Origin of the sequence: Citrobacter telavivensis (genome assembly GCF_041807075.1) — a bacterium.
GTDB classification, from domain to species: domain Bacteria; phylum Pseudomonadota; class Gammaproteobacteria; order Enterobacterales; family Enterobacteriaceae; genus Citrobacter_A; species Citrobacter_A telavivensis.
Genome location: NZ_JBGUBF010000007.1, coordinates 1 through 163,495, shown reverse-complemented (window position 1 = coordinate 163,495; position 163,495 = coordinate 1). Strand labels below are relative to the sequence as shown.

At 53.6% G+C, this 163,495-nt stretch carries 147 protein-coding genes, 2 pseudogenes and 1 riboswitch; of the genes and pseudogenes, 77 read left to right on the top strand and 72 right to left on the bottom strand.

Going from position 1 to position 163,495, the window contains the following annotated elements; translation table 11 throughout:
- Positions 1-205: hypothetical protein (locus ACERJC_RS21745; protein WP_373672472.1), on the top strand; the 205-nt coding region annotated here is incomplete at its 5' end.
- On the opposite strand, the gene mobB is transcribed toward ACERJC_RS21745, so the two are convergent.
- Both mobB and mobA read right to left on the bottom strand, forming a co-directional pair.
- Positions 191-697, bottom strand: a complete 507-nt coding sequence (mobB, locus tag ACERJC_RS21740) for a molybdopterin-guanine dinucleotide biosynthesis protein MobB (RefSeq protein WP_373672474.1) — start codon at positions 695-697, stop codon at positions 191-193. The genes ACERJC_RS21745 and mobB overlap by 15 nt on opposite strands.
- Positions 694-1,278, bottom strand: a complete 585-nt coding sequence (gene mobA, locus ACERJC_RS21735) for a molybdenum cofactor guanylyltransferase MobA (protein ID WP_373672471.1) — start codon at positions 1,276-1,278, stop codon at positions 694-696. The genes mobB and mobA overlap by 4 nt, the downstream gene beginning before the upstream one ends.
- Positions 1,279-1,347: 69 nt before the next feature.
- On the opposite strand from mobA, the gene ACERJC_RS21730 reads away from it, so the two are divergent.
- From ACERJC_RS21730 to dsbA, 3 genes are all read left to right on the top strand, one after another.
- Positions 1,348-1,617: a YihD family protein gene (locus ACERJC_RS21730; protein WP_042325406.1), complete on the top strand. Its 270-nt coding sequence runs from the start codon at positions 1,348-1,350 to the stop codon at positions 1,615-1,617.
- A gap of 76 nt (positions 1,618-1,693) precedes the next feature.
- Positions 1,694-2,680 carry a serine/threonine protein kinase gene (locus ACERJC_RS21725; protein WP_152401021.1) on the top strand — a complete coding sequence of 329 codons (987 nt, stop codon included), beginning with the start codon at positions 1,694-1,696 and terminating at the stop codon, positions 2,678-2,680.
- A 14-nt stretch (positions 2,681-2,694) separates the two neighbouring features.
- On the top strand, positions 2,695-3,318 hold the full coding sequence (gene dsbA, locus ACERJC_RS21720; protein ID WP_152401022.1) for a thiol:disulfide interchange protein DsbA: 624 nt from the start codon (positions 2,695-2,697) through the stop codon (positions 3,316-3,318).
- Between the two features lie 12 nt (positions 3,319-3,330).
- Here dsbA and yihG read toward each other — a convergent pair whose 3' ends face one another.
- Positions 3,331-4,266: a 1-acylglycerol-3-phosphate O-acyltransferase, YihG family gene (yihG, locus tag ACERJC_RS21715; RefSeq protein WP_178827284.1), complete on the bottom strand. Its 936-nt coding sequence runs from the start codon at positions 4,264-4,266 to the stop codon at positions 3,331-3,333.
- A gap of 364 nt (positions 4,267-4,630) precedes the next feature.
- Between yihG and polA the strand changes: the two genes are divergently transcribed.
- Both polA and spfP read left to right on the top strand, forming a co-directional pair.
- A complete protein-coding gene (polA, locus tag ACERJC_RS21710; RefSeq protein WP_373672469.1) occupies positions 4,631-7,417 on the top strand; it encodes a DNA polymerase I in 2,787 nt (928 codons plus the stop codon).
- 166 nt (positions 7,418-7,583) lie between these two features.
- Positions 7,584-7,631, top strand: a complete 48-nt coding sequence (spfP, locus tag ACERJC_RS25540) for a small protein SpfP (RefSeq protein ID WP_071892919.1) — start codon at positions 7,584-7,586, stop codon at positions 7,629-7,631.
- A gap of 233 nt (positions 7,632-7,864) precedes the next feature.
- Here the strand turns inward: spfP and yihA are convergent, their stop codons facing one another.
- A complete protein-coding gene (gene yihA / locus ACERJC_RS21705) occupies positions 7,865-8,497 on the bottom strand; it encodes a ribosome biogenesis GTP-binding protein YihA/YsxC (protein WP_152401028.1) in 633 nt (210 codons plus the stop codon).
- A 272-nt stretch (positions 8,498-8,769) separates the two neighbouring features.
- Here yihA and ACERJC_RS21700 point away from each other — a divergent pair.
- The 3 genes and pseudogenes from ACERJC_RS21700 (at position 8,770) to hemN (ending at position 11,148) form a co-directional block, all read left to right on the top strand.
- Positions 8,770-8,971: pseudogene (locus ACERJC_RS21700) on the top strand (hypothetical protein).
- Positions 8,972-9,074: 103 nt separating this feature from the next.
- Complete coding sequence (gene yihI / locus ACERJC_RS21695; RefSeq protein WP_152401029.1) at positions 9,075-9,587, top strand: Der GTPase-activating protein YihI; 513 nt, start codon at positions 9,075-9,077, stop codon at positions 9,585-9,587.
- Positions 9,588-9,774: 187 nt separating this feature from the next.
- On the top strand, positions 9,775-11,148 hold the full coding sequence (hemN, locus tag ACERJC_RS21690) for an oxygen-independent coproporphyrinogen III oxidase (RefSeq protein ID WP_371896153.1): 1,374 nt from the start codon (positions 9,775-9,777) through the stop codon (positions 11,146-11,148).
- A 78-nt stretch (positions 11,149-11,226) separates the two neighbouring features.
- On the opposite strand, the gene ACERJC_RS21685 is transcribed toward hemN, so the two are convergent.
- The 4 genes from ACERJC_RS21685 to glnA all read right to left on the bottom strand — a co-directional run bounded on the left by ACERJC_RS21685 (position 11,227) and on the right by glnA (position 15,599).
- On the bottom strand, positions 11,227-11,337 hold the full coding sequence (locus tag ACERJC_RS21685) for a YshB family small membrane protein (protein ID WP_090050632.1): 111 nt from the start codon (positions 11,335-11,337) through the stop codon (positions 11,227-11,229).
- A 110-nt stretch (positions 11,338-11,447) separates the two neighbouring features.
- Positions 11,448-12,857, bottom strand: coding sequence for a nitrogen regulation protein NR(I) (gene glnG, locus ACERJC_RS21680; protein WP_042325420.1), 1,410 nt, complete (start codon positions 12,855-12,857; stop codon positions 11,448-11,450).
- 8 nt (positions 12,858-12,865) lie between these two features.
- Positions 12,866-13,915, bottom strand: coding sequence for a nitrogen regulation protein NR(II) (gene glnL / locus ACERJC_RS21675; RefSeq protein ID WP_152401034.1), 1,050 nt, complete (start codon positions 13,913-13,915; stop codon positions 12,866-12,868).
- Positions 13,916-14,189: 274 nt separating this feature from the next.
- Positions 14,190-15,599: a glutamate--ammonia ligase gene (gene glnA, locus ACERJC_RS21670; RefSeq protein WP_152401038.1), complete on the bottom strand. Its 1,410-nt coding sequence runs from the start codon at positions 15,597-15,599 to the stop codon at positions 14,190-14,192.
- A gap of 376 nt (positions 15,600-15,975) precedes the next feature.
- On the opposite strand from glnA, the gene typA reads away from it, so the two are divergent.
- The gene (gene typA, locus ACERJC_RS21665) at positions 15,976-17,799 is read left to right on the top strand and encodes a ribosome-dependent GTPase TypA (RefSeq protein WP_152401040.1); all 1,824 of its coding nucleotides are present in this window, start codon (positions 15,976-15,978) and stop codon (positions 17,797-17,799) included.
- A 60-nt stretch (positions 17,800-17,859) separates the two neighbouring features.
- On the opposite strand, the gene ompL is transcribed toward typA, so the two are convergent.
- The 9 genes from ompL to yihU all read right to left on the bottom strand — a co-directional run bounded on the left by ompL (position 17,860) and on the right by yihU (position 28,660).
- Positions 17,860-18,552, bottom strand: a complete 693-nt coding sequence (gene ompL / locus ACERJC_RS21660; RefSeq protein WP_373672473.1) for a porin OmpL — start codon at positions 18,550-18,552, stop codon at positions 17,860-17,862.
- 67 nt (positions 18,553-18,619) lie between these two features.
- Positions 18,620-20,038, bottom strand: coding sequence for an MFS transporter (locus ACERJC_RS21655; RefSeq protein ID WP_373672468.1), 1,419 nt, complete (start codon positions 20,036-20,038; stop codon positions 18,620-18,622).
- Positions 20,039-20,077: 39 nt separating this feature from the next.
- Positions 20,078-21,466 carry an MFS transporter gene (locus ACERJC_RS21650; protein ID WP_373672467.1) on the bottom strand — a complete coding sequence of 463 codons (1,389 nt, stop codon included), beginning with the start codon at positions 21,464-21,466 and terminating at the stop codon, positions 20,078-20,080.
- Positions 21,467-21,507: 41 nt separating this feature from the next.
- On the bottom strand, positions 21,508-23,547 hold the full coding sequence (locus ACERJC_RS21645; RefSeq protein ID WP_373672466.1) for an alpha-glucosidase: 2,040 nt from the start codon (positions 23,545-23,547) through the stop codon (positions 21,508-21,510).
- Positions 23,548-23,666: 119 nt separating this feature from the next.
- Positions 23,667-24,542, bottom strand: coding sequence for a sulfite exporter TauE/SafE family protein (locus ACERJC_RS21640; protein ID WP_042325436.1), 876 nt, complete (start codon positions 24,540-24,542; stop codon positions 23,667-23,669).
- Between the two features lie 90 nt (positions 24,543-24,632).
- Positions 24,633-25,523, bottom strand: coding sequence for an aldose-1-epimerase (locus tag ACERJC_RS21635; RefSeq protein ID WP_373672465.1), 891 nt, complete (start codon positions 25,521-25,523; stop codon positions 24,633-24,635).
- Positions 25,524-25,609: 86 nt separating this feature from the next.
- Entirely contained in the window at positions 25,610-26,851 is a 1,242-nt protein-coding gene (gene yihS, locus ACERJC_RS21630) for a sulfoquinovose isomerase (RefSeq protein WP_152401052.1), read from the bottom strand.
- A 20-nt stretch (positions 26,852-26,871) separates the two neighbouring features.
- Positions 26,872-27,750 carry a sulfofructosephosphate aldolase gene (gene yihT, locus ACERJC_RS21625; RefSeq protein ID WP_373672464.1) on the bottom strand — a complete coding sequence of 293 codons (879 nt, stop codon included), beginning with the start codon at positions 27,748-27,750 and terminating at the stop codon, positions 26,872-26,874.
- 19 nt (positions 27,751-27,769) lie between these two features.
- Positions 27,770-28,660 (bottom strand): sulfolactaldehyde 3-reductase, encoded by an 891-nt coding sequence (gene yihU, locus ACERJC_RS21620; RefSeq protein ID WP_373672463.1) that lies wholly within the window; start codon positions 28,658-28,660, stop codon positions 27,770-27,772.
- A gap of 166 nt (positions 28,661-28,826) precedes the next feature.
- Here yihU and ACERJC_RS21615 point away from each other — a divergent pair, with 166 nt between their 5' ends.
- From ACERJC_RS21615 to fabY, 7 genes are all read left to right on the top strand, one after another.
- Positions 28,827-29,723 (top strand): sugar kinase, encoded by an 897-nt coding sequence (locus tag ACERJC_RS21615; protein WP_152401059.1) that lies wholly within the window; start codon positions 28,827-28,829, stop codon positions 29,721-29,723.
- Positions 29,724-29,755: 32 nt separating this feature from the next.
- Positions 29,756-30,559 (top strand): DeoR/GlpR family DNA-binding transcription regulator, encoded by an 804-nt coding sequence (locus ACERJC_RS21610; RefSeq protein WP_152401061.1) that lies wholly within the window; start codon positions 29,756-29,758, stop codon positions 30,557-30,559.
- Between the two features lie 436 nt (positions 30,560-30,995).
- Complete coding sequence (locus tag ACERJC_RS21605; protein ID WP_373672462.1) at positions 30,996-33,617, top strand: autotransporter outer membrane beta-barrel domain-containing protein; 2,622 nt, start codon at positions 30,996-30,998, stop codon at positions 33,615-33,617.
- Between the two features lie 142 nt (positions 33,618-33,759).
- Positions 33,760-34,359, top strand: a complete 600-nt coding sequence (yihX, locus tag ACERJC_RS21600) for a glucose-1-phosphatase (RefSeq protein ID WP_373672461.1) — start codon at positions 33,760-33,762, stop codon at positions 34,357-34,359.
- Positions 34,353-35,225 carry a virulence factor BrkB family protein gene (locus ACERJC_RS21595; protein WP_373672460.1) on the top strand — a complete coding sequence of 291 codons (873 nt, stop codon included), beginning with the start codon at positions 34,353-34,355 and terminating at the stop codon, positions 35,223-35,225. Before yihX ends, ACERJC_RS21595 begins: the two co-directional genes overlap by 7 nt.
- Positions 35,222-35,659: a D-aminoacyl-tRNA deacylase gene (gene dtd, locus ACERJC_RS21590; protein WP_152401068.1), complete on the top strand. Its 438-nt coding sequence runs from the start codon at positions 35,222-35,224 to the stop codon at positions 35,657-35,659. Before ACERJC_RS21595 ends, dtd begins: the two co-directional genes overlap by 4 nt.
- A 44-nt stretch (positions 35,660-35,703) precedes the next feature.
- Positions 35,704-36,645 carry a fatty acid biosynthesis protein FabY gene (gene fabY / locus ACERJC_RS21585; protein WP_152401071.1) on the top strand — a complete coding sequence of 314 codons (942 nt, stop codon included), beginning with the start codon at positions 35,704-35,706 and terminating at the stop codon, positions 36,643-36,645.
- Between the two features lie 16 nt (positions 36,646-36,661).
- Here fabY and ACERJC_RS21580 read toward each other — a convergent pair whose 3' ends face one another.
- Positions 36,662-37,594, bottom strand: coding sequence for an alpha/beta hydrolase (locus tag ACERJC_RS21580; RefSeq protein WP_373672459.1), 933 nt, complete (start codon positions 37,592-37,594; stop codon positions 36,662-36,664).
- A 210-nt stretch (positions 37,595-37,804) separates the two neighbouring features.
- On the opposite strand from ACERJC_RS21580, the gene ACERJC_RS21575 reads away from it, so the two are divergent.
- Entirely contained in the window at positions 37,805-38,044 is a 240-nt protein-coding gene (locus tag ACERJC_RS21575) for a ribbon-helix-helix domain-containing protein (RefSeq protein ID WP_152754542.1), read from the top strand.
- Positions 38,044-38,430, top strand: coding sequence for a type II toxin-antitoxin system VapC family toxin (locus ACERJC_RS21570; RefSeq protein WP_373672458.1), 387 nt, complete (start codon positions 38,044-38,046; stop codon positions 38,428-38,430). Before ACERJC_RS21575 ends, ACERJC_RS21570 begins: the two co-directional genes overlap by 1 nt.
- A 30-nt stretch (positions 38,431-38,460) precedes the next feature.
- Here ACERJC_RS21570 and fdhE read toward each other — a convergent pair whose 3' ends face one another.
- From fdhE to fdnG, 7 genes are all read right to left on the bottom strand, one after another.
- Positions 38,461-39,390, bottom strand: a complete 930-nt coding sequence (gene fdhE, locus ACERJC_RS21565; RefSeq protein ID WP_046493134.1) for a formate dehydrogenase accessory protein FdhE — start codon at positions 39,388-39,390, stop codon at positions 38,461-38,463.
- 144 nt (positions 39,391-39,534) lie between these two features.
- A complete protein-coding gene (locus ACERJC_RS21560) occupies positions 39,535-40,221 on the bottom strand; it encodes a response regulator transcription factor (protein WP_152401081.1) in 687 nt (228 codons plus the stop codon).
- 4 nt (positions 40,222-40,225) lie between these two features.
- Positions 40,226-41,722, bottom strand: coding sequence for a sensor histidine kinase (locus ACERJC_RS21555; protein ID WP_373672457.1), 1,497 nt, complete (start codon positions 41,720-41,722; stop codon positions 40,226-40,228).
- A 17-nt stretch (positions 41,723-41,739) separates the two neighbouring features.
- The gene (locus ACERJC_RS21550; protein WP_373672456.1) at positions 41,740-43,077 is read right to left on the bottom strand and encodes a vWA domain-containing protein; all 1,338 of its coding nucleotides are present in this window, start codon (positions 43,075-43,077) and stop codon (positions 41,740-41,742) included.
- A gap of 175 nt (positions 43,078-43,252) precedes the next feature.
- Positions 43,253-43,888: a formate dehydrogenase cytochrome b556 subunit gene (gene fdoI / locus ACERJC_RS21545; RefSeq protein ID WP_152401087.1), complete on the bottom strand. Its 636-nt coding sequence runs from the start codon at positions 43,886-43,888 to the stop codon at positions 43,253-43,255.
- On the bottom strand, positions 43,885-44,790 hold the full coding sequence (fdoH, locus tag ACERJC_RS21540; protein ID WP_152401089.1) for a formate dehydrogenase O subunit beta: 906 nt from the start codon (positions 44,788-44,790) through the stop codon (positions 43,885-43,887). The genes fdoI and fdoH overlap by 4 nt, the downstream gene beginning before the upstream one ends.
- Positions 44,791-44,802: 12 nt before the next feature.
- Complete coding sequence (gene fdnG, locus ACERJC_RS21535; RefSeq protein WP_373672455.1) at positions 44,803-47,853, bottom strand: formate dehydrogenase-N subunit alpha; 3,051 nt, start codon at positions 47,851-47,853, stop codon at positions 44,803-44,805.
- A 192-nt stretch (positions 47,854-48,045) separates the two neighbouring features.
- Here fdnG and fdhD point away from each other — a divergent pair, with 192 nt between their 5' ends.
- Together fdhD and ACERJC_RS21525 are read left to right on the top strand one after the other, a co-directional pair.
- Positions 48,046-48,882, top strand: a complete 837-nt coding sequence (fdhD, locus tag ACERJC_RS21530) for a formate dehydrogenase accessory sulfurtransferase FdhD (protein ID WP_373672454.1) — start codon at positions 48,046-48,048, stop codon at positions 48,880-48,882.
- A 128-nt stretch (positions 48,883-49,010) separates the two neighbouring features.
- A complete protein-coding gene (locus ACERJC_RS21525; RefSeq protein ID WP_178824261.1) occupies positions 49,011-49,223 on the top strand; it encodes a YdgH/BhsA/McbA family protein in 213 nt (70 codons plus the stop codon).
- A gap of 54 nt (positions 49,224-49,277) precedes the next feature.
- Here the strand turns inward: ACERJC_RS21525 and ACERJC_RS21520 are convergent, their stop codons facing one another.
- Genes ACERJC_RS21520 through ACERJC_RS21505 form a run of 4 tightly spaced genes read right to left on the bottom strand, consistent with a single transcriptional unit; the run spans position 49,278 to position 53,985 of the window.
- Complete coding sequence (locus tag ACERJC_RS21520; protein ID WP_373672453.1) at positions 49,278-51,023, bottom strand: putative frv operon regulatory protein; 1,746 nt, start codon at positions 51,021-51,023, stop codon at positions 49,278-49,280.
- Entirely contained in the window at positions 51,023-52,093 is a 1,071-nt protein-coding gene (locus ACERJC_RS21515; RefSeq protein WP_373672452.1) for an aminopeptidase, read from the bottom strand. Before ACERJC_RS21515 ends, ACERJC_RS21520 begins: the two co-directional genes overlap by 1 nt.
- Positions 52,083-53,528 (bottom strand): PTS fructose-like transporter subunit IIBC, encoded by a 1,446-nt coding sequence (locus tag ACERJC_RS21510; RefSeq protein WP_373672451.1) that lies wholly within the window; start codon positions 53,526-53,528, stop codon positions 52,083-52,085. Before ACERJC_RS21510 ends, ACERJC_RS21515 begins: the two co-directional genes overlap by 11 nt.
- Positions 53,529-53,538: 10 nt before the next feature.
- Positions 53,539-53,985, bottom strand: coding sequence for a PTS fructose transporter subunit IIA (locus ACERJC_RS21505; RefSeq protein WP_373672450.1), 447 nt, complete (start codon positions 53,983-53,985; stop codon positions 53,539-53,541).
- Positions 53,986-54,466: 481 nt separating this feature from the next.
- Here ACERJC_RS21505 and ACERJC_RS21500 point away from each other — a divergent pair, with 481 nt between their 5' ends.
- From ACERJC_RS21500 to ACERJC_RS21470, 7 genes are read left to right on the top strand one after another with little or no spacing between them, the layout of a single operon-like run.
- Positions 54,467-55,447 (top strand): 6-phosphofructokinase, encoded by a 981-nt coding sequence (locus ACERJC_RS21500; protein ID WP_373672449.1) that lies wholly within the window; start codon positions 54,467-54,469, stop codon positions 55,445-55,447.
- Between the two features lie 11 nt (positions 55,448-55,458).
- Positions 55,459-55,773, top strand: coding sequence for a PTS sugar transporter subunit IIB (locus ACERJC_RS21495; RefSeq protein WP_042325486.1), 315 nt, complete (start codon positions 55,459-55,461; stop codon positions 55,771-55,773).
- Positions 55,766-57,133 (top strand): PTS sugar transporter subunit IIC, encoded by a 1,368-nt coding sequence (locus ACERJC_RS21490; protein ID WP_125370347.1) that lies wholly within the window; start codon positions 55,766-55,768, stop codon positions 57,131-57,133. The genes ACERJC_RS21495 and ACERJC_RS21490 overlap by 8 nt, the downstream gene beginning before the upstream one ends.
- Positions 57,120-57,962: a class II fructose-bisphosphate aldolase gene (locus ACERJC_RS21485; protein ID WP_373672448.1), complete on the top strand. Its 843-nt coding sequence runs from the start codon at positions 57,120-57,122 to the stop codon at positions 57,960-57,962. Before ACERJC_RS21490 ends, ACERJC_RS21485 begins: the two co-directional genes overlap by 14 nt.
- A gap of 59 nt (positions 57,963-58,021) precedes the next feature.
- A complete protein-coding gene (locus ACERJC_RS21480; protein WP_286632419.1) occupies positions 58,022-58,291 on the top strand; it encodes a hypothetical protein in 270 nt (89 codons plus the stop codon).
- 32 nt (positions 58,292-58,323) lie between these two features.
- Positions 58,324-58,761, top strand: a complete 438-nt coding sequence (locus ACERJC_RS21475; protein WP_042325494.1) for a PTS sugar transporter subunit IIA — start codon at positions 58,324-58,326, stop codon at positions 58,759-58,761.
- Positions 58,758-59,318, top strand: coding sequence for a P-loop nucleotide/nucleoside kinase family protein (locus ACERJC_RS21470; protein WP_152401115.1), 561 nt, complete (start codon positions 58,758-58,760; stop codon positions 59,316-59,318). Before ACERJC_RS21475 ends, ACERJC_RS21470 begins: the two co-directional genes overlap by 4 nt.
- A gap of 46 nt (positions 59,319-59,364) precedes the next feature.
- Here ACERJC_RS21470 and ACERJC_RS21465 read toward each other — a convergent pair whose 3' ends face one another.
- Positions 59,365-59,688, bottom strand: a complete 324-nt coding sequence (locus ACERJC_RS21465; RefSeq protein WP_286632417.1) for an AzlD domain-containing protein — start codon at positions 59,686-59,688, stop codon at positions 59,365-59,367.
- Complete coding sequence (locus tag ACERJC_RS21460) at positions 59,688-60,347, bottom strand: AzlC family ABC transporter permease (protein ID WP_286632416.1); 660 nt, start codon at positions 60,345-60,347, stop codon at positions 59,688-59,690. Before ACERJC_RS21460 ends, ACERJC_RS21465 begins: the two co-directional genes overlap by 1 nt.
- Before the next feature lie 98 nt (positions 60,348-60,445).
- Here ACERJC_RS21460 and ACERJC_RS21455 point away from each other — a divergent pair.
- Together ACERJC_RS21455 and ACERJC_RS21450 are read left to right on the top strand one after the other, a co-directional pair.
- A pseudogene (locus tag ACERJC_RS21455) lies at positions 60,446-60,991 on the top strand (helix-turn-helix domain-containing protein); the annotation flags it as partial.
- A 341-nt stretch (positions 60,992-61,332) separates the two neighbouring features.
- Complete coding sequence (locus ACERJC_RS21450; protein WP_373672447.1) at positions 61,333-62,724, top strand: carbohydrate porin; 1,392 nt, start codon at positions 61,333-61,335, stop codon at positions 62,722-62,724.
- 42 nt (positions 62,725-62,766) lie between these two features.
- Here the strand turns inward: ACERJC_RS21450 and rhaM are convergent, their stop codons facing one another.
- The 9 genes from rhaM to rhaB form a co-directional block, all read right to left on the bottom strand.
- Entirely contained in the window at positions 62,767-63,081 is a 315-nt protein-coding gene (gene rhaM / locus ACERJC_RS21445; protein ID WP_152401122.1) for an L-rhamnose mutarotase, read from the bottom strand.
- Positions 63,078-64,226 (bottom strand): lactaldehyde reductase, encoded by a 1,149-nt coding sequence (gene fucO / locus ACERJC_RS21440; protein WP_286632414.1) that lies wholly within the window; start codon positions 64,224-64,226, stop codon positions 63,078-63,080. The genes rhaM and fucO overlap by 4 nt, the downstream gene beginning before the upstream one ends.
- 60 nt (positions 64,227-64,286) lie before the next feature.
- Positions 64,287-65,291 (bottom strand): ABC transporter permease, encoded by a 1,005-nt coding sequence (locus ACERJC_RS21435; protein ID WP_373672446.1) that lies wholly within the window; start codon positions 65,289-65,291, stop codon positions 64,287-64,289.
- Positions 65,288-66,292: an ABC transporter permease gene (locus ACERJC_RS21430; RefSeq protein WP_373672445.1), complete on the bottom strand. Its 1,005-nt coding sequence runs from the start codon at positions 66,290-66,292 to the stop codon at positions 65,288-65,290. Before ACERJC_RS21430 ends, ACERJC_RS21435 begins: the two co-directional genes overlap by 4 nt.
- A complete protein-coding gene (locus ACERJC_RS21425; protein WP_373672444.1) occupies positions 66,292-67,797 on the bottom strand; it encodes a sugar ABC transporter ATP-binding protein in 1,506 nt (501 codons plus the stop codon). The genes ACERJC_RS21430 and ACERJC_RS21425 overlap by 1 nt, the downstream gene beginning before the upstream one ends.
- 119 nt (positions 67,798-67,916) lie before the next feature.
- On the bottom strand, positions 67,917-68,903 hold the full coding sequence (gene rhaS, locus ACERJC_RS21420; RefSeq protein ID WP_152401132.1) for a rhamnose ABC transporter substrate-binding protein: 987 nt from the start codon (positions 68,901-68,903) through the stop codon (positions 67,917-67,919).
- Positions 68,904-69,002: 99 nt separating this feature from the next.
- A complete protein-coding gene (gene rhaD, locus ACERJC_RS21415; protein WP_286632412.1) occupies positions 69,003-69,830 on the bottom strand; it encodes a rhamnulose-1-phosphate aldolase in 828 nt (275 codons plus the stop codon).
- A gap of 217 nt (positions 69,831-70,047) precedes the next feature.
- Complete coding sequence (gene rhaA / locus ACERJC_RS21410) at positions 70,048-71,307, bottom strand: L-rhamnose isomerase (RefSeq protein WP_373672443.1); 1,260 nt, start codon at positions 71,305-71,307, stop codon at positions 70,048-70,050.
- Positions 71,304-72,773, bottom strand: a complete 1,470-nt coding sequence (rhaB, locus tag ACERJC_RS21405; protein WP_373672442.1) for a rhamnulokinase — start codon at positions 72,771-72,773, stop codon at positions 71,304-71,306. Before rhaB ends, rhaA begins: the two co-directional genes overlap by 4 nt.
- 300 nt (positions 72,774-73,073) lie before the next feature.
- On the opposite strand from rhaB, the gene rhaS (ACERJC_RS21400) reads away from it, so the two are divergent.
- Entirely contained in the window at positions 73,074-73,910 is an 837-nt protein-coding gene (rhaS, locus tag ACERJC_RS21400) for an HTH-type transcriptional activator RhaS (RefSeq protein WP_152401142.1), read from the top strand.
- 154 nt (positions 73,911-74,064) lie between these two features.
- Positions 74,065-74,913, top strand: coding sequence for an HTH-type transcriptional activator RhaR (rhaR, locus tag ACERJC_RS21395; RefSeq protein WP_373672441.1), 849 nt, complete (start codon positions 74,065-74,067; stop codon positions 74,911-74,913).
- On the opposite strand, the gene rhaT is transcribed toward rhaR, so the two are convergent.
- Positions 74,910-75,944 (bottom strand): L-rhamnose/proton symporter RhaT, encoded by a 1,035-nt coding sequence (gene rhaT / locus ACERJC_RS21390; protein WP_152401146.1) that lies wholly within the window; start codon positions 75,942-75,944, stop codon positions 74,910-74,912. The genes rhaR and rhaT overlap by 4 nt on opposite strands.
- A gap of 286 nt (positions 75,945-76,230) precedes the next feature.
- Here rhaT and sodA point away from each other — a divergent pair, with 286 nt between their 5' ends.
- Both sodA and kdgT read left to right on the top strand, forming a co-directional pair.
- The gene (sodA, locus tag ACERJC_RS21385; protein WP_044257452.1) at positions 76,231-76,851 is read left to right on the top strand and encodes a superoxide dismutase [Mn]; all 621 of its coding nucleotides are present in this window, start codon (positions 76,231-76,233) and stop codon (positions 76,849-76,851) included.
- A gap of 193 nt (positions 76,852-77,044) precedes the next feature.
- On the top strand, positions 77,045-78,028 hold the full coding sequence (kdgT, locus tag ACERJC_RS21380; RefSeq protein WP_152401149.1) for a 2-keto-3-deoxygluconate transporter: 984 nt from the start codon (positions 77,045-77,047) through the stop codon (positions 78,026-78,028).
- Between the two features lie 85 nt (positions 78,029-78,113).
- Here the strand turns inward: kdgT and ACERJC_RS21375 are convergent, their stop codons facing one another.
- On the bottom strand, positions 78,114-79,004 hold the full coding sequence (locus tag ACERJC_RS21375; RefSeq protein WP_152401152.1) for a dihydrodipicolinate synthase family protein: 891 nt from the start codon (positions 79,002-79,004) through the stop codon (positions 78,114-78,116).
- 153 nt (positions 79,005-79,157) lie between these two features.
- Here ACERJC_RS21375 and yiiM point away from each other — a divergent pair, with 153 nt between their 5' ends.
- Positions 79,158-79,829: a 6-hydroxyaminopurine reductase gene (gene yiiM / locus ACERJC_RS21370; protein ID WP_178828383.1), complete on the top strand. Its 672-nt coding sequence runs from the start codon at positions 79,158-79,160 to the stop codon at positions 79,827-79,829.
- Between the two features lie 93 nt (positions 79,830-79,922).
- Here yiiM and cpxA read toward each other — a convergent pair whose 3' ends face one another.
- Positions 79,923-81,296, bottom strand: coding sequence for an envelope stress sensor histidine kinase CpxA (gene cpxA / locus ACERJC_RS21365; RefSeq protein WP_046493226.1), 1,374 nt, complete (start codon positions 81,294-81,296; stop codon positions 79,923-79,925).
- Positions 81,293-81,991, bottom strand: a complete 699-nt coding sequence (gene cpxR, locus ACERJC_RS21360; protein ID WP_152401156.1) for an envelope stress response regulator transcription factor CpxR — start codon at positions 81,989-81,991, stop codon at positions 81,293-81,295. Before cpxR ends, cpxA begins: the two co-directional genes overlap by 4 nt.
- Positions 81,992-82,141: 150 nt before the next feature.
- Between cpxR and cpxP the strand changes: the two genes are divergently transcribed.
- Complete coding sequence (gene cpxP, locus ACERJC_RS21355; RefSeq protein ID WP_152406230.1) at positions 82,142-82,642, top strand: cell-envelope stress modulator CpxP; 501 nt, start codon at positions 82,142-82,144, stop codon at positions 82,640-82,642.
- A 186-nt stretch (positions 82,643-82,828) separates the two neighbouring features.
- Here cpxP and ACERJC_RS21350 read toward each other — a convergent pair whose 3' ends face one another.
- Positions 82,829-83,932, bottom strand: coding sequence for an acyltransferase family protein (locus ACERJC_RS21350; protein WP_373672440.1), 1,104 nt, complete (start codon positions 83,930-83,932; stop codon positions 82,829-82,831).
- A 114-nt stretch (positions 83,933-84,046) separates the two neighbouring features.
- Between ACERJC_RS21350 and fieF the strand changes: the two genes are divergently transcribed.
- The 10 genes from fieF (at position 84,047) to ACERJC_RS21300 (ending at position 95,529) form a co-directional block, all read left to right on the top strand.
- Entirely contained in the window at positions 84,047-84,949 is a 903-nt protein-coding gene (fieF, locus tag ACERJC_RS21345) for a CDF family cation-efflux transporter FieF (RefSeq protein WP_152401196.1), read from the top strand.
- A gap of 184 nt (positions 84,950-85,133) precedes the next feature.
- Positions 85,134-86,096 carry a 6-phosphofructokinase gene (gene pfkA / locus ACERJC_RS21340; protein WP_152401199.1) on the top strand — a complete coding sequence of 321 codons (963 nt, stop codon included), beginning with the start codon at positions 85,134-85,136 and terminating at the stop codon, positions 86,094-86,096.
- 203 nt (positions 86,097-86,299) lie between these two features.
- The gene (gene sbp / locus ACERJC_RS21335; protein WP_373672439.1) at positions 86,300-87,289 is read left to right on the top strand and encodes a sulfate/thiosulfate ABC transporter substrate-binding protein Sbp; all 990 of its coding nucleotides are present in this window, start codon (positions 86,300-86,302) and stop codon (positions 87,287-87,289) included.
- Positions 87,290-87,392: 103 nt separating this feature from the next.
- Positions 87,393-88,148 carry a CDP-diacylglycerol diphosphatase gene (locus ACERJC_RS21330; RefSeq protein ID WP_373672438.1) on the top strand — a complete coding sequence of 252 codons (756 nt, stop codon included), beginning with the start codon at positions 87,393-87,395 and terminating at the stop codon, positions 88,146-88,148.
- 266 nt (positions 88,149-88,414) lie between these two features.
- Positions 88,415-89,749 (top strand): MFS transporter, encoded by a 1,335-nt coding sequence (locus ACERJC_RS21325; RefSeq protein WP_286632385.1) that lies wholly within the window; start codon positions 88,415-88,417, stop codon positions 89,747-89,749.
- 10 nt (positions 89,750-89,759) lie between these two features.
- The gene (locus ACERJC_RS21320) at positions 89,760-90,710 is read left to right on the top strand and encodes a PfkB family carbohydrate kinase (protein ID WP_373672437.1); all 951 of its coding nucleotides are present in this window, start codon (positions 89,760-89,762) and stop codon (positions 90,708-90,710) included.
- 18 nt (positions 90,711-90,728) lie between these two features.
- The gene (locus tag ACERJC_RS21315) at positions 90,729-91,769 is read left to right on the top strand and encodes an ADP-ribosylglycohydrolase family protein (RefSeq protein WP_152401209.1); all 1,041 of its coding nucleotides are present in this window, start codon (positions 90,729-90,731) and stop codon (positions 91,767-91,769) included.
- 62 nt (positions 91,770-91,831) lie between these two features.
- A complete protein-coding gene (locus tag ACERJC_RS21310; RefSeq protein ID WP_152401212.1) occupies positions 91,832-92,554 on the top strand; it encodes a GntR family transcriptional regulator in 723 nt (240 codons plus the stop codon).
- 85 nt (positions 92,555-92,639) lie between these two features.
- The gene (locus ACERJC_RS21305) at positions 92,640-93,944 is read left to right on the top strand and encodes an SLC13 family permease (RefSeq protein WP_178825813.1); all 1,305 of its coding nucleotides are present in this window, start codon (positions 92,640-92,642) and stop codon (positions 93,942-93,944) included.
- Between the two features lie 112 nt (positions 93,945-94,056).
- Positions 94,057-95,529, top strand: coding sequence for a DASS family sodium-coupled anion symporter (locus ACERJC_RS21300; RefSeq protein ID WP_152401216.1), 1,473 nt, complete (start codon positions 94,057-94,059; stop codon positions 95,527-95,529).
- A 44-nt stretch (positions 95,530-95,573) separates the two neighbouring features.
- Here the strand turns inward: ACERJC_RS21300 and tpiA are convergent, their stop codons facing one another.
- Complete coding sequence (gene tpiA, locus ACERJC_RS21295; protein WP_042325562.1) at positions 95,574-96,341, bottom strand: triose-phosphate isomerase; 768 nt, start codon at positions 96,339-96,341, stop codon at positions 95,574-95,576.
- 298 nt (positions 96,342-96,639) lie between these two features.
- Entirely contained in the window at positions 96,640-97,242 is a 603-nt protein-coding gene (locus ACERJC_RS21290) for a YiiQ family protein (RefSeq protein WP_152401218.1), read from the bottom strand.
- Between the two features lie 100 nt (positions 97,243-97,342).
- Here ACERJC_RS21290 and ACERJC_RS21285 point away from each other — a divergent pair, with 100 nt between their 5' ends.
- Positions 97,343-97,762, top strand: a complete 420-nt coding sequence (locus tag ACERJC_RS21285) for a DUF805 domain-containing protein (RefSeq protein ID WP_178827282.1) — start codon at positions 97,343-97,345, stop codon at positions 97,760-97,762.
- A gap of 43 nt (positions 97,763-97,805) precedes the next feature.
- Here ACERJC_RS21285 and fpr read toward each other — a convergent pair whose 3' ends face one another.
- From fpr to glpF, 4 genes are all read right to left on the bottom strand, one after another.
- Complete coding sequence (gene fpr / locus ACERJC_RS21280; RefSeq protein WP_152401222.1) at positions 97,806-98,552, bottom strand: ferredoxin--NADP(+) reductase; 747 nt, start codon at positions 98,550-98,552, stop codon at positions 97,806-97,808.
- A gap of 97 nt (positions 98,553-98,649) precedes the next feature.
- Positions 98,650-99,660, bottom strand: coding sequence for a class II fructose-bisphosphatase (gene glpX, locus ACERJC_RS21275; RefSeq protein ID WP_152401223.1), 1,011 nt, complete (start codon positions 99,658-99,660; stop codon positions 98,650-98,652).
- A 231-nt stretch (positions 99,661-99,891) separates the two neighbouring features.
- The gene (gene glpK, locus ACERJC_RS21270) at positions 99,892-101,400 is read right to left on the bottom strand and encodes a glycerol kinase GlpK (RefSeq protein WP_152401226.1); all 1,509 of its coding nucleotides are present in this window, start codon (positions 101,398-101,400) and stop codon (positions 99,892-99,894) included.
- 22 nt (positions 101,401-101,422) lie between these two features.
- A complete protein-coding gene (glpF, locus tag ACERJC_RS21265; protein ID WP_042325574.1) occupies positions 101,423-102,268 on the bottom strand; it encodes a glycerol uptake facilitator protein GlpF in 846 nt (281 codons plus the stop codon).
- 388 nt (positions 102,269-102,656) lie between these two features.
- Between glpF and zapB the strand changes: the two genes are divergently transcribed.
- Entirely contained in the window at positions 102,657-102,902 is a 246-nt protein-coding gene (gene zapB / locus ACERJC_RS21260) for a septal ring assembly protein ZapB (RefSeq protein WP_152401228.1), read from the top strand.
- Between the two features lie 204 nt (positions 102,903-103,106).
- Here the strand turns inward: zapB and ACERJC_RS21255 are convergent, their stop codons facing one another.
- The 8 genes from ACERJC_RS21255 to priA form a co-directional block, all read right to left on the bottom strand.
- Positions 103,107-103,850: an SDR family NAD(P)-dependent oxidoreductase gene (locus ACERJC_RS21255; protein WP_046493430.1), complete on the bottom strand. Its 744-nt coding sequence runs from the start codon at positions 103,848-103,850 to the stop codon at positions 103,107-103,109.
- 191 nt (positions 103,851-104,041) lie between these two features.
- On the bottom strand, positions 104,042-104,527 hold the full coding sequence (gene rraA / locus ACERJC_RS21250) for a ribonuclease E activity regulator RraA (RefSeq protein WP_042998924.1): 486 nt from the start codon (positions 104,525-104,527) through the stop codon (positions 104,042-104,044).
- Between the two features lie 92 nt (positions 104,528-104,619).
- Complete coding sequence (gene menA / locus ACERJC_RS21245; RefSeq protein ID WP_152401231.1) at positions 104,620-105,549, bottom strand: 1,4-dihydroxy-2-naphthoate polyprenyltransferase; 930 nt, start codon at positions 105,547-105,549, stop codon at positions 104,620-104,622.
- Positions 105,550-105,615: 66 nt separating this feature from the next.
- Positions 105,616-106,947 (bottom strand): ATP-dependent protease ATPase subunit HslU, encoded by a 1,332-nt coding sequence (gene hslU / locus ACERJC_RS21240; RefSeq protein ID WP_042325582.1) that lies wholly within the window; start codon positions 106,945-106,947, stop codon positions 105,616-105,618.
- A 9-nt stretch (positions 106,948-106,956) separates the two neighbouring features.
- Positions 106,957-107,487 (bottom strand): ATP-dependent protease subunit HslV, encoded by a 531-nt coding sequence (hslV, locus tag ACERJC_RS21235; protein ID WP_046493441.1) that lies wholly within the window; start codon positions 107,485-107,487, stop codon positions 106,957-106,959.
- Between the two features lie 91 nt (positions 107,488-107,578).
- On the bottom strand, positions 107,579-108,562 hold the full coding sequence (ftsN, locus tag ACERJC_RS21230; RefSeq protein ID WP_178828108.1) for a cell division protein FtsN: 984 nt from the start codon (positions 108,560-108,562) through the stop codon (positions 107,579-107,581).
- Positions 108,563-108,647: 85 nt separating this feature from the next.
- Complete coding sequence (cytR, locus tag ACERJC_RS21225; RefSeq protein ID WP_178828110.1) at positions 108,648-109,673, bottom strand: DNA-binding transcriptional regulator CytR; 1,026 nt, start codon at positions 109,671-109,673, stop codon at positions 108,648-108,650.
- Between the two features lie 155 nt (positions 109,674-109,828).
- Positions 109,829-112,027 carry a primosomal protein N' gene (gene priA / locus ACERJC_RS21220; RefSeq protein WP_371896181.1) on the bottom strand — a complete coding sequence of 733 codons (2,199 nt, stop codon included), beginning with the start codon at positions 112,025-112,027 and terminating at the stop codon, positions 109,829-109,831.
- A gap of 262 nt (positions 112,028-112,289) precedes the next feature.
- On the opposite strand from priA, the gene rpmE reads away from it, so the two are divergent.
- From rpmE to ACERJC_RS21205, 3 genes are all read left to right on the top strand, one after another.
- Entirely contained in the window at positions 112,290-112,502 is a 213-nt protein-coding gene (gene rpmE, locus ACERJC_RS21215) for a 50S ribosomal protein L31 (RefSeq protein WP_042325590.1), read from the top strand.
- A gap of 352 nt (positions 112,503-112,854) precedes the next feature.
- On the top strand, positions 112,855-113,535 hold the full coding sequence (locus ACERJC_RS21210; RefSeq protein ID WP_046493449.1) for an oligogalacturonate-specific porin KdgM family protein: 681 nt from the start codon (positions 112,855-112,857) through the stop codon (positions 113,533-113,535).
- Positions 113,536-113,653: 118 nt separating this feature from the next.
- Positions 113,654-115,078, top strand: a complete 1,425-nt coding sequence (locus ACERJC_RS21205) for an MFS transporter (RefSeq protein WP_373672436.1) — start codon at positions 113,654-113,656, stop codon at positions 115,076-115,078.
- Positions 115,079-115,150: 72 nt separating this feature from the next.
- Here ACERJC_RS21205 and ACERJC_RS21200 read toward each other — a convergent pair whose 3' ends face one another.
- On the bottom strand, positions 115,151-115,759 hold the full coding sequence (locus tag ACERJC_RS21200) for a YiiX family permuted papain-like enzyme (RefSeq protein WP_178828118.1): 609 nt from the start codon (positions 115,757-115,759) through the stop codon (positions 115,151-115,153).
- Between the two features lie 67 nt (positions 115,760-115,826).
- The gene (gene metJ, locus ACERJC_RS21195) at positions 115,827-116,144 is read right to left on the bottom strand and encodes a met regulon transcriptional regulator MetJ (RefSeq protein WP_042325599.1); all 318 of its coding nucleotides are present in this window, start codon (positions 116,142-116,144) and stop codon (positions 115,827-115,829) included.
- A 276-nt stretch (positions 116,145-116,420) separates the two neighbouring features.
- Between metJ and metB the strand changes: the two genes are divergently transcribed.
- The gene (gene metB, locus ACERJC_RS21190; protein WP_373672435.1) at positions 116,421-117,581 is read left to right on the top strand and encodes a cystathionine gamma-synthase; all 1,161 of its coding nucleotides are present in this window, start codon (positions 116,421-116,423) and stop codon (positions 117,579-117,581) included.
- A gap of 2 nt (positions 117,582-117,583) precedes the next feature.
- Positions 117,584-120,016 carry a bifunctional aspartate kinase/homoserine dehydrogenase II gene (gene metL, locus ACERJC_RS21185; RefSeq protein WP_286632378.1) on the top strand — a complete coding sequence of 811 codons (2,433 nt, stop codon included), beginning with the start codon at positions 117,584-117,586 and terminating at the stop codon, positions 120,014-120,016.
- Between the two features lie 62 nt (positions 120,017-120,078).
- Here metL and ACERJC_RS21180 read toward each other — a convergent pair whose 3' ends face one another.
- A complete protein-coding gene (locus ACERJC_RS21180; RefSeq protein WP_152401249.1) occupies positions 120,079-120,450 on the bottom strand; it encodes a carboxymuconolactone decarboxylase family protein in 372 nt (123 codons plus the stop codon).
- 89 nt (positions 120,451-120,539) lie between these two features.
- On the opposite strand from ACERJC_RS21180, the gene ACERJC_RS21175 reads away from it, so the two are divergent.
- The 4 genes from ACERJC_RS21175 (at position 120,540) to ACERJC_RS21160 (ending at position 125,854) form a co-directional block, all read left to right on the top strand.
- Positions 120,540-121,433, top strand: a complete 894-nt coding sequence (locus tag ACERJC_RS21175) for a LysR family transcriptional regulator (RefSeq protein WP_373672434.1) — start codon at positions 120,540-120,542, stop codon at positions 121,431-121,433.
- Between the two features lie 169 nt (positions 121,434-121,602).
- Complete coding sequence (metF, locus tag ACERJC_RS21170; protein WP_046493473.1) at positions 121,603-122,493, top strand: methylenetetrahydrofolate reductase; 891 nt, start codon at positions 121,603-121,605, stop codon at positions 122,491-122,493.
- A gap of 166 nt (positions 122,494-122,659) precedes the next feature.
- Positions 122,660-124,840 carry a catalase/peroxidase HPI gene (gene katG, locus ACERJC_RS21165; protein WP_286632376.1) on the top strand — a complete coding sequence of 727 codons (2,181 nt, stop codon included), beginning with the start codon at positions 122,660-122,662 and terminating at the stop codon, positions 124,838-124,840.
- A 108-nt stretch (positions 124,841-124,948) separates the two neighbouring features.
- Positions 124,949-125,854 carry a DMT family transporter gene (locus tag ACERJC_RS21160; RefSeq protein ID WP_373672433.1) on the top strand — a complete coding sequence of 302 codons (906 nt, stop codon included), beginning with the start codon at positions 124,949-124,951 and terminating at the stop codon, positions 125,852-125,854.
- A 45-nt stretch (positions 125,855-125,899) separates the two neighbouring features.
- Here the strand turns inward: ACERJC_RS21160 and gldA are convergent, their stop codons facing one another.
- Genes gldA through ptsP form a run of 3 tightly spaced genes read right to left on the bottom strand, consistent with a single transcriptional unit; the run spans position 125,900 to position 130,191 of the window.
- Positions 125,900-127,003, bottom strand: coding sequence for a bifunctional L-1,2-propanediol dehydrogenase/glycerol dehydrogenase (gldA, locus tag ACERJC_RS21155; RefSeq protein ID WP_373672432.1), 1,104 nt, complete (start codon positions 127,001-127,003; stop codon positions 125,900-125,902).
- A gap of 12 nt (positions 127,004-127,015) precedes the next feature.
- Complete coding sequence (gene fsa / locus ACERJC_RS21150; protein WP_373672431.1) at positions 127,016-127,678, bottom strand: fructose-6-phosphate aldolase; 663 nt, start codon at positions 127,676-127,678, stop codon at positions 127,016-127,018.
- A gap of 11 nt (positions 127,679-127,689) precedes the next feature.
- Entirely contained in the window at positions 127,690-130,191 is a 2,502-nt protein-coding gene (gene ptsP / locus ACERJC_RS21145; protein WP_373672430.1) for a phosphoenolpyruvate--protein phosphotransferase, read from the bottom strand.
- 308 nt (positions 130,192-130,499) lie between these two features.
- Between ptsP and ACERJC_RS21140 the strand changes: the two genes are divergently transcribed.
- From ACERJC_RS21140 to ACERJC_RS21120, 5 genes are all read left to right on the top strand, one after another.
- On the top strand, positions 130,500-131,579 hold the full coding sequence (locus tag ACERJC_RS21140) for a PTS fructose transporter subunit EIIC (protein ID WP_152401261.1): 1,080 nt from the start codon (positions 130,500-130,502) through the stop codon (positions 131,577-131,579).
- Between the two features lie 15 nt (positions 131,580-131,594).
- Complete coding sequence (locus ACERJC_RS21135) at positions 131,595-131,915, top strand: PTS fructose-like transporter subunit IIB (protein WP_371896188.1); 321 nt, start codon at positions 131,595-131,597, stop codon at positions 131,913-131,915.
- Between the two features lie 224 nt (positions 131,916-132,139).
- A complete protein-coding gene (locus ACERJC_RS21130; protein WP_373672429.1) occupies positions 132,140-134,437 on the top strand; it encodes a formate C-acetyltransferase in 2,298 nt (765 codons plus the stop codon).
- Positions 134,403-135,281, top strand: coding sequence for a [formate-C-acetyltransferase]-activating enzyme (locus ACERJC_RS21125; protein WP_373672428.1), 879 nt, complete (start codon positions 134,403-134,405; stop codon positions 135,279-135,281). Before ACERJC_RS21130 ends, ACERJC_RS21125 begins: the two co-directional genes overlap by 35 nt.
- A gap of 1 nt (position 135,282) precedes the next feature.
- Positions 135,283-135,639 (top strand): PTS fructose-like transporter subunit IIB, encoded by a 357-nt coding sequence (locus ACERJC_RS21120; RefSeq protein ID WP_046493492.1) that lies wholly within the window; start codon positions 135,283-135,285, stop codon positions 135,637-135,639.
- Here ACERJC_RS21120 and ACERJC_RS21115 read toward each other — a convergent pair.
- The 4 genes from ACERJC_RS21115 to argE form a co-directional block, all read right to left on the bottom strand.
- Positions 135,626-136,477, bottom strand: coding sequence for a helix-turn-helix transcriptional regulator (locus ACERJC_RS21115; RefSeq protein ID WP_373672427.1), 852 nt, complete (start codon positions 136,475-136,477; stop codon positions 135,626-135,628). The genes ACERJC_RS21120 and ACERJC_RS21115 overlap by 14 nt on opposite strands.
- 87 nt (positions 136,478-136,564) lie before the next feature.
- Positions 136,565-138,298 carry a phosphoethanolamine transferase CptA gene (locus ACERJC_RS21110; protein ID WP_373672426.1) on the bottom strand — a complete coding sequence of 578 codons (1,734 nt, stop codon included), beginning with the start codon at positions 138,296-138,298 and terminating at the stop codon, positions 136,565-136,567.
- 206 nt (positions 138,299-138,504) lie between these two features.
- On the bottom strand, positions 138,505-141,156 hold the full coding sequence (ppc, locus tag ACERJC_RS21105; protein WP_286632369.1) for a phosphoenolpyruvate carboxylase: 2,652 nt from the start codon (positions 141,154-141,156) through the stop codon (positions 138,505-138,507).
- 357 nt (positions 141,157-141,513) lie between these two features.
- Positions 141,514-142,665: an acetylornithine deacetylase gene (argE, locus tag ACERJC_RS21100; protein ID WP_046493499.1), complete on the bottom strand. Its 1,152-nt coding sequence runs from the start codon at positions 142,663-142,665 to the stop codon at positions 141,514-141,516.
- Positions 142,666-142,753: 88 nt separating this feature from the next.
- Between argE and argC the strand changes: the two genes are divergently transcribed.
- The 3 genes from argC (at position 142,754) to argH (ending at position 146,026) form a co-directional block, all read left to right on the top strand.
- Positions 142,754-143,758 carry an N-acetyl-gamma-glutamyl-phosphate reductase gene (gene argC / locus ACERJC_RS21095; protein WP_152401273.1) on the top strand — a complete coding sequence of 335 codons (1,005 nt, stop codon included), beginning with the start codon at positions 142,754-142,756 and terminating at the stop codon, positions 143,756-143,758.
- Positions 143,759-143,765: 7 nt separating this feature from the next.
- Positions 143,766-144,542 (top strand): acetylglutamate kinase, encoded by a 777-nt coding sequence (gene argB, locus ACERJC_RS21090; RefSeq protein WP_152401275.1) that lies wholly within the window; start codon positions 143,766-143,768, stop codon positions 144,540-144,542.
- Positions 144,543-144,652: 110 nt separating this feature from the next.
- Positions 144,653-146,026, top strand: a complete 1,374-nt coding sequence (argH, locus tag ACERJC_RS21085; protein WP_373672425.1) for an argininosuccinate lyase — start codon at positions 144,653-144,655, stop codon at positions 146,024-146,026.
- A 63-nt stretch (positions 146,027-146,089) separates the two neighbouring features.
- Here the strand turns inward: argH and araD are convergent, their stop codons facing one another.
- Positions 146,090-146,782 carry an L-ribulose-5-phosphate 4-epimerase gene (gene araD, locus ACERJC_RS21080; RefSeq protein WP_373672424.1) on the bottom strand — a complete coding sequence of 231 codons (693 nt, stop codon included), beginning with the start codon at positions 146,780-146,782 and terminating at the stop codon, positions 146,090-146,092.
- A gap of 441 nt (positions 146,783-147,223) precedes the next feature.
- Here araD and ACERJC_RS21075 point away from each other — a divergent pair, with 441 nt between their 5' ends.
- The 8 genes from ACERJC_RS21075 to oxyR all read left to right on the top strand — a co-directional run bounded on the left by ACERJC_RS21075 (position 147,224) and on the right by oxyR (position 156,363).
- A complete protein-coding gene (locus ACERJC_RS21075) occupies positions 147,224-148,036 on the top strand; it encodes a DeoR/GlpR family DNA-binding transcription regulator (protein ID WP_152401281.1) in 813 nt (270 codons plus the stop codon).
- A gap of 142 nt (positions 148,037-148,178) precedes the next feature.
- On the top strand, positions 148,179-149,183 hold the full coding sequence (locus ACERJC_RS21070; RefSeq protein ID WP_286632364.1) for a substrate-binding domain-containing protein: 1,005 nt from the start codon (positions 148,179-148,181) through the stop codon (positions 149,181-149,183).
- 63 nt (positions 149,184-149,246) lie between these two features.
- The gene (locus ACERJC_RS21065) at positions 149,247-150,761 is read left to right on the top strand and encodes a sugar ABC transporter ATP-binding protein (RefSeq protein ID WP_152401285.1); all 1,515 of its coding nucleotides are present in this window, start codon (positions 149,247-149,249) and stop codon (positions 150,759-150,761) included.
- Positions 150,754-151,746, top strand: coding sequence for an ABC transporter permease (locus tag ACERJC_RS21060; protein ID WP_286632363.1), 993 nt, complete (start codon positions 150,754-150,756; stop codon positions 151,744-151,746). The genes ACERJC_RS21065 and ACERJC_RS21060 overlap by 8 nt, the downstream gene beginning before the upstream one ends.
- 13 nt (positions 151,747-151,759) lie before the next feature.
- A complete protein-coding gene (locus tag ACERJC_RS21055; protein ID WP_152401289.1) occupies positions 151,760-152,812 on the top strand; it encodes an ABC transporter permease in 1,053 nt (350 codons plus the stop codon).
- On the top strand, positions 152,805-153,686 hold the full coding sequence (locus ACERJC_RS21050) for an L-ribulose-5-phosphate 3-epimerase (RefSeq protein WP_046493521.1): 882 nt from the start codon (positions 152,805-152,807) through the stop codon (positions 153,684-153,686). Before ACERJC_RS21055 ends, ACERJC_RS21050 begins: the two co-directional genes overlap by 8 nt.
- Positions 153,687-153,696: 10 nt before the next feature.
- Positions 153,697-155,181 carry an FGGY-family carbohydrate kinase gene (locus tag ACERJC_RS21045; RefSeq protein ID WP_373672423.1) on the top strand — a complete coding sequence of 495 codons (1,485 nt, stop codon included), beginning with the start codon at positions 153,697-153,699 and terminating at the stop codon, positions 155,179-155,181.
- Between the two features lie 264 nt (positions 155,182-155,445).
- Positions 155,446-156,363: a DNA-binding transcriptional regulator OxyR gene (gene oxyR, locus ACERJC_RS21040; RefSeq protein WP_152401293.1), complete on the top strand. Its 918-nt coding sequence runs from the start codon at positions 155,446-155,448 to the stop codon at positions 156,361-156,363.
- Here the strand turns inward: oxyR and sthA are convergent.
- Positions 156,346-157,746 (bottom strand): Si-specific NAD(P)(+) transhydrogenase, encoded by a 1,401-nt coding sequence (sthA, locus tag ACERJC_RS21035; RefSeq protein WP_152401295.1) that lies wholly within the window; start codon positions 157,744-157,746, stop codon positions 156,346-156,348. The two genes, oxyR and sthA, sit on opposite strands and share 18 nt — an antisense overlap.
- 198 nt (positions 157,747-157,944) lie before the next feature.
- On the opposite strand from sthA, the gene fabR reads away from it, so the two are divergent.
- Positions 157,945-158,598, top strand: a complete 654-nt coding sequence (gene fabR / locus ACERJC_RS21030; protein ID WP_080950006.1) for an HTH-type transcriptional repressor FabR — start codon at positions 157,945-157,947, stop codon at positions 158,596-158,598.
- Positions 158,595-158,954 (top strand): YijD family membrane protein, encoded by a 360-nt coding sequence (locus tag ACERJC_RS21025; protein ID WP_042325658.1) that lies wholly within the window; start codon positions 158,595-158,597, stop codon positions 158,952-158,954. The genes fabR and ACERJC_RS21025 overlap by 4 nt, the downstream gene beginning before the upstream one ends.
- Positions 158,955-159,011: 57 nt before the next feature.
- Here ACERJC_RS21025 and trmA read toward each other — a convergent pair whose 3' ends face one another.
- Positions 159,012-160,112: a tRNA (uridine(54)-C5)-methyltransferase TrmA gene (gene trmA / locus ACERJC_RS21020; protein WP_178823077.1), complete on the bottom strand. Its 1,101-nt coding sequence runs from the start codon at positions 160,110-160,112 to the stop codon at positions 159,012-159,014.
- Between the two features lie 114 nt (positions 160,113-160,226).
- A riboswitch (cobalamin riboswitch) is annotated at positions 160,227-160,420 on the top strand.
- Between the two features lie 65 nt (positions 160,421-160,485).
- Here trmA and btuB point away from each other — a divergent pair.
- Positions 160,486-162,324 (top strand): TonB-dependent vitamin B12 receptor BtuB, encoded by a 1,839-nt coding sequence (gene btuB, locus ACERJC_RS21015; protein ID WP_373672422.1) that lies wholly within the window; start codon positions 160,486-160,488, stop codon positions 162,322-162,324.
- Complete coding sequence (murI, locus tag ACERJC_RS21010; protein WP_042998964.1) at positions 162,269-163,120, top strand: glutamate racemase; 852 nt, start codon at positions 162,269-162,271, stop codon at positions 163,118-163,120. The genes btuB and murI overlap by 56 nt, the downstream gene beginning before the upstream one ends.
- Positions 163,121-163,495: the final 375 nt, after the last annotated feature.

Below are 163,495 nucleotides of genomic sequence, written 5' to 3'. Positions count from 1 at the left end.
CGATGGTAGTGTGGGGTCTCCCCATGTGAGAGTAGGGAACTGCCAGGCATCAAATAAACAGGAAAACCTCATGCGAAAGCATGGGGTTTTTTTGTTTTATCTGCAGTTCAGTGAAGAGGCCATCCTGCGGATGGCCTTTTTGCGTTTATGGGATGATTATTTGAGCGGAGAAAGAGACGCTTTATTGGATTTACTGCGCCTTTAGCCAGCGTAAAATGAATGCTGAAATCTGCTGTATATCATTGATATCTAATTGCGGAATATCCACATCAAGTTGAACGTCACTGGCAATCGCAATAACGTGTTCATCAATGGTCAGTTCTTCCACACTGCGTCCACATCCCTGTCGAAACAATAAGATCTTCGCGACGGCTTCGTGCTTAAATCCCTCAACCAGCACCATATCCAGCGTGGTAGTCTCCATCCTGCTGACCAGGTACGCTAAATCCAGCTCGGATGCTTCTGGCGTCTCGGTCATCAATGCCCAACGTTGCTGACTGGCGACCAGGGTTTGCGCTGCCCCCGCTTTGCGTAGCTCATAGCTGTCTTTGCCGGGCTTATCCACGTCCATATCGTGATGCGTATGCTTGATAAGTCCAGGACGGATCCCGGCGGCGCACAGAGCCGGGATGAGCTTCCTGAGCAGCGTCGTTTTTCCCGTTCCGCTCCACGCGGCGATAGCCAGTAAAGGGATCATTGTTTTTCCTGCCATTTATCGAGCTCCTCAAGGGTATTCACATTCACAAACGCGTCCTTATAGTCGCTAAAATCAACGGCATGTCCACCGGCCTGACGCATAAAAACCATTACCCGTCGCTCGCCAGACTGTAGATAAGTCTGCAAAAACGGCTGAACCGAGCGGTGAACCAGCGCAATGGTGGGGTGATCCCGTTCGCCATCGTGCACCCATACCACCGGTGCCTGATTGCGTCGGGCACTTAATCGGGCAACCAGCGTCTGCGGGATAAAAGGGGTGTCACAGGGACAAAACAGAAACCAGTCGCCGTTCTCCTGTTGGAAAACAGAAAGCATACCCGCCAGCGGACCGGGAAAATCCGCGATCGCATCCGAAATGACTTTCAGGCCGCCAGAGCGATAAATATCCTGATGGCGATTGGCATTCACAACTACCGTTTCCAGTTGCGATAACAGCGTATCGGCGACATGTTTCCACAGCGGTTTCCCTTTAAGCTCAAGCAGGCCTTTATCAATGCCGCCCATCCGCCTGGCCTTTCCGCCAGCAAGTACAACCCCTGTTATTGCACTAACCTGATTCACTGATATCGCCTCTTTTATTGTGGGATTGACCCTGCTAACGTGTCTGTATCAAGAGTAAGGAGCACGACCATGAAATGTAAACGCCTGAATGAAGTTATTGAACTCCTCCAGCCAGCCTGGCAAAAAGAGCCCGACCTTAACCTGATGCAATTTTTGCAGAAACTGGCGAAAGAGTCAGGTTTTGACGGTGAACTGGCGGATTTAACCGACGACATTCTGATCTATCACCTGAAAATGCGCGACTCTGCAAAAGACGCTGTTATTCCCGGTATCCAAAAAGACTACGAGGAAGATTTCAAAACGGCGCTGCTGCGTGCCCGTGGCGTAATTAAAGAGTAAAAGCTTGTAAGTGGGGCCACCGAAGTTGTTATGAAATGATATCCTGAATCATTCGACGTATTTTCCGGATGATGGGATGAACAACAACGCTTTCAATTTCCAGACATTACACCCGGATACCATCATGGATGCGCTGTTTGAGCAGGGGATCCGGGTGGATTCTGGTCTTACTCCGCTTAACAGCTACGAAAACCGTGTCTACCAGTTTCAGGATGAAGACCGTCAGCGTTTTGTCGTTAAATTTTATCGCCCTGAGCGCTGGTCGGTTGATCAGATCCTGGAAGAGCATCAGTTTGCGATTGAACTGCTCGAAGATGACGTCCCGGTTGCCGCGCCGCTGGCTTTTAAGGGGCAGACGCTGTTGTCGCATCAGGGGTTCCACTACGCGATTTTTCCAAGCGTAGGTGGTCGGCAGTTCGAAGCGGACAATATCGATCAAATGGAAGCGGTGGGCCGTTATCTGGGGCGCCTGCATCAGATCGGTCGTAAGCGACCATTTACCTGGCGACCAACCATTGGGCTGGACGAATACCTCGTCGAGCCGCGTAAACTCTTCGAGTATGCTCGCCTCATTCCGTCAGGACAAAAGGCCGCCTTCCTGAAGGCGACGGATGCGCTGATTGTGGCCGTCACTGACCGGTGGCATACGAATTTTGACATGTTACGTCTACACGGCGACTGTCACGCCGGAAATATCCTCTGGCGCGAGGGGCCGCTGTTTGTCGATTTAGATGATTCCCGCAACGGTCCTGCCATTCAGGATCTGTGGATGCTTCTTAATGGTGATAAAGCTGAGCAACGTATGCAGCTTGAGACGATTATTGAAGCTTATGAAGACGTTAATGAGTTCGAAACGTCTGAAATTGAACTGATTGAACCTTTACGTGCCATGCGTTTGGTTTATTATCTTGCCTGGCTGATGCGTCGTTGGGACGATCCTGCGTTTCCTAAAAACTTCCCGTGGTTGACCGGGGAAGATTACTGGCAACGACAGACCGCGACATTTATCGAGCAGGCAAAAGTTCTGCAAGAACCCCCATTACAATTAACACCTATGTATTAATCGGAGACGTAATCATGAAAAAGATTTGGCTGGCGCTGGCTGGTATGGTTTTAGCTTTCAGCGCATCGGCAGCGCAATTCGAGGATGGTAAGCAGTATACCACCCTGGAAAAGCCCGTTGCCGGTGAACCGCAGGTGCTGGAGTTTTTCTCTTTCTATTGCCCACACTGCTACCAGTTTGAAGAAGTCCTTCATGTTTCTGATAACGTGAAGAAAAAACTTCCGGAAGGCGTCAAAATGACTAAGTACCACGTCGAGTTCCTGGGCCCGCTGGGCAAGGATCTGACGCAAGCGTGGGCTGTGGCGATCGCGCTGGGTGTTGAAGATAAAGTGACTGTGCCGATGTTTGAAGGTGTACAGAAAACCCAGACCGTACAGAGCGTTGCGGATATCCGTAAAGTATTCGTGGATGCCGGCGTTAAAGGCGAAGATTACGATGCGGCATGGAACAGCTTTGTCGTGAAATCACTGGTTGCGCAGCAGGAAAAAGCCGCTGCCGATCTGCAACTGCAGGGCGTACCGGCGATGTTTGTTAACGGCAAATATCAGGTGAATCCGCAGGGTATGGATACCAGCAGCATGGATATCTTTGTTCAGCAATATGCGGACACGGTGAAATATCTGGTCGGTAAGAAATAAAAGCAACGCCGGTCAGCGACCGGCGTTTTTACTTGTCGCTTTAATCTCTTCTATTAGCAAGTCTTTTTCTCCCCACAGCGTATTTAGCCATAGCTGGAAACGGCGCTTAAATCCTTTATCGTTCACGTAGTCACCGTGCAGATCTTCCTTAATGGGTTGCATATCCACGCGAACCACAATGCGCGTCAGTTTCCCGCTCAGCATATCGAAGAATGGCGTACGGTCGTTTTCTGGATAGCACAGCGTAACGTTAAGTAATTTATCGAATTGCGAACCTAACACGTTCAGCGCCATTGCGATGCCTGCTGCTTTTGGCGGTAACAGATGTTTATACGGCGAACGAGTCTGCTGACGTTTTTCTTCGGTAAAGCGAGAGCCTTCGACGAAATTGACGATCGTGGTGGGATGTGCGCGAAACTTTTCACAGGACCGGCGGGTGGTCTCAACATCCTTACCCCGACGTTCTGGATGCCGCAAGAGATACGCGCGTGAGTAACGTTTCATAAACGGCATATCCAGCGCCCAGCAGGCGAGACCGATAAAGGGCACCCAGGCCAGTTGCTGTTTGAGGAAATACTTATTCATGGGAATGTGTTTACGGAAGAGCACACACAGCACCACGATGTCAGCCCAGCTGTGGTGATTACACACCAGCAGATACCAGTTTTTCTTGCTGAGACCTTCCAGACCTTGCACATCCCATTTCAACCACGGGTTGAGATGTAGCAGCAGGGCGAGCCCTTCACACCAGCAGTACATCATGAAATTACAAAACAAAGACACCTTGCGCCAGACGAAAGGAACGGGTAGCAGGAGCTTTACCAGTCCGGCAAGAATGATCGGTACAGAGCATAAAATCGTGACCACAATGGTCAATGCGATGCTCAGCAACAGGGTGACTGTAGCGAGCAATCTCGCCGTGATTAAATTATTCAAAGGATTAGCCATAAACAGTACGCTAAAGTCGCGCAAGGGGGCTGATTTTATCAGAAAATAACTCAAATGACGGTTCTTCACGACAGAGAAAAATACGCCATATCTATCCACATTCCGTAATTCAATGAAAACATAAAGGGTTTATTTTGTTGTTTTTATAACTTATTGAAAATAATCAATAAAATAGATGATGATAAAATCATTGATTTGATATTAATGTGATGAAAATTAATTATGCACAAAGTTATCCACAGGCGCCTTTGCGAGCGATCCAGAAGATCTACAAAAGATTTACGACAAATGTGGTGAAAAACTCATGTTTTCATCCCGTCTGTGGCATCCTTTATCCATAATCTGATAAACAGGCACGGACATTATGGTTCAGATCCCAGAAAACCCACTTATCCTTGTAGATGGCTCTTCTTATCTCTATCGCGCATACCATGCGTTTCCACCGCTAACCAATAGCGCGGGTGAACCGACAGGCGCGATGTACGGTGTCCTCAATATGCTGCGCAGCCTGATCCTGCAGTATCAGCCAACACATGCCGCAGTGGTATTTGATGCCAAGGGTAAAACCTTCCGTGACGAATTATTTGAGCATTACAAATCGCATCGCCCGCCAATGCCGGACGATCTGCGGGCGCAGATCGAACCGTTACATGCGATGGTGAAAGCGATGGGGTTGCCGCTGCTGGCCGTATCCGGCGTGGAAGCGGACGATGTTATTGGCACCCTGGCACGTGAAGCGGAAAAAGTGGGGCGTCCGGTGCTGATCAGTACCGGTGATAAAGATATGGCCCAACTGGTCACGCCAAACATCACACTCATCAATACCATGACCAACACTATTCTTGGTCCGGATGAAGTTGTGACGAAATACGGCGTGCCACCCGAACTGATCATCGACTTTCTGGCGCTTATGGGGGATTCCTCCGATAACATTCCGGGCGTACCGGGCGTTGGGGAAAAGACCGCTCAGGCGCTGTTACAGGGACTGGGTGGGCTGGATACGCTTTACGCTGAGTCAGATAAAATTGCCGGGTTGACGTTCCGTGGTGCGAAAACCATGGCGGGTAAACTCGAGCAAAATAAAGAGGTTGCCTACCTCTCCTATAAACTGGCGACGATCAAAACAGACGTTGAGCTGGAACTGACCTGCGAACAGTTGGAAGTACAACAGCCACAGGCTGACGAACTGGTCGGGCTGTTTAAAAAGTATGAGTTCAAACGCTGGACCGCTGATGTTGAAGCGGGCAAGTGGCTACAGGCGAAAGGGACAAAACCGGCGGCAAAACCGCAGGAAACGATCGTTGTCGATGGCGCACAGGAAGAAACCGCTGCTGTGCTTTCCTACGATAACTACGTGACGATTCTCGATGAACCGACGCTGGAAACGTGGATTGCGAAGCTGAAAAAAGCGCCCGTGTTTGCCTTCGATACCGAAACCGACAGTCTGGATAACATCTCTGCCAATCTGGTGGGGCTCTCATTCGCTATTGAACCAGGCGTGGCGGCTTATGTGCCTGTGGCGCATGACTATCTGGATGCGCCGGATCAAATTTCCCGCGATCGTGCGCTGGCGATGCTCAAGCCGCTGCTTGAAGATGAAAACGCGCGTAAGGTTGGACAAAATCTGAAGTACGATCGCGGTATTCTGGCGAATTATGGCATCGAACTGCGTGGCATCGCTTTTGATACCATGCTCGAATCGTACATTCTGAACAGCGTTGCCGGGCGTCACGATATGGACAGCTTGTCCGATCGCTGGCTGAAGCACAAAACCATCACCTTCGAAGAGATTGCGGGTAAAGGGAAGAACCAACTGACCTTTAATCAGATCGCGCTGGAAGAGGCCGGGCGTTATGCGGCAGAAGATGCTGACGTCACCTTACAACTGCATTTGAAAATGTGGCCAGAACTGCAGCAGCATAAAGGGCCGTTGAATGTCTTTGAAAACATCGAAATGCCGCTGGTACCGGTGTTATCTCGCGTAGAGCGTAACGGTGTGAAGATAGACCCTGCGGTACTGCATAAGCACTCCGAGGAGATCACCCTGCGTCTGGCGGAGCTGGAACAGAAAGCGCATGACATCGCAGGAGAAGTGTTTAACCTCTCTTCAACTAAGCAGTTGCAGACGATCCTGTTCGAAAAACAGGGCATTAAGCCACTGAAGAAAACCCCAGGCGGCGCGCCATCGACGTCTGAAGAGGTGCTGGAAGAGCTGGCACTGGATTACCCGCTACCTAAAGTGATTCTTGAGTATCGTGGCCTGGCGAAGCTGAAATCGACCTACACCGACAAACTGCCGCTGATGATTAACCCGAAAACCGGGCGTGTGCACACGTCGTATCATCAGGCCGTGACCGCGACGGGCCGCTTGTCATCGACCGATCCAAACCTGCAAAACATTCCGGTCCGTAACGAGGAAGGACGTCGTATCCGTCAGGCATTTATCCCGCCGAAGGATTACCTGATTGTTTCTGCGGACTATTCACAGATTGAGCTGCGTATTATGGCGCACCTGTCACGCGACAAAGGTTTGCTGACAGCGTTTGCTGAAGGGAAAGATATTCACCGCGCCACCGCTGCAGAAGTATTTGGTCTGCCGCTGGAGACGGTAACAAGTGAGCAGCGCCGCAGCGCGAAGGCGATCAACTTTGGTCTGATCTACGGTATGAGCGCGTTCGGTCTGGCGCGTCAGTTGAATATTCCGCGTAAAGAAGCGCAGAAGTATATGGACCTCTATTTCGAACGTTATCCTGGCGTACTGGAGTACATGGAACGCACTCGCGCTCAGGCGAAAGAGCAGGGCTATGTTGAAACGCTGGAAGGCCGTCGTCTCTATCTGCCGGATATCAAATCCAGCAACGGCGCGCGTCGTGCTGGTGCTGAGCGTGCGGCGATTAACGCCCCAATGCAGGGAACCGCAGCCGATATCATCAAACGGGCGATGATTGCGGTCGATGGCTGGCTGGAAACGGAGAAACCGCGCGTGCGTATGATCATGCAGGTGCACGATGAACTGGTGTTTGAAGTACATAAAGACGACCTGGATGCGGCAGCGAAAAGGATCCATCAGTTGATGGAAAACTGCACGCGCATTGATGTGCCACTGCTGGTGGAAGTCGGGAGTGGTGAAAACTGGGATCAGGCGCACTAAGTGGCCGCTGGATAACGCGCTTTTTTCGTAATTAAGCAACATAAGTGCGCGCGTTTTGTGATGGGTATTGGAATTACCTATGTAAAGAATGAAAAAAAATTACAAAAAGTGCTTTCTGCGCTGCTCAAAAAAGAGTAAAGTTATTCGCGTAGGGTACAGAGGTAAGATGTTCTATCTTTCAGACCTTTTACTTCACGTAATCGGATTTGGCTGAATATTTTAGCCGCCCCAGTCAGTTTCTGACTGGGGCGTTTTTTATTTTACTCTTCATACTTCACGCTGCAGGTGCGTTGGTTTCCTCTCTCACCTCAGTTACTTACTGATGTAAGCCCCTGAGCATTCACTGCGTCGCTGCCTTCCTGCAACATGAATTATTTTGAGTAAAAGCGAAACACGATCTGTGGGCCGGATAAGACGCGCTGCGTCGTTATCCGCCCTTGCGATGAATTACTCTCCGTCCTGATCCTCTTCAACCGGTGCCAGTTCGCTAAACCAGCTGTCCAGCTTCTGCCGTAATTTGTCCACACCCTGCTTTTTCAGCGATGAAAAGGTCTCAACCTGCACATCGCCGTTAAAGGCTAACACCGCTTCACGGACCATATTCAACTGGGCCTTACGCGCCCCACTTGCCAGTTTGTCCGCTTTCGTCAGCAGCACCAGCACCTGGATGTTACTCTCGACGGCCCACTGGACCATCTGTTGGTCGAGATCTTTCAGCGGGTGGCGAATATCCATCAACACCACCAGTCCCTGCAGGCTCTGGCGTTTTTCCAGATACTCACCCAGTGCGCGTTGCCATTTGCGCTTCATTTCTTCCGGCACTTCGGCGTAACCATAGCCGGGTAAGTCAACAAGTCGTTTGCCGTCGACCACTTCAAACAGGTTAATAAGCTGAGTACGGCCAGGCGTTTTCGAGGTACGCGCCAGGCTCTTCTGATTGGTCAGCGTGTTCAGTGCGCTGGACTTACCTGCGTTGGAACGGCCAGCAAATGCCACTTCGATTCCAGTATCGGAAGGTAAATGGCGAATATCAGGCGCGCTCATTACAAAGTGCGTCTGTTGATAATTCAGGTTAATCAAAGCGGTCGTCTCCGTCAGTTAAAGCTTTGCCGCGATTATACCTGAACAGGAGCAAAAGACTGATTTTTCGGCATGGGCCTGCTGTGAGTAAAAACCTTGCTCGTTGTGAGACATTGCCGATCGTTCTTATACGAAATTTAGGAGTAATTGCAGGGCAAATAATTAAATAAATCAACTAAATCATGGTATTAAAAGTATGTAATATTCTGAAAATATCAGAACTGTGCGACCAGTGACTTGTTACTTTACTTCAAAAGAGTAGAGTAACCCCCATAGCGAGGATAGCTGTACAGGAAGACGACTCAGGATGAGGGTCAGGAGCGCCAGGAGGCGAAGACACAGGATTGTCAGGATGACAGGCGTTCGGAGACGTTGGTATACGGAAACGGAAAAGACACGGAATGTTCCAGGCTGAAGGATAAACAGGGTGTGTTGACAGCCGACAGGGAATGTAGGACCCGTTCAGGGTTGTGAGTAAGGTGAAAAGGCGACAGAGCAATCTGTCGCCTTTTTTCTTTATTTCTGCTAGATTCCGGCGCAATTGTATACTGAATAAAACAGCCAAAGACGAATCACTATGAAATCCACTTCTACACCACGCGGCAAAGGTCCTGCAAAGGCACGCCGTAAAACCCGTGAAGAGCTGAACCTGGAAGCTCGTGACCGCAAGCGTCAGAAAAAACACCGTGGACACGCGGCGGGTAGCCGTGCGACCGGTGGCGACGCGGCGTCAGGCGGCAAAAACAAGAACCAACAGAAAGATCCACGCATCGGCAGTAAAACCCCTATTCCATTGGGCGTGACCGAAAAAGTCACCAAACAGCACAAACCGAAGAGTGAGAAACCTATGCTTTCACCGCAGGCTGAGTTGGATTTACTGGAAACGGATGAGCGCCTGGATGCGCTGTTAGAACGTCTGGAAGCAGGCGAAACCCTGAGCGCGGAAGATCAGTCCTGGGTAGATGCCAAACTGGATCGCATCGATGAGCTGATGCAGAAGCTGGGCCTCTCCTACGATGATGACGAAGAAGAAGAGGAAGATGACGAGAAGCAGGAAGATATGATGCGCCTGCTGCGGGGCGGTAACTAACGGTTTACGCCGTGGGCCTGCCCGTCCTGCTTATAACCCTTCCGGTTATATGTTATCTGGTGTGGTTATTCGTTAAACTACAGCGGTTGTCGCGGCGACAGAAGTGGCTGCGCAGCCGGCTTAGCACTCGAAATGGAGTGAGGCCGGTACGCCGTACCCGCCAGAGACGCCATCGGAAGGAGTGAGCATGTCTGAACAACAAATAGACTGGGATCTGGCCCTGATCCAGAAATATAACTATTCCGGGCCACGCTATACCTCGTACCCGACCGCGCTGGAATTTTCAGACGCGTTTGGCGAATCGGCGTTTTTACAGGCCGTCGCGCGCTATCCTGAGCGCCCGCTTTCGCTTTACGTTCATATCCCGTTTTGCCACAAACTCTGCTACTTCTGTGGCTGCAATAAGATTGTGACCCGACAGCAGCATAAGGCCGATCAGTATCTGGATGCGCTGGAACAGGAAATTCTTCATCGTGCGCCGCTGTTTGCCGCACGCCAGGTTAGCCAACTGCACTGGGGCGGCGGCACGCCAACCTACCTGAATAAAGCGCAAATCAGCCGTCTGATGACGTTGCTGCGGAATAATTTCCACTTCAATGCGGATGCGGAGATTTCGATCGAAGTCGATCCCCGAGAGATTGAACTGGACGTGCTCGATCATTTACGCGCAGAAGGCTTTAATCGTCTCAGTATGGGCGTGCAGGACTTCAACAAAGAGGTTCAGCGGCTGGTTAACCGTGAACAGGATGAAGAGTTTATCTTTGCGCTGCTTAATCACGCGCGTGACATCGGCTTTACCTCGACCAATATCGATCTGATCTATGGTTTACCCAAACAGACGCCGGAAAGTTTCGCGTTTACCCTGAAGCGGGTGGCGGAATTGAGCCCCGATCGTCTGAGCGTCTTTAACTATGCGCATTTGCCAACGCTGTTTGCCGCACAGCGCAAAATTAAAGACGCCGATCTGCCCAGCGCACAGCAGAAGCTGGATATTTTACAAGAAACCATCTCCTCGCTGACAGAGACCGGCTATCAGTTTATCGGCATGGACCACTTTGCCCGCCCGGATGATGAACTGGCAATTGCCCAGCGCAAAGGTGTTCTCCATCGTAATTTCCAGGGGTACACCACCCAGGGGGACACCGATCTGTTGGGGATGGGCGTTTCTGCCATCAGCATGATTGGCGATTGCTATGCCCAGAACCAGAAAGAGCTGAAACGCTACTATCAGCAGGTGGATGAACAGGGGAATGCCTTGTGGCGCGGCATCGCGCTAACCCGTGATGACGGTATCCGTCGTGACGTCATCAAGTCGCTGATCTGCAACTTCCGTCTCGACTATGCCGCAGTTGAGCAGCAGTGGGATCTGAACTTCGCGGATTACTTTGCCGAAGACCTGAAGCTGTTGGCACCGCTGGCGAAAGATGGGCTGGTGGATGTGACAGAGAAGGGCATTCAGGTCACGCCGAAAGGCCGCCTGCTGATTCGTAACATTTGCATGTGCTTTGATGCGTATCTGCGCCAGAAAGCGCGGATGCAGCAGTTTTCGAGAGTGATTTAATCTGTTGCCGGATGGCGCTTCGCTTATCCGGCCTACAACGTGTAGAGCCATTAAGCATTAGCGCCATCCGGCACAGCGTTAGCTGAACAGCCCAACCAGCGCGGCGCACAGTACTGCGGCGACCGCAGTTTGTGGCGTATGGCTGTCGACCGCTCCGCTTGATAGCAGATTTATAATCGATTCCAGCATGGTAAGTCCCCCGTTTGCCGGGCACGATCATACTGAACTCATCGGAACAGTAAAGCGCAAAATAACGGCAATTTGCGCTCAATTATTAATCTTTACACAAGCGTGTGACGTTACTCCATTCCCAGCTCTTTTAACTTACGCGTCAGGGTATTACGCCCCCATCCGAGCAAGCGTGCCGCTTCCTGTTTATGGCCCTGTGTATGACGGAGCGCTGTCGTCAGCAACGTGCGTTCCATTTCAGGCTGTGCCTCTGACAACAGGTTTTGATGACCGGAACGCAGCGCCCGATCCGCCCACTGCGCCAACAGCGTGGCCCAACTGTCCGGCTGGAGATGAGACGGACTTTCCGGCGCGGTGGCTTCGAATAGCTCTGCAGGGAGATCCTGAATCAATACCTCTTGCCCGGCCGCCATCACGGTTAGCCAGCGACAGGTATTTTCCAGTTGGCGAACGTTGCCAGGCCACGCCAGTCGCGTCAGCGCGGCTTCGGTTTCCGGGTGCAATAGCTTGGCTTCTACGCCCAGTTCGCGAGCCGCAACTTGCAGGAAATGGCGAGCCAGGCGCGGAATATCCTCCCGACGCTCGCGCAGCGGTGGAAGGTGCACACGGATGACATTCAGACGATGGAACAAATCCTCACGAAACTTGCCTTCCTGGACGCGTAACTCCAGGTTCTGGTGGGTCGCAGCGATAATTCGCACGTCCACCTTCACCGGCGCATAGCCGCCAACGCGGTAAAACTGACCGTCGGCTAACACACGCAACAGGCGTGTTTGCACATCCAGCGGCATGTCACCGATCTCATCAAGAAACAGCGTGCCGCCATCGGCCTGTTCGAAGCGTCCCTGACGAATAGTATTTGCCCCGGTAAACGCCCCCTTTTCATGACCAAACAGTTCTGACTCGATCAAATCTTTGGGTATCGCTGCCATGTTCAGTGCGATAAACGGTGCTTTGGCGCGCGGGCTGTGGCGATGCAGGGCATGCGCAACCAGTTCTTTACCCGTCCCGGATTCTCCGTTGATCAACACGCTGATGGAAGAGCGAGAGAGCCGCCCGATAATACGAAACACATCCTGCATGGCCGGCGCTTCACCGATGATGTCGGTGGTCGGGCCGTTGAGCTGGATATTGCGCGGCTGCTGCTGTTCCTGATAATGGCTGATGGCGCGTTCAACCAACGCCACTGCTTCATCGATATCAAAGGGTTTCGGTAGATAATCAAACGCCCCTTGTTGATAGGCGCTGACGGCGGCATCCAGATCGGAATGTGCGGTCATTATGATGACCGGAAGCATCGGATGACGCTGTTTAATCTGCTTTAACAGCGCCAGCCCGTCCATCCCCGGCATCCGAATATCGGACAACAGTACGTCCGGCGTTTTGCTGGCCAGCGCGCCCAGCACGTCGTTACCGTTTTCAAAGGTCGTACAGCTCAGACCCGCTCCGGCGAGAGCACGTTCAAGCACCCAACGGATGGAACTATCGTCATCAACTACCCAGACTATCCCTCGTTGCATAAGCACCTCTATTTCCGAATCGGCAGATAAACCGAGAACTCGGTATGACCTGGCCAACTGGTAAATTCAATTTTGCCGGAATGCTGATCGATCAAATTACGGGCGATGGATAATCCCAGCCCGGTACCGCCTTCGCGGCCGCTGACCATGGGGTAAAACAGCGTATCCTGTAAGTGGGAAGGGATCCCCGGCCCGTTGTCCTCGACGTCAATACGCGCCGCCAGGCGATAGCGCTCGCCGTGCAGCGTGAGCTGGAAAGCCGTGCGGGTACGCAGCACGATCTCCCCGCCGTCGGGCCCCAGCGCCTGCAACGCATTGCGGACAATGTTCAACAACACCTGCTCTATTTGTTCCGGATCGTGCGGCAGTTCCGGCAGGCTGGGATCGTAATCACGGACCAGCGTGACGTTGGCCGGTAACTCCATAGAAACCAGAGCCACCACACGCTCTGCCACTTTATGGATGCTTTCCGTGACATGCGTGCCTGGCATCTGCGGGCCTAATAACCTGTCGACCAGATTACGCAGTCGGTCAGCCTGTTCAATAATGACTTTGGTGTATTCCAGCAGCGCCGGATCGGGCAGGGCTTTGCTTAATAGCTGTGCTGCGCCGCGTAAGCCACCGAGCGGGTTTTTAATCTCGTGCGCCAGTCCACGTACCAGATCGCGCGCGGCGACCTGCTGAGCGTGCTGTAGCTGCTCCTGGCTCAGGCGGCGCTGGTTATCCATCGGCGCCATTTCAAGCAGGATCTGTCCGTCCGGCAAACGCTGCGCAGTGAGCGACAGAATGTGCGAGCGCCCGTCAATCACCAGCGTGACCTCATTGTCGGTAAAACCTTGCCCCGCCTCTAAGCTTTCGCGCATCAGCCCGATATTCAAAGAAAAATAGCTCAGGAGTTCAGGAAGCGGCGTACCAAACAGTTTGCGGGAGCTTTGAGCGAGTAACTGCTGCGCGGCCGGGTTGGCGTAATGCACTGCAAGCTCATCGTCGACCAGTAAGATGCTGTTGATTAAAGAATTGAGGATCTGCCCAGCATCGGGCAGCGTGCCTGTTGCCATATAGCAGTCTCCTGAATAGTGTGCACCAATTTAGTGCATTATAGCTTTTTATGTAGAAAAAGCGCGAAGGATCAGATTGTTGACGGTGAAAAAAGCCCATCGTGTGATGGGCTAAAAGTTTCCACGGCAACTAAAATTCTCCGTATCTTTCTTACCGCAGCGGTGTTGGCTGCTCTCAGTCACCCGAATCACTTAGTGGACTAAGCTCATCGGGATTCCTTCGATTGCCGCCTTGCTGCAATAAGAAATCTACGGGAATTACAACTAATTATCATTAAACGCTGTAGTACAACTCAAACTCTACCGGGTGCGGCGTCATGCGTACGCGGTCATTTTCTTCAATGCGCAGCGCGATGTAAGCATCGATGGCTTCATCAGTAAACACGCCACCCGCTTTCAGGAATTCGCGGTCCAGATTCAGCTCGTTCAGTGCTTCTTCCAGAGAGCCAGCAACCTGTGGGATCTCTTTCGCTTCTTCCGGCGGCAGGTCGTACAAGTTTTTGTCCATTGCTTCGCCCGGGTGGATCTTGTTCTTAATACCGTCAAGACCCGCCATCAGCAGGGCAGCAAAGCACAGGTACGGGTTCGCTGCGGGATCCGGGAAACGGACTTCGATACGACGTGCTTTCGGAGAAGCCACCACCGGAATACGGATAGAAGCAGAACGGTTACGGGCAGAGTAAGCCAGCATGACCGGTGCTTCGTAACCCGGGACCAGACGCTTGTAAGAGTTGGTGGTCGGGTTCGCCAGGGCGTTGATCGCTTTAGCGTGTTTGATTACGCCGCCAATGTAGTACAGCGCTTGCTCAGACAGGCCCGCATATTTGTCGCCAGAGAACAGGTTGGTGCCGTTTTTGGACAGAGACATGTGGCAGTGCATGCCGGAACCGTTATCGCCAAACATGGGTTTCGGCATGAAGGTCGCGGTTTTGCCGAAGCGGTGAGCGACGTTGTGCACTACGTATTTGTAGATCTGAATTTCGTCCGCTTTTTTGGTCATGGTGTTGAAGCGGGTCGCCACTTCGTTCTGACCTGCGGTTGCTACTTCATGGTGGTGAGCTTCAACAACCAGGCCCATCTGCTCCATTACCAGACACATTTCAGAACGGATGTCCTGAGCGGAGTCAACGGGTGGAACCGGGAAGTAGCCGCCTTTCACCGCCGGACGGTGACCTTTGTTACCACCTTCGTACTGGGTGGAGGAGTTCCATGCGCCTTCGATGTCATCGATGGCCACGTGAGAACCGGAGATTGACGCGCCGAAACGGACGTCATCAAACAGGAAGAATTCAGGTTCTGGCCCAAACAGAACGGTATCCGCGATACCCGTGGAGCGCAGGTACTCTTCAGCACGCTTGGCGATAGAACGCGGGTCGCGGTCATAGCCCTGCAGGGTGCCGGGTTCCAGGATATCACAACGGATGATCAGCGTAGAATCCGCGAAGAACGGGTCGATAACCGCGGTAGATGCATCCGGCATCAGCACCATGTCGGATTCGTTGATGCCTTTCCAGCCACCAATCGAAGAGCCGTCAAACATTTTGCCTTCTTCGAAGAATTCGGCATTTACCTGATGAGCAGGAATCGTGACGTGCTGTTCTTTACCTTTGGTATCAGTGAAGCGCAAATCAACAAACTTCACTTCGTGCTCATTCAGCATCGTCAAAACGTGTTCAGCGGACATACTTAACTCTCCAGATTGGTCATAGTCGTCGTGGTAACGAGGTGTTCAATTCTTTATTCATTGGCCGTGTCGCCGTAAAAAAGATAAAGCGAAATCTGTGCCAACTTTTAAATTGCCCCTAAAAGGCGTTATCATGCGCACCATCGTGCAAAAGGGTTGCACCATGTTGTGTATGTTGCACCAGTATAGTGCTTTAATGTGAACATTGAGCACCATATTGGTGCAATGAACCGTGTATAACCCTTTTAACGCTCCGTGAAAGCGATCACAAAGAATCTCTGCAATACTTGTTTGCGGAGGATGTTTGTGATCCTGTTTTGTAGTGCGATTAATCCGTGTACAATAACGCGCTATTTCTAATGCCTGAGGCAAAGTTGTGATCGAAAATTTGCGTAACATCGCCATCATCGCGCACGTTGACCATGGTAAAACTACCCTGGTTGATAAGCTGCTGCAGCAATCCGGTACGTTCGACTCTCGTGCCGAAACTCAAGAGCGTGTGATGGACTCCAACGATTTGGAGAAAGAGCGTGGGATTACCATCCTCGCGAAAAACACCGCTATCAAATGGAATGATTACCGTATCAACATCGTTGATACCCCTGGGCACGCAGACTTCGGTGGTGAAGTTGAGCGTGTCATGTCCATGGTTGACTCAGTGCTGCTGGTGGTTGACGCATTTGACGGCCCGATGCCGCAGACGCGCTTCGTGACCAAAAAAGCCTTTGCGCATGGCCTGAAGCCAATCGTGGTTATCAACAAAGTTGACCGTCCTGGCGCGCGTCCGGACTGGGTTGTCGATCAGGTATTTGACCTGTTCGTGAACCTCGACGCGACCGACGAACAGCTGGACTTCCCGATCATCTACGCTTCCGCGCTGAACGGTATTGCCGGTCTGGATCACGAAGATATGGCGGAAGACATGACCCCGCTGTATCAGGCGATTGTCGACCACGTACCTGCGCCGGACGTTGACCTTGATGGTCCGTTCCAGATGCAGATCTCTCAGCTGGACTACAACAACTACGTTGGCGTTATCGGCATCGGCCGCATCAAACGCGGTAAAGTGAAGCCGAACCAGCAGATCACTATCGTGGATAGCGAAGGCAAAACCCGTAACGGTAAAGTCGGTAAAGTCCTGACTCACCTGGGTCTGGAGCGTATTGAATCCACCGAAGCTGAAGCAGGTGACATCATCGCGATCACCGGTCTGGGCGAGCTGAACATCTCTGACACCATCTGCGATCCGCAGAATGTGGAAGCGCTGCCGGCGCTGTCTGTTGATGAACCGACCGTCACCATGTTCTTCAACGTCAACACCTCGCCGTTCTGTGGTAAAGAAGGTAAATACGTTACCTCTCGTCAGATCCTTGACCGCCTGAACAAAGAGCTGGTGCACAACGTTGCGCTGCGTGTTGAAGAAACCGAAGATGCAGACGCGTTCCGTGTATCGGGTCGTGGTGAGCTGCACCTGTCAGTTCTTATCGAAAACATGCGTCGTGAAGGTTTCGAAATGGCGGTTTCCCGTCCGAAAGTTATCTTCCGCGAAATCGACGGCCGTAAACAAGAGCCGTTCGAAAACGTCACACTGGACGTCGAAGAGCAGCACCAGGGTTCTGTCATGCAGGCACTGGGTGAGCGTAAAGGCGACCTGAAAAACATGAATCCAGATGGTAAAGGCCGCGTACGTCTCGACTACGTGATCCCAAGCCGTGGTCTGATTGGCTTCCGTTCAGAATTCATGACCATGACCTCCGGTACGGGTCTGCTGTACTCCACTTTCAGCCACTATGACGACGTACGTCCGGGTGAAGTGGGTCAGCGTCAGAACGGTGTACTGATCTCTAACGGTCAGGGTAAAGCCGTCGCGTTTGCGCTGTTCAGCCTGCAGGATCGCGGTAAGCTGTTCCTGGGTCACGGTGCAGAAGTGTACGAAGGCCAGATCATCGGTATTCACAGTCGTTCTAACGACCTGACCGTAAACTGCCTGACCGGTAAGAAACTGACCAACATGCGTGCTTCCGGTACTGACGAAGCAACGGTTCTGGTTCCGCCGGTTAAGATGACCCTGGAGCAAGCTCTGGAGTTCATCGATGACGACGAACTGGTAGAAGTGACTCCGCAGTCTATCCGTATTCGTAAACGTCACCTGACGGAAAACGATCGCCGCCGCGCGAACCGTGGTCCGAAAGAAGATTAATTCATAATCTTGTGATGAAAAAGCCGCTGATATCAGCGGCTTTTTTTTACCTCAATGTAATTAAAAGAAATATTTCACCCCAACGCGAATCTGGTTTTGTTCGCGGTGATAGGGTTCCACATTACGGTCCAGCCAGCGCAGTTCGAAGTAGGGTAACCAGTTCTGGTTGATCCGATAACGGAAGGTATTGGTAATTTCCCAGTGATGATCCTTGCCATTGCTGCTATTAAAATCATTCACCCGCATAAAATAGTGGGGTTCAAAGGTATACGAAAACTTATCGGTAATAATAAAGTTCCAATAGTTGCCGATCTCATAGGTATCGTTATTATCCCGCTCCCCGTTTAAATCAACCGAGCTGTAATTATTATGGTTATAGCGGTTACGCACGGTCAGGTTAAACCACGGTGCAAACTTGTAATTGACGTCCAGATAGACAGCGCCGCTGGAACCTATGCTCTTGTCGGTAATCAACCCGCCGGGTTGGATCGTTAATTTATCCGTGGGTTTGAATAACGGGTACCAACCCTCGATCTCGTTATAGCCGTGCTTTAACTCGTCTTTGCGCTGGAGCGTGTAGGTGTTGGTGAGCATAATGCCTGCTCCCATATCGAAGTTATAGCCAACGCGTAACATGATCTCTTGCTGGTCAGAGGCCAGATTATAAGCTTCCCGGTTTTCGACATAAGCACCGGCAAAAACAGAGGTTGATATCACTGAAGATAACAGAATGATTGAGTTTAATGTTTTCATCATAAATCCATTTTTTAAGCGTAGGGATGCCGCCATCCATCAGGATGGAAATAGCGGCAAGGTTTATTTATAGATTTACAGTAGCGATGTTTTTATTGTTATTGGTTACATCCGGAATATTGTTATTCTTTTTTCGTTGATTAATTTCCTCGATAATAAAGGCGAAACGCGCTTCGTTGAGTTTATAAAAGAAACCCATGGTCAATGCGGCAATAATCGCCAGACCACAGGGCCAGAGAAATATTAACTGACGTAATCCCTGTAGAGTGGTATCGCTTTGCGCGATGTTTGGCACATAGCCAATCTGGGTCAACATAATACCGGGCAGAAACCCCGCCAGCGCGGCAGAAATCTTCCGCGAAAAGGTATATCCCGTGTAGACGGTACCTTCCGCGCGAATCCCCGTTTTCCATTCGCCGTAATCTACGGTATCCGGTACCAGCGCCCAGTTCAGGCTATTGACGAAGGCGGTGCCGAAGAAGGCAATACAGGAGAAAATGATAAAGGTGAAGGAACTGTTACCCCAGAAATAATTCAAGATATCGCCAAGCGCCCATAACATCATGCCGGCTAAGTACACCTGCTTTTTACCGAAGCATTTAACCGTCCAGGGGACAAGAATGACGCCAATCAACACACATCCCATGCTGAAGAATCCCATCCATGATAATAGATGCGGATCGTTCAGGACATATTGTGTGTAATAAACCTGAATGGCTAATTTGATATTAAATGCGGCCAGCGTGCATAAGTTCGCGATACAGAGCACGAGCAGTGGCGGATTATGAAAAATAGCGAAGAATGATTTAAAAATACCCATCTTATGTTCTGTTGAAACCGTTGCCCGGTAATGTTCCTTAACGCCTTTAAAGCATAGCATCATGAACCCGAATCCGCAGGCAGAAAAAATGAAGGCGGCACAAGCATAACCGAAGGCTGAAGAGGAAAAGAGCGCTTGCAGAGGAATAAATGCCACCGTGCAAACTAATAAACCTATGGTCGCGCCTCCCTGCCGAAAAGCAGCGAGTTGCGCTCGCTCGTTTGAGTTTTTAGTCATCGCCGGGATCATCGCGCCATAGGAGCAATTCATCAGACTATAGAACAGGCCAAATAACATAAACAAACCCGTCGCGAGAGCTGTTTTGATTGGCAGACTAAATGTCGTGGTAATAAATTGTACCGTCGCAATGATCGCTGAAGGGATTGCCGCATACAGGATAAAGGGGCGGAATTTTCCCATTGGTCCAATACTTCTGCGTGAATCAAGCAGGAATCCGGTGAGCATGTCGGTGAATGCGGTAAAGAATTTTGCTACCAGAAAGATAATTCCACCGTACCAGGCGGGCATTCCCAATTCGTCAGTATAAAATTTCAGCAGATATAATGTGCCGACGCTCAGCATGAGATTGGAGCCAATATCACCCACGCCGTAGGCCAGTTTTTCTCGCAAACTCAGTTTCAGGGTTAGTGGATCATGGTCAGACATAATCAATCCTCGTGAAGTCCCGCAAGTTGCCATTCATTTTCACTCTGCAATGGCGCGTTTGCGGGCTTCGATTTCGCCAACGATACGGATGTACATCTTTTCGTTGAGATCGTAGAAACAGCCCATCGCAATAATGGTGACGACTGCCAGTGCACACGGATAAATAAAGATCAGTTGTCGCAGGCCCTCGACCGTTCCCTCCGATTGCACCACGTTGGGCACATAGCCGATTTGGGTCAGCATCCATCCCGGGAAGAAACCTGCCAGCGCCTGCGAAACCTTACGGAAGAAGGTAAAACCGGTGTAGACCGTCCCTTCAGAGCGCACGCCGGTACGCCATTCACCGTATTCCACCGTGTCGGAGACCAGCGCCCAGTTCAGGCTGTTCACAAACGCGGAACCGAAGAACGCCAGGCAGGAGAAAGCGACAAAGCTGACCGACCCTCCGCCGAAGAAGTAGTTGAGCAGATCCCCTGCGACCCAGATTAGCAGGCCGCCGATATAAACCTTTTTCTTGCCGAAGCGGCGGACCATCCCCGGCATTAAAAAGACGCCGATGAAAATACATCCCATGCTGAAAAAGCCCATCCACGACAGCAAGATTGGGTCGTTCAGCACGTACTGGGTGTAATAGACCTGGATAGCCAGCTTGACGTTGAACGCGCCGAGCGTGCAGAGGTTGGCAATACACAAAATGAACAGCGGACGGTTGCCGGCGATGGCGCGAAATGACTGCAGTAAGCCGGGTTTCTGTGCCGCGTCGACGGGGGTCACTTCAACATAGCGCTCTTTTACCCCGGCATAGCAGCACCACATAAAGAACAGTCCGCACAGGGAAAACAGCGTCGCGGCGAAGATATAGCCCAACTGCGAATTGCCTTCGATCAGATTCATCACTGGCACAAAGCCGACGGTGCACAACAGCAGGCCGAGCGTCGCGCCACCTTGTCGCCAGGCAGCGAGCGAAGCGCGTTCATCCGGGTTTTTGGTAATGGCAGGCACCATTGCCCCGTAGGAGCAGTTCATCATGCTGAAGAACAGCCCGTAGAGCATGAACAGTACGGTCGCCATTACCGTTTTACCGGTGATTTCAAACGGCGTACCGACAAAATTAGCAATAGCCAGCAGGGTCACCGGAAACGCGGCATACATCACGAAAGGTCGGAATTTCCCTTTTGGGCCGATTTTACGCCGTGAATCGAGCATAATACCGGTTCCCATATCGGTAAACGCGGTAAAAAACTTGGCGATAAGGAAAATGATGCCACCATACGTTCCCGGCAAACCGAGGACATCGGTATAAAACTTAAGTAAATAGAGGGTACCGATATCCAGAAGGATATTGGAGCCTAAATCACCTATCCCGTAGGCGATTTTTTCCTTAAAAGGCAAGCGTAGGGTTGCCGGATTGGTTATGTTTTGACTCATGATAATCTCTCGTTTGCCCGTGGTTTTCCCACGGGCGAGTCTTACGCGATGTGGCGCAAAGACGCGAACAGCGACGCCCACTCACTTTTCGCGCGATAAAAGACCGGCGGTTTGCCCAACGGCGCGTCCACGGTTACCTCGCCACCACGGTGGGTTTCACCGGTCCAGAGGTTCACCCAGTTATCTTCCGGCAGATACAGCGTCCAGTCGCTGCGGTCCTGCTCATGTACCGGAGCGACCAGCAGATCCTGTCCCAGCAGGTACTGGTATTTCAGGGTGTAGGTGTGCGCATCGTCTTCGTAATGCAGGAATAGCGGACGCATAACTGGCAGGCCGGTTGCGGCGTTTTGTGCGACGGCTTGCTTGAGATACGGCTTCAGAGAGGTAAAGACGGTCGTCATTCTGGCGAAATGGGCAATGGTTTCGCCATCGCCGTCAAACTGCCAGTTATCACCGGGACGGTTACCTTCATGGGTACGCATCATCGGCGTGAAGGCGCTGAAATCACACCAGCGCAGCAGCAGCTCTTTGCTACGCTTCATCTCAAACAGGGTGGTGTAGCCGCCGATGTCGCTGTGGTGCAGGCCGTGACCGGTCATGGCTAACGAGAGCGCAGCGGGGACGACGGAAGCAAGACCATCATCCAGACTCCAGTCCACGTTCTGATCGCCAGCCCACATCATGGTGGAGTACTTCTGACTGCCGGTATAACCCGCACGCATGAAGAACAGGATTTCGCCAAGCTTGCCGGTTTCCTCGAGCGCCTCGTAGTTACATTTTGCCCACAGTGCAGGCCAGGCGTTATGCATGATCTCAGCACTGACGCCGTTATGCAGAACCGTGTCGGTCGGCAGGTACTCGCCAAAGTCCGCCATCCAACCGCCGCAGCCGAGTTCAATCATATTTTTCTTGATGACGTCTTTGAACCAGTCATAGGCCGCCGGGTTGGTTAAATCGACCACACCGCCGTAAAACTCACCAAATTCAACGAGGTAATCATCACCCGCCGCATTTTTTGCCAGATAGCCGTGCTTTGCCGCTTCGGCGCACAGGTCTTTATCGCTGGCGACATACGGGTTGATATAAGTGAGGAATTGCACGCCTTCGGCATTCCACTGTTTGATACGGCTGTCCAGTTGCGGGTAGTTGTCGCTGTTCCACTTCCAGTTCCACATCACGCGCTTACCGAATGAGGTCATGCGGATCCCGGACCAGTCCTGCGCCCAGATGCCGTTTACCTTCACGCCTGCACGACGCATCGTATCCAGTTTCTTCTGGCAAACCTCGGTGCCGCCCTGAATGCCCAGCGTGACGCCATCATAAATCCAGTCCGGCAGTTCCGGCTGGCGACCCAGCAGCGCGGTCAGTTTTTCCAGCAGTGCAATATAGCTGTCGGCGCATTCAAAACGCAGAGTAGTTTTATCCTCCCACAGCGCCAGTTCGTGATAATCCGGCGCGCTGAAGTCAAAATTCATGTAGCAACTGTTCTCAACATGACAGTAGTACTTTTGCGTACTGACAAACGTGGGTTGCGGGAAAAAAGTCCAGTAATAGTCGCCGCCAGCGTTCTCTTTGCAGTCGGCCTGCCAGGTGACGTAGCTGGTTTTGTTACGGCCCACCCCCTGTTCGCTGGTCCACAGCGGGAACGGTTTGCCGCGCAGGTCGAAGTAAGAGAACTGTTCGCCGCAGCCGTAGATATGGTCGTCCGGGTTAGCCGCCAGCCGTAGCCAGATGCGGTTATGGTTGAGATCGTCATTGTGCAGATCCAACTGTAGGCGACCTGCCTCATCGACAGAAATAAGCAGCGTCGCATTGACGGTATCACCACGGCTAAAGCGTATCCGCCAGCCGTCGGCTGATTCGTTGATCGTGGCATCGGTCAGCGCAATTTTCTCGTTAAGCTTATCTTTAATACTGAAGTTACCGCGAAACATGTCGATATCAGCGACGCCTGCACCGACCCACAAACAGGGGTTTTCTGACGTATGGCGTAAGATCACACGCTGCCGATAACGTAATGCAAAACCATCAATAATTTTTTCGACCTGGACAAAGGATAAATGTCGGGTTTGCGTACTCATATAAAACACTCCATGAATTTGGGAACGCGAGCACAGTAATGGATTATGGTTTGCTATTTTTCATTCGCTTTACATCGTTACGCGCGACCGTCAGGTAGCGCGTAAAAAGATAACTCGTATTATTTTTCGGCATCCGCTTTACGGATCTCCGCTATTTTTTTACCCAGCAATAAATGTAATACCGCCAGCAGGACAAAAGGTGGCAGGAGCGCAGTGAGCGCGGAAATACCCATTGCCCCTTTAATTAGCATGGCACCTGAAGCGATCAATAATAAAAATACCAGAGTACGGAATACTTTTACTGAAATACGTTTATGCACATACTGTCCCACCAGTGAACCGAGGATCATGGTAGGAATACAGAAAATGACCAGTTTAAACGTTGAGATTGTCAATATTCCACTGGTTGCCAGACCGCCAACCACGGCAATATTATTCGCCGTAAAGAACGCATTCAACGTACCGCGAAAAGCCGCCGGGCCTAAATTACGTAACATGCCGTACATCACAACCGGCGGTCCATTTGTGGAGAAGGCGGCCCCCAGCGCACCCGCGACAGCACCCAACGGCGCAGCAATCCAGCGCCGGTCATAAACGGGCAGGCGAGGAATAAACATGCTGTAGAATGAGTAGAGGATCAGAAACCCACCCAGTCCAATTTTCATGATGTGATCGGGCAGGTAAGACAGCGCGTACAGGCCAACCGGGATCCCAAGAAATGAGAAACCGATCAGTACCGCCGCCGAACGCCAGTCGGTCTCTTTACGTGATAGCCAGGTGGCATAAATGGCCGTCGCCGTACCGACAATAACGGAAAGCGGAGTCGCCATTTTAACCGGCAGCATCAGAGTGATGAGCGGCATGGTAGTTAATCCGCCACCAAAACCTGCACATATCCCCACAAAGGTATAAAGAAACATTAATGCAATGACGGTATAGACAACCTGGTTATCTAGCATCACGCCATCAGGAGTAAATAAAGTAAAGAAATCCATCGTCATTCCTTCATTATCAAATAAAGCTTCAAAATGTGACCCCGTTTTTTTTAATTCCGGAGCGGTGAGCTTTTTACATTAAATGCGTTATTACACTGCTGTTTTTCCTCGAATATTAAAAAATAACTGATGTTGTTCTTCTGGTTTGAGTAATATTAAATCTGTTCCAGAGTTAAACGCATTTGGCGGACAACTCATAGGTTCGACCGCTAATCCCTGACGGTTTAATTTTTCACCACTGTAAACCTGTAACCACGGCTGATCGGAAAATAGACTGACAGACAGTGCCTGTTGTTGATGAATCATCTGCATTTCCCACGGATTACCGTGAGTTCTGAAGGTATGATCGATTTGTTTATCACCGACGGCACGCAGGATGGAGTAGTCCAAATCCATTTCTTCAACGGGATATAACGTCGTGGGGTTCGCCTGGGCATCGACGGCAAAAACCTGCTTCGCCGGAAGGTGCAGCATACAGTCATCAACAGGCGCTAAGTTGCAGGTTAAATAGGGGTGGATCCCGACGCCGTAGGGTGCAGGTTGTTTACCCCTGTTTTTACTGACGATGGTGACCGAAAGCCCCGTCTCAGCATCCAGTGAGTAGATAACCTGAGACATCAACGTGAAGGGGTAACCATAGCTGGGCGGTAAAAACAGCGTCAGAGTGGCCCTTGTCGCCGTTAACGCCTCAATCTGCCAGTCGCGCCAGGCGAGCAGGCCGTGAATGGCGGCCTGAGAACTGTGCTCATTGATCGGTAACTGGTAGTCCTGCCCCTCATACTGATAGCAACCGTTGGCAATACGATTAGGCCAGGGGATCAACACCTTGCCCAGATGAGCCAGCGGCATCTCTTCTGGGTTATGCGGTATGACCAGATGTTTGCCCTGCCAGGTCAGTTCGGCAAGACCTGCACCGACAGAAACAATCTGCGCCTGGTAATCACCCGCAGCGAGTAAAATCGTATTCCCACTACTTTGCATATATATCACCTGTCTATGAGAGCCCCTTCGTGAACAACGGCACAGGCAACGTTCGCATGTTGCTATGCCGTATTTCTCAGGCGGATTTATTTCGCATTAATATCCAACAGGCCCGCTGCAACGGCAGGTGCCAGACCTGGCGCTAACGGGATGCGCGGAATGACCAGACAGTGCAACAGGTGATAAATATCCTGCTTACCATCCCACACCCGAGTGGTGACCTTGTTGTCCGCATCCAGTTCCTGCCACCAGGAGCCATTTTCGTAATCCATCAGGTATTTAATGCAGTAGTCCCACCATGTCTGATACCAGGTTTCGTACTGGCGATCGCCCGTTACCGTATACAGCGCATAGGCAGTGCCCATCGCTTCCACAATGGGCCAGCGCACACGTTCACGAACAATGGGTTTGCCATCCCAGCCAACGGTGTACACGATGCCGTCAGCCCCATCGGGTGCCCAGGCATCACGAATGGTGGCGTGGAAGAGACCTTTCGCGTCTTCCAGCAACCAGGCTGGAGGCTGTTCGCATCGTGCTTCTAACGCGGCGTGGATGTGCAGCATCAGGCGGCCCCATTCAATCCAGTGGCCTGGGGTGCCGCCATAGGCACGGAAACGGTGGGCAGGGTTGTCTTTGTTGTAATCGCGGACCGGGTTCCAGTTCACGTCGAAATGCTCATTGACGCGGTATTCCCCTTTGCGGGCGACATCGTGAATGATGACCGAGGCAATGCGGATAGCACGATCCAGCCATTTTTTGTCATGGGTGACGTCGTAAACAATCAGGAAGGCTTCGACGGCGTGCATATTGGCATTGCCGCCGCGATAGTCTTCGGTTTTGCTGAACGCCTCATCCCAGGATTCCAGACACATTTGCTCTTCTTCACTCCAGAAGTATTTCTCAATAACTTCAATGGTGTAATCGAGCAGTTTCCTGGCCTCAGGATGTCCGGTAGTGACCGCGCTGGCCGCGCCCAGTAGCGCAAAAAAGTGTTGGTATCCCTGCTTGGACGCATCCACAACGCCTTCGTCATTCACACAGGCGTACCAGCCACCGTATTTTTTGTCCCGCAGCGCGCCGTTCATGGCATTGATGCCGTGATCGACCAGGGCGTAGGCGCCCGGTCTGCCCATCGCGGCGGCAACGGAATAGACGTGCAGCATGCGTGCGGTGATCCACAGATGCGTGCCCATCTCTTCTTTGATTTGTCCCTTGTTACCCAGCCAGCCGAATCCGGTTGGTACCGCCGCATTCTTACCAAAATTGAAGATGCGGTCAGTTTCTTGTTCCAGCCAGCGGTTGTGGCTCATTGTGTTAAACCATTTCATTCTTTGCTCCTCGTATCGTATTAACGGCGGCGGGCCATCATTTCATCGACAATTTCACCTAAGCGTTGCAATTTAGGTGCAGAAACATCTCGCAGCATCAGCTCGCTGTCCGGCAGGCCAACCACTGAAGACCAGACCGCACGACCGGCCAGGAAGCCGGAAGCGCCTGCGCTCATCGCGACGCTGACCGCACGTGGAAACAGCTTTTCGTCAACGCCGGAAGAGAGAATGACCCACGGCATGTTGATGTGTTCGTTCAGGTGCTGAGAGGCGCTGAGCAGGGCTTGCTGTGTGCCTTTACCGTGCAGTGGCATTTCAACCTTGTAGAGATCGGCGCCGCTGTCGCCCAATTCTTTGGCGGCATCGATAATCGCCTGTTCGCGATCGAAGTTATCTCCGCGACGGGGCGGACGGACCACCGGTTCGATGATGCTCAATAGGCCATTGGCATGGCACAACGTATTGAACTCTTTCACCATCGCCAGACGTTGCTGCGCGTCTTCATCACTGCGCCAGAGCACCAGCAGCTTTAAGGCTTTCACGCCATCCTGCTTGACGGCCTGCGGATTGATGCTTTTATCAATCACCACGCTATCGACGGGAATGCCGTTGCCCGGGATGAAGGCGTCGGCGGCGACAATCATGCCGCAGCTTTTGGCGACGGCTTTTTGCTCCACTGCCTGGCGGTAACAGAACTGTTGGTCCAGCAGGATCGCGGAGGCATACGGCGAGAGAATTTTTGCAGCATTGACTTTGAAATCCGTGAGATGTTGATCGGTGACCGGCGTTGGCGCGCCTGCTGCGGCAAACATCAGGCGCATCGCTTCACGCTGGTCAACGGCCAGCATGGCGAAACCGCCGGAAGGTCGGGTGATATCTTTCAGGGTGTACGTGGTCATTCTTCAGTCCTTTTACCTGTCAATGGTGGTTTTTCAGTCCGGCAGTAGTGCGAACCTGTTCGAGAATGGCGGTCCAGTCTTCCCGCCCACGGCCAGCGGCTCGCGCCTGGTTATAAACTTCCCTGGACGCCGCGCCGAGCGGCATAGGAACGTGCAGTTGATTGGCGACATCCAGCGCGATACCAAGATCTTTATGGGCCAGGTCGATCATGAAGGCCGGTGAAAGATCGCCCTTCAGCACTTTGTTTGGCCACGAGGTGGTGAAGTGGCCTTTTCCGGCAGGCGTCCCGCTCATGACCTGTAGCGCGACATCGAAGGAGAGGCCCAGTGCTTCACACAGTACGGCGGCTTCGGCTGACAGGGCATTTAGCGCGATGCTCATGTAGTTGTTAATCAACTTCACGCGGATCCCCATTCCCGGACCGCCGGCGTTAATCAACTCATTCCCCATCGCCATCAGCACCGGCGTGGCGCGCTCGACCTGGTCCGGCGTGCCGCCTGCCAGCAATAGCAATGTGCCAGCAACGGCGTGATCGGAGGTCCGTCCGACCGGTACATCCATCATGGCGAAGCCTTTGGCATGCAGTTCGGCGATCAATTTGTCGGTCTGCAAGGGATGGATGGTTGACATATCGATCACCAGCGCCTGTGGGGAAAGGCTTTCGCAAACACCGTCTTCACCCAACAACACGCGGTGAACCAGATCGCCATTGGGCAGCATCGTGATGACAAACTCAGCGCCTTGCGCGGCCTGTGCTGGAGAACAAGCGGGTTGCGCCCCTTTTTCGACCAGACGTTGTACGGCATCGGCGTTAACGTCAAAAACGCTGAGTTGGTGACCCTGCCTGAGCAGGTTGCTCGCCATCGGGGAGCCCATCTGCCCTAATCCGATAAATGCTATTACTGCCATATCGTTCTCCTGAGACGGTGATGTCATTTTTTGTCATTTCAGATCGGTTGTTTTTGTCTGTTTTTGATCGTATTTGTAATTTATGGTCAAAAAATTGACAGCCGTCACTTTTTAAACATTTAGTGAAATTAAAATAGCCTCATCCCAACATGCTTAAGGAACGACCATGATTCGTATTGCTTGTGTAGGTATTACCGTGCTGGATCGCATCTATTACGTAGAAACGTTACCGACAGAAGGCGGTAAATATGTGGCGCATCGCTATACCGAGGTCGGCGGTGGACCGGCCGCGACAGCCGCGGTGGCGGCGGCGAAGTTAGGTGCGCAGGTAGACTTTATTGGCCGCGTGGGTGATGACGACACCGGAAACCGTCTGCTGTCGGAGCTGGAATCCCTGGGGGTCAATACCCGCTACACCCGGCGCTATGCCGGCGCGAAGTCGTCACAGTCGGCCATTACGGTCGACGCTCACGGGGAGCGAATTATCGTCAATTTCCCGAGCCCCGATCTGCTGGCGGAGGCAGACTGGCTTAACGACATCGACTTTTCCCAGTGGGATGTGGTACTGGCGGACGTCCGCTGGCATGAAGGGGCAAAACAGGCATTTACGCTGGCGCGTCAGGCGGGCGTGAAAACGCTGCTGGATGGCGATGTGACGCCGCAGGACATTAGCGAGCTGGTGGCATTAAGCGATCATGCCGCATTTTCGGCCCCAGGTTTGGCGCGTCTGACCGGTATCAGTGAGGTCGCCAGCGCATTAAAACAATCACAAACGATCACAAATGGACATGTCTACGTCACGCAGGGTCGCGAAGGGTGTTACTGGATAGAAGATGGCATGCTGCAACACCAGGCCGGTTTTACGGTGGATGTGGTGGATACGACCGGGGCAGGCGATGTTTTTCACGGTGCGCTGGCATTCAGCCTTGCATCAGGCAGCGAACTAAAAGACGCTGTCAGATTCGCCAGCGGCGTTGCAGCGCTAAAATGCACCCGACCCGGTGGGCGCGCAGGAATCCCTGACTGTGATCAAACCCGATCTTTTCTGTCACTTTTTGTATAAAATGCAGGGCAATGGTTTTTTGAGGAATTTTCATGAGTTTTACCGAACTGACCGGTAACCCACGGCACGATCAGTTGCTGTCGCTCATAGGTGAGCGCGGGTATATGAACATTGATGAACTGGCGGCTTTACTGGATGTCTCCACACAGACGGTACGCCGTGATATTCGTAAATTAAGCGAGCAGGGGTTGATCACCCGTCATCACGGGGGGGCCGGTCGCGCGTCCAGCGTCGTTAATACTGCCTTTGAGCAACGTGAAGTCTCATGGACGCAAGAGAAAAAAGCCATCGCGGAAGCTGTGGCAGACTATATTCCGGATGGTTCAACGGTGTTCATCACCATTGGCACCACCGTGGAGCAGGTGGCGCGGGCATTGTTGAACCACAATCATCTGCGCATCATCACCAACAGCCTACGGGTTGCGCATATTCTCTATAACAATCCCCGCTTCGAAGTGATGGTTCCCGGTGGAACGCTGCGGCCACATAACAGCGGTATTATTGGTCCTTCTGCGACTGCGTTTGTCGGCGATTTCCGGGCGGACTACCTCGTCACCAGCGTGGGGGCGATAGAAAGTGATGGGGCGATGTTAGAATTTGACGTCAATGAAGCCAGCGTGGTGAAGACCATGATGGCCCACTCTAGGCATATTCTGCTTGCTGCCGACCATACGAAATACCACGCCTCAGCAGCGGTTGAAATTGGCAATATCTCTTCCGTTACCGCATTGTTTACGGATGAACTTCCCGGTCCGGCTCTCCACACGCTTCTCCAGTCTAATCAGGTGGAGATTGTACAGGTGAGTCCAGACCAGGATGATAGTGTTTCTGCGTAACAGTCTCCTTTTGAATAAACCGCCGTTTCAGGCGGTTCTTATCACAAAAAATAGAAATAGCTAAACATCCTGGTATGATGTGTAAAATTCCTAAAGCCTGCATAATTTATCAAAATGTGCCTTTGATTCTTCTTGATTTATAAGCTTTTTTAACCTTCTGCACGCATTTTTTTATCTGTTTAAAAAAACATCCAGGAATAGTGCGAATAAATTGATGGTCTTTTATTATTTTGCCTTTTTCGTCAACTGAAGCCCCGTTGACATGATATTTGAATAATTGTATTAATCGCGCAAAGGAAAAATTTAATAATTTTAAGGTAAGTGAATCTTTAATTTTTAAAGATGAACAGACCCGCTTTGCCTTTTAATTAAATTATTTTTTGCCGCGTCTTTTATGCTCTTATCCGAAAAAGAGTGGTACGGAAAAGGTATTCCTATGAAAACACAAAAAATGAAATGCAAAACACCCTCACCAGGTAAATTGGCACTCTGTATCGCGAGTGCGCTGGCTCTGGGGAGCCTAAGCGGACAAGCGATTGCTGCGGGATGTAGTTACACGACTACGGCCCAATTTTTCTGTGACGATCAGACGATTTACTATAATGGTAACCCGCTGTTGTCAAATAGCCGCGACTACACGTCATTTGACGAAGTCTTAATTAATACAAGCCAGAATGGCATAACCACGCCTTTGCAAGGTTGGGGTGTATACCTTGATAGTACGGGTTATAAATTTAAAAATCTGGTCATTAACACGACTGGCTCGGAAGCGGATGGGATCCACTCTAAAAACGCCGGCGGTCGATTAGAAGCAGAAAATATTACCATTACGACGACCGGAACGAGTTCTGATGGGATAAACCTCGGTCGTGAGCTTTCAAGTGCTTATTCTGTTGTCGAAGTGAGTGGCAATGTTTCTGTCAACGCTTCAGACGGCATGGGGCTGCGTGCCAATATCTCCAGAGCAAACACTAGCGCGTATTCTTCAATCATTGTTCACGGCGATGCTGATATCGTTACTCGCGGTAGCGGTGGCATGAACTCCGGATACGGGATTTATGCGGGTAAAGACCTCGGTGATCTATTCGGTAGCGCTGCGGGGATCGCCGATGTCACAATCGGTGGAACCACAACCATTACGACTTCCGGTACAAATGCTTATGGGGTTTACGCCGGGCGAAAAGGTGAAGTTAACCTCAATAACCTGGATGTTACTACCACTAATAGTGGGGCGCATGGCATCTATGCTTCCGCCAGTAGTGATTTCGCCACGGTGAATCTGGGGGGAAACACGGCTATTGATGCAACAGGCAACAACGCTTACGCGATGTATGCCTATCAAAGTAAAGCGCTCATTCGCTCCTGGGATAAGGCAACAGATACTGCAGCTTCAGGCGTCTATGACATTAAAGGTAATCTGTACGCGCGTTCAAGCGGCGTTATTGACCTGACAATGGATGACGGTAGCCAATTCGTCGGTAGCGCCAACTCTTCACAACTGGAAAACACGGCTTCTTATCGTGCAACCATTAATCTGGATATGAAAGGGGCCAGCAGCGAATGGAAAATGACCGGAAACTCCGTCGTTTCTAACCTGACGCTGGATCAAGCCACGCTGCGCTACAGTCCTGACGGTGTTTCTCGCGACGATGCAACCACCTTCAAAACGCTGACTGTTGTGGGCAACTATATCGGTACCAACGCACTGTTAGTGCTGAACACGGTGCTGGAAGGCGATACTTCCCTGACGGATAAACTCGTCGTCCAGGGTGATACCTCTGGCAATACCAAAGTGGGCATCAACAACATTGGTGGTGCCGGTGAACTGACCGTCGACGGGATTAAAATCGTTGAAGTTGCCGGGAACTCTGACGGTACCTTTACGAAATCAGGGCGTATCGTCGCCGGCGCGTATGACTATGACGTGGTGAAAAAAGCCAGTGACTGGTATCTGACCAGCGAACTGTCACCGGTGGATCCGCCACCGCCGCCGCCACCACCGCCAACCGAGCCAGAACCCGATCCCGCGCAGCCAGACCCAGAGGATCCTCCTGGACCGCCAGTGCCAACACCGCCCTCTACAGAGCACCAGTATCGCCCTGAATTTGGGAGCTACCTGGCGAACAACTATGCGGCCAATACCCTGTTTATCACCCGTCTGCACGACCGTCTGGGTGAGACGCAGTATACCGACATGCTGACCGGCGAAGAAAAAGTCACCACCATGTGGATGCGTAATGTAGGTGGCCATAATCGCTTCACTGACGGCAGCGGACAGCTGAAAACCACCGCTAACCGTTATGTTCTGCAGTTAGGTGGCGATCTGGCGCAGTGGAGCAGCGACGGCCTCGATCGCTGGCATCTGGGTGCCATGGCGGGTTATGCCAACCAGAAAAGTAAAACCCATAACAGCTACACGGGCTATGCGTCCCGTGGACAGGTAGACGGTTACAGCGTGGGTCTGTATGCCACCTGGTATGCAAACGAAGCGGATAAGACCGGGACCTATCTGGACAGTTGGGTGCTGTACAACTGGTTTGATAACACCGTGCGCGGCGATCATCTGGCCAGTGAAAACTACAAATCCGACGGTATCACGGCGTCTGTTGAAGGCGGTTATAGCTTCCTGGTCGGGGAAAGTGAAAATAAAACCTACTGGATCCAACCGAAAGCGCAGGTTATCTGGATGGACGTGCAGGCTGATTCACACCGTGAACACAACGGGACTCAGGTGAAAGACAAGACTGACGGTAACCTGATGACGCGCCTTGGCGTTCGTGCTTACCTGAAAGGTCACGCGGAGAAAGATGCCGATAAAGGCCGTGATTTCCAACCGTTTATTGAAGCGAACTGGATCCACAACACCAATAACCAGACCGTACAGATGGGCTCCATCAAGGATGAAATCAGCGGGACGCGTAACATTGGTGAGCTGAAAGTGGGCATTGAAGGGCAGATCAATCCACGTCTGCAGGTGTGGGGTAACGTTTCGCAGCAGGTCGGCGACAACAGCTACAGCGATACCTCCGCGATGCTCGGGGTGAAATACAGCTTCTAAGAAACCGATAAATATCACACCAGAACAAGGCGATGCTGTAAGGGCATCGCCTTTTTTTCCGTCATCTTTCCCTGACGGGCACATAGTCAAAACGTCCCTTTCCCGCTACAGTTATTCATCCACGGCAAGTAAGGAGAGGGACATGCTCTATATCTTTGATTTAGGAAATGTGATTGTCGATATCGACTTCAACCGCGTATTAGGTACCTGGAGCGATCTGAGCCGTGTGCCGCTGGCGTCGTTAAAGCAAAGTTTTACGATGGGTGAGGCCTTCCATCAGCACGAACGAGGCGAAATCACCGACGAAGCGTTTGCCGAGGCCCTTTGCCATGAGATGGATCTGTCGCTGAGCTACGAGCAGTTTTCTCACGGCTGGCAGGCCGTTTTTGTCGCGCTGCGACCTGAGGTTATCGACATCATGCAGAAACTGCGTGAACAGGGGCATCGCGTGGTCGTCCTGTCGAATACCAACCGGCTGCATACAACATTTTGGCCAGACGAATATCCGGAGATTCGCCGGGCGGCGGACCATATTTATCTGTCGCAGGCTCTGGGTATGCGAAAGCCGGAGACGCGGATTTATCAGCATGTTCTACAGCAAGAGGGTTTTTCAGCGAGCGATACGGTCTTTTTTGACGACAACGTCGATAATATAGAAGGGGCCAACCAGTTGGGGATAACCAGCATTCTGGTGACCGATAAAACCGTCATCCCGGATTATTTCGCGAAGCTGTTATGCTAAAAACGGTACATCAAAAAGCCAGGCATCATACCCGACCGATATGGGCCTGGCTGAAACTCCTCTACAAGCGCATTGATGAGGACAACATGACGACGCTGGCAGGAAATCTTGCCTATGTTTCGCTGCTCTCATTAGTGCCGCTGATCGCCGTCGTATTTGCACTTTTCGCCGCTTTTCCGATGTTTTCTGATGTCAGTGTCCAGTTGCGCCACTTTATCTTTGCCAACTTCATCCCGGCAACCGGTGATGTGATCCAACGCTACATCGAGCAGTTTGTCGCCAACTCCAACAAAATGACGGCGGTGGGGGCCTGCGGGTTAATCGTTACCGCGCTGTTGTTGATGTATGCCATTGATAGCGCGCTGAATGCTATCTGGCGCAGTACGCGCGTGCGGCCAAAAGTGTACTCCTTTGCCGTGTACTGGATGATTTTGACGCTAGGGCCATTGCTGGCAGGGGCCAGCCTGGCGATCAGTTCGTATCTCCTCTCATTACGTTGGGCCAGCGATCTCAATACGGTCATCGATAATGTATTGCGCCTCTTTCCGCTGATCCTCTCCTGGCTCTCATTCTGGCTCCTCTACAGCGTGGTGCCGACCACGCGCGTACCGAATCGTGATGCGATTGTCGGCGCCTTTGTTGCTGCGGTACTGTTCGAGGCAGGAAAGAAAGGTTTCGCGCTTTATATCACCATGTTCCCGTCATATCAGCTTATTTACGGCGTGTTAGCGGTGGTGCCCATTTTGTTTGTCTGGGTGTACTGGACGTGGTGTATCGTCTTGCTTGGCGCGGAAATAACTGTCACTCTCGGGGAATACCGCAAACTTAAACAAGCCGCAGAACAAGAAGAAGCAGACCAACCATGATTGCATTAATTCAGCGCGTAACCCGTGCCAGCGTCACCGTGGAGGACGAAGTGACGGGTGAAATTGGCTCAGGACTTTTAGTGTTGTTGGGGGTCGAAAAGGATGACGACGAGCAGAAAGCGAATCGCCTGTGCGAACGCGTGCTCGGCTACCGTATTTTTAGCGATGCCGAAGGCAAGATGAACCTGAACGTGCAACAGGCGGGCGGGAGCGTGCTGGTGGTGTCACAATTTACGCTGGCGGCGGATACCGAACGCGGCATGCGTCCGGGGTTTTCTAAAGGGGCGACGCCGGAGCGGGCGGAAGCCCTGTACGACTATTTCGTCGAACGCTGCCGCCAACAGGAAATGAACACGCAGACCGGACGCTTCGCTGCGGATATGCAGGTTGCGCTGGTGAATGATGGCCCCGTGACGTTCTGGTTACAGATATGAATCAGCTTCCGGCGTGGCCGCGGGTAACAAGAGAGAGTACAGCTATGTATCACCTTCGAGTACCGCAAACAGAAGAAGAATTAGAGCGTTACTATCAGTTTCGCTGGGAGATGCTGCGCAAGCCGCTGCATCAGCCGAAGGGGTCCGAGCGTGATGCCTGGGACGCGATGGCGCATCACCAGATGGTAGTGGATGAAGAGGGGAATCTGGTGGCCGTCGGGCGTTTGTACATCAATGCCGATAATGAGGCTTCTATCCGCTTCATGGCCGTCGATCCGACCGTGCAGGAGAAGGGGTTGGGTACGCTGATGGCGATGACGCTGGAGTCCGTCGCGCGTCAGGAAGGCGTCAAACGGGTGACCTGTAGCGCACGGGAAGATGCGGTTGAATTCTTCGCCAAACTTGGGTTTGTCAATCAGGGTGAAATCACCACGCCACAAACCACGCCGGTTCGCCACTTTTTGATGATCAAACCGGTTGCCTCGCTCGATGACATCTTGCATCGCGGCGACTGGTGCGGACAACTGCAGCAAGCGTGGTATGAACACATCCCGCTGAGCGAGAAGATGGGTGTGCGCATTCAGCAGTACACCGGGCAGAAATTTATTACCACGATGCCAGAGACGGGCAATCAAAATCCGCACCACACGCTGTTTGCCGGGAGCCTGTTTTCACTGGCCACGCTGACCGGTTGGGGGCTTATCTGGCTGATGCTGCGCGAGCGCCATCTCGGGGGCACGATTATTCTGGCCGACGCCCATATCCGCTATAGCAAACCGATTAGCGGCAGGCCAGCAGCGGTTGCCGATCTCGGCTCTTTGAGCGGCGATCTTGACCGTCTGGCGCGGGGGAAAAAGGCGCGTGTCCAGTTGCTGGTGGAGCTATCAGGAGACGAGACCACCGGCGCCATTTTTGAAGGTACCTACATTGTCCTGCCCGCCAGACCGTTTGGCGCCTATGAAGAAGGCGGAAACGAAGAAGAGTAGGGGGAAACCCCCCTCTTTATTTGATAACGTTTTTTGTGCGCTGAATACCAATCCGCCAGGCAATATCCTGCATTGCGCTGCGCGCCGCATGGCTGATGCCAGCTAGCTGGAAAAAACCGTGAATCACGCCGAGATAGCGCTGGCAGGTGCAATCGACGCCTTGTGTCGTAAGTCGGTGATACAAAAGTTCACCTTCGTCGCGCAGCGGATCAAATTCAGCGGTGATGATGTGCGTGGGCGGTAAGCCGCGGAGATCGTCTCGCCAGAGTGGGCTGGCTTCGGGGTGTTGGCGTTCAGTATGGGGCAAATACATCTCATACCCGGTAAGCAGCGTATCGCGGGTAATGATGTAGTCCAGACCATTGCGGATATAGCTGTCACATTTTGCGGTCGCGTCAAGCATCGGGTAGATCAGTACCAGTTGTGCTGGCTGCCATTGCGTCGCAGCCTTCAGGCGCAATGCCGTTACCAGCGCCAGGTGTCCGCCCGCACTGTCCCCGGCAAGCGTGATGCGCTCGCGTTCAACGCCAAGTTGTTCTGCGTATTGCCAGATCAGGTTGGCCCCTTTTTCGGCATCGTCATGCGCTGCCGGAAACGAGTGTTCAGGCGCGAGGCGGTACTGCACGGCAATAACCCGGCAACCGCTGGTATACGCTAACTGCCGCAACTGATTATCGTGGGTAGCGAATCCGCCGCTCACGAAACAGCCGCCGTGGTAGTAGATAACACAGGGCAGGGAGCCTGACGCGTGGCGCGGTGATACGACGCGCAGCGTCATCCCCTCCAGCTCAACATCGCTGACCTCTACACGCGTTTCAGTTTCTCCGGCCAGCACGGTACTGGCGATATAGCCCGCCCTCCGGTCATCAATACTTTGCCGACGCGCTGAAGGGCGCCCCGCCGCGATGAATTCCTCGACCTGTTGTGCAATACCGTTTTCAAGTGCCATTTTCTTAATCCCTTAAGTCTGTATGAATATACAGTGTTATAACCTGGTTTTTCGTGAAAGAGAACGGTGGATTTTGGTCAGGGTGAAATTCTGGAAAGCGCCTCGCAAAAGGAAAAGTCACTGCGGGGATCACTTTTTTCCTGCTTGTCGACGGTGTATGTTGTTTGAAAAATATTCGCCACTGATATACTGGAGGTATATGTGAGCACAATGGCTGGAATGGACATGGGCAGAATATTACTCGACTTATCCGATGAGGCGATCAAACGCCTTGATGATCTCAAGCAGCTGCGGAATCTGCCGCGTGCGGAGTTGCTGCGCGAAGCAGTGGAACAGTACCTTGAAAGGCAAGGTCAGGCTGAAACCATGATTTCCAATGCGCTAGGAATCTGGCAAGGCTGTGAAGAAGATGGCGTTGAGTATCAGAAGAAGTTGCGCGAGGAATGGTAATGCACAAGAAACCCGTGCTGTTCGATACCAATATCCTGATTGATTTATTTAGCGGTCACCAGGAAGCGCAGCGAGCACTGGACGCGTATCCGCCGCAGAATGCCATCAGCCTGATCACCTGGATGGAAGTGATGGTGGGAGCAAAAAAATACCATCAGGAATATCGTACGCGCGTGGCGTTGAGTGCGTTCAACATCATCGGCGTTTCACAGGAAATTGCTGAGCGAAGCGTGAATCTCAGGCAGGAATATGGGATGAAACTTCCGGATGCAATCATTCTGGCCACCGCGCAGATTCATCGGTTTGTGCTTGTGACGCGCAACACCCGAGATTTTGCAGGGATCCCTGGCGTCATCACGCCTTATCAGTTGCAGGCCGGACGGTAAGCACCGCCCGGCATCACGTGTTAAAGGCGTTTACTCCCCTTCACCCGGGAACAGGAACGGGTTGATGGAACTGCGGGCGAAGCCTTCTTGCTCCATGCGCGCGTCCAGTACCAGCGACGCGAGGTCGTCGGCGACGGCTTCCACTTTCGGGTCTTTTTCCTGATAGAGGATCTTCAGGTAGGTCCCGCAGTCACCACAGCTTTCGGCTTTGACAGCCGCCTGCTCATTGTCCAGTGACCAGTAGTGCAAGTCACGGCTTTGCTCGCAGTTGCTGCATTTAACACGAACCACATGCCACTCGGTTTCGCAGAGGTTGCAGTGCAGATAGCGCAGCCCCTGGGTCGTGCCAATTTGCACCATGCTGGAGACCGGCATCGAGCCGCACACCGGGCAGTACTGACGTTGTTCGCCGTATTCAGCGCGAGCTTTACCCGGGATCAGGCTGGCCATTTGCGCCCAGTACAGCGACAGCGCGGCCCAGATGAACGGGGCCTTATCACTGCTGACAGAGGCGAAATCAGAGGCAAACAGGGCGCTGGCCATCTGCTCCAGCTCCTGTTCGGAGGCTTTTTCCAGATTCTCGATCACCGCCAGCGCAGGGCCGCTCATCTCGGGTTTCAGTTCGGCGATCAGCGAGTGCAGCAGTTTTTGCCAGTGCTTATCGCGCGGCAGAACGTGGATATCCAGCGGCGGTTTACCCTGATCGTTGGCTTCTTTGATGCGTGCGGTCAGATCCATCTGCAATGGATGGTCATACAGCACCACTTCCTGGGCATGGGCGATCAGCGCAGCAAAGCGCAGGTAATCTCCCAGCGGGTTGTTCTCAGCCAGTTCGCGCAGACGTTCGGCACGACGGTTATACAGGTTTTTGAGCCGGGGGAATAATAACGGTGGAATCATATCCGTCGCGCGCTTCTCGCTCTTTTCCAGCTCATCTTGCGGGATGATACGAATGCTCATTCAGTCACTTCCTGGTTAGGCAGATTTAGCTATGTGTAATCCGCTCTGTGAATTGGCGGGCATTTCGCGCCCGCTCTGGTGAATGTCATTAATGATAACCGCAATCGGCCTGCAGGTTATACCTGTGACATCGCAATGTGTGCGTTACGATACCTGATATCGATACCCCAGACCATGCACCGTTCGGATTAGCTGTGGGTGATTGGCATCCCGTTCGATGACTTTACGTAGCCGGGAAATGTGCTGATCCAGCGTGCGGCTATTGGGTAAATAGTCGTATCCCCACGCCGCATCGAACAGCATATCGCGCGTAACCACCTGATTTTGATGACGCTCCAGGCAGCTTAAAATGCGTACTTCCCGTAGTGTCAGTTCCAGCTTTTGCTCGCCGCGCCAGGCGCACAGTTCATTCGGGAACACCGTAAGGTCGCCAAATGCAAAGCTGAGGTTAGGCTGGGTGGCGTTATGGTTCAAACAGCGACGGGCGATCGTTTTTATCCGCGCCCGCAGTTCATGAATGCCAAACGGTTTGCTGATGTAGTCATCCGCCCCCAGTTCCAGCCCTACAACCCGGTCGATCTCTTCATCTTTGGCGGAGAGAAACACGATGGGAATGTGTTCATTTTGGCGGCGAATTTCCCGGCAGACCGTGTAGCCATCCATTTCGGGCATCATGATGTCTAACAGCACGAAGTCCGGTTTGTCCCGGTGATAACTCTCCAGCGCCGCGCGTCCGTCCGGTGCGGCAATGAGCGAATAACCTTCGCGCGACAGCGCATCCACCAGACCCTGGCGGATGTTGGCATCATCTTCTGCAATCAGTATCTTCATGTTTTCATCCCTGAGGTAGCGTAAGGGTAAAACGGACGCCAGGCTCTTGTGCTGTTACCTGAATCTTGCCGCGCAGGCGCTGCGCCAGTTGGCAAGCGATGGTTAGCCCAATACCGGTACCCGAAACGCCTTCGGTAATGGAGGATTTGACCCGATAGAACGGGCGGAAGATCAGGGGCATTTCGTTCTCCGCAATGCCGGGACCATAGTCGCGAACGGCGATCTCCACGTTTCCCGCGACGCTTTCAACGGTCAGATCGACGCGCTGACCTTGCGAAGCGTATTTTTCGGCATTACTCAAAAAGTTGCTGACAATTTGCGTGATCACGTCGCGATCGCTGTGCAATGTCAGATTCTCAGGGCAGGACAGTTGAATCGTCATCCCTTTTGCCTGCAATGCGGGCGTAAAGATCTGCGTGATTTCTGTCATCAGGCGAGGGATATCGACCGCCTGAAGATGCAGTTTCGGCGCGCGCGTAAAGGTCAGGATATTCTGGATAAGCCGTGATAACCGCTGACCTTCCTGAGTGATCACATCCACATAGCGTCGCTCGTGCGTTTGTTCATCATCCAGCCCTTCGCGCAGCAGTTCGGCATAGAGCGTGATGTTGGTCAGCGGCGTTTTCAGTTCGTGTGACACCTGGCTGACAAAATCGACCTGCTGGCGCGCCTGCCGCGCCGCGCGGGTATATTCCCGCCACAGCGAGAAGCCCAGCAGTGCGACGGCGACCAGCAGCAGGACGACTAGCGCACCGCCCCACAGCCAGATGTGCCAGAGCGGCGCGTTGACACCGTAAGCGCTGACTTGCCACGTTGTAAGCGGATACTCCAGCGTGCGGGAGTCCAGTAAGGTGAGCCGGCGTAAATCCGCCGGCGCGTTCTGATAAAGCTGACGGCCGTTTTCCGTCACCCGGACAATCTGTTGCGGGTCTTCCAGATTCACCTGAATGCCGTTCGCCATATCCATCATCAACTGTACCCAGGAGAGGCGAAAACCGACGATCGCCTCGTCTTTCTGCCGCCAGTAAATCAGCAGAGGTTCCTGCGTTTCAAAGCTAATAAACCAGCCGGCCTGCGGCGTATCCTGCTCGCTGTGCGCCATGTGGCTGGCAAGTTGGCTGGGATCGTTGACCAGGGGGGTGAGCAGGCGTACCCACTCTTTATCCTCGTTGCTTAATGACTGGTGCTCATCGGGGTAGAGGAGATGATTTTTCCGCAGGATAAAGACGTCGGCAATGTCGCTGTCGTTCTCTTTGAGCGCGCTGAGGGTCGCGACGTCAGCAGGGTCGATAAAATCGCCGATCGCATGCAGACGTGAGGCTTTTTGCTGCAGGATATTTTCGATACCCGTGGCAACGCTGGCCGTCTGTGATTTCGCCAGGGTCTGGGTCTGATACTGGCGCAACAACACTTCATGTTCCAGGGTGCGAACGCCCAGGTAAGCAAGCAGGATAAAAAACATCAACGTGATGACGAGATAAATCGGCTTGCGTCTGAGCATCCAGCACTCCTTGTGGATCAGTTCGATTTCGAACTCTGGTTTTTGGTTTTATAGCTCTGTTCTTTCAGCGATTTACGAGAAGCTTCTTTGCTTTCGCTTTCCATTCTGTCCAGCAACTTAAGATTTTCCTCTGCGCTCTCCTGCGCCTTCATTCTGGCGGCCGGTGCGCTAAGCGGTAACGCGCTGAGCGTACTGGAGTTTTCACGCAGGATCGCTTTTGCCTCGTCCATTTTGCCTTCATCTATGAGCTGTAACGCCTGCTCATTCTGAATGGCGGATTTTTGAATGGCGGAATCGACGACCACATCTTCCACCTGCGCTTTCTGAACATCGCTGGCAGAGGCGGTATAGCTGACGGCCATCTTGTCATCCCAGCGCTCTTTCTGTCCGGTGGCGAGGTTGTTGTAGCTGACGTTAACCTCGGCAAGCGGCTTGCTCTGTGCGGCGTTGCCTTTGGCCGGCAGCACTTCCAGCATGACATATTTCTCCTGGTTGGCGTAAAGCTGGTTCAGTTTTACGGTAACCGTGTTGTCGCGGATTTCACCCTCACGCCCCAGCAGGCGCAACGGCTTAACGTTGTCGGCGACGTTAATTTGCACCACCACATCCTGAGCGACGACGGACATCACATCGCCAAACTCATGGGCAAATGCCTTCTCCAGCGCATCGGTGTTTTGCACGAACACGTGGTTGCCATCGCTGTACTGGGCAATCGCCGCCATCAGATCTTCATTGTAGCCTTCACCGATGCCCATCGTCGTGATAGCAATCCCTTTGCGGGCGGCAATTTTACCCAGCTCCGCCAGTTCGCTGGTGGAGGAGGGACCGACGTTCGCCTGACCATCAGACAGCAGGATGATGCGATTAACATGGGTTTTATCGAGGAATTTACTGGTTTCTTTGATGCCGCGACTGACCCCGGCAAACAGCGCGGTGCCGCCGCGAGCGGTCAGCCGTTCACGAATTTGGCTGATAAGCTTCGCTTTGTTGCCGACTTTGGCCGCAGGCACAATGACATCCACAACGTCGTCATAAATCACTACCGAGAGTGTGTCCTGAGCGCTTAGGGTGTTCACCGCCATTACGGCGGCTTCTGTGGCCTGTTCAATGCGGTCGCCGCCCATAGAACCGGAACGGTCAATCACCAGCGCGAGGTTGATCGGGCTGCGTTTGGTGGCGTTGAGGGGGAAGCCTGTCAGCGAGATTTTCAGGTAGTTTTTGTCCTGGCTATTTTCCAGCACCAGCGGAGAAGCCAGTTCAGATTTAATGGCCACTTTTGGCGCAGGCGGCTGTGCCGACGTTGTTGTCGCAAGCAGACCTAATGTCAGGACTGCGAAGAGGTGTTTGAGATTCACGGTACGTCTCCTTGTCTTAAGAATCGACTCCATTCTTATGCGACCGCAACGTCGGTTGGTCTGTTATCTGTATAAAGTTGTCAAAAAGTTGTCAAAACCGCACGATACCCCTAAAAAATAACGCCGGATGCAAAGGCATCCGGCGCTACGTTGTTGACTCGCGAACCGCCTCTGCTTACGGCTGGGTCTTATCCTGCTTTTCGCGAACTTCACGATACCAGCGCGGGTGATGCTTCTTCGCCCAGGCGCCGGTTACCCAACCTTCCACCATTGCCGTAATGGTGCCTTTTACCCACAGCGCGGCGTAAATATGCACCATGATAACCACAATCAGCGCGACGGCGGCAAATGAATGCAGCATTAACGCGAAGCGGATCACCGGAATGGAGAACGCTGGCGCAAAGTACGGACGCCAGATGATCACACCGCTCACCAGCAGCAGCACCAGGAAGATAATCGCCGCCCAGAACACGCATTTCTGACCGAAGTTATACCGCCCGGTGTCGCCCACCTCTTCATTGACGACAATCTTGCGGATGTTCTTCGCCCAGAAGATGTCGTCCCGGTTGATCAGGTTGTGGTGCCAGTAACGGAAGAACATGATGATGAACGAGGCAAACATGATGACGCCTACGAACGGGTGCAGAATACGCGCCAGTTGCGGTGTCCCCATGATTTGCATCAACCAGTTGAAGGACGGGAAGAAAAAGCCCAGTCCGCTCACCGCCGCCAGCACGAAGCAGAAGGCGGTGACCCAGTGGTTGATGCGTTCCGGCGCCGTGTAGCGCACGATGGTGTCACGTTTTTTCATTTGCGCACCTCATCGTCTTTCTCTTCATGCAGGTTGTTTTCTTCCTCATCCGCACGGTTCGGACCGACACCGACATAGTGGAAGATGCTGGCCGCAAAGGTCGCAGCAAAGCCGACCGCTGCAAGAGGCTTCCAGATCCCTTTCCAGAATTTCACGGTGGCGCTGATTTCCGGGTTCTCCGGCAGACCGTGATACAAATTCGGTTTGTCGGCATGGTGCAGCACATACATCACGTGCGTTCCCCCAACGCCCGCCGGATCGTACAGGCCTGCATTGTCGTAACCGCGGGTTTTCAGCTCTGCCACGCGCTCGCCTGCCAGCGTTTTCATATCCTCTTTAGAACCAAAGTGGATAGCACCCGTTGGGCAGGTTTTCACGCAGGCCGGCTCCTGGCCGACGTTCACGCGGTCAACGCACAGCGTACATTTGTAGACGCGGTTGTCTTCCGGGTTTAGTCGCGGCACGTCGAACGGGCAACCGGCGATGCAGTAACCACAGCCGATGCACTGCTCGGACTGGAAGTCGACAATCCCGTTGGCATACTGAATGATAGCCCCTTCCGCCGGACATGCCTTCAGGCAGCCCGGATCGGCGCAGTGCATACAGCCATCCTTGCGGATCAGCCATTCCAGTTTGTCGTTCTGCTCTACTTCCGAGAAGCGCATCACCGTCCACGATTTGGCGGTTAAGTCCGCCGGGTTGTCATACACCCCGACGTTGCTACCGATTTCATCACGGATGTCGTTCCACTCTGAACAGGCCACCTGACAGGCTTTACAGCCGATGCAGGTGGTGACGTCGATGAGCTTCGCCACCTCTTCCTGATGGTCCCGCGCACGCGGCGCGGGGGTGAAACCGTTAGTCGCGGAACGACGGATAATGTCTTGCGATTGATAAGCCATAAGTCGTCTCCGTTACACCTTTTCCACGTTCACCAGGAAGGACTTAAATTCCGGCGTTTGTGAGTTTGCATCGCCCACCGACGGTGTCAGGGTATTCGCAATAAACCCTTTCTTCGCCACACCTTCATAGCCCCAGTGAATGGGTATACCGATAGTATCGATATCCTTACCGTCTGCCTTCAGCGTGCGAATACGCTTGGTCACCACTGCTTTGGCTTTGATATAGCCGCGGTTAGAGGAGACTTTAACGGTATCGCCATGCGCGATGCCGAGCTTATTCGCCAGTGTCTCGCCTATCTCCACAAACTGTTCCGGCTGTGCGATGGCGTTGAGCAGCGCATGCTTGGTCCAGTAGTGGAAGTGCTCGGTCAGACGGTAAGTGGTCCCGACGTACGGGAACTTATCGGCTTTACCCAGCGCTTCGGCGTCGCCCTTAAAGATACGAGCGGCGGGGTTAGAGATAACGTTCGGATGCAGCGGGTTGGTTCCCAGCGGCGTTTCAAACGGTTCGTAGTGTTCCGGGAACGGCCCTTCTGCCATCTTGTCGAGAGCAAACAGGCGGCCCATCCCTTCCGGCTGCATGATGAACGGTCCGACATCGCTGCCTGGTGCGGCGGCGCTGTAGTCCGGAATATCCATCCCGCCCCATTTTGCGCCGTCCCATTTCAGGATTTGGCGTTTTGGATCCCACGGGTTGCCCTGCGGGTCAGCGGAAGCACGGTTGTACAGGATGCGGCGGTTCAGTGGCCACGCCCATGCCCAGCCCAGCGTATTGCCGAGACCGGATGGATCGGCGTTATCACGACGCGCCATCTGGTTGCCTTCCGGCGTCCAGCTACCGGCGAAAATCCAGCAGCCGCTGGAGGTGGTGCCGTCGTCACGCAGTTGGGCAAACGAGCTGAGCTGTTGGCCTTTTTTCACGATCACTGCGCCCGTTGCCGGGTCGATGAGATCGGCCAACGCTTTGCCGTTGCTCTCCATCGCCACTTCTTCCGATGCCGGTTCATGCGGTGTGGAGTAGTTCCAGGTCATACTCAGCACCTGTTCCGGGTTGGCACCGCTCTGTTCGGCATACATCTTACGCAGGCGCAGGAAGATACCGGCCAGGATTTCACCGTCAGTCACCGCGATCCCCGGGGCGTCTGCGCCTTTCCAGTGCCACTGTAGCCAACGACCGGAGTTGACGATTGAACCGTTCTCTTCGGCGAAGCAGGTGGATGGCAGACGGAACACTTCGGTCTGGATTTTCGATGGATCCACATCGTTCGACTCACCGTGGTTTTGCCAGAAGGTGGAGGTCTCTGTGTTAAGCGGATCGATAGTCACCAGGAACTTCAGTTTAGACAGTGATGCAATCGTCTTGTTTTTGTTCGGGAATGACGCGACCGGGTTGAAGCCCTGGCAGATGTAGCCATTGACCTTACCTTCTTTCATCATCTCGAAGTATTGCAGTACGTCGTACCCTTTGTCCCACTTCGGCAGCCAGTCAAAGCCCCAGTTATTTTCCGCCGTTGCTTTATCGCCATAGAAGGCTTTCATCAACGAGACGAAGAATTTCGGGTAGTTGCCCCAGTAGTTGACCTGGTCTTTCAACAGCGGTTTCGGCGTGTTGGCGGTCAGATACGTTTGCAGGTCGGTCTGTTTTTCATTTGGCAACGTCAGATAGCCCGGCAGGCTTTGCGAGAGCAAGCCAAGGTCGGTCAGACCCTGAATATTCGAGTGACCGCGCAGGGCGTTAACGCCGCCGCCAGCCATCCCCATGTTGCCGAGCAGCAACTGGATCATCGCCATGGTACGGATGTTCTGCGAACCAATGGAGTGCTGCGTCCAGCCCAGCGCATACAGGAACGACGCGGTTTTGTCTTTCGCGCTGGTCTCTGCAATGTACTCGCAGACTTTCAGGAAGTCGGCTTTTGGCGTACCGCAGATGTTTTCCACCACGTCCGGCGTGTAGCGGGAGACGTGGTGTTTCAGCAGGTTCCAGACGCAGCGCGGGTGTTGCAGGGTGGTATCGCGTTTCGCAAAGCCGTTTTCGTCCAGCTCATAGTTCCAGCTGGTTTTGTCGTACTTGCGTGCATCCGCGTCATAGCCAGTAAACAGACCATCATCGAAGCCAAAATCTTCACGCACGATCAGGCTGGCGTTGGTGTAGGCTTCGGTATATTCGCGGTTATATTTTTCGTTAGTTAGCAGGTACAGGATGACACCTGACAGGAAGGCAATGTCAGTACCAGAACGAATAGGTGTGTAGAAATCGGCTACTGACGCCGTACGCGTAAAGCGAGGATCGATCACAATCAGCTTCGCGCCGTTATGAATTTTCGCTTCCATCGCCCAACGGAATCCTACCGGGTGCGCTTCAGCGGCGTTACCGCCCATCACCACAATAAGGTTGGCGTTCTTGATGTCGACCCAGTGGTTGGTCATCGCACCGCGACCAAATGTTGGAGCAAGACTTGCTACCGTTGGTCCGTGTCAGACACGCGCCTGGTTGTCGACCGCGAGCATACCGAGCGCGCGGGTAAATTTCTGTGTTAAAAAGCCGGTTTCGTTACTGGACGCGGAAGCACACAGCATCCCGGTAGAAAGCCAGCGGTTAACGGTGATGCCATCGGCGTTTTGCGCAATGTAGTTGGCATCGCGGTCTTCTTTCATCAGCTTAGCGATGCGGTCAAATGCCTCATCCCAGCTGATCTGCTGCCATTTATCCGAGCCTGGCGCGCGGTATTCCGGGAATTTCAGGCGGCTTTCTGAGTGGATGAAGTCCACCAGACCGGCCCCTTTCGGGCAGAGCGCGCCACGGTTGACCGGATGGTCCGGGTCACCTTCGATATGGAAGATAGATGCTTTGGCGTTTTTTGCACCGTCGCCGAGGCTGTACATCAACAGCCCACAACCAACGGAACAGTAAGTGCAGGTATTACGGGTTTCGCGGGTGCGCAGCAGTTTATATTGCCGTGTTTCCGCGAGCGCTACGCCGGGCGCAAAGCCCAGTGCTGCCGCCGTGGTGCCTGCCATACCGCCAGCGCAGATCTTAAAGAACTGCCTTCTGCTGACCTGCATGGTTTGCTCCTTTTTCGACATTGTCACATCCCTTACACATTCATGTTGGTGAGCGCTCAGGGTGTGGTTGTTATTTTTCTTTGCGGACGGGACCGCAAAGGTCCAGAATTGGGTCAATTCCCCCCATCCAGGAGGGGCTTGTGACAGAATACCACAATGTTGGTATGTGTGTTCTTATACGGTTAAAAGAAAGTGAATAAGATACATCCAAAAGAAGTTGAAAATGTGATAAATGTCACGAGTTCCCGGCGGATTACCCTTTGGAAACGTGAGGATTTGCAACATCCTCAGCCGGATGAGGTAGCCGAAGAGGTGCCCGTTGCGCTGGTCTATAACGGCATTTCTCATGTTGTGATGATGGCCTCGCCGAAGGATCTGGAATACTTTGCGGTCGGTTTTTCTCTCTCGGAGGGGATTATTGACAGCCCGCGCGAGATCTATGGCATGGATGTTGTCCCCTCGTGTAACGGTCTTGAAGTCCAGATCGAGCTTTCCAGTCGCCGTTTTATGGGGTTGAAAGAGCGTCGTCGCGCGCTGGCCGGACGCACCGGCTGTGGCGTATGCGGCGTTGAGCAGCTCAATGATATCGGTAAACCCGTACAGCCGCTGCCGTTCACCCAGACCTTTAACCTCGCCAGGCTTGACCACGCGTTAAGGCATCTGAAGGATTTTCAACCCGTGGGGCAGCTCACCGGATGTACGCATGCTGCGGCGTGGGTGATGCCATCAGGCGAACTGGCGGGCGGACATGAAGATGTTGGTCGACACGTTGCGCTGGATAAACTGCTGGGGCGACGTGCCACAGAAGGGGAAAGCTGGCTGCCGGGAGCGGCGCTGGTCTCCAGCCGCGCGAGCTATGAGATGGTGCAGAAGTCCGCAATGTGCGGCGTAGAGATCCTGTTTGCCGTTTCTGCCGCCACCACGCTGGCGGTTGACGTCGCCGAGCGCTGCAATCTGACGCTGGTGGGGTTCTGCAAGCCGGGCAAGGCAACCATTTATACACATCCGCAGCGTTTAATCGCTGGCTGATTAATATTCAGTTAATTTGAATGAGATGGGCAAATCCTTCCGCTTTTAGTTGTCTGAGTAACGGCCTATTATTTATCACATCAAGGCACGGTGCCTTACTCAAACAACTAACTTAAAGGGTTTACATCATGAAAAGCATCAAAACTTTTGTCGCAGTTATCGCTCTCGCTACCTCTTTCGGCACTTTCGCTGCCCAGTCCGTGACCGCTACCGGTTCGACTCTGGAAAGCACTGAAGCAAAAATCGCTGCGCAGGCTGAACAAGCGGGTGCAAGTTCCTACAAAATCACGCAGGCTTACACCGGTAACCGCGTGCACATGACGGCGGAACTGCTGAAATAAGTTCATCTTCATCGTCGAAAGAGCGCCCCTGAGGCGCTTTTTTCGTTTCTGCGCTTACTGCTTTAATAGCCCGATAAAAGCCTCATATCCCTTTAATCCGCAAATGGTTTCAGCGGGATGACTACACAGCACGCTGGCCAGATAGCTAAAGATTTTTAGCTCATGACGCGCATCGGCGGCAGCGCAGGCGATCAGCACATGGCTCACGGGTTCATTATTGACCTGAACGGTATGCGCGAGGGTAATGAAGAATCCGCGAAAACGCCGCTTTTGTTCGCTCCAGCAATGGGGGATTGCCAGATGATTGACTATCAGGTTCTCACCTTCGCCTTCACGGGCGCAGATGCGTTGTGACTCATCGTCGGTAATCTGGTGTTGTGTCACAAGTCGGGTACAAATCTGGCGAATGATGTCGGGCCAGCCTTCATTGGGGGTATTTGAATAGTGGAAACTGCCTGATTCAGAAAAGAAACGTTCCGGCTGCTGGCGAATAAAAGCAGTGGCAAGAAAGCTTTTAATTTGTTCAGTGCCGGCAGAAGAAATGATGTTCTTGATGGTCAGGACATTTTTTAATGATTCATTCAGCAAATAATGGCTGTTATTGACGATCAGTAGCGGTTCCACCTCCTGACTTATTGAGATCACCTCACCGGGCGTTCGTGCAATGATTACCCGGCAATTTAATACGTCACGCTCAATGGCCTGCTGGTTAATGGTGGCAATTGCATTTTGATCGGATAACAAAATGATGGGCTGACGCTCATTTTGATGCCGCTCCAGCGCACAGGCAAAGTAGAGCGCGATCAGATCGCTGTCGAACAACGGGATAGCGAATTGTTCACGCAATAGGGCAATGAAACGCAGGCTCATATCGAACGCGGCGGGCCAGGCGGCTTTCAGGTTATTCATGCTGCTCTGGCGATGTTCCGGAACCCAGATTGGGGCCGAAACGCATCTGCGCAGGTGATCGGTAATATTATCAACCAGTTGCGTATCAATGATGTTCAACGCGGCGACACCGGGTACACGTTGTAGCAAAGAAGCCACAGCGTCGGCAGATATTGTCATTGCCTGTTGTTGCTGCGTTTCCAGCAGTCCAGACAGCGTGTTGAACGCGTTTTCGCCGAGATAGATCCCGCTCTGCTCCACGATATTTTTTAGCAACGTATGCCGACATTCTGGCCATGCGCGGGTGAGTTGATTACGCAGCGCATAGACCGCCAGTACCAGGCTCGCAAGATATTCTCCCGACATCAGCGCAAACGCATCAAGACTTTCGCAGGCGGTGTTGAGTCGTTCAATATTGTCTCGTGTCACGCCAGGGAGCGGAATTAACAGCGGATCTTTTTTAAGCAGATTCGCCAACAGAACAATGCGTTTTTCTTCAGGTTCATCAATGAAATGGCCAACGCCCGGGCGACTGGAAAGGCAAAATGCACGTTCATAGCGTTGCTTCAGACGCGACAGACGATCGGCAACCCAGGTCTCCGGCAAGTTAAGCGAAGCGGCCAACTGTACGCGGGGAGTAAAGGGATTCAACAGCAGGAGCGCCAGCAACCGGTCATCATTATCATGACGTTGCAGAAGCTGGAAAAAGCTGCGTCTGTCGATGATATCCAGTTGATAGCCTGCGCTACCGCCAGGCTGAATACGGGCCTTACCGCTGAGCGTAAAGTTGATGTAATCAATATCGCGCAGGATGGTTCTGCCCGAAACGCCAGTTTGCCGCGCCAACGCGTTTAGCGAGCAGGGCTGCTGTTCAAGAAGGTCGACGAGCGTTAACTGGCGTTCGCTGAGCATCAGTTCACCTGACGAAAGTCGGTGAACGCGTTGACCTTATCTGTCGTCAGCGACATCAGCAGTTCGCGCACCAGCGTAAACAGGGCATCATAGTCCTTTGCGGAAATCATACCGCTGTTGGCATGAAGGTAACGGGTGGGCAAACAGAGCGCCGCTACCGGGCGACCACCGCCCATCACGTTATAGCGCCCGCCGTCCGTCGCCCCGGTTTTCATGGTGCAAAACTGTACAGGAACAGTACGGCTTTCCGCACACGCTCTTAACGCAGCCACCAGTTGCTGATTGGGGAAATAACGTTTATCAAACAGCATCAGGCCAGGGCCCGCGCCCAGTTTCAAGGGGTATTTGATGCTGTCGATGCCGGGCACATCGCCTGCGACCGCCGTATCCAGCACGATAACCACGTCAGGTTTGATATGTTCTGCTGAGGTTTGCGCCCCGCGCAGTCCGACCTCTTCTTCCACGCTGCCGACGCCGTAAAGCGTAATGTCGGGGTTATCCACCGTCTGTAACAGTTCCGTCATCAGTGCGCAACCGACTCGGTTATCCAGCGCTTTGCCAACGATTTTATCCTCACCCCAGCGGGCAACGTTCGCTTCCGGACTAATAAAATCGCCGATCGCAATGCCGCGTTTTTCCACCTCTTCGCGGCTGTTCGCGCCAATATCAATGAACATATCGTCAAAGGTCAGCGGCTGCTGCTTTTGCTTTTCCGTTAGCGCATGCGGCGCAACGGAGCCGATGATTCCGGGGATTTTTACGCCTTTGCGGGTGCGAATGGCGACCCGATGGTTCAGCATTGATTGACTCCACCAACTGCCAATGGTGGTAAAGCGCAGAAAACCATTATCGTCGACATGCGTGACCATAAAGCCAACTTCATCCATGTGACCGACGATCGCGACCTTTGGCCCGCGGTTGCCTTTGCGGGCGACAAAACTGCCGAGACCGTCAAAGGTAATGTCATCTACGTTGTGCTCCAGCGCGTTGATGAGGATATTACGCACTTCTTGCTCATCACCGCTGACGGCGCTGGCTTCGCATAATTGCTGAAGTAACTCAATGTTCATGTGCAGGCTCCTGCTGTGCGGCTTTACGTCTGAGCCACAATCCCTTCAGGATAATAATCAACGAAATGTTCAGCGCCAGACCGATTGCCAGCACCAGATAAAAGGAACCGACCGGCGACATCAGGCCGATCAGAGGGTCAAAGATACCCAATCCTGGCGCGAGACGTTTGATTCCGAAGGCGATCACCAGCATGCCGGTTATGCCGCCGGAGAGCGTATTCGCGGTAATCATCGGCAGCGGTGCGGCCAGCGCGTAGGGAATCGCCGGTTCGGTGGCGACGGTGGCACCGACCACAATCGCGCTGCTGGCGGCCGCCTTTTCTTGTTGAGTAAACAGTTTTGGCGTCAGGTATGTCGCGATACCTGCTGCGACGGGCGGCATCAGTGCCACAACGCCGACAATGGCGTACCAGTCATAGATATGTTTTTCCAGCAGCGAGAAGCAGAAGAACCATGCGGTTTTGTTGATTGGCCCCCCCATATCAAACGCCAGCATTGCCCCAACGAGGAAGGCGGCACCCATTTTCATGGAGGGCGGAATGGTATTCAGGAAGTGCAGCAGACCGCCCATGATATCTGACATCACCGGGCCGATGACGTAATACGTTAATACGCCAAACACCAGCAGAGTGACAAACGGGATCAGCATTGAACCGAGTAGCGGCTGGAGCGCTTTGCCGAGACGGACTTTACGAAACCACAGCACGAAATAACCGATCGCCAACCCCAGCACGACCGCGCCGAGAAATCCCGCGCCAGACTGAGTGCCGAGCAGCCCTTTATCGTTAGCGAGATAACACACTAAAAATGCCGGAGCAAAGGCGGGTTTATCCGCAATCGACCACGCGATATATGCCCCCATAATCGGGATCATAAAGGTGAAACCCAGATAGCCGATGGATTCGACAATCCAGGTAAATGACGGCGCGCCTTTCGACATATCGGTATAGGGCAAGCCGAACTGGACCAGCATATTGGCGATAGCGACCAGGATACCCCCACCAATAACAAACGGCAGCGCAGCGGAAACCCCGGCCATCAGATGGCTCATGATGCTGCCCTGTTGGACATCCTGTTTACCCAGCTTCACGCCGCTATCGGTGGCAAAAACCTGCGAATGAGAAGGTAATTGCGTGAAAATTTGGTCGATGTTTTTCAGTGCCTGAGCAATGGCGATCTCATAGACTTTTTTCCCGGCGAAACGCGCCCTGTCTTCACCGCTTAAGCCTCGCCCGGTGGCTAAAATGACGTAATCAGCCGCGGCAATTTCATCCTGCGTCAGGCGGTTTTCGACGCCGCTTGCCCCCTGGGTTTCGACTTTAATGGTATGGCCGAGCGAACGCGCTTTTTGTTCCAGCGCTTCCGCGACCATGTAGGTGTGAGCAATGCCCGCAGGACAGTTGGTGATTGCCACTAAACGTAAGGATGACTGCATAGCCGCTTCCTTATGAGGTTAAGGTCTGATTTAACAGGGCAAGCACCTGGCTGGCGTCACCCTGCTTCAGTTGATTGATGAAATCCTGATGGATAATTTTGCGGCATAGCGTGCCGATGATTTTGATCTGCTCCTCTTCACCGGTTTGCGGCACGCCGAGGCAAATCCAGCAGTTGACGCCTTCGCCGTCGCTCGCCTTCCAGTCAAGACTCTGGGTTTTACGGGCAAACAGAACAAAGGGTTGCTTCACGCAGACGCTTTTTCCGTGAGGAACGGCGATACCTGAGCCGAATCCCGTGGAATGCAGTTTTTCCCGCATCAGTAGCGTTTGCAGAAATAACGGACGATCGGTGATATAGCCATTCTTAAACGCTATTTCCGCCAGCTGTTTGAGAATGGAATAAGGGGTGTTGCCCTGAATATTCAGATCAATACAGTGTGCGCCGAGTTCTGACATAGAGTGACTCCGTTAAAATCATTTTTATGATTTTAACGATGAACAGACGATGAGATGAGCGGCAATATGTCAGCGGGCAATGACATAATTCGCGCTAAGCATGTGCAGGCTTTGTGCACAAGCCCACATTTTGACGCCTCACACCGGGAAAATAGAGGCGTTGTGGACCTCTTAATCGTAAAAAAAAGCGATGGTTATCACATTTTTCTCTTTTTATAAAAGCGACATAACCCGTTGCCGAGGGCGTCTTAATGTCGGTTTTTTCATATTTAATTAACTCAATGATAAGTAAGGAAATTAAAAAGCAATTTATAGATAAAATTCAATTTACAAATGAGATATGCATCACAAAAAACAGCTTTATAATGAGCTTGTCAATATTAGGTGATTACAAATTTATCAGCATTATGTGATCTTCATTGCAAATATCAAGCATGGAGTCAGGGAAAAATGTTTCCACGGACGCTTCGGAGGAAACGCAATGAAAATGGGTATTGTCATTAGTGGTGGAGACGTTTCTGGAATAAATAATTTCATATTCCAGGTCGCCAGACTCGCAGATGCAAAAATTACGTTATTCAATGGTGGTATTACCGGCTTGCTGGAGAAAAATCACCATGACGTGACATGGCGGGATTTGGTCGATTTTTCTATCGCGGCGATACCTGTTATTACCTCGGGAAGAACCACCCGGAAGTTGCAGCGTAGCGAGTATGAAACGATCGCCAGAAAACTTAAGTCGTTGCACATTGATGTGCTGATTATGGCGGGCGGCGACGGCAGTTTACAGTTTCTCAATACCCTGAGCGAGTTTGATGTTAATTGTTTTGGCGTAGGGATGACTATCGATAATGATGTTTATGGCAGCCATTATACGATTGGTTTTTCGACCGCCTGCGAACAGATTATTAAGGAGGTTTCACGTTTAAGAAATACCGGCAGAGCGCTGCCCGGCCGCGTGTTTATGGTGGAATTGTTGGGCGGATATTGTGGTGAATTAACCCTGCAATCGGCCATTAAATGTAATGCAGATATTGCCCTGATCCCGGAATCCCAGATGCCGCTTGAAACCTTAGCGCAGCGGGTGAAGCAGAAACTGGCCATCCAGAACAGCGTGATTATTCTGTGCTCCGAAGGCTACACCCGAGAATATTCTCCCGGCTTTCAGGGAGCGATTGACACAATGATTAAACAACTCGAACCGCGAATTGGCGAGCGAATTCGTAAAACGATAGTCGGTTACGGTTTACGGAATGGCGATCCGACCTGTGAAGAAATTTATCAGGGCACCATTATGGCGAGCGAAGTGGTTCGGTGCATCCAGTCAGGGATGAAAAATAAAGCGATTATTATAAATCAAAGCAATAAACCTATTCCGATTGATCTCGTAAGTATGAAAAAACGTCTGGTTGATACAGAAGGACATCATTACAAACTTGCCAAACAACTCAATATTATTTGAGGAGACCTTACATGCTGAAAATTCTTTGCGTATGTGGCTGCGGCCTCGGTTCAAGTTTTGCTATTGAAATGACGGCGAAAGCGGTTTTAAAGAAACTGGAAATTCCTGCGCATATCGAACATACCACGGTATCCGAAGCGGGAGCGTTTAAATCTGACATGATCCTGACGCAAAAAACCTTTGCTGATATCTTAACGGCTGATGCCAGCGAAGAAGAAATTAAACGGGTCGTGGTTCTGAATAAGCTCACAGACAAAGACGAAATTGAAGCCAAGATCGTCGCGTTTTTAAAAGAGCGGAATCTGAAGGTAGCCCATTATGAATAGCTTCGTTGAATTCATCGTTAAAGATTTGCTCGGTCAGGCGTCGATATTAATTGCTTTTATCGCGATGCTCGGGCTTATCCTGCAAAAGAAATCGCCGGGAAAAACCGCTGAAGGCACGTTTAAAACGTTGCTCGGTTTTTTAATCATGATGGCCGGGATTAATATTATTGTCGCCACACTGACCTTCCTGAACGATATTTTTACTCAGGGATTTGGCATGAAGGGTTACATTACCGATGTGGCCGCCATTGCCGGATTAGCCAACCGCGAGTTGGGCTCAGAAGTGGCGTTAACCCTGATGGTGATTTTTGCTGTCAACATCATCATCGCGCGTCTGACGCCGCTGAAATACATCTTCCTGACCGGACAGGCGTTATTGTGGATGGCGACCATTGGCGCGGTCATTGGCTATAAATCGGGTCTTACCGGACTGCCGCTGATTCTGACCGGTGGTATTTTTGGCGGCATCATGGCGGTTCTGATGCCTGCGCTGGCGCAACCGGTGGTCAGACGTATCACCGGCTCGGATGATGTGGCGCTGGGACACTTTTGCACCATTGGCTACCTGGTACAGGCGGCGGTGGCTAAGGTGGTGGGCAAAGGGTCCCGCTCCACGGAAGACCTCGAATTACCTGATAACTTCAAGTTCTTACAGGATACCTACCTCGCAATGGCGGTCGTGATGGTACCGATGTACCTCATTCCGGCGCTGGCGGCGGGTCCGGAATATATCGCCCAGTTCTCCGGTGGTGTTAACTACCTGATGTATGCCTTCATGCAGTCCATTCAGTTTGTGGCTGGCGTCTTCGTGCTCTACAGCGGCGTGCGTTTGTTGCTCAACGAACTGGTTCCGGCGTTTCGCGGTATCGCCATGCGTATCGTCCCGGATGCTAAGCCCGCGCTGGATTGCCCGGTGCTGTTCCCTTATGCGCCCAACGCGGTGATTGTTGGATTCCTGGCGACAACCGTTGGTTCCATCATTGGCATGCTGGTGTTCCCGATGTTTGGTCTGGCGATGATTCTGCCGGGTCTGTTAACCAACTTTTTTGCCGGGGGGACGGCGGGGGTCTTTGGCAATGCGCTGGGCGGTCGTCGCGGGGCGATGATCGGCGGCGTGGTTCACGGTCTGTTCATCACCTTCTTGCCTGCGATTCTGGTGCCGATGCTGGAAACCTACGGTTTCACCGGCGTCACGTTCAGCGATTCAGACGTCATCAGCTCTGGCCTCGTCTTAGGCCACGCCTTCCAGAATAACTGGCTCTTTGTTGCGTTGTTCATTGTTTTTGTTGCCGCACTGGCATGGTTCGTAAACGGTAAATCCGCTAAGCCAAAAGGGGAAAATGTTCATGAGTCTGTATAACTTCAACGAGATCCTTAAAATCGGCCAGGAAAGAAATTTCAAAGCGATTGGATCTTTTAACCTGCACTGTATTGAAATGCTGCCCGCGTTTTTTAAAGCGGCGCAAAAAACGAATAGCCCGTTGATGATTCAGATTTCAACCGGGACGGCAGAATATCTGGGCTATCGCCTGTTAGTGGATGCGGTGCGTTCGCTGGCGGAGAGCGAGGATGTCCCGACCTGCCTGCATCTGGATCACTGCTCTGATATCAGCTCCATTGAGACGGCGATGAATGCTGGGTTTTCCTCGGTCATGTATGACGGCTCGCACCTGGGACTGGAAGAGAATATCGGTAATACCCGCATCGTGGTGGAGATGGCGCGACCACGAAATATTACGGTGGAAGGCGAGCTCGGGGCTATCGGCGGCTCAGAAGATGGTAAAGCGGTGGCGGCGGAGGATATCTGCTTTACGACGGTAGAAGATGCCAAACGCTTTGTTGATGAAACGCAGGTCGACATGCTGGCGGTGTCGGTGGGTACGGTGCACGGTTTGTATACCGGCAAGGCGCAGATTCAACATCAGCGGCTGAAAGAGATCAGCGCCGCGACCGCTGTTCCGCTGGTATTACACGGTGGAACAGGGGTGAGTGATGACGATATGCGTCTGGCGGTCACTGAAGGCATTAATAAAGTGAATGTCGGTACGGAAATGAACGTGCAATGGGTCGATCAGTGTAAAAACACCTTTGAGAAAGGCAAGGTGAATGACAGCGTACGTAAGTTTTTAATTCCGGCAAATAATGCGGTAACCCAGGTATTAATGGAAAAGATCGCTTTATTTAAATAACGCCGTTATTAATGAATGATATTTTGTTGCCCTGTTGTCCATCAGGGCGGGGGATCGCTATGTTTGAATCTTTGAAATCGTTATGGAAAAAAGAAACACGCCCGCCGGAAGAATATGATGAACAATCCCGTGTTCTGGCGGAAGAAATCGCCAGGCTGGAAGGTGAACTGCAGGGCAACCCAGGTAATGGCGAAATACAGAAAGCATTAATGCTTACCTATAACCGGGCGCTGTCGGTTTATGCCAAAAGCCAAACGCACCGACAGGAAATTGATTCGCTTTTTGTACGTATAGATGCGTTACGTAATGTTATTCGCCGGAATATTTAGAGCCAGATTCATTAAGCTCTTAGGGAGTCGTCATGACGATAAAAGAATTACTTATCGAGGCCGATGCGATTCAGGTTGGCGTAGCAGAAACTGACTGGCAGAAGGTGATTCAACTGGCGGCCAGTCCATTGGTTGCAAAAGGGTATATTTCAGCGGAATACGGTCAGGCGGTTATCGACAACACCCTCAGTCATGGGGCGTATTATGTGTTTGATGAAGGCGTCGCGATCCCCCATGCCCGTCCAGAGTGTGGGGTGAAGCGTAACTGTTTTAGCATGGTGCTGCTGGATAAGCCCATTCAGTTTGCTGACAGTGAAGCCGCCGACATTGTCATTATGTTTGGCGCGCAGGACAGTAATGCGCATATCGAAGAGGGCATTCGCGCCATCGTCGCCTTACTCGATAATGATGAACGCATGGCGAAGCTGCGAGCGGCAAGTTCCCGCGAAGAGGTGGTCGCGCTGCTATGAAACGACACCTCTCGCCAGACTGTAAAACAGTCATTTTAATCAACGGGATCCCCGCTTCGGGTAAAAGCACGATCACCCGGCAGTTATCGGAAGCATTTAGCCTGCCGCTGCTGACGATTGATGGGATCAAAGAGCCGTTTATGGCGCGCTTTACGGATATCGACCGGCCTTTCAATCGGCAGTTAGGCTGTGCGGCCTATGAGGTGATCTGGTCGATTATCGGCCACTCTCCGGCGAGCGTCGTCTGGCTGGTTGACGCCTGGTTCGGCTTTCAGCCTCGTGAAACGTTACTGCGACTATTGCAGCAGGCGGGCGTTGAGAAGGTGGTTGAGGTGTGGAACCACATTACGCCCGAGCTCGCGGTGACGCGCTACGCCACGCGGCTACAGGCCCGTAAGTCGGGCCATCCTGGTGAGGAGTATCTGCCTGAACTGGCGCAACTGGCAGCACGCGCTGAGCCGATGCGGCTCGGGCCGGTATTAACGGTAGACCAGGCGCAAGCGTTGGATATTAACGCCGTTATCACCTGGATAGACGAACAGATAGCGAAAACCTGAACGATAAATTGTCGTTAACACGTTAAGGGCGCCCACGGGCGCTTTTTTAGTGTATCCCCGCCATCCGCAGCAGTGCCGTGACCACGGCAGCGGCAATAATCACCACAATCAATGGCATTTTTCGCCAGGCGAGGAAGACCGCGAAGGCGACGCCGAGGACGCGCGCCATGCCGGCAAAGTGCTCGCCTTCATAAAAGGTGGTGGCCAGCGCGACGGAAAACAGCAGTACCGTGGCGGCATCGGATAACAACGCCTGAGAACGTTCAGAGAGTGCCAGTCGGCTGCCGAGTTTGGCGCCGCCGAGGCGCATTAAGTAGGTTCCCACCGATAAAATGGCGATGCCGACGATGAACAGCGTCATGTTGCCCATTATTTCTTCCTCGTCAGTAAACCCAGCAGGGAGAGCAGAACCGGCAGTCCGACCGGTGCAAAGGGAACGGCGGCGAGCGACACGACGGCACCGCTCAGGCCACGAATCAACGTGGTGCGGTTTTTAAACGCCGGGACGACGAGTGCCAGCAGGATGGCCGGGAACACGGCGTCCAGTCCAATGGTTTCCGGGGCGGGCAACAGTTGCCCCACCACCGTACCCAGCAACGTTCCCAGCGGCCACAGAATGGCGACGCCAAGGCCGCACAGCCAGTAGGCGGCTTTGCGCTGCTCCGGGGTTTTCTGCGACAGGCCGAACACCACGCTTTCATCGTTCATAATATGGCAGCCGAAAAAGCTCGCCGCGCGGGTGCCGACCAGGTCGCGTACCGTCACGCCAAACGGGACATGACGGGCGTTAACCAGTAAGCCAGCAGCAGCGGCGGCTAACGGATTGCCGCCGCTGGCGACAATGCCAATAAACATAAATTCGGACGCCCCCGCCAGCACACAAATAGAGAGTACAAACGGCACCCAGACCGGGAAGCCGTAAGCCATCGCCAGCGAACCGTAGGACATCCCCACCACGCCCACGGCCAGGCAGACCAGAAAGATTGCTTTTATTGTGTCTGCCTTCAGACAGGAGAAGAAGCGCGTCATGATTTAGCCATATCGAACGAATTTCCATTATAATGAACGCAACACAGATGTTTGACAAGATGAACGATTCGTTCGATATAAAAAACATGGAGTCGTGTATGACACAACCCATCAGCGTGATTGCTAAGAGTCTGGTTCGCGAACGTCAGCGAACGGGGCTGTCTCTGGCAGAGATCGCCCGACGGGCGGGGATTGCCAAGTCGACGCTTTCCCAACTGGAAGCGGGAAATGGTAATCCTAGCCTGGAAACGCTCTGGTCGCTCTGCGTGGCGCTGGATATTCCCTTTGCACGGCTGCTGGAGCCGCAGGCGCAAAAAACGCAGGTGATCCGTTGCGGTGAGGGCACCAAAGTGGTGGCCGAACAGGCGCACTATCAGGCGATTTTACTGGCCGCCTGCCCGCCAGGCGCACGGCGCGATATCTATCTGCTGTTGACCCAGCCTGGAGCCGACCGCATTTCTCAGCCGCATCCGCCGGGATCGATAGAACACATTATTGTGACGAAGGGAAAAGCGCTGGTCGGCCTGACGGAAGCGCCGGAAGTGTTAGGTGAGGGCGACTATATTTGTTATCCCGCCGATCAGGAGCATATCTTTAAAGCGCTGGAAGCCGATACCCAGGCGATTCTGGTGGCCGAACAGAGTTTAGCGAACCTGGAATTTCACCGCTATGGTATGCAAAAGGCGCCATCGAATGATTACTTTTAATTATTTTCTTTCTTAACTCATATTTAATTGTTTTTATGATATTTCGTTTATTTTAGCCCTTTTGTTATATTCCTCACGAACTGAAAGCTTTCTGCGTTTACACAAAGAAAGCTGCGTGTTAGTAATTGTTGGCCTGTGGCGTTGTAACAGTTGATTATTATTTTTATCAATTGCTGCCGTTGTTAAATATAAAAATAATACATATTACCTTGTTATTCATTCTGCGTATTTCTAAAAGAAATACGCTGTTCATTATTTATTTAAAGGAACGCGAATAAATGAAGGAATCGACGCTGGCTTTAGCAATAGGTCTATTATTAATTGCTAATAATAGTTTTGCTAAAACGCAAAAAATGACACTGGAACAACGACTCGAACAGCTGGAAGCGCGACTGGAAGCGGCAGAAAACCGGGCGGCGAAGGCGGAAAATCAGGTTCAGCAATTACAGACCCAGCAGGCAACTGAAATACGTGAGATTAAAGCGGCACAGGGCAATACGCCCGTAAACGGTCAGACCTCTGCGGAGGAGACGAAAAAGAATGCCGCGACGCCGAATCTGCTGCTGTCCGGTTATGGCGATCTGAAAATCTACGGTGACGTAGAATTCAACATGGATGCAGAAAGTAATCATGGCCTGCTGGCAATGACCAATGCCAATGTTAATAGTGACCCGACCAACGAACAGTGGAATATTAATGGCCGAATTTTGCTGGGCTTTGACGGCACGCGTAAGTTAGATAATGGCTATTACGCCGGATTCTCCGCCCAACCGTTAGGTGATATGAAGGGCATGGTGAATATTGATGATGCCGTCTTCTTCTTTGGTAAAGAGAATGACTGGAAGGTGAAGGTCGGGCGCTTCGAAGCCTACGATATGTTCCCTCTTAATCAGGATACGTTTGTTGAGCACTCGGGGAATACCGCCAACGATCTGTATGACGACGGCAGCGGCTATATTTACATGATGAAAGAAGGCCGTGGTCGTTCTGATGCCGGCGGCAACTTCCTCGTCAGCAAGCAGGTGGATAACTGGTACTTTGAGTTAAACACCCTGCTGGAAGAGGGGACTTCACTCTATAACGATGACGAATTCCACGGTCGGGCAATGGAACAACAGAGGAGCGTTGCCTATTTGCGTCCGGTTATTTCGTGGTCACAGGATGCGTTCTCAGTTGCTGCCGCGATGGAATCGAACGTCGTCAATAACGCTTATGGTTACACTAATTCAAACGGTAAATTTGTCGATCAGTCCGATCGTACCGGTTACGGTATGACAATGACGTGGAACGGTTTAAAGACCGATCCGGAGAATGGCATCGTGGTAAACCTGAATACCGCGTATCTGGATGCCAACAACGAAAACGACTTTACTACCGGGGTGAACGCGCTGTGGAAGCGTTTTGAGCTGGGCTATATCTACGCGCATAACAAGATTGATGATTTTGAAGGGGTAGTGTGTGATGACGGCTGCTGGATTAACAATGAAGGCACCTATGACATTCATACTATTCACGCGTCGTATCAGTTCGCTAACGTGATGAATATGCAAAACTTCAATATTTACCTTGGTGCATATTATTCGATTCTGGATAGCGACGGGGATAACGTGAACGGTGACGATTCTGACAGTCGCTACGGTGGGCGCGTTCGCTTTAAATATTATTTCTAAACGAAAGGGCCCGGTAGCGCTGACGCCTACCGGGCTCATCGGTTACTCCAGATAAAACACGTCTTTCAGCTCCGCGCTCACCGGGCTGTTATCCGGGTTCGCGGGCATGACGTCACGCATATGCTTCCACCAGCGCTGACAAACGTCGGTGCTGGCAACGGCGTTCCAGCGTTCTTCGGACTCAATCTCGACGGTTGCGAACAGCAGATTGCGGTCTTTATCGAGATAAATCGCGTAATGATGCGCACCGTGAGCCTTCAGCACCGCTTCCAGCTCCGGCCAGATGGGATTATGACGACGCTGATACTCCTCGTGCGCGTCGGCATTCACCTGCATCACGAACGCTTTGCGGATCATAACGCCTCCAGGTACAGCTCGCGCACATCGTCACGGCTGGCGGTACGCGGGTTGCACGGTGCGCAAGGGTCAGCCAGCGCTTTGTCCAGCCAGCCTTCGATATCCTCTTTAGTGACGCCGAGCTGGCTGAAACCTGCCGGAATGCCGACGCGTTTGCTCAGCGCGCGGATGGCGTTGATTGCCTCCTGACTCGCGGCTTCATCGCTCATACCACGGGTATCAACACCCATCGCCTGCGCGATACGGGCAAAACGCGCTACCGCGTTCGGACGGTTAAAGTTTTCGATAATCGGCAGCAGGATAGCGTTACAAACGCCGTGCGGCAGGTTATGCGTGGCACCCGGCTGGTGCGCCAGAGCGTGAACCAGTCCCAGACCGGCGCTGTTAAACGCCATACCCGCCAGATACTGACCAAATGCCATCTGCTCGCGCGCTTCCAGGTTGTGACCATCATCAACCGCTTTTGGCAACCACAGGTTGATCAGGCGAATCGCCTCCAGCGCATTGGCGTCGGTTAGCGGGTGCGCGCCGACAGAAACATACGCTTCCACCGCGTGGGTCAGCGCATCCATACCGGTTGCCGCCGTTACGGAGGCCGGGATTTCCAGCATCACGCTGGCATCGTCCACGGCGATGTCCGGGATGATGTTCGGATCGATGATGACCTCTTTCACCTGGCGTCCGGAGTCGATAATGACCGCGTTACTGGTCATTTCGGCGGCTGTCCCAGCGGTGGTATTGATAGCAACCAGCGGCACGCCGGGGTTTTTCACTTTACCTACGCCGGAATAGGCGGTGGAGGGGCCAGGGTTTGCGGTGAGTATTTTCACGGCTTTGGCGGTATCGATCGGGCTGCCGCCACCAAAGGCGATGATGTAATCACAGTTCGCACCCTGATAGGCCGCGTAACCTTTTTGTACCAGCGCTTCGGTCGGGTTCGGGAACACTTCATCGAACAGGTGGTACGACATTTTGTGCTCATCCAGCGCCGTAAACAGGCTGTCGAGCAGGCCCAGCTTAACCAGTTGACCGTCGGTGACGATCAGCGCTTTGCCCCATTGCTTATTCGCAACGAGGTTCACCATATCGCCAATCGCGCCCGCGCCATGCAGACTGATTTTCGGAAGTGCCAGCATAAAGCTCATGTTTTTTCTCCTTAAAGTGATGATATTTCCGGCGGCAAAACTCCATGTCGCCGGAGGGATTCAGATTCGTCGTCGTTGCATAACCCGGCGCGTCAGGATGGGTAGCGAGATAACCACAATCAGCATCGCGCCGATAATGATCGACATGACGATGCCCGGCACGTTGAGCAGACTCAGACCGAAGGACACCAGCCCCATCAGGAAGGCCGCGATGATGACGCCGGTCATACTGCCGGAGCCGCCGAGAATATTGACGCCGCCCAGCACCGCCATCGTTACCACCGCCAACTCCCAGCCCATCGCGATGGTGGGACGCGTACTGCCAAGTCGGGAGGTGAGCAACACGGCGGCCAGTCCCGCCATGAGTCCGACCAGGGCGAATAAAATCAGGTTGTGGCGTTTGACGTTAATGCCGGAATACCACGCGCCCACCGGGTTATTGCCGATGGCGTAGGTGCGGCGACCAAAGTTTGTTTTGTGCAGCAGGAAGGTGAACGCTATCGCCAGCACGATAAACAGCGCGAACTCGAACGACAGCGCCCCCCAGACATAGCCCTGACCAAACCACGCAAAACTCTCCGGCCAGGCGTTCAGCGCCTGATCGCCGAGCAAAATGTAGGTTATGCCGCGATACAAGCTCATGGTGCCGATGGTTATCACAATGGACGAGAGGTTGAACCGCGTGACCAGGATGCCGTTCAGCAGCCCGCACAAGAGTCCGGTTCCCAGTCCGACACAGACCAGCAGGGGCGTATCCATCCCCGCCGCCGCGCAGAATCCCATGGCTGTCGAACTGAGCGCCAGGGTCGAAGCCACCGAGAGATCGATCTCCCTGGCGATAATCAGCATCGCCATCGGCAGTACGATGATCGCTTTTTCGGTGAAGTTGAACGTCGCGTCGGAGAGATTCCAGATATTAAGGAAGTACGGCGAGGCCAGCGCATTGACGATAAATACCGCCAGGGTGACGGTAAGCAGAAAACCTTCCCAGCACAACAGGCGTTGCCAGACCGCACGCGTATCGGGGGCGCGTTCGATCGCTTCAGACGTCATCACTTTACTCATGAGTTCACCGCCTGTTTTTGCCGTGCCAGTGCCGCGTTGCGCAGAATTAAACGGCCTTTCTGTTTATTGCTGCGTTCATTAAGCAGAACGGCAATCACGATCACCGCGCCGGAAATCGCCATCTGCCAGAAAGGTGAGATGCCAATGACGGGCAAAGCGTTATTGATAACGCCAAGGAACAACGCGCCACACAGGCAGCCGAGAACGCGACCGATCCCTCCCATCGTACTGATCCCCCCAATCACACAGGCTGCCACAACCTGTAACTCAAAACCGTTAGCTACATCGACATAGGCAACAGCGAATCGGGAAATCCACAGGTAGCCGCAGAAACCGGCGAGGGCACCCGACAGGCAGAAGCTGACGAACTGCATTTTCCCGGCGTTGATCCCGGTGTAGTACGCTGCGGTGGCGTTACCGCCTGCGGTGTAAAGTGCCCGCCCAGTGCGGCTGTAGCGCAGGAAGTAGCTCACCACGATAACGGCGGCGATAGCACACCAGCTCAGCATCGGCAGGCCAAGCAGGACGAAACGGGGGAGGGCGAGGAAGCTGTCGCTCATCTGATGCGAGTTAATCCAGCCGCCGTTCGACAGCAAAAAGATAATGCCGCGGTAAATGCTCATGGTGCCGAGCGTGACCACAATCGCCGGAATACCTAATTTCCAGACCAGCAGACCGTTGATCATCCCCATCACCAGGCCACAGGCGGTTGCCAGTAACATCAACGCCCAGACGGGGATCTCAGGATGCTGGAAGTTGAGCAGGGCGACGATCATCCCGGTGAGCGCCAGATTGGCGGCCATCGACAGATCGATACCTTTGGTTAGCAGCACCATCATTTGCCCGAGCGCCAGGATGATAAGAATGGCGGTGTCGTTGAAGATTTCGGCCAGGTTGCCGGGGGAGACAAACGACGGGACGCGACTGCCGATGGCGGCGATCATCAGGAGGATGACCGCCGCCAGCAGGGCTTCGCGATGTTTAAGCAGATGCTGAATCATTATGCTGCCTCCTTAGCGATGCCGCTGGCGGCGCTGACAATGGCCTCCGCCGTGGCTTCACCGGCGCGGTATTGCGCGACCATCAACCCTTCGTGCATGACAATAATTCTGTCTGCCATGCCCATCACTTCCGGGAGTTCTGAGGAAACCATGATCACCGCCAGACCTTGCGCCACCAGTTCGGACATAAACTGGTGCACTGCCGCCTTCGAACCGATATCAATGCCTTTGGTCGGTTCGTCGAGAATAATCACTTCAGGATGGGTGGCGAGCCATTTGCCAATGACCACCTTTTGCTGATTGCCGCCAGAGAGCGTTTCGACCGCCTGACGCCAGCTAAAGGCTTTGACCTGCAGGCGTTTGGCGTAGCTGTCAGCCAGTTGCCACTCCCGCGCCGCATTGAGCACGCCGCGCGGATTCAGCTTACTCAACTGCGGCAGGCTGATGTTCTCGGCGATACTCATTTCAATGATTGCCCCCTGTTTTTGCCGCTCTTCCGGCACGCAGACAATACCGGCGCGAATCGCATCGGCGGGCTGATGAAAATGAATGGCCCGCCCGTTGAGGCGGATCTCACCGTGAGAAGGCCGGGAAACGCCGGACAGCGCCTGCATCAGTTCGGTACGCCCCGCGCCCACCAGTCCGTAGAAGCCGAGGATCTCCCCTTTTCTCAGGGTGAAATCAATGTGAGCAAATTCGGTGGGATGACAGAGATCTTTCACCTCCAGCACCGTCTCGCCTTTCTCACTGGCCACTTTCGGGAAGGTTTGGGTAATGGCGCGTCCCACCATCATGGCGACCATCCGCTCTTCGCTAATCTCATGGATGTCGCCGGAACTGACAAACACGCCGTCGCGCAGAATGGTGTAGTAGTCCGCCAGTTCAAAGATTTCATCAAACTTGTGAGAGATAAACAGAATCGCTTTGCCTTCCTGCTTCAGGCGCTCAACGATTTGATAAAACTCCAGAATTTCGTGCTGTGACAGCGCTGCGGTTGGCTCATCGAGAATCACCACCTGGGCCTCAAAGGAGAGCGCACGGGCAATGGCCACCATATGGCGCTGCGCGATACTCAGGGTTTTCAGCGTGGCGTGCGGATCGATCTGCACCTCAAGCCGGGTGAGAATTGCCAGTGCCCGACGGTGCATTTCTGGCCAGTCGAGCTTTTTGAGAAGACCTTTATACAGGTACTGGCCGACAAAAATATTCTCGGTCACTGACAGCTCATCGAACAGCACCGTTTCCTGATGAATCGCGGTGATGCCGACTTTATGCGCCGCTTCCGGATTCGGGAGCCGAACAGGAATAGCTTTGTAGAGGATTTCCCCCTCTTCTGGCTGATAGATACCGGTCATCACTTTGACCAGCGTGGATTTACCCGCGCCATTTTCGCCCACCAGCGCGGTCACTTTGCCAGGCCAGAGATCGAGCTGCACGTTCTCAAGGGCGCGCACGCCGGGGAATATCTTGGTGATTCCATGAAGTTGTAGTAAAGGGGTGGACATGTCAGTTCTCCTCTTCATGTAGCGTTGCCGGATGGCGCTAACGCTTATCCGGCCTACAAAACGTATCGGTACTCGCCGGCCGGATAAGCACAACGTCATCCGGCGGCGTGACCCTGGGATCAGAAGATTTTTGAGAACTTATCAATGTTGCTGGCATCGTAGACGAATGGCTTAGCCATCGCGCCATTGCCGTCGGCATCCAACTGCACTTTGCCCAGTCTCCCCATATTGGCTTCGGTTTTGCTGGCGGTGCCTTTGACCAGGTCGACCGCCAGATACGTTGCCGCATAGCCCAGATCGATAGGGTTCCAGATCGCAAAACTTTTCGACGCGCCCGACTTCACCGCCCCCGCCATTTCAGACGGCAAGCCAAGGCCGGTCACGTACACTTTGCCAATTTTGCCCTGATCCTTCACCGCCTGTGCCGCGGCGACAATGCCGACGGAAGAAGGGGAGACGATCACTTTCAGGTCAGGGTAAGATTTGAGCAGCCCCACCGCTTCACGGTAGCTCTTGTCAGAGAGATCGTCGCCATAGGCCACGGTCACCAGGTTGATGGACGGATACTGCGCAAGCACCTTTTTCATCTCCGCAATCCAGATATTCTGGTTGGTCGACGTTGGCGTGGCGCTCAGGATCGCCACATCCCCTTTCTCCACGTTCAGCGCCTTCAGCGCATCGGCGGCGAGCTTGACGTTGGTTTCGCCGATCAGCGCATTATTCGACGGATTAAGGTGGATCTGCCGACCCGCAGGCGCCACGCCGGAATCCCATGAGACCACTTTGATCCCGCGCTGCATCGCTTTTTTCAATACGGGCACGACGGCATCGGGATCGTTGGCGGAGATGGCGATCGCATCAACACCCTGGGCGATCAAGCCGTTCAGAACTTCGATCTGGGCTTCTGCGGTGGTCGTGGTGGGACCGGTGTAGATCACGTTGACATCACCGATCTCTTTGGCGGCTTCCTGGGCACCGACGTTTGCGGCTTCGAAGAATCCATTACCTAACGATTTCGCCACCAGGGCGATTTTCACTTCAGCTAAAGCGGAACCGGACAACGCCAGAATGGCAACGGTGAGGATCAAGCTTGTCTTTATTTTCATTGCTTTTACTCCACATAATGTTGATTCCCATAGGGAATGGTTTGGATTTGCAGGTGACAGAGTTCGCCCCGTCTCAGTGAGCGGGGCGCGATGTTGTTATCAATACAGTTCTAATGCACTGGCGAGCGGGGTGACGCCAAAGCGTTTACCCAGCGCAATCAGCTCCTCGCGGCTGATGGTTTGCTTCATACCGCCCATCGACAGCACTTTGACTAACACTTCAGCGGACTTCTCGGCGGTATCGATCAGCCCAAACGCTTCATCCAGCGTCGGGCCGCTGCCGAATACGCCGTGGAATGGCCACAGCACCAGCGAATGTTTCTGCATTTCTTGCGCGGTAGCCTGGCCTATCTCGTCGGTGCCCGGCACCATCCACGGCAGAATGCCCACGCCATCCGGGAAGACCACCAGACACTCGGTACTGCCTTCCCACAGTTTGCGGGTGAAAAGCGCGGTGCTGTTTTCCAGCACATAGGTCAGGGCGATCAGGTTGGTGGCGTGGCAGTGCATGATCACGCGATCTTTACCTTGAGTGGTCTGGATGCGCTCGCAGTGTGACAAGAAGTGTGCCGGTAGCTCAGAGGTGGGAACCGCCTCGTTCGTCAGCCCCCATAGAATGTGGTAGCCCGCCCCGTCGCTGTCCACTTTCACGATGCCTAAATTGGCGGCGGGATCGAGCTGTACGTTGCGGAAGAATTTACCTGAGCCGGTTACGATAAACGGCGTGTTCGCCAGCAGTGGCATTGGCTGGCTCAGGGCAATGTAGCGCGGCGCACGATGGAAGTCGGCGCTGAAGGGGGAGAGGTCCGCGTCATCGAGACGCAGCGTCAGGTTACCGCCGTTGCGCTCATCCCAACCTTTCAACCAGGCATCGGAGGTGGCTTTAATCATTCCCTGAACAAACCAGGCGTCGAGAATATTTTGCATAAAAGATGTACCTGTCTTAGTAAATGCCCGATGGCGCTGCGCTTATCGGGCCTACGATGTTGAGAGTGTCAGTAGGCCGGATAAGCGCAGCGCCATCCGGCATTCGTGTTTCATTTATTGCCGGATGGTGACGCGATGCGTCTTATCGGGCCTACAAACTACGATGTTGAGTGTGTCAGTAGGCCGGATAAGTGCAGCGCCATCCGGCAATGATGCGTTAACCGCGTTTGCTCAAAATCTCTTTCTCATAGGCGCGAACGCTCTCCAGCCACTGGCTACCGGTTGGCGTGTCATGGCGCTGGCAATACATCTCCCATACCGCCTGCCACGGCAGACATTTCTGCTCTTCCAGCAGTGCCAGACGCGCGGTGTAATCACCGCTGGCTTCCAGTTGGCGCAGATGTTCGGTCGGTTCCAGCAGGGCGCGCAGCAGCGCTTTTTTCATGTTGCGGGTGCCGATGACCCATGCCGCGATGCGGTTGATGGAAGCGTCGAAGAAGTCGAGACCGATGTGGACGCGGTCGAACAGGTTGTGGCGTACGATCTCGCTGGCAATCGCCTGGGTTTCATCATCCAGCAGCACCACGTGGTCGCTGTCCCAACGCACCGGGCGGCTCACGTGCAGCAGCAGACGCGGCACGTACAGCATGGCGGCGGAGATCTTGTCTGAGATCACTTCAGTGGGATGGAAGTGGCCGGCATCGAGACACAGCGCGGTCTGGCGACTGGTGGCGTATCCCATGTAGAACTCGTTGGAGCCGACGGTGTAGCTTTCCGCGCCGATACCAAAGAGTTTGCTTTCGACGGCGTCGATATGGTGCGCCGGATTCAGTTTTTCACTGATGACCTCATCCAGCGCCTCCATCAGGCGCTGACGCGGGGCCAGACGGTCCACAGTGACATCTTTCATGCCGTCCGGGATCCAGATATTCATCACCGACGGCGTACCCAGTTGTTCACCAAAGTAAGCGGATACGCGGCGGCTGGCCTTGCAGTGGTCGATCCAGAACTGGCGGATGTTGTCATCGGCGTGCGCCAGCGTGAAGCCGTCTGCGCTCAGCGGATGCGAAAAGCAGGACGGATTGAAATCCAGACCGAGTTGATGCGCCTTTGCCCACTCCACCCAGTTTTTAAAGTGCTCCGGTTTGATTTTGTCGCGGGCGACCGGGGTATCCGATTCCAGATAGATAGCATGCAGATTCAGTCGTTTGGGACCAGGGATCAGGCTGAGCGCCTGTTCCAGATCGGCGCGTAGCTCACGGGCATTGCGCGCTTTACCCGGATAGTTGCCGGTGGCCTGAATACCGCCGGTTAGCGACCCTTCCGGGTTTTCGAAACCGGCTACGTCATCGCCCTGCCAGCAGTGCATCGAGACCGGCAGACGATCGAGCTGGCGCAAAGCCTCCTCGACATCAATACCTACTGCGGCGAAGCGTTGTTTCGCCAGTTCCCAGGCTTGTTCCAGTTGAGTGGTCATGCGCAAAGCTCCTTTGTCTGTCGTTTTGAATGAAATTGCGCGATATAGCGGGCAATCTCACTATCAGGATTGGGGGTAAAAGTGGTCAGGTTGTCGTTGGCGGTGACCACCTGGCGGAAGTCATCGACGTTGCTCAGTTCATCCAGCGTCATCAACTGGATACCGATGTTGCCGAGCGTGGAGGCTTCAACAGGGCCGGCGATGACGCGGATACCGCAAGCATCGGCGCAAAGCTGGTTCAGCAAGACGTTCTGGCAGCCACCGCCAACAATATGCAACTGGCTGAAAGACTCGCCGCGCAGCGTCGCCAGTTCCTGCAACACATCGGCGTACAGCAGCGCCAGACTGTCGAAAATACAGCGGGCCAGTTCCGCATCGCTGTCGGGCACCGGCTGCCCGGACTCGCGGCAGGCGGCCTGAATTTCGGCACTCATGTTGGCGGGGTTGATAAAGCGATCGTCATTCGGGTTGATCAGGAAACGACAAACGGACAATGACTGCGTGGCGGCAATTAACGCGGACAGGTCGTCCACCTGACGCTCTTTCAGAACACGCTGTAACAGCCACAGTCCCATGATATTTTTCAGTACCCGATAACGCCCTTCCGCGCCGCCTTCGTTGGTGATGTTCGCTGCCAGCGCGGCGTCGTTGGTGTAAGGCGTTCTGCTTTCAAAGCCCATTAACGACCAGGTGCCGGATGAGAGATACGCGCTGTGTTTATCGGCCAGCGGCGAGGCGATTACCGCGCTGGCGGTGTCATGACTGGCGACGGCCACCACCGGGATTTGATTTTTCTGTGGGCAAATCCAGTAACCAATCACGTTGCCCGGATGCGTGGGGCGGCCAAACCAGGCGTTGTCCGCCCCCGTCCACGCCAGCAGCGTTTCATCCCAGTCGTCGCTGTTGATATTCACCAGTTGAGTGGTGGTGGCGTTGGTGTATTCCCAGTTCAATTCTCCGGTCAGACGAAAGCTGAAGTAGTCGGGAATCAGCAGGGCGTGCGCGACCTGCGCAACCTGTTCCGGCTGTTGTTCGACCTGTGCGCGCAGTTGGTAAAGCGTGTTGAACGGCAGGAACTGGATCCCGCTGCGTTGATAAATCGCGCATTTACCGAGCTGTTCCTGCGCGCGCTGCATCACTCCCGTGGTGCGGCTGTCACGGTAGGAAACCGGTAGTCCGACACGCTGACCTTGTTTATCGAGCAGGACATAGTCCACGCCCCAGGTATCAATACCGATACTGTCAATGCGGATACCTTCATCGCAGACTTTTTCCAGACCCAGGCGGATGGCGTCTTCGAGGCTGTCGAGATCCCAGGTGTCGAAACCGTCCTGCTTTTGCAGGCAGTTAACGAAGCGGTGAATTTCACGCAGCGTCAGGGTGCGATGTTCACTGTCATAGCGCGCCAGCATTACGCGTCCGCTGGAGGCGCCAAGATCGACAGCGACACAATGGCGAAAAGTCATAGTGAGGTCCTTCTGAGTTTCATTAAGCCCAGTCTAGAAAACCTCGTCATGGCTCACCTTCTTGTTACTGACAGGCAAAATTGGCCGCTGGCAAGAAAGCAAAGGTGAACGTGATAACGTTCACAGTTTCCGGTAATAAGCGCGATATCCCCTGATGTGACGCCGTCCGCATTTCCGGATCTTTCCCGTCTTTTCTTGAAAAATTGACCCTGTTTGCACGGTTTCGTGTCAAAAATTTAAGGTGAGGTGGCTAACCCTTAATTACTATTTCTGACATGTTCATTTGACCCGGATGCCATCATGACCGTACTGCACAGCGTGGATTTTTTTCCATCAGGTAAAGCGCCCGTGGCCATCGAGCCCCGGCTACCGCAGCCTGCTTTTCCAGAGCATCATCATGATTTTCATGAAATTGTGATTGTGGAACATGGCACCGGTATTCATGTGTTCAATGGGCAGCCCTATACCATCAGCGGCGGTACGGTTTGCTTTGTCCGCGACCATGACCGGCACTTGTATGAACATACGGACAATCTTTGCCTGACCAATGTGCTCTACCGCTCGCCCGATGCGTTCCGCTTCCTGGCCGGACTGGATCAACTGCTGCCGCAGGAACAGGATGGCGTGTATCCCTCCCACTGGCGGGTAAATCAGGGTGCGCTGCAACAGGTGCGTCAACTGGTGGCAAAAATGGAACAGGATGGCGATGAGAGCGATCTCCCCGGCGTGGCCAATCGTGAAATTCTGTTTATGCAGTTGCTGGTGCTGCTACGCAAAAGTAGCCTGATGGAAGGGGCGGAAAATAACGATGCACGGCTGAATCATCTGATGGCCTGGCTGGAAGATCATTTTGCGGAAGAAGTGTGCTGGGAGGCGCTGGCCGGTAGGTTCTCGCTGTCCCTGCGCACATTGCATCGCCAGTTGAAGCAACAGACCGGATTGACGCCGCAGCGCTATCTCAACCGTCTGCGTTTAATCAAGGCCCGCCATCTGTTACGTCATAGCGATGAAAGCGTCACGGAGATCGCCTATCGCTGCGGTTTCGGCGACAGTAACCACTTTTCGACCCTGTTTCGCCGTGAATTTGACTGGTCGCCGCGCGACATCCGCCAGGGACGGGATGCGTTACTTCAGTAACGCGAATACTATCAACGTTTTTCGCCGCCAAATTGCTGATAATCATCGATCTGTGATGCCGGATGGCGACGCGGTGGCGTCTTATCCGGCCTACGTGTTCACGTAATTTGTAGGCCGGATAAGGCGAAGCCGCCATCCGGCAAGGAATATTCTGGTGGCGAATCAACTGATTCTTCTAAAAGACGACTTCTTTGCGAATGCCGGGCAGGCCGTCGCCGTTGCCGATCGCTATCCGCAGGATGTGTTTGCCGAACATACGCATGATTTCTGTGAGCTGGTGATTGTCTGGCGAGGCAATGGTCTGCATGTGCTGAACGACCGTCCCTATCGCATCACCCGTGGCGATCTGTTTTATATTCGTGCCGAAGACAAGCACTCCTATACCTCCGTTAATGACCTCGTGTTGCAAAACATCATCTATTGCCCGGAGCGGCTAAAGCTGAATCTGGGCTGGGAGATGGCGATTCCCGGATTTAACGGCACGCCGCGGCAGCCGCACTGGCGGCTGGGCAGTGCTGGAATGACGCAGGCGCGCCAGGTGATAAGCCAGATTGAGCATGAAAGTAACCAGCACGATCCGCTCGCTAACGAGATGGCAGAGCTGCTCTTTGGCCAACTGGTAATGACGCTGAAGCGCCATCGCTATGCCACCGACACGCTGCCAGCGACCTCCAGCGAAACGCTGCTGGATAAACTGATTACCGCGCTGGCCGCCAGTCTGGAACGTCCGTTTGCGCTGGATACCTTTTGCTGCCGGGAGGCGTGCAGCGAACGCGTGCTGCGTCAGCAGTTTCGTAGCCAGACCGGGATGACGATTAACCAGTATCAGCGTCAGGTTCGCGTCTGCCATGCGCAATATCTTCTTCAGCACAGCCGTCTGATGATCGGTGAAATTTCGATGAAGTGTGGATTTGAGGACAGTAACTACTTTTCTGTGGTGTTCACGCGGGAAACCGGGATGACGCCCAGTCAGTGGCGTCATCTCAGTAACTCAAGTGATTAGCTTGCCATGCCCAGACCGACAATGTTGGCGGCGATGATGATCACTACGCATCCCAGACTCAGTACGCTGACGGGACGACGCCCGGCATTGTTCCACTCTTTCAGCACCAGACCGACGATACCACCGCACAGCACGTAGAAACTCATGTGCAGCATCCAACTGATGTAGTCATATTGCGCCGGAATGCGCGCGTGGCCCCAGGCGTAGAAAAAGAATTGCAGATACCACATCAGGCCACCCAGCGCAGACAGCAGCACGTTGGTGATGATAAGCGATTTTGCCAGCGAGAAGTCGGCTTTTACCGACAGGTTCTTCACTTTTGCCAGACGAACAAAACAGAAGCCCAGGTTGACCAGCGCGCCGCCGCCCATGATCACCACGTAGCTTGGCAGCGCGACATACAGCGGGTCTACACCCAGCGCCGCGGCTGCTTCATGCATCGGCTTCGCGGCGTTCATCGCAAACGACATGCCTGCGGAGAAAATGCCGCACATCACCGCCAGCAGTAGCCCTTTTTTCAGGTTGAAATCTTCGGCTTTGATGCCCATTTTGCGCTCTTTGAGCTGGCCCGCACGGGTGACAATCCCGACGCCAATCAGCGCAACCAGTACCCCGAGCAGGGTCATCCGCCCGCCTTCGGTGTTAATCAGCACATCAAAGTTGCCGTTGATGATAGGGGTCATCAGCGTACCGACAATCAGCGTGATGCCAATGGCAATGCCAATCCCCATCGACATGCCGAGGTAGCGCATGGTCAGGCCGTAGTTGATATTACCAATGCCCCACATTGCGCCGAACAGGAATACCGGAAGCAGAGTGGAGAGGTTGAAAGAACTGTAGTAGGCCCAGAAGTTGGGCAGCAGCATGGCGCTGATGGTCCAGGGAAGAATCAGCCAGGAGACAATCCCGCCGACCGACCACATGGTTTCCCATGACCACTGTTTCACTTGTTTGAACGGGGCATAGAAACAGGCTGCACTGGCCGCGCCTATCAAATGCCAAAAAATACCCATCGTAATCGCGTTACTCATTACATCATCCTCATTGTTTTTATCGTCGTTTCTACCCTTCCGACGTCATGAGTTTAAAAATTGCGCAGAGGTATAACCTTTTGCCGATTGCCGCGATTTTTCCTTTCTGGCAAAGGCCCGGTTAAGTGGGTGATATGGCTCACATAATCAACAATAGGCGAAAAGGTAATAACCTTATAAAAAGTACGGCATTGATAATCATTTTCAATATCATTTAATTAACTATAATGAACCAACTGCTTACGCGGCGTTAACACCCGGCCGCTCGACAATAATGGAGATGAATATGAGTTATACACTGCCATCCCTGCCGTACGCTTATGATGCGCTGGAACCGCACTTCGATAAGCAGACGATGGAAATCCACCATACCAAACACCACCAGACCTATGTAAACAACGCCAACGCGGCGCTGGAAAGTCTGCCTGAATTCGCTAACCTGTCTGCGGAAGAGCTGATCGCTAAACTGGATCAGGTACCGGCCGACAAAAAAACCGTTCTGCGTAACAATGCGGGCGGTCACGCTAACCACAGCCTGTTCTGGAAAGGCCTGAAAAAGGGCACGACCCTGCAGGGCGATCTGAAAGCGGCTATCGAACGTGATTTCGGCTCCGTTGATAACTTCAAAGCAGAGTTTGAAAAAGCTGCTGCAACCCGTTTCGGTTCTGGCTGGGCCTGGCTGGTGCTGAAAGGCGATAAACTGGCGGTCGTTTCTACCGCAAACCAGGATTCCCCGCTGATGGGGGAAGCGATTTCTGGCGCTTCCGGCTTCCCGATTGTGGGTCTGGACGTGTGGGAACACGCTTACTACCTGAAATTCCAGAACCGTCGCCCGGACTACATCAAAGAGTTCTGGAACGTGGTGAACTGGGACGAAGCGGCTGCGCGTTTCGCGGCGAAAAAATAAGTCTTATTTAACAAGACGTAGCGTTTGTATGACCCCGTCGGCGCGACCGGTGGGGTTTTTTTGTGATCAAAATCAAATCAAAAACAGCGATCCACAAAAAATGAAACATTGTTTTGTTGTGTGGTTGGGATCACTTTTATTATTGTGCTGAATGTCTATCGTTGACACATCTTTACATCGGAAGGTGATGGAAATGCAGATTAAACGCACGATAGAAAAAATCCCTGGCGGCATGATGCTCGTCCCTCTGTTCCTGGGCGCGTTGTGTCACACGTTCTCTCCCGACGCGGGGAAATATTTTGGCTCATTCACCAACGGGATGATCACCGGTACGGTGCCGATTCTGGCCGTGTGGTTTTTCTGCATGGGGGCCTCCATCAAGCTGAGCGCAACGGGTACCGTCCTGCGTAAGTCCGGAACGCTGGTGGTGACCAAAATTGCTGTGGCGTGGGTGGTGGCGGCGATTGCCTCGCGGATCATCCCTGAACATGGCGTGGAGGTAGGATTCTTTGCCGGGCTGTCGACACTGGCGCTGGTTGCGGCAATGGACATGACCAACGGTGGGCTGTACGCGTCGATCATGCAGCAGTACGGCACCAAAGAAGAGGCCGGGGCATTTGTCCTGATGTCGCTGGAATCGGGCCCGCTGATGACGATGATCATCCTCGGTACGGCCGGGATTGCGTCGTTTGAACCGCATGTTTTTGTCGGCGCGGTGCTGCCATTCCTGGTGGGCTTCACGCTGGGTAATCTGGACCCTGAGCTGCGCGAGTTCTTCAGTAAAGCGGTACAGACGCTGATCCCCTTCTTCGCCTTTGCGCTGGGTAACACCATCGATCTGAGCGTGATTGCGCAGACCGGTCTGTTGGGCATTCTGTTGGGTGTGGCGGTGATTATCGTGACCGGTATTCCGCTGATCGTTGCCGATAAACTGATCGGCGGCGGCGACGGTACGGCAGGGATTGCCGCTTCCAGCTCAGCCGGTGCGGCGGTGGCGACACCGGTACTGATCGCAGAAATGGTGCCCGCATTTAAACCGATGGCACCGGCGGCAACCTCGCTGGTGGCAACCTCGGTGATTGTGACGTCAATCCTTGTGCCAATTATCACCTCTGTCTGGTCGAAGAAGGTCAAAGCGAAAGCGGCGGCAATCGAAATCCAACATGCTGTGAAATAAAACAATAATGCCGGATAGCACTGCGCTTATCCGGCCTTTTTTTGCATCATAAAAAGGCCTGGTGAATCTCACCAGGCCTTGTCTTTTAACGACCAAACACCTCATCAATCGTCCGGCAGTCGTGTTCGTTCAACTCGCCGCCCGCATTACGTGAAACCCCGCTGCAATAGCCGAACTTCCGCGATACCACCGTCTTGATGGTGGTGACGAAATCTTCGCCGATGGCATAAATCGACATATAGACGCCAATTTTCTGCTGAATGTCGCGCAGGGCCGCCAGGTCACCGGCCTTGAACGCTTCACGCGCGCTGACAAACAGTTCCGGCATAACGTTGTTGAGTCCGGAGATAATCCCCGCCCCGCCAGCCAGCAGGTTAGGAATGAAATACTCGTCATAACCTGAGAGTACGGCAAAATCGTCACGTACGGCCTGGGTTGCCTCGATCATTCTACGGGTATGCGACTGGCAGTCGACAGTATCTTTGATCCCGGCAAAGTTAGGGAACTCGCTGGCAAGTTGGGCGACCAGATCCGGCGTTAAATCGCTGCCGGTGCGTGGCGGGAAGTTGTAGGCGAACCATTTGCCGCTGAGCTTTTGCCCCAACTGGCGGAAGTAGCTCAGCAACTGCTTCGGCGTTTGGCCGTAGTAATACGGCGGCAGAACCATCACTGCATCGTAGCCTGTGCGATACGCTTCCTGCGCCATCCGTAATACATCGTGGATGCAGGTGGAAGAGACGTTAGCCACCATCTTCAATGAGCTCATGGCGCGCGCCTCGCGAATCAACAGCAAGCGTTCGTCAAGAGTGAAGGACGCGAACTCCCCGATACTGCCCATCAGCAAAATCACGTCGATTTTTGCCTCAGTCAGGCGTTGAAGGTGTTGGCTCAGACCGTTGAGATCGATATTACCATCCTGATCCATTGGCGTAATGGAGGGGCACCAGACGCCAGCAAACTGCGTTTGACCTGTCACGTTGTTGACTCCTTATTATGAAATGGCGTTTCAAAATCCCTTCAATAGATAGCATGGATAGTTGCGCGTCGTGTGAACCTTGCTCTCATTTTGCGCGGTTGAGGTAAAATAATTGTGGTTAAATAAGGCAAATTTATCGGGGAGAGGGACCAGATGCGATATCCAGTAGACGTGTTCAGCGGCAAGATTCAGGACTACGCGGGAAGCCGCCCCAGTGCGATTGGCAAAATTCAGGTCGATGGCGAACTGATGCTGACGGAACTGGGCCTGGAAGGCGATGAACAGGCAGAAACGAAAATCCACGGCGGGCCCGATCGTGCGCTGTGCCATTATCCACGCGAGCATTATCTGTACTGGGCGCGCGAATTCCCGGAGCAGGCGGATCAATTTGTGGCGCCGGCTTTTGGTGAGAACCTCTCTACCGATGGCCTGACGGAACAAAATGTCTATATCGGCGATATTTTCCGTTGGGGCGAGGCGCTGATTCAGGTCACGCAGCCGCGTTCACCGTGCTTCAAGCTCAATTTCCACTTTGGGATCGGCGATATGGCGAGCCTGATGCAGAACTGCGGCAAAACGGGCTGGCTGTGCAGCGTGGTTGCTCCAGGCATGGTGTCAGCCGATGCGCCATTGGAGCTGGTCTCCCGGGTTAGCGACGTCAGCGTGCAGGAGGCTGTCGCCATTGCCTGGCATATGCCTTTTGACGATGAACAGTATCACCGTTTGCTGTCAGCGGCGGGGCTGTCGAAGAGCTGGACGCGAACGATGCAAAAGCGCCGACTGAGCGGCACAATCGAGGATAATTCACGGAGATTGTGGGGATAATGCGATGCCTGATGGCGCTCGCTTATCCGACCTACCGTTCGTGGAGATTTGTAGGCCGGATAAGGCGTTTACGCCACCATCCGGCACAATCCGTTACGAACGTTTGTACAACGGTAGCCAGATAACAAGACGTAAGCCGCCCAGCGGACTGTCTTCGGCTTTCACCCAGCCGCGATGCTGCTGAATGGCGGTTTCCACAATCGCCAGACCCAGACCGGTGCCGCCAGATTCGCGATCGCGCGCTTCGTCAGTACGATAGAACGGGCGGAAAATCTGCTCGCGGTCTTCCGGGCTGACGCCAGGGCCATCGTCATCCACCGTGATCGTAATACCGTCTTTATCCACCGCGAAGCCAACTTCAATCTTCGTATGTGAATAGCGCAGGGCGTTACGGACGATGTTTTCCAGCGCACTTTCCAGCGCGTTCGGGTTACCGTACAGCGGCCACGGCCCCGGCGGGAAATTCACCGTGAGTGATTTACCCATCTGCTCGGCTTCAAAGGCCGCGTTATCCAGCACCTCGCCCCACAGATGATTGGCCTTCATCGTTTCGCTGACCAGCGCGTTTTTCTGCTGATTGCGCGACATCACCAGCAGATCGTTGATCATGCTGTCCAGACGTTGCGCTTCGGTTTCAATACGCTCCAGCTCCTTGCTCTCGCCGCTACGGCGACGCAACAGCGCGGTTCCGAGTTGCAGACGCGTGAGCGGGGTTCTCAGTTCGTGCGAGATGTCTGACAACAGACGTTGCTGCGTCGTCATCATGCGTTCCAGGGCGGTCACCATCTGGTTGAAACTGGCGCCTGCGGCAAGGAACTCCTGCGGGCCAGCTTCCAGTTCCGGATGCTGACGCAGGTTACCCTGAGCGACCTCATCCGCCGCGTTTTTCAACTTACGCGCCGGTTTCGCCAGACTCCACGCCAGCCATAACAACAGCGGGGAACTGACTAACATTGTGACAATCAGCAACAATAGCGGACGGTCAAACAGCAGGTTGATAAAATCGGATTGGGAATTGCTGGCTGGGCGAATCAGGTAAAGCTGGTAGTTATCTTCTCCATCTCTGACGGAGAATGGCCCAACCATTTCGACGCGACCATACTTTTTCTTCTGCGGGTGATCGGCGTTGTCCGCCTGACCAATAAAGTTACGAATGATCTGCATCTCGCTGCGTTCAGCGCCGATCACGCGTCCTTCTGTGGTCACCAGCAATAATCGCTGCCCAGGCGGCGCCCACTTGTCAATCGCACGGAACAAGCGACGCCACCACATCAAATCGTTGGGTGGATCGTTCGCGAGTTCAGCTTCAACGTGTTGCTCAATCATTAACCCCTGGCGCTGTTCGCTATCCAGCAGCTCGGTCATTTGGCGTGAGTCGAGCTTGGGTAACATCAGTACCAACATCAACACCAGTGCCAGCGTCAACCAGAAGATGGCAAAGATGCGCGCGGTTAAGCTCCCTATCATGAAGCCGAAACCATCAGATAGCCGCGACCACGCAGGGTTTTAAACCACGGATGCCCGTCTTTCCGCTCCGGCAGTTTGCGCCGCAGGTTTGAGATATGCATGTCGATGGCGCGGTCGAAAGGCGTCAGGCGTTTACCCAGCACTTCCTGGCTCAAATGTTCACGCGATACCACCTGGCCGAGATGCTGTGCCAGTAGATAGAGCAGGGTGAATTCGGTGCCCGTTAACTCCAGCGCCCGACCGTCAAAGCTGGCTTCCTGGCGACCCGGATTGAGGCTGAGGGCATCCACTTCCAGCGTCGGCGAGCCGTTATCGCTGCTTTGCTGCTGTTCGCTCCAGTGCGAGCGGCGCAAAATAGCGCGGATACGCGCGACCAGTTCACGATCGTTAAACGGTTTCGGTAAATAGTCATCCGCGCCCAGCTCAAGGCCAAGTACGCGATCCAGTTCGCTGCCGCGGGCGGTCAGCATAATCACGGGGGTCTGGTGTGTCTGGCGAAGCGCTTTCAGCGTATCGATACCGTTTTTCTTCGGCATCATGACATCAAGCAAAAGTAAATCAATGCTGTCGTCCAGGAGCTCAAGCGCCTGCTCCCCGTCATGGGCAACCAGCACATTGAAGCCTTCCATTTCGAGCAGCTCCTTTAACAGGGAAGTCAGCTCTCGGTCATCATCAACTAACAGGATTTTATTCATTGTTTAAGTACCTCCGAGGCAGAAATTACGTCATCAGGCGTCGCTAATCCATGACTTTACGTTGTTTTACACCCCCTGACGCATGTTTGCAGCCCGAATCGTAAACTGTCTCTCGTTGAATCGCGACAGAAAAGATTTTGGGAGCAAATGATGCGCAAAGTTACCGCTGCCGTCATGGCCTCAACGCTGGCACTCAGTACCGTTAGCCAGGCTGCTGAAGTCGTTACAGGCGATAACTGGCACTCGGGAGAATCCCCTGCGCCGCGCACTGTACAAAGCCATATGTTTGACGGCATAAGTTTAACCGAACATCAGCGTCAACAGATGCGAGATCTGATGCAACAGGCCCGACATGAACAGCCGCCTGTTAATGTTAGCGAAATGGAGACGATGCATCGTCTTATTATTGCAGAAAAATTTGATGAAACCGCTGTACGCGCTCAGGCAGAAAAGATGGCGCAGGCACAGGTTGCCAGACAGGTCGAAATGGCCAGAGTTCGCAACCAGATGTATCGCCTGCTTACTCCCGAGCAGCAAGCGGTTTTGAACGAGAAGCATCAACAAAGAATGGAGCAGTTGCGCGACGTGACGCAATGGCAAAAAAGTTCTTCGTTGAAGTTATTGAGTAGTAGCAACTCACGTTCCCAGTAGTAAACCCTGTTTTCCTTGCCATAGACACCATCCCTGTCTTCCCCCACATGATGTGGGGGTTTTTTTTGCCCTTTGATACGTAACTCTTTATTTTTCAATTCGTTATTTTATCTGATGCAGGTTTGTTCCCTCGTTCTCATCGCCAGGAAACCATTTTATGTGTTGCATGCAACTTAGAGATGATATTCAAGATGCGAGTTCCCGTTGTTGTGGCTTATGAGCGATGAAGCGACTCTCAACATATTTGTACATGACTGGTGCAATAATCCCTGATGCAATAATTGCACATGCCTGCCATAGATAATTCCCAGCGCTGTATAAATAGTGTTTAGACACGGTTTGAGTAATACCATGTACTAAATAGAGAGAAAAACTACAGGTTCCTAACATAGTAACTGGCAGTGAAGTCAATAGACCAAAGTAGTCACAACCGCTCTTAATTGTGTAGAATATGATAAACATGTAGAGTGGTGTTGTTGTATTATAAGCATGTTTTGTGAAAAATAATGCGACGAATAATAAGAGTAAACAAACTACATCCGATGGTCGTTTGTTGCTCTTGATTGTTGCGATAAGGAATCCAGTCAAAAAATACATTAAATAGCTAAGGAACTGTTCCTGGTTGATGAAGTATTTATAACTCAGGATAAGAGCCATTAAAAAAATAATAAATGTTTTTTTGTATTCTATCTTTTTCATTATTAGATATAAAAAAGGAATAGCAATGTAGAGGCGTAGCTCCCAGACTAATGTCCAGAAGACGCCTGAAGTCGCTATCTGCAATGATATGCCGTTGATGTTAGCTCCGGGTGCATCAAAGATAAATGGCAGCGACGGGACTAACCAACTCGTTATTGGCGTATGGTGTAATGGGTTCATTATTAACGTTATTAAATAAATCAACAATAACGTCACAATAACTGGAGGGTAAATTCTTAAACAACGAGAAATGAAAAATTCTTTAACATTAAATGTTGGGGCTAATGCTTTGCGAAAAAAGAGAAAGGCCGAAAGTATAAAAAAGATACCGACTGAAAGTTCACCTGTGAGAAAAATAATTCGCTTAATATTGCTTGTCGTAATATAATCAAGGGACCAGTAGTTGTCGAATTTTCCTCCCGCCCTCCAGTATAAATGAAATATTGCAACGAGTGCTGCACAGATTCCTCGTAATCCGTCGAGAGCGGCAAATTTATGTTTTGCTGGTGTAATTCCAAGCAACTTGGATGTGATGAAGATGGTTAATACTAATAAACTGATGTAAGTAACGTACTCAATTAAATAAGACATTTTATTGTTTTCAATAATATTTTTTCGACATATTATCATTTTTTAAATGTCAAGTGAATCACCAATCACTAACACCATCCGTTATACTACCGGCATGAGATGGCAGGAGTGTTTATGAATCAATCCTATGGGCGGTTAGTCAGTCGGGCGGCCATTGCCGCGACAGTGATGGCGTCGCTGTTACTTTTGATCAAAATTTTTGCGTGGTGGTACACCGGGTCGGTGAGTATTCTGGCGGCACTGGTCGACTCGCTGGTGGATATCGCCGCGTCGCTCACTAACCTGTTAGTGGTGCGCTATTCGCTGCAGCCAGCGGATGATGAACATACCTTTGGTCACGGCAAGGCGGAATCCCTGGCCGCGCTGGCGCAAAGTATGTTTATTTCCGGTTCGGCGCTGTTTTTGTTTTTAACCGGTATTCAGCATCTGATTTCACCTACCCCGATGAACGATCCTGGCGTGGGGGTTGTGGTTACCATTATCGCCCTGATATGTACTGTGGTGCTGGTCTCGTTTCAGCGCTGGGTGGTGAAGCGGACGCAAAGTCAGGCGGTGCGGGCAGATATGCTTCATTATCAGTCTGATGTTATGATGAACGGTGCTATTCTCGTGGCGCTCGGTCTGGCCTGGTACGGCTGGCATCGTGCGGACGCGTTGTTTGCATTGGGGATTGGCATCTATATTTTATATAGTGCATTACGCATGGGCTATGATGCAGTGCAGTCGTTACTGGATCGTGCATTACCCGATGAAGAACGTCAGGAAATTTTTGAAATCGTGAAATCATGGCCCGGCGTCAGTGGTGCTCACGATCTCCGTACGCGGCAGTCAGGGCCGACCCGCTTTATTCAGATTCATTTGGAAATGGAAGATAATCTGCCGCTCGTTCAGGCGCATGTTGTGGCTGAACAGGTAGAGCAGGCGATTTTACGGCGTTTTCCGGGATCCGATGTCATTATCCATCAGGACCCGTGTTCCGTCGTCCCCAGGGAAGGCAAAAGGTTTGAGCTTTCGTAAGTGAGCGTAAAAAAGAGAGCCAGGCCCGCATTTTGTGTATAAATTACCGCCATTTGGCCTGACCTGAATCAATTCAGCAGGAAGTGATTGTTATACTATTTGCATATTCGTTGGATCGTCTCGCTATGCAGGATCGACTTCCGGCAACAGACTTCATTTTGCATTCCAAAGTTCAGAGGTAGTCATGATTAAGAAAATCGGTGTGTTGACAAGCGGCGGTGATGCGCCGGGCATGAACGCAGCAATCCGTGGTGTGGTGCGCGCAGCACTGACGGAAGGACTGGAAGTCATGGGTGTTTATGATGGCTACCTGGGTCTGTACGAAGACCGTATGGTGCAGCTTGACCGTTACAGCGTGTCCGACATGATTAACCGCGGTGGTACCTTCCTGGGTTCCGCACGCTTCCCGGAGTTCCGTGACGAAAACGTCCGCGCCGTGGCTATCGAAAACCTGAAAAAACGCGGTATTGACGCGCTGGTGGTGATCGGCGGTGACGGTTCTTACATGGGTGCAAAACGCCTGACTGAAATGGGCTTCCCGTGCATCGGCTTGCCTGGCACCATCGATAACGATATCAAAGGCACCGACTACACCATCGGTTACTTTACGGCGCTGGGCACCGTGGTTGAAGCGATTGACCGTCTGCGCGATACCTCATCTTCTCACCAGCGTATTTCTATTGTTGAAGTGATGGGCCGCTACTGTGGCGACCTGACTCTGGCAGCGGCGATTGCCGGTGGCTGTGAGTTCGTTGTGGTACCGGAAGTGGAATTCAGCCGGGACGATCTGGTCAACGAAATCAAAGCGGGCATCGCGAAGGGCAAGAAGCACGCTATCGTGGCGATCACTGAGCACATGTGCGACGTAGACGAACTGGCGCATTACATCGAGAAAGAGACGGGCCGTGAAACCCGTGCGACCGTCCTGGGTCACATCCAGCGCGGCGGTTCTCCGGTGCCTTACGACCGCATCCTGGCGTCCCGTATGGGTTCTTACGCCATCGAACTGCTGCTGGAAGGTCACGGTGGTCGTTGCGTCGGTATTCAGAACGAAAAACTGGTTCACCATGACATCATCGACGCTATCGAAAACATGCAGCGTCCGTTCAAAGGTGACTGGCTGGATTGCGCGAAGAAACTGTACTGATTCTTCTCTGCGCCTGATGGCGCTACGCTTATCCGGCCTACAGATCGCAAAGACGTGTAGGCCGGATAAGGCGTCAGTCGCCATCCGGCATAAGCCCTTCATATATTCCCTCAAGTTATAGCCAATCTTTTTTTATTCTTTAATGTTTGGATTTCTTTCTGGCACGCTTTGCTCATCACAACACAACATAAGAGAGTTGGGCGATGAACAAATGGGGCGTGGGGTTAACTTTGCTGCTGGCATCCAGCGGCGTTCTGGCAAAGGATATTCAATTACTGAACGTGTCTTACGATCCAACGCGTGAGCTGTACGAGCAGTACAACAAAGCGTTTAGCGCACACTGGAAGCAAGAGACGGGCGATAACGTCGTGATTCGTCAGTCGCACGGCGGGTCGGGCAAACAGGCCACCTCGGTGATTAACGGTATCGAAGCGGATGTGGTGACGCTGGCGCTGGCCTATGATGTTGATGCGATTGCCGAGCGCGGTCGTATTGATAAAAACTGGATCAAACGCCTGCCTGACAACTCTGCGCCTTATACCTCCACCATTGTGTTCCTGGTTCGCAAAGGCAACCCGAAGCAAATTCATGACTGGAACGATCTGGTTAAACCTGGCGTCTCTGTGATCACCCCTAACCCGAAAAGTTCCGGCGGCGCTCGCTGGAACTACCTGGCGGCGTGGGGCTATGCGCTGCACCATAGCAACGGCGATCAGGCGAAAGCCCAGGATTTCGTGAAGGCGCTGTTTAAAAACGTTGAAGTGCTGGACTCCGGCGCGCGCGGCTCCACCAATACCTTCGTGGAACGCGGCATCGGCGACGTGCTGATCGCCTGGGAGAACGAAGCGCTGCTGGCGACCAATGAACTGGGCAAAGATAAGTTCGAAATCGTGACGCCGAGCGAATCCATTCTGGCTGAGCCGACGGTCTCCGTTGTGGATAAAGTGACCGAGAAGAAAGGTACCCAGGCCGTGGCGGAAGCCTACCTGAAGTATCTCTACTCACCGGAAGGTCAGGAGATCGCGGCGAAAAACTACTACCGTCCGCGCGATGCAGAAGTGGCGAAGAAATACGAAAATGCGTTTCCGAAACTGAAACTCTTCACCATTGATGAGGTGTTCGGCGGCTGGACGAAAGCGCAGAAAGAACATTTCTCGAACGGCGGAACGTTCGATCAGATAAGCAAGCGTTAAGCGCGGATCGCAGAAGAGGCCCGGGGCATTTGCCGCCGGGCTTTTTTTATTTGTCATGATTTTGCGTTACTCTTGCAGGTCGTTGAGATACAGGGAACGCGTTATGAAAAAAACTGGCTATGGGCTACTGGCCGCTGTCGTTATTGTTGCGGCAGCCGGTTTTGGCTACTGGAAGCTGGCCGGAAACCCGGATGCGTTGCGTAAGATTGTCCTTGAGCAATGTCTGCCCAATCAGTTGCAGCATCAAAACCCTGCGCCATGCGCCGAAGTGAAGCCCGGTGCCGGATACGTGGTCTTCAAAGACCGCAATGGCCCGCTGCAATATCTGCTGATGCCGACTTACCGCATTAACGGCACCGAGAGTCCGCTACTGGTGGAACAATTCACGCCGAATTTTTTCTGGCTGGCCTGGCAATCTCGCGACTTTATGAGCAAGACGTATGGTCAGGATATTCCGGAGAGCGTCGTTTCGCTGGCAATCAATTCACGCAGCGGACGGACGCAAAATCATTTCCACATCCATATCTCCTGCCTGCGTCCTGATGTCAGGGCACAACTGGACGCTAATCAGGCCAAAATCAGCACCCGCTGGTTGCCGCTGCCGGGCGGACTGCGCGGACACGAATATCTTGCCCGTCGCGTGACGGAAAGCGAACTGGCACAGCGCAGTCCGTTTATGATGCTGGCAGAAGAGGTGCCGGAGGCGCGCGAGCGGATGGGGAGCTACGCGTTGGCGTTGGCGCGCCAAAGCGATGACGCTTTTGTTCTGTTGGCGACACAGCGCAACTGGCTGACGTTTAACCGGGCGTCGGCGGAAGAAATCCAGGATCACGACTGCTCACTGCTCACCCAACCCTGAACGCGGTCCCGCCAGACTCTCGGCGTTTTTTTGCACAACCTCTCACTTCAGGCCAGCGATGATGTATCGTTGGTTAAATTAATGTGAAATCGATCAAAAGATATAAAGGTATACCTTTATATCTTTTGTGATTCCATTACACTCCCTCATAACGCCTGACCCTGACTGCCCGGATCATGCGTTAATCATAAAAGCTTTTATTTCACGTAGTTACGTCATCCTTTTTTCGACATTCTTGTGCCCAACGGCGCAAAAGGAATACCGATATGAAATTGTCTATCGTGGAAAAAATAGGTTTCGGCGCCGGGGATATGGCGATCAACGTAGTGATTATTGCCATGCAGCTACTGCTGGCATATTTCTACACCGATATTTACGGTTTACGTGCAGCAGATGTGGGTGTGCTGCTGGTGGTTGTGCGGATGATCGACGCCATTATCGATCCGGCAATGGGAATGCTGACCGATAAAGTCTCGACCCGCTGGGGGCGATATCGTCCGTGGTTGTTATGGTTTGCCATTCCGTTTGGTTTCGCCGTCTATCTGATGTTTATCACGCCGGATATGGCGTATACGGCGAAGCTGGCGTGGGCCTATTTTACTTACATCCTGATGACGCTGGTCTATACGGCGATCACCATCCCTTATATCTCTCTGATTGGCGTCATCACGGACGATCCGGGCGAGCGGTTGAGTGCCAACGGGTATCGTTTTGTGATGACTAAAATCGCCGCGTTTCTGGTGACGATCGTGGTTCCCATGCTGGCAGTCTGGCTGGGGCAGGGCAATAAAGCGCTGGGTTATCAGCTCTCTATGGGGTTGATGGGCGCGATGGGCGCAGTGCTGTTTATCTTCTGCTTTATGACCACCCGCGAACGCAGCGAGCCTGAACTGCCGTCACTGTCGGTAAAACAGCAATTCGCCAATCTGCTGCGCAACGACCAGTGGCTGATTCTGGGCGTGGTGATTATGTTGCTGATGTGCGGCTACGTGATCCGTGGTTCGGTTGCCGCCTATTACGCCAAATATTATCTGAATGGTGGTGACAGCCTGATTTCACCGTTCCTGACCGTCGGCGTTGTGGCATCTATTCTGGCGATGATTGCGACCACATGGGTGACCAAGTTCTGGGACAAAATAAAAATGTTCCGCTACACCCAACTGATGACCTTCGTGCTGAGTATCGCCATGTACTTCTGCGTCGGGCAGCAAAACCTGATCCTCGCCTTTATCTTTTACTTTCTCATCAACTTCTTCTGCGACATGCAAATGCCGGTGTTCTGGTCTTCCATCGCGGAGGCGGTCGATTACGGCGAGAAGAAAACCGGGCTGCGCGTCTCCGGACTGGCTTTCGGCGGCATTCTGTTCTTTCAGAAATTCGGCATGGGGATTGCCGGCGGCGTCCTCGGCTTCCTGCTGAGCCACTTCGGCTACCAGGCGGATGTCCAACAGAGCGCGAGTTCGCTGGCAGGAATTGCGCTGATGATGACGCTCATCCCCGCCATCTTCCATCTGGTGGTTGGCGTCGTGATGAAAAAGTATCTGATCAACAACGATTATTACCGCGATATCCAGCGTGAACTGGCACAGCGTCAGGCGTGAGGAGGAGCAAATGAATCATCTCAATAAAGTCTGGGTGATTGGCGATGCGTCCGTGGATCTGGTGCCGGAAAGAACGGACTCTTACCTGAAATGTCCGGGCGGGGCATCGGCTAACGTCGCCGTTTGCGTCGCACGACTGGGAGGCGACTGCGGATTTATCGGCTGCCTTGGAGAGGATGATGCCGGGCATTTCCTTCGTCAGACGCTGGCAGACAACGGAGTGGACGTGGGTTCGCTACGCCTCGACCCGCAGCAAACCAGCGCGGTGCTGGTCGTTAATCTGACGCCAGAAGGTGAACGCAGTTTTACCTATCTGGTGCATCCCGGCGCGGACACCTTTGTCTCCGTGCAGGATTTACCGGCCTTCAGCGCTAACGAGTGGTTTTACTTCAGCTCGATTGGCCTGACCGACAGTCCGGCGCGCGAGGCGTGTCTGGAAGGTGCCAGACGCATGAAGGCGGCGGGCGGGCACGTTATGTTCGACGTCAACCTGCGCGTCAGCATGTGGCGGGATCGTCATGAAATCGCGCCCTTACTCGCACAGTCCATTGCGCTGGCCTCTATCTGCAAGGTCTCTGCCGATGAGTTGTGTTGGCTGGGTAAGGTCGAGTGCTGGCAGGATGCACGTTATCTGATGCGTGAACTCGGCTGCGATACCACCGTTATCTCACTGGGCGATGCGGGCGCGTATCTGGTGACGCCAGAGGGCGAATGCGCGTTCCCGACTGCGAAAATTTCCGTGGTGGACACCACCGGGGCAGGCGATGCCTTTGTTGGTGGGCTGCTCTATACCCTTTCACAGGCCGCTAACTGGGATAGCCGCCTGCTTGCTCAGGCGATTGGCACGGCCAACGCCTGTGGCGCGATGGTGGTCACGGCAAAAGGGGCAATGACCGCGCTGCCCTACCCGGAACAGCTCGCTGCCTTTCGCGTCAGTCATCAGCTGGAAAAATTATGCTAAACCGTTAAGGAGTCATTCATGCACGTTGAAATTAACAAAATACTGGGCTGCCTGATTGGTGCCGCTGCGGCGGACGCGATGGGCGCGGCGACCGAAGTGCGCACTCAGCAACAAATTCGCGAATACTTCGGTGGTTGGGTGACCGGTTTTGAGAAACCGCCCGCCGATACGTTTGGCCGCTGTAATGAGGCCGGAATGTGTACCGATGACTTTATTCAGGCGAAGTACATCATGGACGCCCTGTTACAGCATCATCGTCAGGTGAGCGATGAGGCGATGCGTGAAGCCTTTCAGCGCTGGCTGGCCTATCCGTATTATGCCAATTTTACCGGGCCAACAACCCGGGCCGCGATGAAAGCCATTTTCAACGATAACCGTGCGTCCCTGCAGGGGGAACTGGAAGGTGAGAAGCAGTCGGTACAGATTATCAACAAAGGCAACGCGGAAGCTACTAACGGCGCGGCAATGAAGATTTGGCCTGCCGCCGTATTGCATCCTGGCGATATTGAAAAAGCGATTCAGACTGCGCTGGATATCTGCCGTTTTACCCACAACAACGTGCTGGCAATGTCTGGTGCCGCGGCGATGGCGGCGGCGACCAGCGAGGCGCTACAGCCTGTGGCGAGTGCGGAAAGCATCATTGCGGCCGGGATTTACGGTGCCGACCGGGGCTATGCGCTGGCGGCAGAACAGGGCGCGATGATGGTCGCCGGGCCGTCGGTGGGGCGTCGTATCGAACTGGCGGTGGCGATCGGTAAACGCCACGCCCATTGGGAGACGGCGATTGTCGACATCGCCGATATCATCGGTTCCGGACTGCACGTCAGCGAAGCCGTTCCGGCGGCGTTTGGTTTGTTCGCATGTTGTCCGAATTCTGCCGTTGATGCTATTATTTCCGCCGTTAATATCGGCAATGACACCGATACCGTCGCCACCATGGTTGGGGCACTCTCCGGCGCCTGGCACGGTGCTGATGCTTTTCCTGCCGACTATTTAACTACCGTTAATCGTATGAATCATTTCGATTTGGCTGAACTCGCCAGACAGATTAAAGGGTAGTGCGCTGCCCTGCGGGGGCGGCGACAACCGTCCCCGACTGGCAGACTTTCGAGGTAAATGGCTTGCAGGTTGATAAAACGAGTTTCACTCCGCTGTATAAGCAGTTGTTTTATATCATCTGCCAGCAGATCCAGAACGGCACCCTGCCGCTGGGGAGTCAGTTGCCTACGCAAAAAGCGATCGCGCAAACCTACAACGTGTCGCTGATCGTCGTAAAGCAGGCGTGGAGTGAGTTAATCAACGCCGGTGTGATTACCTCCCAGCGCGGAAGCGGTTCTGTGGTGAGCGCGGTGCCGGAAGGCGTCAGCTATGGCCATACCTTTCGCGGGATCACCAGCGATCTGCGTGATGCCAGCGTGGCGGTTGAGAACCGCATTCTGGAGATCGCCACACGCCGGGCGCGCGACGCGCAGGAAGATGGGCTAAGCCTGCCGACCCACCATCACTATCTCTATATTTCTCGGGTGCGATACCTGAATAATCGCCCGTTTAACCACGAGAAAATTTATCTCGATCTCTCCTTCTTCCCGGGGTTAACGCTGACGGCGGATGAACTGGCCCATACCTCGCTTTATCACCTGTTGAATGTCAAAAGCGACTCGGCCATCGAAAAGGTCGATGCCATTCTGCCCAGTCCCGATCTCTGCGAGAAGCTACAGATTGCTGAGAACAAACCGCTCCTTTCCGTGGCGCGCCAGACATTTATGGCGGGGGAAGAGCACCCCTTTGAGTATTGCCGCTACTATGTGCTGTCTGACTACTTTGGCGAAATCCATTATCACTAACCCTCTGCTTTTTTAGGGGAAGACGCGCGTTTACAGAAGGGAGATGCCCCCGTATTCTTGTTGAAAAAAACAACAGGAGACAGGCATGTCGCTCTGGTTTTCACACCCTCTGTTTCTGCCCTCGCTGGTGGTGGTGGTCACCATCCTGCTCTGGGCGACCTCGCTATTGCCGGAATTTATCACCGCGCTGCTGTTTTTCACCGTGGCGATGGTGGCGAAAATCGCCCCACCGGACGTCATCTTTGGCGGTTTTGCCTCGTCGGCGTTCTGGCTGGTATTCAGCGGCTTCGTGCTGGGCGTGGCGATCCGCAAAACCGGACTGGCAGACAGGGCGGCAAGAGCACTGTCCTCACGGCTAACGGAATCCTGGCCGCTGATGGTCTCAAGCGTGGTACTGCTGAGCTATGCGCTGGCGTTTGTGATGCCCTCCAATATGGGACGAATCGCGCTGCTAATGCCCGTTGTTGCCGCGATGGCGAAACGTGCCGGGATCCTCGATGGCACTCGCGCGTGGTATGGACTGGCGCTTGCCGTGGGCTTTGGCACCTTCCAGCTCTCCGCCACTATTCTGCCTGCCAACGTACCGAACCTTGTGATGAGCGGGGCGGCGGAAGGGTCGTACGGTATTCACCTGAACTATTTGCCTTACCTGCTGCTGCATACGCCGGTATTAGGCTGGCTGAAAGGCGGTTTGTTGATTGCGCTGATCTGCTGGCTGTTCCCCGGGAAACCCCATGCGCCGCGTGAATTAACGCCGCCGGAACCGATGAGCCGCGACGAAAAACGACTGGCCTGGATGCTGGCAGTGGTGCTGGTGATGTGGGTCAGCGAAAGCTGGCATGGCATTGGCCCGGCATGGACTGGACTGGCGGCGGCGGTCATCACCCTGTTACCGCGCGTCGGGTTTATCAACGGAGAGGAGTTTTCCACGGGGGTTAACATCCGCACCTGCATTTATGTTGCCGGTATTCTTGGACTGGCGAGCGTGGTGACGCAAACCGGCATTGGCGATGCGGTCGGTGAGGCGCTGCTGCACGTGATGCCGCTGGACCCGGAGAAACCGTTCACCAGTTTTCTCGCCCTGACCGGCATCACCACCGCGCTTAACTTTATCATGACCGCTAACGGCGTGCCGGCGCTGTATACCACTCTGGCGCAGAGCTTTTCTGAGGCAACGCAATTCCCACTGCTGTCGGTGATTATGATTCAGGTGCTGGGCTACTCAACGCCGCTGTTGCCGTATCAGGCATCGCCTATTGTGGTGGCGATGGCGCTGGGAAGAGTGCCGGCGAGAGCCGGGATGTTGCTGTGCCTGGTGCTGGCGGTGGCGACGTATCTGGTCCTGCTGCCACTGGACTATGCGTGGTTTAATCTATTAGGCAAATTGTAGTGTTAATTACCTGATAATTTTGGTTTTGTGAGAGGGCGGTGAGTTTTACCGGCACGAATGACGGTTAATATCGAAACGCATACTTATGCGCAGGATACTCAAGGATTGATCCATGGACAGATTGACCCCTATTCGCTGCTGGCCCGCCATTATCTCGATTGTTATCACACTGACTATCTGGTTTATCATCCCATGTCCTGCGGACGTGACGCCACAGGCGTGGCATCTGCTGGCGCTGTTTATCGGCACTATCGCGGCCATTATCGGTAAAGCCATGCCCATTGGGGCGATTGCCGTTGTGGCTATCATGCTGGTGGCGATGACCGGTGTGACGAATCCCGGTAAGCCAGCTGCGGCGCTTAACGATGCGCTGAGCGGTTTTTCCAACCAACTGATCTGGCTGATTGGTTTATCGATCATGCTGTCGCAAAGCCTGCTGAAAACAGGACTCGGCGCGCGCATCGGCTACGGATTTATTGCGTTGTTTGGTAAGCGAACCTTAGGTATCGCGTGGGCATTAACGCTCGCAGAAACGCTGATTGCCCCCGTCACCCCAAGCAACACGGCGCGCGGTGGCGGTATTATCCACCCGGTAATGCGGGCCATCGCCGACAGCCTCGGGTCGCAGCCTGGCAACAGTGAAAATGGCTCAACGGGCCGCTATCTGGCGCTGGTGAATTACAATATTAACCCCATCAGTTCGGCGATGTTCATCACCGCAACCGCCCCTAACCCCCTCATTGTCACCTTTTTGACTCAGGGGACCGATGGCGTACTGACTATGACCTGGGGGATGTGGGCCATTGCGGCGCTCCTTCCGGCGGTGGTCTCGCTGCTGGTGATGCCCATCGTCATCTGGTGGCTCTATCCGCCTGCCATTACCCGTACGCCCAATGCGCCGCAGTTCGCCCGGCAAAAGCTGGATCTTCTCGGCCCGCTGTCGCTGGCAGAGAAAATCACGCTGGCGGTATTCATTTTGCTGCTCTGTCTGTGGGCTGGCGTCCCCGCGATGATCATGGGCAGCGGCTGGACCGTGAACCCCACCAGCGCGGCGCTGATCGGCTTATCGATTCTGTTGGTGACGGGGGTCTTAAACTGGGAGGACATCCTTAAGTGTCGCGGTGCCTGGGATACCATTGTCTGGTTTGCCGCGCTGGTGATGATGGCGGATTTCCTCAGCAAACTGGGACTGGTCGGCTGGCTGGCGACGAGTGTGGGGACGGCAATCAATCATCTTGGCGTTCACTGGAGTATCGCGACGCTGCTGTTGATCCTGCTTTACGTCTATTCTCACTACTTTTTCGCCAGCACCACGGCGCATATCACGGCCATGTTCTCCGCCTTCTTCATCGCGGGGTTAGGTCTGGGCGCACCACCGGCCCTGCTGGGGCTGATGCTCGGTTTCTCCTCCTCGCTGATGATGTCGCTCACCCACTATGGCACGGGCACCGCGCCGATTATTTTTGGCTCTGGCTACGCCACGCTGGCGGAATGGTGGAAGACGGGGCTGGTGATGAGTGTGGTGAACCTGACTATCTGGGCGGTAACCGGGGCTTTCTGGTGGCACTGGCTGGGATACTGGTAATACGGAGAGAAGTCGGGGGAAGAGGCTCCCCCCGGCTACACAACTTAAGCCTGTTTTGCTGCTTCAGCCGCTTTCACGATCACCGCGAAAGCGTCAGCTTTCAGGGAAGCACCGCCAACCAGCGCGCCGTCGATGTCCGGCTGAGTGAACAGTTCTGCCGCATTGGCTGCGTTTACGGAACCGCCGTACTGGATGATGACCTGCTCAGCAATTTTCGCGTCTGCTTTGGCAATGTGGTCACGGATGAATTTGTGAACAGCCTGTGCCTGCGCTGGCGTTGCGGATTTGCCGGTGCCGATCGCCCAAACGGGTTCGTAAGCGATAACCACGCCTTCGAATGCCGCAGCACCCTGGGTTTTCAGAACGGCGTCGATCTGACGTGCGCACACTTCTTCCGTTTTGCCTGCCTCGTTTTCGGCTTCGGTTTCACCGATGCACAGAACCGGAGTCAGGCCTTGCTCTTTCAGCACGGCGAATTTTTTCGCGATCAGTTCGTCAGACTCTTTGTGGTAAGTACGACGCTCAGAGTGGCCGATGATGATGTATTGCGCGCCGATGTCTTTCAGCATTTCAGCGCTTGTTTCACCGGTAAATGCGCCGGACAGGTTCAGGTCAACGTTCTGTGCGCCCAGGAGGATGTGGCTACCGGCCGCAGCGTGTTTTGCCAGGTCGATGTACATTTCCGGCGGCGCGATCGCTACCGCACAGCCTGCGACGCCAGCCAGCTCTTTACGCAGGTTAGCAATCAGTTCGTTTACCATGTGGCGGCTGCCGTTCAGTTTCCAGTTACCCATCACTAAAGGATGTCGCATTTCTATTCTCCACGCTTTGTCAGCGAATTAAGGAAGATGGCCGCCCCTCAGGGCAGCATGGTCTGTGAAACAGTATAGAGATCACTCCCCGGAAAGGCTTTGCTTTTTATCATCTCCCCGTCATTCTCCGCGTTACAGGTGCGTTGGCTATACTCGCTCACCCCAGTCACTTACTGATGTAAGCTCCAGGGGATTCGTTGCGTCGCCGCGTTATTCGGCCTGAAGGCCTCACCCCTACGGGGCCAGCGCAAGCGCTGTTCAAACCTGCATAGCCTGTTTGTCCTGAAACGTGAATAATTTAGGGGGAATTGGACCCGTCCAGGTTTTCAGATAACGCCAGCTTAATCGGTTCAACTGCGAAGGTCAGCCCCTTTTCGCCGTTATCTGCGACAACATAGCGAATTGCGCCTTCGGTCTCTGCGTAATAGCGCTTATTTTTCCCGGCGGTAAGCAGCTTTTGCAGCTTTTTCTGGCTCTGCTCTTTGGTTAGCAAGGGGGCGACGGTGCGGATCACCGCCGCCATATACTCCAGCGCTTTGGCTTTTGCCGCTTTCTGTTCCGGCCCCTGAATCGGCAGCCAGGTTATCTGCATACTCTTGATCTTCAACGTCCCGCGCTCAAGGGCGGTCGAAGCATAGAGATTTTCATTAATTTTGCTGGCCGCACGGGTGAGGTTGGCTTTGTCACGACTGCTGTCGATCGCGCGGAATTCGTTTAAGGTAAGCTTCGGATTTTGCGTATTAAAGTTTTCGCGAAACTGGCTGATGGAAAGATCAAACGTGGGGGCTCCGGCGAGCAAATACGGTGCGGTGGTGGCTGTCAATGGCTCAGCCGCCAGCGCCGGGGTGCTGGAGAATATCGCAGAAAACAATAATAAAAACAGTGAACATCCTGGCTTCATCAATCTTACCTTTCGTTATGACTGTTCACGATTAAAACGATAACCGTCTGGCTTGTCAAAAGGGTAAACTGTCGAAGATAGTCATTTTAAAGGAACAGGCATGACCTTACAGCAGTGGTTATTCTCATTTAAAGGGCGTATCGGACGCCGTGATTTCTGGATCTGGATTGCGCTGTGGATTGTTAGCATGGTGGTTCTGTTTTCGCTCGAGAGTCAAAAATTACTCCCCGATCAGATAGCCCCCTTTGCGCTTGTGTGTCTGCTCTGGCCGACGGCGGCGGTTACGGTGAAACGTCTGCACGATCGTGGGCGTTCAGGGCTGTGGGCGTTATTGATTATTCTTGCCTGGATGCTGTTAGCCGGCAACTGGGCCATTCTTCCGGGGATGTGGCAATGGGTGGTCGGACGCTTTGTGCCGACGCTGATCCTCATTATGACGATTATCGATCTGGGGGCGTTTGTCGGCACCCTGGGCGAAAATAAATACGGCAAAGACACCCAGGATGTGAAGTTCAGGTAAAGTGCAGGCCGGATAAGGCGAGGCCGCCTGTCCGGCAACGTGCTTACCAGTAGTGCTCTGCGGTCATGTGGCCCGGTCGGCGGCGCAAATGTTTAGTCATTTGCCGTGTCTCTTTCAGCAACTGCTGCGTGTCGCGAACCATCTGCGGATTCCCGCACAGCATCACATGGCTGGTCTCTTTATCCATCACTAAGCCTACCGCTTTTTCCAGTTCGCCACTTTCAATCAGCGCCGGAACGCGACCGGTCAGTGAACCTGCGACCGTCTCACGGCTTACCACCGTCTGGATCCGCAGTTTGCCTTCGTAGCGCGTTTGCAGCGCCTGCATCAGCGGCAGGTAGCTTAAATCAGCGGCGTAACGTGCGGCATGGACCAGCACCAGGTTTTTGAAGCGATCGAGATCTTTACCCAACTGCAGAATCGATAAATAGGGGCCGATGGCGGTGCCGGTTGCCAGCATCCACAGCGTGTCGCAGTCAGGCACTTCATCCAGCACAAAGAAACCAGCGGCTTCGCTCACTACCTGCACCTCATCGCCGGGCTTCAGTGCTGCCAGACGCGGGCTCAGCTTACCGTCAGGTACGGTGACCAGGTAAAACTCCAGATTGGGATTATCAGGGGCATTCACATACGAGTAAGCGCGCTGGACGCGCTCGCCGTCAATCTCAAGACCGAGCTTGGTAAATTGACCGGCGGTGAAGGGATGAACGGGGGCGTGAACGGTCAGACTAAACAGGGCATCGGTCCAGTTCTGTACCTTTGTGACTTTGCCTGTTACCCAATCTGCCATGGTTTTCTCCTGTACGGGTCTCGTTCCCTTATCTTCGTTTGTTGGCAGAAAGATTTCCAGCCCGAAGGGGGCTGGAAGGCTCTAATGAACAAATTCGTTAAAGGATATGTGTCTGCACGTCCGGGTCTTTGCGATCGAGGTAGTGAATCGACTGAATGCGGCGGATGGTGCGTGATTTTCCGCGGATCAGCAGCGTTTCGGTGGTCGCGATATTACCTTTACGACTAATCCCTTCCAGCAGATCGCCTTTAGTAATGCCGGTTGCAGAGAAGATGACGTTGTCGCTGCGCGCCATCTCATCCAGACGCAGCGCTTTACCGGCCTCGATGCCCATTGCTTTACAGCGCGCCAGCTCCTGTTCGCCGATGCGGCGGTTCTCTTCGCTGTCGCCTTTAACATCATGACGCGCCAGCAGACGGCCCTGCATGTCGCCATCCAGCGCGCGGATCACCGCAGCGGACACCACGCCTTCCGGCGCGCCGCCAATTCCGTACAGCACATCCACTTCACTGTCCGGCATACAGGTCAGGATGGAAGCGGCAACATCGCCATCAGGAATCGCGAATACACGTACGCCCAGCGTCGCCATCTCTGCGATCACCTCATCATGGCGCGGTTTCGCCAGAATTGTCACCGTCAGTTCGCTCAGCGGTTTGCCCAGCGCGTTAGCGACATTGCGCAGGTTCTCTTCCAGCGGCAGATTGAGATCGATGCTGCCCTTTGCGCCCGGCCCGACAATCAGCTTTTCCATGTACATATCCGGCGCGTTCAGGAAGCAGCCCTTGTCACCGACAGCCAGAACGGCCAGCGCGTTGGCCTGGCCCATCGCCGTCATTCGCGTACCTTCGATGGGATCGACGGCAATATCCACCGCGTCGCCGCGACCGGTACCGACTTTCTCACCAATGTAGAGCATTGGCGCTTCGTCGATCTCGCCTTCACCAATCACGATGGTTCCGTCAATGTTGACCTGGTTTAGCATAATGCGCATGGCGTTAACCGCCGCACCGTCGGCGGTGTTTTTGTCACCGCGTCCCAACCATTTATAGCCAGCCAGCGCCGCCGCTTCGGTTACGCGGGAAAATTCGATGGCAAGTTCTCGTCTCATAGCAAACTCGTAGCAAAAAGGAATGGCGCGAAGTGTAGCACAGGGGAGGGGAGGGAATTATTGATATCAGAGGGTGAGTGTGCGGGGTTGCCCCCGCACACACATCATCATTCAAGCTGCCTCTTTGTTGGCTACGCTCGTTCACCCCAGTCACGTACATTTCGTACGCTCCTGGGGATTCCATCGCTTGCCGCCTCGATGCAACTCGAATGATTTCGTGTGTTGTATGGATTACTCTTCGTGATCTTCCCACGCCAGCGCGCGTTTGACCGCTTTCTTCCAGCCGCTGTAACGGTAGTTACGCTCGGTGGTTTCGATACCAGGGCGGAATTCACGTTCGATAACCGCTTTCTCCTGCAGCTCATCGAGGTTCTGCCAGAAACCAACCGCCAGACCGGCCAGGTAGGCTGCACCCAGCGCCGTCACTTCACGCACTTCCGGACGCTCAACGCGCGTGCCGAGAATGTCAGACTGGAACTGCATCAGGAAGTTGTTGGCAACCGCGCCGCCGTCCACGCGAAGAGCGTGCAGGCGAATACCGGAGTCTGCCTGCATCGCCTCCAGCACGTCGCGAGTCTGGTAGGCAATCGATTCCAGCGTTGCGCGAATGATGTGGTTGGAGTTCACGCCACGGGTCAAACCGAAGATCGCCCCACGCGCATACGGGTCCCAGTAAGGCGCGCCCAGACCCGTAAAGGCCGGCACCACGTACACGCCGTTGGTGTCCTTCACTTTGGTCGCGAAATACTCGGAATCGAAGGCGTCGCTGATGAGCTTCATTTCATCACGCAGCCACTGAATGGAGGCACCCGCCATAAACACGGCGCCTTCCAGCGCGTAGTTCACTTCTCCGGTCGGGCCACAGGCAATGGTGGTCAGCAGGCCGTTCTCGGACTTCACCGCTTTCTCGCCGGTATTCATCAGCATAAAGCAGCCGGTGCCGTAAGTGTTTTTCGCCATCCCTTCCTTCACACACAGCTGGCCGAACAGCGCCGCCTGCTGGTCACCGGCGATGCCGGAGATAGGAATACGCGTGCCGCCTTTACCGCCAATGTTGGTCTGACCGTAGACTTCAGAAGAACGACGGACTTCCGGCAGCATGGCACGTGGAATATCCAGCGCATCCAGCATCTTGTCGTCCCAGTCCAGCGTGTGGATGTTGAACAACATAGTACGTGAGGCGTTGGTGTAATCCGTCACGTGTACGCGTCCCTGCGTCATTTTCCAGATAAGCCAGGTATCAACGGTACCGAACAGCAGTTCGCCGCGACGTGCGCGCTCACGGGAGCCTTCAACGTGGTCGAGGATCCACTTCACTTTGGTGCCGGAAAAATACGGGTCAATGACCAGCCCGGTGTTATTGCGGACGTATTCTTCCATGCCATCGCGCTTCAGGCGCTCGCAGATCTCCGCGGTCCGACGACACTGCCAGACAATCGCGTTATAGATAGGTTTACCGGTTTCACGTTCCCAGACGATGGTCGTTTCACGCTGGTTAGTAATCCCGATAGCTGCAATCTGATCGGAACTGATGTCCGCTTTGGCCAGCACTTCCACCAGAGTAGAGCTCTGTGTTGCCCAGATTTCCATCGGGTCGTGTTCTACCCAGCCGGCTTTCGGGTAGATCTGCTCAAACTCGCGCTGTGAAACGCTCACTATATTGGCATCATGATCCATCACGACGGCGCGGGAGCTGGTGGTTCCCTGGTCGAGCGCAACGATATACTTTTTCTCAGTCATAATTATTTGTCCCGTAGTCACATTACAGCGAAGCTTTTTGTTGTGAAGTGGTCGTGGTTTCCTTCTCTTCCACGGCACAGGTATCGCACGGTAAATGGCGACCGATCAGCTTGCGATAGGCGAAAGCGCCCAAAATAGCGCCAACGATGGGGCCAAACAGCGGCACCAGGAAGTAAGGAATATCTTTGCCACCGGTGAAGGCGACATTACCCCAGCCCGCGAGCCAGGCGAACGCTTTCGGACCAATGTCACGCGCCGGGTTCATCGCAAACCCGGTCAGTGGGCCCATGGATGCGCCGATAACCGCAATCAGTAAACCAATCAACAATGGAGCCAGCGGGCCACGCGGTACACCGTTACCGTCATCAGTCAGCGCCAGGATAAGCCCCATCAGGATAGCGGTAATCACCATTTCAACCGCGAAGGCCTGCACAAAATTGATATGTGGGTTGGGATACGTTGAGAAAGTGCCGGCCAGATCAACACTCTCAATGCTGCCACGTACAATGTGGTGCGTCTGTTCGAAGTCGGCGAAAAGGTTGTAGTAAAGCCCGTAAACTAACGCCGCTGCGCAAAAGGCACCGGCAAATTGAGAAAGGATAAAAGGAACAACTTTGCGCTTGTCGAAACACGCAAACAGCCACAATGCAATCGTGACTGCCGGGTTGAGATGTGCGCCAGACACACCTGCGGTCAGGTAGATAGCCATGGCTACCCCCAGTCCCCAGATAACGCTGATTTCCCACTGTCCAAAAGACGCACCCGCGACTTTAAGCGCAGCGACACACCCCACACCGAAGAAAATCAACAACCCGGTACCGAGGAATTCAGCAATGCACTGGCCTTTTAAGGTTGATGTTTGACTCATAATCGGATCCTGAAGAGTTTAATGTTTATTGTATGCGAGGAGGTCACTGACGTCCGCGATGCCCTGTAGGCACACTGTTAATTTATCGTTAACGAGCAAAAACGAGAAATATCGAACTTAAAATGTGTGTGCTCCGTCAATAAAATGAGCGTTTTCGCGCCATAAAGCGCGTTTTGTTATACAAAAACAGTGTGAGCTGAATCATTTCATTAACCAAAGTATTAACACTTAAGGGTTAGGGGGTTATTGTCTGTAAGAGTCGACTGAAAAGTGTTGCAAACCGCAATCAGCGCGGGATGCTGCTGGACAGCGAGGACGGGGCTTCATACAATCGGCACTATATATTGTGCGCGTTCACGTGAAGCGTCGCCTTGCAATTCAGGAGAGTATGACCATGTCTTTAGAAGTGTTTGAGAAACTGGAAGCAAAAGTACAGCAGGCGATTGATACCATCACCTTGTTGCAGATGGAAATTGAAGAGCTGAAAGAGAAGAACAACTCGCTGTCACAGGAAGTGCAATCTGCACAGCATGGCCGCGAAGAGCTCGAGCGCGAAAACCAGTCTCTGAGAGAACAACAGAATGGCTGGCAGGATCGTCTGCAGGCGCTGCTGGGCCGCATGGAAGAAGTCTAATCCTCGTCATATTTCACGTTATGGCGGCGTTGGCTGCGCGTATTCACCCCAGTCACATGGTTATCTATGCTCCTGGGGATTCATGTGCTTGCCGCCTTGCCCTAACGCGAAATCTTTAGCGGATTGCGGTAAGTCATGTAGGCCGGATAAGGCGCAAGCCGTCATCCGGCAATATCATAGCGTTACCGCGATACAACGTTAGTTTCAGGCATTCAAACCTCCATCCACGTCCAGACCCGTGCCGGAAATCTGCCCAGCCGCTGGGCTTGCCAGAAACGTCACCGCCGCTGCAACATCCTCCGGTGTACCGTAATGCCCTGTCGCAATAAGCTGTCGTTGGGAGTCCGCCTGTTCGCCATCTGCTGGGTTCATATCACTGTCCGTTGGGCCGGGATGGACAAGGTTGACGGTAATACCCCGCGGGCCGAGATCACGAGCCAGGCCACGGGTTAGCGAGTTGAGCGCTGATTTAGTCATCGCGTAGACAGCAATCCCCGGCTGGGCGACACGGTTGGCAAGGCAACTGCCAATATTGATAATCCGCCCACCTTCAGGGAGATGTGGCAACGCGGCCTGTATGGCTACCACCACGCCACGGATATTCACGTTAATCAACGCGTCGATGTCTTCCAGTGACAGTGACTCCAGCGGGCCACCGCGTGCGATCCCTGCGTTGTTGACCAGAATATCTAATCCTCCCAGTGACTGTATCGTGTGATTTACGGCGTTCTGAATAGCCTGAGCGTTTGCACTGTTTGCCTGAATAGCCTCGCCATGGCGGCCGAGTGCTGTAATTTCATTGGCAACGGCCTGGGCTTTCTCCGCAGATTTTTCATAGGTTATAACAACATCAGCACCGGCTTTCGCCAGCGACAGTGCAATAGCGCGCCCTAATCCACGACTGGCTCCGGTGACCAGCGCTTTTTTACCTGTCAGATCGATATGCATGATGACCTCGTGACGAGAGTGATGAGATTCATCATTAGGTATAGAGAGAGTTTTCTCTTCGTCAATGCGCTGAATGGGGGAATCGAAAGGATGAAGTGACAAAAAAGAGGATCTGGAGATGTCCAGAATCGAAATAAATTGCCAGTCAGTTGTTTAACCGACTGGCATCACACCGAATGGCGGTATTTTCTTTACTCGATATCGAGTGGGTCTTCGGAGAGGATGATTCCCGTATTGTCGGCGTACAGATGGTCGCCGGAGAAGAACGTCACGCCGCCAAAATTGACGCGGACATCGCTTTCCCCAATCCCTTCACCTGCGGCACCTACCGGAATCGCGGCAATCGCCTGAATGCCGATGTCCAGCTCTTCCAGATCGTCTACCTGACGCACTGCGCCGTAGATGACCAGCCCTTCCCATTCATTCTGTACCGCCAGACGCGCCAGTTCGGCGTCGACCAGCGCACGACGGACAGAACCGCCGCCATCGACCAGCAGAATGCGTCCACGACCATTTTGTTCGAGCAGATCATACAGCAACCCGTTGTCCTCGAAACATTTCACCGTGACGATTTGTCCGCCAAACGACGACCGTCCTCCAAAGTTAGAGAACAGCGGTTCCACGACGTTGACATCTTCTTGATAGATGTCACAAAGCTCGGAAGTATCGTATTTCATAGGCTTAACGTTCAGTTGCTGCGAGAATTTTTAGTATATCGCGCTATGTGTACTGTTGGCAAAATCATCAATTGTTAATTGATATTTGTCAGTTATCTTGCCCACTGACTTAAGAAAATCCCGACGACAAACAGCAGGTTAGTCAGCAACGCGGCTTTTACCGTACGTTCGAGCATCGGACGCATCGCCGCCGGTTCCATCTGGCGCATAACGTAACGCGCCTGTTTTACCAGTACCGGTGCGGCCAACAGGAAGAGCCAACCCCACGGACTTTGCAGCGAAAGCAGGTTAAACAGCGCCAGGCAGACCAGCGTCCCCATCAGCAGACAGGCATGGTAACGACGGGCATTTACGGCACCGAGGCGAACGACCAGCGTATTCTTGCCGTTTTCCCGGTCGCTGTTGATATCGCGCAGGTTATTGATGTTAAGCACGGCAGTGGCCAGCAGACCACAGGCGGTTGCCGGAAGAATGAGCGCCGGGATCAGCGTATGCGCCTGCAGATACCAACTGCCCATCACGCTCAGCCAGCCAAAGAAGACCAGCACGGAAATATCGCCCAGGCCGATGTAGCCATAGGGACGATTGCCCACGGTATAGGTGATGGCGGCAATAATCGACAGCACGCCAAGCACCAGGAAACCGACAAAATCCGCCGGCGTGCGGCACGCCACGGCAACCAGCGACAGACCGGACAAACAAATGAGTACGACGGTGATGATCAGTGCGCGCTTCATCTCCTGTTGGGTGATCACCCCTTTTTGCATTCCACGCAGCGGTCCGAGGCGGTCCGGCTTGTCGCTGCCCTTAACGGCATCGCCATAATCGTTGGCGAGATTTGACAGGATTTGCAGAAGCCCTGCCGTAATGAGTGCCAGCAGAGCGACCAGCGGATCAAAGTATCCCTGCCACCATGCCAGGGCCGTACCGACGATGATCGCCGCGAAGGCGAGCGGTAGGGTCTTGGGTCGTAAGCTTTCCAGCCAGGCCTGGGAGCGGCTAATTTGTTGTTGTTCAGTCATATTTAGCGCCAATAAAAATGGGGCCTTTCAGCCCCATCAACAGTGATGAAAATGCAGTGAACGCGATTATAGGATAAAACGGCTCAGATCTTCATCTGCGACCAGCGCATCCAGATGTTTGCTCACATAATCCGCATCAATTGTTATGCTTTGACCATTCAAATCGCTCGCATCATAGGAAATATCTTCCATCAGGCGCTCCAGAACGGTGTGCAGACGACGGGCACCGATGTTTTCGGTGGTCTCGTTAACCTGCCATGCCGCTTCAGCAATTTTCTTGATACCGGATTCAGTAAACTCAATGTTGACGCCTTCAGTCGCCATCAGTGCTTTGTACTGCACGGTGACAGAGGCATTAGGCTCCGTCAGAATGCGTTCAAAGTCGCTGGTGGTCAGCGCCTGCAGTTCCACGCGAATCGGCAGACGACCCTGCAGTTCCGGGATCAGGTCAGACGGCTTCGCCACCTGGAACGCCCCAGAGGCGATAAACAGAATGTGGTCGGTTTTGACCATCCCGTGCTTGGTGGAGACGGTGCAGCCTTCAACCAGCGGTAGCAGGTCGCGCTGTACGCCTTCACGGGACACGTCCGGGCCGGAGGATTCGCCGCGCTTACAGATTTTGTCGATTTCGTCGATAAACACGATCCCGTGCTGCTCAACAGCGTCGATCGCTTCCTGTTTCAGCTCTTCCGGATTCACCAGCTTGGCCGCTTCTTCTTCAATCAGCAGCTTCATCGCGTCTTTGATTTTCAGCTTACGCGCTTTCTGCTTCTGCCCGCCCAGGTTCTGGAACATGGACTGCAACTGGCTGGTCATCTCTTCCATTCCCGGAGGCGCCATGATTTCCACGCCCATCGGTGCAGCGGCGAGATCGATCTCGATTTCTTTATCGTCGAGCTGGCCTTCGCGCAGTTTTTTACGGAATGCCTGACGCGCAGCTGACGGTTCAGACTGCTGTTCCGCCTGGCCCCAGTTATTTTTAGCCGGTGGGATCAGCACATCAAGAATGCGCTCTTCTGCCATCTCTTCTGCACGATAGCGATTTTTCTCGATCGCCTGGACGCGAACCATTTTGATGGCGGCATCGGTCAGATCGCGGATGATAGAGTCAACTTCTTTACCGACATAACCTACTTCGGTGAATTTTGTCGCTTCTACTTTGATGAACGGCGCGTTGGCAAGCTTTGCCAGACGACGGGCGATTTCGGTTTTACCGACACCGGTGGGGCCGATCATCAGAATGTTTTTCGGTGTGACTTCATGGCGCAGTTCTTCGTCGAGCTGCATGCGGCGCCAGCGGTTACGCAGTGCAATCGCCACGGAACGCTTGGCGTTATCCTGGCCGATGATATGCTTGTTCAGTTCGCTGACGATTTCGCGTGGGGTCATTTCAGACATGGGAGATCCTTACGCTTTAGACGGTAATTCTTCAATGGTATGGAAATGGTTGGTGTAAATGCAGATATCACCTGCAATATCCAACGCTTTTTCAGCAATGTCGCGAGCGCCGAGCTCGGTGTTTTCCAGCAGAGCACGTGCCGCAGCCTGGGCGTAGGGACCGCCGGAGCCGATGGCAATCAGATCGTTTTCCGGCTGCACGACGTCACCGTTACCGGTGATGATAAGGGAGGCGTTTTCATCTGCGACTGCTAACAGCGCTTCAAGTTTGCGTAGCATCCTGTCGGTACGCCAGTCTTTCGCCAGCTCAACGGCGGCTTTGACCAGATGTCCCTGATGCATTTCCAGCTTGCGCTCAAACAGTTCAAACAGCGTGAACGCATCCGCCGTACCTCCCGCAAAGCCAGCAATGACTTTGTCGTTGTACAGACGACGTACTTTTTTCACGTTGCCTTTCATTACGGTGTTACCCAGTGTGGCCTGACCATCACCGGCGATAACCACATGGCCGTTACGGCGTACGCTTACTATTGTTGTCACGAGCAGACCCCTTGGTTACAAATACAGAATACAAGCCCCGCACGGTGTACGGGGCGTAATGCAAGTATAGATGGGGGGGATTTTGGGGGTTTCAACCCCCGGAGGCGAGTCGAATACAGTTTGTGTGACCCGCCATCTTCAGGCGGCTAATCGTGCTGTCGGCATTCTCTTTGCCTTTCACCGGCCCGATGACCACGCGATTCCAGCCATTGTTGGTGGTGATTTTGGAGTCAAAGCCTTCGAAAGCCAGCTGTGCACGCACGGTTTCTGCCTGTTCAGCGCCTTTAAACGAACCGCACTGCACCATCCAGCGACGTTCGTCTTTCTTCTCCGCGGTCGGCTTCGGTGCTTCTGGCACGCGCTCAACCGGAGCGGCCGGCTGTGTTTTCGGCGCAGACGCCGCTGTGTGCGCAGGGGTCTGCAGCAGATCCTGATACGGCTGTGACGTTGCCGCAGGTTTCTGCGGCTGCGTAACAGGCTTCGACGGTTGCTGTACCGGTGCCGTTTGCGCTGTGCGCGTTTGTGTCTGCGGCTGCGTACGCGGCTGTTGAACCGGTGGCGTGCTGTTCCACTGCTGCTGTTGCTGCTCAACCTGACGTTGCTGAGCCTGGCGCTGCAACGTTTGCTGACGCTGTGCCGGTGTCTGCTCGTTCCACGGTACTTCGTTGAGTTGCGTTGGCTGCTGGCGCATATCGGCCTGCATTTGCGCAAGCAACTGGCGCTGTTCGTTGGTCAGTTGATCCGGCTTCATCACTTCACCGCCTGCAGACGGTTCTGTCGGCGCACGTACGCCCGGCTGGCGGCTTTCCAGCTCTTTAATATAGCGCCAACGCTCTTCCGGCTTCGGCGGCAGCCCGTTGCCGGTCACTTTCTGACCCTGCAACGTTTCGGATTCTTCTTTCTTATGATGCGTAATGAAGTACAAACCACCGATAAAGGCCACAAGAACGGCGGCGGCAATGGCGACCATTGCGGGCGATACCGCAGACGTGTTGCGTTGCTTTTTCCGTGAGGTGCTCTTTTTGCGCCGCGAAGGTGCCGGTTGGCCGCGACGTACATAATCTCGTTGTGCCACTATCGTTTCGCTGTATTGATTTGTTCGTCAGCCCGCCATGTTACTTAAGCGGCGGGCCTTTGACCAGACACCGTGTCTGAAAGGTTTACGTTAAGGCACGCGTGGTACCCCGAAGGATCAGTTCACAGTCCATCAAACGCGAGCCGCTGTTGACATTTTGTCCATGAATTTGGTCAAGCAGCAACAGCATCGCTTCACGACCAATTTCGAAGCGCGGTTGCGCAACGGTGGTCAGCGGCGGATCGCAAAATTCCGCCAGGGCGATGTTGTCGAAACCAATAATCGACAGGTCATCCGGAACTTTGATGCCCTGACGTTTGGCCCATGAGAGGGCGCCGAGCGCCATGACATCGCTATGACAGAATACCGCTGTTGGCGGTTGCGGCAATTCGAACAACTGCCTGAGCGCATTGCCGCCAGCCTCGAAGGTGAAATCCCCGCGAGCGATATAGTGCGGATCCACCGTCACACCGCAACGGCGCAGCGCTTGCACGTAACCCTGCAAGCGGTAATGACATAGCGGCATCTCTTCCGGCCCGGCAATGCAGCCAATGCGCTGATGTCCCAGTTCATGCAGATAGTTCACGGCATTGAAGGCAGCGGTCAGGTTGTCGATATGGACGGTGGGCAACTCCAGCTCCGGCGCGAACTCGTTCGCCATCACCATCGGCGGCAGATTGCGCTGCTCTTCAATACTGGCGTCAAACGGCAGACGAGAGCCCAACAGCAACATGCCATCAATTTGCTTGGTGATGATCAGATTGACGAAGGTTTTTTCCTGCTGGTTCTGGTGCGCGCAATCGCCGATCAACACCAGATAGCCATGACTGGCGGCGGTGACCTCGATCCCACGGATCAGTTCGCTAAAGAAGGGATCGCAAATATCCGGGACAATCACCAGGATCGTTCGCGATTCATTACGTTTAACGTTGCGACCCGTCGCCTGCGGTAAATACCCCACTTCTACAGCTGCCTGTTCAACCCGGTTTCGGGTGGACTGAGAGACTTTATCGGGGTTCATTAGCGCGCGGGACACCGTTGCCGTTGAGACTTTCGCCTTCATGGCAACATCTTTCATTGTAGCGGCAGCGGCCTGCTTATTCGGTTTCACTCTTTCTCCTCGCCTGGGTAATCCGGCGCAGCACAATCCCTGTTGAATTCACATCAAAAACATTTTTATCAGATAGCGAATGGAAACGGTTACAGAATTTTCATAAAAAGTGTGACGGATGTTGAATTTTACGATCCGCCTCGCATCTGAGGGGGTTATCCCTCGATGGGATCGACATCCAGCACCCATTTCACCTTGCGCGACTCCGGTAACGTATTGATGAGTGCCAGCGTGCCACTCACGATATGCTGCAAACGAATCCGTGACGGATGCTGCAATAAAATCTGCCAGCGATAGCGTCCGCCGCGCTTCGGCGCCAGTGCCGGTACCGGGCCTAAAATCCAGAGCTTATCGTCAGCCAGCGGACTGGCCTGAATCAGATTACGCAGTTGCTGCAAAAACAGCGGCGCCTGCTGATTATGATGATCTTCTGCGCGCACAATGACGTGACTGGTCCACGGCGGTAGTTGCAGAGTTTGCCGTTCCGCCAGCGCTTGTTCAGCGAATGCGTCATAGCCCTTATGCAACAGAGTCTGTAGCAGCGGATGTTCCGGATGGTGGGTCTGCAAAACCACTTCTCCCTGTTTTCCAGCGCGTCCTGCGCGCCCGGAAACCTGCGTATAAAGTTGGGCAAAGCGTTCTGCTGAACGGAAATCTGCCGAGAACAGCGCGCCGTCCACATCCAGCAGCGCAACCAGCGTCACGTCAGGGAAGTGGTGACCTTTTGCCAGCATCTGGGTGCCGATCAGGATCCTTGCGCCACCGCGATGCACTTGTGCCAGATGCTGCTCAAGCGACCCTTTGCGGCTGGTGGTATCGCGGTCAATGCGGGAAATCGGTACGCCGGGAAAGAAGGGAGCCAGCGCTTGTTCAAGCTGCTCAGTGCCTAATCCGACCGGTACCATATGCGTAGAGCCACAGGAAGGACACTGACGTGGCACCGGACGCTGGCTGTCGCAGTGATGACAGCGCAAATGGTGCTGTGCCTGATGCAGGGTGTAGTAGTGATCGCAACGCGGACACTCCGCAATCCAGCCGCAGTCGTGGCAAAGCAGCGCAGGTGCAAAACCCCGGCGATTGAGAAATAAAATCACCTGGTTGTCGGCCTGTAAATGCTGGCGCATACGGGCGATCAGCGCCGGTGCCAGACCGGCCTGTACCTGCTGACCTTTTAAATCCAGCACGTGCTGAGTCGCGGGACGCGCGTTTCCGGCGCGGCGCGTCAGGCGCAGCATCCGGTATTTTTTCTGCCGCACGTTACACAGCGTTTCCAGTGCCGGAGTTGCCGAACCGAGGATTATCGGAATGCGTTCGCTATGGGCGCGCCAGACCGCCAGATCGCGGGCATGATAGCGCCAGCCTTCCTGCTGTTTATAGGAACTGTCGTGTTCTTCATCGATAACGATCACGCCAAGATTTTTAAACGGCGTAAATAAGGAGGAGCGTGTGCCAATGACAATCGCCGCTTCGCCGTTTTTGGCTTTCAACCAGGCAGAAAGGCGCTCGCTGTCATTGAGGCCGGAATGCAGCACTTCCACCGGCGCGTTGAACCGTTCGCGAAAACGGGCGATGGTTTGCGGCGTCAGACCAATTTCCGGCACCATCACCAGCGCCTGCTTACCCTGTGCCAGAACGTTTTCCAGTACGCTCAGATAAACTTCGGTTTTACCTGACCCCGTCACCCCGGCCAGCAGCCAGGCGGAGAAACAGTCTGACGCGCTGTGAATTGCGCCAACGGCGGTGGCCTGTTCGGTGTTCAGTCGCAGACGTTCGCCGCAAACCGCGTAGTGCGTGCGCCAGTCGCTAAAACCTGGGGTTTCGCTCGCCAGTTCACACAAGCCTTTTTTACGCAGAGCCTGAAGCGCGGCATCGTTGAATTCAAGGTCGGCGACCCGATCGCGCCAGATTTTCCCCTGTCGCAACGCGGCCAACGCCTGCTGCTGTTTGGGGGAACGTTTCAGGCTATTAAGATCAACGGCCTGGCCCTCTTCGGTGGCAAACCAGTACCACATTGGCGTGTTGGTGGCAGGTTTCCCCTGACGCAGCAGGATGGGCAGGGCATGGAACAGCACGTCGCCAATGGGATGATGATAATAATCTGCCGCCCAGATCAGCAGACGCCAGACGGAGGTCGAAAAGAGCGGCTCATCATCCAGCACATCAACGACAGCTTTCAGTTCATTCAGCGGCAGCTCGCTTTTGTCGCTAACCGAGACGACGATCCCGACGCGCTCCTGCTGTTTGCCAAACGGTACGCGCACGCGACACCCTGCTTTGACATTCATGCCTTCCGGCAGAAGATAGTCAAAGGTGCGAGGGAGCGGAACGGGTAAGGCAACGTGCGCTACGGGCATAAATCATCCTGACTTGAAATCTGGCCGGTTAGTATACACATTACTCATGGGTGATGAGCGAATCAGTTTGCATGAGCGGGCTAATTTCTGTATGATTCGCCGCCTTTGATGCAAATTGATTGTGTCAAAACTTGACCGTTACCCGAGAATTTCACGCAGCCAACATATCAGCGGTGTGAAAGGCGACGGGTAAAAATTAACATCGCGTGGTGTCTGGCGTTAGGGCTGGAAGAGCGACGCGGCCTTAAACTGAGGTTTTCCCATGAAAAAAGATATTCACCCGAAATACGAAGAAATTACTGCTACCTGTTCTTGCGGTAACGTCATGAAAATTCGCTCTACCGTAGGTCACGATCTGAACCTGGACGTCTGCGGTAAATGCCACCCGTTCTACACTGGCAAACAGCGTGACGTTGCAACCGGTGGCCGTGTTGACCGCTTCAACAAGCGTTTCAACATCCCGGGCAGCAAATAAGTTTCAGCTGTCAAAAAAAAGCGCCGACAGGCGCTTTTTTTGTATCTGAATTTTATCTTTTTTATATTTATCATTGGTGCCTTGAATAAATAACCAGAAACTAACTTGAAATGTCGTTTCTAATTTATCGGTAAATTGTTTTATTGGTGATGTTCGTCTCTCTTATCTTTCTTTTTTTGCCATGATTTTTAGTTGCTGGCAAAATTTAAAAGGTTTTAGCTTCCCCGCTTAAATAAACTTCATTACGTAATATAAAATTAATCCTGTCCCTTATTTTTATCATTGCCTTTTAACCGTGATGATGTCGATAAGGTCAGATTGTTTTTGACGTTTTCTATTGAGAGGGATTGCTATGAAGCGTGGATATGCATTATTACTTATTCCATTATTATCTGGAGCCGCTCACGCAGGCTATGTAGATTATCGTCATGAATATTATGATGATGGACGTAACTATGACCGTGTTTATATGTCTCACCGCTTTGCGACTGGTTTTGGTGTGGCAGTAGAAGCTATCTCTCGTTCCGATGATGCGCAATCAAATGATGCGTGGAACAATATGGAAAGTAATGGCAACGAGTATACGGCAAGCTATCAATTCACCTGGCAGGGTCTCATCTGGCAGCCTGGCATCGCGGTTGAAACGGGTGATAACATGACGATCTATAAGCCTTATCTTCGCGTACAGTATAATATCAATGACAACTGGTGGACTGCGTTCCGCTATCGTCAGGAATATATGCGTAGAAATGCCGACGGCAAAGATGATCGGATGGTCTATCGCCCGGAGGCATGGCTCGGTTATAACGTCAATAACTGGATGTTTGAACTCAACGGCATTTATAAAATTGCCGATAGTGAAGATTTATATAACAACAAAAATGAAGACTATGAATATAACTTCCGTGTTGCTTATAAGATAGGGTCCTGGGTTCCTTTTGTTGAAGTGGGTAACGTGTCCTCTGGTTATAACACGACAACGACGGACGATCGCCAGACGCGTTATCGTGTGGGTCTGGGCTATAACTTCTGATTGTTAATTCCGTTAACGTGAAATTTATCTATAAAAAACATCATCAAGTTGCCTTTCAATACGCAAAACCACGCATGCCTTAATATTCGCGTGAATAAGGCACTCAGGAGTTGACATAATGTCCAGTGATGAACATGTTATAAGCAGTAATGCAAGCATTGCTATCAGGCCTTTCGGATTCAGAGATAAAATAGGTTACTTGTGTGGCGACCTGGGGAATTGTTTTATTCTTGGGTTGGTCAATAGCTTTTTAATGATTTACTACACTAATGTGCTCGGTGTTTCCGGGGTTATTGTCGGGTCACTCTATTTTATAACAAAACTCTTTGATGCGTTTGTTGATGTCGCCGTAGGGCGCATATGCGATACGTCTAAACTGACCGTTTACGGGCGTTTTAACCCCTGGGTTCGTCGCATGAAATACCCTTTCTGCATCATTTCGGTGGTTCTTTTTCTACCGTTTGTTCATGAATTTTCTGAAACAGCGAAAATTATCTATATCTGCTGTTCCTATTTTATTTACGGTTCGTTGTTATCGACCGTTAGCATTCCTTATGGTGCAATGTCAGCCGCGATTAGCTCGAATCCGGACGATCGTGTTTCGCTTTCGACTTACCGCAGCGTTGGCTCGGCGATTGGTGGTGGGGCAACCGGTTTTTTTATTCCCATTCTGATGTATACCACCCTTGTTGACGGAAGCCTGGTGATTTCCGGGCAACATTTCTTCTGGATTGCGATTGGCTGCTCGATACTGGCTTTTATCTTTTTAACACTGACCTGTCATTTAACGACAGAGCGTGTGCGTGTGGAAAGAAAAGAGAGCATGCCCGTTTCTGTTTTGTTGAAGGGATTGCTACGCAATAAGGCGTTGATTGTGCTGGTTGTGGTTGATCTGCTTATTGTGATTAATCAGGGTCTCTCCGGTACCAATATGACCTATCTGTTTAATGACTATTTCCACAATAAAGCCGCCATGTCTGTCGCACTCTTATTTACCTTTGGTTCCCTGATTCTGCTGGCGCCATCCGCGTCCTGGCTCACGAAGCGGTTTGGTAAAAAAGAAGCCAGCGTCGGTGCACTGTTCTTTTCCGTGGTGATGTATCTGATTATGTACTTCATCCACATTACGGATGCGAAAATCTATCTGGTCTTTCTTTTCCTTGCGACGCTAGGAGCCGGATTATTCAACCTGATGATTTGGGCGTTTATGACGGATGTTTGCGACTACCATCAGTATGTTACTGGCGATCGCGAAGATGGCACCGTTTATGGTGTGAACTTCTTTGCTCGCAAAGTGGGTCAGGCATGTGCGGGAGCCATTGGGGGTTTTATGCTGGCTATCATCGGCTACCAATCCTCATCAACGGGCGGGGCTGCGCAAACCAGCGTCGTGCGGGAAAATATTTACACGATGGCGAATCTGATACCGGCTTTATGCCTGTTTTTGGCCGCCGTGATGCTGGTTTATTTCTATCCACTGAACCGTAAAGAAACGCTCAAAATGGAAGCAACACTGAATAAATTTAATGGGATTAGCAAATAACCCATGAGCACCACTATGAAAATAGTGGGCAGTGAGTCTGAAAGGCAGGGGAAAACCTCTGCCTTTGTTGCGTCACCACCAAAGCAGCGGCCACGACTTCTCAACCGTTTCCAGTTGCGGCGCATCAAAAAGCGCCTGTGGAGAAATAACCGTTTCATTCAGCGGGATATTTTTACCGTAACGTTCTTTCATTTTGGCTTGCACCGCCGGGTGACTGAGATCGAAATCCTTTAGCTTTTGCAGCTTACCCATTTTCATCCCGAGCGCATGGTCATACACCTTCCACACCACTTCAGAGCAGTACTGACGCTCGTCACTCCAGGAAAAGGCCAGATCGTAAGGTTTACCGAGATAGTGTTTTGCGGTTTGCGCGAGCTTTTTCTGCTGCTGTGGCGATAGCCCACCGTCAACGCGACGCACGATGTATTTTCCGTCTTTACCGTGTGTTATCCACTTTTGCAGAGGGGTATAAACCACCGGGCCAATGGCTTCAAAGACGTACGGTTTTTTCTCGCGGATAACGATCATGCCGGTATGGCTATAGTCAGAATGCGTTGCCAGTTGAATCGCCTGGCTCTGGGAGGATAAGGACATTTGAAAGATGATGTCGCCGGTTTGCGGTTCCCAGGCAAAAACAGGCGTCGCAATCAGCAGACTGAAAACCAGTAAGCCTCGATTCATGGCATAACGTCCTTGTTACACAATTAAAAAGAGCGGCCAGGAAACCCGCGCCGCTCTTTTCTGCAAATCAATATTCCCATGTCTCCGGGTCGATCCCCAGTTCACGCATGATCTCTTTCGCCGCTTCCGGGATTTCATCACTGCGCTCTTTACGCAGGTCTGCGTCGTTTGGCAGGGGTTGCCCGGTAAAGGCATGCAGAAACGCTTCACACAGCAACTCGCTGTTGGTGGCGTGGCGCAGGTTGTTCACCTGACGACGCGTGCGTTCATCGGTGAGGATTTTTAACACCTTCAGAGGAATGGAAACCGTAATTTTCTTTACTTGCTCACTCTTCTTACCGTGCTCAGCGTATGGGCTGATATATTCGCCGCTCCATTCAGCCATGAGATACTTAATCCTCTTTGTCATTAATATGAGGCAAGGCCGCACTATTTGTGCGGCTACTCGCCATAATTCCGCATAGTTTACCGTACAGGCGATACTGTGACACTGATAAAGCGCCTGTAGTTGTGCGCTAATGCAGATAATTTTAACGGCTATTTCCAGTTTGCTCAATCTATACGCAAAGAAGTTTAGATGTCCAGATGTATTGACGTCTATTGTTAACCTGTTTACTCTGGGACCTGACTTTTCATCGACTCAGCTCAGGAACACCCTAACATGACGCGTAAACAGGCCACCATCGCAGTGCGTAGCGGGTTAAATGACGACGAACAGTATGGTTGCGTCGTTCCGCCGATTCACCTTTCCAGCACCTATAATTTTACCGGTTTTAATGAGCCTCGCGCCCATGACTACTCCCGTCGCGGCAACCCTACGCGCGATGTGGTGCAGCGTGCGCTGGCCGAACTGGAAGGGGGGGCGGGTGCGGTGCTGACCAATACCGGCATGTCGGCGATTCACCTGGCGACAACCGTGTTTCTGAAGCCAGGCGATCTGCTGGTGGCACCGCATGATTGCTACGGCGGCAGCTACCGCCTGTTTGACAGTCTGGCGACGCGCGGATGCTATCGCGTGCGGTTTGTCGATCAAGGGGATGAGCAGGCGTTGCAGGCCGCGCTGGCAGAAAAACCCAAACTGGTACTGGTGGAAAGTCCGAGTAATCCGCTGTTACGCGTGGTGGATATTGCGAAAATCTGCCAACTGGCGCGTGAAGCCGGAGCCGTCAGCGTTGTCGACAACACTTTTTTAAGCCCGGCGCTGCAAAATCCGCTGGCATTGGGCGCCGATCTGGTGTTGCATTCATGCACGAAATATCTGAATGGCCACTCTGACGTGGTGGCGGGCGTGGTGATAGCCAAAGATCCGGAAATCGTCACCGAACTGGCATGGTGGGCGAATAATATCGGCGTGACCGGCGGCGCGTTTGACAGTTACCTGCTGTTGCGTGGGTTGCGTACGCTGTCGCCGCGCATGGAAGTGGCGCAACGCAATGCGCAGGCGATCGTCGATTACCTGCAAACCCAGCCGCGGGTGAAAAAGCTCTATCACCCGTCGCTGCCGGAAAATCAGGGGCATGACATTGCCGTGCGTCAGCAGAAAGGTTTTGGCGCAATGTTGAGTTTTGAACTGGATGGCGATGAGCAGACGCTGCGTCGTTTCCTGAGCGGGCTGTCGTTGTTTACGCTGGCGGAATCCTTAGGGGGAGTGGAAAGCCTAATCTCTCACGCCGCAACGATGACGCATGCCGGCATGGCGCCAGAAGCGCGTGCCGCTGCCGGGATCTCCGAGACGCTGCTGCGTATCTCCACCGGTATTGAAGATGGCGAAGATTTAATTGCCGACCTGGAAAATGGCTTCCGGGCTGCAAACAAGGGGTAAACATGAGTGTGATTGCGCAGGCAGGGGCGAAGGGTCGTCAACTGCACAAATTTGGTGGTAGTAGTCTGGCTGACGTGAAATGTTATCTGCGCGTCGCGGGCATCATGGCGGAATACTCACAGCCTGACGACATGATGGTGGTTTCCGCTGCGGGCAGTACGACCAACCAACTGATCAGTTGGCTGAAATTAAGTCAGACCGATCGCCTCTCTGCGCATCAGGTGCAACAGACCCTGCGTCGCTATCAGTGTGAGCTGATTAGCGGCCTGCTTCCTGCCGACGTGGCGGATGGATTAACCAGCCTGTTTATTAGCGATCTGGAGCGTCTGGCAAATCTGCTGGATAGCGGCGTGAATGACGCCGTTTATGCGGAGGTGGTAGGTCATGGTGAAGTATGGTCGGCACGTCTGATGTCTGCGGTGCTGAATCAGCATGGCATGGCGTCGGCCTGGCTGGATGCGCGTGAATTCTTACGCGCCGAGCGCGCCGCGCAACCGCAGGTGGATGAAGGGCTTTCTTACCCGTTATTGCAGCAACTGCTGATCCAGCACCCGCAAAAACGTCTGGTGGTGACCGGTTTTATCAGCCGTAGTAATGCGGGTGATACGGTGCTGCTGGGCCGTAACGGTTCTGACTATTCCGCCACGCAGGTTGGCGCGCTGGCGGGTGTTTCCCGCGTCACCATCTGGAGCGACGTGGCCGGGGTGTACAGCGCTGACCCGCGTAAAGTTAAAGACGCCTGCCTGTTGCCGCTGTTACGTCTGGATGAAGCCAGCGAGCTGGCGCGCCTGGCGGCACCGGTTCTGCACACCCGTACGCTGCAGCCGGTTTCCGGGAGCGATATCGATCTCCAGTTGCGCTGTAGCTACACGCCGGATCAAGGCTCTACGCGCATTGAGCGCGTACTGGCTTCAGGTACCGGCGCGCGTATCGTGACCAGCCATGATGACGTTTGCCTGATTGAATTTCAGGTTCCTGCCAGCCAGGACTTTAAGCAGGCGCATAAGGATATCGACCAGGTCCTCAAGCGTGCGCAGGTGCGTCCGCTGGCCGTTGGCGTTCATACCGATCGTCACCTGCTGCAGTTCTGCTACACCTCGGAAGTGGCGGATAGCGCTCTGCGAATCCTTGATGAAGCGGGTTTGCCGGGTGAACTGCGTTTGCGTCAGGGGCTGGCGCTGGTGGCGATGGTGGGGGCGGGCGTCACCCGTAATCCGCTGCACTGCCACCGTTTTTGGCAGCAGTTGAAAGGACAGCCGGTGGAATTTACCTGGCAGTCGGAAGAGGGTATCAGCCTGGTGGCCGTGCTGCGTACCGGCCCGACGGAGAGCCTGATTCAGGGTCTGCATCAGTCCATTTTCCGCGCAGAAAAACGCATCGGCCTGGTGCTCTTTGGCAAGGGCAATATTGGTTCCCGCTGGCTGGAACTGTTTGCTCGCGAGCAGAGCACGCTCTCGGCGCGTACCGGTTTTGAATTTGTGCTGGCAGGGGTGGTGGATAGCCGTCGCAGCCTGTTGAACTACGAAGGGCTGGATGCCAGCCGGGCGCTGGCGTTCTTCAATGATGAAGCCATTGAACAGGATGAAGAGTCACTGTTCCTGTGGATGCGCGCGCACCCGTATGACGATCTGGTGGTGCTGGATGTGACCGCAAGCGAACAGCTCGCCGATCAGTATCTCGACTTCGCCAGTCACGGTTTCCACGTCATCAGCGCTAACAAACTGGCCGGGGCGAGCACCAGCAATAAGTATCGCCAGATCCACGACGCGTTTGATAAGACCGGGCGTCACTGGCTGTACAACGCCACCGTGGGGGCGGGGTTGCCGATCAACCACACCGTGCGCGATCTGATCGACAGCGGCGACACTATCCTGTCAATCAGCGGGATCTTCTCCGGCACGCTGTCCTGGCTATTCCTGCAGTTTGATGGCTCTGTGCCGTTTACCGATCTGGTGGATCAGGCCTGGCAGCAGGGACTGACGGAGCCGGATCCGCGCGTCGACCTGTCGGGTAAAGATGTGATGCGCAAGCTGGTGATTCTGGCGCGTGAAGCGGGCTACGACATCGAGCCGGATCAGGTTCGCGTTGAGTCGCTGGTTCCCGCACATTGTGAAGAAGGTTCAATCGATCACTTCTTTGAAAATGGCGATGAACTGAACGACCAGATGGTGCAACGTCTGGAAGCGGCCCGCGAAATGGGGCTGGTGCTGCGCTATGTGGCACGTTTCGATGCCAACGGCAAAGCGCGCGTCGGCGTCGAAGCCGTTCGTCCGGAGCACCCGCTGGCAGCGCTGCTGCCGTGCGATAACGTCTTCGCCATTGAAAGTCGCTGGTATCGCGATAATCCGTTGGTGATCCGCGGACCCGGTGCCGGTCGTGACGTTACCGCCGGGGCGATCCAGTCAGATATTAACCGTCTGGCGCAACTGCTGTAGTTTTTGCCGGATGGCGCTGCGCTTATCCGGCCTACGGTTCGTCAATCATGCTGGCCGGTGCGTTACCGGCCGGCAAACACTTCTTTTGCGGCGAACAGACCGTTTAACGCGGCTGGAAAGCCTGCATATACTGCCATCTGCATCATCACCTCAATAATTTCCTCCTGCGTTAACCCGACGTGCAGCGCGGCGGCAATATGTACCTTCAACTGCGGCGTGGCATTACCCAGCGCGGTCAATGCGGCGACGGTGGCAATCTCCCGACTGCGTAAATCCAGCCCGGGTCGGGAATAGATGTCGCCAAAAGGAAACTCAATCAGATAGCGGGCGAAGTCGGGAGCAATATCTTTCAGGCTTTCGACGACGGCATCGCCGCCTTTGCCATCGACCTGCTGTAGCATGTCCTGACCGGTAATAAAACGTTCCGAATGCATGGTGTCTTCCTCGTTTGTGTAATGTATGGCGTGAGGATAGGGCGGGTAGAATCATTTGGATAATACCGTTTCCGTGATACCTTTTCGGTATGACAACACCGCCTCAGCACTCTCTGGATATCCGCCTGCTGCGCTACTTTGTCGTGGTGGCGGAAGAGAACAACATGAGCCGGGCGGCCCAGCGACTGTTTATGTCGCAACCGCCGCTCAGCCGCCACATACGCCAGCTTGAAGAACGTCTGGGGGTAACGCTGTTTGTCCGTCATACCAAAGGCCTGACGCTGACAAATGAGGGACTGCAGGTGCTGGAGATCGTACGTCCGCTGCTGGAACTGCAGGATAAAACCTGGGCAGCTCTGAGTCAGCTCGCGCCAAATGATGTGCAGTCGCTGCGTCTGGGGCTGACGACGGCGTTTGAGCAGGGTGTTTTCGCTGGGCTGGAAACGCAGATGAATACCCGGGTGGAGACCCTGCGTCTGGTGCGCCAGGGCTCGCCCGATCTGGTGCGTCAGGTGCGACGCGGAAAACTGGATGCTGCCGTGGTGGCGTTGCCGCTGGAGTCCGTCGGACTTGCCGTCACGTCGCTCGACTGGCACGAGCCGCTCATCGCGGCGCTACCCGCCATCTGGCCAGAGGCAGGCAGAGAGTCTCTCCTCCTGGCGGAACTTAACCACCGGCCGCTGTTCTGGTTCAGCCGGGAACGTAATCCGGCCTTCTTTGACGCTACGCGGGAACGCTTTCAGCGCGTGGGTTACGCCCCGGCCTGTCTTGAAGAGCCGCTGGAGCATGACGTTCTGCTGGCGCGAATTGCGCATGGCGACGGTCTGAGCTTACTTCCGGCCTCCTTTGCCGCCATTCAGCGCCAGGGGGTGGTTTTTCGTCCACTGTGTGACGGTGAACTCAGTATTCAGGCGGGGCTGGTAATGCTGCCGGAGAACGTTGCGCGCTTACAGTGGCTGAAAAGCGTGATGTCAGCCCTCTGAATGGCGGGCTAACGTGAATTTTTTTCATCTTCCCTGACTTTTCCTCACCATCAACGATGATTTTTCAGTTGACGTCATCGTGCTTTTCCGTCATTTTTACATCTGGACGTCTAAACGGATAGATGTTCACAACACAACATATAATGACAAGCGATTGATGAGGTAAGGTATGAGCTTTTTTCACGCCAACCAGCGGGAAGCCCTGAATCAGAGCCTGGCGGAAGTCCAGGGTCAGATTAACGTTTCGTTCGAGTTTTTCCCGCCGCGCACCAGTGAAATGGAGCAAACCCTGTGGAATTCCATCGATCGCCTGAGCAGCCTGAAGCCGAAGTTTGTTTCGGTAACCTACGGCGCAAACTCTGGCGAGCGCGACCGTACGCACAGTATTATCAAAGGGATTAAAGATCGCACGGGTCTGGAAGCCGCACCGCACCTGACCTGTATTGACGCGACTCGCGATGAGCTGCGCACTATCGCGCAGGACTACTGGAACAACGGTATCCGCCACATTGTTGCGCTGCGTGGCGACCTGCCGGCGGGCAGCGGCAAGCCGGATATGTATGCTGCCGATCTGGTGAGCCTGCTCAAAGAGGTGGCTGACTTTGATATCTCCGTCGCCGCTTACCCGGAAGTGCACCCGGAAGCGAAAAGCGCGCAGGCGGACTTGCTCAACCTGAAGCGTAAAGTGGATGCCGGGGCGAATCGCGCCATCACCCAATTTTTCTTTGATGTCGAAAGCTACCTGCGCTTTCGCGATCGCTGCGTCTCTGCGGGCATCGATGTGGAAATCATTCCTGGCATTCTGCCGGTCTCGAACTTTAAGCAGGCGAAGAAGTTTGCTGATATGACCAATGTGCGCATTCCGTCGTGGATGTCACAAATGTTTAACGGCCTCGATGACGATGCGGAAACCCGCAAGCTGGTGGGGGCAAATATCGCCATGGACATGGTGAAAATTTTAAGCCGGGAAGGGGTAAAAGATTTTCATTTTTATACACTTAACCGCGCTGAAATGAGCTACGCGATTTGCCACACGCTGGGCGTCAGACCCGGTGTATAAAATGCCTCGGCCCTCCCCGGAGGGCTTTTTTACACCTCATTTTGATCTACATCTCTGTAACTAAAAATATAAAAGGTATCAGCTATCGAATCTGTGGATTATTTCGACTATATCTTATCTCTGTAGGTGTATATCGTAATGTAAACACTGTAAAGGGAGCATATAGATGAGCACGCCAGACGATATCCATAACCCGACGTCCGCCGGAAAATGTCCTTTTCATCAGGGCGGCCATGACCAGAGCGCTGGAGCAGGAACAACCAGCCGTGACTGGTGGCCTAACCAGCTCCGCGTCGACCTTTTAAACCAACATTCCAGTCGCTCAAACCCGCTGGGTGAAGATTTCGATTACCGCAAAGAATTCAGCAAATTAGATTATTCCGCGCTGAAAGGCGATCTCAGAGCGCTTCTCACCGAATCTCAACCGTGGTGGCCTGCTGACTGGGGAACTTATGCCGGTCTGTTTATCCGCATGGCCTGGCACGGTGCAGGTACCTATCGTTCCGTTGATGGCCGCGGCGGTGCGGGTCGCGGACAGCAGCGTTTTGCTCCCCTGAACTCCTGGCCGGATAACGTGAGCCTGGACAAGGCGCGTCGCCTGTTGTGGCCAATCAAGCAAAAATACGGGCAAAAAATTTCCTGGGCAGACTTGTTTATTCTGGCGGGTAACGTCGCGCTGGAAAACTCGGGCTTCCGTACCTTTGGTTTCGGTGCGGGTCGCGAGGACGTCTGGGAACCGGATCTGGATGTGAACTGGGGCGATGAGAAAACGTGGCTTGCCCACCGTGACCCGGAAGAGCTGGCAAAACGTCCTTTAGCCGCCACCGAGATGGGGCTGATCTACGTTAACCCGGAAGGCCCTAACGCCAGCGGTGAACCGCTTTCTGCGGCCTCAGCAATTCGTGCAACCTTTGGCAACATGGGGATGGACGATGAAGAAACCGTCGCGTTGATTGCAGGCGGTCACACGTTGGGTAAAACCCACGGCGCAGGCCCGGCGACACATGTCGGTCCGGACCCGGAAGTGGCACCGATCGAAAACCAGGGTTTAGGCTGGAAAAGCGATTTTGGTAGCGGTGTGGGCGCGGATGCGATTACCTCCGGACTGGAAGTGGTCTGGACGCAAACCCCAACCCAATGGAGCAACTACTTCTTCGAGAACCTGTTCAAATATGAGTGGGTACAGACGCGTAGCCCGGCTGGCGCCATCCAGTTTGAAGCGGTTGATGCGCCAGAAATTATTCCCGATCCGTTCGACCCGTCGAAAAAACGCAAGCCCACCATGCTGGTCACCGACCTGACGCTGCGCTTTGATCCGGAATTCGAAAAAATTTCCCGTCGCTTCCTGAACGATCCGCAGGCGTTTAACGAAGCCTTCGCCCGTGCGTGGTTCAAATTGACCCACCGTGATATGGGGCCGAAAGCGCGTTACATCGGACCGGAAGTGCCAAAAGAAGATCTGATTTGGCAGGATCCGCTGCCGCAACCGACCTTCAATCCGACAGAAGAAGATATCCTGAGCCTGAAATCTGCGATTGCCGCGTCTGGCCTCTCTGTTGGCGAGCTGGTGTCCGTCGCGTGGGCATCTGCGTCGACTTTCCGCGGTGGTGATAAACGTGGCGGGGCGAACGGTGCGCGTCTGGCATTAGCGCCGCAGCGTGGTTGGGATGTCAATGCGATTGCCACGCGTGTACTGCCGGTTCTGGAGAAAATCCAGCGCGACTCTGCAAAAGCCTCGCTGGCCGATATCATCGTTCTGGCCGGTGTCGTCGGGGTTGAACAAGCCGCCAGCGCCGCAGGTGTCAGCATTCATGTGCCGTTCACCCCAGGTCGCGTGGACGCGCGCCAGGATCAGACGGATGTCGAGATGTTTGAACTGCTCAAACCGATCGCTGATGGTTTCCGTAACTATCGCGGTGAACCTGGCGCGGCAACGACAGAGTCTCTGCTGATTGATAAAGCGCAGCAGTTGACCCTGACTGCACCGGAAATGACCGTGCTGGTGGGTGGTCTGCGCGTTCTTGGCGCGAACTACGATGGCAGTAAGCATGGCGTCTTTACCGATCGTCCGGGCGTGCTCAGCAATGACTTCTTCGTCAACCTGCTGGATATGCGTCATGAATGGAAACCGGTTGATGAGTCAAACGAACAGTTTGAAGGCCGCGATCGTCAGACCGGTGAAGTGAAATACACCGCTTCCCGTGCGGACCTGGTCTTTGGCTCTCATGCGGTATTGCGTGCTCTGGCGGAAGTGTATGCCGGTAGCGATGCGCATGTGAAGTTCGTGAAGGACTTCGTTGCGGCATGGGTGAAAGTGATGAACCTGGACCGCTTCGACCTGCAGTAATCCCGATTCTGACGTAATCTGACCCCACTTCAGCGACTGCTTGCAGTCGCTGAAGTGTATCCGTAGGGGTATAGTGTTCACAGGAAACGTCAATCTACTGGATTAATCATGTCTGTCTCAGGAAAGGGCAATCCACTGGCAATCGGTGGTCTTATCTTACTTACCCTTATCTGGAGCTATAGCTGGATTTTTATGAAGCAGGTCACGAGCTATATCGGCGCGTTCGACTTCACTGCATTACGCTGTATCTTCGGAACCTTACTATTATTCATCGTCCTCCTCCTGCGCGGCCGCGGTCTGCGCCCGACGCCGTTCAAATACACGCTGGCGATTGCGCTATTACAGACCTGCGGCATGATCGGGCTGGCGCAGTGGGCGCTGATGAGCGGCGGGGCGGGAAAGGTCGCGATTCTGACCTATACCATGCCATTCTGGGTCGTCATTCTGGCGGCGCTGTTTCTGGGCGAACGGCTACGGCGTTTGCAATACGCGGCAATTATGATTGCGGCTATTGGTTTACTGCTGGTGATGCAGCCGTGGCAACTGAATTACGCCTCGCTGAAGAGTGCGTTGCTGGCGATCCTCTCCGGGGTCAGTTGGGGCGCGAGCGCCATCGTCGCCAAACGGATGTATGCCCGCCATCCTCGTATTGATTTATTGTCGTTAACCGCCTGGCAGATGTTGTATGCCGCGCTGGTGATGAGTGTGGTGGCCTGGTGGGTTCCACAACCGGTGGTTGACTGGCAGCCCATCGTATTCTGGGCGCTGGCCTATAGCGCGATTCTGGCGACAGCGCTGGCCTGGAGTTTGTGGCTGTTTGTGTTGAGGAATCTGCCTGCCAGTATTGCCAGCTTAAGTACCCTGGCGGTTCCGGTGTGCGGCGTTCTGTTTTCCTGGTGGCTGCTTGGCGAAAAACCCGGTCCTGTCGAGGGTGGGGGAATTGTGCTGATTGTCCTGGCGCTGGCGATTGTCAGCCGGAAAAAGCGCGAAGTACAGACAGTTGAACAGGCTTGAAAACATAAGAAACACTCCCGGAAGATGCCGGGAGTGTTATGCGTTTTATTCCCATTCTTGCAGATAGCGCTGACCGTACTGGTCGGCAACCAACAGCGCTGCATAAACCTGATCCGGCGTCGCGCCGCCAGGCATGTTATGAATGGTTTCGCCTTCCGCACAGGCGGCTTCCGCCACGATACGCATCTTCGCCGGAATATCCTGTTTGATATCCAGTTGCGCCAGTGTAATCGGCAGACCGACGGAATGGCAAACTGCGGCAACGGTCTCAATCTCTTCAACCGGCGCGTTTTCCAGAACCAACTGAGTCAGCGTACCAAATGCCACTTTTTCACCGTGATAATAGTGGTGCGCATCCGGGATTGCCGTCAGACCATTGTGAACCGCGTGTGCGGCGGCCAGACCGCCGCTTTCAAAGCCGACGCCGCTCAGATAGGTATTAGCTTCAATTACGCGCTCAAGCGCCGGGGTGACGACGTGCTGCTCGGCGGCCAGCATTGCTTTTTCACCCTCTTCAAGCAGGGTGTTGTAGCACAGTTCAGCCAGCGCCAGTGCCGCCTGAGTGCATTTGCCGCCTGCCATGGTGATCGCGCCGCTGCGTGAACACGCGCGCGCTTCAAACCAGGTCGCCAGCGCATCGCCAATCCCTGCGGCTAACAGACGCGCCGGGGCACCGGCAACGATTTTGGTGTCGACAATCACCATATGCGGGTTATGCGGTAGCAGCAGATAACGGTCAAATTCACCGGCATCGGTGTAGATAACAGAAAGGGCGCTGCATGGCGCATCGGTTGAGGCGATGGTCGGCGCGATCGCCACAGGCAGGTCCATAAAGTGGGCAAGGGCTTTCGCGGTATCCAGCGTTTTACCGCCGCCGATGCCGAGAACGGCGCCGCACTGCGCGTTTTCCGCCACGCTGCGCAAACGGTCGATCTCGTTTTGCGAGCATTCACCGCCAAATGGCGCAACTTCCAGCGCCAGTCCTGCGTTTTTAAAGCTTTTTTCCAGTTCGCCCTGGGCGAAACCGAGAACAAATTTATCGCCGACAACCAGCCAACGTTCGGCCAACGGCTTGAGGTATTCGCCAAGACGAGTGATGACATCTGCACCCTGGATGTACTTACCAGGTGATTGAATAATGCGATCCATACGTTATTTCCCTCACAGGTTGATGTTACCGAATGCGTTTTTCCAGTCTTGCTCAAACTTCTCAACAGCTGACTGTACCGCAGGGGTATCGAGCATTTGTTGCGCTACATCTAAAGGAAGGGTGATCGCTTCACAACCCGCCAGCAGACAATCCAGCGCCTGGCGTGGGGTTTTAAAACTGGCGGCCAGCACCTTGCTTTTCGGCGCATGCCGTTCCAGCAGCGTCTGTAATTCCTGTACCGTGCGGATACCGTCTCCGCCCTGGGCATCCACGCGGTTGACGTAAGGCGCGACATATTTCGCCCCCGCCAGCGCGGCAAGCAGTCCCTGAGACGCGCTGTACACAGCGGTACCCAGTGTAACAATGCCCTCTTTTTTCAACTGATTGATGGCAACCAGTCCTTCAGAGGTCACCGGGATTTTCACCACAATTCCCGGAACGGCATTGTTCAGACGTTTGGCTTCGTTCACCATTCCCTGCGCATCGCGGCTCATGGTCTGGGCAAACAGAATGCCGTGTTCGCCAATCACCCTTTGCAGACGCGGCAGGACATCCCAGATAGATTCTTTGCTTGCCGCCACAATGCTCGGGTTGGTTGTTACCCCGGCGATGGGGAAGATGCGGGCCAGACGTTCGACTTCCGCCACATTGGCGCTATCCAGATACAGTTCCATTTTGCTTCCTCTTAAAGTTCAAGCTCATGTTGCAGCAGGTTGGCAATCGCGTCTGCAGACGCGGCGTTCACCAGCGCGTTGCGAAATTCTTCATGCATAATGCGACGGGCCAGGCGCGAGAAGATACGCATATGCTGGTCTCCCGCAGCGTGTTTGTTGAGCGTGAGCATGATGATGAACTGCGCCTCATCATCTCCCCAGCGTACGGGGGCTTTCAGGCGCGCGACGCTTATCGTGGACTGCTCAATATGCTCAGATTTGCTGTGCGGAATGGCGAAACTGAAGCCCAGTCCGGTGGAGAATACCGCCTCGCGGGCCCACAGATCGGCTTCCAGTTTGCGAGGGTAGCGGCAGCGACTGGCGAGCAGCAGGTTGTCGGTCATCCCTTTGATCACCTCTTCTTTGCTGCGCCAGTCGCTGTCGAGGGTGATGCACTGGGCGGTGACCAGCGGGGCATCCTGCTGCGTCATGCGGAACTGCGCCAGCAGATGCTCCACTTCCAGCGACGTGCGACAGGCCATCGCCTGATTCAGTAACTGTCGGCAAGCGCGACTGTCGAGCTGTGCCATCCGCGCTTTGGCGGCAGGAATGGCGGGGGCGCTCATGCTGATTTCGTCCAGTCCCAGCCCGACCAGCAGCGGCAGAACGGAGCCTTTTGCCCCGAGTTCGCCACACAGGCCGATCCATTTCCCCTGACGGTGTACTGCCTGTACCGCGAAATCCAGCGCGCGCAGGAAGGCCGGGTTCAGGCTGTTGTAATGGCGGGTGACTTTGGCGTTATCGCGGTCAACGGCCAGCAGGTATTGCGTCAGGTCGTTACTGCCGATGCTAAAGAAATCAATCTCTTCACAGCACTGATCGATGATGAACATTACTGACGGGACTTCCAGCATAATGCCGAGCGGGATCTTCTCATCAAACGGGATCTGCTCATTGCGCAGCTGCTGCTTGGCTTCCGCCAGTTTCTCTTTAACCCACAGGATCTCTTCCATCGAGGAGATCATCGGGATCATGATTTTCAGGCTACCGTGCGCCGAGGCGCGCAGGATCGATCGGAGCTGAGTGGTAAACAGCGCGGCGTATTCTTCATAAATACGCACGGCGCGATAGCCGAGGAACGGGTTGGCTTCAGCGGGAATATTCAGGTAATCAACGGGTTTATCGCCGCCGATATCCATCGTGCGCACAATAATGCTGCGTCCCTGCGCGGAGTCCAGCGCCTGGCAAAAAATGTTGTACAGCTCGTTCTCGCCTGGGGCGCTGATCCGGTCCATATACAGCATTTCGGTGCGAAACAGACCGACCGCCTCCGCACCGTTGCCGAATGCCGCCTGCGCTTCCACGGAGTGGGCGATGTTGGCGGCAACTTCCATTCGGATACCATCAGCCGTGCGCGCTTCCTGGGTCAACCAGACGCGCTGTTGCTCGCGCAGCGCCTCGTGCACGCGGGCTTCCTGCTGATAGTAGCGGCTGACCGGCTCGTCAGGCGCGACCACCACCGCCCCTGCATTGCCGTCGATATAGACCTCTTGTTGCAGCCATGGGGTTAAGGCATCAGTCGCGACGCCAACCAGCGTGGGAATGTTGAATGAACGAGCCAGGATCACGGTGTGCGAGGTGGTACCGCCACTTTTCAGCAGCAGGCCTTTGAGGAAGGTTTTGTCCAGTTCGAGGAACTGGCTGGGCGTCAATTCATCCGCCATGCAGACGCTCGGTTGGGTCAGTTTTCCGGGGGCCGGAAAGCGTTTTTCGCCGTAGATGTGTTGCAGCAACTGGAAGCAGACGTCACGCACGTCCAGCGCGCGTTCCTGCAAATAGCTGCTGCTGGAACGAACAAACTCTTCGCAGAAGTGGTTAGCGCTGTCGACAATCGCCTGTGCGCAGCTTAAGCCGCAAGAAACGCCCGTCAGCAGATGCTGACGCAGGGAGGTATCGCCTGCCAGCGAACGGTGGGCTTCCAGAATAGCGCTGGTGGCGCCGTCGCTGTCGAGCAAACGAAATTCAATGTTTTTCACCAGTAGCGTCAAGCCGCGATCCAGCGCCGACTGCTCGCTTTCCACATCGCTTGCCGCAGGGAGTTCGCCGAGCGCATTGAGATCCAGCGAAGAGAGAAGCGTCAGGATGCCGCCCGCGCTGCCGCTGCAAACGCTGCGGGCGCGGAAAAGCTGCGGATTCAGGTGGGTCAGCGAGGCCGGTAGCGGTTCTAATTCGCTGTTGTTGACCTCAGCCAGCGGCGCATCGCAGTGGGCAAACTCGTCGCGCAGCCACTGGCTCAGGCGTTGATGGGCATCGGCTTCATCCGCGCCGGTAATCAGCAACTGGCAATGGTCGCCGGCCAGCGTATCTGTGCCAATCAGCGCCAGCGCGCTCTTGGCGTTGCCTTTACGATCGGTTCGCAGGTTGTGCCACTCAATGTGTGAAGTAAAGGTATTACACAGTGTCTCAACATGGCTTGCCGGGCGTGCATGAACGCCATTGGGCAGCTCACAGGTAAATTCCACAATCAGGGCCATTGCCTCTCTCCCATAACGGTTTTCTGCCTACAGGATAAAAGGCCTTGGTTGTTCGCTGCCATGTGACAATTCTGCCAAAAACTGGACAAATGTAATGTAAGACGAAAAGTGGGAGATAGTTCACAAGTCGACGTGATATCCATAAATCCTCCTATTTCTCAACTTATGAGGCGGATCCCATTTTTGTACTGACATTACAAAAATCCAGTAAATGGCCTTTTTATCCACTGTCTGCGCCCTTGCGGATTGCCTATTGTTTTCCACAACAACGTTATGGACATGGGCAAACATGTGCCCGGGAGCGACTTATGAATGAGTTGGTACAAATCCTGAAAAACACCCGTCAGCATCTGATGACGGGGGTGTCGCATATGATCCCCTTTGTGGTCGCGGGCGGCATATTACTGGCAGTCTCCGTCATGCTGTATGGCAAAGGCGCGGTGCCTGATGCCGCGACCGATCCGAATCTCAAAAAACTGTTTGATATCGGCGTGGCCGGGCTGACGCTGATGGTCCCTTTCCTCGCGGCGTACATCGGTTATTCCATTGCCGAACGCTCTGCCCTGGCACCGTGTGCGATTGGCGCCTGGGTGGGCAACAGCTTCGGCGCCGGGTTCTTCGGGGCGCTGATTGCCGGGATTATCGGCGGCATCGTTGTGCACTACCTGAAAAAAATCCCGGTTCATAAGGTGTTGCGTTCCGTGATGCCGATCTTCGTGATTCCTATCGTCGGGACCTTTATCACGGCGGGCATCATGATGTGGGGGCTGGGCGAACCCGTTGGCGCACTGACCGCCAGTCTGACCCAGTGGCTGCAGGGTATGCAGCAGGGCAGCATCGTGATGTTGGCGGTGATTATGGGGCTGATGCTGGCCTTTGACATGGGTGGCCCGATCAACAAGGTTGCCTACGCCTTTATGCTGATTTGCGTGGCGCAGGGGGTTTACACCGTGGTGGCCATTGCGGCTGTTGGGATCTGCGTGCCGCCGCTGGGCTTAGGGCTGGCGACGCTGGTGGGGCGTAAAAACTTCTCTTCTGAAGAACGCGAAGCCGGTAAAGCGGCGCTGGTGATGGGCTGTGTCGGCGTGACCGAAGGGGCGATTCCTTTCGCCGCCGCTGACCCGCTGCGCGTCATTCCTTCCATCATGCTGGGCTCGGCCTGTGGTGCGGTCACTGCGGCGCTGTTCGGCGCGCAGTGTTACGCCGGTTGGGGCGGACTGATCGTTCTGCCGGTGGTTGAAGGCAAACTGGGCTATGTCGCCGCGGTGGCGGTGGGGGCGGTGGTGACGGCTGTCTGTGTGAACGTGCTGAAAAGTCTGGCGCGCAAGAATGTCTCTCAGACCGACGAGAAAGAAGACGATCTGGATTTAGATTTTGAAATTAATTAAGTGAGGAGTGGCGTCATGACGAAAATTATTGCAGTAACCGCATGTCCTTCAGGTGTTGCACATACTTATATGGCCGCTGAAGCGCTGGAAAGCGCAGCCAAAGCAAAAGGCTGGGAAGTGAAAGTTGAGACGCAGGGCTCGATTGGTCTGGAAAATGAACTCTCGCCAGCCGATGTGGCGCAGGCCGATATCGTCATTCTGACCAAAGATATCGGTATCAAATTTGAAGAGCGTTTTGCAGGCAAAACCATCGTACGCGTCAACATCAGCGATGCGGTGAAACGCGCTGACGCGATCATGAACAAGATTGGCGCGCATCTGGCGCAGACTGCGTAACCGTTTTGTTTGCCGGATGGCGCTTCGCTTATCCGGCCTACGAATCAGAGCAAGTTTTAAGTTTAAGGGGCAACCTCATCAGGCGTCATCGTTGCAGGCAGTTTGAACACGGACAGCGCGCAGGAACCCGAGCGTACACGGAGTACGTGAGGGTTACGAGCACTGCCCAGGTTCAAAATGACAAATAAGATAGCCTGATAGGTTTGGCCCCACAGGAGTTCCTCATGACCAACCGTATCCATCGTCTCAAAACCGCCCTTTTTAAAAATAACCGTGAAATCTCACTTGAGCGTGCTGTGTTGTATACCGCCAGCCATCAGCAGACAGAAGGGGAACCGGTCATTTTACGTCGGGCGAAAGCGACGGCTTATATCCTTGAGCATGTCGCGATTTCGATTCGTGATGAGGAACTGATTGCCGGCAACCGTACCGTTAAGCCGCGTGCGGGCATCATGTCGCCGGAGATGGATCCGTACTGGCTGCTCAAGGAGTTGGATCAGTTTCCGACCCGTCCCCAGGACCGTTTCGATATCAGCGAAGACGATAAACGCCTCTATCGCGATGTGCTTTTCCCTTACTGGGAAAAACGGTCAATGAAGGATTTCATCAACGGTCAGATGACGGATGAGGTCAAAGCCGCCGTCAGCACCCAGATTTTTAGCATCAACCAAACGGATAAGGGACAGGGACATATCATCATTGATTATCCACGTCTGCTGAATCACGGGCTGGGTGAACTGGTCGAGCAGATGCGCGTGCACTGCCAGCAGACGCCGGATAACATCTTTTATCAGGCGGCGCTGCTACTGCTGGAGGCATCGCAGAGCCACATTCTGCGCTATGCCGTACTGGCGGAAAGCATGGCTGAACGCTGCCCGGACGCCACGCGTCGCCAGGAGTTGCTGACTATCGCCGCCAACTCGCGGCATAACGTGCAGCATAAGCCGCAAACTTTCTGGCAGGCGTGCCAGTTGTTCTGGTACATGAATATCATTTTGCAGTACGAATCCAACGCCAGCTCGCTGTCGCTGGGCCGTTTCGATCGGTACATGCTGCCATTTTATCAGGCGTCGCTGACGCAGGGGGAAGACCCCGCATTCCTGAAAGAGTTGCTCGAATCGCTGTGGGTGAAATGCAACGACATCGTGCTTCTGCGTTCGACCAGCAGCGCGCGCTATTTCGCCGGCTTCCCGACCGGGTATACCGCGCTACTCGGCGGCCTGACGGAAAATGGCCGCAGCGCAGTAAACGTGCTTTCGTTCCTCTGTCTGGATGCCTACCAGAGCGTGCAGTTACCCCAGCCGAATCTGGGCGTACGTACGAACGCGCTGATTGATACGCCGTTTCTGATGAAGACCGCCGAAACCATCCGTCTGGGGACCGGCATTCCGCAGATTTTTAATGACGAAGTGGTGATCCCGGCATTCCTCAACCGGGGCGTCTCACTGGAAGATGCGCGTGATTACGCGGTGGTGGGGTGCGTGGAGTTATCGATTCCGGGCCGAACCTACGGCCTGCACGATATCGCCATGTTCAACCTGTTGAAGGTTATGGAGATAAGCCTCTATGAGAACGAAGGCAATCGCGAGCTGACCTGGGACGGACTGCTGGCGCATATTCGCGCCAAAATCAGCCACTACATCACGCTGATGGTGGAAGGCAGCAATATTTGTGATATCGGTCATCGCGACTGGGCGCCGGTGCCGCTGCTCTCCTCGTTTATCAGCGACTGTCTGGAGAAGGGATGTGACATCACCGACGGCGGCGCGCGCTATAATTTCTCTGGGGTACAGGGTATTGGTATCGCCAATCTGAGCGACTCGCTGCATGCGCTGAACGGACTGGTGTTTGATCAGCAGCGCGTCAGTTTCGACGCGTTGCTTGCGGTGTTGAAGGCCAACTTCGCCACGCCGGAAGGGGAAAAGATCCGCGCGAGGCTCATCAACCGCTTTCAGAAATACGGTAATGACATTGATGAGGTGGACGACATCAGCGCCGAACTGCTGCGTTATTACTGCAAAGAGGTGGAAAAATACCAGAATCCGCGCGGCGGCCAGTTTACGCCGGGCTCTTATACCGTTTCCGCGCACGTTCCGTTGGGGGCGGTGGTGGGGGCGACGCCGGACGGGCGTTTTTCCGGAGAACAACTGGCAGATGGCGGCCTGTCGCCGATGCTCGGACAGGATATGCAGGGGCCGACGGCGGTGCTGAAATCGGTCAGTAAACTGGATAACACGCTGCTGTCCAACGGGACGTTGCTGAACGTGAAGTTCACGCCCGCCACGCTGGAAGGAGAGGCGGGATTACGCAAGCTGTGTGATTTTTTGCGCGCCTTTACCCAGCTAAAATTGCAGCACATTCAGTTTAACGTGGTGAATGCCGAAACGCTGCGGGAAGCACAGCTGCGACCCCAGGATTTCGCCGGGCTGGTGGTGCGCGTGGCGGGGTATAGTGCCTTCTTTGTCGAGCTGTCGAAGGAGATCCAGGATGACATCATTCGCCGCACCGCGCATCAGTTGTGAGGTTGTGGAGTCACGCGACGAGGAGGTTGCGCGCATCTTCAATATTCAACGCTATTCGCTGAATGACGGTCAGGGGATCCGCACGGTGGTTTTTTTTAAAGGCTGCCCGCATACCTGCCCGTGGTGCGCTAATCCGGAATCTATCTCGCCACGGATTGAAACGGTGCGGCGGGAAAGTAAATGCCTGCACTGTTCGCCGTGTCTGCGTGATGCTGATGAATGCCCGTCCGGGGCGTTTGAGCGGATTGGTCACGACATCACCCTGGATGAACTGGAACGTGAGGTAATGAAAGATGACGTTTTCTTTCGTACCTCTGGCGGTGGGGTGACGCTGTCGGGCGGCGAAGTGCTGATGCAGGCGGCCTTTGCCACGCGGTTCTTACAACGTCTGCGGCGCTGGGGTGTGCACTGTGCGATTGAAACGGCAGGCGATGCCCCCGCCCGTCGCCTGCTGCCGCTGGCGAAAACGTGTGATGAGGTACTGTTCGATTTAAAGATAATGGAGCCAGAACGGGCCCGTGAGATTGTGGCGATGAACATGCCACGCGTGGTGGCGAATCTGCAAATGCTGGTGGAAGAGGGCGTGAACGTGATCCCCCGCTTGCCGCTGATCCCCGGCTATACGCTTACGCAGGAGAATATACAGCGTGCGCTGACGTTGCTGTTATCGCTTGGTATAAAGCAACTGCACCTGTTACCGTTTCATTTATACGGTGAACCGAAATACCGGTTGCTTGGGCAGCAATGGTCAATGAAGGACGTCCCTGCGCCGACGGAGCAGGTTGTCGCCCAGGTGCGTGAGATGGCGGAGAACGTTGGCTTTCAGGTCACAACAGGAGGGTAATATGTCCGTTTCAACAGGGCGATATCTGGTCGCGGTGACGGCCTGCGTAAGCGGCGTGGCGCATACCTACATGGCGGCTGAACGACTGGAGAAGTTGTGCCAGCAGGAAAAGTGGACCATCAAGATCGAAACGCAGGGGGCGCTCGGCACGGAAAATCGCTTAACTGAAGATGATATCCGCCGGGCGGATGCTGTGCTGCTGATTACCGATATCGATCTGGCGGGCGCGGAGCGTTTTACCCAGTGCCGCTATGTCCAGTCCGGGATTAACGCCTTTCTGCGCGAACCGCAGCGTGTGATGAGCGCGGTACGTAAGCTACTTTCCGCTCCGCAATATACCCACCTTATTCTGGAGTAATCTGCTTTTCCGTTAGCTGGCTGTGATACTGACGACGATATTCTGACGGTGAGCGTTCGGTATTTTTACGAAACAGGCGGCAAAAGTAGTTACTGTCGACAAATCCACAGGTGCGAGCCACCTCTTTGATCTTCAGATCGTAGCCTTTTAGCAATGCTTTTGCGTGCTCCAGTCGCATATGGTTCAGGTATTCGTTAAAGCCGGTGGCCCCGGTTTTTTGAAACAGGTGCGAGAGATAGTTCGGTGAGATATAGAACGCCTGTGCCACCGACTCCCGGGTAAGCGGTGATGCGTAACGCTCGTCAATGTAGTCGCGGATAGCCTCAAATAACGCCTGACTGCGTGAGGCGGTTTGAATCTGGCTGCCAAGCAGATCGCGACAGTGGCTGAGCAGGCTGGCGACAATCAACCGCGCTGTCTGCTGCTCCTGTGGTTGCATCTGCATTTCATTGAGCGTCTGTAACAGAAAGGAACCGATACGCGGTCCACGGCGTGCCACGTGCTGTTTGACCAGGTTCTGGTATGTTTTCCCGTCCCATTGCACAACGCTGAACCCCAGCTGTTGTTTGCCAAACAGAATACTGAGCGTGATGACGGGCACTTGCCATTGCGGGAGGTTCCAGCCGCCAGCCGGTACATAGAGCACATCACAAGGCGTGAGCGTATCGGTAAGGCTGGCGTCGGCCAGTTCACCTTCCAGTACGATTTCCAGACGGGGAAAATCGACCTGATACGCCAGTTCCGGGATGGGGGTGAGCGTACTGGCGAAGAAAATCTGGCGCAGCGGCGAGGGGCCATGAATCAGGCGGGAAAGAAGATGGCTGACGTCTTGATACATGATGATCCCTTGCGTTGCGCAGACAGGGAAACAGTAACCGCCATGGTGAAAAAAGGCCACTCTAAAAAGAGTGGCCTGTTGAATGACTTACTGATTTCCTACCTGCTCGCCATACGGCAGGCTGTCGTAGTCAATCAGCGCATTTTTCTTGTACGGGTTGCCAATCCAGCGCGTCGTTTCTTTGAACTGCGGGCTGGTGAGGGAACGCGTCGGATCGAAACCGTCGTAGGTCAGGCCAGCTAAGTCGGACCAGGTGTGGATCAGTTCCGAACTGCTGTACTTACGATTCACATCCTGTGAGAAATCACGCGGATGCGCGGCCTGCCATTTCTCTGAGGTCCACAGCAGGAACGGCACGGTATACATGTGACGCGTCGGGTTGTCCTCGTTGCGACCCTGTGTTTTGTGCGGCGGCGTGTCATACACCTCTTCACCATGGTCGGAGAAATAGAGCAGGAAACCGTTCGGATCGGTTGCTTTATAATCCTTAATCAGGCTCGCGACGACCTTGTCGTTATACAGGTTGGCGTTGTCGTAATCGTTATACGACTCCTGCTCTTCTGCGTTCAGGCCCGGCGGGAGATGATCGGTACTGCCGTCGAATTTGCCCTGGTCTTCCGGGTAGCGGAATTTGTACTTAATGTGCGTGCCCAGCAGATGAACAATGATGAACTTTTTCGGTGCAGGATCGGCCATGATTTTCTTAAATGGCGTCAGCACGTTAGTGTCATATTCGCGCGCGCTTTGCGTACGCTGCTGGTTCATATAGAACTGCTCGTCGGTCTGCTTAGAGAAGACCGTGAGCATGGTGTTACGGGCGGTCATCGTCTGCTGGTTTGTGATCCAGTAGGTTTTGTATCCCGCCTGTTTCATCATGTTCATCAGCGACGGTTTCGTCAGATACAGGTCCGGGTTCTTCTCGTTCGCGAAGGTCAGCGCCTGTTGCAAGATTTCGATCGTGTAAGGGCGTGAGGTCACGACGTTATTAAACACGGTCAGATTCGGGTCTGACTTATGCAATTCGTCCAGTTCCGGTGTGGTTTCACGCGGATAACCGTACAGACTCATGCGGCCACGCTGGGTAGACTCGCCAATGACCAGCACCAGCGTGCGCGGTGCGTCGCCGGAGTTGTCTTTAAAATTGGTCAGCGGAGGCAGCGCGTGGTTCTGGCTCAACAGGTTGTTGAGTGAGGTCAACTGGCGCTGATACTGATAATACCCAATGACAAACTGCCACGGCGCGGCCGGTTCCATACGCGAGGAGAGGCCGCTTAGCGTCTTCTCATACGGTGAGTTGCCAAACGCAGAACGAACCACAAACGGGTTCAGGATCAGTCCGTATAGCAACGCAAAAGAGACGAGCCAACGCCAGCGTCCGGGAATATAGACGGGGCGCAGGCGCGTCCAGAGAAATACGGCGACAACGGTATAAGCCAGCGCAATGGCAATGATCTTCAGACTGAAGTACTGGCTCAGGTATTCGCTGGCTTCGTTGGCATTGGTCTCAAACATCACGAACAGGACGCTTTGCGAAAACTCTTGTCCGTAGATGACGTAATAGCAGAGCGTGGCCAGCGACGTGGCCCACAACACGACGCCCACCACCGCAGCAATAATGCGGGTTCGGTTGGGAAACAGGAAAATCGGGATCAGCCAAAGGGAGCTGTAAAGCAATGAGTCACGCAGCCCGTTGGTGCCGCTGAAACCGGAAACTAAAATAATGACCTGCAGTAATGACGAGAAAAACCAAAAATAGAGAAGCGCCCAGCCAAGGGCTTTCCAGCTAAATGATGGCGTAGACTGGAGGGTAGTGGATTGCATATTGTCAGCCTGTCTTTAAACGTGGTGCCAAACGTAGCGACTAAACCTTAAGAGAATCTGAAGCATCGGCACAAAGGCGCACGTTGCTCTGGAAAAATCTCACGGTGGAAAAAACAGACAGAAATATAGTGAATGTGTGGAGGTTATGACAGCAATATTTCAGCCCCCTCGCGCGCAACAGCACGAGAGGGGGGAAGAGGGTGAAATTAGCCGGTATTACGCATACCTGCCGCCACGCCGGCAATGGTGACCATCAGCGCTTGTTCAACGCGAGGATCGGGCTCTTTGCCCTGCTGTTCCGTCAGTCGTGAGCGGTGTAACAGCTCTGCCTGCAGAACGTTCAGCGGGTCGGTATAGATATTACGTAACTGAATGGACTCGGCAATCCACGGGAGATCGGCCATCAGGTGTGAGTCGTTGGCAATGGCCAGCACCACTTTGATGTCTTCTTCCAGCAGTTCGCGCAGTTCTTTGCCCAGCGGCCACAACTCTTTCGCCACCAGTCGCTGATCGTAATATTCCGCCAGCCACAGATCCGCTTTCGAGAACACCATTTCCAGCATGCCGAGGCGAGTGGAGAAGAACGGCCAGTCGCGACACATCGCTTCCAGTTCGCTCTGCTTACCATCTTCAACCACTTTCTGCAGCGCGGTACCGGCACCCAGCCAGGCTGGCAGCATCAGGCGGTTCTGTGTCCAGGCGAAGATCCACGGAATGGCGCGCAGGGATTCTACACCGCCGGTCGGGCGACGTTTCGCCGGACGTGAGCCGAGCGGCAGTTTACCCAGTTCCTGTTCTGGCGTTGCGGAGCGGAAGTACGGGACAAAGTCTTTGTTTTCACGAACATAACCACGGTATACGTCACAGGAGATGACCGAGAGTTCGTCCATGATATGACACCAGGCGTCTTTCGGCTCCGGCGGCGGCAGCAGGTTCGCTTCCAGAATCGCACTGGTGTACAGCGACAGACTGCTAACGGTGACTTCTGGCAGGCCGTATTTGAAGCGGATCATCTCGCCCTGTTCGGTCACGCGCAGACCGCCTTTCAGGCTGCCCGGCGGTTGTGAAAGCAGTGCCGCATGGGCTGGTGCGCCCCCGCGACCGATGGAACCGCCGCGACCGTGGAACAGCGTCAGCTCGATACCCGCTTTCTCGCAGGTTTTAATCAACGCATCCTGCGCCTGATACTGCGCCCAGGAGGCGGCCATCACGCCGGCGTCTTTTGCCGAGTCGGAATAGCCAATCATCACCATCTGCTTGCCCTGAATCAGACCGCGATACCAGTCGATGTTCAGCAGTTGGGTCATCACGTCGTCGGCATTGTTCAGGTCGTCGAGGGTTTCGAACAGCGGCGCAACCGGCATGGCGAAGCCAATTCCAGCCTCTTTCAGCAGCAGATGCACGGCCAGCACGTCGGACGGCGTTTTTGCCATCGAGATAACGTAGGCGGCAATTGAACCTTTCGGCGCTTCGGCAATGACCTTACAGGTATCGAGCACTTCGCGAGTGTCATTGCTCGGTTCCCAGTTGCGCGGCAGCAGCGGGCGTTTGGAGTTCAGTTCGCGGATCAGGAAGGCCTGTTTGTCCGCTTCTGACCAGCTTTCGTAATCCCCGATGCCGAGGTAACGGGTCAGTTCACCCAGCGCTTCGGTGTGGCGGGTACTTTCCTGACGGATATCAATACGGACCAGCGGAACGCCAAAACATTTCACGCGACGCAGGGTGTCGAGCAGTTCACCGTTGGCGATAATGCCCATGCCGCAGGCTTGTAGCGACCGGTAGCAGGCGTACAGCGGTTCCCACAGCTGCTCGTTTTGCGTCAACAGACCTGCTGGTTTCGGCAGCTTCTCGCCTTTGAGGCGCGCTTCCAGCCAGGCCTGGGTTGCCATCAGGCGTGCGCGCAGGTTTTTCATCAGATAGCGGTAAGGCTCCGATGCGCCTTCTTCGCCGACCATTGCTAACAGTTCCGGCGTGGCATTGACCATCGACAGTTCAGAAACCAGAACATGAATATCTTTCAGGAACAGATCGGTCGCTTTCCAGCGACTTAGCAGCAGAACGTGGCGGGTGATATCCGCGGTTACATTTGGGTTACCGTCACGGTCGCCGCCCATCCACGAGGTGAAACGTACGGGAACGAAATCAACGGGTAACTGGTAACCCAGATTCTCTTCCAGCTGTTCGTTAAGTTCGCGTAAATAGTTCGGAACCCCCTGCCACAGGCTGTTCTCGACCACCGCGAAGCCCCATTTGGCTTCATCAACCGGGCTTGGGCGCAGCTTACGAATTTCATCGGTGTGCCAGGACTGTGCAATCAGCTGGCGCAGACGGCGCATCAGCTGGTGGCGTTCGTACTCAACGATATCTTTGTTATCGAGTTGCTTCAGACAGGCGTTAATTTCGCCCATTTTGTGGATCAGCGTGCGACGGGTGATTTCCGTCGGATGTGCGGTCAATACCAGTTCCAGAGACAACGACTCCACCGCTTTTTTGATGATGGCGTCGTTCAGATCCGGCTGGTTTTTCAGTTTACGCAGGGTGCGGGCAATCACTTCCGGGTTGCTGGCGCCTTCGCCTTTTGGCGAACTGCTGTGATATTGCTCGGCGGTGTTGGCCAGGTTCAGGAACTGGCTAAACGCGCGTGCGACCGGCAGCAGCTCGTCATTCGACAGATTTTGTAACGTGGTGAGTAACTCCTGGCGATGAGCTTCATTGCCAGCGCGTGAGGATTTAGACAGCTTACGGATTGTTTCTACGCGATCAAGAATGTTCTCTCCCAGCGCATCCTTGATGGTTTCTCCCAGCACTTTGCCGAGCATACTGACATTACTACGCAACGCGGAATATTGTTCGTTCATATTAACCCAGACACCCCATCTCATATGTTTTACCCTTCGTCTTTCGCGCCGCAGATGTGTTGGCTGCGTTTGTGGGCTCCGGTCACTTACTTAGGTAAGCTCCCGGGGCGCCACAAACTTGCCGCCTTCCTGCAACACGAAATACTGTGGGTTTGAGTCCTGTGATCAGGACATTTGTTAATTCATCTCACTTTATAAAGCCACGTAAAAAACCATTCGTCAATTGCGGCGAAATCGCTTCAGCAAACGAATAAATGTCGATAATTTACGAAATTTAACTCACTTTGCGGCAGATAAGTATTACTTATGGAATTGTGACAAAAGTCACTCTCCGGTGTTACCGGAGAGTGATGGAGGTCAGTGCCAGCAGAAATGATGAACAACCTGGGTAATCAGTTCACGCGTCGGTTTGATGAACCGGGTTTCCAGATATTCATCCGGCTGGTGCGCCTGATTGATAGAGCCCGGGCCCAACACCAGCGTCGGACACAGGGTCTGAATAAACGGCGCTTCGGTACAGTAGTTCACCACATCGGTTTTCTCGCCCAGCAGTTTCTCCACTACTTCAACCAGCTGATGGTCTGGCGGACATTCGTAGCCCGGGATCGGTGGATGCAGTTCGGCAACGGTCAGCCGACCCGGCCAGCGTTCGCTCACCGGTGCCAGGGCTTCTGTCAGCAGGCCATCCAGATCGCCCAGCGTCATGCCCGGCAGCGGGCGGATATCCATATGCAGTTCACAGCAGGCGCAAATGCGGTTCGAGGCATCGCCACCGTGCAGACTGCCCAGATTCAGGGTGGGATACGGCACGGTGAAGGCATCGTAGTGATAACGTTCCTTTAGGGTGTCGCGCAGTTGCATAATGCGACCAATGGCGTCGTGCATCAGTTCGATAGCGTTCACGCCGCGCGCCGGATCGCTGGAGTGACCGGACTGGCCCATCACCCGTACTGCCGTTGAGATATGGCCTTTGTGCGCGCGAATCGGCTGTAGCGACGTGGGCTCACCGATGATCGCGCAATCGGGGCGAATCGCCGTGTTTTCTGAGAAGTAACGCGCGCCCGCCATGCTGGTCTCTTCATCTGCTGTCGCCAGGATGTAGAGCGGCTTTTTCAGTTGTGTCACATCAACGTCGCGAAGCGCGTCGAGAATAAAAGCGAAGAAGCCCTTCATGTCTGCCGTGCCCAGACCGTAGAGCTTGTTGTCATGCTCGGTGAGGGTGAAGGGATCGCGCGTCCAGCGCCCATCGTCAAACGGCACGGTGTCAGTATGACCCGTCAGCAGCAGGCCGCCCGCGCCCTGTCCGGTGCTGGCCAGCAGATTGAATTTATTGCGGGTTCCCGGGACCGGTTGAATCTCAACGTTAAAACCGAGATCGCTGAACCAACCCGCCAGCAGATTGATTAAAGACTCATTGCTCTGATCCAGCGCTTCTTCGGTAGCGCTGATGGACGGCGTGGCAATCAGGGCGCGGTAAATCTCGATAAATGGCGGTAAGTTCATTTTCATTGTTGACACACCTTAGGTCGTGATAGTATCAATATTCATGCAATAAATGTGAATAAAAATACATTAACGTTGAGCATAAAGGAACCTGATGTTGAATACGCTGATTGTAGGCGCTAGCGGTTATGCGGGCGCAGAGCTTGTAAGCTACGTGAATCGCCACCCCCATATGACCATAACCGCTTTGACCGTCTCAGCGCAAAGCAATGATGCGGGAAAGTTAATTTCTGATTTGCATCCACAGCTTAAAGGCATTGTCGATCTGCCCTTGCAGCCAATGTCCGATATCAGCGAGTTTACCGACGGCGTGGATGTGGTGTTTTTAGCCACCGCCCACGAAGTCAGCCATGACCTGGCACCGCAATTTCTGGCCGCCGGTTGCGTGGTCTTCGATCTTTCCGGTGCCTTCCGCGTGAACGATGCCGGGTTCTATGAAAAATACTATGGCTTCACTCATCAGCACCCTGACCTGCTTGAGCAGGCGGTGTACGGCCTGGCGGAGTGGAGCGCCGACAAGCTGAAAGAGGCGAATCTGATTGCGGTGCCGGGGTGCTATCCCACGGCGGCGCAACTCTCTCTTAAGCCGCTGATCGACGCCGGGTTGCTGGATTTGGCGCAATGGCCGGTGATTAACGCGACCAGCGGCGTGAGCGGGGCAGGACGTAAAGCGGCGCTGTCTAACAGTTTCTGCGAAGTGAGCCTGCAACCGTATGGCGTGTTTACCCATCGTCATCAGCCGGAGATTGCCACCCATCTGGGGACCGAGGTGATTTTCACGCCTCATCTGGGTAATTTTCCGCGTGGGATTCTGGAAACGATCACCTGTCGGCTGCAGCCGGGCGTGACGCATGCGCAGGTCGCTCAGGTATTACAGCAGGCGTATGGTGATAAACCGCTGGTGCGTCTGTATGACAAAGGCGTTCCGGCGCTGAAGAATGTCGTTGGGCTGCCGTTCTGCGATATCGGTTTCGCCGTGCAGGGTGAACATTTGATTGTGGTGGCTACCGAAGATAACTTGTTGAAAGGCGCCGCCGCACAGGCAGTACAGTGCGCTAATATTCGTTTCGGTTTTGCTGAAACGCAGTCTCTTATTTAAGGGTGCAATGATGAGTCCATTAATTATCAAGCTGGGTGGCGTATTACTGGATAGCGAAGAGGCGCTGGAGCGTCTTTTTACCGCGCTGGTGAACTATCGTGAGTCGCATCAGCGTCCGCTGGTCATTGTGCACGGCGGCGGCTGCGTCGTCGATGAACTGATGAAAGGGCTTAACCTGCCGGTGAAAAAGAAAAACGGCCTGCGCGTGACGCCTGCCGACCAGATCGACATCATCACCGGTGCGCTGGCGGGGACGGCAAACAAAACGTTGCTGGCCTGGGCGAAGAAGCATCACATTGCCTCCGTTGGTCTGTATCTTGGCGATGGCGATAGCGTAAACGTGACTCAGCTCGACGAAGAGCTTGGCCACGTTGGACTGGCGCAGCCGGGTTCGCCTGAGCTGATTAACACGCTGCTGGAAAAGGGTTTCCTGCCGGTGGTCAGCTCGATTGGGGTGACGGAAGAAGGGCAACTGATGAACGTGAACGCGGACCAGGCGGCGACGGCGCTGGCGGCGACGCTGGGCGCGGATTTGATCCTGCTCTCCGACGTGAGCGGGATTCTCGACGGTAAAGGTCAGCGTATTGCCGAAATGACCGCCGCGAAAGCGGAACAACTGATCGACCAGGGTATCATTACGGATGGCATGATTGTGAAGGTAAATGCCGCGCTGGATGCCGCGCGTACGCTGGGACGTCCGGTGGATATCGCTTCCTGGCGTCATGCCGAACAACTCCCGGCGCTGTTCAACGGCACGCCGATTGGTACGCGTATTCTGGCGTAATGATTTTGTGCCCGATGGCGGCTACGCCTTATCGGGCCTACGAAAACACAACCTGTAGACCGGATTAGCGCAGCGCCATCCGGCAATTCAAGAATTTAAGGAAGCATGTTATGGCACTTTGGGGTGGGCGTTTTACTCAGGCAGCAGATCAGCGGTTCAAACAGTTCAACGATTCGTTGCGCTTTGATTACCGTCTGGCGGAGCAGGATATTGTTGGCTCTGTCGCCTGGTCCAAAGCGTTAGTCACCGTTGGCGTGTTAACCGCTGACGAACAGCTTCAGCTCGAAGACGCGCTGAACATTCTGCTGGAAGAGGTCCGCGCCAATCCTCAGCAGATTCTGCAAAGCGATGCCGAAGATATTCATAGCTGGGTGGAAGGCAAACTGATCGACAAAGTGGGTCAGTTAGGTAAAAAGCTACATACCGGGCGTAGCCGTAATGACCAGGTCGCCACCGATTTGAAACTGTGGTGCAAAGAGACGGTGACCGAACTGCTTACCGCGAATCGTCAGCTGCAAAGCGCGCTGGTCGAGACGGCGGAAAATAACCAGGATGCGGTAATGCCGGGGTATACCCATCTGCAGCGTGCGCAGCCGGTGACGTTTGCGCACTGGTGTCTGGCCTATGTCGAAATGCTGGTGCGTGATGAAAGTCGTTTGCAGGACGCGTTAAAACGTCTGGATGTGAGCCCATTAGGCTGTGGCGCCCTGGCGGGGACGGCGTATGAAATCGATCGTGAACAGCTGGCCGGCTGGCTGGGTTTTGCCTCGGCAACGCGGAACAGTCTGGACAGCGTTTCCGATCGTGACCATGTGCTGGAACTGCTGTCTGACGCCGCTATCGGGATGGTGCATCTGTCGCGTTTTGCCGAAGACCTGATTTTCTTTAACACGGGTGAGGCGGGCTTTGTTGAGCTTTCCGATCGCGTGACCTCCGGCTCGTCGCTGATGCCGCAGAAGAAAAACCCGGATGCGCTGGAGTTGATTCGCGGTAAATGTGGCCGTGTTCAGGGTGCATTGACCGGCATGATGATGACGCTGAAGGGGCTGCCGCTGGCCTATAACAAAGACATGCAGGAAGACAAAGAAGGCCTGTTCGACGCGCTCGACACCTGGCTGGACTGCCTGCATATGGCCGCGCTGGTACTGGACGGTATCCAGGTGAAACGTCCGCGTTGTCAGGAAGCCGCGCAGCAGGGTTATGCAAACGCCACCGAACTGGCGGATTATCTGGTCGCGAAAGGCGTTCCGTTCCGTGAAGCGCACCATATCGTGGGTGAAACGGTCGTTGAGGCGATTCGCCAGGGGAAACCGCTGGAAGATCTGCCGCTGGGCGACCTGCAGAAATTCAGTAGCGTCATCGGCGATGATGTGTATCCGATCCTCTCCCTGCAGTCGTGTCTGGACAAGCGCGCGGCGAAAGGCGGCGTGTCTCCTCAGCAGGTTGCGCAAGCGATCGGCTATGCGAAGGCGCGTCTGGCATAACGGTTATGCGGTTTCACTCAGCCTGGCGCGATGCCAGGCTTTTTTATGTCACTGCATCAGGCATTACTGACCATAGTAGGCGTTCGCGCCGTGCTTCCTTAAAAAGTGCTTGTCCAACAATGTTTGCTGCATCGCGGTGAGATGGGGTTGCAGTTGCTGTGTGAACAAGTTCATATACGCGATTTCTTCAAGCACAACGGCGTTATGCACGGCGTTGGCAGGATCGGTGCCCCAGGCAAAGGGGCCATGACTGTTTACCAGTACGGCAGGAATATGGTTGGGCGCGATCCCTCGTTGTTTAAAGGTTTCAATAATGACGCTGCCGGTGTCGTATTCGTAACGTCCATTGATTTCTTCATCCCGCATGGGGCGTGTACAAGGAATTGCGCCATAGAAATAATCAGCATGTGTTGTGCCCAGCGGCATTAAATCTTTTCCGGCCTGCGACCAGATGGTCGCGTGGCGCGAATGGGTATGGACGATGCCGCCAATATCTGGAAAGGCGTGATACAGCGCCAGATGCGTGTCGGTATCCGATGACGGTTTTTTGTTCCCTTCGACAACCTTTCCACTGTGTATATCGACGACGACCATATCATCCAGACTCATATTGTCGTATTCGACACCGGAGGGTTTAATCACCATTACCCCTTTTTCGCGATCAATTCCGCTGACATTTCCCCATGTAAAGGTGACCAGTTGATGAGCCGGCAAAGATAAATTAGCGGCCAGCACTTTTTTCTTCAGTGTATTCATTCTTTACTCCTGAATTACCGTTTGCTTTTATAAAAAGCGGATTTTCTCTCGTTCTTTAATTGGCGCGGTTTGTCACGTTGTTATTTAAATTACGCTGAATAAATAAGATGTAAAATTCATACAGATTCTTTGTGTTACCAAAACAACGAAAACGGTCAAATTCGGAACTAATCGGGCATGTTTTTGTGTTTTATGAATGCCCGTAAATGACCGAATGGTGGTTTTCTTGTGGAAACAACAGAATAAAAGAGCGATGTTTTGTGATGTAGATTGGATTTCTTCATTGCTTTTTGCTTTTGTTGCAGTCGGATTTTTGGTTTTTGTCACGTTACAGTGTGTGTGATATTTCTGTAAAACGATCCTTGACACCACTCACTTTAATTTAGGGCAAAAAGATTAATGATAAACACATGATGAAATCGGTTTTCGTGGGTCGATATTATGTTGCAGGCAGAACGTTATAAAATGATTTGTGCGCATGTTCAGAAGTTGGGGGCGGTGCGCGTCACGGAACTGTCGCAATTATGTCAGGTGTCGCAGGAAACAATTCGCAGAGATCTGACGAGGCTGGAAAAAAATAAGAAGCTCACCCGCAGCTTTGGTGGTGCGGTTTCACTGGATGCGCCGGATATTACGCCTGTGGCGATTGAAGACAACACCTGGCAAAAAAATAGCGTGGATCGGGCGGAATCATTTCGTAAACGTACTGAAGAACATCCTGATATTAAAGCAAAAATCACCAAAGCAGCGCTCCAGTTTATTCATCCTGGCGACTGCATTTTGATGGATAACAGCAGCACCTGTTGGTTTCTGGCCCGGCAAATCCCGGATATCGATATAACGGTCGTGACCAATTCACTGCGTATTATCCAGGCGTTAGCTTGTCGGGATAACGTTCGTATTATTGGTATCGGCGGCGAGTATTCCGAACGTCATGATGATTTTCATGGTCCGGTTGCGGAGAGCGCCATCAGAAACTTTCAGATTAATAGTTTCTTTTTTTCCTGTCAGGGCGTGAATCTGGAAAATGGAATCCGTGATGGTAGTGAAATAAATGCCCGGCTGAAACAGGTTATGTTACAGGTTTCGGCGAAAAAAATATTAATGGTTGACTCCAGTAAGTTCGAACAGTTCGCCTTTAGCAAAATATGTATGCTGGATGAAATTGATATTATGGTTACCAATAGTTGTAGTGATGAGCGTTACCGTAGTTTGCATCCGCAGTTAAATGTTGTTGAAGTTGATAAGTCATAGATGTGAATCGTTATCTGAATAATTGAGGTAGCATCCCGATTATTTAGCCAATACCAGAGAAAAGTTGAAATTAATAAAAAGTCAGGCTGATATTTTTATCGGGTTTCCCTGACACATGACGCTATTTCTTAAGGAAATTACGATGAAAAAATTAATCTTACCCTGCCTGATTACTGCTGTTTTAACGTCAACCGCAGCGTGGGCGGAACAACCCGCTACACCGCAAAAAGCCAACAAACCTTTCACGATGGGTGTCGTGGTTAAGGTGGGGGGCATTCCCTGGTTTAACGTGATGGAACAAGGCATTAAGGAAGAAGGAAAAGCATTAGGCGTTAATGCCTGGCAAGTCGGGCCGACGACCGCAGACCCGGCTGAACAGGTCCGCGCCATCGAAGATTTAATTGCTAAAAAAGTCGATGTGATTGGCGTTGTGCCAAACGATGCGAAAGTCCTGGAGCCTGTGCTGAAGCGCGCGCAGGAAGCCGGTATTAAGGTCATTACGCATGAGTCGCCGAACCAGGCGAATGCTGACTGGGACTTTGAATTGTTGAACACCCAAACAATGGGTGCCAACCATATGAAAGATATGGCGAAATGCATGGGTGAAGAAGGGAAATACGCCATGTTCGTCGGCAGCCTGACAGTCCCCCTGGTGAATGACTGGGCTGACGCTGCTATCGCGTATCAAAAAGAACATTACCCAAAAATGACGCTGGTTGAGGATCGTTTTGGCGTGGCGGAATCCGTGGACGATTCAATGCGTACTGCGAATGACCTGATGTCAAAATATAAAGATCTCAAAGGTATCATGTCATTTGGTTCGCAAGGTCCGATTGGCGCAGGCCGCGCAATTGATAAGCGTAAGAAAAACGATGCGATTTGCGTATTTGGCACATTCACCCCGGGACAGGGAATTAAGCTGCTGGAAAAAGGCGCGATTGATGGCGGATATATTTCTAATCCGATGACGGCGGGCAAAGTTTTTGTTCAGGTCGCCACGGCGATGATGAATGGCGAACCTATCAAAGATGGCGTGAAACTTGGCGATATGGGGGAAATTAACGTTCAGAACAATACCATTCTGAGTGATAACCCTGAAAAACTCGATCTTGAAAATACGCAACGTTTAGTGAAGTTAGGTTTGTAATTTTAGGTTGCATCACCGGGCCAGTCGTGGCCCGGATATCCTTTGGTCGTTCAGGAGCCGCAGATGCCCCATATTGCAGAGCGAAATGCAGATGTGCCGTTAGTGACGCTAAAATCGCTGACTAAAAGCTTCGGCGGTCATCAGGCATTAAAAAATATTGATCTCACGCTAAATAAAGGTGAAGTCCACTGCCTTGCGGGTGCGAATGGTTGTGGCAAAAGTACGTTAATCAAAACGTTGAGCGGTGTTTATACCCCGGATACCGGCAGTGAAATTATCATTGATGATAAATCATGGAGCAGACTCTCACCCGATAAAGCGCGCGAGTTAGGCATTCAGGTTATTTATCAGGATCTTTCTTTGTTTCCAAACCTGACGGTAGCGGAAAATATTGCCTTTGAGTACAACCTGAAAGGGTATTTTCGCTGGCATAAAAAATCTCACCTGAAAGCCGTATCGCAGAAAATTATTCAGGAATTGAATTTTAATCTTGATGCAGATGCGCTGGTTCAGCATTTGCCTATTGCACAACGCCAGCAGGTAGCGATTTGCCGTGCGCTGGTCGCGGAAGCCCGGCTGGTTATCATGGATGAACCGACGGCTTCACTTACCCGCACCGAAGTGAACCAGCTATTACGAACGGTAAATTACCTCCGTGATAAAAATATTACGGTGGTTTTTGTCAGTCACCGACTGGATGAAGTTAAAGAAATCTCCGACCGTATTACGGTGATTCGCGATGGCGAAATCATCGGAACCTGGGCAGCAGACTTATTGTCGCCAGGACGGATTACTGAACTGATGACGGGCAGAACGATTGTTCATCAGAAAAAATTACCGAATGGTATTGGCGGGAAAGTCGTTCTTGAGCTGAATAAATTGAGCCGGAAAGGGCAATTTGAAGATATTTCCTTCCAGCTTCACCAGGGTGAAGTGCTGGGATTATGTGGCTTACTAGGTTCAGGGCGAACAGAACTGGCATTGAGCCTTTTTGGTATTACTCATCCAGATAGTGGGGATATTTATCTGGATGGGAAGAAAGTCGTGATTAACGATAATACGCAAGCCGCGAAACTGGGTATTGCTTATGTCTCTGAAGACCGCCTGACGCTGGGGGCCGTTTTACCGCAATCGGTCAGTGACAATATGGTGCTCTCGATCCTGAATCGGTTAAAAACACCCTGGCAATGTATTGATAAAAAACGGCAGGAGACCCTTGTTAAGGAATGGATTCAGGATCTGGATATTAAAGTCACCGATCCTGATAACCCGTTATCCACGCTTTCTGGCGGTAATCAGCAAAAAGTAGTGTTGGCAAAATGGATTCTCACTCGGCCGAAAGTATTGATTCTCGATGCGCCAACGGTAGGCGTTGATATTGGTGCGAAAGACAGTATTTACCAGCTTATCCACCGGCTTTCCGGTGTCGGTATTTCCGTGTTGCTGATTACTGATGAAGCGCCAGAAGCGTATTACAACTGCGATCGTATTTTCCATATGCAGCGAGGAAAGATTATTAATGAATTGCTGCCTTCTCTCTATACCGAACAGCAACTTGCGGAGGTGATTAATGGCTAATGTATTGCAGCTCCGGTTCCCACGTTCGGTCGAAGGATGGTTGGGCTGGGTCATTGTCCTGATGCTGGCGCTTTTCTCTCTGATGAGTGATGAGTTCCTGTCGATTCAGAATTTGCTGGATCTAACCGAAAGCTATGCCGTAACGGGAATTTTTGCCCTCGGTTTATTTGTCGTGCTGGTGACTGGAGGCATTGATATTTCGTTCGCGGCCGTCGCTTCCGTGGTGCAGTACATTGTGGCGTCGCTGTTGTTGAATGGGGCGATCGCGAATCCCCTGCTGTGCCTTGGGTTGGCGATCGTGCTGGGCGTTCTGTTTGGCCTGATTAACGCGATCCTCATTTATTACCTCAATGTGGTTTCCATCATTATCACCATCAGTATGCAGTCACTGCTATTTGGCATGTTGATGTGGCTGACCAATGGTCACAGCATTTACGACTTGCCTGACTGGTGGGTGACACAGCGATCCCTTTTTAGCTTTGGCTTTGAAGGGGAAGTTTACCAGGTTGGGCTGCCGTTGGTGGTGATGCTGGGCATGGCCTGCTTCACCTGGATTGTGATGAATAAAACCCACATTGGACGTCAGCTTTATGCCGTGGGCGGCAGTACTGAGTCGGCGCGGCGTATTGGGATTCGGGTTTCACTCATTTATCTGTTCGCCTATGGCTATCTTGGCGCTGCGGCAGCGATTGGGGGAATGCTTCAGGCTTATCGTATGAGCGAGGTCGTGCCCAATGCGTTAGTGGGGGGCGAACTGGATGTACTGGCTGCCGCCGTGTTAGGTGGCGCGAGCTTATCCGGCGGTCGCGGGTCAGTCATTGGCACGTTGATGGGGGTATTCCTCATCGGCATTCTAAAAAATGGTCTCAACCTGGTCGGCGTCTCCAGCTACTTCGTCAACATCGTCATCGGGGTGGTCATTGTCTCGGCAATTTGCGTCACTCACTACAAAAAACGTAAAGAAACGGACGTTGGATTCGTCTGACAAGGGGCTTGAAATGAAAAAACAGGCATTTTTACCAATTGATGGCACCAGCTCCGGTTTACTGGCGATATGTTTCTTCGCGGTGGTGGCATTTAGTCTGGCGATGCCCGGACGTTTTTTTACCGATAATACGTTTCTGAGTATTGCCTTCCAGTTGCCAGAACTGGGGCTGCTCACTTTCGCAATGTTTGTCCCTATGCTGAGTGGCGGGTTGAATCTGGCGATTATCGGCACGGCGAATCTGACCAGTCTGTTTATGGCCTGGCTGTTAATCCAGTATGTGCCTGCTGAGGCGTCTACCGGCCTGCAGTTGTGGTGGTTATTTCTGGCGATGCTGGGCGCGATGATGATCGCCATCGTGATTGGCGCTATCACAGGGATCATTATTTCCCGGGTGGGGGCACACCCGATTCTGGTCACGCTGGGCAGTATGACGATTATCAGTGGCATTGGTATTTATCTTACCAAAGGCGCCGCGCTCAGTGGGATGCCACCCATTGTCCGCAGTATGGGGTCGGAAGTGGTTTATGGCGTGCCGGTTCCCATGGTGATTTTTATCGTCACGACGATCATGCTGGCACTGTTCCTCGGAAAAACCCGCACCGGGAAGGTTATTTACATGTGCGGCAGCAATATCAATGCGACCTGGTTTAGCGGTATTCGGACCGACCGTGTACTGATGGCGATTTACGCCATATCCAGTCTGCTTTGCGTACTGGCGGGGCTCATTATGCTGGCCCGCTTTAACTCTGCACGTATGGGCTATGGCGATTCTTATCTCCTGCTGACGGTGCTGGCCATTGTCCTTGGCGGCACCGATCCATTCGGCGGGGTCGGTAAAGTCGGCCATGTCTTCTGCGCGTTGTTGGTGCTCCAGGTTATCGCCACCGGACTGAGCCTGTCAGGACTGAGTCTGCATTTCAATCTGGCGGTATGGGGAATAACGTTGATTGCCGCCCTGGCCTTTAAGTTCTTCAAACAAAAATGGCAGGCGCGACGCGCCATGAATAACAGCCTGAAAGCATTTCGACAACAACTGGCCACTCGTGAGGGAAAAAATGCGTAGCCATCCATTAGGTATTTATGAAAAGGCGCTTCCCAGGAACACCAGTTGGGTAGAAAAACTGGCGCTGGCGAAATCATGCGGGTTTGATTTTGTTGAAATGTCAGTCGATGAAAGCGAAGAGCGGCTGGCTCGTCTGGACTGGTCGCTTGCCGAGCGCATGGAAATCATTAGCGCCATTCAGAAAACCGGCGTGCGTATTCCGACCCTGTGTTTATCGGCGCACCGCCGTTTCCCGTTTGGCAGTCACGATAGCGACACCCGCCTGCAAGCGCGAACGATCATGCAAAAAGCATTACGGCTGGCGCAGGATTTGGGCATTCGAACGATCCAGCTTGCCGGGTATGACGTCTATTACGAGCCGCAGAATGACGACACTATCGCCTTGTTTGAGGATGCGATGGCCTGGGTGGCGGAGCAGGCCGCCGCTGCGCAGGTGATGTGTGCTGTGGAAATCATGGATACTCCCTTTATTAACTCCATCAGCAAATGGAAAGTGCTGGATGCAAAAATCAATTCTCCGTGGTTTACCGTTTACCCCGATGTTGGCAATCTCACCGCATGGGGCAATGAGCTGGAGAGTGAGTTGGCGAAAGGTATTGACCGGATTGCCGCCATCCATCTTAAAGATACCTTTCCGGTGACGCCGGATTCCCCAGGGCAGTTCCGCGATGTCCCCTTTGGTGAGGGATGCGTAGATTTCGTGAAGCTCTTCAGAATATTACGCCGTCTGAACTATAGGGGCACTTTCCTGATTGAAATGTGGACAGAAAAATCCCCTGAACCGTTACTGGAAATTATCCACGCGCGCCAGTGGATAGAAAGCAAGATGCAGGCGGCGGGGTGGCACGACGAGCGGGCATTGATCGCAGGATAAGGAGAGGACGATGGACCATTACTTTATGGGCATTGATTTGGGCGGCACCGTCACCAAGGCGGGAATCTACACTGCCGAGGGTAGAGAAATCACGGTGGCTGCTCAAACCTTATCGTTACTCAGCCCACAGGCAGGATTCTGCGAACGCGATATGGAGGCTCTTTGGGCGGCAACGTGTGACGTTATCCGGCGTGCGCTGGCTGAAAGTCATCTGTCGGCGGAACAGATTAACGGAATTGGTTTTTCCTCACACGGTAAAGGACTTTATCTGGTCGATAAGTCAGGACGACCCGTACGCAACGGGATTGTCTCTTCGGATTCCCGGGCACAGTCTCTGGTTGCGGACTGGAAAGCGCAGGATATCGACCGTCTGGCATATCCGCATAGCTTTCAGCAGTTATGGCCTTCACATCCGGCGGCATTGCTGAGGTGGCTGAAACAGCACGAGCCGGAGCGTTATGCGCGTACGGGTTATGTGTTGATGGCCCACGATTACATTCGTTATCGTTTGACGGCGGAATTGACCTGCGAAGAAACCAATATTTCGGGAAGTCAGTTATTTAATTTGCAGCGTAATGATTTCGATCCTGCGCTGTTCACCCTGTTCGGCATAGAAGAGATGATGGAGTGCATGCCGAAAGTGATTGGCTCCGCTGAACTGGCAGGGGTTGTCACCACGGACGCCGCCGCGTTATGCGGGTTAAAAGCCGGAACGCCGGTATTTGGCGGGGTGTTTGATGTCGTTGGCGCGGCAATGACTTCCGGCGTCTATGACAGCACGCAGCTTAGCGCGGTTGCCGGAACGTGGTCGATTGCCACCCGCGTGTTTGATGACATTATCCCGGCAGACTATCCGTATGTATGGGGTAAATTCAGTATTCCGGGGCACTATTTCGCCCACGAAGGCAGCCCCACTTCTGCCAGCAATCTGACCTGGTTTATTCAGCACTTTTTACCGGAACTGCAGGATGACCACGACACGCTTAACCAGTGGGCGACGCGTGGGTATGAGAAACCCGACAGCATTCTGTTTTTCCCCTGGCTATACGGTTCGAATTATGGCGATTCACTGAGTGGCGGATTCTTCGGGCTCGGAGGCCACCACGACGCGGCAGACCTCGTTTACGGTATCTATCAGGGGATTGTGTTCTCGCACTTACTGCATCAGGACAAACTGTTGCAGCTCGGAGAAGGTATACAAACGATTCGTTTCACCGGCGGCCCTACGCATTCACGTATCTGGATGCAGATGTTTTGCGATGCCAGCAATTTGCCGCTTGAAATTGTCGACGTTGAGCAGTCCGGCTGCCGGGCGGCGGCGATGTGTGCGGCTGTAGGTACGGGGGATTATCCTGGGTTTGAGCAGGCCATTAAAGCGACCCTGCCGCCGGTGATTCGTCTGGAGCCGGATGCGAAGAAGCACGGCATGTTACGTCGCCGGTTCGAGCGGTTTAAGCGTGTCGCCGATGCGTTGAGTACTGTCGAACGCGAATAACAACCTGTTTTTGTCTCATCACGGCCTGGCGTTAAGCCGGGCTTTTTTACGTAAAAAAAATGCGGACCTGAGGTCCGCAAAAGTTCACGTTGGCTTTAGTTATTTGGGTATGAGAGAGACTCTCAAAACGGGCAGTGGCTTCAAGGGTTAAACGAGACCGCTCCGTTTCTGTGATGGATTATCAGACAGAAAGCTTGATAGGGATAATCGTTCGTTGCTATGCTACCTATCGCCATGAACTATCGTGGCGATGGAGGATGAATAATGAATATTCGTGATCTTGAATACCTGGTGGCATTAGCCGAACATCGCCACTTTCGGCGCGCGGCGGACTCTTGTCATGTCAGTCAGCCAACGCTGAGCGGTCAAATCCGCAAGCTGGAAGATGAACTGGGCGTGATGCTGCTGGAGCGTACGAGTCGTAAAGTGCTATTCACCCAGGCAGGTTTACTGCTGGTGGATCAGGCACGCACCGTGCTGCGTGAGGTCAAAGTGCTCAAGGAGATGGCAAGCCAACAGGGCGAGACCATGTCAGGTCCGCTGCACATTGGTTTGATTCCCACCGTTGGTCCTTATCTGCTGCCGCATATTATTCCGATGCTGCACCAGACTTTCCCGAAGCTGGAAATGTATCTGCATGAAGCGCAGACCCATCAGTTGCTGGCACAGCTGGATAGCGGCAAGCTCGATTGCGTGATCCTGGCGCTGGTGAAAGAGAGTGAGGCATTTATTGAAGTGCCGCTGTTCGATGAGCCGATGCTGCTGGCGATCTATGAGGATCACCCGTGGGCGAATCGCGAATGCGTGCCGATGTCCGATCTGGCAGGCGAAAAACTGCTGATGCTGGAGGACGGTCACTGTCTGCGCGATCAGGCGATGGGTTTCTGCTTCGAAGCGGGCGCTGACGAAGACACCCACTTCCGCGCGACCAGTCTGGAAACGCTGCGTAACATGGTGGCGGCGGGAAGCGGTATTACGTTGCTGCCGGCGCTGGCGGTTCCACAGGAACGCAAGCGCGATGGCGTCGTGTATCTGCCCTGCATTAAGCCTGAACCGCGTCGCACAGTGGGACTGGTTTATCGTCCGGGTTCCCCCCTGCGCAGTCGCTATGAGCAACTGGCAGAGGCCATCCGTGGGGCAATGGATGGCCATTTCGACAATGCGTTAAAAAAGGCGGTTTAAGCCGTTTAGCGCAGCGACCCGATAGGCTTCTGCCATGGTCGGGTAGTTAAAGGTGGTGTTAACAAAGTACTCAATTGTGTTACCGCCACCTTTCTGCTCCATAATCGCCTGACCGATGTGAATAATCTCGGCTGCGCGCTCGCCAAAGCAGTGAATTCCCAGAATCTCTTTGGTTTCCCGATGGAACAAAATCTTCAGCGTGCCCACGTTCATGCCGACGATTTGCGCACGTGCCAGGTGTTTAAACTGGGCACGACCCACTTCGTAAGGCACTTTCATTGCCGTCAGTTGCTGTTCGGTTTTACCCACAGAACTGATCTCCGGAATGGTGTAAATCCCGGTTGGGATATCTTCAATCAGGTGCGCGTTCGCTTCCCCTTTCACCAGCGCCTGGGCGGCAATGCGTCCCTGGTCGTATGCAGCGGACGCCAGGCTCGGGTAACCAATCACGTCACCCACCGCGTAAACGTGCGGCAGCGCGGTCTGGTACATGCTGTTGACCTTGAGCTGACCACGGCTGTCGGTTTCCAGACCGATATTCTGTAATGCCAGGGAATCGGTATTCCCGGTACGACCATTGGCATACAGCAGGCAGTCGGCCTTCAGTTTCTTACCGGACTTCAGGTGCATGATCACCCCGTCGTCACAGCCTTCGATCTTCTCATACTCTTCATTGTGGCGAATGACGACGCCGCTGTTCCAGAAGTGATAAGAGAGGGAGTCGGACATCTCCTGATCGAGGAACGCCAGCAGACGATCACGGGTGTTGATGAGGTCAACTTTGACCTCCATTCCGCGGAAAATAGACGCATACTCGCAGCCGATCACCCCGGCGCCATAAATAATGACGTGGCGAGGCTCGTGGTGCAGACTGAGGATCGAATCGCTGTCATAAATGCGCGGGTGCGAGAAGTCCACGTCTGTCGGATGATAAGGGCGCGATCCGCAGGCAATGACAAACTTCTCTGCCGTCAGGGTTTCAACCGTACCGTCATGACATTCCAGCGCCAGCGTGTGTTCGTCGACAAAATGGGCGTTGCCCTGCAAGATTTCGCAGTGGTTACGCTCATAAAAACCCTGTCGCATCCGTGTTTGCTGATTAATCACGTTGTCGGCATGGTTGAGAATATCGGCGAATGAGGAACGAAGCAGGCGGGAATGATCGCTGTAAAGGGGGTTCTGATTGAATTCGATAATACGGCTGACTGCGTGACGGAGCGCTTTCGACGGGATGGTGCCCCAGTGGGTGCAACCGCCGCCAACGTTATGATAGCGCTCGACAACGGCAACGCGAGCTCCTTGCTTAACCAGACCCATTGCAGCGCCTTCGCCGCCGGGGCCGGAACCTATTACTATGGCATCGTAATCGTAGGAATGTGGCATGGTAAGGCTTACCTGTTCTTATACATAAAAGCAACAGAATAGTAACATCATTGCCGGGATAACCCAATTATCGTTGTGCTTTTTTGCGAAGCTGAAGCACAAACTGCGCGCAAACAATCATTCACAAAGCGGAACAAGCAGATTAACTTTGAACTCTGGTATAGTGCCAGACAAGACATATGGAAGGATTCAGACATCGTGATGGGCGTTAGAGCGCAGCAAAAAGAAAAAACCCGGCGTTCGCTGGTAGAGGCCGCATTTAGTCAACTGAGCGCAGAGCGTAGCTTCGCCAGCCTGAGTTTGCGTGAAGTCGCGCGCGAAGCGGGCATTGCGCCAACCTCCTTTTATCGTCATTTCCGTGATGTTGATGAACTCGGCCTGACGATGGTCGATGAAAGCGGTCTGATGCTGCGTCAGTTGATGCGCCAGGCTCGTCAGCGTATCGCCAAGGGCGGGAGTGTGATCCGCACCTCGGTCTCTACATTTATGGAGTTCATCGGTAACAACCCCAACGCCTTCCGTTTATTATTGCGTGAACGTTCTGGTACCTCAGCGGCTTTCCGTGCCGCCGTTGCACGAGAAATTCAGCACTTCATCGCGGAACTTGCGGATTATCTGGAACTCGAAAACCATATGCCGCGCGCGTTTACTGAAGCGCAAGCCGAAGCGATGGTGACGATTGTCTTCAGTGCAGGCGCCGAGGCGCTGGACGTGGGGGCGGAACAACGCCAACAGTTAGAAGAGCGACTGGTACTGCAACTGCGCATGATTTCGAAAGGCGCGTTTTACTGGTATCGCCGCGAACAAGAGAAGATGACCCTCATTCCAGGTAACGTGAAGGAAGAGCAATGAAACAGTCAGTTCAGGATAAAGGTACGCTGTTGCTGGCGCTGGTCGCTGGCTTGTCGATCAATGGCACATTCGCGGCGCTGTTTAGCTCCATCGTGCCGTTCTCTGTATTCCCGATTATCTCGCTGGTGCTGACGGTGTACTGTCTGCATCAACGTTATCAGAATCGCACCATGCCTGTGGGGTTACCGGGCCTGTCTGCCGCCTGCTTTATTCTCGGCGTTCTGCTTTACAGCACCGTGGTGCGCGCGGAGTATCCGGATATCGGCTCCAACTTCTTCCCGGCGGTGCTGTCGGTCATTCTGGTCTTCTGGATCGGCGTGAAAATGCGTAATCGCAAGCAGGAAGTGTCGGAATAAAAGCGGCTGACGTCCAGGCCGGATGCGGCATAAATGCCTTATCCGGCCGATAACCGATTACTTCGCCGTCAACAACACTCCGCACTCCATATGGTGCGTATACGGGAACTGATCGAACAGCGCCAGACGTGAGACGTTATGCGTCTGGCTCAAGGTTTCCAGGTTCTTGCACAGCGTCTGTGGATTGCAGGAGATGTACAGAATACGCGGATACGCCTGCACCATTTTCTCCGTCTCACTGTCCAGACCGCTGCGGGGCGGATCGACAAAAATCGTTTCGCACTGATAGCTTTTCAGATCGATGCCCTGCAAGCGGTTAAACTCGCGCACGCCGTTCATCGCCTGCGTAAACTCTTCCGCCGCCATGCGGATAATCTGCACGTTATCAATCTGATTCGCCGCAATGTTGTATTGCGCGGCGGCAACCGAGGGTTTAGCGATTTCGGTCGCCAGTACGCGCTCAAAGTTGCGCGCCAGCGCGAGCGAAAAGTTGCCATTCCCGCAGTACAGTTCGAGCAGATCGCCTTTCGATTCGCGGGTAACATCCAGCGCCCACTCCAGCATCTGAATGTTCATTGCCGCATTGGGTTGCGTAAAGCTGTTCTCGACCTGACGATAAATCATCTCTTTGCCCGCAACCGGCAAGCGTTCGTCGATGTAATCCTGGTCCAGCGCGATTTTCGTTTTCGTCGCGCGGCCAATCAGATGCACGTTCAGGTTCTGCGCGCGCAGCGCATCGCGCAATGCTTCGGCGGCTTCACGCCACTCATCGTCCAGCTTTTTATGATACAGCAGCGAGACCACCGCCTGATTGCTCATGGTGGTCAGGTAATCAATCTGGAACAGCTTATGGCGCAGCACGCGGTTGTCGCGTACGCCAGCGATCATCGCGGTCATTAACTGATTGATCAGTTCACTCGCCGCCGGGAAGCTGTCGACGCGAATTCGGCTTTTGCTCTGCTGATCAAAAATGATGTGATACAGGTCGTCACCATCGTGCCAGATGCGGAACTCCGCACGCATACGGTAGTGACTGACCGGCGAGCGAAACACTTCCGGAACCAGGCCAGAAAAGGGCGCCATCATACTCTGCAAGCGCACCACTTTCTCGGCGAGCTGCGCGTCATACTGTTCTGTCGGAAGGTGTTCGGGGGTCATGATGTATCCTGAAAAATATAAGTACGCGGGGATTGTAGGGATTGCTCAACAGATGTCCAGACATTGATGACTTCCGATATTTAACAATCACGCTGGACAGTAAGATGTTACAAACTGTAGCATCCGTGTGCCGGTCCTGTGAGTTAATAGGGAATCCAGTGTAAATCTGGAGCTGACGCGCAGCGGTAAGGAAAGGTGAGATGAGAGCGTAAGCAGACACTGCCCTCGGGTGGGAAGTCTTCATTTCTGGTATCCCTGACGGGGATACCCTTCCAAGCCCGAAGACCTGCCGGCTAACGTCGCAACTGGTTTTCATCATCGCGTACTATCGGTGGGACCTGCGGCATCCTTCTTATATTGTGGATGCTTTACAATGATTAAAAAAACATCGCTGTTGACGGCGCTCTCCGTCACGGCCTTTTCAGGTTGGGCACAGGATGCCACGCCTGACACGCTTGTCGTGACGGCAAACCGTTTTCAGCAACCTGTTAATACCGTTCTGGCACCAACTGACATTGTCACGCGTGAAGATATCGAACGCTGGCAGTCCCGAACTGTCCTTGATGTCATGCGCCGTCTGCCTGGCGTGGATGTCGCCCAGAATGGCGGCATGGGGCAAAGCTCTTCTCTGTTTGTGCGGGGTACCGAAGCGAAACACGTTCTGGTGTTAGTGGATGGTATTCCGGTCGCCCGTCCGGGCATTTCGAATAACTCCGATATTGATCAGATTCCGGTCTCGCTGGTGCAGCGCATCGAATATATCCGCGGCCCGCGTTCAGCGATTTATGGTTCCGGTGCCATTGGCGGAGTAGTGAACATTATCACCATGGCCGGTGAGGAGCGTTCGCAGATCAATGCTGGCGTGGGGTCAAAAGGCTATCAGCAGTATGACGGCACTTATCGCCAGCGTTTTGGTGATACCGTGGTGACCGCTGCCGGGGCATATCAGACCACCAAAGGCTTCGATGTTCAGCCGCGCTCCAGCTACAGCGGTGATAGCGATCGCGATGGCTATCGCAACAAGCTGTTCTGGGGAGGCGTTGAGCACAAATTTAACGATCAATTCGAGGGTTACTTCCGTGGCTACGGCTATGCCAGTAATGCCGATTATGACCAGGGGAAATGGGGTTATGACGGCGGAAACGACGAGCACCAGAATTACACCCAGTCGTGGGATACAGGGCTGCGCTTCAATTCCGGTATCTACTCTTCGCAACTGGTCGCCAATTACCAGCGTATTAAGGACTACAACTACAGCAGTCTGAACGGGCGCTATGCGACAGGTTACAGCCTTGATGACATGGAGCAGCGCTATGTCCAGTGGGGTAACAACGTTATTGTCGGGCACGGTGCTGTCAGCGCGGGTGTCGACTGGAAGCAAGAAAAGCTGATGTCCTTTGGCGAGTATGGGACAGACAACTATAAGCGTGATAACACGGGCCTCTATTTGACCGGGCAACAGCAGATTGACAGCGTGACGCTGGAAGCGTCTGGTCGTGAAGATCATGACGACCAGTTTGGCTGGCATGGCACCTGGCAAACGGCGGCGGGCTGGCAGTTCGTTGATGACTATAAGGTGACACTCTCTTACGGCACGGGCTTCCTTGCGCCTTCACTGGGGCAACAGTTTGGTGCGGAGCGTTTTGGCATTGCCTCTAACCCGAATCTGAAGCCGGAAGAATCGAAGCAGTGGGAAGCTGGGCTGGAAGGGCTGACCGGTCCGCTTGACTGGCGCTTGTCGACCTATCGCTACAAAATCCAGAATCTGATCGACTACAACAACAATACCTACTTCAACGTCAAATCCGCGACCATCAAGGGGCTGGAATGGACGGGAAACCTGACAACCGGTCCGGTCGATCACCGCTTAACGTTGCAGTATGTGGATCCGCGCGATGATGAAACCGATCAACAGCTTTATCGCCGCGCCAGGCAGCAGGTGAAGTATGAGCTGAGCGGGCAGGTCTACGAGCTGGGCTGGGATGTGACCTATCAGTACATCGGCGAGCGCTACGATTACGACTATGACAATTCCCGTAAGGTGAAAATGGGCGGGCTGAGCGTGTGGGATATTGGACTTTCATATCCGCTCACCTCACATCTCACAGTTCGTGGTAAAATAGCCAACCTGTTCGATAAAGATTACGAGACAGTTTATGGCTACCAAACTGCAGGACGGGAATACACCTTGTCTGGCAGCTACACCTTCTGATCCACGCCCCACCGTACTGGTATTTGATTCCGGTGTCGGTGGGTTGTCGGTCTATGATGAGATCCGGCATCTCCTGCCGGATCTCCACTATATCTACGCTTTCGATAACGTGGCTTTTCCTTATGGGGAAAAGAGCGAGGCATTTATCGTTGAGCGCGTTGTTGAGATCGTGACGGCGGTACAGCAGCGTTATCCTCTCTCCCTGGCGGTTATCGCCTGTAACACGGCCAGTACGGTCTCTCTTCCGGCCTTGCGTGAGAAGTTTGCCTTCCCGGTCGTGGGCGTGGTGCCGGCGATCAAACCGGCGGCGCGTCTGACGGCGAATGGCGTTGTCGGGCTGCTGGCAACACGCGGGACGGTGAAACGTCCTTATACGCATGAGCTGATTGCGCGCTTTGCGAATGAGTGTCAGATAGCCATGCTGGGGTCAGCGGAGCTAGTGGAGTTGGCGGAAGCGAAGCTGCACGGTGAGCCGGTGCCGCTGGAAGAGTTGCAACGGATTCTGCGCCCATGGCTGCGGATGCCGGAACCGCCTGATACGGTAGTGCTCGGGTGCACCCATTTCCCACTGTTACAGGAAGAACTCTTACAGGTTCTTCCTGAAGGGACGCGGCTGGTAGATTCCGGCGCGGCGATTGCGCGCCGCACGGCCTGGCTACTGGAACATGAAGCGCCGGATGCGAAATCCGCAGATGCCAATATCGCCTATTGTATGGCAATGACGCCGGAAACTGAGCAATTATTACCCGTTTTGCAGCGTTACGGCTTTGAATCGCTCGAAAAACTGACGGTTTAAACCTGTTTTGGATAAATATTACGCACTCGGAAAATTATTTTAAATTTCCCCTTGTCAGCCCGAAATAACTCCCTATAATGCGCCTCCACTGACACGGAACAACGGCACGCAAGCCGCCGGGTTAGCGGGGTTCTCCGGTGAAAACCAGTGATGAACACCGACAGAGAAAAGCAAAAATAAATGCTTGACTCTGAATGAGGAAAACGTAATATACGGGACCTCGCGACAGAGCGCTAAAGCGCGTCGCAACTGCTCTTTAACAATTTATCAGACAATCTGTGTGGGCACTCAAAGTGACATGGATTCTTAATGTCTTCGGACAATAAATGAATACCAAGTCTCAAAGAGTGAACACGTAATTCATTACGAAGTTTA

Bases quoted from the DNA above. Each gene is read 5' to 3' on its own strand.
- mobB (WP_373672474.1), bottom strand. From the start codon at position 697: ATGATCCCTTTACTGGCTATCGCCGCGTGGAGCGGAACGGGAAAAACG.
- ACERJC_RS21730 (WP_042325406.1), top strand. From the start codon at position 1,348: ATGAAATGTAAACGCCTGAATGAAGTTATTGAACTCCTCCAGCCAGCC.
- ACERJC_RS21725 (WP_152401021.1), top strand. From the start codon at position 1,694: ATGAACAACAACGCTTTCAATTTCCAGACATTACACCCGGATACCATC.
- dsbA (WP_152401022.1), top strand. From the start codon at position 2,695: ATGAAAAAGATTTGGCTGGCGCTGGCTGGTATGGTTTTAGCTTTCAGC.
- yihG (WP_178827284.1), bottom strand. From the start codon at position 4,266: ATGGCTAATCCTTTGAATAATTTAATCACGGCGAGATTGCTCGCTACA.
- polA (WP_373672469.1), top strand. From the start codon at position 4,631: ATGGTTCAGATCCCAGAAAACCCACTTATCCTTGTAGATGGCTCTTCT.
- yihI (WP_152401029.1), top strand. From the start codon at position 9,075: ATGAAATCCACTTCTACACCACGCGGCAAAGGTCCTGCAAAGGCACGC.
- hemN (WP_371896153.1), top strand. From the start codon at position 9,775: ATGTCTGAACAACAAATAGACTGGGATCTGGCCCTGATCCAGAAATAT.
- ACERJC_RS21685 (WP_090050632.1), bottom strand. From the start codon at position 11,337: ATGCTGGAATCGATTATAAATCTGCTATCAAGCGGAGCGGTCGACAGC.
- glnG (WP_042325420.1), bottom strand. From the start codon at position 12,857: ATGCAACGAGGGATAGTCTGGGTAGTTGATGACGATAGTTCCATCCGT.
- glnL (WP_152401034.1), bottom strand. From the start codon at position 13,915: ATGGCAACAGGCACGCTGCCCGATGCTGGGCAGATCCTCAATTCTTTA.
- glnA (WP_152401038.1), bottom strand. From the start codon at position 15,599: ATGTCCGCTGAACACGTTTTGACGATGCTGAATGAGCACGAAGTGAAG.
- ompL (WP_373672473.1), bottom strand. From the start codon at position 18,552: ATGAAAACATTAAACTCAATCATTCTGTTATCTTCAGTGATATCAACC.
- ACERJC_RS21655 (WP_373672468.1), bottom strand. From the start codon at position 20,038: ATGTCTGACCATGATCCACTAACCCTGAAACTGAGTTTGCGAGAAAAA.
- ACERJC_RS21650 (WP_373672467.1), bottom strand. From the start codon at position 21,466: ATGAGTCAAAACATAACCAATCCGGCAACCCTACGCTTGCCTTTTAAG.
- ACERJC_RS21645 (WP_373672466.1), bottom strand. From the start codon at position 23,547: ATGAGTACGCAAACCCGACATTTATCCTTTGTCCAGGTCGAAAAAATT.
- ACERJC_RS21640 (WP_042325436.1), bottom strand. From the start codon at position 24,542: ATGGATTTCTTTACTTTATTTACTCCTGATGGCGTGATGCTAGATAAC.
- ACERJC_RS21635 (WP_373672465.1), bottom strand. From the start codon at position 25,523: ATGCAAAGTAGTGGGAATACGATTTTACTCGCTGCGGGTGATTACCAG.
- yihS (WP_152401052.1), bottom strand. From the start codon at position 26,851: ATGAAATGGTTTAACACAATGAGCCACAACCGCTGGCTGGAACAAGAA.
- yihT (WP_373672464.1), bottom strand. From the start codon at position 27,750: ATGACCACGTACACCCTGAAAGATATCACCCGACCTTCCGGCGGTTTC.
- yihU (WP_373672463.1), bottom strand. From the start codon at position 28,660: ATGGCAGTAATAGCATTTATCGGATTAGGGCAGATGGGCTCCCCGATG.
- ACERJC_RS21615 (WP_152401059.1), top strand. From the start codon at position 28,827: ATGATTCGTATTGCTTGTGTAGGTATTACCGTGCTGGATCGCATCTAT.
- ACERJC_RS21610 (WP_152401061.1), top strand. From the start codon at position 29,756: ATGAGTTTTACCGAACTGACCGGTAACCCACGGCACGATCAGTTGCTG.
- ACERJC_RS21605 (WP_373672462.1), top strand. From the start codon at position 30,996: ATGAAAACACAAAAAATGAAATGCAAAACACCCTCACCAGGTAAATTG.
- yihX (WP_373672461.1), top strand. From the start codon at position 33,760: ATGCTCTATATCTTTGATTTAGGAAATGTGATTGTCGATATCGACTTC.
- ACERJC_RS21595 (WP_373672460.1), top strand. From the start codon at position 34,353: ATGCTAAAAACGGTACATCAAAAAGCCAGGCATCATACCCGACCGATA.
- dtd (WP_152401068.1), top strand. From the start codon at position 35,222: ATGATTGCATTAATTCAGCGCGTAACCCGTGCCAGCGTCACCGTGGAG.
- fabY (WP_152401071.1), top strand. From the start codon at position 35,704: ATGTATCACCTTCGAGTACCGCAAACAGAAGAAGAATTAGAGCGTTAC.
- ACERJC_RS21580 (WP_373672459.1), bottom strand. From the start codon at position 37,594: ATGGCACTTGAAAACGGTATTGCACAACAGGTCGAGGAATTCATCGCG.
- ACERJC_RS21575 (WP_152754542.1), top strand. From the start codon at position 37,805: ATGGCTGGAATGGACATGGGCAGAATATTACTCGACTTATCCGATGAG.
- ACERJC_RS21570 (WP_373672458.1), top strand. From the start codon at position 38,044: ATGCACAAGAAACCCGTGCTGTTCGATACCAATATCCTGATTGATTTA.
- fdhE (WP_046493134.1), bottom strand. From the start codon at position 39,390: ATGAGCATTCGTATCATCCCGCAAGATGAGCTGGAAAAGAGCGAGAAG.
- ACERJC_RS21560 (WP_152401081.1), bottom strand. From the start codon at position 40,221: ATGAAGATACTGATTGCAGAAGATGATGCCAACATCCGCCAGGGTCTG.
- ACERJC_RS21555 (WP_373672457.1), bottom strand. From the start codon at position 41,722: ATGCTCAGACGCAAGCCGATTTATCTCGTCATCACGTTGATGTTTTTT.
- fdoI (WP_152401087.1), bottom strand. From the start codon at position 43,888: ATGAAAAAACGTGACACCATCGTGCGCTACACGGCGCCGGAACGCATC.
- fdoH (WP_152401089.1), bottom strand. From the start codon at position 44,790: ATGGCTTATCAATCGCAAGACATTATCCGTCGTTCCGCGACTAACGGT.
- ACERJC_RS21525 (WP_178824261.1), top strand. From the start codon at position 49,011: ATGAAAAGCATCAAAACTTTTGTCGCAGTTATCGCTCTCGCTACCTCT.
- ACERJC_RS21520 (WP_373672453.1), bottom strand. From the start codon at position 51,023: ATGCTCAGCGAACGCCAGTTAACGCTCGTCGACCTTCTTGAACAGCAG.
- ACERJC_RS21515 (WP_373672452.1), bottom strand. From the start codon at position 52,093: ATGAACATTGAGTTACTTCAGCAATTATGCGAAGCCAGCGCCGTCAGC.
- ACERJC_RS21510 (WP_373672451.1), bottom strand. From the start codon at position 53,528: ATGCAGTCATCCTTACGTTTAGTGGCAATCACCAACTGTCCTGCGGGC.
- ACERJC_RS21505 (WP_373672450.1), bottom strand. From the start codon at position 53,985: ATGTCAGAACTCGGCGCACACTGTATTGATCTGAATATTCAGGGCAAC.
- ACERJC_RS21500 (WP_373672449.1), top strand. From the start codon at position 54,467: ATGAAAATGGGTATTGTCATTAGTGGTGGAGACGTTTCTGGAATAAAT.
- ACERJC_RS21495 (WP_042325486.1), top strand. From the start codon at position 55,459: ATGCTGAAAATTCTTTGCGTATGTGGCTGCGGCCTCGGTTCAAGTTTT.
- ACERJC_RS21490 (WP_125370347.1), top strand. From the start codon at position 55,766: ATGAATAGCTTCGTTGAATTCATCGTTAAAGATTTGCTCGGTCAGGCG.
- ACERJC_RS21485 (WP_373672448.1), top strand. From the start codon at position 57,120: ATGAGTCTGTATAACTTCAACGAGATCCTTAAAATCGGCCAGGAAAGA.
- ACERJC_RS21480 (WP_286632419.1), top strand. From the start codon at position 58,022: ATGTTTGAATCTTTGAAATCGTTATGGAAAAAAGAAACACGCCCGCCG.
- ACERJC_RS21475 (WP_042325494.1), top strand. From the start codon at position 58,324: ATGACGATAAAAGAATTACTTATCGAGGCCGATGCGATTCAGGTTGGC.
- ACERJC_RS21470 (WP_152401115.1), top strand. From the start codon at position 58,758: ATGAAACGACACCTCTCGCCAGACTGTAAAACAGTCATTTTAATCAAC.
- ACERJC_RS21465 (WP_286632417.1), bottom strand. From the start codon at position 59,688: ATGGGCAACATGACGCTGTTCATCGTCGGCATCGCCATTTTATCGGTG.
- ACERJC_RS21460 (WP_286632416.1), bottom strand. From the start codon at position 60,347: ATGACGCGCTTCTTCTCCTGTCTGAAGGCAGACACAATAAAAGCAATC.
- ACERJC_RS21450 (WP_373672447.1), top strand. From the start codon at position 61,333: ATGAAGGAATCGACGCTGGCTTTAGCAATAGGTCTATTATTAATTGCT.
- rhaM (WP_152401122.1), bottom strand. From the start codon at position 63,081: ATGATCCGCAAAGCGTTCGTGATGCAGGTGAATGCCGACGCGCACGAG.
- fucO (WP_286632414.1), bottom strand. From the start codon at position 64,226: ATGAGCTTTATGCTGGCACTTCCGAAAATCAGTCTGCATGGCGCGGGC.
- ACERJC_RS21435 (WP_373672446.1), bottom strand. From the start codon at position 65,291: ATGAGTAAAGTGATGACGTCTGAAGCGATCGAACGCGCCCCCGATACG.
- ACERJC_RS21430 (WP_373672445.1), bottom strand. From the start codon at position 66,292: ATGATTCAGCATCTGCTTAAACATCGCGAAGCCCTGCTGGCGGCGGTC.
- ACERJC_RS21425 (WP_373672444.1), bottom strand. From the start codon at position 67,797: ATGTCCACCCCTTTACTACAACTTCATGGAATCACCAAGATATTCCCC.
- rhaS (WP_152401132.1), bottom strand. From the start codon at position 68,903: ATGAAAATAAAGACAAGCTTGATCCTCACCGTTGCCATTCTGGCGTTG.
- rhaD (WP_286632412.1), bottom strand. From the start codon at position 69,830: ATGCAAAATATTCTCGACGCCTGGTTTGTTCAGGGAATGATTAAAGCC.
- rhaA (WP_373672443.1), bottom strand. From the start codon at position 71,307: ATGACCACTCAACTGGAACAAGCCTGGGAACTGGCGAAACAACGCTTC.
- rhaB (WP_373672442.1), bottom strand. From the start codon at position 72,773: ATGACTTTTCGCCATTGTGTCGCTGTCGATCTTGGCGCCTCCAGCGGA.
- rhaS (WP_152401142.1), top strand. From the start codon at position 73,074: ATGACCGTACTGCACAGCGTGGATTTTTTTCCATCAGGTAAAGCGCCC.
- rhaT (WP_152401146.1), bottom strand. From the start codon at position 75,944: ATGAGTAACGCGATTACGATGGGTATTTTTTGGCATTTGATAGGCGCG.
- sodA (WP_044257452.1), top strand. From the start codon at position 76,231: ATGAGTTATACACTGCCATCCCTGCCGTACGCTTATGATGCGCTGGAA.
- kdgT (WP_152401149.1), top strand. From the start codon at position 77,045: ATGCAGATTAAACGCACGATAGAAAAAATCCCTGGCGGCATGATGCTC.
- yiiM (WP_178828383.1), top strand. From the start codon at position 79,158: ATGCGATATCCAGTAGACGTGTTCAGCGGCAAGATTCAGGACTACGCG.
- cpxA (WP_046493226.1), bottom strand. From the start codon at position 81,296: ATGATAGGGAGCTTAACCGCGCGCATCTTTGCCATCTTCTGGTTGACG.
- cpxR (WP_152401156.1), bottom strand. From the start codon at position 81,991: ATGAATAAAATCCTGTTAGTTGATGATGACCGAGAGCTGACTTCCCTG.
- cpxP (WP_152406230.1), top strand. From the start codon at position 82,142: ATGCGCAAAGTTACCGCTGCCGTCATGGCCTCAACGCTGGCACTCAGT.
- ACERJC_RS21350 (WP_373672440.1), bottom strand. From the start codon at position 83,932: ATGTCTTATTTAATTGAGTACGTTACTTACATCAGTTTATTAGTATTA.
- fieF (WP_152401196.1), top strand. From the start codon at position 84,047: ATGAATCAATCCTATGGGCGGTTAGTCAGTCGGGCGGCCATTGCCGCG.
- pfkA (WP_152401199.1), top strand. From the start codon at position 85,134: ATGATTAAGAAAATCGGTGTGTTGACAAGCGGCGGTGATGCGCCGGGC.
- sbp (WP_373672439.1), top strand. From the start codon at position 86,300: ATGAACAAATGGGGCGTGGGGTTAACTTTGCTGCTGGCATCCAGCGGC.
- ACERJC_RS21330 (WP_373672438.1), top strand. From the start codon at position 87,393: ATGAAAAAAACTGGCTATGGGCTACTGGCCGCTGTCGTTATTGTTGCG.
- ACERJC_RS21325 (WP_286632385.1), top strand. From the start codon at position 88,415: ATGAAATTGTCTATCGTGGAAAAAATAGGTTTCGGCGCCGGGGATATG.
- ACERJC_RS21320 (WP_373672437.1), top strand. From the start codon at position 89,760: ATGAATCATCTCAATAAAGTCTGGGTGATTGGCGATGCGTCCGTGGAT.
- ACERJC_RS21315 (WP_152401209.1), top strand. From the start codon at position 90,729: ATGCACGTTGAAATTAACAAAATACTGGGCTGCCTGATTGGTGCCGCT.
- ACERJC_RS21305 (WP_178825813.1), top strand. From the start codon at position 92,640: ATGTCGCTCTGGTTTTCACACCCTCTGTTTCTGCCCTCGCTGGTGGTG.
- ACERJC_RS21300 (WP_152401216.1), top strand. From the start codon at position 94,057: ATGGACAGATTGACCCCTATTCGCTGCTGGCCCGCCATTATCTCGATT.
- tpiA (WP_042325562.1), bottom strand. From the start codon at position 96,341: ATGCGACATCCTTTAGTGATGGGTAACTGGAAACTGAACGGCAGCCGC.
- ACERJC_RS21290 (WP_152401218.1), bottom strand. From the start codon at position 97,242: ATGAAGCCAGGATGTTCACTGTTTTTATTATTGTTTTCTGCGATATTC.
- ACERJC_RS21285 (WP_178827282.1), top strand. From the start codon at position 97,343: ATGACCTTACAGCAGTGGTTATTCTCATTTAAAGGGCGTATCGGACGC.
- fpr (WP_152401222.1), bottom strand. From the start codon at position 98,552: ATGGCAGATTGGGTAACAGGCAAAGTCACAAAGGTACAGAACTGGACC.
- glpX (WP_152401223.1), bottom strand. From the start codon at position 99,660: ATGAGACGAGAACTTGCCATCGAATTTTCCCGCGTAACCGAAGCGGCG.
- glpK (WP_152401226.1), bottom strand. From the start codon at position 101,400: ATGACTGAGAAAAAGTATATCGTTGCGCTCGACCAGGGAACCACCAGC.
- glpF (WP_042325574.1), bottom strand. From the start codon at position 102,268: ATGAGTCAAACATCAACCTTAAAAGGCCAGTGCATTGCTGAATTCCTC.
- zapB (WP_152401228.1), top strand. From the start codon at position 102,657: ATGACCATGTCTTTAGAAGTGTTTGAGAAACTGGAAGCAAAAGTACAG.
- ACERJC_RS21255 (WP_046493430.1), bottom strand. From the start codon at position 103,850: ATGCATATCGATCTGACAGGTAAAAAAGCGCTGGTCACCGGAGCCAGT.
- rraA (WP_042998924.1), bottom strand. From the start codon at position 104,527: ATGAAATACGATACTTCCGAGCTTTGTGACATCTATCAAGAAGATGTC.
- menA (WP_152401231.1), bottom strand. From the start codon at position 105,549: ATGACTGAACAACAACAAATTAGCCGCTCCCAGGCCTGGCTGGAAAGC.
- hslU (WP_042325582.1), bottom strand. From the start codon at position 106,947: ATGTCTGAAATGACCCCACGCGAAATCGTCAGCGAACTGAACAAGCAT.
- priA (WP_371896181.1), bottom strand. From the start codon at position 112,027: ATGCCCGTAGCGCACGTTGCCTTACCCGTTCCGCTCCCTCGCACCTTT.
- rpmE (WP_042325590.1), top strand. From the start codon at position 112,290: ATGAAAAAAGATATTCACCCGAAATACGAAGAAATTACTGCTACCTGT.
- ACERJC_RS21210 (WP_046493449.1), top strand. From the start codon at position 112,855: ATGAAGCGTGGATATGCATTATTACTTATTCCATTATTATCTGGAGCC.
- ACERJC_RS21205 (WP_373672436.1), top strand. From the start codon at position 113,654: ATGTCCAGTGATGAACATGTTATAAGCAGTAATGCAAGCATTGCTATC.
- ACERJC_RS21200 (WP_178828118.1), bottom strand. From the start codon at position 115,759: ATGAATCGAGGCTTACTGGTTTTCAGTCTGCTGATTGCGACGCCTGTT.
- metJ (WP_042325599.1), bottom strand. From the start codon at position 116,144: ATGGCTGAATGGAGCGGCGAATATATCAGCCCATACGCTGAGCACGGT.
- metB (WP_373672435.1), top strand. From the start codon at position 116,421: ATGACGCGTAAACAGGCCACCATCGCAGTGCGTAGCGGGTTAAATGAC.
- metL (WP_286632378.1), top strand. From the start codon at position 117,584: ATGAGTGTGATTGCGCAGGCAGGGGCGAAGGGTCGTCAACTGCACAAA.
- ACERJC_RS21180 (WP_152401249.1), bottom strand. From the start codon at position 120,450: ATGCATTCGGAACGTTTTATTACCGGTCAGGACATGCTACAGCAGGTC.
- ACERJC_RS21175 (WP_373672434.1), top strand. From the start codon at position 120,540: ATGACAACACCGCCTCAGCACTCTCTGGATATCCGCCTGCTGCGCTAC.
- metF (WP_046493473.1), top strand. From the start codon at position 121,603: ATGAGCTTTTTTCACGCCAACCAGCGGGAAGCCCTGAATCAGAGCCTG.
- katG (WP_286632376.1), top strand. From the start codon at position 122,660: ATGAGCACGCCAGACGATATCCATAACCCGACGTCCGCCGGAAAATGT.
- ACERJC_RS21160 (WP_373672433.1), top strand. From the start codon at position 124,949: ATGTCTGTCTCAGGAAAGGGCAATCCACTGGCAATCGGTGGTCTTATC.
- gldA (WP_373672432.1), bottom strand. From the start codon at position 127,003: ATGGATCGCATTATTCAATCACCTGGTAAGTACATCCAGGGTGCAGAT.
- fsa (WP_373672431.1), bottom strand. From the start codon at position 127,678: ATGGAACTGTATCTGGATAGCGCCAATGTGGCGGAAGTCGAACGTCTG.
- ptsP (WP_373672430.1), bottom strand. From the start codon at position 130,191: ATGGCCCTGATTGTGGAATTTACCTGTGAGCTGCCCAATGGCGTTCAT.
- ACERJC_RS21140 (WP_152401261.1), top strand. From the start codon at position 130,500: ATGAATGAGTTGGTACAAATCCTGAAAAACACCCGTCAGCATCTGATG.
- ACERJC_RS21135 (WP_371896188.1), top strand. From the start codon at position 131,595: ATGACGAAAATTATTGCAGTAACCGCATGTCCTTCAGGTGTTGCACAT.
- ACERJC_RS21130 (WP_373672429.1), top strand. From the start codon at position 132,140: ATGACCAACCGTATCCATCGTCTCAAAACCGCCCTTTTTAAAAATAAC.
- ACERJC_RS21125 (WP_373672428.1), top strand. From the start codon at position 134,403: ATGACATCATTCGCCGCACCGCGCATCAGTTGTGAGGTTGTGGAGTCA.
- ACERJC_RS21120 (WP_046493492.1), top strand. From the start codon at position 135,283: ATGTCCGTTTCAACAGGGCGATATCTGGTCGCGGTGACGGCCTGCGTA.
- ACERJC_RS21115 (WP_373672427.1), bottom strand. From the start codon at position 136,477: ATGTATCAAGACGTCAGCCATCTTCTTTCCCGCCTGATTCATGGCCCC.
- ACERJC_RS21110 (WP_373672426.1), bottom strand. From the start codon at position 138,298: ATGCAATCCACTACCCTCCAGTCTACGCCATCATTTAGCTGGAAAGCC.
- ppc (WP_286632369.1), bottom strand. From the start codon at position 141,156: ATGAACGAACAATATTCCGCGTTGCGTAGTAATGTCAGTATGCTCGGC.
- argE (WP_046493499.1), bottom strand. From the start codon at position 142,665: ATGAAAATGAACTTACCGCCATTTATCGAGATTTACCGCGCCCTGATT.
- argC (WP_152401273.1), top strand. From the start codon at position 142,754: ATGTTGAATACGCTGATTGTAGGCGCTAGCGGTTATGCGGGCGCAGAG.
- argB (WP_152401275.1), top strand. From the start codon at position 143,766: ATGATGAGTCCATTAATTATCAAGCTGGGTGGCGTATTACTGGATAGC.
- argH (WP_373672425.1), top strand. From the start codon at position 144,653: ATGGCACTTTGGGGTGGGCGTTTTACTCAGGCAGCAGATCAGCGGTTC.
- araD (WP_373672424.1), bottom strand. From the start codon at position 146,782: ATGAATACACTGAAGAAAAAAGTGCTGGCCGCTAATTTATCTTTGCCG.
- ACERJC_RS21075 (WP_152401281.1), top strand. From the start codon at position 147,224: ATGTTGCAGGCAGAACGTTATAAAATGATTTGTGCGCATGTTCAGAAG.
- ACERJC_RS21070 (WP_286632364.1), top strand. From the start codon at position 148,179: ATGAAAAAATTAATCTTACCCTGCCTGATTACTGCTGTTTTAACGTCA.
- ACERJC_RS21065 (WP_152401285.1), top strand. From the start codon at position 149,247: ATGCCCCATATTGCAGAGCGAAATGCAGATGTGCCGTTAGTGACGCTA.
- ACERJC_RS21060 (WP_286632363.1), top strand. From the start codon at position 150,754: ATGGCTAATGTATTGCAGCTCCGGTTCCCACGTTCGGTCGAAGGATGG.
- ACERJC_RS21055 (WP_152401289.1), top strand. From the start codon at position 151,760: ATGAAAAAACAGGCATTTTTACCAATTGATGGCACCAGCTCCGGTTTA.
- ACERJC_RS21050 (WP_046493521.1), top strand. From the start codon at position 152,805: ATGCGTAGCCATCCATTAGGTATTTATGAAAAGGCGCTTCCCAGGAAC.
- ACERJC_RS21045 (WP_373672423.1), top strand. From the start codon at position 153,697: ATGGACCATTACTTTATGGGCATTGATTTGGGCGGCACCGTCACCAAG.
- oxyR (WP_152401293.1), top strand. From the start codon at position 155,446: ATGAATATTCGTGATCTTGAATACCTGGTGGCATTAGCCGAACATCGC.
- sthA (WP_152401295.1), bottom strand. From the start codon at position 157,746: ATGCCACATTCCTACGATTACGATGCCATAGTAATAGGTTCCGGCCCC.
- ACERJC_RS21025 (WP_042325658.1), top strand. From the start codon at position 158,595: ATGAAACAGTCAGTTCAGGATAAAGGTACGCTGTTGCTGGCGCTGGTC.
- trmA (WP_178823077.1), bottom strand. From the start codon at position 160,112: ATGACCCCCGAACACCTTCCGACAGAACAGTATGACGCGCAGCTCGCC.
- btuB (WP_373672422.1), top strand. From the start codon at position 160,486: ATGATTAAAAAAACATCGCTGTTGACGGCGCTCTCCGTCACGGCCTTT.
- murI (WP_042998964.1), top strand. From the start codon at position 162,269: ATGGCTACCAAACTGCAGGACGGGAATACACCTTGTCTGGCAGCTACA.